Annotated in this window: 220 protein-coding genes, 3 tRNA genes and 1 riboswitch (1 of these 224 cut by a window edge); of the genes, 104 read left to right on the plus strand and 119 right to left on the minus strand. The window is 57.1% G+C overall.

Annotation, left to right across the window (positions count from 1 at the left end; genetic code table 11):
- The 5 genes from MWU39_RS00830 to MWU39_RS00850 all read right to left on the minus strand — a co-directional run.
- Positions 1–695, minus strand: the 5' end (the start) of a protein-coding gene (locus MWU39_RS00830; protein ID WP_247158084.1) for a hypothetical protein. Its footprint begins 763 nt before the window's first position; the window shows 695 of its 1,458 coding nt (coding positions 1–695); it begins with the start codon at positions 693–695; its stop codon lies off the left edge, out of view.
- Positions 692–1,696, minus strand: a complete 1,005-nt coding sequence (locus tag MWU39_RS00835) for a glycosyltransferase family 2 protein (protein ID WP_247158085.1) — start codon at positions 1,694–1,696, stop codon at positions 692–694. Before MWU39_RS00835 ends, MWU39_RS00830 begins: the two co-directional genes overlap by 4 nt.
- Positions 1,693–2,559 (minus strand): glycosyltransferase, encoded by an 867-nt coding sequence (locus MWU39_RS00840; protein WP_247158086.1) that lies wholly within the window; start codon positions 2,557–2,559, stop codon positions 1,693–1,695. Before MWU39_RS00840 ends, MWU39_RS00835 begins: the two co-directional genes overlap by 4 nt.
- A 117-nt stretch (positions 2,560–2,676) precedes the next feature.
- Positions 2,677–4,881 carry a polysaccharide biosynthesis tyrosine autokinase gene (locus MWU39_RS00845; protein ID WP_247158087.1) on the minus strand — a complete coding sequence of 735 codons (2,205 nt, stop codon included), beginning with the start codon at positions 4,879–4,881 and terminating at the stop codon, positions 2,677–2,679.
- 8 nt (positions 4,882–4,889) lie between these two features.
- Positions 4,890–5,609, minus strand: coding sequence for a polysaccharide biosynthesis/export family protein (locus MWU39_RS00850; protein ID WP_247158088.1), 720 nt, complete (start codon positions 5,607–5,609; stop codon positions 4,890–4,892).
- A gap of 202 nt (positions 5,610–5,811) precedes the next feature.
- Between MWU39_RS00850 and MWU39_RS00855 the strand changes: the two genes are divergently transcribed.
- Positions 5,812–6,357: a hypothetical protein gene (locus tag MWU39_RS00855; protein WP_247158089.1), complete on the plus strand. Its 546-nt coding sequence runs from the start codon at positions 5,812–5,814 to the stop codon at positions 6,355–6,357.
- Here the strand turns inward: MWU39_RS00855 and wecB are convergent.
- From wecB to MWU39_RS00875, 4 genes are all read right to left on the minus strand, one after another.
- Positions 6,354–7,490, minus strand: a complete 1,137-nt coding sequence (gene wecB, locus MWU39_RS00860; RefSeq protein ID WP_247158090.1) for a UDP-N-acetylglucosamine 2-epimerase (non-hydrolyzing) — start codon at positions 7,488–7,490, stop codon at positions 6,354–6,356. The two genes, MWU39_RS00855 and wecB, sit on opposite strands and share 4 nt — an antisense overlap.
- A complete protein-coding gene (gene wecC / locus MWU39_RS00865; protein ID WP_247158091.1) occupies positions 7,487–8,791 on the minus strand; it encodes a UDP-N-acetyl-D-mannosamine dehydrogenase in 1,305 nt (434 codons plus the stop codon). The genes wecB and wecC overlap by 4 nt, the downstream gene beginning before the upstream one ends.
- A gap of 144 nt (positions 8,792–8,935) precedes the next feature.
- Positions 8,936–9,409, minus strand: coding sequence for a glycosyltransferase (locus MWU39_RS00870; RefSeq protein ID WP_247158092.1), 474 nt, complete (start codon positions 9,407–9,409; stop codon positions 8,936–8,938).
- A gap of 5 nt (positions 9,410–9,414) precedes the next feature.
- Complete coding sequence (locus tag MWU39_RS00875) at positions 9,415–9,873, minus strand: glucuronosyltransferase (RefSeq protein ID WP_247158093.1); 459 nt, start codon at positions 9,871–9,873, stop codon at positions 9,415–9,417.
- Positions 9,874–10,024: 151 nt separating this feature from the next.
- Here MWU39_RS00875 and MWU39_RS00880 point away from each other — a divergent pair, with 151 nt between their 5' ends.
- From MWU39_RS00880 to MWU39_RS00900, 5 genes are read left to right on the plus strand one after another with little or no spacing between them, the layout of a single operon-like run.
- Positions 10,025–11,104, plus strand: a complete 1,080-nt coding sequence (locus MWU39_RS00880; protein ID WP_247158094.1) for a CaiB/BaiF CoA-transferase family protein — start codon at positions 10,025–10,027, stop codon at positions 11,102–11,104.
- A 3-nt stretch (positions 11,105–11,107) separates the two neighbouring features.
- Positions 11,108–11,557 carry a MaoC family dehydratase gene (locus MWU39_RS00885; RefSeq protein ID WP_247158095.1) on the plus strand — a complete coding sequence of 150 codons (450 nt, stop codon included), beginning with the start codon at positions 11,108–11,110 and terminating at the stop codon, positions 11,555–11,557.
- A 59-nt stretch (positions 11,558–11,616) separates the two neighbouring features.
- Positions 11,617–13,521, plus strand: a complete 1,905-nt coding sequence (locus tag MWU39_RS00890; RefSeq protein ID WP_247158096.1) for a DUF3604 domain-containing protein — start codon at positions 11,617–11,619, stop codon at positions 13,519–13,521.
- Positions 13,522–13,531: 10 nt separating this feature from the next.
- Entirely contained in the window at positions 13,532–14,341 is an 810-nt protein-coding gene (locus MWU39_RS00895; protein ID WP_247158097.1) for a peptidylprolyl isomerase, read from the plus strand.
- Positions 14,338–15,339 carry a HupE/UreJ family protein gene (locus MWU39_RS00900; RefSeq protein ID WP_247158098.1) on the plus strand — a complete coding sequence of 334 codons (1,002 nt, stop codon included), beginning with the start codon at positions 14,338–14,340 and terminating at the stop codon, positions 15,337–15,339. The genes MWU39_RS00895 and MWU39_RS00900 overlap by 4 nt, the downstream gene beginning before the upstream one ends.
- Here the strand turns inward: MWU39_RS00900 and MWU39_RS00905 are convergent.
- The 4 genes from MWU39_RS00905 to MWU39_RS00920 are packed head-to-tail and all read right to left on the minus strand — an operon-like array spanning position 15,336 to position 19,631.
- Entirely contained in the window at positions 15,336–16,742 is a 1,407-nt protein-coding gene (locus tag MWU39_RS00905; protein WP_247158099.1) for an efflux transporter outer membrane subunit, read from the minus strand. The genes MWU39_RS00900 and MWU39_RS00905 overlap by 4 nt on opposite strands.
- A gap of 5 nt (positions 16,743–16,747) precedes the next feature.
- Complete coding sequence (locus MWU39_RS00910; RefSeq protein WP_247158100.1) at positions 16,748–17,767, minus strand: efflux RND transporter periplasmic adaptor subunit; 1,020 nt, start codon at positions 17,765–17,767, stop codon at positions 16,748–16,750.
- 23 nt (positions 17,768–17,790) lie between these two features.
- Positions 17,791–18,498: an ABC transporter ATP-binding protein gene (locus MWU39_RS00915; RefSeq protein ID WP_247158101.1), complete on the minus strand. Its 708-nt coding sequence runs from the start codon at positions 18,496–18,498 to the stop codon at positions 17,791–17,793.
- Positions 18,495–19,631, minus strand: a complete 1,137-nt coding sequence (locus tag MWU39_RS00920; RefSeq protein ID WP_247158102.1) for an ABC transporter permease — start codon at positions 19,629–19,631, stop codon at positions 18,495–18,497. Before MWU39_RS00920 ends, MWU39_RS00915 begins: the two co-directional genes overlap by 4 nt.
- A gap of 94 nt (positions 19,632–19,725) precedes the next feature.
- Between MWU39_RS00920 and MWU39_RS00925 the strand changes: the two genes are divergently transcribed.
- Together MWU39_RS00925 and ftsH are read left to right on the plus strand one after the other, a co-directional pair.
- Positions 19,726–20,391, plus strand: coding sequence for a TetR/AcrR family transcriptional regulator (locus MWU39_RS00925; protein WP_247158103.1), 666 nt, complete (start codon positions 19,726–19,728; stop codon positions 20,389–20,391).
- A 112-nt stretch (positions 20,392–20,503) separates the two neighbouring features.
- On the plus strand, positions 20,504–22,468 hold the full coding sequence (gene ftsH, locus MWU39_RS00930; protein ID WP_247158104.1) for an ATP-dependent zinc metalloprotease FtsH: 1,965 nt from the start codon (positions 20,504–20,506) through the stop codon (positions 22,466–22,468).
- A gap of 94 nt (positions 22,469–22,562) precedes the next feature.
- On the opposite strand, the gene MWU39_RS00935 is transcribed toward ftsH, so the two are convergent.
- The 3 genes from MWU39_RS00935 to rpoZ all read right to left on the minus strand — a co-directional run bounded on the left by MWU39_RS00935 (position 22,563) and on the right by rpoZ (position 25,139).
- Positions 22,563–23,846 carry a DUF3667 domain-containing protein gene (locus tag MWU39_RS00935; protein ID WP_247158105.1) on the minus strand — a complete coding sequence of 428 codons (1,284 nt, stop codon included), beginning with the start codon at positions 23,844–23,846 and terminating at the stop codon, positions 22,563–22,565.
- 61 nt (positions 23,847–23,907) lie between these two features.
- Positions 23,908–24,645, minus strand: a complete 738-nt coding sequence (locus tag MWU39_RS00940) for a ParA family protein (RefSeq protein WP_247158106.1) — start codon at positions 24,643–24,645, stop codon at positions 23,908–23,910.
- Positions 24,646–24,794: 149 nt separating this feature from the next.
- Positions 24,795–25,139, minus strand: a complete 345-nt coding sequence (gene rpoZ, locus MWU39_RS00945; protein WP_247158107.1) for a DNA-directed RNA polymerase subunit omega — start codon at positions 25,137–25,139, stop codon at positions 24,795–24,797.
- A gap of 109 nt (positions 25,140–25,248) precedes the next feature.
- Between rpoZ and MWU39_RS00950 the strand changes: the two genes are divergently transcribed.
- Positions 25,249–26,433, plus strand: coding sequence for a phosphatidylserine/phosphatidylglycerophosphate/cardiolipin synthase family protein (locus MWU39_RS00950; RefSeq protein ID WP_247158108.1), 1,185 nt, complete (start codon positions 25,249–25,251; stop codon positions 26,431–26,433).
- Here MWU39_RS00950 and MWU39_RS00955 read toward each other — a convergent pair.
- Positions 26,430–27,938 carry a replicative DNA helicase gene (locus MWU39_RS00955; protein WP_247158109.1) on the minus strand — a complete coding sequence of 503 codons (1,509 nt, stop codon included), beginning with the start codon at positions 27,936–27,938 and terminating at the stop codon, positions 26,430–26,432. The two genes, MWU39_RS00950 and MWU39_RS00955, sit on opposite strands and share 4 nt — an antisense overlap.
- A 144-nt stretch (positions 27,939–28,082) precedes the next feature.
- On the opposite strand from MWU39_RS00955, the gene MWU39_RS00960 reads away from it, so the two are divergent.
- The 3 genes from MWU39_RS00960 to MWU39_RS00970 are packed head-to-tail and all read left to right on the plus strand — an operon-like array spanning position 28,083 to position 29,747.
- The gene (locus tag MWU39_RS00960; RefSeq protein ID WP_247158110.1) at positions 28,083–28,589 is read left to right on the plus strand and encodes a UPF0262 family protein; all 507 of its coding nucleotides are present in this window, start codon (positions 28,083–28,085) and stop codon (positions 28,587–28,589) included.
- Between the two features lie 13 nt (positions 28,590–28,602).
- Positions 28,603–29,334, plus strand: coding sequence for a glycoside hydrolase family 25 protein (locus MWU39_RS00965; RefSeq protein ID WP_247158111.1), 732 nt, complete (start codon positions 28,603–28,605; stop codon positions 29,332–29,334).
- Positions 29,331–29,747, plus strand: coding sequence for a cytidine deaminase (locus MWU39_RS00970; protein WP_247158112.1), 417 nt, complete (start codon positions 29,331–29,333; stop codon positions 29,745–29,747). Before MWU39_RS00965 ends, MWU39_RS00970 begins: the two co-directional genes overlap by 4 nt.
- A gap of 3 nt (positions 29,748–29,750) precedes the next feature.
- On the opposite strand, the gene MWU39_RS00975 is transcribed toward MWU39_RS00970, so the two are convergent.
- The 4 genes from MWU39_RS00975 to MWU39_RS00990 form a co-directional block, all read right to left on the minus strand.
- Positions 29,751–30,473, minus strand: a complete 723-nt coding sequence (locus MWU39_RS00975) for a DUF4197 domain-containing protein (protein WP_247158113.1) — start codon at positions 30,471–30,473, stop codon at positions 29,751–29,753.
- A gap of 93 nt (positions 30,474–30,566) precedes the next feature.
- Positions 30,567–31,928: a M48 family metalloprotease gene (locus MWU39_RS00980; protein WP_247158114.1), complete on the minus strand. Its 1,362-nt coding sequence runs from the start codon at positions 31,926–31,928 to the stop codon at positions 30,567–30,569.
- A 4-nt stretch (positions 31,929–31,932) separates the two neighbouring features.
- Positions 31,933–33,078 (minus strand): M14-type cytosolic carboxypeptidase, encoded by a 1,146-nt coding sequence (locus MWU39_RS00985; protein ID WP_247158115.1) that lies wholly within the window; start codon positions 33,076–33,078, stop codon positions 31,933–31,935.
- Positions 33,075–33,710 (minus strand): DUF4136 domain-containing protein, encoded by a 636-nt coding sequence (locus MWU39_RS00990; protein WP_247158116.1) that lies wholly within the window; start codon positions 33,708–33,710, stop codon positions 33,075–33,077. The genes MWU39_RS00985 and MWU39_RS00990 overlap by 4 nt, the downstream gene beginning before the upstream one ends.
- Positions 33,711–33,841: 131 nt before the next feature.
- Between MWU39_RS00990 and galE the strand changes: the two genes are divergently transcribed.
- The 3 genes from galE (at position 33,842) to MWU39_RS01005 (ending at position 35,793) form a co-directional block, all read left to right on the plus strand.
- Complete coding sequence (galE, locus tag MWU39_RS00995) at positions 33,842–34,867, plus strand: UDP-glucose 4-epimerase GalE (RefSeq protein WP_247158117.1); 1,026 nt, start codon at positions 33,842–33,844, stop codon at positions 34,865–34,867.
- A gap of 88 nt (positions 34,868–34,955) precedes the next feature.
- Positions 34,956–35,081, plus strand: a complete 126-nt coding sequence (ykgO, locus tag MWU39_RS01000) for a type B 50S ribosomal protein L36 (protein WP_007165381.1) — start codon at positions 34,956–34,958, stop codon at positions 35,079–35,081.
- 109 nt (positions 35,082–35,190) lie between these two features.
- Positions 35,191–35,793, plus strand: coding sequence for an HAD-IA family hydrolase (locus MWU39_RS01005; protein ID WP_247160273.1), 603 nt, complete (start codon positions 35,191–35,193; stop codon positions 35,791–35,793).
- 136 nt (positions 35,794–35,929) lie between these two features.
- On the opposite strand, the gene MWU39_RS01010 is transcribed toward MWU39_RS01005, so the two are convergent.
- A complete protein-coding gene (locus tag MWU39_RS01010) occupies positions 35,930–36,274 on the minus strand; it encodes a hypothetical protein (RefSeq protein ID WP_247158118.1) in 345 nt (114 codons plus the stop codon).
- Positions 36,275–36,488: 214 nt separating this feature from the next.
- Here MWU39_RS01010 and MWU39_RS01015 point away from each other — a divergent pair, with 214 nt between their 5' ends.
- Both MWU39_RS01015 and recQ read left to right on the plus strand, forming a co-directional pair.
- Entirely contained in the window at positions 36,489–37,043 is a 555-nt protein-coding gene (locus MWU39_RS01015) for a helix-turn-helix domain-containing protein (protein WP_247158119.1), read from the plus strand.
- Between the two features lie 60 nt (positions 37,044–37,103).
- On the plus strand, positions 37,104–38,882 hold the full coding sequence (recQ, locus tag MWU39_RS01020; protein WP_247158120.1) for a DNA helicase RecQ: 1,779 nt from the start codon (positions 37,104–37,106) through the stop codon (positions 38,880–38,882).
- On the opposite strand, the gene MWU39_RS01025 is transcribed toward recQ, so the two are convergent.
- The 3 genes from MWU39_RS01025 to MWU39_RS01035 all read right to left on the minus strand — a co-directional run bounded on the left by MWU39_RS01025 (position 38,883) and on the right by MWU39_RS01035 (position 42,050).
- Positions 38,883–39,713: a hypothetical protein gene (locus MWU39_RS01025; protein WP_247158121.1), complete on the minus strand. Its 831-nt coding sequence runs from the start codon at positions 39,711–39,713 to the stop codon at positions 38,883–38,885. It abuts the gene before it with no gap.
- Positions 39,714–39,806: 93 nt separating this feature from the next.
- Complete coding sequence (locus MWU39_RS01030; RefSeq protein WP_247158122.1) at positions 39,807–40,526, minus strand: cyclic nucleotide-binding domain-containing protein; 720 nt, start codon at positions 40,524–40,526, stop codon at positions 39,807–39,809.
- Positions 40,527–40,553: 27 nt separating this feature from the next.
- The gene (locus tag MWU39_RS01035) at positions 40,554–42,050 is read right to left on the minus strand and encodes a YifB family Mg chelatase-like AAA ATPase (RefSeq protein ID WP_247158123.1); all 1,497 of its coding nucleotides are present in this window, start codon (positions 42,048–42,050) and stop codon (positions 40,554–40,556) included.
- A gap of 230 nt (positions 42,051–42,280) precedes the next feature.
- Here MWU39_RS01035 and MWU39_RS01040 point away from each other — a divergent pair, with 230 nt between their 5' ends.
- From MWU39_RS01040 to yihA, 6 genes are all read left to right on the plus strand, one after another.
- Positions 42,281–43,270 carry an alpha/beta hydrolase gene (locus tag MWU39_RS01040; protein ID WP_247158124.1) on the plus strand — a complete coding sequence of 330 codons (990 nt, stop codon included), beginning with the start codon at positions 42,281–42,283 and terminating at the stop codon, positions 43,268–43,270.
- A gap of 144 nt (positions 43,271–43,414) precedes the next feature.
- Positions 43,415–43,549: a 50S ribosomal protein L34 gene (gene rpmH / locus MWU39_RS01045; protein WP_142787977.1), complete on the plus strand. Its 135-nt coding sequence runs from the start codon at positions 43,415–43,417 to the stop codon at positions 43,547–43,549.
- A gap of 153 nt (positions 43,550–43,702) precedes the next feature.
- Positions 43,703–44,101 (plus strand): ribonuclease P protein component, encoded by a 399-nt coding sequence (rnpA, locus tag MWU39_RS01050; RefSeq protein WP_247158125.1) that lies wholly within the window; start codon positions 43,703–43,705, stop codon positions 44,099–44,101.
- Entirely contained in the window at positions 44,098–44,307 is a 210-nt protein-coding gene (gene yidD, locus MWU39_RS01055; RefSeq protein ID WP_247158126.1) for a membrane protein insertion efficiency factor YidD, read from the plus strand. Before rnpA ends, yidD begins: the two co-directional genes overlap by 4 nt.
- A gap of 58 nt (positions 44,308–44,365) precedes the next feature.
- Entirely contained in the window at positions 44,366–46,147 is a 1,782-nt protein-coding gene (yidC, locus tag MWU39_RS01060) for a membrane protein insertase YidC (RefSeq protein ID WP_247158127.1), read from the plus strand.
- Between the two features lie 65 nt (positions 46,148–46,212).
- Positions 46,213–46,833 (plus strand): ribosome biogenesis GTP-binding protein YihA/YsxC, encoded by a 621-nt coding sequence (gene yihA / locus MWU39_RS01065; RefSeq protein ID WP_247160274.1) that lies wholly within the window; start codon positions 46,213–46,215, stop codon positions 46,831–46,833.
- Between the two features lie 198 nt (positions 46,834–47,031).
- Here yihA and MWU39_RS01070 read toward each other — a convergent pair whose 3' ends face one another.
- Positions 47,032–47,454 (minus strand): VOC family protein, encoded by a 423-nt coding sequence (locus tag MWU39_RS01070; protein ID WP_247158128.1) that lies wholly within the window; start codon positions 47,452–47,454, stop codon positions 47,032–47,034.
- Positions 47,455–47,571: 117 nt separating this feature from the next.
- On the opposite strand from MWU39_RS01070, the gene MWU39_RS01075 reads away from it, so the two are divergent.
- The 5 genes from MWU39_RS01075 to MWU39_RS01095 are packed head-to-tail and all read left to right on the plus strand — an operon-like array spanning position 47,572 to position 51,938.
- A complete protein-coding gene (locus tag MWU39_RS01075) occupies positions 47,572–48,237 on the plus strand; it encodes a glutathione S-transferase family protein (RefSeq protein WP_247158129.1) in 666 nt (221 codons plus the stop codon).
- Complete coding sequence (locus MWU39_RS01080) at positions 48,198–49,103, plus strand: S1/P1 nuclease (protein ID WP_247158130.1); 906 nt, start codon at positions 48,198–48,200, stop codon at positions 49,101–49,103. The genes MWU39_RS01075 and MWU39_RS01080 overlap by 40 nt, the downstream gene beginning before the upstream one ends.
- The gene (gene dapE, locus MWU39_RS01085) at positions 49,100–50,242 is read left to right on the plus strand and encodes a succinyl-diaminopimelate desuccinylase (RefSeq protein WP_247158131.1); all 1,143 of its coding nucleotides are present in this window, start codon (positions 49,100–49,102) and stop codon (positions 50,240–50,242) included. The genes MWU39_RS01080 and dapE overlap by 4 nt, the downstream gene beginning before the upstream one ends.
- A gap of 18 nt (positions 50,243–50,260) precedes the next feature.
- Complete coding sequence (locus tag MWU39_RS01090; protein WP_247160275.1) at positions 50,261–51,499, plus strand: dicarboxylate/amino acid:cation symporter; 1,239 nt, start codon at positions 50,261–50,263, stop codon at positions 51,497–51,499.
- Positions 51,492–51,938, plus strand: coding sequence for a nuclear transport factor 2 family protein (locus MWU39_RS01095; RefSeq protein WP_247158132.1), 447 nt, complete (start codon positions 51,492–51,494; stop codon positions 51,936–51,938). The genes MWU39_RS01090 and MWU39_RS01095 overlap by 8 nt, the downstream gene beginning before the upstream one ends.
- On the opposite strand, the gene nth is transcribed toward MWU39_RS01095, so the two are convergent.
- Genes nth through dapB form a run of 3 tightly spaced genes read right to left on the minus strand, consistent with a single transcriptional unit; the run spans position 51,939 to position 54,531 of the window.
- Positions 51,939–52,589, minus strand: a complete 651-nt coding sequence (gene nth / locus MWU39_RS01100; protein ID WP_247158133.1) for an endonuclease III — start codon at positions 52,587–52,589, stop codon at positions 51,939–51,941. It abuts the gene before it with no gap.
- The gene (locus MWU39_RS01105; RefSeq protein WP_247158134.1) at positions 52,586–53,758 is read right to left on the minus strand and encodes a M48 family metallopeptidase; all 1,173 of its coding nucleotides are present in this window, start codon (positions 53,756–53,758) and stop codon (positions 52,586–52,588) included. Before MWU39_RS01105 ends, nth begins: the two co-directional genes overlap by 4 nt.
- 41 nt (positions 53,759–53,799) lie before the next feature.
- Positions 53,800–54,531, minus strand: a complete 732-nt coding sequence (gene dapB, locus MWU39_RS01110) for a 4-hydroxy-tetrahydrodipicolinate reductase (protein ID WP_247158135.1) — start codon at positions 54,529–54,531, stop codon at positions 53,800–53,802.
- A 35-nt stretch (positions 54,532–54,566) separates the two neighbouring features.
- Between dapB and MWU39_RS01115 the strand changes: the two genes are divergently transcribed.
- Positions 54,567–55,277: an NAD-dependent deacylase gene (locus MWU39_RS01115; RefSeq protein WP_247160276.1), complete on the plus strand. Its 711-nt coding sequence runs from the start codon at positions 54,567–54,569 to the stop codon at positions 55,275–55,277.
- Positions 55,278–55,334: 57 nt separating this feature from the next.
- Here the strand turns inward: MWU39_RS01115 and MWU39_RS01120 are convergent, their stop codons facing one another.
- The 7 genes from MWU39_RS01120 to mutM all read right to left on the minus strand — a co-directional run bounded on the left by MWU39_RS01120 (position 55,335) and on the right by mutM (position 61,282).
- Entirely contained in the window at positions 55,335–55,853 is a 519-nt protein-coding gene (locus MWU39_RS01120; RefSeq protein WP_247158136.1) for a hypothetical protein, read from the minus strand.
- Between the two features lie 88 nt (positions 55,854–55,941).
- On the minus strand, positions 55,942–56,730 hold the full coding sequence (yaaA, locus tag MWU39_RS01125) for a peroxide stress protein YaaA (RefSeq protein ID WP_247158137.1): 789 nt from the start codon (positions 56,728–56,730) through the stop codon (positions 55,942–55,944).
- A gap of 152 nt (positions 56,731–56,882) precedes the next feature.
- Positions 56,883–57,290: a DUF202 domain-containing protein gene (locus tag MWU39_RS01130; protein WP_247158138.1), complete on the minus strand. Its 408-nt coding sequence runs from the start codon at positions 57,288–57,290 to the stop codon at positions 56,883–56,885.
- The gene (locus MWU39_RS01135) at positions 57,287–58,060 is read right to left on the minus strand and encodes a HesA/MoeB/ThiF family protein (protein WP_247158139.1); all 774 of its coding nucleotides are present in this window, start codon (positions 58,058–58,060) and stop codon (positions 57,287–57,289) included. Before MWU39_RS01135 ends, MWU39_RS01130 begins: the two co-directional genes overlap by 4 nt.
- A 96-nt stretch (positions 58,061–58,156) precedes the next feature.
- On the minus strand, positions 58,157–59,560 hold the full coding sequence (dnaA, locus tag MWU39_RS01140) for a chromosomal replication initiator protein DnaA (protein ID WP_247160277.1): 1,404 nt from the start codon (positions 59,558–59,560) through the stop codon (positions 58,157–58,159).
- A gap of 514 nt (positions 59,561–60,074) precedes the next feature.
- The gene (gene rpsT, locus MWU39_RS01145) at positions 60,075–60,335 is read right to left on the minus strand and encodes a 30S ribosomal protein S20 (RefSeq protein ID WP_247158140.1); all 261 of its coding nucleotides are present in this window, start codon (positions 60,333–60,335) and stop codon (positions 60,075–60,077) included.
- Positions 60,336–60,466: 131 nt separating this feature from the next.
- On the minus strand, positions 60,467–61,282 hold the full coding sequence (gene mutM, locus MWU39_RS01150; protein ID WP_247158141.1) for a bifunctional DNA-formamidopyrimidine glycosylase/DNA-(apurinic or apyrimidinic site) lyase: 816 nt from the start codon (positions 61,280–61,282) through the stop codon (positions 60,467–60,469).
- Between the two features lie 55 nt (positions 61,283–61,337).
- Between mutM and MWU39_RS01155 the strand changes: the two genes are divergently transcribed.
- Positions 61,338–62,105 carry a class I SAM-dependent methyltransferase gene (locus MWU39_RS01155; RefSeq protein ID WP_247158142.1) on the plus strand — a complete coding sequence of 256 codons (768 nt, stop codon included), beginning with the start codon at positions 61,338–61,340 and terminating at the stop codon, positions 62,103–62,105.
- A gap of 46 nt (positions 62,106–62,151) precedes the next feature.
- Positions 62,152–63,714, plus strand: a complete 1,563-nt coding sequence (gene ubiB / locus MWU39_RS01160; RefSeq protein ID WP_247158143.1) for a 2-polyprenylphenol 6-hydroxylase — start codon at positions 62,152–62,154, stop codon at positions 63,712–63,714.
- A gap of 1 nt (position 63,715) precedes the next feature.
- On the opposite strand, the gene MWU39_RS01165 is transcribed toward ubiB, so the two are convergent.
- The gene (locus tag MWU39_RS01165) at positions 63,716–64,096 is read right to left on the minus strand and encodes a DUF4345 family protein (protein WP_247158144.1); all 381 of its coding nucleotides are present in this window, start codon (positions 64,094–64,096) and stop codon (positions 63,716–63,718) included.
- Positions 64,097–64,336: 240 nt separating this feature from the next.
- Between MWU39_RS01165 and MWU39_RS01170 the strand changes: the two genes are divergently transcribed.
- Positions 64,337–65,998, plus strand: a complete 1,662-nt coding sequence (locus MWU39_RS01170; RefSeq protein ID WP_247158145.1) for a bifunctional phosphopantothenoylcysteine decarboxylase/phosphopantothenate synthase — start codon at positions 64,337–64,339, stop codon at positions 65,996–65,998.
- Complete coding sequence (gene dut, locus MWU39_RS01175; protein ID WP_247158146.1) at positions 65,995–66,486, plus strand: dUTP diphosphatase; 492 nt, start codon at positions 65,995–65,997, stop codon at positions 66,484–66,486. The genes MWU39_RS01170 and dut overlap by 4 nt, the downstream gene beginning before the upstream one ends.
- Before the next feature lie 89 nt (positions 66,487–66,575).
- Here dut and MWU39_RS01180 read toward each other — a convergent pair whose 3' ends face one another.
- The 4 genes from MWU39_RS01180 to secB form a co-directional block, all read right to left on the minus strand.
- Positions 66,576–67,244 (minus strand): DUF4136 domain-containing protein, encoded by a 669-nt coding sequence (locus MWU39_RS01180; RefSeq protein ID WP_247158147.1) that lies wholly within the window; start codon positions 67,242–67,244, stop codon positions 66,576–66,578.
- Positions 67,245–67,429: 185 nt separating this feature from the next.
- Entirely contained in the window at positions 67,430–68,449 is a 1,020-nt protein-coding gene (gene trpS, locus MWU39_RS01185) for a tryptophan--tRNA ligase (RefSeq protein WP_247158148.1), read from the minus strand.
- A gap of 1 nt (position 68,450) precedes the next feature.
- Positions 68,451–70,034, minus strand: coding sequence for a murein biosynthesis integral membrane protein MurJ (gene murJ / locus MWU39_RS01190; protein ID WP_247158149.1), 1,584 nt, complete (start codon positions 70,032–70,034; stop codon positions 68,451–68,453).
- A 25-nt stretch (positions 70,035–70,059) separates the two neighbouring features.
- Positions 70,060–70,584, minus strand: a complete 525-nt coding sequence (secB, locus tag MWU39_RS01195; RefSeq protein WP_247158150.1) for a protein-export chaperone SecB — start codon at positions 70,582–70,584, stop codon at positions 70,060–70,062.
- 315 nt (positions 70,585–70,899) lie between these two features.
- Here secB and MWU39_RS01200 point away from each other — a divergent pair, with 315 nt between their 5' ends.
- From MWU39_RS01200 to MWU39_RS01210, 3 genes are read left to right on the plus strand one after another with little or no spacing between them, the layout of a single operon-like run.
- On the plus strand, positions 70,900–71,559 hold the full coding sequence (locus tag MWU39_RS01200; RefSeq protein WP_247158151.1) for a Tim44/TimA family putative adaptor protein: 660 nt from the start codon (positions 70,900–70,902) through the stop codon (positions 71,557–71,559).
- A 41-nt stretch (positions 71,560–71,600) separates the two neighbouring features.
- Complete coding sequence (locus tag MWU39_RS01205; RefSeq protein WP_247158152.1) at positions 71,601–72,791, plus strand: MltA domain-containing protein; 1,191 nt, start codon at positions 71,601–71,603, stop codon at positions 72,789–72,791.
- The gene (locus tag MWU39_RS01210; RefSeq protein ID WP_247158153.1) at positions 72,788–73,366 is read left to right on the plus strand and encodes a Smr/MutS family protein; all 579 of its coding nucleotides are present in this window, start codon (positions 72,788–72,790) and stop codon (positions 73,364–73,366) included. The genes MWU39_RS01205 and MWU39_RS01210 overlap by 4 nt, the downstream gene beginning before the upstream one ends.
- Positions 73,367–73,402: 36 nt before the next feature.
- On the opposite strand, the gene MWU39_RS01215 is transcribed toward MWU39_RS01210, so the two are convergent.
- Complete coding sequence (locus MWU39_RS01215; RefSeq protein ID WP_247158154.1) at positions 73,403–73,963, minus strand: DUF2306 domain-containing protein; 561 nt, start codon at positions 73,961–73,963, stop codon at positions 73,403–73,405.
- Positions 73,964–74,129: 166 nt separating this feature from the next.
- Here MWU39_RS01215 and MWU39_RS01220 point away from each other — a divergent pair, with 166 nt between their 5' ends.
- The gene (locus tag MWU39_RS01220; RefSeq protein WP_247158155.1) at positions 74,130–74,936 is read left to right on the plus strand and encodes a LytTR family transcriptional regulator DNA-binding domain-containing protein; all 807 of its coding nucleotides are present in this window, start codon (positions 74,130–74,132) and stop codon (positions 74,934–74,936) included.
- Positions 74,937–75,027: 91 nt separating this feature from the next.
- On the opposite strand, the gene katG is transcribed toward MWU39_RS01220, so the two are convergent.
- The 6 genes from katG to aroC form a co-directional block, all read right to left on the minus strand.
- Positions 75,028–77,229 carry a catalase/peroxidase HPI gene (katG, locus tag MWU39_RS01225; RefSeq protein ID WP_247158156.1) on the minus strand — a complete coding sequence of 734 codons (2,202 nt, stop codon included), beginning with the start codon at positions 77,227–77,229 and terminating at the stop codon, positions 75,028–75,030.
- 117 nt (positions 77,230–77,346) lie between these two features.
- The gene (gene ahpF / locus MWU39_RS01230; protein WP_247158157.1) at positions 77,347–78,936 is read right to left on the minus strand and encodes an alkyl hydroperoxide reductase subunit F; all 1,590 of its coding nucleotides are present in this window, start codon (positions 78,934–78,936) and stop codon (positions 77,347–77,349) included.
- A gap of 196 nt (positions 78,937–79,132) precedes the next feature.
- Complete coding sequence (ahpC, locus tag MWU39_RS01235; RefSeq protein ID WP_247158158.1) at positions 79,133–79,699, minus strand: alkyl hydroperoxide reductase subunit C; 567 nt, start codon at positions 79,697–79,699, stop codon at positions 79,133–79,135.
- Between the two features lie 167 nt (positions 79,700–79,866).
- Complete coding sequence (locus MWU39_RS01240; RefSeq protein ID WP_247158159.1) at positions 79,867–80,931, minus strand: fatty acid desaturase; 1,065 nt, start codon at positions 80,929–80,931, stop codon at positions 79,867–79,869.
- 105 nt (positions 80,932–81,036) lie between these two features.
- Positions 81,037–81,660 carry a hypothetical protein gene (locus MWU39_RS01245; protein WP_247158160.1) on the minus strand — a complete coding sequence of 208 codons (624 nt, stop codon included), beginning with the start codon at positions 81,658–81,660 and terminating at the stop codon, positions 81,037–81,039.
- Between the two features lie 18 nt (positions 81,661–81,678).
- Positions 81,679–82,764: a chorismate synthase gene (aroC, locus tag MWU39_RS01250; RefSeq protein WP_247158161.1), complete on the minus strand. Its 1,086-nt coding sequence runs from the start codon at positions 82,762–82,764 to the stop codon at positions 81,679–81,681.
- Between the two features lie 109 nt (positions 82,765–82,873).
- Between aroC and ruvA the strand changes: the two genes are divergently transcribed.
- The 5 genes from ruvA to ruvB all read left to right on the plus strand — a co-directional run bounded on the left by ruvA (position 82,874) and on the right by ruvB (position 85,887).
- Positions 82,874–83,479: a Holliday junction branch migration protein RuvA gene (ruvA, locus tag MWU39_RS01255; protein ID WP_247158162.1), complete on the plus strand. Its 606-nt coding sequence runs from the start codon at positions 82,874–82,876 to the stop codon at positions 83,477–83,479.
- Positions 83,479–83,826: a hypothetical protein gene (locus tag MWU39_RS01260; protein WP_247158163.1), complete on the plus strand. Its 348-nt coding sequence runs from the start codon at positions 83,479–83,481 to the stop codon at positions 83,824–83,826. The genes ruvA and MWU39_RS01260 overlap by 1 nt, the downstream gene beginning before the upstream one ends.
- Complete coding sequence (locus MWU39_RS01265; RefSeq protein WP_247158164.1) at positions 83,823–84,374, plus strand: DsrE family protein; 552 nt, start codon at positions 83,823–83,825, stop codon at positions 84,372–84,374. The genes MWU39_RS01260 and MWU39_RS01265 overlap by 4 nt, the downstream gene beginning before the upstream one ends.
- A gap of 68 nt (positions 84,375–84,442) precedes the next feature.
- A complete protein-coding gene (locus tag MWU39_RS01270; RefSeq protein WP_247158165.1) occupies positions 84,443–84,850 on the plus strand; it encodes a hypothetical protein in 408 nt (135 codons plus the stop codon).
- A complete protein-coding gene (gene ruvB, locus MWU39_RS01275; RefSeq protein WP_247158166.1) occupies positions 84,847–85,887 on the plus strand; it encodes a Holliday junction branch migration DNA helicase RuvB in 1,041 nt (346 codons plus the stop codon). Before MWU39_RS01270 ends, ruvB begins: the two co-directional genes overlap by 4 nt.
- A 132-nt stretch (positions 85,888–86,019) precedes the next feature.
- On the opposite strand, the gene MWU39_RS01280 is transcribed toward ruvB, so the two are convergent.
- From MWU39_RS01280 to MWU39_RS01310, 7 genes are all read right to left on the minus strand, one after another.
- Positions 86,020–86,499 carry a hypothetical protein gene (locus tag MWU39_RS01280; RefSeq protein ID WP_247158167.1) on the minus strand — a complete coding sequence of 160 codons (480 nt, stop codon included), beginning with the start codon at positions 86,497–86,499 and terminating at the stop codon, positions 86,020–86,022.
- Between the two features lie 86 nt (positions 86,500–86,585).
- Positions 86,586–86,918, minus strand: a complete 333-nt coding sequence (locus tag MWU39_RS01285) for a hypothetical protein (RefSeq protein WP_247158168.1) — start codon at positions 86,916–86,918, stop codon at positions 86,586–86,588.
- A 45-nt stretch (positions 86,919–86,963) separates the two neighbouring features.
- Positions 86,964–87,992 (minus strand): hypothetical protein, encoded by a 1,029-nt coding sequence (locus MWU39_RS01290; protein WP_247158169.1) that lies wholly within the window; start codon positions 87,990–87,992, stop codon positions 86,964–86,966.
- Positions 87,993–88,139: 147 nt separating this feature from the next.
- The gene (locus tag MWU39_RS01295; protein WP_247158170.1) at positions 88,140–88,661 is read right to left on the minus strand and encodes a rhodanese-like domain-containing protein; all 522 of its coding nucleotides are present in this window, start codon (positions 88,659–88,661) and stop codon (positions 88,140–88,142) included.
- An 80-nt stretch (positions 88,662–88,741) separates the two neighbouring features.
- Positions 88,742–89,224 carry a rhodanese-like domain-containing protein gene (locus MWU39_RS01300; protein ID WP_247158171.1) on the minus strand — a complete coding sequence of 161 codons (483 nt, stop codon included), beginning with the start codon at positions 89,222–89,224 and terminating at the stop codon, positions 88,742–88,744.
- Positions 89,225–89,233: 9 nt separating this feature from the next.
- Positions 89,234–91,906: an aconitate hydratase AcnA gene (gene acnA / locus MWU39_RS01305; RefSeq protein ID WP_247158172.1), complete on the minus strand. Its 2,673-nt coding sequence runs from the start codon at positions 91,904–91,906 to the stop codon at positions 89,234–89,236.
- Between the two features lie 169 nt (positions 91,907–92,075).
- Complete coding sequence (locus tag MWU39_RS01310; protein ID WP_247158173.1) at positions 92,076–92,978, minus strand: DMT family transporter; 903 nt, start codon at positions 92,976–92,978, stop codon at positions 92,076–92,078.
- A 177-nt stretch (positions 92,979–93,155) separates the two neighbouring features.
- Here MWU39_RS01310 and MWU39_RS01315 point away from each other — a divergent pair, with 177 nt between their 5' ends.
- The gene (locus MWU39_RS01315; protein ID WP_247158174.1) at positions 93,156–94,520 is read left to right on the plus strand and encodes a L,D-transpeptidase family protein; all 1,365 of its coding nucleotides are present in this window, start codon (positions 93,156–93,158) and stop codon (positions 94,518–94,520) included.
- Here the strand turns inward: MWU39_RS01315 and MWU39_RS01320 are convergent.
- Genes MWU39_RS01320 through MWU39_RS01330 form a run of 3 tightly spaced genes read right to left on the minus strand, consistent with a single transcriptional unit; the run spans position 94,517 to position 97,205 of the window.
- On the minus strand, positions 94,517–95,014 hold the full coding sequence (locus MWU39_RS01320) for a hypothetical protein (RefSeq protein ID WP_247158175.1): 498 nt from the start codon (positions 95,012–95,014) through the stop codon (positions 94,517–94,519). The genes MWU39_RS01315 and MWU39_RS01320 overlap by 4 nt on opposite strands.
- A 3-nt stretch (positions 95,015–95,017) precedes the next feature.
- Positions 95,018–95,698, minus strand: coding sequence for a murein L,D-transpeptidase catalytic domain-containing protein (locus MWU39_RS01325; RefSeq protein WP_247158176.1), 681 nt, complete (start codon positions 95,696–95,698; stop codon positions 95,018–95,020).
- A 58-nt stretch (positions 95,699–95,756) separates the two neighbouring features.
- Entirely contained in the window at positions 95,757–97,205 is a 1,449-nt protein-coding gene (locus tag MWU39_RS01330; protein WP_247158177.1) for an NAD(P)-binding protein, read from the minus strand.
- A 160-nt stretch (positions 97,206–97,365) separates the two neighbouring features.
- Between MWU39_RS01330 and MWU39_RS01335 the strand changes: the two genes are divergently transcribed.
- The gene (locus MWU39_RS01335; RefSeq protein ID WP_247158178.1) at positions 97,366–97,806 is read left to right on the plus strand and encodes a hypothetical protein; all 441 of its coding nucleotides are present in this window, start codon (positions 97,366–97,368) and stop codon (positions 97,804–97,806) included.
- Here MWU39_RS01335 and MWU39_RS01340 read toward each other — a convergent pair.
- The 3 genes from MWU39_RS01340 to ispG are packed head-to-tail and all read right to left on the minus strand — an operon-like array spanning position 97,770 to position 100,345.
- Positions 97,770–98,672: a histone deacetylase gene (locus tag MWU39_RS01340; RefSeq protein WP_247158179.1), complete on the minus strand. Its 903-nt coding sequence runs from the start codon at positions 98,670–98,672 to the stop codon at positions 97,770–97,772. The two genes, MWU39_RS01335 and MWU39_RS01340, sit on opposite strands and share 37 nt — an antisense overlap.
- Positions 98,673–98,705: 33 nt before the next feature.
- On the minus strand, positions 98,706–99,206 hold the full coding sequence (locus MWU39_RS01345; RefSeq protein ID WP_247158180.1) for a thioredoxin family protein: 501 nt from the start codon (positions 99,204–99,206) through the stop codon (positions 98,706–98,708).
- A complete protein-coding gene (ispG, locus tag MWU39_RS01350; RefSeq protein WP_247158181.1) occupies positions 99,203–100,345 on the minus strand; it encodes a flavodoxin-dependent (E)-4-hydroxy-3-methylbut-2-enyl-diphosphate synthase in 1,143 nt (380 codons plus the stop codon). The genes MWU39_RS01345 and ispG overlap by 4 nt, the downstream gene beginning before the upstream one ends.
- A gap of 241 nt (positions 100,346–100,586) precedes the next feature.
- Here ispG and MWU39_RS01355 point away from each other — a divergent pair, with 241 nt between their 5' ends.
- Positions 100,587–101,267, plus strand: a complete 681-nt coding sequence (locus MWU39_RS01355) for a hypothetical protein (RefSeq protein ID WP_247158182.1) — start codon at positions 100,587–100,589, stop codon at positions 101,265–101,267.
- Here the strand turns inward: MWU39_RS01355 and MWU39_RS01360 are convergent.
- The 4 genes from MWU39_RS01360 to MWU39_RS01375 form a co-directional block, all read right to left on the minus strand.
- The gene (locus MWU39_RS01360; RefSeq protein WP_247158183.1) at positions 101,254–101,919 is read right to left on the minus strand and encodes a DUF1109 domain-containing protein; all 666 of its coding nucleotides are present in this window, start codon (positions 101,917–101,919) and stop codon (positions 101,254–101,256) included. The genes MWU39_RS01355 and MWU39_RS01360 overlap by 14 nt on opposite strands.
- A 1-nt stretch (position 101,920) precedes the next feature.
- Complete coding sequence (locus MWU39_RS01365; protein ID WP_247158184.1) at positions 101,921–102,451, minus strand: sigma-70 family RNA polymerase sigma factor; 531 nt, start codon at positions 102,449–102,451, stop codon at positions 101,921–101,923.
- Between the two features lies 1 nt (position 102,452).
- Positions 102,453–102,914: a DoxX family protein gene (locus MWU39_RS01370; protein ID WP_247158185.1), complete on the minus strand. Its 462-nt coding sequence runs from the start codon at positions 102,912–102,914 to the stop codon at positions 102,453–102,455.
- Positions 102,915–102,995: 81 nt separating this feature from the next.
- Entirely contained in the window at positions 102,996–103,277 is a 282-nt protein-coding gene (locus MWU39_RS01375) for a DUF2282 domain-containing protein (RefSeq protein ID WP_247158186.1), read from the minus strand.
- 290 nt (positions 103,278–103,567) lie between these two features.
- Between MWU39_RS01375 and MWU39_RS01380 the strand changes: the two genes are divergently transcribed.
- From MWU39_RS01380 to MWU39_RS01390, 3 genes are read left to right on the plus strand one after another with little or no spacing between them, the layout of a single operon-like run.
- Complete coding sequence (locus MWU39_RS01380) at positions 103,568–104,422, plus strand: DUF692 domain-containing protein (protein ID WP_247158187.1); 855 nt, start codon at positions 103,568–103,570, stop codon at positions 104,420–104,422.
- Positions 104,419–105,216: a DNA-binding domain-containing protein gene (locus MWU39_RS01385; protein ID WP_247158188.1), complete on the plus strand. Its 798-nt coding sequence runs from the start codon at positions 104,419–104,421 to the stop codon at positions 105,214–105,216. Before MWU39_RS01380 ends, MWU39_RS01385 begins: the two co-directional genes overlap by 4 nt.
- A gap of 45 nt (positions 105,217–105,261) precedes the next feature.
- Complete coding sequence (locus MWU39_RS01390; RefSeq protein WP_247158189.1) at positions 105,262–106,200, plus strand: alpha/beta hydrolase; 939 nt, start codon at positions 105,262–105,264, stop codon at positions 106,198–106,200.
- 5 nt (positions 106,201–106,205) lie between these two features.
- On the opposite strand, the gene MWU39_RS01395 is transcribed toward MWU39_RS01390, so the two are convergent.
- Positions 106,206–107,207 carry an SDR family NAD(P)-dependent oxidoreductase gene (locus MWU39_RS01395; RefSeq protein WP_348646359.1) on the minus strand — a complete coding sequence of 334 codons (1,002 nt, stop codon included), beginning with the start codon at positions 107,205–107,207 and terminating at the stop codon, positions 106,206–106,208.
- A gap of 28 nt (positions 107,208–107,235) precedes the next feature.
- On the opposite strand from MWU39_RS01395, the gene MWU39_RS01400 reads away from it, so the two are divergent.
- Positions 107,236–108,324, plus strand: coding sequence for an isoaspartyl peptidase/L-asparaginase (locus tag MWU39_RS01400; RefSeq protein WP_247158190.1), 1,089 nt, complete (start codon positions 107,236–107,238; stop codon positions 108,322–108,324).
- A gap of 3 nt (positions 108,325–108,327) precedes the next feature.
- On the opposite strand, the gene MWU39_RS01405 is transcribed toward MWU39_RS01400, so the two are convergent.
- From MWU39_RS01405 to MWU39_RS01455, 11 genes are read right to left on the minus strand one after another with little or no spacing between them, the layout of a single operon-like run.
- A complete protein-coding gene (locus MWU39_RS01405) occupies positions 108,328–109,215 on the minus strand; it encodes a fatty acid desaturase (protein ID WP_247158191.1) in 888 nt (295 codons plus the stop codon).
- Entirely contained in the window at positions 109,212–109,406 is a 195-nt protein-coding gene (locus tag MWU39_RS01410) for a hypothetical protein (protein ID WP_247158192.1), read from the minus strand. The genes MWU39_RS01405 and MWU39_RS01410 overlap by 4 nt, the downstream gene beginning before the upstream one ends.
- Before the next feature lie 36 nt (positions 109,407–109,442).
- Positions 109,443–110,354 carry a class A beta-lactamase gene (gene bla, locus MWU39_RS01415; protein ID WP_247158193.1) on the minus strand — a complete coding sequence of 304 codons (912 nt, stop codon included), beginning with the start codon at positions 110,352–110,354 and terminating at the stop codon, positions 109,443–109,445.
- Positions 110,351–110,818: a GNAT family N-acetyltransferase gene (locus MWU39_RS01420; RefSeq protein ID WP_247158194.1), complete on the minus strand. Its 468-nt coding sequence runs from the start codon at positions 110,816–110,818 to the stop codon at positions 110,351–110,353. The genes bla and MWU39_RS01420 overlap by 4 nt, the downstream gene beginning before the upstream one ends.
- Positions 110,815–111,735: an RDD family protein gene (locus tag MWU39_RS01425; RefSeq protein WP_247158195.1), complete on the minus strand. Its 921-nt coding sequence runs from the start codon at positions 111,733–111,735 to the stop codon at positions 110,815–110,817. The genes MWU39_RS01420 and MWU39_RS01425 overlap by 4 nt, the downstream gene beginning before the upstream one ends.
- Positions 111,732–112,823, minus strand: coding sequence for a stage II sporulation protein M (locus MWU39_RS01430; RefSeq protein WP_247158196.1), 1,092 nt, complete (start codon positions 112,821–112,823; stop codon positions 111,732–111,734). The genes MWU39_RS01425 and MWU39_RS01430 overlap by 4 nt, the downstream gene beginning before the upstream one ends.
- Complete coding sequence (locus MWU39_RS01435; RefSeq protein ID WP_247158197.1) at positions 112,820–114,160, minus strand: DUF58 domain-containing protein; 1,341 nt, start codon at positions 114,158–114,160, stop codon at positions 112,820–112,822. Before MWU39_RS01435 ends, MWU39_RS01430 begins: the two co-directional genes overlap by 4 nt.
- Positions 114,161–114,164: 4 nt before the next feature.
- Positions 114,165–115,127, minus strand: coding sequence for a MoxR family ATPase (locus MWU39_RS01440; RefSeq protein WP_247158198.1), 963 nt, complete (start codon positions 115,125–115,127; stop codon positions 114,165–114,167).
- Positions 115,124–116,401: a DUF4350 domain-containing protein gene (locus tag MWU39_RS01445; protein ID WP_247158199.1), complete on the minus strand. Its 1,278-nt coding sequence runs from the start codon at positions 116,399–116,401 to the stop codon at positions 115,124–115,126. Before MWU39_RS01445 ends, MWU39_RS01440 begins: the two co-directional genes overlap by 4 nt.
- A complete protein-coding gene (locus MWU39_RS01450) occupies positions 116,398–117,108 on the minus strand; it encodes a hypothetical protein (protein ID WP_247158200.1) in 711 nt (236 codons plus the stop codon). The genes MWU39_RS01445 and MWU39_RS01450 overlap by 4 nt, the downstream gene beginning before the upstream one ends.
- Before the next feature lie 59 nt (positions 117,109–117,167).
- On the minus strand, positions 117,168–118,061 hold the full coding sequence (locus MWU39_RS01455; RefSeq protein ID WP_247158201.1) for a prephenate dehydratase: 894 nt from the start codon (positions 118,059–118,061) through the stop codon (positions 117,168–117,170).
- A 155-nt stretch (positions 118,062–118,216) separates the two neighbouring features.
- Here MWU39_RS01455 and MWU39_RS01460 point away from each other — a divergent pair, with 155 nt between their 5' ends.
- Positions 118,217–118,888 carry a c-type cytochrome gene (locus MWU39_RS01460; RefSeq protein ID WP_247158202.1) on the plus strand — a complete coding sequence of 224 codons (672 nt, stop codon included), beginning with the start codon at positions 118,217–118,219 and terminating at the stop codon, positions 118,886–118,888.
- 18 nt (positions 118,889–118,906) lie between these two features.
- Here MWU39_RS01460 and MWU39_RS01465 read toward each other — a convergent pair whose 3' ends face one another.
- The 3 genes from MWU39_RS01465 to MWU39_RS01475 form a co-directional block, all read right to left on the minus strand.
- The gene (locus tag MWU39_RS01465; RefSeq protein WP_247158203.1) at positions 118,907–119,572 is read right to left on the minus strand and encodes an RlmE family RNA methyltransferase; all 666 of its coding nucleotides are present in this window, start codon (positions 119,570–119,572) and stop codon (positions 118,907–118,909) included.
- Entirely contained in the window at positions 119,572–120,804 is a 1,233-nt protein-coding gene (locus MWU39_RS01470; RefSeq protein WP_247158204.1) for a Ppx/GppA phosphatase family protein, read from the minus strand. The genes MWU39_RS01465 and MWU39_RS01470 overlap by 1 nt, the downstream gene beginning before the upstream one ends.
- Before the next feature lie 289 nt (positions 120,805–121,093).
- Positions 121,094–121,942, minus strand: coding sequence for a HEPN domain-containing protein (locus MWU39_RS01475; RefSeq protein ID WP_247158205.1), 849 nt, complete (start codon positions 121,940–121,942; stop codon positions 121,094–121,096).
- Between the two features lie 493 nt (positions 121,943–122,435).
- Between MWU39_RS01475 and MWU39_RS01480 the strand changes: the two genes are divergently transcribed.
- Positions 122,436–122,509, plus strand: a tRNA-Gln gene (locus tag MWU39_RS01480).
- 74 nt (positions 122,510–122,583) lie between these two features.
- On the plus strand, positions 122,584–123,453 hold the full coding sequence (locus MWU39_RS01485) for an LOG family protein (RefSeq protein WP_247158206.1): 870 nt from the start codon (positions 122,584–122,586) through the stop codon (positions 123,451–123,453).
- On the opposite strand, the gene thiD is transcribed toward MWU39_RS01485, so the two are convergent.
- The 3 genes from thiD to glmM are packed head-to-tail and all read right to left on the minus strand — an operon-like array spanning position 123,450 to position 125,868.
- The gene (gene thiD, locus MWU39_RS01490) at positions 123,450–124,295 is read right to left on the minus strand and encodes a bifunctional hydroxymethylpyrimidine kinase/phosphomethylpyrimidine kinase (RefSeq protein ID WP_247158207.1); all 846 of its coding nucleotides are present in this window, start codon (positions 124,293–124,295) and stop codon (positions 123,450–123,452) included. The two genes, MWU39_RS01485 and thiD, sit on opposite strands and share 4 nt — an antisense overlap.
- Positions 124,292–124,516, minus strand: coding sequence for a DUF1272 domain-containing protein (locus tag MWU39_RS01495; RefSeq protein ID WP_247158208.1), 225 nt, complete (start codon positions 124,514–124,516; stop codon positions 124,292–124,294). Before MWU39_RS01495 ends, thiD begins: the two co-directional genes overlap by 4 nt.
- Before the next feature lie 14 nt (positions 124,517–124,530).
- Positions 124,531–125,868 (minus strand): phosphoglucosamine mutase, encoded by a 1,338-nt coding sequence (glmM, locus tag MWU39_RS01500; protein ID WP_247158209.1) that lies wholly within the window; start codon positions 125,866–125,868, stop codon positions 124,531–124,533.
- A gap of 128 nt (positions 125,869–125,996) precedes the next feature.
- Here glmM and MWU39_RS01505 point away from each other — a divergent pair, with 128 nt between their 5' ends.
- A complete protein-coding gene (locus tag MWU39_RS01505; protein ID WP_247158210.1) occupies positions 125,997–127,286 on the plus strand; it encodes a cation:dicarboxylase symporter family transporter in 1,290 nt (429 codons plus the stop codon).
- On the opposite strand, the gene MWU39_RS01510 is transcribed toward MWU39_RS01505, so the two are convergent.
- Together MWU39_RS01510 and MWU39_RS01515 are read right to left on the minus strand one after the other, a co-directional pair.
- Complete coding sequence (locus tag MWU39_RS01510; RefSeq protein ID WP_247158211.1) at positions 127,283–127,906, minus strand: sigma-70 family RNA polymerase sigma factor; 624 nt, start codon at positions 127,904–127,906, stop codon at positions 127,283–127,285. The two genes, MWU39_RS01505 and MWU39_RS01510, sit on opposite strands and share 4 nt — an antisense overlap.
- Positions 127,906–128,094, minus strand: a complete 189-nt coding sequence (locus tag MWU39_RS01515) for a NepR family anti-sigma factor (protein ID WP_247158212.1) — start codon at positions 128,092–128,094, stop codon at positions 127,906–127,908. Before MWU39_RS01515 ends, MWU39_RS01510 begins: the two co-directional genes overlap by 1 nt.
- A gap of 136 nt (positions 128,095–128,230) precedes the next feature.
- Here MWU39_RS01515 and MWU39_RS01520 point away from each other — a divergent pair, with 136 nt between their 5' ends.
- Complete coding sequence (locus MWU39_RS01520) at positions 128,231–129,943, plus strand: CHASE domain-containing protein (RefSeq protein WP_281501047.1); 1,713 nt, start codon at positions 128,231–128,233, stop codon at positions 129,941–129,943.
- Between the two features lie 6 nt (positions 129,944–129,949).
- Here the strand turns inward: MWU39_RS01520 and MWU39_RS01525 are convergent, their stop codons facing one another.
- A complete protein-coding gene (locus MWU39_RS01525; protein WP_247158213.1) occupies positions 129,950–130,744 on the minus strand; it encodes a response regulator in 795 nt (264 codons plus the stop codon).
- A 341-nt stretch (positions 130,745–131,085) separates the two neighbouring features.
- Entirely contained in the window at positions 131,086–132,246 is a 1,161-nt protein-coding gene (locus MWU39_RS01530) for an N-acetyltransferase (RefSeq protein ID WP_247158214.1), read from the minus strand.
- 148 nt (positions 132,247–132,394) lie between these two features.
- On the opposite strand from MWU39_RS01530, the gene MWU39_RS01535 reads away from it, so the two are divergent.
- On the plus strand, positions 132,395–133,495 hold the full coding sequence (locus MWU39_RS01535) for a fatty acid desaturase (RefSeq protein WP_247158215.1): 1,101 nt from the start codon (positions 132,395–132,397) through the stop codon (positions 133,493–133,495).
- A gap of 17 nt (positions 133,496–133,512) precedes the next feature.
- Here MWU39_RS01535 and MWU39_RS01540 read toward each other — a convergent pair whose 3' ends face one another.
- The 7 genes from MWU39_RS01540 to phaC form a co-directional block, all read right to left on the minus strand.
- Positions 133,513–134,028, minus strand: coding sequence for a GNAT family N-acetyltransferase (locus MWU39_RS01540; protein ID WP_247158216.1), 516 nt, complete (start codon positions 134,026–134,028; stop codon positions 133,513–133,515).
- An 8-nt stretch (positions 134,029–134,036) separates the two neighbouring features.
- Positions 134,037–135,134: an LPS export ABC transporter permease LptG gene (gene lptG, locus MWU39_RS01545; RefSeq protein WP_247158217.1), complete on the minus strand. Its 1,098-nt coding sequence runs from the start codon at positions 135,132–135,134 to the stop codon at positions 134,037–134,039.
- Positions 135,135–135,154: 20 nt separating this feature from the next.
- Positions 135,155–136,396: an LPS export ABC transporter permease LptF gene (gene lptF, locus MWU39_RS01550; protein ID WP_247160279.1), complete on the minus strand. Its 1,242-nt coding sequence runs from the start codon at positions 136,394–136,396 to the stop codon at positions 135,155–135,157.
- A 105-nt stretch (positions 136,397–136,501) separates the two neighbouring features.
- Positions 136,502–137,008 (minus strand): DUF427 domain-containing protein, encoded by a 507-nt coding sequence (locus tag MWU39_RS01555; protein ID WP_247158218.1) that lies wholly within the window; start codon positions 137,006–137,008, stop codon positions 136,502–136,504.
- 8 nt (positions 137,009–137,016) lie between these two features.
- Positions 137,017–137,412, minus strand: a complete 396-nt coding sequence (gene clpS / locus MWU39_RS01560) for an ATP-dependent Clp protease adapter ClpS (RefSeq protein ID WP_247158219.1) — start codon at positions 137,410–137,412, stop codon at positions 137,017–137,019.
- 228 nt (positions 137,413–137,640) lie between these two features.
- Positions 137,641–138,468: a phasin family protein gene (locus MWU39_RS01565; RefSeq protein ID WP_247158220.1), complete on the minus strand. Its 828-nt coding sequence runs from the start codon at positions 138,466–138,468 to the stop codon at positions 137,641–137,643.
- A 118-nt stretch (positions 138,469–138,586) separates the two neighbouring features.
- Entirely contained in the window at positions 138,587–140,497 is a 1,911-nt protein-coding gene (gene phaC / locus MWU39_RS01570; RefSeq protein WP_247158221.1) for a class I poly(R)-hydroxyalkanoic acid synthase, read from the minus strand.
- Positions 140,498–140,662: 165 nt separating this feature from the next.
- Here phaC and MWU39_RS01575 point away from each other — a divergent pair, with 165 nt between their 5' ends.
- From MWU39_RS01575 to MWU39_RS01595, 5 genes are all read left to right on the plus strand, one after another.
- Entirely contained in the window at positions 140,663–141,862 is a 1,200-nt protein-coding gene (locus MWU39_RS01575) for an LL-diaminopimelate aminotransferase (RefSeq protein WP_247158222.1), read from the plus strand.
- 102 nt (positions 141,863–141,964) lie between these two features.
- Positions 141,965–142,567, plus strand: coding sequence for a hypothetical protein (locus MWU39_RS01580; RefSeq protein ID WP_247158223.1), 603 nt, complete (start codon positions 141,965–141,967; stop codon positions 142,565–142,567).
- A 197-nt stretch (positions 142,568–142,764) separates the two neighbouring features.
- Entirely contained in the window at positions 142,765–143,187 is a 423-nt protein-coding gene (locus MWU39_RS01585; protein ID WP_247158224.1) for a JAB domain-containing protein, read from the plus strand.
- Positions 143,184–143,576, plus strand: a complete 393-nt coding sequence (locus tag MWU39_RS01590; RefSeq protein WP_247158225.1) for a winged helix-turn-helix domain-containing protein — start codon at positions 143,184–143,186, stop codon at positions 143,574–143,576. The genes MWU39_RS01585 and MWU39_RS01590 overlap by 4 nt, the downstream gene beginning before the upstream one ends.
- Before the next feature lie 104 nt (positions 143,577–143,680).
- Positions 143,681–144,499, plus strand: a complete 819-nt coding sequence (locus tag MWU39_RS01595) for a crotonase/enoyl-CoA hydratase family protein (protein WP_247158226.1) — start codon at positions 143,681–143,683, stop codon at positions 144,497–144,499.
- Between the two features lies 1 nt (position 144,500).
- Here MWU39_RS01595 and MWU39_RS01600 read toward each other — a convergent pair whose 3' ends face one another.
- Complete coding sequence (locus tag MWU39_RS01600) at positions 144,501–145,280, minus strand: thioesterase family protein (RefSeq protein ID WP_247158227.1); 780 nt, start codon at positions 145,278–145,280, stop codon at positions 144,501–144,503.
- A gap of 175 nt (positions 145,281–145,455) precedes the next feature.
- Between MWU39_RS01600 and MWU39_RS01605 the strand changes: the two genes are divergently transcribed.
- From MWU39_RS01605 to MWU39_RS01630, 6 genes are all read left to right on the plus strand, one after another.
- A tRNA-Cys gene (locus MWU39_RS01605) sits at positions 145,456–145,529 on the plus strand.
- Positions 145,530–145,572: 43 nt separating this feature from the next.
- A tRNA-Thr gene (locus MWU39_RS01610) sits at positions 145,573–145,648 on the plus strand.
- Between the two features lie 542 nt (positions 145,649–146,190).
- Positions 146,191–146,535, plus strand: a complete 345-nt coding sequence (locus MWU39_RS01615; RefSeq protein WP_247158228.1) for a hypothetical protein — start codon at positions 146,191–146,193, stop codon at positions 146,533–146,535.
- Between the two features lie 503 nt (positions 146,536–147,038).
- A complete protein-coding gene (locus tag MWU39_RS01620) occupies positions 147,039–148,184 on the plus strand; it encodes an HlyD family efflux transporter periplasmic adaptor subunit (RefSeq protein ID WP_247158229.1) in 1,146 nt (381 codons plus the stop codon).
- On the plus strand, positions 148,181–150,355 hold the full coding sequence (locus tag MWU39_RS01625) for a peptidase domain-containing ABC transporter (RefSeq protein ID WP_247158230.1): 2,175 nt from the start codon (positions 148,181–148,183) through the stop codon (positions 150,353–150,355). Before MWU39_RS01620 ends, MWU39_RS01625 begins: the two co-directional genes overlap by 4 nt.
- Before the next feature lie 32 nt (positions 150,356–150,387).
- Positions 150,388–151,299 (plus strand): hypothetical protein, encoded by a 912-nt coding sequence (locus tag MWU39_RS01630; RefSeq protein ID WP_247158231.1) that lies wholly within the window; start codon positions 150,388–150,390, stop codon positions 151,297–151,299.
- A gap of 1,673 nt (positions 151,300–152,972) precedes the next feature.
- On the opposite strand, the gene MWU39_RS01635 is transcribed toward MWU39_RS01630, so the two are convergent.
- The 4 genes from MWU39_RS01635 to MWU39_RS01650 all read right to left on the minus strand — a co-directional run bounded on the left by MWU39_RS01635 (position 152,973) and on the right by MWU39_RS01650 (position 157,825).
- Positions 152,973–153,782 carry a hypothetical protein gene (locus MWU39_RS01635; protein ID WP_247158232.1) on the minus strand — a complete coding sequence of 270 codons (810 nt, stop codon included), beginning with the start codon at positions 153,780–153,782 and terminating at the stop codon, positions 152,973–152,975.
- Positions 153,782–154,096, minus strand: a complete 315-nt coding sequence (locus tag MWU39_RS01640; RefSeq protein WP_247158233.1) for a hypothetical protein — start codon at positions 154,094–154,096, stop codon at positions 153,782–153,784. The genes MWU39_RS01635 and MWU39_RS01640 overlap by 1 nt, the downstream gene beginning before the upstream one ends.
- A 27-nt stretch (positions 154,097–154,123) precedes the next feature.
- Positions 154,124–154,603, minus strand: a complete 480-nt coding sequence (locus tag MWU39_RS01645; RefSeq protein ID WP_247158234.1) for a helix-turn-helix transcriptional regulator — start codon at positions 154,601–154,603, stop codon at positions 154,124–154,126.
- 174 nt (positions 154,604–154,777) lie between these two features.
- Positions 154,778–157,825, minus strand: a complete 3,048-nt coding sequence (locus MWU39_RS01650) for a TonB-dependent receptor (RefSeq protein ID WP_247158235.1) — start codon at positions 157,823–157,825, stop codon at positions 154,778–154,780.
- A 374-nt stretch (positions 157,826–158,199) separates the two neighbouring features.
- On the opposite strand from MWU39_RS01650, the gene MWU39_RS01655 reads away from it, so the two are divergent.
- From MWU39_RS01655 to MWU39_RS01715, 13 genes are all read left to right on the plus strand, one after another.
- Positions 158,200–161,373: a TonB-dependent receptor gene (locus MWU39_RS01655; protein ID WP_247158236.1), complete on the plus strand. Its 3,174-nt coding sequence runs from the start codon at positions 158,200–158,202 to the stop codon at positions 161,371–161,373.
- A 129-nt stretch (positions 161,374–161,502) separates the two neighbouring features.
- On the plus strand, positions 161,503–162,243 hold the full coding sequence (locus tag MWU39_RS01660; RefSeq protein ID WP_247158237.1) for a FadR/GntR family transcriptional regulator: 741 nt from the start codon (positions 161,503–161,505) through the stop codon (positions 162,241–162,243).
- Between the two features lie 108 nt (positions 162,244–162,351).
- Positions 162,352–164,622: a polysaccharide lyase 6 family protein gene (locus MWU39_RS01665; RefSeq protein ID WP_247158238.1), complete on the plus strand. Its 2,271-nt coding sequence runs from the start codon at positions 162,352–162,354 to the stop codon at positions 164,620–164,622.
- A complete protein-coding gene (locus tag MWU39_RS01670; protein WP_247158239.1) occupies positions 164,619–166,805 on the plus strand; it encodes an alginate lyase family protein in 2,187 nt (728 codons plus the stop codon). The genes MWU39_RS01665 and MWU39_RS01670 overlap by 4 nt, the downstream gene beginning before the upstream one ends.
- A gap of 3 nt (positions 166,806–166,808) precedes the next feature.
- Positions 166,809–167,171 (plus strand): cupin domain-containing protein, encoded by a 363-nt coding sequence (locus MWU39_RS01675; protein WP_247158240.1) that lies wholly within the window; start codon positions 166,809–166,811, stop codon positions 167,169–167,171.
- A 2-nt stretch (positions 167,172–167,173) separates the two neighbouring features.
- On the plus strand, positions 167,174–168,445 hold the full coding sequence (locus tag MWU39_RS01680) for an MFS transporter (protein ID WP_247158241.1): 1,272 nt from the start codon (positions 167,174–167,176) through the stop codon (positions 168,443–168,445).
- Positions 168,446–168,476: 31 nt separating this feature from the next.
- The gene (locus MWU39_RS01685; protein ID WP_247158242.1) at positions 168,477–169,232 is read left to right on the plus strand and encodes a glucose 1-dehydrogenase; all 756 of its coding nucleotides are present in this window, start codon (positions 168,477–168,479) and stop codon (positions 169,230–169,232) included.
- A 109-nt stretch (positions 169,233–169,341) separates the two neighbouring features.
- Entirely contained in the window at positions 169,342–170,373 is a 1,032-nt protein-coding gene (locus tag MWU39_RS01690) for a sugar kinase (RefSeq protein WP_247158243.1), read from the plus strand.
- Between the two features lie 128 nt (positions 170,374–170,501).
- Positions 170,502–171,017: a hypothetical protein gene (locus tag MWU39_RS01695; RefSeq protein WP_247158244.1), complete on the plus strand. Its 516-nt coding sequence runs from the start codon at positions 170,502–170,504 to the stop codon at positions 171,015–171,017.
- Positions 171,018–171,081: 64 nt separating this feature from the next.
- A complete protein-coding gene (locus MWU39_RS01700) occupies positions 171,082–171,450 on the plus strand; it encodes a hypothetical protein (RefSeq protein WP_247158245.1) in 369 nt (122 codons plus the stop codon).
- Between the two features lie 4 nt (positions 171,451–171,454).
- Complete coding sequence (locus MWU39_RS01705; protein WP_247158246.1) at positions 171,455–172,171, plus strand: C39 family peptidase; 717 nt, start codon at positions 171,455–171,457, stop codon at positions 172,169–172,171.
- Positions 172,172–172,174: 3 nt separating this feature from the next.
- Entirely contained in the window at positions 172,175–172,690 is a 516-nt protein-coding gene (locus tag MWU39_RS01710; RefSeq protein WP_247158247.1) for a hypothetical protein, read from the plus strand.
- Positions 172,691–172,722: 32 nt separating this feature from the next.
- Complete coding sequence (locus tag MWU39_RS01715) at positions 172,723–174,051, plus strand: transporter (protein ID WP_247158248.1); 1,329 nt, start codon at positions 172,723–172,725, stop codon at positions 174,049–174,051.
- Between the two features lie 107 nt (positions 174,052–174,158).
- On the opposite strand, the gene MWU39_RS01720 is transcribed toward MWU39_RS01715, so the two are convergent.
- The 4 genes from MWU39_RS01720 to MWU39_RS01735 form a co-directional block, all read right to left on the minus strand.
- Positions 174,159–177,482: a TonB-dependent receptor gene (locus MWU39_RS01720; RefSeq protein ID WP_247158249.1), complete on the minus strand. Its 3,324-nt coding sequence runs from the start codon at positions 177,480–177,482 to the stop codon at positions 174,159–174,161.
- A gap of 177 nt (positions 177,483–177,659) precedes the next feature.
- Positions 177,660–178,937, minus strand: a complete 1,278-nt coding sequence (locus tag MWU39_RS01725) for an amidohydrolase family protein (protein WP_247158250.1) — start codon at positions 178,935–178,937, stop codon at positions 177,660–177,662.
- A 91-nt stretch (positions 178,938–179,028) separates the two neighbouring features.
- Positions 179,029–180,159, minus strand: a complete 1,131-nt coding sequence (locus MWU39_RS01730; protein ID WP_247158251.1) for a hypothetical protein — start codon at positions 180,157–180,159, stop codon at positions 179,029–179,031.
- A gap of 124 nt (positions 180,160–180,283) precedes the next feature.
- A complete protein-coding gene (locus MWU39_RS01735) occupies positions 180,284–181,828 on the minus strand; it encodes a tryptophan halogenase family protein (RefSeq protein WP_247158252.1) in 1,545 nt (514 codons plus the stop codon).
- 204 nt (positions 181,829–182,032) lie between these two features.
- Here MWU39_RS01735 and MWU39_RS01740 point away from each other — a divergent pair, with 204 nt between their 5' ends.
- The 8 genes from MWU39_RS01740 (at position 182,033) to MWU39_RS01775 (ending at position 195,385) form a co-directional block, all read left to right on the plus strand.
- The gene (locus MWU39_RS01740) at positions 182,033–185,341 is read left to right on the plus strand and encodes a TonB-dependent receptor (RefSeq protein ID WP_247158253.1); all 3,309 of its coding nucleotides are present in this window, start codon (positions 182,033–182,035) and stop codon (positions 185,339–185,341) included.
- A 125-nt stretch (positions 185,342–185,466) separates the two neighbouring features.
- Complete coding sequence (locus tag MWU39_RS01745; protein ID WP_247158254.1) at positions 185,467–186,423, plus strand: glycoside hydrolase family 16 protein; 957 nt, start codon at positions 185,467–185,469, stop codon at positions 186,421–186,423.
- A gap of 58 nt (positions 186,424–186,481) precedes the next feature.
- Complete coding sequence (locus MWU39_RS01750) at positions 186,482–187,537, plus strand: LacI family DNA-binding transcriptional regulator (protein WP_247158255.1); 1,056 nt, start codon at positions 186,482–186,484, stop codon at positions 187,535–187,537.
- The gene (locus MWU39_RS01755; RefSeq protein ID WP_247158256.1) at positions 187,534–188,736 is read left to right on the plus strand and encodes an MFS transporter; all 1,203 of its coding nucleotides are present in this window, start codon (positions 187,534–187,536) and stop codon (positions 188,734–188,736) included. The genes MWU39_RS01750 and MWU39_RS01755 overlap by 4 nt, the downstream gene beginning before the upstream one ends.
- Before the next feature lie 106 nt (positions 188,737–188,842).
- Entirely contained in the window at positions 188,843–191,239 is a 2,397-nt protein-coding gene (locus MWU39_RS01760) for a glycoside hydrolase family 3 protein (protein ID WP_247158257.1), read from the plus strand.
- A 112-nt stretch (positions 191,240–191,351) separates the two neighbouring features.
- Positions 191,352–192,935: a sodium/sugar symporter gene (locus MWU39_RS01765; RefSeq protein WP_247158258.1), complete on the plus strand. Its 1,584-nt coding sequence runs from the start codon at positions 191,352–191,354 to the stop codon at positions 192,933–192,935.
- Positions 192,936–193,222: 287 nt separating this feature from the next.
- Positions 193,223–194,950 (plus strand): solute:sodium symporter family transporter, encoded by a 1,728-nt coding sequence (locus tag MWU39_RS01770; RefSeq protein ID WP_247158259.1) that lies wholly within the window; start codon positions 193,223–193,225, stop codon positions 194,948–194,950.
- A gap of 69 nt (positions 194,951–195,019) precedes the next feature.
- A complete protein-coding gene (locus tag MWU39_RS01775; protein ID WP_247160280.1) occupies positions 195,020–195,385 on the plus strand; it encodes a tail fiber domain-containing protein in 366 nt (121 codons plus the stop codon).
- Here the strand turns inward: MWU39_RS01775 and MWU39_RS01780 are convergent.
- The 4 genes from MWU39_RS01780 to MWU39_RS01795 are packed head-to-tail and all read right to left on the minus strand — an operon-like array spanning position 195,382 to position 200,243.
- Positions 195,382–196,296 (minus strand): TauD/TfdA family dioxygenase, encoded by a 915-nt coding sequence (locus MWU39_RS01780; protein ID WP_247158260.1) that lies wholly within the window; start codon positions 196,294–196,296, stop codon positions 195,382–195,384. The two genes, MWU39_RS01775 and MWU39_RS01780, sit on opposite strands and share 4 nt — an antisense overlap.
- A 1-nt stretch (position 196,297) precedes the next feature.
- The gene (locus tag MWU39_RS01785; protein WP_247160281.1) at positions 196,298–197,254 is read right to left on the minus strand and encodes an aldo/keto reductase; all 957 of its coding nucleotides are present in this window, start codon (positions 197,252–197,254) and stop codon (positions 196,298–196,300) included.
- Positions 197,255–197,256: 2 nt separating this feature from the next.
- Entirely contained in the window at positions 197,257–198,336 is a 1,080-nt protein-coding gene (locus tag MWU39_RS01790) for a Gfo/Idh/MocA family oxidoreductase (RefSeq protein WP_247158261.1), read from the minus strand.
- Positions 198,333–200,243: a beta-galactosidase gene (locus MWU39_RS01795; protein WP_247158262.1), complete on the minus strand. Its 1,911-nt coding sequence runs from the start codon at positions 200,241–200,243 to the stop codon at positions 198,333–198,335. The genes MWU39_RS01790 and MWU39_RS01795 overlap by 4 nt, the downstream gene beginning before the upstream one ends.
- Before the next feature lie 95 nt (positions 200,244–200,338).
- Here MWU39_RS01795 and MWU39_RS01800 point away from each other — a divergent pair, with 95 nt between their 5' ends.
- The 9 genes from MWU39_RS01800 (at position 200,339) to MWU39_RS01840 (ending at position 211,645) form a co-directional block, all read left to right on the plus strand.
- The gene (locus tag MWU39_RS01800) at positions 200,339–201,340 is read left to right on the plus strand and encodes a metalloregulator ArsR/SmtB family transcription factor (protein WP_247158263.1); all 1,002 of its coding nucleotides are present in this window, start codon (positions 200,339–200,341) and stop codon (positions 201,338–201,340) included.
- Entirely contained in the window at positions 201,337–202,266 is a 930-nt protein-coding gene (gene metF, locus MWU39_RS01805; RefSeq protein WP_247158264.1) for a methylenetetrahydrofolate reductase [NAD(P)H], read from the plus strand. The genes MWU39_RS01800 and metF overlap by 4 nt, the downstream gene beginning before the upstream one ends.
- On the plus strand, positions 202,263–203,309 hold the full coding sequence (locus MWU39_RS01810; RefSeq protein WP_247158265.1) for a homocysteine S-methyltransferase family protein: 1,047 nt from the start codon (positions 202,263–202,265) through the stop codon (positions 203,307–203,309). The genes metF and MWU39_RS01810 overlap by 4 nt, the downstream gene beginning before the upstream one ends.
- Entirely contained in the window at positions 203,309–205,939 is a 2,631-nt protein-coding gene (gene metH, locus MWU39_RS01815) for a methionine synthase (RefSeq protein WP_247158266.1), read from the plus strand. Before MWU39_RS01810 ends, metH begins: the two co-directional genes overlap by 1 nt.
- Positions 205,940–206,079: 140 nt before the next feature.
- Positions 206,080–206,176: riboswitch (glycine riboswitch) on the plus strand.
- 187 nt (positions 206,177–206,363) lie between these two features.
- Entirely contained in the window at positions 206,364–207,479 is a 1,116-nt protein-coding gene (gene gcvT / locus MWU39_RS01820; RefSeq protein WP_247160282.1) for a glycine cleavage system aminomethyltransferase GcvT, read from the plus strand.
- Between the two features lie 5 nt (positions 207,480–207,484).
- A complete protein-coding gene (gcvH, locus tag MWU39_RS01825) occupies positions 207,485–207,856 on the plus strand; it encodes a glycine cleavage system protein GcvH (RefSeq protein ID WP_247158267.1) in 372 nt (123 codons plus the stop codon).
- A 90-nt stretch (positions 207,857–207,946) separates the two neighbouring features.
- Positions 207,947–209,323, plus strand: a complete 1,377-nt coding sequence (gene gcvPA, locus MWU39_RS01830; RefSeq protein ID WP_247158268.1) for an aminomethyl-transferring glycine dehydrogenase subunit GcvPA — start codon at positions 207,947–207,949, stop codon at positions 209,321–209,323.
- On the plus strand, positions 209,320–210,909 hold the full coding sequence (gcvPB, locus tag MWU39_RS01835; RefSeq protein ID WP_247158269.1) for an aminomethyl-transferring glycine dehydrogenase subunit GcvPB: 1,590 nt from the start codon (positions 209,320–209,322) through the stop codon (positions 210,907–210,909). Before gcvPA ends, gcvPB begins: the two co-directional genes overlap by 4 nt.
- A gap of 10 nt (positions 210,910–210,919) precedes the next feature.
- Positions 210,920–211,645: a hypothetical protein gene (locus MWU39_RS01840; RefSeq protein ID WP_247158270.1), complete on the plus strand. Its 726-nt coding sequence runs from the start codon at positions 210,920–210,922 to the stop codon at positions 211,643–211,645.
- On the opposite strand, the gene mmsB is transcribed toward MWU39_RS01840, so the two are convergent.
- From mmsB to MWU39_RS01860, 4 genes are read right to left on the minus strand one after another with little or no spacing between them, the layout of a single operon-like run.
- Positions 211,632–212,501 carry a 3-hydroxyisobutyrate dehydrogenase gene (mmsB, locus tag MWU39_RS01845; protein ID WP_247158271.1) on the minus strand — a complete coding sequence of 290 codons (870 nt, stop codon included), beginning with the start codon at positions 212,499–212,501 and terminating at the stop codon, positions 211,632–211,634. The genes MWU39_RS01840 and mmsB overlap by 14 nt on opposite strands.
- Positions 212,502–212,527: 26 nt before the next feature.
- Complete coding sequence (locus MWU39_RS01850) at positions 212,528–213,322, minus strand: enoyl-CoA hydratase-related protein (RefSeq protein ID WP_247158272.1); 795 nt, start codon at positions 213,320–213,322, stop codon at positions 212,528–212,530.
- Positions 213,319–214,377 (minus strand): enoyl-CoA hydratase/isomerase family protein, encoded by a 1,059-nt coding sequence (locus MWU39_RS01855; RefSeq protein WP_247158273.1) that lies wholly within the window; start codon positions 214,375–214,377, stop codon positions 213,319–213,321. Before MWU39_RS01855 ends, MWU39_RS01850 begins: the two co-directional genes overlap by 4 nt.
- A 27-nt stretch (positions 214,378–214,404) precedes the next feature.
- On the minus strand, positions 214,405–215,550 hold the full coding sequence (locus tag MWU39_RS01860; RefSeq protein WP_247158274.1) for an acyl-CoA dehydrogenase family protein: 1,146 nt from the start codon (positions 215,548–215,550) through the stop codon (positions 214,405–214,407).
- Positions 215,551–215,687: 137 nt separating this feature from the next.
- Here MWU39_RS01860 and MWU39_RS01865 point away from each other — a divergent pair, with 137 nt between their 5' ends.
- A complete protein-coding gene (locus tag MWU39_RS01865; RefSeq protein WP_247158275.1) occupies positions 215,688–216,095 on the plus strand; it encodes a hypothetical protein in 408 nt (135 codons plus the stop codon).
- On the opposite strand, the gene MWU39_RS01870 is transcribed toward MWU39_RS01865, so the two are convergent.
- The 5 genes from MWU39_RS01870 to MWU39_RS01890 are packed head-to-tail and all read right to left on the minus strand — an operon-like array spanning position 216,092 to position 219,759.
- Positions 216,092–216,484 (minus strand): RidA family protein, encoded by a 393-nt coding sequence (locus tag MWU39_RS01870; RefSeq protein WP_247158276.1) that lies wholly within the window; start codon positions 216,482–216,484, stop codon positions 216,092–216,094. The two genes, MWU39_RS01865 and MWU39_RS01870, sit on opposite strands and share 4 nt — an antisense overlap.
- Positions 216,481–216,798 carry an I78 family peptidase inhibitor gene (locus MWU39_RS01875; RefSeq protein ID WP_247158277.1) on the minus strand — a complete coding sequence of 106 codons (318 nt, stop codon included), beginning with the start codon at positions 216,796–216,798 and terminating at the stop codon, positions 216,481–216,483. Before MWU39_RS01875 ends, MWU39_RS01870 begins: the two co-directional genes overlap by 4 nt.
- On the minus strand, positions 216,795–217,295 hold the full coding sequence (locus tag MWU39_RS01880; RefSeq protein WP_247158278.1) for a hypothetical protein: 501 nt from the start codon (positions 217,293–217,295) through the stop codon (positions 216,795–216,797). Before MWU39_RS01880 ends, MWU39_RS01875 begins: the two co-directional genes overlap by 4 nt.
- A gap of 2 nt (positions 217,296–217,297) precedes the next feature.
- Positions 217,298–218,260: a polysaccharide deacetylase family protein gene (locus tag MWU39_RS01885; RefSeq protein WP_247158279.1), complete on the minus strand. Its 963-nt coding sequence runs from the start codon at positions 218,258–218,260 to the stop codon at positions 217,298–217,300.
- 5 nt (positions 218,261–218,265) lie between these two features.
- Positions 218,266–219,759: a CoA-acylating methylmalonate-semialdehyde dehydrogenase gene (locus MWU39_RS01890; protein ID WP_247158280.1), complete on the minus strand. Its 1,494-nt coding sequence runs from the start codon at positions 219,757–219,759 to the stop codon at positions 218,266–218,268.
- A gap of 300 nt (positions 219,760–220,059) precedes the next feature.
- On the opposite strand from MWU39_RS01890, the gene MWU39_RS01895 reads away from it, so the two are divergent.
- Positions 220,060–220,173: an enoyl-CoA hydratase gene (locus MWU39_RS01895; RefSeq protein WP_247158281.1), complete on the plus strand. Its 114-nt coding sequence runs from the start codon at positions 220,060–220,062 to the stop codon at positions 220,171–220,173.
- A 24-nt stretch (positions 220,174–220,197) separates the two neighbouring features.
- Positions 220,198–220,311, plus strand: a complete 114-nt coding sequence (locus tag MWU39_RS01900) for an enoyl-CoA hydratase (RefSeq protein ID WP_247158282.1) — start codon at positions 220,198–220,200, stop codon at positions 220,309–220,311.
- Positions 220,312–220,324: 13 nt separating this feature from the next.
- Here MWU39_RS01900 and MWU39_RS01905 read toward each other — a convergent pair whose 3' ends face one another.
- The gene (locus MWU39_RS01905) at positions 220,325–221,119 is read right to left on the minus strand and encodes an SDR family oxidoreductase (RefSeq protein WP_247158283.1); all 795 of its coding nucleotides are present in this window, start codon (positions 221,117–221,119) and stop codon (positions 220,325–220,327) included.
- Positions 221,120–221,232: 113 nt separating this feature from the next.
- Here MWU39_RS01905 and MWU39_RS01910 point away from each other — a divergent pair, with 113 nt between their 5' ends.
- The 4 genes from MWU39_RS01910 (at position 221,233) to MWU39_RS01925 (ending at position 223,613) form a co-directional block, all read left to right on the plus strand.
- A complete protein-coding gene (locus tag MWU39_RS01910) occupies positions 221,233–221,796 on the plus strand; it encodes a hypothetical protein (protein WP_247158284.1) in 564 nt (187 codons plus the stop codon).
- 140 nt (positions 221,797–221,936) lie between these two features.
- A complete protein-coding gene (locus MWU39_RS01915; protein WP_247158285.1) occupies positions 221,937–222,398 on the plus strand; it encodes a DNA starvation/stationary phase protection protein in 462 nt (153 codons plus the stop codon).
- 94 nt (positions 222,399–222,492) lie between these two features.
- A complete protein-coding gene (locus MWU39_RS01920; RefSeq protein ID WP_247158286.1) occupies positions 222,493–223,131 on the plus strand; it encodes a 6-phosphogluconolactonase in 639 nt (212 codons plus the stop codon).
- Complete coding sequence (locus MWU39_RS01925; RefSeq protein ID WP_247158287.1) at positions 223,131–223,613, plus strand: NUDIX domain-containing protein; 483 nt, start codon at positions 223,131–223,133, stop codon at positions 223,611–223,613. Before MWU39_RS01920 ends, MWU39_RS01925 begins: the two co-directional genes overlap by 1 nt.
- Here the strand turns inward: MWU39_RS01925 and dinB are convergent.
- The gene (dinB, locus tag MWU39_RS01930; RefSeq protein ID WP_247158288.1) at positions 223,610–224,728 is read right to left on the minus strand and encodes a DNA polymerase IV; all 1,119 of its coding nucleotides are present in this window, start codon (positions 224,726–224,728) and stop codon (positions 223,610–223,612) included. The two genes, MWU39_RS01925 and dinB, sit on opposite strands and share 4 nt — an antisense overlap.
- Positions 224,729–224,813: 85 nt before the next feature.
- Here dinB and MWU39_RS01935 point away from each other — a divergent pair, with 85 nt between their 5' ends.
- Positions 224,814–226,043 carry a multidrug effflux MFS transporter gene (locus MWU39_RS01935; protein ID WP_247158289.1) on the plus strand — a complete coding sequence of 410 codons (1,230 nt, stop codon included), beginning with the start codon at positions 224,814–224,816 and terminating at the stop codon, positions 226,041–226,043.
- On the opposite strand, the gene MWU39_RS01940 is transcribed toward MWU39_RS01935, so the two are convergent.
- The gene (locus tag MWU39_RS01940) at positions 226,040–227,590 is read right to left on the minus strand and encodes a carboxyl transferase domain-containing protein (protein ID WP_247158290.1); all 1,551 of its coding nucleotides are present in this window, start codon (positions 227,588–227,590) and stop codon (positions 226,040–226,042) included. The two genes, MWU39_RS01935 and MWU39_RS01940, sit on opposite strands and share 4 nt — an antisense overlap.
- Between the last annotated feature and the right edge of the window lie 70 nt (positions 227,591–227,660).

Consider the following 227,660-nt stretch of genomic DNA (forward strand, 5'->3'; position numbering starts at 1 on the left):
CCCGTCAGGCATATCGCTGCGCTTTTGTGCGTGTCGAGCGCCCTGACCGTAGCGCTAATGTCAGAAGCGATCGCATCGACGACAGGACCAATGTTTGTCACATAGGTCGGCAAATCCAATGAAATACGCTTCGGGACAAAATCCGAAGTGGTCATCCCGTGGTTGGGCAGCAGCCGAAAGATCCCGGAATGTGCTGTTAGACCGCCTGTGAACCAGCCATCTTCATCGACGCGATTGGCTGCGCGATCTTTGGCGTTGAGGCGCGCGGAGTAATCGTCGCCTACCAGAAGAAACGAATGCGAAGCGATCTGGCGCAACTTGGGATCGTACACCACACCGACCGTAGCGTCGGCATCGGGACGCAACTCAATTTCACTGTCATGATCAAAGATGCAAAGCCAACTTCCCGCGCAACGCATCGCGATCGCGCTCCACGCTGTTTCCACGGTTTCGCAGTCGTGGAGAATGAGCGCTTCATCGCAGACGGAGCTGGTCTCGAGGTCGACCACGACACCGATCAGCCAACCGATCCGTTTTCCTGCGCACGTGATGTCGATGACAGGTACATCGTCATCGACTGCCAGGGTCCAAGATGAACCCAGCGGGATCTCGCGCAGTTCTTTGGGAGCCAGGCCGGGCGCTGAGATAAGAAACTTGCCAGCGATTGATTCAAATGGAGTGGTTCGCGCTGTCATTGTTTGCCGTCTGGATTGCTCGAGCGCGCGGAGACTTTATCATTCTGTGCCTCAAGCTGCCGAAGTAAGCCTCGTTCTGGATCATAGCCATATCGCCATAGAGTAGGGCGCAGTGCGATATCTCGGTGGCCATTGGCAACATTTGCCAGATGCGGTGTCCAAGCACCAAGCAGACGTCCGATCAAAAGCCGTTGCAGGGCACCTGCCCAAATCAGAAAGAATGCTAGCCATTGCCGCAACGTGTTCCAATGGATGCGAGCAAACTGCATTGTCCCAGCCGCCCGATACAGCATACGAGTGTGTGATATCAGTTCACCATGCCCGATATCGTGGTAGGCCCGTGCCTCGGTAATTCGCCAAAACGAATGCCCTTCAGCCGCCAAGCGGTAAAACAAGTCGACTTCTTCGCAGTACAGGAAGTATCGCTCATCCATACCGCTGGCTTTATCCCATGCATTGCGAGCGAACATTGCAAAGCTGCCGCTGAGCACGGGAACTTTAGTGTCTTTGGCCGTCCCCTGTATCGCACCGTGATTCGCGCGAGAGCGACCGGTCAGCCTGCTTGTTAGCTCTCGTAGTGATGGAATGTGCACGCGGTTGCCCAAGTCGGGATTTCCATTGCGATCAAGCGTGACACCGCCCCAAGCCGAAGCCTCGGCGTGACTAGAGGTCGCCGATATGAGGGCATCAATTGCTGACGGTTTCAGAACCACATCCGGATTGAGCAGCAGAAGATACTCGCCAGTGGCCAAATCAGCGAGCCGGTTATTGGCGGCTGCAAAACCAATATTTCCCAAGCCTGGAAGGATTGTAACCTCCGGAAATGCCCCTGCCACCAATGTTTCTGTTGACCCGTCACCATTGTCGATGAACAGGGTCTCATAGCTAGACTGTGTGCAAGCTTTCGGGATCGCGCTGATGCATGGCAATATATGCTCTGCGGAGTTGTAGCCGACGATCAGGATGCTGATTTTGGGCGATGTGGTTTTTACTTGGGTCATGCTCGCCTGGAACTCTGATCCGTTGACCATGCCGTTTTCCTGCCCAGTAACCTTTGTGTACCAGCAACCGCGCGGGCACACAGCTTGATTGCAAAGAAGACAAAGATGTCGGTAATTGCACTGCCGCTCTTGATGGCTGTCCGCAGACCTCCGCTACTCTTTTGTAAGGTGCCATGGGGGCTTGGGTGCTGGACGAGCACCTCGGCATTGCCGAATTGCTTGCGTACCTCAACCCCGATCAGCTCGACTACCCCGGCAGGTGGCCGAACTACGGTAAAGACCGGATCGCCTGCCTTGTCTCGGTCGACATAGTGCTTTTGATCAGGTGCAAACCGTGTGTGAATCCAGATGTCGTCGCCGACGATGTCGGGAAACTCACCAACTTCCTCGCACGCTAAGCGTGAGAGGGCGTAGCAACCAGCGCCACCGTTTCCACTGCTCGCATAGGGTTGGCGAAGCCAAACTCGGTAATAGGCTTCAACCAACCAATCTGAGTGATCGAGGCGCATCCGAATTGCTGGAGAGGCAGCCATGCCTCCGGTTGTCTCTAGCTCATTCACCAACGCCATGATGGACGAATAGCTGCATTCGATGTCTGCATCGAGATAGATGCGTGGGTAATGGCTTGCGATTGCGTTTGCGGCATTGATTGCGCCTGTTTTCGATCCCCTTTCGAGATCAAGTATTATGGCCTCAGGGGCAGTCTCGCCGGCAATCCGAACTGTCGCATCACTACACCCGTTTGCAGCAACGATGATTTCCATTCCGTGGTCATGCGGGGCGGTTTCAAGGAGACAGTTAAGGCAGCGCGCAATCACTGCCTCTTCATTGAAGGCGGGAATAATGACCGTGCAGCTCGTCACTTTTTCCAATGCAATCGCCCTTCAATCACAGCTCCAGAATCGTTAGATCAATCAAGCTTCAAACTGCAGCTGCAATAGGGCTTTGCGCAGATTGGCTTGAGATCACGGTGCCGCAGCCTAATCGCCTTTTTCATACTCATAGTAGCCGTATTGGTAGCTGAAATCCTGTCCAGCCTCGAGCGCTCGGTATTTTGTCAGAATTGCCCCGACGGGATTGCCGCCGTTTGCCCGCAAGCGTTTGATTGCAGTGCGAGCCTGGCCGAAATGCACACGGTTGGCTTCCATAACGAATATTGTTGCATCGACCTTGCGTGCGAGCATTGGGGCATCTGCGAGACCTAGGATGGGAGACGAATCGAAAATGATCAGCGAATATTCGCTGCGATACTTTTCAATAAATTCGCTCAGCTGTCTCGATGCGAAGAGTTCAGTCGGGTTTGCAGGCACTTCCCCGACCGGCAGAATATCAAGGTTCTCATGAACGCCGCTAATGATCGCAGACTGCAAATCGACCTGACCGAGCAGCACTTCGACTAGCCCGGTTTTTGGGCGCTCATGACCGACCAATTGGGCCACTGTTGGATGCCGTAGATCGCCATCGACGAGCAACGTTTTGCGGCCCACACCAGCAAAAAGTTCCGAGAGAATAACAGCTGTGGTTGATTTGCCTTCAGATGCCTGGCTGCTTGTAAGCTGGATGACGTTGTGTTCGGGCGGAATCGCAAAATCGAGGGTTGAACGTATCGAAGCGTAGGCTTCCACAAGCGAACTGAACCGGTTCGTACCGATTTGAGTAAGATCAGCTTCCTCCACGAAGGGCGTGTGCCCAAGCAAAGGCAAACCTGTCTTTTCTTCAACGTCCTCGAATGAGCGTACCAGATCATCGAGCGTCTCCCGCAGAACAGCGAGACCGGCGGCGAGTGCTGTTCCCAAGACCAGCGCGAGAGCAAGGTTGCGAAACAAGCTCGGCGCATAGGGGGAGCTCGGAACAACGGCGGTGTCGAGCGGGTTTATCATTCCCGATTGAACGTTGGCTGCGGTACTGACCTCGTTGAACCGGGCAAGAAGAGCCTGCAGCTGGTCTCGCAGAGCCTGCGCTTCGCGTTCCAGCACGCTATACTGCACCTGAAGATCCTGCTCTGCGAGGGTGCTGCCCGTCGCCGAATTGAGCTCGCGTTGCAGCGCCTGTTCTTGGTTCCGCGCAACAATATAGGCATTGCGAACTGCGGCTTTGATCTCATCGCTACTCTGCTGAATGCGCGCATCGAGCGAGGCGATCTGAGCGCTCAAATCTCGTACGCGCGGAAACACATCGGTATAGCGTTGACGCAATTCGACGAGCTGGGCCTGCTTGATAGCCCGGTCGGTGATCAATTCTTGAAGCACTAGATTTTCTTGCACTTCGGGCAGCTGGGCCGCGGGCAGATTCTGGACGGAGCGCCAACGTTGCTCTGCTTCAATCCGCTTTGCGGTCGCAGCAGAAGCGCTTGCGTTGATGCTGGCCAGATTGCTCGATGTTACCGTAACGGTGCCTTCGCCATCTTCGCGCGGTGTCGCCTGAACAATGATACCATTCTTGCGGGCATATGTGTTGGCGTTGTCTTCGGCATCTTGCAGACGCGCACGCACGGTTGTGATCCGCTCGCGCAGCACCGACTGAGCGTATTCATTCCCATCAAGAGTTTCGCGTGTTTCGAAAGCAGCGAACGCTTTTGCATAAGCGTTCGCCATTTCGGCGGCGAGCACCGGATCGTCAGACCGGTAGACGATTTCGATAATCCAGTTATCCGATGGCAATTCTGCATCAACAGATCCGTACAGAATTGACGCCGCCATCCTTTGTTTGGCGTTGACCCATTCCTCATCAGAAAGTTCGGGTGGGCGCCCTTCATCGACATCCGCTCCAAGCAGGCCGTATCTTTCGCCCAGGTTCAGATCTTGAGCAACCGTCTCTGCGAGGCTGCGGCTTTTGATAATGCTGATCTGGGTGGAAAGCAGATCGTAAACCTGGTTTGACGCAATGCCCTGCTCGACGTTTTGCCCTTCGACGATAAACGAGCCATATGGCTCAATCCGCACGCTCGATCGCGCCTCATACATCGGGGTTGCAAGCAACGTGAGGATCAAACCCACTATCGCAGCCGCCACAAGAATTCCGGCGATTAACCAGCGTTGACGGAACAGTATGCCGCGGATCGCAGGTGCGCTTAGTAGCTTGCCATGCCGCTGATGCGGGACAATTTGTCCCTCGGGCAAATACCGGTCAAGCCATAGCGGGCGATCTTCGGGTTCTTGCGGGTTTGTGATGGCTCGATCGTTCATTGTTCTGATCAAAAATTCGCAGGACTGGCGAAAATGCCGAATGCAGGAAGCGCGCGTAGAAAGTCCTGCCAGAATACGGACAGACCGTCGGTGCCCACGACCACGCGGTCTCCAGGCTCAAGGACTGGATCCAGCATCGTACCTTGGCTGACTTGCTGGTAGTCGAACTTTGCTACGGTCACGCCGTCCGCGGTTTCCCGAAAGACAGCGACTTGCTGGGTATTGGCAGTCCGCGCAGGTCCGCGAGCCATCGCGATGGCAGATGACAAACGTGCTCCAGGTTGAAATGGATAAACGCCCGCTTGCCCGACGGCGCCCTCTACTGTGACAAGATGCGAGGCGTATTCCGCGATATTCACACTCACGATTGGCTGTCTCAGGCCCACGTCTCCCAGACGCTGGGTGACATCTTCTTCAAGCTGTTCAGCGGTCAGTCCTGCCGCCTTGATTGATCCGAGCAGGGGAAGCGAGACATTGCCTTCAACACCGATTTGCACGGATTCCATTGTGAGATCAGGCTCGCGGTAGACATTCACCGAAATCTTGTCTGACGGGCGCAGAAGGTAGACGACCGCGCGGGTGTTTGAAAAACTGTCCTGACCGAGCTCGCTTACTGGCTCGGATGCTGCAATGCCAATCACCGGTTCGGGCGTTGAAGCACAGGCGCTCAGCGCGGCGGTTGCGAGAGCGAGCAATGCTGCTTTTACTTTTGAACCCGCACTGCCCATTGCAGATGTTCCTCTTACCAAGGGGTTAGGGTCTAGTGCGTAGGTCTATAAGGCGCAATACAACTTATGGTAAACAATCGTGCCAGTATCGCTCAATTCAAACCGTTCGCCGCTAGAAAAACGATTGCGCTCTCGGCATTCAGCCTAAATTGCGCTAGCACTCAGCCTGCGCTCTGCCATTGATGGGTTTGGGGATCCTAACATGCCTGCTGGACCGACTTGGCTAGGCCTATTCGCTGCCGGAGTTTATGCAGTTGTTATCGCCGCGGTAATATTCGCGGCTATATCGGCGATCACGTTCAAACAACGCACCGCCGATATACTGGTTTGGCTCGGTATTGCACTGATGTTTGTGGCTCTCATCGGACTGAGAATATTCGATGTTGAGAACTTGGTTCGTGATGAGCTTCGCACGATAATCATCGGTGATGGCCTGTATGATGATCGGCGTGATTATCAACGCTGGATCGCTGCTATCGTTCTGCTGTTGAGCAGCCTTGTTGGCATTTTCGCCTTCGTAAAAAGAATGCGAGGCAATCATGGTCGCCGCGAACTAACCATAACAATCGGGATTGGAGCGTGCGCGGCGATGGTACTGCTTATCGTGTTGCGACTGATCTCGCTCCATTCAATTGATGCGCTACTTTATGGACCGGTTAAGCTGAACTGGATCGGTGATCTTGGCCTGAGCGTTCTAGTAGCAGCTTCGGCCCTTTATTACGTGAAGCTCGTTCGCTCGCGCAGTTAGTGCGCATTTCCGATAATCTGCGCGATCTGGCGGCTGGCTGTGCCATCGCCATAGGGGTTATGAGCCTTCGACATAGCCTCATATGCAGCGCGGTTATCGAGCAGGCTTGAAACTTCGCTTACGATGATTTCCTTATCCGCTCCGGTCAGTTTCGCTGTTCCCGCTGCCACACCTTCCGGTCGCTCGGTCGTGTCACGCATCACCAGCACCGGTTTACCAAGGCTGGGGGCCTCTTCCTGAATGCCGCCACTATCAGTCAGCACAATATCCGATGCTTCCATCATCGCGACAAAACCAAGGTAATCGAGTGGTTCAATGAGCGCGATATTGTTGATCCCTGACAAAGCAGGCTTCATCACTTCAACCACATTAGGGTTGGGATGCATGGGGTAGATAATCGCTATGTCTTCGCGCGTCGCCAGCGTTTTAAGTGCAGCTGCGATTTGATGCATGCCTTCGCCGAAATTCTCGCGTCGGTGCGCGGTGACAGCGACAATCCTCTTGCCTGCAAATCGCTCCCTTAACGGCGCTAGGGCCGGGGCAAGCGACGGATTCGCAGCGACCTTCTCACGCGCGATCAACAGTGCGTCGATCACCGTGTTGCCAGTGATGTGAATTGCACCTTCCGGTACATTCTCCGCCCGCAAGGAGGCGGCAGCGTTTTCAGTCGGGGCGAAGTGGAGGTCAGCCACTGCGCCGGTAACTTTGCGGTTCACTTCCTCTGGCCAAGGCGAATAGATATCGCCGCTGCGCAAGCCTGCTTCAACATGGCCGACGGGGATACGCCGGAAGTAGCAGGCGAGGGTGGCCATCATCGTTGTGAGCGTATCGCCGTGGACCAGAACCCGGTCCGGCTTTTCAGCATCCAGAGCTTCGCCAAACCGCGTAATAATCCGCGCTGACAGCGCGTCGAGGCTCTGTCCCGGCTGCATCAGGTCAAGGTCGATATCCGGCTTAATGCCGGCAATATCCATCACCTGATCAAGCATCTCGCGGTGTTGCGCTGTGACCGCGACGCAAACATTAAACTGCTCAGTTGCGCGAAGCGCCTGAACCACGGGAAACATCTTGATCGCTTCGGGACGGGTACCGAAAGTGACCATGATCTTGGGGCGCGATTGCGCGTCGCTCATCGCTTGAGCATTCCTCGCGTATCGAACGTGATCTTGCCCGCAAGATCGGACGGTGTGAGGTGTTTGAAGGCGGTGTGATCGACAAGCACGACAACGATTTCTGCTTCAGAAAGCGCTTCGTCAAGAGTCGTGAGTTTCGCACCGGAGTTGGTGAGCTCCTCGCTCAGCTTTTCGGCAAAGGGTTCAACGATCAGCATTCGCTCCCCGCAATCGGCGGAAAGAGCCTCAGCAATTTCGAGCGCAGGGCTTTCGCGGAAGTCGTCGATATCGGGTTTAAATGCGAGGCCAAGGACGGCAACTTTCGCGTCTGGCACTGCCTGCAAAAGCCCGCGAATGCGTTGTTCTGTATGCACTGCTTTGTGATCGTTAACCTCGCGGGCCGTGCGAACGAGGCGCGCGGATTTTGGGGCACCGGCGACAAGGAACCAAGGGTCCACTGCGATGCAATGTCCACCGACACCGGGGCCGGGTTGAAGGATGTTTACGCGCGGATGGCGGTTGGCCAGACGGATAACGTCCCAAACATCGACACCGATTTCGTCAGCGATCATCGAAAGCTCGTTTGCGAAGGCGATGTTGACGTCGCGGAAGCTGTTTTCGACCAGTTTGACGGTCTCTGCGATGCGCGAGTTTGTGCTCAGACAATCGCCTTTCACAAAGCTCGCATAGAGATTGACTGCGCGCTCCGCACAGTCTGGCGTCATGCCGCCGATTACACGGTCATTCGCAACCAGTTCGCGCACGATCTTGCCTGGCAAAACACGCTCAGGGCAATAGGCCAAAGCGATATCGCCGCCTTCGGCATCTCCGAATGAAGGAATTTTCAGATCGGGCCGTATTTCAGCAATAATATCAGCGACTTTTTCGGTGGTTCCAACCGGAGAAGTGCTTTCAACAATAACGCATGCGCCGGGCAATATTTGCGGCGCAATAGAGCGTGCAGCAGCCTCGACGTAGGCGATATCGGGCTTGTTCTCTTTACCCAGAGGCGTGGGTACCGCGATCATGTAATAGTGCGCGGTGGGGACGGATGTCGAAGCCGTTAGGCGGCCAGTGTCGGTTGCGGTACGCACCAGCTGATCAAGGTCGCGCTCTTCGATGTGCACGCCGCCTGCATTGACAGTTTCGACAACCTTTTCAGATACATCGACGCCGCAAACGTTCCAGCCATAGCTTGCTAGAACGGCCGCTGTTGGAAGCCCGATATAGCCAAGGCCGATCACCGCGATCTGGTGATCAGGGGCCGGCTGGCTGACCGCATCTAGGCCGAAAGCGGTAGAGGTATCAAAAGGCGCGTTCATGAACTTTTAGTTCCCGAAGTTACGGGGCAATTCCCGAAATTACGCGGGTTTCATGCGCTCAAAGCCCTTAAAATCACGTTATCCTTGATACGATTTTTACCGTTTTCAAAAGGGGCAGAAAGGGACAGAAAGCGGTTGAGCGGTCTACAAACGGCCTGTTTCTATGAATTCGGCGACTGCAGCATGCAATTCATCGGCACCTGAAGATCGGTCCATTGGCCAATCCTTCTGGGCCAATCCTTCAGCAATTCGATCTGCCAATTCTGTCTCATCCATGGCCACCAGAATTCCGGTGCGAGAGCTCAATTTGTCAGCGGTCGCCAATTGATGATCGTTGCGATGCTCACCCAGACTCGCGCGGCGCGGCATGAGCACAATTGGTCTTCCGAAACGCTGCGCGGTTAGCACTGTGCCGATCCCGGCGTGACTGACGATCAAGCTGGCGCTCTGGACGAGCTTTTCAAACTCATCCGGCGCAATCCGCGCATGCGCTTCCATATTGACCGGCTTGTATTCGCCAGCACCGGTCTGCGCGAGGACAGGCATGTCCAGCGTCGGGGCGAGGGCGTCCATCGCCTTGATCAGCCGGTCAAAGCCGAGCTGCGTTCCAACAGTCACCAAAATCACAACACAGCCCCGCGAAATGCTGGTTTTTCATCATCGGCCAGATGTTCCCACTGTGTCAGACATTCATGCGCGAAAGTGAGGGAAAGCTGCCCGCACATGGACAGTTGATCTGCGTTGGCCACACTATCGATCCAAAGCGTTTTCGCCCCGATCAATCGGCCTGCGAGGATGCAGAAGAAACCGGGTGCAGCGCCGGTTGAGATGATGACATCTGGCCTCAACCGCAGCACGATCCAAAGTGCTACAACCGCGCACCATGCCGATCGAAAAGGGCGGGTCTTGTTGCAATCGGGCAGGATCGCCGCGCCTGGCAATCCGTGCTGCGCGGCCACTTCACTGTCGGTGGTGGCATAATGGATATCGTAAGGTTCGAACGCGGGACGCAGCAGCATCAGTTGTTCCCAATGCCCGCCGCCTGAAGCCGCCGCCAAGACTCGTTTTGTGGCTTTGCCCACTACCCAACACCTGCTTGCTTGGCCGCGTAATTGCGCGTCCTAGGCAGTATTGCGGAGCAGGCCGCAGTGTCAATCACAGGTGGATTGATGAAGCGCTCTTGCTCTCACTTGCGTCTCGCGCCAGAAGTCGGGGCCAAGAGGAGAGCTTTACATGACCAACAATGCTGGCCCGCTAAGCGGCCTGAAAGTCGTCGAGTTTGCAGGGATCGGTCCGGGACCGCACGTGGCGATGTTGCTGGCGGATTTGGGCGCGGAAGTCGTTCGGATTGATCGGCCTGGCGGCGGGGTGATGAACCCCGTTGTCGAGCGCGCGCGCAACCGGGTGACAGCCGATCTCAAAAGCGAAGAGGGCAAGGCGTTTTGCCGCGACGCGGCGAGCAAAGCCGACGTATTGATCGAAGGTTTGCGCCCAGGTGTAATGGAGCGTCTCGGTCTCGGGCCGGATGAACTGCTCGCCGACAATCCGCGGCTTATATATGCGCGGATGACGGGCTGGGGGCAGGACGGTCCGCTCGCGCAGGCGGCTGGCCACGACATCAACTATATCGCGCTAACCGGCGCGCTTGATGCAATTGGCAAGGCTGGAGAGACCGCCGTGCCGCCACAGAACCTTGTCGGTGATTTTGGCGGCGGGTCGATGTATTGTGCGTTCGGGATCATGGCCGCATTGTATGAGCGCGAACGGTCCGGCAAAGGTCAGGTTGTCGATGCGGCTATCGTCGATGGCACAACCAGCCTGATGAGTTTCTTTTTCGGTCTGCCCAAATCCGCAGTGCGCACGACCGAGCGCGGCAAAGGCCTTCTGGGCGGCGCGTCGCATTTCTATCGCTGCTTCAAATGTGCGGACGGGAAAGAGGTCTCCCTCGGTGCGATTGAGCCGCAATTCTACGCTGAACTCATCGCGAAATCGGGCGCGCCCGCTGAATTGACAGAGGGCCAGATGAACCCGGCGAACTGGGATGAAAATGCCGACAAAATGGCGGCATTGTTTGCCACAAAAACCCGCGATGAATGGTGCGAATTGCTCGAAGGAACAGACGCATGTTTCGCCCCGGTCATGGGCTTGGATGAAGCGCGCGAACATCCGCACATGAAAGCCCGCGAGGCTTTCGTCGAACATGATGGCGCGTGGCACACCGCACCCGCTCCGCGTTTCAGCAGGACACCGGGCAAAGTCCGGTCAAGCGCAGACAATGGCGCAGATATTGTCGCAGGCTGGACGAAAGGCTGAACCATGGCAGGCAAATTCTTTGACGAATGGCAGGTCGGCGACAGCGTGGAGCATGAAATCCGCCGCACTGTGACCGAGACCGATAATCTCCTCTTCTCCACCATGACCCACAATCCGCAGCCGCTTCATCTGGATGTCGAGGCCGCCAAGGAAAGCGGCTTTGGCCGGATCCTTGTGAATTCGACGTTCACATTTTCGCTGCTCGTGGGCCTTTCAGTGGGTGACACGACATTGGGCACGCTCGTCGCCAATCTCGGCTTTGATAAAGTCGTCACGCCAAAGCCTGTGTTTATCGGAGACACGATGCGTGCGCGCAGCGAGGTGAAGGAGCTGCGGGAAAGCAAATCGCGGCCCGAAGCCGGTATCGTTACCTTCACGCATGAGCTGCTCAATCAGCGCGACGAGGTGGTTTGCCGCTGCGAAAGGTCCGCTCTGCTGCGCCGTTCTGCTTGACGAACGGTAAGTTTCGGGCGCAAAGTCTGACGGAGGGATTTGAGAGGGAGGAGCGCACAATGCGCAATTGGACGAGTTTCGCACTTGCAGGCATTTCAGCATTGGCCCTGTCGGCCTGTGATAGCCTGACGCCGGTCGATGAAGCGCAAAGCGGCGATGGCGAGGGCACGATTGAGCTCGCCGAATTCCCTGACCGTCCATATTGGGGTGATACCCACCTGCACACGGACAATTCCGTCGATGCGTTCGGTTTTGGCGTGCGCCTCGGCCCGGAAGAGGCTTTGCAATTCGCGCGCGGTGATACGGTTACTGCGACCACCGGAGCGGAGGCAAAGCTTGCCCGCCCACTCGATTTTCTTGTGATTGCCGACCACTCTGATGGTCTGGGCGCGACACGCCGCCTTTACGATGCGCCGCGTTTTCTGATTCAGGATGAAACGCTGCTGCGCTGGCATGACATGATGCATGAAAGTCCGGAGCAATCGCAGCTTGCCATTGCCGAGCTGATCACGGCAGCGGCCAACAACACTTTGCCAGAGGCGATGCGCGATCCCGAGGCCAATAAAGAGAACACGCGTGACATCTGGACCGCGCATCTCGACACTTTGGACCGTTATAACAAGCCGGGCGAATTCACGGCGCTGGCCGGCTTCGAATGGACCCTGATGCCTGACGGAAACAACCTGCACCGTGTGGTGATGTTCCGCGATGGCAGCGACCGGACCAGTCAGGTGGTTCCGTTTCCAGGGTTGAGCACCACTGCCGAACAGCTGTGGGACTATATGGCGGCCTATTCGGAATCGACCGGCGGCAAAGCTCTGGCCATTCCGCACAATTCAAACCTGTCCAATGGCCTGATGTTTGAAATGACGATGCCGGACGGCTCGCCGATGACAGCGGAATACGCTGCCAAGCGTGCGGCGGCGGAACCCGTTGTCGAAGTCACCCAGATCAAAGGCGACAGTGAGACGCATCCATTCCTTTCGCCCAATGACGAAATGGCCGGGTTTGGGGTGACCGGCTGGGAGCTGGGCAACCTTCCGCTCACCGCCAAGACCACGGACGATATGCTCGCAGGTTCCTATGTCCGAGAGGCGCTCAAACGCGGGCTGTCACTCGAAGAGCAAATGGGCGTGAACCCTTATGCATTCGGCATGATCGGATCGACCGATAGCCACACCTCGCTGGCAACCGGCGACGAAGACAATTTCTGGGGCAAACACACCGGCAACGAGTACAACAACGCCGAACGCGCTCCGGCGGCTCAAAACCTCGGCACCCGCGTGGGCCGCTTTGGCTGGAATTACCTTGCGGGCGGCTATGCCGCGGCTTGGGCGCGCGGGAACACGCGGGCGGAAATCTTCGATGCGTTCCAGCGCCGCGAAGTCTACGCCACCACTGGCCCGCGTATGAGCGTGCGGGTGTTTGGCGGCTTCGGATTTGAAGACGCCGATTGGGACGGCGATTGGGTGCGCAAGGGCTATACCGAAGGCGTGCCGATGGGCGGCGAACTCACCAGCGGCGACGAAGCCCCGCGCTTTATGATCAGCGCGCTCAAAGACCCTGATGGCGCCAATCTGGACCGGGTGCAGATCGTCAAAGGCTATCTGGATAGCGAGGGCGAGATGCAGGAACAGGTCTATGATGTCGTGTGGAGCGACATGGAAAACCGCGCTATTTCCGGCGGCAAAGTGCCAGCCGTTGGGGATACGGTGGACCGCGAGAATGCAACCTACACCAACGATATCGGTGCACCGGAATTGCGCAGTGTCTGGACCGATCCCGACTACCAAGCGGGTCAGCGCGCGTTCTACTATGTCCGCGTGCTCGAAATTCCGACGCCGCGCTGGTCGCTGTTCGATGCCGTGCGGTTCGGTTTCACATTGAGCGAAGATGCGATGGCAGATGCCGTCGCTCAGGAACGCGCCTATACGTCGCCGATATGGTTGAAACCAAGCGCCTGAGGGTAATCGAATGACACTGCCGCGCTGGACCCGTGAGCCCTTGGTCCATTTCCTGATTGCGGGCGCTTTTGTCTATGCGTTCTTTGCTTGGATCGGAGGGACCGCGGTTGATCCGTCTTCGCGGGTGATCGATGTTGACCGCGATACGCAGGCGCAGCTTGCGCTTCAGTATGAGCGGACAATGGGCCGCGCTCCGACCGATGCAGAGCTGGATGCGCAGATCGAGCAATTTGTACGGGACGAGGTGCTGTACCGCGAAGCTTTGCGGCTTGGGCTGGATCAGGGTGACGCGATTGTCCGTCGGCGGCTGGTGAGCAAGATGGATATGACGGCAGGCGCGGCGGCAGAGATAGCCGAGCCGGATGACGCGACTTTGCAGGCGTTTCTGGACGAGAACAAAGAGCGTTATCAGACCGCGCTCGATACGAGTTTTGATCAGCTCTATTTTGCCGATCAGGCATCGGCGCAGGCGGCGATAGATCAGGCCGCAACCGCATCCGATTGGCAGGGGCTGGGCGAAGCGATCAGCCTGCCGGCCTCGATGGAGAACGCATCGCAGCGCGATATTCGCGCCCAGTTCGGCGAGGAATTTGGCGCCAAGCTTGCGGCGCTGGACACCGGCGACGCATGGCAAGGCCCGCTTCGCTCCGGCTTTGGCTGGCACATTGTGCGCCTGCGCGAGCGCGCCTCTACGGACACCGGCTTTGATGGTCTGAGGCAGCAACTCTCAAACGACTGGCGCAGCGCGCAAGTCGCAACCCGCAAAGAGCGCGCATTCGAATTGCTGCGCGAGGCATACCGGATCGAGATTGACCGGTGATCCGCCTGCTGCGGGCAATGCTGATCGCGGTGCTCGCGGCTTTCGCTGCTCCGCTTTCCGCTGATGAATTGCGCCCCGCCGTCATCGAACTTACCGAGCGCGAGGCGGGCCAATGGTCGCTCGAATGGAAGATCCCGGTTTCCGCCAACACACGCGGCGCTTCGCCTTTGCTCGCGCAGCCCGTTGTCCCGGCAAGCTGCACGATGGAAGGCGATGCGGTGCAACGCGCTGCGCCTCTCGCGCTCCTTGGCAGCGCGAAACTGGCGTGCACCGGCGATCTTGCAGAAGAGAGCTTCGGGCTGAGCGAACTTATCGGAAATGCAGACGCCATCGCCCGTGTTTCACCGCTGTCGCGCCCTACTCAAACCTTCAGGCTCACGGCCGAGACACCCACCGCGACCATCGCTGCCAAGCCCGACAGATGGGCGGTGGCCCGTGATTATTTCATCATCGGCGCGGAGCACATCCTGTTCGGTTGGGACCATCTATTGTTTGTTATCGCTCTGGTGTTGCTGGTGCGCAGTGGCTGGTCTGTAGTGAAGGCGGCAACGGCGTTTACGGTGGCGCATTCGATCACTCTGGTGGCGACAACACTCGGCTATGCCGGCTTGCCCAGCCGCCCGGTCGAGGCCCTGATTGCGCTTTCGATCGTCTTTCTCGCCGTGGAAGTGATCCGCGCAATCCGTGAGCCGGACCATCACACCTGGACCCGCCGCATGCCGTGGCTTGTCGCCTTTGCATTCGGTCTTTTGCATGGCTTCGGCTTTGCAGGGGCGCTGGCCGATATCGGCTTGCCGCAAGGAGAAATCGCCAGCGCGCTCGTAGCGTTCAATGTCGGCGTCGAAGCGGGGCAGTTGCTAGTGATCGCCGCGCTGATTGCTGTGCTTGCGGTAATGAAGCGCATGTTGCCTAGCGCCGAAACACCGGCGATCCGCGTGGCGACCTACGCCATAGGGATCACAGGCAGTTTCTGGCTCTTCGAAAGGCTTCTCGGTTAACCTTCGGAGCTGTCCCCGCCCAAGGCTTGCCACAACAGTATGCGTGCCCGCTGCGCGCGGCCCAATGCCGCCGCCGCCCGTTCGCCGCTGGCATCGGCAGCGCGGCGAGCCTCGAGCACTTCGAGGAAGTTTGAAAGCCCGGCGCGGTAGCGCGTGTCGGCCAGCTTCGCTGCGCGCTCCAATTCGCTTTGTTCTTGCACGGCAAGTGCGGCTTCGGCGTCGCTTGCCGTGATCAGGCCGTAAGCAGCCTCAGCATCACCAAGCGCCTGAAACACGGCACCGCGATAGGCAGCAAAGGCGATTTTCTTATTCGCCGCTGCGCCGTCAATTTCGGCTTCGATCCGGCCGAAATCGAGCAATGGCGCGGCGACGTTCGCTGCCAGAGTCCCGACAATCGAGTCTTCATCGAAAAGGTTGCTCGGATTGAACGCCAGAAGCCCGATCACGCCGGACAGAGTGATGCGCGGGAAACGGGCACTTGCCGCCGCGGCCAGTTCTGCATCCGTGGCGGCCAATTCGCTCGCTGCCGCAAGAACATCAGGGCGGTTGGTGAGAAGGTCAGATGGCAATGAAGCAGGTGCTGCTGTCTGGCGGAGGCTTGAACCTTTTTCTGCGAGCGCGGCATTGACCTCAGCTGCGCTTTGTCCGGTCAAGGTAATCAACCGACCTACAATGCGTACACGTTCGCTGTTCAATGCTGCCAAGCGTGAACGTGACGCGCTGGCGGCGGCCTCTGCTCGCACCCGGTCAAAACCCGGAGCAATCCCGGCATCTTCGCGCTTTTTCGCCAGCCCGGCGAGCTGTGTCGCCGCTTCGACATCGCCTTGAATCGCTTCTCCGCGGGCTTCGAGAACGCGCCAATCTGTCACACTTCCGGCGATTTCCGCGAGCAGTGCAATACGCACCGCGCTTGCCGATGCGCTGGCACTATCGATGCGCGCAAGAGCGGCGCGTTCCTGAGCCTTTAGGCGCCCGAACAGATCCGGGTCCCAGCTGGTGACGAGGTTTGCGCCGTATGAGACTTGCTCGGTATCGATAAAGCCGCCAGCGGCTGCTCCGTCACCGAACTGGTTTGGGTTGATGCGAGTGCCTGTGACCGATCCTTCTGCGCTGACATTCGGAAGACGCTGCGCGCCAGCGCCGCGTGCACCAGCACGGGCGGCTTCGACGCGGGCGATGGCTTCGGCGAGGGTCGGGCCCTCTGCTAAAGCGGCGCTGGAGAGGGTCTGATACGCCGGATCCTGAGCGGGCAGCAGATCGGCTACCGAGGTGTTGGTCGCCGCATCGCCCTTATAGGCAAAATCCTGCGGCAATTCCGGCACCGGCGTTGCGATTTCAGGGGGTGGGCCTGCAACACACGCGCCCAGCGATACAACCAGAGAAAGGGTCAGAAGTCTGCGCATTGGGCTTACTCCTTCTCTTCCGTTTCGCTGCTTTGGACCGGCGCACGGGGACCGTTGTCGACCGCCGGTATGAAGGCATCGACTTGCTGTCCGACGCGGAAATCATCGCTTTCCGGCAAGGCGTAGATCACTTGCAAAACGCGCACATCGACACGCTCCGCTGCGCTGTTGGTCAGCTGCCGCTTAGGCACGACTTGCGGTTCTGCGCGGACAAACTTCGCCTTCACCTGACGTTCGGCGGCACCGCGCGGCGAGACGGTGGCGTCCGCGCCCATCTGCAGACGCACAGCTTCGTTCTCGTCAATATCGATGCGCACATGCAGCGGGTTGGTTTCGCCCATTTGGATGAATGGCAGCCCGCCACCGCCGCCTTGGGTTGCAACGAATTCGCCAGGCCGGATATTCACGGCGAGGATTTCCCCGCTGATAGGCGCGCGGACGGTGAGACGGCCGATTTCCGTATTCGCACTGGAGGCGGCGGCTTGAGCAGCAGAGAGACGGGCGCGGGCGACGCTGAGGCGGCTTTTTGCGGCCGCTGCTTCGCCTTCTGCCCGGATCACTTCGCTGCGGCTGACAGCGGCGGGATCATCCAGACTTTGGAACAGCGCAAGCTGCTGACTCGCCGTCGATTGAGCCGTTCTCGCTTCGTTGATCGCGGCGCGCGCTTCGGCAATCGCAGCGTTCGCTTCCTGCAAACGCGCACGCGCAGCCCGGCTATCGACGAGGAACAGGGGTTGTCCTTTTTCCACGCGGTCACCCGGCTGGACGCGCAGATCGGTCACAAGGCCTGATAGCGCGGAGCCAATATCGATGATCTCGCTGGCCGGCTCGACCAGGCCAGTACCCGCAACCCGCGCGCTATCGGCGAGTTCGCCAGTGGCTTTCGGCGGTTGCTGATCCGGTTCGCTGGTCGAACGATCGGGCAGATCGCTGAAGATATAGAACGCTGCGATCACAATACCGATCAGCGCAAGGATGGGCAGTATTTGCCGTGAGAAGCTCACATTTTGGGGAAGCAGGGCCATGTTATCCTCGGGTATCGGGTTTCTTAGTGGTCGTCCGGCATGTCAGTGCCGTCATGGGTGACGCGGCCATCCTCAAGCACGAGGATGCGGTCGGCGAGATCGAAAATTCGGTTGTCGTGGGTCACGATGATGCAAGCGCGGTCTGGCGCAACTGCGACTTCGCGGAGCAGGTCCATCACGCGGCGACCGGAACTGGCATCAAGCGCAGCGGTCGGTTCGTCACACACAACCAAACGCGGTTCATGCACCAGAGCGCGGGCAATCGCGACGCGCTGTTGTTGACCGCCGGAAAGCTGGTTCGGGAGTTTGTTCGCCTGATCACCGATATTGAGCTTTTCGAGCAGTTCGATAGCTTTTTCACGCGCTGGCTCGATTGACATGCCTTGGGCGATAAGCGGAACAGCGGCATTTGCTGCCGCATCAATCGACGGGATCAGATTGTACTGCTGAAAAATGAAGCCGATATTGTTTAGGCGAAACTTGACCAAATCTGTATCTGAAAGCCCGTAAATGTCGGTGCCGAATACCTGCACTTCGCCTTCGGTTGGCCATAGGATGCCGCACATGATCGAAATCAGCGTGGTTTTGCCAGAGCCGCTTTCGCCCACGACATAGGTCATCTCGCCCGCTTTGATATCGGTATCGATGCCGTGGAGCACGCGGATAATGGACTGGCCTGCCTGAAAGTCGCGGATGATCCCGCGTGCGCAGATCGCGCTTTCCGCGTTCACCGGAACACCGCCGCTGGTTCGGTATTCAGCACGCTGCGCAGAGCGATCCAGCCTGTGATGGCGAGGATGACGACAACAGCGGCGAGGCTGATCAGCGGGATTTGCCAGGGGATGTAGAAGCCTTTAAAAAACGGATTTCCGCTAAAGGCCCAGATAAAGGTGACGGTGCCGATTACGCCCAGCGCATAACCAACCGCGCCAACCAAGGCCGCCTGCGCGCTGACCATGCCGACGATCTTCGAATTGGTCACACCGATGGCTTTGAGCGCGCCGAACTGTTTGATGTTGTCACGTATGAATAGGCTGAATGTGAGGCCGACAATGGCGACGCCGACCACAAAGCCGAGCACCACCGTGATGCCAAAATTGGTCGGAATGCCAGTGTTCTGGACGATAAAATCAACGCCAGCCTGAGCAAATTCCTCGCGCGTTTCCGCTTTCAGGCCGGTCTGTTCTTCGATCCGGTCGGCAACCCCTGCTGCGGTTTCGCCTTCGGTCACACCGGCGAGCACAAAGGTCAGCCGGTTGCGCGTGCCTGGCACGTAATTCAGCGCCTGCGAATACTTGGTGTAGAGCACGACCTGACTGGTGAAGCTCGGGATCGAATCCGCCACGCCTCGGATCACAGCGCGTTGGTCATTAAGCTCAAGCCGTTGGCCAATCGGGTCTTCGCCGTTTTCGAAGAGGTTGAAAACGCCGCCATCGTCGATGACGACGGCGTCAGGCTGGGAGAGGACACCTTTCGTTTCGGTGACCATATTTTCCGGCATGCCGATCAAGGTGGCGTCGTCCACACCAATGATCGCGACCCCTTCAAGATCACCCGTGCCGGTGCGGACAGATGCCACAGCGCGCAGATGTGGCACTGCCCATTCCACACCGGGAACAGAGCGTACCTCATCAAGTGCGGTAGAGGGCATTGCATAATTGACGTCGGTGGTGCGGCTTACTGGATCCATCACCCACACTTCGGCTTCGGGCGCGTTGAAAACGCCGCTGGCGCCGCGCTCAATCAGGTTCACAAAGATGGTGAGCTGCTGCGTAATCAGCAGGGTCGAAAACGCTATGCCGAACAGAAGTCCGTAAAACTTCTGCGCATCTCCGGTGAGCATTCGGATGGCAATCCAGAGCATCAGGGCGGAACCTTTGTCGGAAGCGGGGGTTGCTTCGGTGTGGAAATCAGATCATTATTGAACGGTCGCGTTTAATTGAACGGAGTCGTTCATTTTGTCAACTGCCAGTCCCGATATGCGTTCCCAGACGCCTGCAAAAAAGTTGGGACGCCCTTCCGATGCCGCCAAACGTACGGCGATTATCGAGGCGGCTGCGCAGAGCTTTTTTGACGTCGGATTCGCGGCGAGTTCGATTGAGCAGATTGCCAGTGATGCCGGCGTTTCTAAGGTCACGATCTACAATAACTTTGGCGATAAGCGCGCCTTGTTCGCTGCTGCGGTCGAGCTCGAATGTGAAAAGATGCGGGGCTATTTCTCACTCGATGAAATGCCAAAGGGGTCGATTAGAGAACGCCTAAAAGTGATCGGGCAAGCGATGGACGCATTTTTGTCCCGGCCGGAAATGGTTCAATTCGAACGGCGCATTGCCGCCGAAACGGAGAATGAGCCCGCTCTTGGGCAGGCTTTTCTGGAGGCGGGGCCATGGCGCATGAAAGCCGCTTTTGGCGGACTTCTCTCGCATGCGACGCAAAGCGGTGAGCTTAATGTCCAGAGCCCCGACTTGGCCGCTGAACAATTCGTGTCGATGTGCAAAGGCATGGGTGACCTTGAACGCCGCTTTGGCGCCGAAGTGGCCAAGGCGGACAGAGAGCGCCGCATCGAAGGCGCAGTTGATGTGTTCCTCAAAGCCTATGGTGTGGATGCCAAACAGAGCTCTTGATCGATTTTCCGCACCACTCTGTTCGGAAAATAGCATGGCGCTCGGCAACGCACATTATCTTGTCATTCACTTGGCGAACCCTACATTGTGACATCGAGAAAGGATTCCCCTGATGAGTGACCCGAACGATCCGCAACAACAGCCGCCCGAGGGACAAAATCCCTGGGTGAAGCAATTGATGATCTGGGGCGGTATTTTCCTTGCCCTGCTTCTCGTTGTCTCGCTGTTTAACAATGCGGGCCAGACTGCCGGAACAACGGTCAATTATTCTGACTTCCGCAATCAGGTCGAACAAGGTCAGGTTCAAGACGTTGCCATGGGTGAGGAGATCATCACTGGCACACTCAAGAATGGCAGCACATTCCAAACGGTACCAGTTCCAAACGATCCGGAAATCACGAAGCTGCTTCAGGAAAACGATGTAAAGTTTACCGGGAAACCGCGTGAGCAGCCGAACATGCTGCTTTACATCCTTCTCAATTCGCTTCCGTTCCTGCTGATCCTCGGCATTGCGTTCTTCGCGCTGCGTCAGGTGCAAAAAGGCGGCGGAGGCGGCGCAATGGGCTTTGGCAAATCCAAAGCCAAGATGCTGACCGAACGTTCCGGCAAAGTGACCTTTGCCGATGTGGCCGGTATTGATGAAGCCCGCGAAGAGCTCGAAGAAGTTGTCGAATTTCTGAAAGACCCGCAGCGTTTCTCCAAACTTGGTGGTCAAATCCCGAAAGGCGCTTTGCTGGTCGGTTCACCGGGTACTGGTAAGACGCTGCTTGCGCGGGCTATCGCTGGCGAAGCGGGCGTGCCCTTTTTCACCATTTCGGGTTCGGATTTTGTTGAAATGTTCGTGGGCGTCGGCGCCAGCCGTGTTCGCGACATGTTTGAACAGGCCAAGAAGAATGCGCCATGCATCGTCTTTATCGACGAGATTGACGCAGTTGGCCGATCACGTGGCGGCGGGCTTGGCAACTCGAACGACGAACGCGAGCAGACACTCAACCAGCTGCTGGTTGAGATGGATGGTTTCGAAGCCAATGAAGGCATTATCATCGTTGCCGCAACCAACCGCCCCGACGTTCTTGACCCTGCGCTGCTGCGCCCGGGCCGTTTTGACCGTCAGGTTGTGGTGCCGATCCCCGACATTGATGGCCGTGAGAAAATCCTCGGTGTGCACATGAAGAAGGTGCCGCTGGCACCTGATGTGAACCCACGCACGATTGCGCGCGGTACGCCCGGTTTCTCTGGTGCAGACCTTGCCAACCTCGTGAACGAGGCAGCGCTTCTGGCTGCACGGCGGAACAAGCGCCTCGTTGCGATGCAGGAATTTGAGGATGCCAAGGACAAGGTCATGATGGGCGCGGAACGCCGCTCCATGGTGATGACCGATGACGAGAAGAAAATGACCGCCTATCACGAAGCCGGTCACGCTCTTGTCAGTGTAAACGAGCCCGCGTCTGATCCGATCCATAAAGCGACGATCATCCCGCGTGGCCGTGCGCTGGGCATGGTTATGCGCCTGCCGGAGCGCGACAATTACTCGTACCACCGCGACAAAATGCACGCCAACCTTGCGGTTGCGATGGGCGGACGCGTGGCTGAGGAAATCATCTTCGGCCATGACAAAGTCTCCTCCGGCGCCTCTGGCGATATCCAGTATGCGACCGATCTGGCCCGCAACATGGTGACCAAATGGGGCATGTCCGAAAAGCTCGGCCCGCTTCAGTATGAAGACCAACAGGAAGGCTATCTGGGCATGGGTCAAACCACGCGGACGATGGCGGGTGCAGAAACCAACAAGCTGATCGATGCCGAAATCCGCGATCTGGTGGAAGGTGGATTGAAGCGCGCGACAGACATCCTGACCGAGCAGGAGGACAAGCTCCACCTGCTGGCGCAAGCGATGCTGGAGTATGAAACGCTAACGGGTGACGAGATCACCAAGCTGCTGGAAGATGGCAAGATTGATCGTCCGGACGAACCGAAGGGACCGATCAAAGTTCAGCCAACCCATGGCAGCGCGATCCCCAAAGCGGGTAAGCGTTTCGGCGGATCCAAGGGTGGTGAAGCTCCGCAAGGGGCGTAATTCTTCCCTAAAGACCAAACTGAAAAGGGCGTCCGGATGGAATCCGGGCGCCCTTTTCTGTATCTGCCGCCGGCTTAATCGCATGCCAGCTGGCTCAAAAAGCACCGAGCAACAGCAATGCCTGCATAAACAATCCGATCACAATCGCGATGAAGAATGTCAGTGCTATCAACCGCCAGAATGAACTGAACCGGCGGATCTCATAAGTGCCGCGCAGCTGTTTGTAGAGGTGCAGCGGCGGAATTAGCATGCCCGCGATCACCAGAATTCCTGTTGGCACCCCAATGCTGCCTAGGATCGACACAGCGATGAACAGCAGTGACATAAAGCCCAACGAATACGTCACAAAGATTGCGTGATCATATGCCTTGAAACGTCTCTTCCATGCAAAGATCAGCCATACGAACGGAACCGACAATGGAATGAGTAGCCAGCTGAATTTATAGGCATTGTTCTGCATCTTGTAGAGCATCAGGCTGGGGTTTGTGCTCCATTTCTCGAGCAATTTGTCGATGAAGGGGATACCTGATTTTTCAAAGGTACCCTTGACGTTGCCTTCTTCGTCCAGAGTGAAACTCTGGACGGGGCCAGTTTGGATTGTCTGCAATCCATTGCTCCCGCGTTCAAGGATGGCGATTTCTGCGGCGAGTTCGTCATATTCTTCAGAGCCTTGCGGTAGCGTCGCGAGGCGCCCGCGCGCTTCTTCGATTTGAACACTGGTCGCGGCCTGAATTTCATCAAGGGTGTCACTGCCACCCGATTCCAGCCAATTGCTGATTATCGCTTCTCCGTTTTCGGCTTGACCGAGCTTATCCTCCACATCGCTGAGTGCTTGCTCGAGTTCGCTGCGTTCGACCGCGGTCAATTCGGGGTTGGCAAGCCGCTCGTTGATCGCTTCTGCCTCTGTGGTCAGACGCGCCTGCTCGTCCTTTGCAAGTTGCTCTAACTGGCCTTTCGCTTCGCCTTCAATATCGGTGGGGGTCGTGATGCCTAGCGCCTGAAACACCGCGAACATCGCAAAAACGCTGAAAAGGAACATCGCCATCGGGCTGACGAATTTGGCACGTTCCCCTTCAATGTAACGGCGGGTCAGCTTGCCCGGCTTGAAAACCAACAAGGGAATGGTGCGCCAGAATTTGCCGTCGAGATGAAGTACGCCGTGGATCAGATCGTGCCCGATAGCGGACAATGTGCGGTGGACGTGGGTTTTCTGGCCGCAGTTTTGGCAGAACGAACCTGCCGGCTGCGCGCCGCAGTTCAGACACGAACGGCTTCCGCTTTCGTCTGCTGCCGCCCCTTCACCATGATTGGGCTCCACCGCACGCCCGGTGAGAGCGCCTTCAATCGCTGCGCCAATGCCCTCGGTAATATCGCTCATGCGTCCCCCGTATCGATGCTCACGCTATAAGCGATGCCTGCGCGGCGAGGAAAGCTCTCTATTACTTCTTCTTGGAAGCCAGCTTGCGTTCGATCGCGGTCCACATTTGCGCAAAGGCGCGCGCGCCGGGCGATCGCGGTGCGAATGCCCCCACGGGCTGACGCATAACCGCGCATTGCTCCACCGCGCTGGCCAGCGGAACGGCCGGCCATTTCGGATTGGCGGCCCGCGCTTCTTTATGAAGGGTCCGTCTCATATCGAGCATGGAGAGAACTGGCAGGATCGGCGGGTGCCCTTTCCCGCTGCCGCGCACTTCTTCGACCACCTGATCGAACGCACGTGCCGAAAGCGGGGAGGGTGGAAGCGGAACGATTACAATGTCCGCCGCACGCATTACCTGCGCGCTGATTTCGTTGAGAACGGGGGGACAATCGAAGATGATCCGGTCGTATTCCTTGCCCAGCGCATCGGTCAGCTTGGACAGCCGTTTCTTCTTCCCGATGCGGTCAAATTGTCGGTCGAGCGTGCGGATACTCTCATCGGCAGGCAGCAGGTGAAGGTTGGGATAGGCGGTTTTCTGGATCAGCTTTGTCGGGCTGCGGTCAGCGGCAAACACCGATTGCGCCGTGCGTTTCTTCTTCGGGTCGACACCCAACAGAAACCCCGATCCGTTCGCAGCGTCCAGGTCCCACAGCAGCGTCTGACGCCGCGAAACACTCGCCGCGCACCATGCAAGGTTCACCGCAAAGGTCGTCTTTCCGACCCCGCCTTTTACACTGTAAACCGCAATCGACGCCATAGCTGTGTGTTGTCTCGCTCCGGAACTCTGGTTGTAAGACCGGTAAGTTACCGTTCTTACAATTCGAATACAGCACCGAAACGAAAAAGGCCGCCAAACTGGCGGCCCTTCTCAATACGGGACAAATTGCCCGATATTTTGTGAGCGGCTTAGCCCTCGTAGTCGGCGCCGATCGAAGTCGAGCGGGTCGGCGCGCTTGCGGTGATCCGCAGCGCTTCTGCCGACTGGCTCAGCGAACCGATTTCATCGGCATCGTCTTCATCGTCAGGCAGAATTTTCTGAAGGCTGGTAACCAGCGATTCTTTCAATTCTTTCGGCTTGATCGTCTGTTCGGCGATCTCGCGCAGAGCCACAACCGGGTTCTTGTCCCGATCCCGCTCAAGCGTCAGTTCAGCGCCGCCGGAAACTTCGCGCGCACGCTGTGCGGCGAGCAATACGAGGTCGAAACGGTTTGGAACCTTATCGACGCAATCTTCAACGGTAACGCGTGCCATCAGCGGGCCTCATAAAATTTGGTTGTCTGAAAGAGCGTCGCACCTAGTGTTCCACGGGCGCAGAGTCAAGAATTTGCAACCGAATGCATTGCAATGCATTGGAGGCAGTGTGGCACAGCACAATTCCCCCGATCCTTCCGAAACGCCGACCAGCGATTATCAGGATGCCGACAGCTTTCAGGTAAAGGCTCAGGGCCACGCCTTTACGTTCTATCCACGCGGGTCTGATCGGTTGGAAGCGCTCATCGATCATATCGAAAAGGCGCAGAAATCACTCTCCATTTTCTATTACATGTTTCAGCACGATCACGCGGGAACGCAGATCAGGGATGCGCTGGTTGATGCGGCACAGCGCGGGTTGGACGTCCATCTTATCATCGATGCTTTTGGTAGCGATGCACCGGATCACTTTTTCGATCCTCTAGTTGAGGCAGGCGGGCGGTTTGATGTCTTTTCGGCAAAATGGAATGTTCGCTATCTAATTCGGAACCACCAGAAGTTTGTGATCGCCGACAATGCCCGTGTGCTGTCCGGCGGCAACAATGTGTCCGACCATTATTTTGATCCGCCCGACAAAAACGGCTGGTGCGATCTGGGCGTGGCGATCGAAGGTCCGGTGGTCGATCAGTTCAGCGACTGGTTCGAACTGCTGCGAGACTGGACTCAGAGCAAAGGATCACAGCTTCGCCGGATGCGGCGAATGGTTAAGCAGTGGGATGCAGGTGATGGACCCGTCCGCTTGCTTGTGGGCGGGCCACTTATTCGCAAAAGCCATTGGGCGTGGCAGTTTAAAGAAGATCTGATCGACGCGCGAAGGCTCGACACAGTCAGCGCCTATTTCTCACCCCCGGCCAGCATGCGCAGACTCATGGCGCGTGTCGCACGGCGGGGTAGCGCTCGCATGGTGATGGCCGGAAAGTCCGACATTCACGCCACAATCGAGGTCGCTAGGCTTCTCTATCGCAAGCTTCTTAAAGCCGGTGCGAAGATCTTCGAATTTCAGCCGTGTAAGCTGCATATGAAGCTGCTTATCGTTGATGATGTCAGCTATTTCGGCAGCGCCAATCTCGACAAACGGTCTGTCCGGATCAATGTCGAATTGATGGTGCGCGTCGAAGACGGCGAATTGGCGGACAGGCTGCGCGAATTTGTGACACAGCTGGAAGGTGCAAGTATGCCTGTGACGCCGGAATGGTATGCTAAAGAAGCCAGCTGGTTCAACCGTTTACGATGGCAGATCGGGTACTGGATCGCGCTCGCCGATTACCGGGTGGCGCGGGGCCTCAACACTTAACCTTCGCCCCAATCCGAGTAATCTTTGATATTCGGCGAGGTAAACTTGGTATACTCGGCCTGGAAGTGCAGCGGGACGATCCCTGTTGAGCCATGACGCTGTTTGGCCACGTTGACTGCGGCCTTGTTGCGGACCTGTTCGTATTGTTCTTCCCAAGCGCGATATTTTTCGACCGCATCAGGCGGGCTTGTTTCGGTCGGGAAATCGGGGCGCGTGGCCTCAAGATAATAGTCGTCGCGGTACACGAACCAGACCATATCGGCGTCTTGCTCAATGGAACCCGATTCCCTGAGGTCGGACAGGATCGGGCGTTTGTCCTCGCGCTGCTCAACCGCACGGGAAAGCTGCGACAGGGCGATCACCGGCACTGACAGCTCTTTGGCGAGCGTCTTAAGCCCGCGGCTGATCTCCGAAATTTCATTGACGCGGTTGTCATTGGCACGGCCTGAACCCTGCAAAAGCTGTAGGTAATCAACTACGATCAATCCGATGTCATACCGCCGTTTGAGCCGCCGCGCGCGTGTGCGCAGACCGCCAATTGTGAGGGCAGGCGTGTCATCGATATAAAGCGGCAGTTCGGAAAGACGCTGGCTGGCAAAGCTGAGCTTCTGGAAATCTTCGCGGCTCAATTTACCGCTCCGAAGGGCTTCCGAACTGATCTCTGCTTGTTCGGCGAGAATACGTGTCGCCAGCTGGTCGGCGCTCATCTCCAGACTGAAGAACGCCGCCGGTGCACCGTAATTGAATTCGCCGCCGTCGCGTTCCCAGTCCAAATGCGCCTCGGCGCAGTTGAAGGCGATGTTGGTCGCAAGCGAAGTTTTTCCCATGCCCGGACGACCCGCGAGGATGATAAGATCGGATTCGTGCAGACCGGCGGTTTTGCTGTCCATGGTCGAAAGACCGGTGGTTTTTCCCGATAGGCCCCCGCCTGAATTCATCGCCGCTTCGGCCATCTTGATCGCGGTCAACGCAGCGTCACGGAAAGTCGAGGCTTCATTGCCTGTCGCGGCACCTTCAGCGACTTTGAAGAGATCGGCTTCGGCTTGAGAAATCCGGTCCATGGGATCGGTTTCTTCGGACGTATCGAGCGCCCCCTCTACCAATCCGCGTCCCACGCTCACAAGTTCGCGGAGCAGCGCCAGATCGTAAATCTGCTGTGCCAGCTCTCGCGGTGCGAGAAGACCAGCGCCATTGGCGGTCAGCTGCGCGAGATATTTCGTCCCGCCAAGCTCCTTCAGCGCCTCATCCGCTTCGAAATAGGGGCGCAGAGTGACGGGCGATGCAGTCGCGTTACGCTCGATCAGGGTCAGGACACGCTCAAAGATGCGCTCATGCAGCGGCTCAAAAAAGTGGTCGGGCCGGATCGGTGTCTGCAATTCCTCGATCACGCGGTTGTCGATCAGAACAGCCCCGAGAAACGCGGCCTCAGCTTCCAGGTTGGAAGGCAATTTGCGCGCGGTTTCCGCTTCTGAATCGACAAGCGAGAGAGGTGTGGGATCAGCCATGTGGCTCTGATCGATTTTCTAGCCCGCTTTGGCAAGGTCATTTGGGTGCAATATATTTTGCGTGAGGCTGGTTGTGCTGTGGATAGCGGGGATTGCGTGTCGAAGTGCTTGAAGTGTGCCCCTTCTATCTGCGAAGGCGTGCCTATGGCCGACCTGCCAACCGATTCCGCGACCACATTTCGCATTGCCCATATCGCCTTGGATGAAGAGACGATTCTGTGGCGCAATGCCGATGTCGAACAGGAACGACGCGTCGCGATTTATGATCTGATCGAAGAAAACACGTTCAAGCCGGTTCGCAGCAGTGAACGCGGTGCAAACGGGCCGTATCGTTTGAACCTTGGCGTGCAAGACGGCCGGCTGGTGATGCGGATCAGCGATGAAGGCGAAAAAGAGCTCGAAACGCTTCTCATCGGGCTTGCCCGCTTTCGCCGGCCAATCCGCGAATACTTCGCCATTTGCGACAGCTATTATCAAGCGATCCGTAAGGCGACACCGTCAGAGATTGAGACGATTGATATGGCCCGGCGCGGCATTCACAACAATGCAGCCGAGCTTTTGCAGGAACGGCTTGAAGGTAAGGTGGAAACCGATTTCGCCACTGCACGGCGGCTGTTTACGCTCATTTGCGTGCTCCACATCAAAGGCTGAGGGTTAGACTAGCATGGCACGTGCCAAAACTTCCGGCCGTTCGAGGCGCAAAAAGGGCGGTATGGGGCGCTGGATGTTCCGCCTCGTCGCGCTTCTTGCTTTGGTCGGCATCGTGTTTGTCGCTTGGTTTTGGTGGGACATGCGCGAATGGCGCCCTGATGAAGCGCTCTATCCCGAGCAAGGCGCAGTGATACCCAGCGAGATCAACGGCATCAATTTTAACACGCTGAAAGCCGTTGGCGGGCAATTTGCCTATCTCGAATTGCAGCCTGCTTCGCGCGCGCTCGATGATGATTTTGGCAGCCGTTTTGAACAAGCGCGGCGGTCGGGCATTGATATCGGGATCGTCCTTCAGTTCGATCCATGTCTCAGAGCTGGCCTTCAATCCAAACGCTTCACGCGGATGGTGCCGCGAAGCGAGGCATTGTTGCCGCCTGCAATTGAGTTGGACGCGAGCGGAAAAGATTGCGCGGAGCCGGTGAGTGACGCAGCAGTTGAAAGCGAATTGCTGACGCTGATCAATCAGATTGAAATGCATTCGGGCAAACCCGTTATTCTGAAATTGAACCGTGATTTTGAAGCGCAATACGGCACGGCGCAAACCATGGGGCGGGACTTGTGGTTGATGCGCGATCGCGCGCGTCCTGACTATGCCGGTCGGCCATGGCTGTTATGGAGTGCCAACAGCCAGCTTGTATCCGAAGCGTCGGATGAACCAATCGAATGGGTGGTGGTGCAAAGATGAGCGATGAAACTCTAATCAAGGCAGCGCGCGACGCAGCCAAACATTCATGGTCCCCATATTCCGACTATGCCGTCGGCGCGGCTCTGCGGTTTGAAGACGGCGCGGTGATCACCGGCACCAATATCGAAAATGCGAGCTACGGACTGGCGCTGTGCGCAGAAACTGTCGCGGTGGCCAAAGCGCTTGGCGAGGGGCGTCGCGGGGGTCTTGTTGCAGTCGCTGTGGTCGGCCCATCGGACAAGGGCGATGGCGCGCCGATCACGCCATGTGGCCGCTGCCGCCAAGTCCTCAATGAAATCGCGCAGCTGGGCGGAACAGACCCGCGTGTGCTGTGTGTCGGCGCCGACGAAGTACGCGAAGTGACGCTATCCCAACTGCTTCCACACGCCTTCGGTCCGGCGCATCTGGACTAGCGCCTATTTGCCGAGCAAGTCGCCCAATGCTCCGCCAAGATTGCCGACGGGGTTTTTGCGAAATGCGCGCTCTTCTTTGCCGACATAAGAGAAGATTCCGTCGAGCCCTTGATCGGTGACTGAGCGATTGATGCTCGCCCGGTTCAGCCCCGCATCGCGGATAAAGCTGTGCTTTTCAGCCAGTCCGTCAAAGCTCTTATAGACGCCAAGTTTGTCCAGCGCGCTGTCGACCAGTGGTTCAAAGCGCGAGTGCAAGCGGTCGTTTGAAGACCTGCGCAGATATTGGGTGCCGCCATCTGCCTCTTTGATGATACCGGGCGCGTCTTCGAATGAGAGATCGTTGATCGCATCGCGAAAAATTGGCTTGGCTTCACCTGCTGCGAGTCCGGCTGCATCATTGATGGTACGGGTGACATCTCCGAGAATGCCCAATCGGTTTCCAGCGTTCATCAGCCTGCCGAACAGGCCGCCGCTGCGCCCGCCAAGATTGCCGACAATCGGAAGGCCGATGCGAATGTCTTCATCGGCATAGAAAGCGCCCGGCTGCGCCAGTTTATCAAGCGCGCCATCGGTCGCTTTGCCAAGGATCGAACCCAGATCGAGCCCTTTGCCGAGCCCCAGATCAAGACCTTGCGCGGCCGCCTGAGCAGGAAGTAAGCCCGCAATCCCAAGCGCCCCTGCGCCCATAAGAAGACCGCGCCGGTTCCATTGTGTCTGCTGCTTCATCGGAGGCTCCCGTCATGTGTTGAGAGCACTTTATAGCATGATGCAGCACTGCCGGCTTGCTGAACCCGCTGTAAAATCATGTAGAGCGCAGGTTTATTCTGTTTTCTCTGACCAGCCTTCGATGGCTTCCAAATCGCCCATAAAGCGTCTGCGAACCGCACCGCTCCAACCGCTCGCCTTATAGACTGCTGGTTCATTCTGCACTTTCCACCTCATCGCCCGTTCGATCCGCGTTCTTGCGTCGGGGTGAGAGCGATAGAGCGTGTTATACCACCTGCGATGTTCCAAGGGGCCACCGCGAGCAAGCCGATAGGCAAGCTCGGCCGCGCCATCGGGGTCACGTGCCAGATCAAGCGCTACCTGATCCGCGCTGTTTTCCTGCCACCGGATCGCATTGTTGAAGAGCGGGAGCGCCACAAAATGGAAAGCGAAACCCGTTGCTGCAAACAGAGCCAAGAAGGTTGGAGCATGTCTCTGCCCTTGCGGGCCTGTCAGAAATGGCCTGCTGCTGAGGCGCAAGGCAATCCAAGCAGCGAGCGCAGTTAAGACCGATGCAAGAATGGCTCTGAATCCGATCAACCATTGCCAATGGTACTGTTTTAGATGCGCCAGTTCATGTCCCACGACTGCGCGGAATTCTTTGGCCGTGAAAGGTTTGAATGGCGGAGAATAAGCCTTCGGGTTCAGCTGCATGATATTCAGCATTGCCTCGTTCATGATCGCTTTGGTGCCGCCATCATGCCATTCTGCGCGGGCTTCATTTTGGCCTAATCCAAGGCGATTTTTATTGCCTGTCCGGATGCGGTCCATGGCAATATCTGCGCGGTCGGCAATTTGCTCGACATCATCCCGCAATTCCCCTTCAGCCAGAGGAAAGATCTCCGCCCATGGATCGATTGTCGGCACCAACACCCACGACAGATACAATGCCCCCGCAATGGCAAACAGCGTCCGGGGGCGTGTTCGAAAAAGCCAAAATGCGAGCGGAGCGATGATTGCTCCGACTAATCCAAGCATCAAAACCAGTTCAAACTGATCCCAAAAGAACGAAAAGTTCCGCTGCAAGAAAGTGGGCGGCGCAAAGCGAGGATCGTCGCTGACAATGGTGATTATGCTTCCGCTTGTCTTTCCGAGCCAAACCTCGATGTAGTATTTGAATGGCAATAGCGTTGCCACAAACAAAGCCATGGCCATCGCGCCGAACGCAGCGGATGAGAGGATCGACCAGCGCAGCCATCGGCTTAACTTGTCATAGCCCGCTCGCCAGAAACCCAACCGGTGCAAGGCGAGCGCAACGAGCAAGACGACCAGAGGCGTAAAAATCTGGTTGATCGCAATTTCGACACCGATATCGGAGGCGCTGCAATTCAGCTCGGCGCATTCGGCTGCGTGCCGGTCAAAATAGACCTGCGCTGCAGACTTTGCATCGAATAGCGGTGCGACCCGCGTGGTCATGAGCTTATTCTGTCTCCAGCCATTCCAGCAATGATGCCAGGCAATCGCGGGCCAGCAATTTGCAGCGTTCCGGCGACCAGCCCTGCTCGGGTTCCGGGAAGTCGGCCAAATCCTTGTACGGCATTTCCAGCGTCATCGCGCAGGCGCCATAACGCTCTGCGACCAGATTGGTGCTGATGCCGAGATTGGCTTTGCCAGCGGGTGCTTTGGGATAACCGAGCTTGGTTTGGAAATCCGGCGTGCGGCGATCAAGGATGCGCTGATAGCGGTAAAACTTTTCGCCGTGATCGTCGGTCCAGCTTGGGATGCCTTCGTACCCTGCGAGGAAACAGGCCGGGATCGCCTCATCGCCGTGGACGTCCATCGCGTAGTCAACGCCGGTTTCATCCATCTTGGCGCGGATCGCGAGCACTTCGGGCGATTTCTCAGCGCTAGGCTCCGACCATTCGCGGTTTAGGTTTGTACCAACTGCATTGGTTCGAATGTGGCCCCGGCTTGATCCATCGGGGTTGCAGTTTGGCACGATGTGCAGGCGGCAATGCTTGCGCAGGCCGCGTGCGACCGGATCGGTTGGATCAGTCAGGCACTCGAGCGCGCCTTCCATCCACCATTCGGCCTGCGTTTCGCCCGGATGCTGCCGCGCATAAAGCCATACCTGCTTATCGCCTTCACCCATCTCCAGCATATCAAGCGGCTGGCCATCAAGCGTCTGCGTGAGACGGGTCAGCTCAACGCCTTCGCAGGACGCGGCCTCAGCGACGAGATCGTGGTGACGCTCCATCGAATAGGGTGCGAAGTAGGCAAACCAAGCGGTGTTTGAAGCGGGTGTGTAACGGATCGTCAGCGTGCCGTCGTCTTCATTCTCGTCATAAGAGCTGGCGGCGCGGGCCCAGAATTCGCGGTCTTCCGATACGCAGGAATCGTAATTCGGCCAGCCGCCAGGAAATGCGCTGTCACTGAGCCCTGTGATCTTCAGTTCCAGCTCTTCACCGGCGGCGCCTGTGACACGGAAATGATACCACTGCGCGAACTCGGCCATGTGATCTTTCGGGATCGCAAGGCGCGCTGTGTTTCCATCGATTGAGAGCACTTCGATATTACCGCTGTCGAAAGCGGCATCAATGCCAATTGAATTACCGGTAGAAGTCATGGTGTCCTTTCAAGCTGGTCGACCGATAGCTGCACAGTCTCACCATTGCCACCGGGGAAATCGCTAAAAAGGGCGGCGGCCAGCGCGCGGGCATTTTCGGTCGCGACACTGTATTTGGAATCGACGCTTGTGATGATTTCGGCGCGGCCTTCCCACAAGGCTTCACCAGTTTCCTGCGAAGTGATGCGGACTTCCATTGTGGTCGCTTCGCGGTCCTTGCTTCCGCCGCCCAGCGCTAGACCCAAGCCGATGCCCAGTCCCGTGCCGAAAGTACCGGTCCGCCCGCCAATGCTGACGCCGGTGGCAGAATTGCCGCCTCCGCGACTGATAAAGCGGGTCGAAACGCTCGCAAATGCCTGTTGTCCGGGCTCGCCTTCAAGACTGGCAGTGTATCCAAGCTGCTCAAGCTCGGCGAGGATCGCCCTTGTGTAGATCGCATCAAGAACTTCGCTGTCGCTGCCTTCATCCGATCGAATGGCCACTGCGATCGATCCTTTGCCGAGTGCGCTGGTGTCTTCAGCAACAAATCGCGTCACTTCTACCGGACCAGTGTAGGTTCCTGCACACGCGCCGAGTGTAAGCGCGGCTGCCGAAATGAGTGCCAGTTTTGTCTTGTTAGCGATGATGGTCATGGCGTTATCCTCTCTGCCTTCTGGGCGGGAACCCATTTTGAAGGTCGAATTCAGATCCTATATCCCAAAAGCTGCATCGTCGGCCCAATGTCTTCATGTTCTTGCAGCCATTCTTTGGTAAGGGCGTCTTTATGTCTGAAGCAACAATTCAATCAGGTAAACCTTGCGTCCTCGTTACCGGAGGCGCGGGTTATATTGGCAGTCATGCGGTTCTTGCCTTAAAAGACGCCGGGTGGTCGGTCGCCGTGATCGACAATTTCACAACCGGTTTCCGGTTCGCGGTGCCAGATGATGTGCCGCTTTACGAAGGCGATATTGAGGATGGCGCGCTGGTCGCGAAAATCATCGCGGAACAAAGCATCGGCGCTATCATGCACTTCGCAGGTTCTATCGTGGTTCCTGAAAGCGTCTCCGACCCGCTGAAATATTATCACAACAACACGGTGAAGAGCCGCGCCTTGATCGAAGCGGCGGTGAAGGCGGAGGTTCCGCACTTCATCTTCTCTTCGACTGCGGCGACTTATGGCACGCCGGAAGTTTCTCCAGTGACCGAGGAAACACCGCGTGTTCCGATCAATCCGTATGGCTGGTCAAAACTGATGACCGAGCAGATGTTGGGTGACACCGCGGCGGCGCATCCGATGAATTACTGCGCGCTGCGATATTTCAATGTGGCGGGAGCTGATCCGCGCGCGCGCACCGGTCAATCGACGGCTGGGGCAACGCATTTGATCAAGGTCGCGGTTGAGGCGGCATTGGGCAAGCGTGAGCATGTCGGTGTGTTCGGGACAGATTTTGACACGCCGGATGGGACGGGTGTGCGCGACTATATTCATGTCAGCGATCTGGCGGCTGCACATGTGCTTGCTCTTGATGCCCTCATTGAGCAGCCTGATCGTTCTTTGACGATGAATTGCGGTTATGGCCGAGGCTTCTCTGTACTGGAAGTGCTGGATGCCGTAGACCGTGTGACGAACATGAAAATTGATCGCCGGTTCGAGGGGCGCCGTGCTGGCGATTCTGCATCCCTTGTGTCCGATCCGGCACGCATTCGCGCGACGCTGCCTTGGGAGCCAAAGCATGCCGATCTTGACGAGATTATCGGCCATGCTCTCGCGTGGGAGCGCAAACTGACCGAAATTCGCGGGAATGGTTGACGAATCAACTCTATCCGCTTAGGCGCGCCCCTTGATATTCCGGCATCGGAGATGATCTCCGGTGCCTTATTATTTGCAGGAACCCGAAATGAAGATCCGCAACAGCCTTAAGTCGCTGAAAAACCGTCACCGTGACTGCCGTGTTATCCGCCGTCGCGGTCGCACCTATGTCATCAACAAGACCAACCGTCGCTTCAAAGCCCGTCAGGGCTAAGTGATTGGAATGGCCGGTCGCCGCCACGGTGACCGAGTAAACGCAGCGGCCCGCCTCCACACCGGAGAGCGGGCCGCAGCCGTTTCTGGCGGAGTGAATTGTGAGCGATATGCAAAAAGCGGCGGTATTTGATGTTGGCCGGGTTCTCTACAATTGGAACCTGCGTCACCTCTTCGAAAAACTGATCGCAGACCCAGAGGAGCTCGATTGGTTCCTTTCGAATGTCATTACCGAAGGTTGGCATTTCCAACACGATCGCGGCGAAGCGCTCGATGTGATGGTTCCAGCGCGTATCGCTGAATTCCCACAATATGAGGCGCTGATCCTAGCTTACCGTTCGCGCTTTAACGAAACCATTCCCGGCCCTGTTAAGGGAACCCACGCTTTGGTCGAACGTCTCGCGGCGAAAGGCGCCCCGCTTTATTGTCTAACCAATTTCGGGGAAGAGTTCTGGGAGGGGTTCCGCCCAAGCAAGCCAATCTTTGATCGCTTCGTAGATATCGTGGTGTCCGGCACCGAGCAAGTCGCGAAACCCGATCCGCGCATCTATGAAATCACAGAGGAACGCACCGGGCGGACAGGCGCGCAGTTGTTTTTCACTGATGACAGCGCAGCAAATGTCGAAGCAGCACGCGCCCGTGGCTGGGACGCTCATCTGTTCACGGATGCAGCGGCGCTTGAGAAACAGCTGATAGCGTCCGGCCTGTTGTAGCCACACACAAAAAGCCCCTCGAAACCTAGCTGGGGAACGCGGCTTCGAGGGGTTTTGATATCCGTCCCGTGGTGGAGAGTATCGGGACGGCGGGGAACGCGGGGGATAGACCGCGCATCAGGGGAAGGTCAGCGGCCTAGTTGCCGTTGCACTTCGCCAGTTTCTTTTCGTCGAGCTCTTTGCCGCGCGCGGTGAAGCTGGTGATCTCACCAAATTCCCGGGCGAGGCCGCGGCAAACATTGACCGGACGCGATGTGCCTTTGTTGGCGACACATTTGGTGTCTTTGCAAGCCCAGGCTACGCCGCCAGCAACGGCACGGTTGTCTTCGACTGGAGCCGAGAATGTAGCCGAGTAGTACGGTCCGCTTTGCGCTGCGGCGAGGGGAGCCGAAGCGGTGGCGGCGGTGAATGTCAGACCAGTATAGGCCAGAGCAGCCACCAAGATTGAGAAGCGACCGGTGCGGGGGAGAGAGAATGTCATCATCGGTATCCTTGTGAGAGCAGTTCAAAATTCAATTGCGTTTCGGGGCATTAAGTTTCACATTGAAACCAGTTGCGAATCACTACCTATGCGAATGAGTTTTGAGTTGCAACTAAAAACCGAAATTAAATTTCGTTCGTGTTTAGGCCCCTTGAGCAGCCAAATTTGCGCTTGAGACAAAACGCGTTAAAAAGGTTGCACGGAAGGGACTGATATGGGCGATTTAAGAGAACCACTGCGCGAGTTGATTGATTGCGGTCTGCCGCAAGCGCTTGAAGTTATGGGCGAACGCTGGTCGTTTATGATTCTGCGCGCGAGCTTTAACGGGCTGAAGCATTTCGAGGAGTTCCTCACCGAGCTCGGCATTGCGCGCAATATTCTCTCCAATCGCCTCGCCAAATTGGTTGAGCATGGCATCCTCAAGCGGGAACCATGCGCGGATGATCGCCGGAAGATCGAATACCGTCTGACCGAAAAGGGTTTCGATCTTTTGCCTGCGATGGTGGCTCTGCGTCAGTGGGGTCAGAAATATGGCAGCGATTTTGTCAACGAAGATCCTGTGCTCGTAGATGAGCGCGATCGCCTGCCAGTCGGCCCTGTTTCAATGCTCGCGCATGATGGCCGTATTCTAAGCCACCAAGACCTTTGGCTGACAAAGCGCGAAGATTTGGGCAAGCGCGCGGACGGAACTGTGGCTACAGCGGGCGATGCACTTGGCACCGGCGATATTGTTGATATCGAAGCGGCTAAGAAACGGGCGGCTGGCTAAGCCAATCCCCGTGCAGGCACGCGGCCTGCGCATCACACTTCACCAAGGGTCACCCCAGCCATGACGGTCGCCGACCGCGCAGATTTGCATTCCATTCTGCGTACGACATTCGGTTATTCCGGCTTTCGCGGGCGCCAACAGGAAGTGATCGACCGCGTTATGGCAGGTGAGAACACCTGCGCCCTGATGCCGACCGGTGCCGGCAAATCGCTCTGCTATCAAATTCCGGCCCTCGCGCGCTCGGGCACAGCGATTGTCGTGTCCCCACTGATAGCCTTGATGCATGATCAGATCCGTGCAGCGAATGCGGTGGGTATTCGCGCCGCTTCGATGACATCGGCTGATAGCGACAATGCGGCGACCGCTGACGCGCTTCGCAATGGCGAGCTTGACCTGCTTTATGTCGCGCCGGAACGGGCCAATACTGGCGGCTTCCAATCGCTACTGACTGCTGCCGATATCTCGCTTTTCGCGATTGATGAGGCGCATTGTGTTTCTGAATGGGGCCATGATTTCCGCCCGGACTATCGTCAATTGCGTCCAATGTTGGATCGGTTTGAACATGTCCCGCGCCTTGCGCTTACGGCAACAGCGGACGAGACGACGCGCCGCGACATCCTGCTCCAACTCGGCATTCCCGATGACGGATTGATCGTCGCTGGATTTGACCGTCCCAATATCCGCTATGCCATCAGCCCTCAGCAAAACACTGGCAAGCAAATTGCCGAATTCGTAGCCCGCACGCCGGGCGCGGGCATTGTTTATGCCACCAGCCGCGCGGCGACGGAAAAGCTGGCCGAAACCATTGCCGCGACGGGTCGCCCCGCAGGTTATTACCACGCGGGCCTGCCCCCAGAGCAGCGCGCATCCGTGCAGGCTGAATTTGTTCGTTCGGATGATATGGTAATGGTCGCCACGATTGCGTTCGGCATGGGCATCGACAAACCGGACGTCCGCTTTGTCATCCATGCAGGCCTGCCCAAATCGATCGAAGCCTATTATCAGGAGACGGGCCGGGCAGGCCGCGATGGCGACCCTGCCGAGGCGCAGCTTTTCTGGAGCGCGAACGATTTTGCCAAGGCGCGCCAGCGGCTGGACGAGGTCGATCAGGATCGCTTGGCGAGCGAACGTGCTCGGCTCAATTCGCTTGCCGCACTGGTGGAGGCGCCCACATGCCGCCGTGCGATCTTACTAAGGCATTTTGGTGAAAGCCCGGCGCGCGAATGCGGATCGTGCGACAATTGCGAAAACCCGCCGCAAGTTATTGATGTGACAGAGACGGCGCGCAAATTGCTATCGGCGGTTTATCGCACCGGCCAAAGTTATGGGATCGGCCATATCGAAAAAGTCCTGCTTGGCCGCGATGATGATCGGGTGCGCCAACGTGCGCATGATCAGCTGTCCGTCTTCGGTATCCTCGGCGAGGCCGACGCACCGATGCTGCGCCCGGTGATGCGCAATCTGATGGCGCACGAAATGCTGGTTTCGACCGATCATGGCGGGCTGGCGCTGGGCGAAGGCGCGCGCGAAGTGCTGCGCGATGAACGGGCTATCCTGATCGCAGAGCCGCCCAAAAAGGCGCGGCGCGGTCGCAAATCAGGTGAAGCCAATCCGGTCGGCAACCCCTTGTTCGAGGCATTGCGCGCCAAGCGGAAAGACCTTGCCAGCGAGCGCGGCATTCCTGCTTACATCATCTTTCATGACAGCGTCTTGCGCGCGATGGCGCTTGAGCGGCCAACCACCCTGGATGCGCTGGGCAATATCCAAGGCGTGGGCGCGCGTAAGCTGGATACATATGGCGAGGATTTCTGCGCGGTCGTACGCGAATTTGAAGGCTGATTACTGGCGAACGGCGCGGGTGTAATCGATCCTGATCCGGACCCATGACCCAACCTGTGATCGGCCGCCGACACGCGCAGGTCTGACTCGGAATTGCCACGCTGCGGCGAGAACAGCGCGCCCGATCTGGGAACCCCGCGGGCTTTCACCGATCAGCTCGCAATCATCGACATAGAAATCCGGCACGGTCCGGCATGCGATCAAAGCGGTGCTAGGGTTGTCAGCGGTTGAAAGATAACCTGCCAGTTCCTGACGCGTCGGCTCACGATACCAGCGCGCCGCGTATAGCGGTTCTCCATTGGGGGCTGTGCCGACCCTTTGGCTATCGCTGCCACCGCGACTGGTTCCAGTATTCGGCGGACCATATGTGCGCGCAGGCGGCCCGGCGGGTGCGGTGTTTTGAGGAGGGTTGGGCGCAGATGTCGGTTCAGGAGTGATAGGTGGAACCGGTACGGGTTCGTTGGTCAGCGGGTTGGGAACCGGTAGCGGTGTTTCGGGCAAAGGCACCGGTTCCGGTTGCGGCTCCACAGGTGTGGGTTCCAGCGGACTCGGCCTTGCTTCGCTCGGCGCGTCTGGTTGCGCTTCCGGTTCGGTAGTATCCTCAGTGAAATCGGACGCCTCAAGAGTTGTCACTGTTTCGGCCATGTCGGTTTCTTCGCGCCAGTTCCAACCGATCATAAATAGCAGCAGGATCAGCAGCGCTTCGACCAAGATAGCAATCGTCAGGCTGGCAGCGCGTGTTCCAAGCTGTTCACGACGGAACCATGGGGGCCATAACGCCTTTTCATCGACGCCGTTCTCGTCAGGCAGAGGCGAAGCAGTGTCTGCCATGGATTGCGAGAATACTCTTTATCAGGAGGCGTGTTGGCTTGGTAAGCAGAGCGATACTTGCACGGCAATGAACAGCGCGGCAATTATCCGTTCTCACGGCGCGGATTGGGCGGTCTCTAACAGCGCCTCGGACTGTTTGTCTGCTGGCATGGCATCATCAGGTCGGTAACTCGCGCCAATCTTCCGCGCGAGGTCGCGCGTAAGCAGTGCATTCAATGCATTTCCGAGATTGGGATATTTATCACTGAGTTTGCGCAGCGCCTTGCTGTCCCATTCGACAAAGCGCACGCCTCGTGGAGCAATCGTAGTTGCGGTGGTCTTGCGCCTAAGCACGAAGGCGACCTCGCCTACGAAATTGCCTTCGGGCAGACGGAACCGCCGGTCGGCTTTCTCAACCGAGATTGTGCCTTCGAAAATATAGAACAGCGAATCTGACGGTTCCTGTTCGCGGGTCAGGATCACCCCGTCCGCTTCATCCGACGTGCGCCACGCCGCGAGTTTCGCAATGCGGCGGAATTGGCCCGGCGTCAGCGTCTCAAATGCATCGAACAGCGCCTTTTCATCCGGGTCGAGCCGAAATGTCGTCCGCTCCAGCACGATCTGCCCGAGCACAATGATGTTGATGACGATCATCAGCGCGCTGGTGATTATCGCATCCCAAAGTGGAGGATCGGCAGCCAGGTAATAGTAGGCGATATAGATGAAGGTGGAGACGATAATGAGCAGGCGCAGCTTTAACTCGTCACGGATCGCATAAGCGATCAGTAGCAGCGCGGCGCCAATGTGGATCAGCCAGGATGGATCAAATGGCATTGCTGCAAGCCCTTCGTGTGCGGCCAATTACCGCGTGCCGACCATCTGCCTGTAAGACAGAGCTTCTGCAATATGCGTCCGACCGACTTGCTCTGATTCGGCAAGGTCGGCGATGGTTCGCGCTACTCGAAGCATCCGAGTGTATCCGCGCGCAGAAAGGCGCAATTTCTCGGCTGCTTGCATCAAAAGCGTGCGGCCAGCATCATCGGGCGCAGCGAAGCTTTCGAGCGCTTCACCTTCCAATTCCGCATTGGAGCGCACCCCACGCAGACCGCACATCGACCGTGCAGCGGCAACTCGCTGTGCAACATCAACGCTTCCTTCGGCAGCAGGAGGCAGGCCGAGGTCCATCGCGCTCACAGCGGCGACCTCAACATGCAGATCAATTCGGTCGAGCAGTGGGCCGGAAAGCCGCGACTGATATTCTGTCATACAGCGCGGTCCGCGCGCGCAGGTGTGTCCCGGCTCTCCTGCATGGCCGCAGCGACACGGGTTCATCGCCGCAATCAGCTGAACTCGCGCCGGGAAGCTAACATGAGCATTCGCCCGTGCGACATCGACTTTGCCGGTCTCCAGCGGCTGCCGCAGGGAATCGAGCACGGAACGTTGGAATTCGGGCAGTTCGTCAAGAAACAACACGCCCAGATGTGCGAGGCTGACCTCCCCCGGTCTCACCTTCAACCCTCCACCGGTTAGCGCCGCCATGCTGGCGGAATGGTGCGGTGCGCGGAACGGGCGGGCGCGGCTGATCCTGCCCGCGTCCAGCATTCCCGCGACCGATTGCACCATGGATACCTCAAGCGCTTCGGATGGCGAAAGTTCAGGCAATATCCCGGGCAAGCACGATGCAAGCAGGCTTTTGCCTGACCCAGGAGGGCCAACCATCAGAAGGTTGTGCCCGCCCGCAGCTGCGATTTCGAGCGCGCGCTTGGCTGTTTCCTGACCTTTCACCTGTTTGAGATCAGTGACGGGCGGCGCTTCGGCCACATCGCCGCGCGCGGGCTCGTCCAGAACCTGTGTGCCTTTCAAATGACCGAGCAATGCCGAAAGATCGCGAGGCGCAAGCACCGGGACACCACTCGCCCATTTCGCCTCCGCGCCTTGCTCTGCCGGACAGATAAGCCCCGCTTCTGCCTCGCTGGCGTGCAATGCGGCAATCAGCACGCCGGGGCTGGCGACTATCCGGCCATCGAGCGACAATTCACCCACCGCGATCCAATCGCCCAATTGCTCGGCATCGGTGACACCCATCGCCGCAAGCAGTGCCAGCGCAATCGGTAGGTCGTAATGAGATCCGTCCTTCGGCAGATCGGCGGGCGACATATTGATAGTGATCCGTTTCGGGGGCAGCGCAAGCCCCATCGCGGATAGGGCGGCCTGAACCCGCTCCCGGCTCTCGCTCACAGCTTTGTCAGGTAGGCCGACGATCGAGAACCGAGGCAATCCCGATGCCACTTGGCATTGCACTTCGACGCGCCGAGCCTCTAGGCCCAGATAAGCAACCGTGCGCACCAATGCGACCATCTAAAACCCCCGGAGCGCTAGCGGAGCAAGCCGCCGAACAATCATCGCCAACTGCGCGGCAATCCCTAATTGCCCCTAGTCATTGGAATGAAGCGCACATTTACCTTGTTTGAGTGCCGATTGTGCAAGCTTAATAGCGACTTGTCGAGCGGCTAAGCCAGCCTGTTAAAGAAAATCGCAAGTATAAACCTTGGCACTTTTTCAAGCGCTGGCCTCCTAATCAACGCAGCGTGAAGAAGCTCGCTGCCTTGATCGCTCTATTTCAGGTCCTGCTGCTGCCTGCCGCCGCGCAAGCTCAGGACTATGTCGGCGCGCGCACGGTTTCTACGACGAGCTGGGTCGAAGAATGGGATCCGGTGAGTGAAAGCTGGGTGCGTGTTGCGGATGACGTGGACGCTGCAAATGAACCAGTCACGACTATCACAACGCACATCGTCAACGGCCAAGTTGTTTCGGAAACCACAAAGATTGGTGCAGCGCGCTATGCGGTTCCACTACGCGCGCAGCCGGAATCGAAGGCAATTGCGCAGTACGGTCCGTTCCGCGTGATTGATGGCAAACGCGCGGCGGTTGTCGGGACGACTGGTCCGCAATCACCTCTGCATTTTGACGCAATGATGCGTGATTTTCCCCAGCTTGCGGTCCTCGAACTCGTTGACGCTGGTGGTACCAGCCACGACATCGCCAATCTGGAAGTTGGCCGCCGCATTCGTGCAGCGGGCCTGACAACTCATGTTCCCAATGGCGGGTCGGCGCGTTCGGGCGGGGTTGAACTGTTCCTCGCTGGCGAAAAGCGTACAATGGCCGCAGGCGCACAATTTGCGGTGCATTCATGGCTCGACAATTACGGCCGCCAGCCCGCCGATTTCGCACCTGATGCGCCGGCGAATCGCCTGTATCTCAATTACTATGTTGAAATGGGTATGAGCGAAGACCGCGCCCGGAGCTTTTATGCGATGACCAATTCGGTGCCGCATTCCAGCGCGCTTTGGCTGAAAGCAGATGATATGCAGTCATGGATCAAGCCAGAGCATTCGCCGATCATGGCAGTTCAAGCGCAAGTGCGTATGGCGCTGACCGAGCCGCTGCCAACCCCTGAGATTTCAGTCACTCCTGTGACGCTATCCGTGATGATCGAAACTGCCCCTGTGATCGACTATAAGGATGTCACACGTCTTGCGGTGGCGGATACGGCAATTTCGGGAGCTGAAACATCGTGAGATTGCTTGACTCATGCGCGGGGACACCATAGGAGCGCGCGCCTGACCCGGCTGCCTTTGTGGGTGGCCGCTTTTTTATTGGTGAGCGATCAAAGTGCGCACTTCGCACAGGACAGCCCACCGGACCAATTTATCGAGGACGATATGAAGCGGACATTTCAGCCCAGCAATCTAGTGCGCGCCCGTCGGCACGGTTTCTTTGCACGCAAAGCTACTCCGGGTGGCCGCAAGGTGATCCGTGCACGTCGCAAGCGTGGCCGTAAGAGCCTTTCGGCTTAATCGCATTGGCGCCCTCAGGCGCCGGGCGCGGGCCATCCGGCCCACTTGGCTACGCCGCATAAGCGGCGGTGGGCAGTCGCCCTTTGCGGGCTCCCTTGTGGGAGCCCGTTTGCGTTTCTGCTTTCCTTTGAGAGCCGCTAAGCTGCAGTTTCTATGCTTCAAACCCTAACCAAGCGGTCCGATTTTCTCACAGCCAACAAAGGTCTGCGCAATGCGCGGGCGGGGTTCGTGCTGCAAACGCGGCCCAATGGCGGTCAGGGTATGCGGTACGGCATCACCGTGACGAAGAAGATCGGCAATGCCGTGATTCGCAACCGTATGAAACGGCGTTTTCGCGAGTTGTTGCGGGCGAAGTTGCCCGAACTTGGTCTGCCCGATCACGATCATGTGCTGATCGGACGCGCGGGCGGGGTTGAGCGCGACTTTCACACTATGGCCGCCGAATTGGACAAGGCGCTGGAGCGCGCCCGTGAAGGGAAATCCGATCCTGCCCGCGGTCGGCGTCCTCGCAGGGGAAACAAGGGCAGCGGCAGCGGCGGGGGCCAGAAATGAAACGCATTCTGATTCTGATCGCTCGCTTTTGGCAACTCGGCCCATCGCGCATTTTGCCGCCAAGCTGCCGCTATGCGCCAACATGCAGCGACTATGCGATTCAGGCGCTCACCAAATATGGTGCTCTCAAGGGTGGATGGCTGGCATTAAAGCGGCTAGGGCGCTGCCATCCATGGGGCGGTCATGGACATGATCCCGTTCCCTAGTAATATTTAGTGTAGTGTCTATCTAACACACCAACAGAAGAATTGACGGGATTTCACTTTGGACAACCAGCGTAATCTTTTGCTCGCTGTCGCTCTTTCCGCCGTGCTGATTATCGGCTGGGATTTTGCGATGCGGACATTCTATCCTGAGGCGGCATTCTCGTCTCCGGTCGAAGAAGTCGAGCCTACCGCTCAAGCAAGCGCAGGCGGCGCGCCGGGAACGACAACAGTTGCTGGCGACTTGCCTGATGGTGTCACGCCTGTTGCTGGTCCCGTCGATCTGTCCGCGGCGCTGGCTGATCCGAACCGCGTTGTAATCGAAACGCCGAAACTTGCTGGTTCGATCAATCTTGTCGGTGCGCAGATTGATGACATCGTTCTGAAGGATTACCGGCAGTCGGTCGATAAAGACAGCGGCCCCGTCCGCCTGTTTGCGCCAGCCCGCACCGAAGATCAGTATTTCGCGCAGTTCGGCTTTGTTGCCGGGGGCGAACGTATGCCGAGCACGGTCGTCTGGGAAGCAAGCGGTGACAAGCTTACACCGAACACACCGGTTACTCTGACGCATACCGATGAGGCTGGCCTGACATACACAATCGCCCTGTCGATTGACGAAGATTATATGATTTCAGCCGCGCAATCCGTAGCCAACGCTTCGGAGGCGGCTGCGATCGTGCAGCCATTCACGATAATCGACCGCACCAGCAAGAACGCCTCGCCAGACGAGTTTATCGTCCATTCCGGCCCGATCGGGGTATTTGATGACACGCTCCAGGACGGCAACAATTACGAAGAGCTGACCGAGATCGGCCGCGACATGCCTGCGGGCACTGCCGATTGGCTTGGCTTCACAGACCGTTACTGGCTTTCTGCGCTCGTCCCGGGTGAAGGGGAAACCGCAAGCGCAGGCTTCCGCGCGCTCGGCGGCGATCTGTTCCGCACTGGCATTACCTATCAGGCGCAAACCATCCCCGCCGGCGGCAGCTTGACCCAATCGACGCGCCTTTTTGCCGGTGCCAAAAATTCCATCGTCCTCGATAAATACGAAGACAGCGGCATCCGTTCTTTCGGTAATGCGATCTCCTGGGGTTGGTTCGGATTTATCGAAAAGCCGTTTCTGTGGCTCTTGCGCACGCTCAACGGTCTCGTCGGAAACTTTGGTGTCGCGATCATCCTGCTGACAGTCATCGTTCGCGGATTGATGTTCCCGATCGCGCAAAAAGGCTTTGCGAGTATGGCCGCGATGAAGGCCATCCAGCCGAAGATGAAAGCGGTTCAAGAACGCTATAAGGATGACAAGCAACAGCAGCAGCAAGAGATCATGAAGCTGTACAAGCAAGAGGGCGTCAATCCGCTTGCAGGCTGTTTGCCGATCCTGATCCAGATCCCGATCTTCTTCGCGCTGTATAAGGTGCTGATGCTGGCGATTGAGATGCGGCACGAACCGTTCCTCTATATCTCCGATCTGTCGGCGCCTGACCCAGCGACGATCCTGAACCTGTTTGGCTATCTGCCGTTCGAGGTTCCCGGCTTCCTGGGCATTGGTGTGCTTGCCGTGCTGCTTGGTGTGACGATGTGGATCACATTCAAGCTGAACCCCGCAGCGATGGATCCGATGCAGCAGCAAATCTTCAACCTGATGCCGTGGATCCTGATGTTCGTAATGGCTCCATTCGCTGCAGGTCTTCTGCTTTACTGGGTAACGTCGAACATTTTGACGGTCGCGCAGCAAAGCTATCTCTATTCCAAGCACCCCGCGCTGAAAGCGCAGGCGAAAAAGGATAAGGAAGAGATGGCCAAGAAGAAGGCTGCCGAGAAAGAGGCGAAAGGCAAAGCGTGAGCGCGCCCGAGCTAACAGAAGCGGAGATTGAGGAGCGCGCGCAATTGCGCCGCGAGAAGAAGGCCATGCGCCTATTCTCCGGCCGCGTGGATTTTCTACTCTCCGCTCCGCAGCTCAAATTCCTGCCCGATGCGACCGTGCCCGAAATCGCTTTTTGTGGCCGAAGCAATGTCGGCAAAAGCTCGCTGCTCAATGCGCTGGTCGGGCGAAAGAAGATCGCTCGCGCTTCCGTGACGCCGGGGCGGACTCAGGAACTCAACTTTTTCGAAGTTGGCGAACCAACACAGTTCCGGCTAGTCGATATGCCGGGATATGGCTTTGCGAAAGCGCCCGTTTCGGTTGTCGAGAAATGGAAGAAGCTGGTCAGGTCATATCTGCGCGGACGGACCGTGCTCGCGCGCAATCTTGTGCTGGTCGATAGCCGCCACGGCCTGAAACAGGTCGATCTCGACATGATGAAAATGCTCGATGAGGCGGCAGTCGGCTACCGGATCGTGCTGACGAAAACGGATAAGATCAAAGCCAGCCATCTGGACCGTGTGGCACAAGAGGTGGCCGATGAGGCCCGCAAGCACCCCGCCGCCTATCCCGAACTGCATTTGACCAGCAGCGAAAAAGGGATGGGTATCGATGCGCTTCGGGTGGCTTTGATACAGGACGCTCTAGGAGCAGAGTCGCTGGATTAAACGACGCATCTTGTAGGACACACATGACAGATTGTCCTACATGTCACCCGTGGTCTTTCGGGTTTACTATCTGATTTTGCGAGAATTTATGCCTGTAGGACACAGGTGACAACTTGCCAACATTCTGGTTGAAATCAGCACTAACGATGAGAAAGAACGCAGCTTTCCAGTAGCGATCTCAGCCGCAGTAGGAAAACCTCACTCTTTCGCGAAAAGCTGCCCCATATCGGCCAGAGCTTTAAACTCCAGCGCATTGCCCGATGGATCGCGCAGGAACATGGTCGCCTGTTCGCCGGGGCGATCACGGAACCGTATCGTCGGCTCAATTACAAAGTCTGTGCCCGCCGCTTTCAGCTTTTCCGCCAGCGCTTCCCAGTCCTCCATTGGTAGAACCAGACCGAAATGCGGAACCGGCACTCCGTGCCCATCGACATGGTTGCTGGCGGCATCACCTGCTTTGCCCGGCGCAAGGTGCGCGACAATCTGGTGCCCGTGAAAATCGAAGTCGATCCATTCGTCTGAGCTGCGCCCCTCTTTGCATCCCAGCAGATCGCCATAGAAGGCGCGCGCTTTTCCAAGATCATCGACAGGAAAAGCGAGATGGAAGGGCGAAAGCGTCATTTCTTGGGCCTTTTTGCGGTTTCTGGTCCCTAGTAACCCGTTCAGGCTCGACAGCGAAACACTGAATATCTAGGCAGGTCGCACTTTTGCAAGGCCGCTGGTGGAGCAGGCAGAATTATGAAGCTGATTATCGGCAATAAGAACTATTCGAGCTGGTCGCTGCGCGGTTGGCTTGCCCTTAAGCAATCCGGCTTGCACTTTGAAGAAATCATCGTGCCGCTACTGGGCGAGCAATGGGACAAGGCCAAGCAGGAAGGCGATATGCAGCCATCCAGCGGCAAGGTTCCGATCCTGTGGGATGAAGAGAACGTCATCTGGGATAGTCTCGCGATACTGGAATATTGCTCTGACAAAGTGGGCCGTGACCGGTTCTGGCCGAAAGAAGACGGTGCTCGGGGCATGGCGCGGGCGATGGTGGCAGAGATGCATTCTTCCTTCGCATCGCTGCGCACCGACATGCCGATGAATGTCCGCCGCCGGGTGCAATTGCAGAACGTGTCAGATGCCACCAAGGCCGACATTGTCCGCATCCTGCAATTGTGGGCAGAGGCGCGCTCTCGCCATGGCAGCGCGGGACCATTCCTGTTCGGTACATATGGCGCAGCGGATATATTCTTTGCGCCGATCGTTTCGCGCTTCATCACTTACGGTATTGGCGTGCCGGGATTCGCGCAGAGTTATATGGAAGCCATGTGGGAACATGCCTGGACACAGGAATGGATCACCGCGGCAGAGGAAGAACAATGGGTCATCGAACAATACGAAAGCGTTGCAGCGGAGTAATCATCGCTGGCCTGTTGGCGCTGGTGATGGTGATGCCCGCGCCGGCGCATGCTTGGGGTTTCTACGCACACCGGAAAACGGCGGACATTGCCGAGGTGAATGTTTCACCCGCGACGCGCGCAAAGATCGAAGCGCTGATGAAATCAGAGGCGCTGCTCGGCACACCCGAATGCGATCTCGCCACGATACAGGACGCCAGCGTCTGGCCCGATTGCGTGCGCCGCGCGCGCTGGCGCTGGGGCTACACCGCAGCATGGCATTACCGCACCACACCCATCTGCGAGGCGTATAATCCGCGCGCGAATTGCTCGGGCGGGAACTGTGTGACGGCTCAGGTGGAACGCAACCACCGGATCCTTGCCGATGAAAGCCTGCCCGATCACATCCGGCTCGAAGCGCTGGCTTTTATGGTCCACTTTGCGGGCGACGTGCATATGCCGCTGCATTCGGGCGACAAGAATGATCGCGGCGGGAATGACCGCGAGACTGATTATGGCATCGTGCCCAGCCTGAACCTGCATTGGATCTGGGACGGGCCGCTGGCCGAACGTGCGATCAGCGATCCCGCTGATCCGGTCGTGCGCCGTTATTCACCCGCAGAGCGCGGCGATCTGGGCGGCGGCCAAGCGGCGGATTGGGGCCGCGAAAGTTGGAAAATCAGCCGCGATTTCATCTATCCCACCGCATTCGATACCGAGGATGTGTGCGGCGGCGAGCTGCCGATGAAAACCGCGCTGAGCCAAGAGGACATTGCGCTCGGCGTGCCCATTGCAAAGCGCCGCGTACAGCAAGCGGGCGTGCGGATTGCCGATTTGCTTGAAAGCGCCTTTGCACCGGGGCCGCTCCCGCAAGAGGAACGCCGATGAGCAAGGCTCTCGATTATGCCAAGCGCCTGATTTCGGCGCGCAGCATTACGCCTGCGACCGGCGAAGTGTTTGACGAAATGGAAGCGATGCTGACCCCGCTGGGCTTTGCAGTGCACCGCTTCACACGCGGCGAGGGGGAAGTGGGCAGCGACGAGGAAAAAGTCGAAAACCTGTTCGCGATCCGGCGCGGTCCGGCAGGTTCCAACCACTTCGCCTTTGCGGGCCATTTGGACGTCGTCCCACCGGGTGATGGCTGGGAAAGCGATCCGTTCAAACCCGAAGAGCGCGGCGAGCTGCTCTATGGGCGCGGCGCGGTTGATATGAAGGGCTCCATCGCCAGCATGGTCGCGGCGGTCGAACATGTCCCGCAGGATGCCGGCACGATCAGCTTTATCATCACCGGCGATGAAGAAGGCCCCGCGCTTCACGGCACCCGCGCGCTGATCGAGTATATGACCGCAGAGGGCATCCAGCCCGATCTGTGCCTCGTGGGTGAACCAACCAGCGTTCACCAGCTTGGTGATATGATGAAGATCGGTCGGCGCGGCTCGGTCAATATCTGGCTGGAGGTTGAAGGCACACAGGGCCATGTTGCCTACCCGCACCTCGCCGACAATCCGATGCCCAAAATGGTCGCTATTCTGGCGGAGCTTGATGCGCTGATCCTCGATGAAGGCACCGACTGGTTCCAGCCAAGCAACCTCGAAATCACCGAATTCAATGTCGCGAACAAGGCGCATAATGTCATTCCGGCGAAAGCGACGGCGCGCATTTCTATCCGTTTCAATGATACGCATTCGGGAGCAAGCCTTTCCGAAACCGTTACAGCCATCGCCGAAAAGCATGGCGGCACGGCGAGGCCCGTGATCAGCGGAGAGCCGTTTCTGACCGCACCGGGCGCGTTTTCGGACATGCTGGCCAAGGCAATCGAAGACGAGACCGGTATCGCGCCAGAACCGTCGACCACTGGCGGCACGTCCGACGCCCGCTTCCTGCGCAGCGTATGCCCCGTGATCGAGTTTGGCCTTTGCAATGCGACGATGCATAAACGCGACGAGGCTGTGGCCATGCCCGACCTTGATGCGCTAGCCCGTATCTACACCAAAGCTGCGCTGGGGGCGCTGGCGCTCAAAGAATAATTCGGCCCGGGGATCGACATAATGAAAACATGGTTTGCAATTCCATTGTGGCAGCGCGTTATCGGCGCGCTGATCCTTGGCATTATCGTCGGGCGCTTGTGGGGGCCGGAAGCGGAAAGCATCAAGATTATCGGCGATGTGTTTGTCGCCTTTATCAAGATGTTGGTTGTGCCGCTGATCTTCTTCAGCCTTGTCGCGGGTGTTGCCGCGATTGGTGACATTCGCAAACTGGGCGCGGTCGGCGGGCGCGCCATGCTGCTGTTTATTGTCAGCGGTCAGATTGCGGTGTGGCTCGGCCTGTTCCTCGGTACGGTGCTCGCGCCGGGGCTTGGCGTTGATACGACTGCCCTCAATGTTGGCGACACGCCGCCGCCCAATGACACGACGTGGCGCGATATGATCATGGGCATGATCCCGCAAAGCCCGGTTCAGGTGATGGCGGATGTGAACGTCCTGCCGCTGATCATTTTCTCCCTGCTGATCGGCATCGGCATTCTGATGGCGAAAGAAGAGGGTGAGCCTGTGCTCAAAATCTTCGAAAGCGGCAGCGTGGTGATGCAGAAAGTCACCATGGTGGTGATGGAGCTGACCCCGTTTGGCGTCTTTGCCCTGATGGCATGGGTTGCGGGCACGCTGGGCTTTGATGCGCTTGCGGCCCTCGGCAAATTGGTGGCGCTGAACTATCTCGGATGCCTGCTGATTATCGCGCTGATCTATGGCGGGATGATCAAGTTTCTCGCCAAACTGCCGGTTATCGACTTCTTCCGCGGCATTATCGACGCAATCGCGGTGAGCTATTCCACGGCCAGTTCCAACGCGACGCTGCCAGTGACGCTCCGCTGTGCACGGCGGAACCTGGGCGTGTCGAATTCGGTTGCGAGTTTTGTGATCAGCCTCGGCGCGACGATCAATATGAACGGCACCGCGATGTATCTCGGCCTCGCGACCTTGTTCGGCGCGCAGATTTTCGGCGTCCCGCTGGACTGGACCGATTACTTCCTGATCTCGATCCTAGGCACTCTCGGAGCAGTGGGCGCAGCGGGCATTCCGGGCGCGGGCCTGATTATGATGGCTCTGGTATTCGGCGCGGTCGGCGTGCCGCTGGAAACGATCGCCTTTGTCGCAGGCGTGGACCGGATCATGGATATGATGCGCACCACGACCAACGTGTCGGGCGACGCGGCTGTGGCGACGACAGTGGCGAGCATGACGGGTGAGATCGACAAAGCTGAGATGATCAGTGCTGACGATGTTTAAGCGCATGCCAAAGAATTTGGGATTTGTTGCAGGAGCATTTTTGCTCGCCTCGCAGGCTGCGCTAGCAGAGCAGACTCCGCCTAGCGAGCTACAAGTCGCTGAAGACTATGTCGAAGCCTACAACCAGCGCAACCTCGATGCGATGCTCGCGCTTATGCATCAAGACGTTCAGTGGTTGAGCGTTGAGGGCTCTGAGGTTGCAGTATTCGCCAATGGAAAGACTGATCTTAAAGAGCAGATGCGTGACTATCTAGCGTCGCCCCTTGCGACCCGTAGCACGATTGATGGCAGCGTAACTGATGGGCGGTTCGTCGCGGTCCGAGAAATTGCCATGTGGACCACCAGTGATGGCGAGGAGCGCTCGCAATCGGCTTTGGCGGTCTATGAGATAGAAAACGGACTGGTGCGGCGCGTTTGGTATTATCCGGCGACTCGTTAACTACCGCCCCTTCGGCTTTTCCGTCACCTTCTTCCTGAAGCTGCACAAATCCACCAGATCACAGCGCCAGCATTCCGGCGTTCGCGCTTTGCAGGTGTAGCGGCCGTGCAGGATCAGCCAATGATGCGCGTGCAGGCGAAACGGCTGGGGCACGCGCTTTTCCAGCTTGGCCTCGACCGCTTCGGGCGTTTTGCCCTTGGCCAGACCGGTCCGGTTGCCGACCCGCAGGATGTGGGTGTCGACCGCGAACGTCTCCTGCTTGAACCAGCAATTGAGCACGACGTTCGCTGTCTTACGACCCACGCCGGGTAGCCGCACAAGGTCTTCGCGTGTGTCCGGCACTTCGCCGCCATATTCGTCGATGAGCAGCTGTGAGAGCGCGATGACGTTCTTCGCTTTGGAGTTAAAAAGGCCAATCGTCTTGATGTGCTCGATGAGACCTTCCAACCCCAGATCGAGCATCTGCTGCGGCGTCTCCACCTTTGCAAACAGCGCGCGGGTCGCCTTGTTCACGCCGACATCGGTCGCTTGTGCGGACAAAGCGACAGCCACGGTCAGCTGATAGGCATTGCCATATTCCAGCTCGGTCTCAGGCTCGGGATTGTCCTCCGCCAGACGGCGGAAGAATTCGAAGATCTGGTCTTTGGTCATTCTGCGGCGTTGGTCGTTTGGTTTTCTGCTTTCCAATCCATCGCCGCGCGCACCCGGTTTTTCACGGTCGGGTGAGTGTAAAACAGCGTTTCCTCCACCGGCCCGGCAAGAGGATAGCGGTACTCTGCGGTCTTCACGAGAGCGCCGGACAGCGCATCGGGCAGGTTCACAGTCTGCAGCGAATACATATCCGCCTCACGCTCGCCCACGCGGGTCAGCGTGTTGGTGATGGGTGTTGCAAGGGTGAAGAACAGCCCGATTGTGAAAACCAGAACGGGCAGTCCGCGCGGCTCCGAAATCTCTGCATCGCTGCCAAACAGGCGCGCAAACGCATTGTAAGTGCGCGCCGTTAGCCAGAACACCAGCACCGCCAGCGTGCTGAGCACCAGCACTGTGCGCCACACATGGCCGAGCACATAGTGGCCAATCTCATGCCCCGTCACGGCTTTCACTTCGTCCAGCGAAGCCTGATCCAGCGCAACGTCGGAAATGGCAATCCGCGCCGATCCGCCTACGCCCGAAACATTGGCGGTGAAATTGTTCGACTGGCGCGATCCATCAAACATAAAAACGCGGTCTTCCGGCACATCCGCTTCGGCGGCCAGTTCAAGCACCGCATCGCGCACTTCGCCTTCGGGGATAGGTTGGAAATCGTTGAACAAAGGCTCGATCACCATGGGCGAAAGCAGCAACATGAAGCTGATAGTGGCTGCGACAAGGCCGCCGCTCCACGCCCACCACCAGCGACCCGTCCGCTTGATCAGGACATAGAGGCCGACGAGGAATAGCCCACCGAGAACGGCCGCGAGAACCGTGCTGATGGCGCTTTGGCCGAGATAATCGCCCAGCGGCTGCGCGGTGCGATCATACTGCGTCTCCCGCCACCAATCGGTGTAGATGGAATAGGGCAGGGCGATGATCGTCGACACCAGCAGATAGACCACCGCGATCAGCCAGGTGCGCACGGTAAACCCGCGCTTTTCCAGCTTCGCTGTGAGCTTATCCAGAATGCCACTTTTCACGATGATCCATGTGACCAGCGCGCTGACGATAAGCCCTGTCAGCATAAGCCAGTGATTGCCGGTGGTGTAATCACGCGCAAGATCCAGCTCAGCCTGGCTCAGGCTGGCGAGATGCGCTTCGGTTGCTGCTTTTGGATCGAATGCCATCGTGTGTCCCCCTCGTGTCGCCTAGTTGGGCGAAAAATGTATCAGGCAAGCCCCAGCACATCATTCATGGAATACCGCCCTGCTTCTCTGCCAATCAGCCATTCCGCTCCACGAACAGCGCCGCGGGCGAAGATCATGCGGTTTTCGGCTGAGTGCGACAAAGTGATGCGTTCTTCGTTGCCAGCAAAGATCACGCTGTGATCGCCAGCGACCGTGCCGCCGCGCAGCGTGGCAAAGCCGATATCGCCCTCGGTCCGCGCGCCTGTTTGCCCGTGGCGACCGCTATCCATCGCATCGGAAAGGTTGACGCCGCGCGCTTCAGCAGCGGCCTCCCCCAGCAGTTTTGCGGTGCCTGATGGGGCATCCACTTTCATCCGGTGATGCATTTCCAGCACCTCGATATCCCAGTCCGGCCCAAGCTTTGCAGCGGCTTCCTTCACCAGATGCGCGAGCAATGTCACGCCGAGCGAGGTGTTGCCCGTTTGCAGAACGGGGATCGTTTCGGCGGCCTCCGCAAGAGCAACAAAATGTTCTTCTTCCAGACCGGTTGTGCCGATGATGATGGGAATTCCGGCTGCTTGGGCTGCTTTCAGATTGGTCTCAAGCGCTTCGGGAGAGGAAAAATCGACCACAACGTCGCACTGATCCAGCAGCGGGGTTGGGTCGCCGCCCAAATCGACGCCCACGCGAAATTCGTGACCCGCTTCCTCGATAGCGGCGGCAATGGCCTGCCCCATGCGGCCCTTGTGTCCGATAATGCCAAACTGCGCCATTGATCCCGAAGCCTCCACCGTGTTTCATGCTGATTATGACAGAGATCAATCGCATCGTCATCCTTACAGGCGCAGGCATTTCAGCAGAAAGCGGGATTGATACGTTTCGCTCAGCGGGCGGGCTGTGGGAGCAGCACAAGGTTGAGGATGTCGCCACGCCTGAAGGCTTCGCGCGCGATCCCGATCTGGTGTTGGGCTTTTACGATATGCGGCGTGAGGCGCTTTCCAAGGTTGACCCCAATCCGGCCCACCGCGCTCTGGCAAAACTGGAAGCGGAGTTTGCTGGCGAGCTGTTGCTGGTGACGCAGAATGTCGATGATTTGCACGAACGGGGCGGATCACGGCAGGTGCTGCATATGCATGGTGAACTCAAAAGCGCGCTCTGCACATCCTGTGAAATACGCAGCCCGTGGGACGCACCGATGGCTGACCGTCCGCCATGCCCGATATGTCAGGCACCAACCCTACGCCCCGATGTCGTGTGGTTTGGCGAGATGCCGTATCAGATGGACCGAATTTACGGCGCTCTGGGATCGGCCGACCTGTTCGTGAGCATCGGGACAAGCGGCGCGGTCTATCCGGCGGCGGGCTTTGTGCAAGAAGCGCGGCAATGTGGCGCGCGGACGCTGGAGCTGAACCTAGAGCCAAGCGAGGGCACGCATTTCTTCCACGAAGCGCGCCATGGCCCAGCGGGAGAATTGGTGCCGCAATGGGTGGATGAGATTTTGGGTTGTGCTATCAGCTGAGCCGCAAATCCCCACATTTACACACCAGAGGTGACTGCATCGAGGAGCAAAAGACGATCAGCATTCATTCGCAACATGCTTCCAATCGAAATTGGTTTTCATGTCCTTCCCGACAATCACTCCGTTGCCCGGATCACCCGACATTTCTACTCCGATTTTAACATCGTTGTCGCCAGTCGCAATTGAGATTGGCCCGGACAAGGCGCCGCATGTCATCTTCGCCTTCAATATCGAAACATTGCTAAGGCTGGTGAATTCTCGATCAGATAAGGAGCACCCCGCTTCCAAATACTTACTCAAGAACACTGTTTCGATTTGATCGAAGGACGTCACCCGGTCGGATGCACAAAGCTTGGCCTCGGAAGCTTGAACGACTGTCTGGTTAGCCAAATTCAGCAATTTGATATCGGCTTGCCATGTGCCTGATGTCAGATTTATCGAATGACCTGAAGTACCCTCAGCGTGAGTCGGTGTAAGGCCGTGTGAAGTCGCCAGAATTGAAATGAGACAAATGGCGAAGATGTGCTTTTTCATGACGAGCTCTCTGAAACCTAAATACACGTTAACGTTAGCCATGAAGCTATGAATGCTCAACCTGGGTCTCATGGCAAGCTTCGTCTGTATCTATCATCGTAGCTTCTAGAAGAAGTTTTAGAGGCCGCCTCTACTTCTTCTTCACCGGAGGCTGTTTGCGGGTGAAAATAAGCTCAGTCTCACTCGAAGCGCTTGCATCGAAACGATAGCCCTCCGCATCAAAACCCCGCAGGTCGTCTGCCTTTTCGATCCGGTTTTCGATGATCCAGCGGGCCATCAATCCGCGTGCGTATTTTACGTGATACATCAGCCGCCGCGCTTCGCCGTCTTTCACGTTGAGGAAGCTGGCCTCAATCACTTTGCCTGGCAGCACACTGGTGTCGACAGCCTTGAAATATTCATTCGAGGCAAGGTTCACGACAGTGTTGTCGCCGTGGTCGTTCAAATCCTCGGCCAGCTTTTCACCAATCCGGCTGCCCCAAAAATCATAAAGCGATTTGCCACGCGGATTGGCCATCTTGGTGCCCATTTCGAGCCGGTAGGGCTGGATCGCATCCATCGGTCTAAGCAAACCATACAAACCGGACAATATCCGCAAATGGTCCTGCGCATAGGCCAGCGCTGCATCGTCCATGCTCTTGGCCTCAAGCCCCCAATAGACATCGCCATCAAATGTAAGCCCGGCTGGTTTTGACGAATTGCTTCGGCCTTCCAGATCGAACGCTTTGAACCGCTCTGCATTGAGCTCGGCAAGGTTGTCCGAGATTTTCATCAGCTTGCCCAGCTGGCCTGCGCTTTGCTTTTTTGCGACTTTCGCGATTTCGCGCGTGTCGTCTTGCAGGCGCGGGCGGGTCACTTCAAGCGTGGTTGCCATCTCGTCAAAGTTGAGTTTTTTGGCGGGTGAGAGAAGGGTAATCATGGATGTGTCCTAGACAGTCGCTCAGGATTCAATGCTTGGCGTGAGCCTAGAGCATTCACGACGCCGCTTCCACGCCTTTGCCATGCTCACAGTTATCGAATTTTCTGTTTCTCGCACCTGGGATGGACAGGCTGATGAGGATTTGCCGCCATCTAAGCTTCGGGAAACCGCATCACCCAAATCGCGATAGCCAGCAGCGCGCTGGCGAAACCCATAAAGCCCGCAATCAGCTTCATATTGATGCGCTTGATCGGCTCAGCCTTATGCGCATCAAGCCGTTTCTGAACAGCGCAGCCTCTGTTCTGCGCCGCGTAGAAAATGAAGATGCCGATGATCATAAAAATCGTTGCGATGACTTTGGGGACCCAAGCCGGCTCCATCGAATTGAACAGCGCGTTGAAGCCCAGGCCGATACCAACCGATGCGAGGCCGGTGCGCATCCATCCGGCAAAGGTGCGCTCATTCGCCATAATGGTCCGGTCTTCGGCCCAATCAGTGCGATCCTCGGCCAGATCGGTGCGGTCTTCAGCAAGTTCGTTGGAATTTTTATCGTCGCTCATCGAGGCACTCCGCATCCTTTGCAGGCTTCATCCTTGGCAATGTTCAGCGTCCGCATGCCCGGTTTCATCCCGTCGAGAATGTGCAGCTTGCCGAATTGTGGCTCGCCAAACGCGCTGACTCCTTGGAGCAATATCCGCACCGCCTGCATCGCTGCAAAGCTGCCGACCCATCCCGCCATTGCGCCAAGCATCCCGTCATCGGCGCAGGTGTCGCAATCTTCCGCGTCAAACGCATCGCCAACAAAGCAGCGGTAGCAGGGTTGATCCGCGAGGTGCCCGGCAAAGGCTCCGACCTGCCCCTGAAAGCGGCCTACAGCAGCAGAAAGGAGCGGGGTGCGCTCTGCGACGCAGGCATCGGACACCGCGAGGCGAGTCGCGAAATTGTCCGTTCCATCGAGCACGAGATCGGCGCCTTCGATCAAACGTCCTGCATTGTCTGCGCTGATCCGCGAATCTGAAATTTCGACGTCTAAAGCTTCATCGAAATTGGCGAGCCAGCGGCGCGCGCTGGTCGCTTTGCCGTGGCCAACATCGCGGGTGGTGAAGATGGTTTGGCGCTGAAGGTTGCTGACATCGACGACATCATCATCGATTAGAGTGAGACGCCCGATGCCGGAGGCTGCAAGATATTGCAGCGCGGGTGATCCGATGCCGCCAAGGCCGATGATCGCAATGTGCTTGTCCGCCAAAGCAACCTGACCCGCGCCGCCGATTTCAGGAATGACGATATGGCGCGCGAAACGGTCTAGGCGGGCTGGGGACAAGCTCATGGAGAAGCTGTTGGCATGATGTGCACAACCTGTCGACAGGGCTGTGCATAGCCCTGTCGATCAGTCTGTTCGTAATATGAGGAAAATGTGTGCGAATTAACTTTCGAGCTGGCGCAAAAGGCTCCGCACATCGCCGTCCATATCGGCGTCACGCTCACGCAGATCTTCGATCAGGCGAACGGCGTGGATAACGGTGGAATGATCGCGTCCGCCGAATTTGCGGCCTATCTCTGGATAAGAGCGCGGTGTGAGCACTTTCGAAAGGTACATCGCAACCTGACGCGGACGGACAACGGCCCGCGCGCGGCGCTTCGATGACATCTCGCTGCGATCAATCCGGTAGAACTGGCAAACCGTACGCTGGATCTCGTCAATCGTGATCCGGCGGCGATTGGCTGACAGAATATCGGTCAATTGCTCTTCGGCGAGATTGAGCGAAACTTCCTGACCCGTAAGTTGAGCGTAGGCGATCAGCTTATTGAGGCCGCCGACCAGCTCGCGAACATTGCGTGTGATGGTGCGAGCGAGGAAATCAATGACATCCTCAGGCACCGAAAGCGGCGCGAAACGCGACAGTTTGGAATCGAGGATCTTCTTGCGAAGCTCGATATCGGCGGCCTGAATATCGGCCACCAGACCCATCGACAGACGGCTGAGCAGGCGCGGTTCAACACCGTCCAATGCCTGCGGTGCGCGATCGGCCGCGAATACAAGCCGCTTACCTTCCGCGAGCAGCGCATCAATGGTGTAAAGCAGTTCTTCCTGAGCGGACGCTTTGCCGATGATGAACTGAATGTCGTCAACCAACAGCAGGTCAAAGCTGCGCAGGCGCGCTTTAAACTCGATCATCTGGTTGGCTTTGAGAGCCTGCACGAACTCGACCATAAACCGCTCTGCCGAGCAGTAGAAAATCCTTGCGCGTGGGTGCGCTTGCAAGAAGGCGTGTCCGATGGCGTGCAGCAGGTGGGTTTTGCCCTGTCCTGTCGCGCCTTTCAGATAAAGCGGCGAAAATTGCGGCTGTTCGGTTGCGGCCATGCGCTGCGCTGCATTGCAAGCGAGCACGTTTGCCTCGCCTGTGATGAAGGCCTGGAATGTCAGCGACGGGTCGAGCCCCACCGAGCTAGTGAAACCGGCCTCGCCGATAGTGCCAGCAGCGACGGCAATCGCGCTCGCGCCATCATTGGCAGGGCGGCGGCCATCGTCCAACCGCAGTTCGGGCAACTGGCGTCGACCGGGATGAACCTGAATATTGACGTTGCGCACTTCACCGCGCGCGATCTTCCAAGCGAGCTGGAGCCGGTCATGAAAACGGTCCTTCACCCAGTTCGCTGAAAACTCGGTTGGAAGAAACAGATCAAGCGTGCCTGTTTCTTTATTGATGCCGCCAACTTGGATCGGCTTGATCCACTGGCTATGCAATTGATGGCCCAGATCTTTACGAAGACCCTGGCTGATATCGGACCAGTCCGCTGCGAGATTTACGGCTTCTGCATCTTCCATCAGGTCATCATCTGCTTTCCGACGCGTTGCCCGCGCCTTATCAGTATTGTTCACGTCTCAATTCCCCAAAACTATCCCATCCCCGGAGCCGCATCCGGAGCGCAATCTTGTCCATTCGACAGGCAAAACCTTCCCAATCCCGAAAACCATGGTTTTCGAGCGCCCCCTATCGATCAGCTTCTTAAAACCCGGACTGTCCCGCGCCGGGTGAGACACAACTAAAGAGCCTCGCGAGCGTTTGCGCAAGCGGGGAAATTTAAAAAAACTGAAATATATCGGGTTGACTCGGCTCTACCCCGCAGGCTGCCGTTCAAGTGATTGTTTTAACAGGCGATTCACCATTTAAGGCATGCGAATCGCGAGGAATCCTAAGCTTTTCAATTCACTGCGGTTCGGCAGCGCCGCCAGCGACCAGTCAAAAGAAAAGGGCCGCCCCGATACGGAGCAGCCCTTAGCCAATTCCAAATGTAAATTCGCGTAACTTCAAGCCGAATCGGCGGCTTGAAATCGCGAATCAGAGCGCAGCGACGCGCTTTGAAAGGCGCGACATTTTGCGCGCCACAGTGTTCTTGTGCATTACGCCGCGCGCAACACCGCGAGCCATTTCCGGCTGAGCAGCTTTGAGCGCTTCAGCAGCGGCTTTCTTGTCGCCTGCTTCGCAAGCCGATTCGACCTTTTTCACGAAACCGCGGATGCGGCTTACGCGGGCGGTGTTCACTTCGGTCCGGCGTTCGTTGCGACGGATACGCTTACGTGCTTGCGGCGTGTTTGCCATAATACTGTCTGTCTCGCGTTCTTTAGGGGCCGCACACGCGACCGAATCAATTCAGTGATATCGAAAGTGGGCGAATTACCGCCGGAAAGCGGCGCTCTTAGGGGCCTCTCTGCGAATCGTCAAGAAAAGTGTCACTTCTGACACTTCGTACAATACCACGTGCTTCGCCCACCCTGTGCAATTCGGCGGATCGCGCCGCCATCATCGCGGCGGCATGGCTCTCCTGTACGGCCATAGACATCGAAGCGTGTGGCGAAATAGCCTAGCTCGCCATCCGGCTGCGCGTAGTCCCTTAAAGAAGAGCCACCATCCTTGATCGAGGTCTCCAGCACATCCTTGATTGCGGGGACCAGTCGCGCAAGCTGCGGTTTCGTAACCTTGCCGCCAGCCTTTCGCGGATGGATACCCGCCCGCCATAGAGCCTCGCACACATATATATTACCGAGGCCGGCGATGATCCGTTGATCCAACAGGCACAGTTTGATGCTCTGCGTCTTGCCTTTCAGTGCGTCCTTTAAATGCTCCGGTGTCAGCTGGGGGCCCAATGGCTCTGGGCCGAGCGAAGCGAATTGCGGCCACGTGTCGAGCGCATCTTCGCCAATCAAGTCGACCGAGCCGAAGCGGCGGGGGTCGCACAGGGCGAACTGGTGGTCTGCTGTTTCGATGACCAAGTGATCGTGTTTGTCGGCCTCTTCAGGGTCGATGCGCCAGCGCCCGCTCATGCCGAGGTGAAAGATCATGGCAGAGCCACGATCCAGATGCAGCAGGCCATATTTCGCACGTCTCGAAAGATGCGTCACCGTCGCGCCCGTCATCACCTGAACCAGGTCAGGCGGGAAGGGGCGCCGCAGATTCGGGCGGTTGAGCTGGACGCGGGTGATCCGCTCTCCATCCAGGAAACGCGCCAGTCCGCGGACGGTAGTTTCGACTTCGGGTAACTCAGGCATGAAACACCCCCTAACACCCTTTGCGCGGCGCACAATTCCATCTAGGGCACATCACATGACTGAAAGCATCCAAGACACCGCCCAAGAGACTGTCAGTTTCGGCTACGAAAATGTGAGCCCTCAGGAAAAGACCCGCCGGGTTGGCGAAGTCTTTTCCAGCGTCGCGCGCAAATACGACATTATGAATGATGCAATGTCGATGGGTATGCATCGCGGCTGGAAAGATCGCTTTGTTAAGCGCGTAAAGCCGCAGCCGGGCGAGCAAATTCTCGATATGGCGGGCGGCACCGGCGACATTGCGTTTCGCATGGCGGATCGCGGCGCGGATATCACCGTGGCCGACATCAATCAGGATATGCTGGATGTGGGCGCAGAGCGCGCGATGGAACGTTCTGAAAGCGATGAAACCGGCAGCCTCGTTTTTACCTGTCAGAACGCTGAAAAGATCAGCTTCGCCTCCAACAGCTTCGATGCCTACACCATCGTTTTCGGTATTCGGAATGTGACGTTCAAAGATCAGGCTCTGACAGAGGCCTACCGTGTTTTGCGGCCGGGCGGACGTTTTTATTGCATGGAGTTTTCGACCACCGAATGGTCGGGCTTCAAAGAAATTTATGATGTCTATTCGGATAAGCTGCTGCCCCGCATGGGTCAGGCAATCGCAGGCGACGCCGATTCGTATCGGTATCTGGTCGAATCCATTCGCAAGTTTCCGAGCATGCCCGAATTTGAAAGCATGATCCGCGCGGCCGGTTTTACCAACACCAAGGTCGAGCCTATTCTGGGCGGCGCGGTGGCAATTCATTCGGGCTGGAAGGTTTGATTGGCAAAATCGCGGAACTTATCCGTGATCCAAACGCACTGACATCATGACCGCTCCTGTCGTCCATCTTTTCCGCCTTGCCCGTTGGGGCACCACTCTGGCGCGTCGCCGCGCTCTTGTGGGTATCGAAGACGATCCCAATGCGCCCACTCCTGTAAAGCGTTTGGTGAAACTCGCGCGCTGGGCGACATTTACCAGCAAGCGCGGCGAACCCGACTACGCCGGAGCGTTCCGCGCGATTGGCCCGGCGGCGATCAAGCTGGGGCAATCGCTTGCGACTCGCCCCGATCTTGTGGGTGAGGAAGCAGCGACGAACCTTTTGAGCCTGCAGGACAGTCTGCCGCCGGTTCCGTTTTCTGAGATCAAAGCCTCTATCGAAGCGGCGTTCGGCCAACCTATCGAAGCGCTCTTTTCTGAGATTGATCCGGAGCCCGTCGGCGCGGCATCCATTGCTCAGGTTCACAAGGCGGTGACAACCGAAGGCCGCAAAGTGGCGGTTAAAGTGTTGCGGCCGGGCATCCGCGAGAAGTTTGCCAAGGACATCCAGACCTATGAATGGGCGGCTGCCCATGTCGAGGCGATGGGCGGCGAAGCAACGCGCCTGCGCCCGCGTCTGACCATTGCGAACTTCAAACGTTGGACCAATTCAGAGCTCGATCTGCGGCGCGAAGCGGCCTCTGCTTCAGAACTCGCCGAGGAAATGTCGGGCGTTGGTGGGTACCGCATTCCCGATATCGATTGGGACCGTACCAATGGCCGCGTTCTCACGATCGAATGGATCGACGGCGTTAAAATTAGCCGCACAGACGAATTGATCGCGCGCGGTCATGATCTGAACGCGATTGCGGAAAAGCTCGTGATCAGCTTCCTGACCCAAGCGATCAGCGCTGGTTTTTTCCATGCCGATATGCATCAGGGCAATCTGTTCATCGAAGACGATGGAACAATCGTTGCGATTGATTTCGGGATCATGGGCCGGATTGATCGGCGTGCGCGGCAATGGCTCGCCGAAATTCTCTATGGCCTGACCACGGGCAATTACAAACGCGTCGCCGAGATCCACTTTGAGGCGCAATATGTGCCGAGCTACCACTCGGTTGGAGAATTCGCGACCGCTCTGCGTGCGGTGGGTGAGCCGATGCGCGGCAAGCCTGTGAAGGAACTGTCGGTCGGGCAAATGCTGGATGGCCTGTTCGCGATAACCCGCGATTTCGACATGCAGACACAGCCGCACTTGCTGCTGCTGCAGAAAACCATGGTGATGGTCGAAGGCATCGCCACCCAGCTCAACGAAGACATCAATATGTGGGACACATCCGCGCCTTATGTGCGCAGTTGGATCCGCGATGAATTGGGACCGGAAGCCGCCGTGGCCGAGCGGATCAAAGAAGACACGCAAACGCTCATGCGCCTGCCCGATCTGATCCGCCGGATCGAAGAACGCTTCCCGCCAAAAGGCGGCGCACCCGAAGCACCGCCTTTGCCAGAGATCAAGCTGCTGACGGACCGGAAGGAACGCAGCGGCGGATCGCGCCTTGGTTATCTTGTAGCCATTCTCGCTGGCGCAGGCGCGATGTGGGGCGCCTCCAGCATGGGCTGGCTCGGATAAGTCAGCGCGTTTCTGGCAACACCTTCGCGCCGATCAATCCGAAAATCCCAAGCAATGCTTCGACCACCATCGGCGGGATGAAGCCTTCAAAGCCGCCATCTATCGCGAGGCTGACCAACCGCGCCGCCAAAGTGACCAGCATCAGCGCAGAGCCGATTACCAGCGGATCGCTCCGCCGGGCCCATGCACCGAATATAAAGCACGCGCCGCTGACGCCGAAAAACGCGGTCATGTCTGCACGGATAGAGGTGGTGCCATGCGCGCCCTCGACATTGAGGCCGAACTCTGCGCCTGCTGTAACCGGATCGGTCAGAAAGCCAAAGCCCATATAAACGAGCAGCAGCCCGCCTAAAGCGAGCGCGATGCGCAATGCGATTGTCATGTTTGATATCCCCTCTCGTCTCTCGGCTCGTATCCATCATCGCGCAGCATCGCTCAAGAAAATTTAACCATTGGACCCCATGGAAGACTGGGAATTCGCGTAGAGTCTTGGCGCGGCGATGCCGCGCGGCTAGGCTAGTCTCCGCAAAGACGTTTTTGGCCCGCCTTGGGCATTGGAGAATTGGACGGAAATGACCGGCATGATCGGCCTTTCTCAGAAAACTTTGATTGAGTGCGCGCGATGAGCGGCGCTGCTCCCAAAGTCCTGCTTGTCGTTGGCGGCGGCATTGCCGCTTACAAATCGTGCGAGCTCGTGCGCCTGATCCGCAAAGGCGGGGGCGATGTCACCTGTGTCGTGACCAAGGGCGGACAGCAGTTTGTGACGCCAATGTCTCTCGCCGCGCTTAGCGAAAATCAGGTCTATACCAGCCTTTTCGATCTCAAGAACGAAGCCGAAATGGGTCATATCCAGCTGAGCCGTGAGGCTGATCTGGTTGTGGTGTGCCCGGCGACGGCTGATCTGATGGCGAAAATGAGCGCCGGGATCGCCGATGATCTTGCGACAACTTTGATCCTCGCGACGGATAAGCCAGTTATGGCGGTGCCGGCAATGAATGTGCGCATGTGGGAGCATGAGGCAACGCAGCGCAACGTGACCTTGTTGCAGCAGGCGGGCGTGCAAGTGCTGCACCCCGATGAAGGACCGATGGCCTGCGGCGAATTCGGCTATGGCCGCTTGCCCGAACCGGAGGCCATCTGGCGCGAGATCGCAGCGCATTTCGGCATCGAAGTCGAGGAGACCGCTCCGCCTGCGCCAGCGAACGATCAATATGTCGAAGCGCTCGAGCCCGAAGACGAGCCGGCCTCTACCGGACTCGGCGGACTGCTTTCCAAAATTATTCCGCGATCGACTGCAAAGCGCAGCCACGACGATATCGAAACCGAATTTGCCGAGCTGGAAGAGCAAGGCGAAGAGGAAATCGCGGACGAAGACCTTCCTCCGGTGGAAGAGGAAGAGATCGAATTCAATCCCGATATGGGCGGGCCTCTCTTGGCGAAGAAGGGCGGCGCAGGTTCTGCGCCTCCGATTGATCCCGAAGCCATCAATCACATGATCGATGATCGGAAGGACGCGCCGGAGCATATCGAGGGCGAAAAAGCCGCTGCGCCGGTTGGCAATTCCGGCATCGAAACTGTCGAGGAAGACGCACTTGGCGGAGAAGCATTTAACGTCGATGCCGGTTATCAGCCCCTCGATGGCCGCCATATACTGATCACTGCTGGCCCGACATGGGAAGCGATCGATCCGGTGCGCTACATCGCCAATCGTTCGAGCGGGAAACAGGGTTTCGCGATTGCTGCCGCCGCTGCTGCGCTGGGTGCGAAAGTCACTCTGGTCGCTGGTCCTGTATCGCTCAAGACACCGGCTGGTGTTGACCGGATCGATGTCGAAAGCGCCGAAGACATGAACAAGGCAGTCAAGACTGCACTTCCTGCCGATGTTGCCGTTATGGTTGCCGCCGTCGCAGATTGGCGCCCGAAAGAATACACTGGCGAGAAGATCAAGAAACGCGGGTCCGCGCCGCCAGCTCTCATGCTGACCGAGAACCCCGATATCCTCACCAATGTTGCTGCGGGTAGCAACCGGCCTGAACTGGTGGTGGGCTTTGCCGCAGAGACCGACAATGTGCTCGAACACGCCAAGAAGAAGCGTAAGCGCAAGGCGTGTGACTGGATCGTGGCCAACGATGTTTCAGGCGATGTTATGGGCGGCGATAACAACCGCGTGCACATCGTCAGCACCGATGGCATCGAAAGCCTTGATGAAATGCCAAAGGCCGCCGTGGCCATGGCGCTGGTCGAGCGGATTGCCGCATCCCTTAAAGCAGAGGCCGCTGAATGAGCCGCGAAACTGGTGCCGAAGGCACGCCGACAATCGCCCCTGTTCCCGTCGAGTTGAAACGCCTGCCGCACGGGGAAGGGTTGAACCTGCCCGCTTATGCGACGGACGGGGCGGCGGGTATGGATGTCGTTTCGGCTGAGGATGTCACGATTGAACCGGGCGCGCGCCATGCGGTGGCAACGGGCCTCTCAATGGCGATCCCGCACGGATACGAAATTCAGGTGCGTCCGCGTTCTGGTCTGGCGTTCAAATATGGCATTACGGTGCCGAATACGCCTGGCACCATCGACAGCGATTATCGCGGCGAGTTGAAGGTGCTGTTGATCAACCACGGCACGGAAGCCTTCGCCATTGCGCGCGGAGACCGCGTTGCGCAGCTTGTGCTGGCTCCTGTGGTTCAGGCATCATGGCAGGAAGTTGATGAGCTGGACGCAACCCAGCGCGGCGCAGGCGGCTTTGGCTCAACCGGTGGGCACGCAAAGCTTTAATTATTTGGAGAATCAAAAAGGGCGGCGCCAATCACTCGCGCCGCCCTTTACATCCCGTCCAAGGGAATATTGGGATAGAGACTAGTCTATCAGCGCACTTGGCGCACGGTCTTTCCGTCATCCTTGATCGTTATCCTGAGAGTTTCACCGGAATTGCCAGGGAAATCAGTGAACAAGGCATCGACAAGATTTGGGACAAGTGTCTGCAAACGGTTGGTGCGGGAGGCGGCCTGAGCCTGCCCTTCGAACAAACGCTCACCCGTCGCAGTCGAGTCGATCTTCAGATCGATGTCGCCGACATAAACGGTGTAGCTGCGCACTTCCGGTCCGGCGAGGAACGGATCATGGAAACCAAACGCAAATCCGCGGCGGAAACCAAAACCGCGGCCCCATGGACCAAAGAACGGATCGTTGAATGCGCCAAACCGATTCCCCGTGGTGCGAACACGCTCACGGCCATTGTCGACGCCGTAATCGAACCGCACCAGCATGTTTGCTTCGGCAGGCGAAGCGGCTTCGGTGTAGCCGAGTTTTTCCAGCTCTCTTTCAACCATATCGGCATAGAGCGAGAATTCGAGGCCGCCCGCGAGTTTCGGATCTTCGGCGACAACCGCGAATGTCTGCCCCTGCGGCGCAGGCAATGTGGTGGCGAAGCGCGATACATCGGCGTTGAAGCTTGGCGCGCAGGCAGAAAGGCCCGCCGCGAGCAGAACCGGCAGCGCAAATCGCTTTAGCGAGGTCTTGTGAGGTTGTTTCATGGCATACCCTATTTGTTTATATGCACCCAACGTTTCAGGGCGCAAAAGTGTCCACCAGTGAGCTGCGCACGCTCCCCCTCGAAATCGCCAAAAGGCGTGGACCTGACCTCGAACGCGCAAAGTGCCACTAGCCCGGTACACTGTAAAGCACAGTGCTGAACCGGGTTTGAATGGCGATGAATGGATTATCCGCGCACCAATCCCAGTGCTTTGTAGGTTGCGTCGAGCGTTGGCAGGCCGTTTTCGCGTGCTCGCGCTGCGCCGCGAGCGAGGATTGCATCGAGCGCTTCCTGATCGTCTTTCAGCTCCATAAAGCGTGCATTGATCGGCGCGAGCGTTTCGATCAGAGCCTCGCCAAGAGCCGGTTTAAACGCTCCGAAGCCTTGCCCACCGTGATCGGCTAGGACTTCCTCGATCGTCTTGTCCGTCAGGGCCGCCAAGATTCCGACGAGGTTTTTAGCTTCGGCCCGCTCCTCCAGACCCTTCTCTTCGCTCGGAAGCGGCTCGGCGTCAGTTTTCGCCTTTTTGATCTTTTTCATGATCGTATCGGCATCGTCGGTCAGGCTGATGCGGCTCATGTCCGACGGATCGGACTTGCTCATCTTCTTTGTGCCATCGCGCAAGGACATGATCCTCGCGGCGGCGGGCGGGATGTATGGGTCTGGTAGGGTGAACAAAGGCGCGTCTTCGGGGCAGAAATCGGTGTTGAATTTCTGCGCGATGTCGCGGGCGAGCTCCAGATGCTGTTTCTGGTCTTCGCCCACCGGAACATGCGTCGCCTGATACAGCAGCACGTCTGCCGCCTGCAGCACCGGATAAGTGAAGAGCGCAATGGATTGGCCCTCGCGGTTCTTGCCCGCTTTATCCTTCCACTGGGTCATGCGGTTGAGCCAGCCCATCCGCGCAGTGCCGCTCAGCAACCATTGCAATTCGGCGTGAGCGGGAACCTGCGCCTGATTGAACAGTACGGTTTTGGCCGGATCAACGCCGCAAGCGACCAAAGTAGCCACCATTTCGCGTGTGTTTTGCGTCAGCTCAGCCGGGCTATGCGGCATAGAGATGGCATGCAGATCGGCGAGGAAAATGAAGCATTCACCGCCACTCGCATGCGCTTCTTCCTGAAGCTTCACATAATTGACGATCGCGCCAAGGTAATTGCCAAGGTGCGGTTTGCCAGTGGGCTGGATGCCGGAAACGACACGCATATCAGGGAGCTTTCTTCTTTGTGAGTGGGGCGATGCGTTCACGGTCGATGGCTCCGACTGCGAATGCAACACCAAAATAGACGATGGCGGCTGCCGATACGAGCGCAAGTAGCGCGCCGAGCCGTTCAAACAGTCCGGCAGAGAACCAGCTGGTTAGTAGGTCGCGGGTGTAGAACAAGGCGAGGCCCATGGCGGCTGCCGCAACAATCTGCCGAGCGATCCTGAGAATCAGCGCGCCCGGAACGCGGTAGAAATTGCGCTGCGCGAGGACGACCAACAGAAAGGTGACATTGATCCAAGCGCCGATCACGCTGGCATAGGCGACACCGATCACACCGAACCGATCAAGCAGAGCGATGTTGAATGCGATGAATACACCCAGCGAAATGAACGCCGCAATGACCGGTGTTTTCGTATCAGCCCGGGCGTAGAAATTTGGCACCAGCACCTTTACCAGCACATAGGCGGGCAGGCCCATCACAAGCGCCGCCAGAACATTGCCCGTAATCGCGGCATCGGCCATCTCAAAGCGTCCGCCCTGAAAAATCATCGTGACAAAGGGCGTTGCGCAGATCGCGAGCGCAACGGCGGCAGGGATGGTCAGCAGCATCGAAAGTTCGATCGCATCAGATTGCACTCTATCCGCGCCCTGCTTGTTGTCGCTTCCCACGAATTTCGACAGAGACGGCAGGATAGCGGTCGCCAGCGCGATACCGATGATGCCAAGCGGCAGCTGATTCAGACGGTCGGCATAGTTCATGTAGCTGACCGACCCGTCTTCAAGCTGGTTGAGAAAATAGAGCTGAACCAGAGTGTTGATCTGATACGCGCCGCCGCCAATCGCAGCCGGAAGCGCGATGATCGACAGCCGCTTTACCTCCGGCGTGATCCGCGGCCAGAGCAGCCTTGGCCGAAACCCTTCGACCCGCGTCCAGAAATACAGCCAAGCAAGCTGCATCACGCCTGCACCCGTAACAGCCCATGCGACGCCATATGCGACCTGCTCCACGCTTGCGCCTGTGGTTTCGATAAACCACTCGCCGGTCAGCAACGCCGCGATCAGGACAAGATTGAGAATGATCGGAAAGCTCGCGCCCGGTGCGAAGCGTGAGACGCTATTAAGCATGCCGGTGAACAAGGTCACCAGACTGACAAGGATAATGTAGGGGAACATGATCCGCGCGAAATCGACCGCCAACGGATAGGTTTCGGCATCGACCGGCTTTTCTGAGAGCAGCCAGATCACGCCGGGCATCGCGATTTCGAATATCGCGACCAGCGCGATGAGCACTGGCAGGAAAACGCTCAGCACATCGGCGCTGAAACTCTTTGCCTCTTCAAGCCCCTTTTCAGGGTCGTCATGCCCGTGCAGCCGTTTTGAAAACATCGGCACAAAAGCCGCCGAAAATGCGCCTTCGGCAAACAGGCGGCGGAACACATTGGGGATGATAAAGGCCTGAAACCATGCGTCGGTGACCGCATTCGCGCCGAGGACGCGCGAGAATATCATCTCGCGCGCCATTCCGGCAATTCGGCTGAGCATGGTTAGCCCGCCGATTGTTCCGACGTTCTTGAGCAGGCTCATCGTTCAGGCCCGCGCCGGCATCCGCTTACGCGTTGCCTTCAGCTGGCGGGATTGTGCCCTCGGCACCTTCCTGCGCACGCTTTGCCTGCAATTGCTGCATGTACAGACCGTTGAAATCGATTGGATCGATCAGCAGCGGCGGGAAGCCGGCATCGCGAACCGCGTCCGAGATAACGCGGCGCGCAAACGGGAACAGAATGCGCGGAGCTTCGGCAAACAAGAAGGCGTGGGCCTGATCTTCGGGCACGTTGCGAATGCCGACCAGGCCGCAATAGGCTAATTCGAGGATGTAGGCAGGGCCAGCTTCTGCAGTGGCGGTGATGTTCACCTTGAGCGCGACTTCGTGGATTTCGTCGCTGATCGTCTCGGTACCGATGTTAAACTGAACATCAACCTGCGGTTGATCGGTCCATTGGAATACGCCCGGCGCGTTCGGGTTTTCAACCGAAAGGTCTTTCACGTATTGTGTGATGATCGCTGCCGAAGGCTGCGTGTCCGCGCCATTGGCTTTAGTGTCGAGATTTTGCAGGATGTCGCCTTCGTCGGCCATAATCTAAGATCTTTCGAAAGTTTGTAACTGAACTTGCATCGCTTGCACCAGACATAGGCCCATTGCGCAGCTATTGCATTGCGTAAATTGTTCCGGCGCGCGCCTAGCAGGCGCAAAGCGAGCTCGCAACCGGACGAAATGGTCAATTTGACCAACGAATTGCAACCAATTGGCTGTTGGCGAATTGTAATTGATACCTATTTAAGGCACGTATGAAAATCACAGGGCGCGAGCTAGCCGCAAGGCTGCATTCACGCATCGCGTTTTAGGCAAAGCGAACAGCCTTATGTTCGCAAAGGTAATCGGACCCTTATCGTGTTAACAGAAATCGTAATTCTCGCCATGATCGCCGCCTTTCTGGGGCTCAGGCTATATTCTGTGCTCGGCCAGCGTGCCGAGCATGAAGAAGAATCGATTACCCAGAAATACGATCCGGGCAGCAATAAGGCTGGTCAGCCTGCGCAGCCGCAGACCGCTGCGCCTGCTGCGCAACCGCGTGTTGTTGAACTCGAAGGGGTAGTACCAGCCGTTGAGCGCGGAATTCGCGAAATCAGCGATGCTGATCGGTCATTCGACCTTCCTGGCTTCGTTGAAGGTGCAAAAGGTGCCTATGAAATGGTGCTGGAGGCTTTCTGGACCGGCGATCGCGAAACCCTTCGCGAACTGTGCGACGACGATGTTTACGAAGGTTTCACAGGCGCGATTGATGCGCGCGAAGAGGCCGGACAAACGCTTGAAAACAAGCTGATCCGAATCGAGGAAAGCCGCATCCACTCTGCATCGCTGGATAATCGCATGGCGCGAATCTCAATGTTGTTTGTGGCCGATATTGCTTCCGTGACACGCGACAAGGATGGAAATGTCGTGGCTGGTTCGCTCGACGATGCGATTGAAAGCCGCGACATCTGGACATTCTCGCGCAATATCGGTTCGCGCGATCCAAACTGGGTGCTCGACGAAACCGACGAAGGTTGATTGGCACCGGGCTTCTGCTGGCTGGTTTTTAGGAAATAACGATGCGCATTGCTCCAGCACTGGCGGTCTTGCTTTTGCTGACAGGTTGCGGGCGTCTCATTCCTGAAGCCAGCACACCTTCGACAAACGTGCCGGCTGCACCGGTCGCGGCATCGGCTGTATTGCTTGGCGCAACGCCTCTTTCCGGGATTACCCTAGATAGTGCGAGCCGCACTGAGGCCACCGCCGATCTTGACGCGTTTCTGCTGTCTTGCCGCGTGGCAACCTCACGCGCTGACCGCTCCGGTCTGACCCGTCCCGATGATTGGACTGAGCCTTGCAGCGAAGCTGCCACTTGGCCGCGCAGCAAATCAGCCGAGTTTTTTACGAGCCAATTCACACCTGTCCGCGTCGGAGACGGCGCTGCATTCGCAACCGGATATTTTGAGCCTCAAATCCAAGGCGGCCTGGCCCGGCGATCCGCAACAGATGTGCCCGTTTACGGCCTGCCGACTGACCTTGAGCGTTGCTGGCGCGAAGGCACTCCGGATAGCGAGCGCACCGGCCGCGCACCGCTCAGTCGGCGGATGCCAGACGGGACTTGCACGGAATATTTCACCCGCGCCGAAATCGAGCAAGGCGCGCTGGATGGCCGCGCTCCCGTGATCGGATATGCAAGCGACCCGATCGAGTTCTTCTTCCTGCAAATTCAGGGGTCAGGCCGCCTCGTTACCGAAAATGGCGATGTGGTTCGCATCGGATATGCAGGCCAGAACGGTCATTCCTACACCGGCATTGGCGGCGTCATGCGCGAACGCGGATTGCTGGGTGAAGGGCCCGGCAAATATGCAGGGTCGATGCAAGGCATCATGCAATATCTGCGCGAAAACCCGCGCGATGGCGCAGACCTGATGCGGCTCAATGAAAGCTGGGTTTTCTTCCGCGAACTGGAGGGCGAAGGTCCGCTGGGTTCAATCGGAGTGCCTGTCAGGCCTCGCAATGCGGTGGCGGTTGATCCGCGATACGTGCCTTACGGCGCGCCTGTCATCCTCGATCTCGACCGTGACGTGGCCGACGGCATCTGGATCGCGCAGGATACGGGCGGCGCCATCAAGGGCCCCAACCGGTTCGATACGTTCTGGGGCGCGGGCGAGGAAGCGCGCGAAATCGCAGGCGGAATGAGCGGGCGGGGATCGGCTGTCATTCTCCTTCCCAAAGCCAGTGCCGAGCGGCTGCGCGCAAACGGACAATGAGCGTCCCGCGGGGCCTGAGCGCCGAAGAACAAACTGCATGGGCGAAGCTGGCTGAAAGCGTAACGCCGATGGCGGGGCGCAGACTGCCCCCCGTGCCGAAGCCGGCGATCCATTCTGATCCTGCTCCGGTTAAGCCAACACCCAAGCCGATCGCACCCAAACCACCGAGGCGTGCCCCTGTTGCGGCGCGCGCTCCTACGTCTTCACCGCCACCGCGCCGGCGGTTCTCATCGGAGCTGGACTCGCATTGGACCCGTAAGCTGAAGGCAGGGCAGATCGCGCCGGATTACACGCTCGATCTGCACGGTCACACGCTCGACAGCGCATATAGTCGGATCATCAGCGGTATTGATCAGGCGCGCGCGATGGATGCGCGGCTGGTTCTGGTAATCGCCGGGCGGGAGCGTCCGGTTGATCCGGCAGATCGTGGCAGCAAACGCGGGGCGATCCGTGCGAAGATGCTCGATTGGCTTGCGGCGAGCCATCACGCGGATAGCATCGCTGCGGTGCGCCGCGCGCATATCCGGCATGGCGGCGAGGGCGCACTTTATCTTGTGCTGAAACGGCGGCGCTGAACCCAGCACCGCCGTTCCTTGTTCGGGTATGACAGATTACCCGAACAACCAGACATTCATCAGACGGCCCGGCAGCGCAAAGCTGACAATGCCGGGGATCATCAGAGCGCCGAGATAGAGGCTCAGGATCTCTTTCTTGTGCCCCTTCATATCGCCGCGCCGTGCCGTCGCGATCAGCTTGTAAGATGCCCAAAGGGTCATCGGAATGAAGATGTGAATGAAGCTGAAGGTGCCGCCTGTGCGAATGAAAATCGCGGAAAGGGCGGTCGTCACCATCAGGGCGACCCAGACCTTGCCCAGCGTCTTGTGCATCGGCGTGCCTTTAGGGGCGAGCAGCAAGAACCCGCCCAGCGGGATCGCGGGCAGCACAGTCGTCACATGGATAAGTATGGCGAGGTGGCGGATATTTGGGTGTTCCGGCGCGAAGCCCAACACGCCGCGGCCAACCGCGTAGAATGCCGCGAGTGTCATTGTGGTCGCAGCCAACATCACAATCGCTCGGACCTGGGGGCTGATGTCGAACGCCGGGGCTTTCTTCGGTTTGGGCGTACTATTTTGCGAAAACGGGAATGTGAGTTTCTGTGTAAATACGGTCATCGGTCTGTCTCCAATCACGGTTTGTTTGTGTTCGTTGGAGCCAGAATGCCGCCTACCCGTTTGCCCGCAATCGCTGCTGCGCGAAGGGACGCGCATCTTCGCGAAACGGCGGATTTCACGCGGTTTGCCACTTTACGAAGCGCGAATGGGCAGTCAGGTAAGGTGTATGGACACCGCAAAGCCCGCTCCTGCCAAGCCACTCGCCCGCAAAATCGTCATCGATCTTTCAATCATGACGGTGATCGGCGTGGTGCTGGCATTCGTGGGGCCATTCGGCAGTTTCGCGGAGCCGCTCGCCTATCGGTTGGTCAGCTGGGTCAGCTTCGCGTGGATCGGTTATGCGATTTACAGCCCGATGAGCTGGGTGGTGGACCGGCTGTACGCCTGGCTTGAGCTGCCGCGTCCGTTGCTCTGGGTGTTCGGTGTGGTGCTGGCAACCATTCCGATGACGGCGATTGTCTGGTCGATGGGCTTTCTGCCGCGCCCCGTACCCTTGCCATCGCTGGAGCAGGCGCTGTCATCCTATTTCTATGTGTTTCTGGTCGGCGGCGGGATCACGGCTTTTTTCTACATGATCGAAGCGCGCGGTGAGCACGGTGAAGCGGCGGCTGTGCCGCCAATCGCCCCGGAGACTGCCTCACCAGTTCCTGATCCGATTCTGACAAACCCCTTGATCGAACAGCTTCCGGCGGAGCTCGGTAGCGACATCATCGCTCTGGAGATGGAAGATCACTATGTTCGCGTGCACACTGCGCTTGGTTCGGAGCTGGTCCTGATGCGGCTGCGCGATGCAACGGTCCATGTGGCCGAGATCGAAGGTCAGCAGGTCCACCGCAGCTGGTGGGTCGCACGCCATGCAGTAGAAGACGTGGTGCGCGATGGCCGCAACATCCGCCTGAAACTCCCGCGTGAGGTCGAAGCTCCGGTAAGCCGCGCGAATGTTGCAGCTCTACGAGAGGCTGGCTGGATTTGACGCAGGTACAAAAAGACCTCCGAAACTTTCGCTCCGGAGGTCTCTTGCGACCCTGATCGGGGGGGAGATCAGGGTGAAGTCAAATCACCGATCAGTGATATTTGGCGTAGCTGAGATCGAAGCGATCTGCGTCCATCACCTTGGTCCATGCCGCGACGAAATCATGCACGAACTTCTCTTCGCTGCCAGCTTCAGCATAGACTTCGGCCTGAGCGCGAAGCTGTGAATTGGATCCGAAGACCAAATCGGTGCGGGTCGCGCGGAAACGCTCTGCTCCGGTCGAACGGTCTGTTCCGACATATTCCTCATCACCGCTGCCATCGACGATTGTCCACTTCGTGCTCATGTCGAGCAGGTTGGTGAAGAAGTCCGGTGTCAGCTGGCCCTTGCGGGTCGTGAGGACGCCGTGGCTGGTGTTGCCGGTGTTCGCGCCCAGCGCGCGCATGCCGCCGACCAGAACAGTCAGTTCGGGGATCGAAAGACCCAGCAGATGCGCCTTGTCGATCAGCATGTCTTCGGTGCGGACATTGGCTTTCGTCTTGAGGTAGTTGCGGAAACCATCGGCAAACGGTTCCAGCGGCTCGAAGCTTTCGGCATCGAACTGATCCTCGGTTGCGTCACCGCGACCGGTGGTCACATCAACACTCACATCGAAGCCTGCATCTTTCGCCGCTTTCTCGACCGCAGCCGCACCGCCCAGAACGATAGCGTCAGCCATCGAGATCGAGCCGCGCAGCTCGTCCAGCTTTGCCAGCACTTTGCCCAGCTCTTCCGGATCATTAGCCGCCCAGTTCTTCATCGCGTCAAAGCGGATGTGCGCACCATTCGCGCCGCCGCGGTGATCCGAATTGCGATAGGTCGAGGCCGAAGCCCATGCTGCCTTCACCAGTTCGGATACGGTCAGGCCGCTACCGAGAACAGCGGATTTGAAGGCTGCGACATCGCCATCCGAAACCTGCGTTCCAGCAGGAACCGGATCCATCCAGATCAGCTCTTCCGATGGCACTTCAGGGCCGAGATAGCGGACTTTCGGCCCCATATCGCGGTGGCACAGTTTGAACCATGCACGAGCAAAAGCGTCATCCAGTTGCGCTGGATTGGCGAGGAAGCGCTCCGAAATCTTGCGATATTCAGGGTCCATCTTCAGCGCCATATCGGCGGTCGTCATCATGGTAGGAACCTTGACCGACGGATCGCGGGCGTCGGGTGCCATGTCTTCCGGATCGGGATTAATCGGCGTCCATTGCTGCGCACCAGCCGGGCTGTGCACCAGCTCAAATTCGTATTTGAACAGGATGCGGAAATAGTCGTGGCTCCATGAAGTCGGGTTGTTCGACCATGATCCTTCGATACCCGAAGTGGTGATGTGGCCCTTACCGATTTCTTCCTCGTCATTGAGCCAGCCGAAGCCCTGCAATTCGAGAGCTTCGCTTTCAGGAGCGCCGCCGAACGTGTCAGAAGGCTCAGCGCCGTGCGCTTTGCCGAAGGCGTGGCCGCCTGCTGTCAGAGCGACGGTTTCCTCGTCATTCATCGCCATGCGGGCAAAGGTTTCGCGCATATCGCGTGCGCTTTCCAGCGGATCGGGATTGCCGCCCGGACCTTCCGGATTGACGTAGATCAAGCCCATCTGGATCGCAGCCAATGGGTTTTCGAGAGCCATGCCTTCTTTCGGCTGAATGCGGGTGGCGACGCCTTCGTTCACCCACTGCTCTTCGGTGCCCCAATAGACGCTTTCCGGCTCAAACACGTCAGCACGTCCGCCGCCGAAGCCGAAGACAGGACCGCCCATGCTTTCGATGGCGACATTGCCGGTGAGCACGAACAGGTCGGCCCAGCTGATATTGCGACCATATTTCTGTTTGATCGGCCATAGCAGACGACGCGCTTTGTCGAGGTTGCCGTTATCCGGCCAGCTGTTCAGCGGAGCAAAACGCTGTTGCCCAGTGCCCGCACCGCCGCGACCATCGCCTGTGCGATAGGTGCCGGCTGCATGCCATGCCATGCGGATAAAGAACGGGCCGTAATGGCCATAATCGGCAGGCCACCAATCCTGATTGTCCGTCATGAGAGCGGTCAAGTCGGCTTTGAGTGCAGTATAATCGACCGAGTTGAATGCTTCGGCATAGTCGAAGTCTTCGCCGTAAGGATTGGCGCTTTTGCCTTCCTCGGTCAGAATGTCGAGCTGTGTTGCCTCGGGCCACCAATCCTTATTGGTCCGGCCCAAAAGGGTGCGCATGCCTCCGTCGCCGTTGAACGGGCATCCGCCACTCATTTCACCTGTCTTCGCATCCATGGAAACTCTCCTCTTACCAATGAGACTCGGTGTGCCCGAGTATGATGACAAGAGAATGATGGATGCGCTCTAATCAGTCCAATCGATTAAAATGCGCTGATTGATTGGTTTTACCGATCAAGCGGCTTGAGCAACTTCGTCTACCGGCTCGTTGCGGATGAGATAGTCGAACGCGCCAAGGCCAGCTGTCGCGCCCGTACCCATCGCAACGACGATTTGCTTGTCGGGGACAGTGGTTGCATCGCCTGCGGCGTAGATGCCGGGCAGGTTGGTTGCACCGTGCTCGTCGACGACAATTTCGCCATGCTTGGACAGTTCAAGGCCGGTATCTGCGAGCCATTCCGTGTTCGGGACAAGGCCGATTTGAACGAATACGCCCTCCAACTCAATCGTACGTTCGTCTCCGCTCTCACGATCTTTCAGGACGAGTCCGTTGGTGCGCGATCCGTCGCCAGTGATCTCCGTCGTTTGACCATTGGTCACGATTTCGACATTGGGCATGGAGCGCAGCTTGCGTTGCAGCACTTCGTCCGCGCGCAATTTGCTGTCGAATTCGATCAGAGTGACGTGGCCGACAATCTTGGCCAGATCAATCGCGGCCTCTACGCCGGAATTGCCGCCGCCGATCACCGCGATCCGCTTGCCCTTGAACAGCGGGCCGTCGCAATGCGGGCAATAGGCCACGCCTTTGTTTCGGTATTCCGCTTCGCCCGGTACGCCGAGATTGCGCCAGCGCGCACCCGTGGAAAGGACAAGCGAGCGTGATTTCAGAACCGCGCCATTGGCGAATGTGACTTCGTGCATACCGCCAGCTTCGCTTGCCGGTTTCAGCTGCGTTGCGCGGGCCAGATCCATCAGGTCAATTTCGTTCTGAAGCGTCTGCTTCTTGAGATTGTCCGATAGCTTCGGCCCTTCGGTATAGCTCGTGCCCGGCAAGTTTTCGATGCCGAGTGTGTCCTGCAACTGGCCGCCGAAGCGTTCTGCTGCGATACCCGTGCGGAAGCCTTTGCGAGCGGTGTAGACTGCAGACGCCGCACCGGCGGGGCCGCCGCCGATAACAAGCACTTCAAACGGCTCTTTGGCTGACAGTTTCTCGGCCGCTTTTTCGTCTGCGCCGCTGTCCAGCTTTGACAGGATTTCGGCGAGTTCCATCTTGCCGTTGTAGAAGCTTTCCCCGTTGAGGAATGTCGCAGGAACAGCGAGGACGCCGCGGTTCTCTACTTCATCTTGGAATGTGCCGCCTTCGATCAAGGTCGCGGTGATGCGCGGGTTTTCAAGCGCCATCAGGGTCAGCGCCTGAACAACGTCGGGGCAGTTGTGGCAGCTGAGTGAGAAGAACATCTCGAACTCGAAATCGCCTTCGAGGCCGCGAACCTGCTCGATCAGATCGGCATCGACTTTTGGTGGGTGTCCGCCAGCCCACAACAGCGCGAGCACGAGCGAAGTGAATTCGTGACCCATCGGCAGGCCTGCAAAACGCACCCACTTATCTGCATCGGAAGCGCGGCGGATGATGAAGCTCGGCTTGCGCTCGTGCGTGCCATCAAATTGCGCGCTCACCATTTCGTGAAGCTCGGCAATTTCGGTCAGCAGGGCGCGGGTCTGCGCAGATTTCTCGCTGTCATCCAACGACGCGACAAGCTCAATCGGCTCGCGCAAATTGGCGAGATATTGTGTGAGCTGGGTCTGCATATTGCTGTCGAGCATCGGAGTTCCTCTTGGAAATTCTGCTGTAAATTGGTGTCCGCCCTAGTGCCTCAAAATCGAGGCAAAGTGGGTCCGGATCTCACCTCGCGAGGGGGAGGGGGGATGGCGAGAGTGATCCGGACCCTTTTGCGATCCAAGCCGCAGGGGTGCGCTTGGATGGAGGCCCGCGCGGCCCTGAGCCGGTTAGCCGTAAGGCTTAGATTTTGCCGACTAGGTCAAGCGAAGGAGCCAGCGTGTCGCTGCCTTCTTCCCATGCTGCCGGGCAAACCTGACCTGGGTTGGCGCGGACATATTGTGCGGCTTTGATCTTGCGGGTCAGTTCGTTGGCGTTACGGCCTACGCCTTCGCAGGTGATTTCCATGATTTGGATCACGCCATCGGGATCGACGACGAAGGTCGCGCGATCGGCAAGGCCTACGCCTTCACGAAGAACGCCGAACTGGTTCGACAAGGTGTGCATCTGGTCGCCGAGGAACGGGAACTGAAGCTTGCCGATTTTCTCGGAGCTGTCGTGCCATGCTTTGTGGCTGAAATGTGTGTCGGTGCTGACCCCGTACACTTCGACGCCCATGTCCTGAAGCATCGAGTACTTTTCACCCATATCTTCAAGCTCGGTCGGGCACACAAATGTGAAATCCGCCGGGTAGAAGAAGAATACCGACCATTTGCCTTCGATGTCTTTTTCAGTGACGTCGAAGAAGTCTTTGCCAGCTTGGAATGCGGTTGCTGTGAACGGTTGAACTGTCGAACCGATGATACCCATGGATATATTTCCCTTTTGTGTGGGTTGAGAGGAAGAGGTTGCAGCCCACATAGTGCGTGCTGCGCTGCAAAAAAGACGATTTGTGCGATTGCGAAGATCGAAATTTTCAATCAGGAAAACGGGAGGAGATTGGATTGGTTCCTTCGCTGCATTCAATGCAGCAAATTCTATCCTGCCAGCTGTTTTGCTTGCCGGAAACTGATCAGCTTCCGGCTGTCTTCATCCCATAGTGCAAGCCACATCGTGCTCACCGCCTGCCTCGGGCTGACACGGTTGTATTCGGCCAGTTCTGGGTACGCTTTGAGCGCGGCGGGAAGGCGATAAAACGGAATCCGGCTCACCAGATGATGGATATGGTGGATCGCGATGTTGCCTGTGAACCAGTTCATCACAGCGGGCAGATGCAGGTACGAACTGCCTCCAATTGCGGAATCGTGATAATTCCAGTTTTCGCGCGTATCCCAATGCGCATCTTCAAACTGATGTTGGACATAGAATAACCACACGCCAACCGATGCCGCCGTGAGTAGGACAGGCAGGAACACCAGCGCCGTCACTGCGGCTCCGAAAGCCAGCCCAAGCGCAATCAGGATCGCGGCCGTGACCGCATTCGTCGCAAGCGCGCTGATCCAGTAAATCCAGCCCGCTTTCATCAGCCCGATCGGTAGCCGGTGGCGCAGCAGGAACAGGTAGGCTGGGCCCAGCCCCATAAGCACAATCGGGTGGCGATAAAGGCGATAGCCAAAGCGCCCAAGCCAGCTCTTTTCGCGATATTCGCGCACGGTCAGCGTATCCACATCGCCATATCCGCGCGCATCCAGATTGCCTGTGCTTGCGTGATGCAATTCGTGGCTGCGCCGCCAGCAATCATAGGGGGTCAGGGTGAGAACGCCGATTGACCGGCCCAGCCATTTGTTCACCGCCTTGCTTTTGAAAAACGATCCATGTCCGCAATCATGTTGAATGATGAACAACCGAAGGAGCAGCATGCCCGCAAGCGGAATGAGCGCCAGCGCGATGTAATACTCGGCCTGAACCGCAAACAGCATCGCCGCCATCAAAGCTGCAAATGGGACGAAGGTGGATGCGACTTCCCAAATGCTGCGCGAAACGCGCGGGGTCCGGAATGCAGCAAGCTCGCGAGCCAGTTTGCGGGGATTGATTGCATTGTCATCGCTGGTTTCAGCGGCGGCGGTTAGGGGAGCGTGAATAAATGCACCTGAGGGTTTCAATTAGGGGAAATCGTATTGCCGACCGTGCTACCAAGCGTAGCCGCGAGAGGCAATTGGCGTTGGTCGAAACGCGCGTGGAGCTCGCAAAGAGAGCGTACCGGGAATTTAGGCTTTTGTCGGATAGCGGATAGTGCTCCAAGCGATTTCACTGGGCAATTCACCGCGCCCAAGAAAGTGCGCGAGGATTTGCTTGGCAGCCTTCTCGTCGACCCTGCCTTCGGGCCAGCGCTTGAAAAAGCCCAATTTGCCTTTCAAAGTCACTTCCTTGCCAGCCCATTTACTTGTCGGCTTTACTGCAATTTTGTTGATGTACTCGTTTCTCGGTGTGACTTCGATATGCCAGCCGTCCTTGTACCATCTGATCAGCAGTTCATCCGCGCCATTGTTGACTGCGCGCAGGAACGGATGTCGACCGCCTTTTGTCGAATTTAACGCCTCCTCAATCGCCTCTGGGGTTGCAACCAACCAGGCATCCCAGTCTCCAGCACGAACAGATGGGCTCGGGAAAGCGGCGTTATGGATTTCGGTGTCCGCTTGATGCTTTCGGTGCAGACGCTCTTCGAGCCATTCCCCCGAAATGAACAGGCCCACCAGCAAGAGCAAGAAAGCCGGCAGCATGAACCAAAAACCATGTATCTCTGCGATCTCAAACAGCGTCGGAATGTAAATCACTACGAACGCCGCCGGGACGATAGAACTTACGATCCTTGCGAGCCTTGCACGCATCACTATGCGTTCTCCATTTGGCTACCCAACCTGCGCGCGGTGAAGCATCTTCTGATCCGCCAGCACCAGCGCCATCATCGCCTCGACCACGGGCGTTCCGCGAATGCCCACGCAGGGATCGTGACGACCTTTGGTGCGGACCTGCGTTGCCTCGCCTGCGGAGTTAATCGAGTCCACCGGCGTCAGAATTGAACTGGTCGGCTTGAAGGCCACGCGGCACACCACCGGCTGTCCGGTCGAGATACCGCCCGCCGTCCCACCTGCATGGTTGCTGGCATAGACCGGCTTGCCATCCGGGCCGGGCGACATCGCATCGGCGTTCTGCTCGCCCGTCAGGCGCGCGGCCTCGAAACCGTCGCCGATTTCGACGCCTTTGGTCGCGTTGATGCTCATCATGGCGGAGGCGAGTTCGCTGTCGAGCTTGCCATAGACCGGCGCGCCCCATCCGGCGGGCACTCCATGCGCCACGCATTCGACGACTGCGCCTAGCGAAGAGCCATCCTTGCGAGCATTGTCGACCAGCTCTTCCCAACGCTTCGCAGCGGCGGCGTCAGGGCAGAAGAACGGGTTTTGGCCAATCTGGTCATAATCGATATTAGCCGGGTCGATCCGGTCCCCGCCAAGTTCGCAAACAAAGGCGGTGATCGTGACTTCGGGAATGATCAGGCGCGCCACCGCGCCCGCGGCCACACGCGCAGCCGTTTCGCGGGCGCTCGAACGTCCGCCGCCGCGATAATCGCGGATGCCGTACTTCGCGTCATAGACATAGTCAGCGTGACCGGGGCGATAGCTTTGCGCGATTTCCGAATAGTCTTTCGACCGCTGATCGGTGTTCTCGATCATCAGATGGATCGGCGTGCCGGTTGTGACCTGCTGCCCATCCGCATTGTCGAACACGCCCGACATTATGCGCACCGCGTCCGGCTCTTTACGCTGGGTAGTGAACTTGCTCGTCCCCGGCTTGCGCGCATCCATAAATGGCTGGATGTCCTCTGCGCGCAGAGGCAATCCCGGCGGGCACCCATCCAGCACCGCGCCAAGTCCGGGGCCATGGCTTTCGCCCCAAGTGGTAAAGCGCAAAACGCGCCCGAACGTGTTCAAACTCATGCCTGCTCTCATGTCGCAACTGTGGGCCGGTGTCCATAATCTCTGGCGCTGCGGGTTCGTATGCGCCAGAAGAATGCTCAGAACAAATCGGGGCCAAGGGCGCGGACGAATGATTGCAAAGCTATCGGGGCGGCTGGACGAAACCGGCGAGGACTGGGCCATCGTCGATGTGCAGGGCGTGGGCTATCTGGTCCATTGTTCGACCAAGACGCTCGCCGCGCTGGGCGAAGTGGGCGAGGGGTGCACGATCCACACCGATTTGCAGGTTTCCGAAAACGATATGCGGCTGCTCGGCTTTGCCGAAAGCGCAGAGCGCGACTGGTTCCGATTGCTGACGACGGTTCAAGGCGTGGGCAGCAAAGTGGCGCTCGCAATCCTTTCTGCACTGTCGACCGGTGAAGTGCGCGATGCCTGCGCGGGCGGAGACGCGGCGACGGTGGCGCGGGCGAACGGTGTCGGGCCGAAGCTGGCAAGCCGGATCGTCAACGAGCTCAAAGACAAAGCAGGCGCTCTGCCCGGCGGAGGCATTGCCGGAGCGGCTGGCGTCGCAGTGCCGAAAGGCGCAGCGAGCGCCGATGCGGTCAGCGCGCTGGAGAATCTCGGGTTCAAACCGGCGGTAGCCGCGCAAGCTGTGGCTCGGGCGCAGGCAGAATTGGGCGAGGACGCGAAAGAAGGCGATCTGATCAGGTTCGCGCTTAAGAAAGCGGCTGGGTGATGCGTGCCAAGTGGCGGCTCTTTGTCTTGCTTTTTTACGGCTGTCTCTTGTTTTGGGAGTCGGTGACAATTGGCGCACCGCATGCCAGCATTGCAGATGTACCGTTTACGATCGTGCTAATGCTTGTTGCATTGGCGCCAGTCGTTTTCTTGTGTCTTGTACCTCGTCAAACCGATGCAATGGGGATAGTCGCAATACTCGTTATTGGGTTTGGCGTGTGGGGTTATGATGCAAATGACGGTGATCCTATCGGCTTGCTAATCCTAATTTTCTATCAATACTGCGCGACGGGTGTTGGAGCCTTGATGATCATACTCGGAGCTCATTTTCTAAAGGCAAAATCATGATCAGACTGGGATTCGCAACCGCGCTCACCGCAGCGCTAGTCGCAACACCGCTGGCCGCTCAAGACCTCTCGGCGTTCAAAACCGGTCCTGTCTTTGAAGACTTCGGCCCGCATGCGCCGGTGCCGGATCAGGACTTTGCGATCCCTGAAGAGACCGATCTCTATATCGCTTTTGACGCTGCGAAGGCCGCTGAAGACGGGCGTATCAATCGCACCATCGAAAGCGCGGCGCGGTTTATCAATATGCACAATACCGCCGGAGTGGAGCCTGCGCGCGTCCGCGTTGCGGTCGTGGTGCACGGCAAGGCGACGCTCGATCTGTTGAACGATGCGAAGTTTGCTGAGCGCGAATTGGGTGAGGCCAACGCGACCGCCGCCGTTATCCCGGAATTGCTAGATATGGGCGTGCGGATCGTGCTGTGCGGGCAAAGCGCTGCGGCCAATGGGGTCGCTAAAGAAGATCTGGTTCCCGGTGTCGAAATGGCGCTTTCCGCGATGACAGCCCACGCGGTCTTGCAACGACAGGGCTATACGGTGAACCCGTTTTGAAGCGCGTAAGGCAACTTCTGTACTTCGTTATTGGGCTCGCTCTGTACCCGTCATCAGCTTCAGCATGCATGTCGGATGGCCCCGAGGGCTTTGTCTCAGGGTTGATCTGGGAAGAGCGCCATAAAGCCGTGCCGGAGAATGCAATGGTGCTCAAAATCGAAGTGATTGGCCCACATGAAGATATGCCGTTCGGATTGATCGCGAATGTTGAGGAGGGGTCAGAAACGCTGCAGGGCGAGCAACTGAACATCGTGCCAAAGGCATGGAATTCATGCATCGGCCTCGGACGGCTCAACGGTTATATCGTTGTCGAAAACGAGCCGACGAGATTCGATGCCGCGCCAGACACTGACTTTTTCATGGCCTTAGCCTATCTGCCAGATCCTGCTGATCGGTCTCGCGGGTTTGAGCGAGAAAACAACTGGTTTATTCCGGGCAAACAAGCACCCGAATTACGGATACCTGCTACCGAATGACCGAAGACGAACCCATCCATTCGCCTGATCGCCAAGCGGGTGATCCTGACGCTGCATTGCGGCCCAAGAGCCTTGCCGAATTTATCGGTCAGGAAAGCGCGCGCGACAATTTGCGGGTCTTTATCGAAAGCGCCAAGTCGCGCGGTGAGGCGATGGATCACACGCTGTTCTTTGGTCCGCCGGGGCTGGGTAAGACCACACTCGCGCAGATCGTAGCGAATGAATTGGGCGTTGGGTTCCGCGCCACGTCCGGTCCGGTGATCGCCAAAGCCGGCGATCTTGCCGCACTGCTCACCAATCTTGAACCGCATGATGTGCTGTTCATTGACGAGATCCACCGGCTCAATCCAGTGGTCGAAGAAGTGCTCTATCCAGCGATGGAGGACCGCGCGCTCGACATTATTATTGGCGAAGGGCCGTCTGCGCGCAGCGTGCGGATTGATCTGCCGCCTTTCACTTTGATCGGTGCGACGACGCGGCAGGGGTTGCTAACCACACCGCTGCGAGACCGCTTTGGCATTCCGGTCCGGCTGCAATTCTACACGCATGACGAGCTGGACCGGGTGGTGAAGCGCGGGGCCAGTTTGCTGGGTCTGGAAATCGATGCCGATGGCGCGCGCGAGATTGCCCGCCGCAGCCGCGGAACGCCGCGTGTCGCTGGCCGCTTGCTGCGCCGTGTGCGCGATTTTGCCCATGTCGCGGGCGAGGGGACTGTTACGCGCGCGGGTGCAGATGATGCGCTGACCCGGCTGGAGATCGACCGGCTGGGTCTGGATGCGATGGACCGCCGCTATCTCACCATGATTGCAACCACTTACAAGGGGGGGCCCGTTGGCGTGGAGACGCTTTCGGCCGGTCTCGCGGAGCCGCGTGATACCGTTGAGGATGTGGTCGAGCCTTACCTGATCCAGCTTGGCCTCCTCGCGCGCACGGCGCGCGGGCGGGTGCTGAATGACGCCGGATGGGAGCATCTGGAGATGTCACCTCCCAAGCAGCAGCCCCCTGCGCAAACCGGGCTTTTTGGCGAGGGCAAGTGATTCTCTGCCCGTTTCGCGAGAATCGCGTTTCGGCAGTTTAAGGATAACGAAACGGCTAACTTGGCCTCACTATTCGGTATCAAAACGGGACAGCGGCGGTGAAATCCGCCTGAATCCAAGGCTTGCGAGCCGTTAACGCCTCTTATTCATGGTTAACCGCATTGCGAGAACGGCCAATCGTTCCGCATGACACACTTGGAATTGGTGGAGATGCGGGTGGGCCGTGTCAGACACCATCAGAAAGCAAGGTTCGAAACTATGTCGCTCAAACTGGCTGCTGCAAAGCTCTCCGCCGCCGTCGCGGGTGTCGCCCTGATCCAGGGTGGTGCCGTCCGCGTGGCCGAGCCGCTTAACACCGACGAGCCCCAGTACACGACCAATCTTGATGGTCAGCTGGTAGAGGATAGCCGCAAAGGCGTTCCGATCGCTGAGCCGCGTTACATCAAGGGTCCTCAATATGTTGAAGGACCACGATACATTAAAGAGCCGCGCTACATCAAAACGCGCACTCGCGAATTGCCGCGCCCTGAACAACGTCGTCGCCGCATTGTCGAGCGGACGATTGAATGTCAGCCGATTGGTGCAGGTCCGGGCGTTGGCTCTGGTACACATAGTGTCGCTGGCTCCGCACCGCTGCCCGCCGGTGCGACCCGCGCATATATTGACGTAAACGAATGCCCGCCAATCCAGCAGGTTGCCTACGCACCGGCACCGCTTCCCCCACTTCCACCGATTTCCGGTGGCGGCGGTGGCGGTGCTCCGATCGTAGTTGGCGGCGGTGGCGGCTTTGGCGGCGGCTTCGGCGGCGGTGGAGGCTTCTTCGGCGGCTTCTTCGGCGGCGGTGGTTCGTCTTCCGGTGACGTTTCTGTAGTCAGCACGACCACAACCGGCGGCTCGAGTTCGGGCGGTGAGGATGATCCCGGTGACGGCGGCAGCAGCGGCACGATCGACATTCCTTTGGATGGTGACGGCGGGATCAATATCGACATCAATATCGATAATTCGACCTCCACTACATCGTCGAGCGGCACGATCAGTTCGTCGACTTCTACAGGTGAAGTGTCCAGCTCGACCGGTCAGATTTCGAGCACGTCGACTTCGGGTGACGTATCGAGTTCAACTGGCCAAGTCTCATCGAGCACTGGCGGTATCTCGAGCACGACCTCGACCACTTCGGGCGACGTTTCCAGTTCGACAGGTGCCGTTTCTTCGAGCACTGGAACGGTCTCATCCAGCACCGGCGGCGTTTCGTCGAGCACGGGTGCAGTCTCTTCGAGCACCGGCGGTGTATCGAGCAGCTCGGGCGACGTATCGAGTTCTTCGGGCAACGTTTCGAGCAGCTCGGGTAACGTCTCAAGTTCTTCCGGCAATGTGTCGAGCTCTTCGTCGTCATCGTCGAGCTCGTCCTCAAGCAGCTCGTCTTCTTCGAGCAGCTCATCCTCGGGCGGCAACACTTCTGGTGGCAATACCTCAGGCGGTAACACGTCTGGCGGCACCAGCGGCCATCCTGGTACAACCACATCGGGCGGAAACACCTCTGGTGGTTCGTCGGGCAGTTCGTCCTCTAGTTCATCTTCATCCTCGAGCAGCAGCTCGTCGGGTGGTTCGAGCGGTGGCAACACATCGGGCGGCAATACGTCCGGTGGCTCTTCGAGCAGTTCTTCGTCGAGCTCATCCTCGTCGTCGAGCAGCTCTTCGTCAGGCGGTAACACCTCAGGCGGTGCAACCTCTACAGGCGGTTCGTCGAGCGGCTCTTCGTCCAGCTCCAGCTCGTCATCAGGTGGTTCATCCTCCGGTGGTGCGACATCAACTGGTGGATCGTCATCGAGCAGCAGCTCTTCGTCGTCGTCTTCCAGCTCAAGCTCGTCTTCGGGCGGCGCGACCAGCGGCGGCACCTCGGGTGATATGACGAGCAGCACCAGCTCTTCGTCTTCATCGAGCAGCTCTTCATCGTCCAGCTCGTCTTCGGGTTCGTCGGGCAGCAGCGGTTCTTCTGGCTCGTCGTCGTCGTCTTCATCTTCGAGCTCCAGCTCATCGAGCAGCTCGTCTTCTTCGGGCGGTACGAGTGGCACAACCAGCGGCACCGAAGTTCCGGCACCGCCCATGATGGCACTGTTCGGCCTGGCCGCAGCAGCGATCCTTGGTCGCCGTAAGTTCAAGGTGAAGAAGGACGCGTAAGCGCTAACTTCCGGCCTAACAAAAAGGGCGGCTTCGCAAAGTGCGGAGCCGCCCTTTTGCTTTGGCGCGCGCGATCAATCCGTTTCGGCAGCGACCCAATCGACAGATGCGGTCGTCATTGTGCCCTCAAGCTCCCAGATATTCGTGTAGCCGTAGCCATACAGATTGACGAAAGTGGGAATGTTAAGCGCCAGTGTTGCCAACTTGGTTCTGATTGGGGGCACATCGTCCACAAAGTTGTTGTTGCAATAAATCAGGATAGGGCGGCCAGCATTTTCGCCGATCACCTTGGCTAGGCTTGCGCTGGTGAAATCGGAAAACGGGAGGTTCACCGCACCTTCGAGATGGCCTGCTTTGAAAGCTTCGGCTGAGCGGGTGTCGAGCAGCAAAACGCCTTGCTCACGTGCCTTCTCGAAGAAGGCCGCGCGCTCGAGTAATCTGGATTCGCGATAGGGTTGAACCTTTTCGACCAGTTCAGCAAAGCCAGTATAGTCGATCTGTTCAGATGGATCGACAGCGGTCTGGTCTTGTGCAGAGACCGGCACCGCCAGCATGGCAGCGGCGATAATCGCAGACACATGGTGCTTCTTGAACATATCTCTCTCCCGTCGATTAGAGAGATATCATCAGGGATGCGCTATTTCGCTGCCATGAACATGGTCATCGGAACGGCGTGCTATTTGCTCGCGGTCGTTGCTTCGGTCCACGCAATGTATCCGCCAGCCAAGTGGCGCACGGGCTTACCTAAGTACTCTGACAGTTTGTGGCCCGCTATCCCCGAGCGGCGACCCGAGCGGCAATAGAGCACGATTTCACGGCCAGCTGCCCTCTCGAGTAGTTCAGGCCCCGGCTCGAAATCGGCGAGTGCAATATGGCCCGCGCCGTCGATCATTCCTTCGGCGACTTCTTCCGCCGTGCGAACATCAATGAGCCAAATATCTTCGGAAGCTCTCAATTCCTTAAGCTGTGCCACGGAAAGGTCGATGACCTGAGACTGTTCGGTGGCAGAGTCTTTTAGGGCTGCATCGCTTTGTTTGGGTGCCGCCAGTTCAAAACCCGGCGGAACACTCGGCGTATCGCCATCCTCGCCGCCGCCGGGCGCGCAGGCGCAGAGCCCGAGCGTCACAGCGGCAGTCAAAGGAAAGCGAAGGTCGATCATCCAGCGCCCTTAAGCAGCGAGCTTACGCAGAACGTAATGGAGAATGCCGCCATTGCGGTAATACTCCATCTCGTTTGCGGTATCGATGCGGCACAGAGCGTTGAAGCTGAAGGCTGTGCCATCGGCGCGGGTCGCTTCAATTTCGACATCCTGACCGGGCGTCAGATCAGCCAGTCCTTTGATCGAGAATGTGCAATCCGCATCGAGGTTCAGAGTTTCACGGGTATCGCCGTCTTTAAACTGCAGCGGCAGAACGCCCATGCCGACGAGGTTTGAACGGTGAATGCGCTCAAAGCTCTCAACGATCACTGCGCGCACGCCGAGCAGGATGGTGCCCTTCGCTGCCCAGTCACGGCTGGAGCCGGTGCCGTATTCTTTGCCGCCGACAACGATCAACGGTGTGCCATCGGCTTTGTGCTTCATGGCAGCGTCATAGATCGGCATTTGTTCGCCGTTGTAAGTGGTCTCGCCGCCTTCGACGCCCGGGACCATTTCGTTCTTGATGCGGATATTGGCGAAGGTGCCGCGCATCATCACGTCATGGTTTCCGCGGCGCGAGCCGTAGGAGTTGAAGTCCTTCTTCGCGACCTGATTGGAGTTCAGGTACGAACCGGCAGGGCTGTCTTCCTTGATCGCGCCAGCGGGCGAGATGTGGTCGGTCGTGACAGAATCGCCTAGGATCGCGAGCGGCTTTGCGCCTTCGATATCGGTGATCGGAGCAGGCTCCATGCCCATGCCTTCGAAGTATGGCGGGTTGGCGATGTAGGTGCTGCCCGCGCGCCATTGATATGTGTCAGATGGCTCGACTGTGATAGCCTGCCAATGCTCATCGCCATCATAGACGTTGGCATAACGGTCCACGAACATCGAGCGATCGATATTGGCAGCGCGGTTTTCCGCGACTTCGGCGTTGGTTGGCCACAGATCGGCGAGCATCACATCGTTGCCGTCTTGGTCCTGACCAAGCGGCGTGGTGGTGATGTCTTCGGTTACCGTGCCGAGCAGCGCGTAAGCGACGACGAGCGGCGGCGATGCGAGGAAGTTGGCACGCACGTCTTGCGATACGCGGCCTTCGAAATTGCGGTTGCCCGAGAGGACCGATGCCGCAACGATATCGTTGCCGTTGATCGCTTTGCTGATCGGCGGAGCGAGCGGACCCGAGTTACCGATACAGGTGGTGCAGCCATAGCCGACGAGGTCAAAACCAATTGCGTCGAGATCTGCCTGCAGGCCCGATTTCACGAGGTAGTCGGTGACGACCTGCGATCCCGGTGCGAGCGATGTCTTCACCCATGGTTTCGGCTTGAGGCCTTTTTCGACGGCTTTCTTCGCAACCAGACCGGCGGCGATCAGAACATCGGGGTTCGATGTGTTGGTGCAGCTTGTGATCGCAGCGATCACAACGTCACCGTCGCCGATGTCGTGGTCTTTGCCTTCGACAGCAGTGCGGACAGGAGCGTCTTTCTTGTAAAGCGTTTTAAGGTCGCCGTTGAACAGCTCGTCCACTTCAGGAAGGATCACACGATCCTGCGGACGTTTCGGTCCGGCAAGGCTTGGCACAACAGACGTCATGTCGAGCTCGAGTGTGTTCGAGAAAATCGGCTCATGTGCCGGGTCGAACCACATGCCTTGCTCTTTCGCATAGGCTTCAACCAGAGCGAGGTTTTCTTCGCTGCGACCGGTCAGGCGCATGTAGTCGATGGTCTTGTCATCGATGCCGAAGAAGCCGCAGGTCGCGCCGTATTCCGGCGCCATGTTGGCTATGGTAGCACGGTCGGCGAGTGTCAGGTTGGCAACGCCTTCGCCATAGAATTCAACAAAGCGGCCCACAACGCCGACCTCGCGAAGCATCTGGACGCAGGTGAGAACGAGGTCGGTTGCGGTTACGCCTTCGGCCATCGCGCCGGTCAGTTTGAAGCCGACGACTTCAGGGATCAGCATAGAGATCGGCTGGCCGAGCATCGCTGCTTCAGCTTCGATCCCGCCAACGCCCCAGCCAAGCACGCCCAGACCGTTGATCATGGTGGTGTGGCTGTCGGTGCCGACGCAGGTGTCAGGATAGGCGACCATCTGGCCGTTTTCGTCTTTGCTCGACCAGATGCCTTGGGCAATGTGCTCAAGGTTTACCTGGTGGCAGATGCCAGTGCCGGGAGGGACAGCTGAGAAGTTTTCAAAGCTCTTCGATCCCCATTTGAGGAAGTCGTAACGCTCTGCATTGCGCTCATATTCGAGCGCCATATTGGCTTCCATCGCTTTCGGATGACCGAATTCATCAACCATGACCGAGTGATCAATCACGAGGTTTACAGGTACCTGTGGGTTAATCTTGGCCGTGTCGCCGCCAAGCTCTTTGATCGCATCGCGCATGGCGGCGAGGTCAACCACGCAAGGAACGCCGGTGAAGTCCTGAAGCAGGACGCGGGCCGGGCGGTATTGGATTTCGTTGCCCGTGACAGGATTTTTCTGCCAATCGACAATCGCTTGAGCGTGCTCTTTGCCGACGGTGAAGCTTTCATCTTCAAAGCGCAGCATGTTTTCCAGCAGCACTTTCATCGAGTTTGGCAGGCGCGAAACATCGCCCAATTGCTCGGCCGCTTTGGCGAGCGAGTAATAAGCGTAGTCGGTGCCATTGACCGAAAGCGTTGAGCGGGTGGCTAGCGTGTCCTTGCCGGTTGCTGTCATCGGGAAATCCCATCCTTGTTTGCTGTCCCGCAGCGTGGAGGTCACTGCGGGTGGAGGTGTCTTGAATCGCGCTCGATTCAGACCGTTAAATCTGTGATCAGCACCTGCTAGTTTGAGTGCGCCTCGTCAAGGGTTTGCCCTCTGTTGCGAGTCGCTTTCGAGTACAGATTTAGGACGCCGTAGCGGCAATGCGCTCGCGCGGCTTGCGTGTGGCAATCCAGCAGCCTGTCACAATCAGAGCTGTACCTGCAATCGTCGGTACTGTCACAGGCTCGCGAAAGAATGCCCAACCAAACAGGCTGGCCCACAGAAAGCCTGTGTATTCGATAGGTACCAAAGCCTGAGCCTCGGCCCGCGCATAGGCCCAAGCGATGGCCATCGCGCCCACAACTGTCAGCGCTCCGGCCGCAGCAATCGCCCAAAGCGCGTCCATCTGCGGCGTGGTGCCGAGCAGCGGCGCAAACAAAAGCAGCACCAACCCGCCAACGCCGCTATGAAATGTTGCGACTTCAACTGGCCCCGCGACCTGGCTTTGTTTGCGGATCACCACAAAATTGTAGGCGTAAAGGAGGGCCGAAAATATGAGAGCACCGAGCCCCAACATTACATCATCGGTCATCTCGCCCCGCCCAAGCCGTCCTCCGACAATCACCAAGGTCCCGATAAAGCCCAAAATGCTGGCGAAAATTGCTTTGGGTTGGATTTCTTCGCCGAGCAGTACGCGGGCAAAATAGAGCGCGATTAGCGGCGCGATAAAGCTGATCGCAATGGCTTCGGCGAGCGGCAGCTTGGTCAGCGCATAGAAGAAGCTCAGCGCCATGATGGCGGAAATGATGCCGCGCTCAACGTGCAATTTCATCACATCGCGGCTCGGCCAGCCTTTGCGCTGTGCAAGAAAGAAGGGCGCGATGATCGCTGCACCGAACAACGAACGCAGGACAGTCGCCGTGTACGTGCCTGTCGCCAGAGCGGCTTCTTTCATAAATGCGTCCATCAACGACAGAAAGCCGACGCCCGCCGCCGCAGCGATAAACGGTAGCAATCGCGAAAGGGGACTGGGCGAGGACGACATAACTTCGCGCCTTTAGGCAGTCTTCGCCCTCGCGTCACGCTGCTGCGACGAAAAAGCCTTGTAAATTCATCAGTCAGAAAGCCATGCTGGTTGATACGAGCACAAAAGCAGGGGTATAGTTACCATACAATTCGGTGCAGTCGTGTTTGGCGGCAATTTGGGACAATAGAGGCATTCATGGTCAAATTTTTTGGCAAATTTGCGAGCGGAATCGCGGCAGTGGCATTGGTTTCGAGCGGCGCTTTCGCGCAGGATCAGGAGCCAACAGAGGCTCCAGCCGAAACCGAAACGAGTTTCGATGAAGCATTTCCCCAAATGGTTTCGGGCGAAGTGGTTCAGGGCGGGCTCGATGCTCCCGGCCCGCTGGTTCAACAGTGGGATCTGGATGCTGTTGCAGACCTGATCGGCTTTATAGAAGGGATCGCCGCCGAAGGGCTCGATCCGCGCGATTATGATCTGCAAGCGCTCAAAGTGTCGATGCGCGGCGGACCATCCGAAGAGTTGAGCGAGATTGCCTCAAAGAATTTCGTCTGGTTGGTCGAGGATTTGCGCGATGGTCGCACACCGATGGATGCGCGCAAGCAGTGGTTTGTGGTTGATCCGGACCGCGACACCAACCGCACCGGCGACTTGCTGACTGAAGCATTGGCGACCGGCGATGTCACCGGCACTCTAACGCAATTGAACCCTGCGCATCCCGATTATGCACGCCTTAAAGAAGAGCTTGCCAACACGCCGGAAACAGAGACGAAGAAACGCAAACTGATCCGTGCGAATATGGATCGCTGGCGCTGGCTGGGCCGCGATCTGGGTAAGAAATATCTGATCACCAATGTGCCGGAATATCAGCTCCGCCTAACAGTGGGTGACAAGATTATCTCCACCTACCGCACAGTTGTGGGCAAGCCGGGTCGCACCGCGACCCCGCAATTGGCTGAAATGGTGTCAGGCGTAGTCTTCAATCCCACATGGACTGTTCCGCAGAGCATTGTGAAAGGCGAGGGGTTGGGCCAGCGCGTGCTAAACAACCCCGCTTGGGCACGGTCCAAGGGGTATAAAGCAACCAAAGGCGCGAATGGCTGGATCACAGTGGTGCAACAGCCCGGGCCGACCAATTCGCTAGGCCGGATGAAGCTGGAAATGCCGAATCCGCATGCGATTTTCTTCCACGACACGCCGTCGCGGCATTTGTTCGCGAATGACAATCGCGCTCTCTCGCATGGTTGCATCCGCACAGAGCGTGCGCTGGAGCTGGCGATCACGATGGCCATTCTCGGCAAAGGTGCGAGCAAGGACGAAGCGGTCGAAATCGCAACGTCCGGCAAATACACCAAGGTGATGATCAAGGATAAGCTGCCCGCCTACATCACCTATTTCACAATGGCATCCGACATCAATGGCGAGATGCAGACCTTCAAAGACATCTATGGCCGCGACGCGCCGGTTCTGGCGAGCTTGGACAAACCACGCGAAGGCAATCGCAGCAATGTGATCGATGATGAAATCATCGTGATTGAGGACGATCCGCGCGTCGGGGGTTAGGACCAGCGGCTAAAATGGCGCGCACTGATGACAGCTTTCCGGTAGAGTAGGCCCGCTGGGATTGCATATGCCAGCGCGAAACCGATCAGCCCCCATTTGTCGCGCGGCTCCCAATGCTCAAAATCGCCAGCTAGCAAGGAAGCTGCCACGTAGCTGGTCGCGATTGCCGCCAGCACTGAAATTACGGCTGCGGCAGGCGTTTCAATACGCGGACCCAGCAACGCGGCAATCGGCATGCCAACCAATGCGATATAGAACGCACAAAAAAACGTGCCTACGATGGTCCCCAACCCCACAAAGACCAGGAAGCCAAATAGTAGGCCGAGTAATGAGTCTGCAGTGAAATCCAGACTTGAAGAAAGTTCACCAAAGAAAACTCCGGCGAATGCGCACGTCGAACCGATCGCAGCGGCCAGACCGCTGGCGGGTAGCACCGCACTGACTGCGGAGCCTGCATTCAATTCAAACCCGGCGTGATCCGGACGATAGCTCACGCTTCAAAACGTTCCTGGCGCATATCGCTGAACCGCATTCGGCTCTTCCGGCTGCAGCGTTTTAAGCGAGCCGTCCGACCAGCCGAGACTGTCGGCATAAAGCAAGCGCCCGCCTGACAGGTTCAGCAGCGCAATGCGGAATTGCTCTTCGCCTAGCGCAAAGCATCCGTTCGATCGTCCCAGTCTACCCCAGCGGCTTATGTGCGAAGGCTCTGCATATTTGGCGCGGTGCATCACGATGTAGCGGCGAAGGGCGGCATCGTTGGTGGAGTCGAGCCCGCCCAAACGCACCGATGTCCCATAGCGCCCGACATACCATTCCCACGTGATATAGGCGCCTTTGCTTGTCGCGTTGGAACCTTCGACGTTGGAATAATTGTTGAGCCAGCCATCATGCTCCGGATCGGAGCCGGTGCCGTGGCTGACATGAAAGCTCTGCACTTCCTCGCGGTCCAGATTGACGAAGTGAAAGCGCTTTTCGGCGGAGTGCACTCCAAAATCGGCAATGCCGACGATATCTTTTTTCCAGATCACGTCGCCCGCGCGGTCAAGCTCGCGTTTGGCCAGAGCAAACAGCTTGCGATTGCGCTCGCTCCCTGCGCGCGGCGCAGCCGCGATTGTTGCAGGAAGTGTTGCTGCGGCACCTGCGACGATGCCAGTCTTTAGAAGATCACGCCGGTTCATATCGCTGATACTACTAGCTCAATTCTATCGTTCCCGTGAATAGGCAATCGCACGTCTTTTACGTGGCCTCGTGGATTGCCTTCGCTGCCATGCCAAGCTTGATAACACCCGGCATATTGGCCTGAATTTTCGGACCGACTTTGCTGAGCTCCGCAAGCCGCGGATCATTGTTCGCGATCATCTCTGCAACAGCAGGGCCCGTGGGGTGAAGGCGGCTTCTGGCGTTAAAGGCATTGGTCTTTTCGTTGTTTGAAAGGATCGCCGTGCTCATCAGATTGGCCATCACCGCGTAGGGATACGTATCTGTCGTATCGGTCAACGGTGCGGGCGGGCATAGAGCGTTTCTTTCATCGTCGGTTTCAAAATTCGCCTCTAAAAACGCGCCGAGGGCCGCGCTGTATGGCACAAACGGCGCCTGCACCAATTGCAGCGTAATCGTGTCACCATCGAAGAATTTGCGCGTTTTGTCGCGCGCCTCGAATGGCACTGCGCTGGCTGTGCAGTCGATGAAGAGGGTATTGGCGGGGACTTCAACGGCTTCATCGCCAAAGTGCATCGCGCCGTCTTCGATCTTGCTTACGCGACCTTGGCGATAGACTGTTTTGATTGACCGAAGCAGATCGACCTCGGCTTCGGACATGACCGCGAAATGGAACATTTTCGGCGTCACGCTCTCATCGATCCGCAGCATCGTTCCGCGCTTACCCAGCTCGGCGAACATCTCATCGCCGGTTTCCGATGCAGCGGCTGCTTCTACCAGATCGCTTTGGAATTCGATCAGGCCTTCGATCCCGTGCTTGGCCGGTTGCAGCAATTTGCGGTTGAACATCCAACTATCGCGCGGGCGGACCCAGCCGATTTTGTCAGGGGACACACCGGCCTCTAACAGCCACACAGCGGTGTCCATTGCGGTCTTGCCGCCGCCAATTACGATGTAGTTCTCTGGCAGATTGCCGATGTCTTTCCAAAGTCCGGGGAGGTCGCCCGGAATCGCGAAACGAGCGCTTTCCGCAATCTCATATGCTGGAGTGTGAGTAGAAGGGACCGAGGTTTTGAAAAATGTTCCATCGACCAGCTTGCGTCGGACTTCGATGACTTGATTTTCGCCGGACAGGATACCTTTGACAGTATGCTGCGAGCCTTCTCTGCCGTGATACTCGGTCAGCGGATGATAGGAAACGCGCCCGCTCGGGATCATGCGTTCGCTCATTAGCTTGCTGTAATAGGACAGAATTTCAGCATGTTTGGCGAGCGGGTACATGCCAGCATTATGGCCGTGTTCATCAACGCGGTCTGGGCACATTTCTCTTGAATTCACGCCGTACGTCGCGCTGGGCTGGTGCAAGGCAACAAAGGGATAGGCATCATTCCAATGGCCGCCGGGCCGGGCGTGCTTATCGACGATTGTGATGTGACAATCGGGGTCTTCGTCGAGCAGAGTGTCCGCAAATGCGAGGCCGACTGCCCCAGCGCCGATGATCAAGTAATCGGTTTCAAAATCGGCCATAAAGAGAATATCCTTGCTCGCGTGGGTTCACCAAGAGTCCATGCCTGTCATGCAACGAAAAGTGAAGCAAAACAGAGGGGGCTGAACGATGCGATCAACGATACGAATGGCAAAAGGGCTTGGACTGCTAACGGCTTTGGCGTTGCCAATTTCGTCGGGTATGGCCGAAGATGACCACGCCGAAAAGGCTCTCCCCAAGCCGACAATTGTAAGCAGTCATACAGATGCCTCACGTCTTGAAACGGTGCAGGGGATCACCTTGCAATGGATTGATTGGGATACGCGCGGCGATGTCACGATCATCAATTCGGTCGATGGCGTTTGGCGTTTGCTTGGCGAACAGAAAAGCGGGCAGGATGTTGGCCTCGTTATCGACGGCGTGATCACCGAGATAGGCGCGGACTATTTCCTATTTGATGGCCAGATCACAATCGCAAACACGCCCGATCCAGGGCGCAGGTGCTCTCAAGACAAACTGTGGCGGTTTGAGGTGACCCAAAATCGCACTTACTATCGTCTGCGCGAATTTGAATGGTGCGATTATCTGACCGACTACATCGACATCTATTTCGCGCCGAGCCTTGCAGGTAAGGGCGAATAGAGCGCATTTTCCGCGGCCATAGACAGCATTGATCTGGCGTGGCGCGCCGCCACTTCGCTTTGATCATCCCCGTATCCGCCGCCAAGCGCGCTTGCGATTGGCAGTCTGCGTTTGCGGGCCTGATGCACAACAAAGCGGTCGCGTTTAATCAGCCCTTTGTCGCTTAAGGAAAGCCTGCCCAGCTTGTCATTGGCATGCGGGTCAACGCCCGCCTGATACAGAACGAGATCGGGATCGAACTGCGCAATTACCTCCGGCAAATGTCTGTCTAGCGCAGCCATATAACCGTCATCATCGACACCGTCGGGTAAACCCACATCAAGGCTGGAACGCGCCTTTCGCACCGGAAAGTTCTTTTCGGCATGGAGGGACAAGGTGAAGATGTCCTCGCGGCCCGCCGTCAGGCTCGCAGTGCCGTCACCCTGATGCACATCCAGATCGATGATCAGAATACGGCTGGCATCACCTTCGGCAATCAAGCGGTTGGACGCCACAGCGAGGTCGTTGAATACGCAATATCCCGCCCCTGTGCCGGCGAGTGCATGGTGGCTTCCCGCGGCGCTATTTGCGGCATATCCGTGTTGTATGGCCAATTGTGCGGCAAGCCAGGTTCCACCATTGGTGTGGCGAACGCGGTCGCGAATTTTCTCCGTTACCGGAAACCCGATCCGCCGTTCTTTGTCGCGAGGGACTTCTGCGCGGAAGACCTCGTCGACATAGTCAGGGTCATGGACTGCTTCGAGCCATTCGCGCGGCATCGGTTCTGGAGAATGCTCGGTCAGCGGCCCTCCATCAGCGCGCAACGCCTCCATCACCAAGTAGTACTTGTCGAATTTGAACGTTCCGCGCTCCGGGCGCGGCGCCACGTAATCGGCGTGATGAACGACGTGGAGCAGAGCTTAAGCGTCCTTGTGCGCCAACAAAGCCAGCTCGTCATAAATCGCATCTTCGCTGCGGCTCGCGCTATCGCGCCAAGTGGTCGCCGTGTCGGCGTTCACCAATTCGCCGTTAGCTGTCAGCACCAGCACATTTGGTGTGCCCGGAAGATCGTCCAGGCCAAAGCGTTTGGCAATTTCGAGGTTATGGCCATCTTTGGTTTGGGGCATCCCGATATTGACGAATACCAGTTCGTACTTTTCGGCTACCAAATGGCTGAACCGTTCGGTTTCGAGCCAACCGGCCAAAGCGCGGCTATCGTGGCACCAGTTTGCCCCCATCACCAACAGAACGCGATTGCCGTTTTGCTTTGCCTGCACCAGCGCAGCATCAACATCGGCCATGGCATCGCCGGAAACGAGATAGGATCGGGCTTCAGGGTGATAAGCCGCGTCACTTGCCGGCACGGTCGCGCAAGCAGACAAGGCGGCTGCAAACACAAGAACCGTTGCAGCCCTAATCATTCGGCGGCTTCCACAGCGTGCGGGTCAAAGGCGGTTTCCTCGCCAGCATCAATCTTGGCAGCTTTTTCCTCGACCAGTTTGACGATGTGATCGAGCATATCGTCATCCTCAATCGTGTGCGCTTTCATGCCGGAAAGATAGACCATATGCTTGCCACTGCCGCCGCCGGTTAGGCCGATATCGGTTTCCCGCGCTTCGCCCGGGCCGTTAACCACGCAGCCAAGCACGGAAAGGCTCATCGGTGTCTTGATATGCTCAAGCCGTTTTTCAAGTGTTTCAACCGTGCGGATGACGTCAAAACCCTGTCGCGAGCAGCTGGGGCAGGACACCACGCGAACACCGCGTGTGCGCAGACCGAGGGCTTTCAACATCTCATACCCGACTTTGACTTCTTCCTCTGGCTCGGCGGAGAGCGATACGCGGATCGTGTCGCCGATCCCTGCCCAAAGTAAGCTGCCCATTCCGATAGAGGATTTGACAGTGCCGCCGATCAATCCGCCGGCCTCTGTAATGCCGAGGTGCAGCGGGCAATCGACAGTTTCGGCGAGGCCATGATAGGCCGCCACCGCAAGAAACACGTCGCTGGCTTTCACCGCGACTTTAAACTCGTGAAAATCGTGATCCTGCAACAGCTTGATATGATCCAGCGCGCTTTCGATCAGGGCCTCCGGGCAAGGCTCGCCGTATTTTTCCAGCAGATCTTTTTCGAGGCTACCTGCGTTTACGCCAATGCGGATCGCGCAGCCATTCGCTTTCGCGGCGCGCACAACTTCGGCGACCTTTTTGGACGATCCGATATTGCCCGGATTGATGCGGAGGCACGCCGCGCCGCCATCGGCAGCCTCCAATGCGCGTTTGTAATGGAAGTGGATGTCAGCAACGACGGGGATGTTGGAAGCGCGTGTGATCAGCGGAAATGCCGCTGTTGCCTCTTCCGTGGGGCAAGACACACGAATGATGTCGCAGCCAACCTCTTCGCAACGGCGGATCTGATCGATCGTCGCTGCCGCGTCCTCGGTTGGGGTGTTGGTCATGGTTTGAACGGTGATCGGCGCATCGCCGCCCACCGGCACATCGCCAACCATAATCTGGCGACATTGCCGCCGTTCGATATCGCGCCAGGGCCGTACTGAAGACATGAGGGCCATATAGTCGCCTAAACATGAAGCGGCAATGACAAGGATAGTCGGCTGTTTAGCAAAACTGCGGTTACCTGTCGCATTGCGGCACGGTGCCCTGAAATGCGTGGTGAGTGGAGCCCAACACCGCAAGAACGCTCGCCTTTCACAAGCAATATGCGTGAATTAAGGGGAGTTTGAAATTCCGGTGTTTCAAAAATGGGCAGGGGTACTTGCGGAAATAACGCTTTCAGCTGCAGTCATGCGCGCCGCTCTTGTGCTCCTGCCATATGCCGGAGTGCTGATCGGTCTCGACGTGGCGGCGCATTATGGCTCGCTGACCGAAGCGGAATTGCCGGTGCAGTTTTATCTCGCGTCCGACAGGTCCTTCGGCGAATATCTGGAATATGCGCTCACAGCTGCGATCGCAGTGATGATGTTGCTGATTTGGCGACGAGAGCGGGCAGTGATTTGTTTGGCGCAAGCTGTACTTTTCGTGTGGCTCACGCTGGACAACTGGGTCGAGCTGCACGAGACATTTGGCCTGACAGCCGGACCGTTCTTTCCGCAAATTCCAGGAATTCCGGTTGAGCCTTCGCATCTTGCGGAGGCATCTTTGATGCTCGGAGTCGGAGCTTTCTGGCTGGTGTCTCTGGCGCTCGCCGTGCGGTCGATCAGAGGGCGGGCACTCGTGTTCAATCTGGCACTCGCCGGTTGCGTGTTCGGCGCAGCTTTATTCGGCGTTGCGGTCGATCTGCTCGTGGTGTGGGGCGAGCAAGGAAAGGTGTTTCATGCGATCCTGACCTTCACCGAAGATGCCGGAGAATTCGCAATGATCATCCTTGCCTTTCTGCTGACCGTCGGTTTCTTCGATCTCGAATACCGGCAAAAGCGTGTCGGCGACCGCGAAACGGCCGCCGACTGCGTTCTTACCAGCGGATAAGCGGCGGTACGACGAAGCGTCCGACCACAGCCGCAATCACGACCGGGGCAATATGCCACAGGCCGACATGCGACAGGCTGTCGACGGGGCAAGTGATACCGTAAGCAAGCGTTCCGAGCGAACCCGCTGCGATACCAGTCAACCAGCCGGATCGTTCGATTGAAACCGGTGCGCCGCGGCGCAGCCACAGGATTGATGCACCTGCAACAAGCAGAGCAGCGGTCAACGACGAGCTGGTGCAGAGCCATGCAGCCGGATCGTTCATGCCTTTATGCAAGTGTTCACCGCCAGCCGAAATGAGGCTGATGATCGCTGCAACGGGCACGATAGCGAGCATAGCCACGCTCCACGCAGGCGCGTTACCGCGAGTGCCGACACGGGGCTGAGCGCTGAAGACAACGCCAGCTGCGCTCGCCAAACCAACCACAAGCAATAGGCCGTGGGTGATCAGGAAATAGCCCGAGGCATCGCCCGATAGCAGGCCCCACCAGAAATCATGGATCGCGATAGAGCCCACTGTCGCAAGCACAGTCGCCGCCGCGATAAGCAGCATGCCTTCGACCGGCTTAACCGGGCGAACCGGGGTCAGGTCTTCGGCCATTGCCGCAATCAGATCGGCGCGCGACTGGGCTTTGTTGGGGGAGTTATTCATTTCAATCAGCTTTCTCGACCAAGGAGGCCATTTTCTTCAGACCCCGATGGATATTCACTTTGACCAGGCTTTCGCTTTGGCCGGTTTTTTCTGCGGCTTCGCGGACGGACAATCCGCCAATTTTGACCATCTCGATGACTTCGGCCTGCTTTTCGGGGAGCTGCCCAAACAAACGGTCTAGGCTAACGCGGGCCAGGACAACTTCTTCTTCGCTGTCTTCTACCGCGTCGTCTTCCATCAGTTCCTGACTGTCATGTTTGTAAACCTTGCGCAGATGATCGACCCAGCGATAGCGCGCAATGGCGGCAAGCCATGGCAGGAACGGACGCGAGGGATCCCATGTCCCGCGCTTGGTGTAGAATGATATAAGCACCTCCTGCACCAGATCGTCTGTCTGATGCGGGGGCACCCGGCGGCGGAAATACCGCTCCAACCAGACGCCCACCTCGGTGAGCAACACATTACCGGCGGCTTTGTCGCCGTCCTGTGTCGCTACCATAAGGCGGGCGAAGGTTGGTTCGTCAGCGACCATGTCAGCCGGCTTTCGAAGCCGTGATGCGGCCTAGGATCGCGTCGAGCGAGATCAACCCGCCGCCGCGGCTGACAAGGAACGCACCCAGAGCAAGAACCGTGATAGCCCAGCCAAAGAAGTGTGCCGCATCGGGGAATACGAACAGCTGGATGACCACCGCCATGCCCATCAGCGCGAGCGCCGAAAAGCGGGTGAAGAGACCCAGAACAAGCAGGATCGGGAACAGAAACTCGGAATATGTTGCCAACGGCACCGCAAGATCGGTTGGGATTGGCAGTCCGGAAAATTCGTTCTCGAAAATGAAGTATTGGGTCTCGTCAATCTGCAGCCATGTGCCATCGACGACTTTGGTTTTGTACGACCGCCAGAAAATTCCGGCCAGCGCGATGCGAGCAAAAAGCTGGGCGATGCTTTCGGCGATGGTGCCGGACAAAATGCCGGTCAGTCGCTGCCATAAGTTCATAAGTCCGCTCATCATATTCCTCCAATTGTCAGCGGCGGCGAGCCTGGTGTTTGCCTGACAGGCCCGCGCCGTGTGTTCGAGTTATCGTTTGATCGGCTTCAGCGAGCCGTTGCCTTTTGGCGTTTTGATTTTCACGCAGGTGCCTTTGTCGACATATGTCCATGCGTTACCTTGGTAGTCTTTTGTCGAGGTGCCAGCACAACTTGTGCCCGGGCCAGCGGCGCAATCGTTCTTGCCTGCTTTGGAAACGCCGTAGCATTTTTCTTTCGCGCCTTGCGCCGCGACAGGGGTAGTGGCGAGACCAGCAGCGATCCCTGCAGTGAGGGCGAGACCGGCGATGTTTGCAATTGACTTGGCGTTCATGGGGGTTCTCCAAAAATCTGTCTTTTCGCCCAGCATCATGCCGGACACACAATGCAGTTCGCGGTGGTTCGCATTGCGGTTACAATTTGGTGAAAAAATTTGTTGCCCCTCCCTTTTGTCCCTCAATAAGAGCGGCCTGTAACGGCGCGCCGCAAGCTGGCGAACACTCCCATATGCGCCAGCTTGCGGCAGGCTATCCTGTTATAGCTGACTGCACAATGCGGCGCGGGTCGCCCGCGCAGATCAATCGCGCATTCGATTTTCGAACCGTTCTGCTAAGAGAGTGAAATATGCCGTATCAATCCACCATCGCACCGTTTGCCGGTTTCGGTCTGGGCCTGCGCCGGACGCATTATGAGGATTTCCTCGAAACTGATGTTCCGGTCGATTTCGTTGAGGTGATTAGCGAAAACTACATGATCGATGGCGGACGCCAGCTGCGCATTCTGGATCAGGTGCGCGAAAAGCATCCGGTAATCCTGCACGGTGTTTCGATGTCGATCGGATCGGCAGGCGGTCTCGACAAAGATCATCTGGCAAAGCTCAAACGGCTAGGACAGCGTATCGACCCGCTATGGGTGTCCGATCACCTGTGCTGGACACGAACGAGCGCACATAACAGCCATGACTTGTTGCCGATGCCACTCACCGAAGAGGCTCTTGCAGCGGTCTGCGCCAATATCGATCATGCCCAAAACGAGCTGAGCCGGGCGATGCTCTTTGAAAACCCGTCAAGCTATCTCACTTTCCCCGAAGATGAGATGAGCGAGTGGCAGTTCCTGTCAGAGATGACCCGGCGAACAGGCTGTTATCTGCTGCTGGATGTGAACAATATCTATGTCAGCGCGCGCAATCACGGTTTCTCGGCTGACGAGTATCTCGCCGGACTACCACTGGACCGTGTGCGTCAAATCCATCTTGCGGGTCATGATCCTGCGACTGCGGAGCGTCCCATGATCATTGATACGCATGACCGCCCTGTCGTCGATGGAGTGTGGGACTTGTATGCCAAAGCGATTGCGATGCTGCCGGGGCCGGTCGCCACCATGATCGAGCGTGACGAGGACATTCCGCCTTTGCCCGAATTGCTTGCTGAACTTGATCGCGCACGGGGCATTGCCGAAGACGCACTGGTTCCGGCGTGACCGGAGGACAAACACTGGCGGATCGGCAGGCGGCATTCCTGCGCAGCGTCCTTGATGAATGCGCGCCGATGCCAGATGGCTGGGGCAATTCTCAATCGGTGGGCATGTCCGTCTATCGCGGGAATTACCGTTCGGCGCTTGTCGGCGCGCTGGAAAACACGTTTGAACGCACCGCGCGCTATGTTGGCGAAGGCCCCTTCAAACAGGTCGCAGCCCATCACGCGATCGCCCATCCGCCATCGGGTTGGACGATTGAGGAAGCGGGAGCTGGTTTCGACGCCACTTGCGCGCAATTGTTTGCCAAGAATCCAGAAGTGGCTGAACTGGCATGGCTCGAATGGGCCATGCTCCAGGTTTCAAATGCGCCGGATACGCAGCCTTTCGGCGCCGCAGAGTTTGGCGCGACCACAGCGGATTTTGGTGATGAGGACTGGATGGGTCTGAGGCTTGAATTCCAGCCATGTGTGGCAGCGCGCGAAGTACAGGCCAATTTGAGCGGCCTATGGAACGCGCTTGACGAGGGTGCAGATGGAGAAAGACCAGCCCCGCTTCTCGATCAATCCAAAGGCTGCATCGTCTCGCGTGAAGGCGAGCGACCGGTTTTTCAGATGGTCGCTTCCGAGGCGGCCTACGCGCTGTCTGCCATGCAAAATGGCGCGGCCTATGGCGAGATGATTATGCAGATCGCGGGAGACAGTGCCGATGCGGATGCTATTCAGCAGGCCGCCGTCGCAGCTGGCACAATGCTGGGCGATTGGCTCAATGAGGGAGTAATTCTCGGCGTCAGCGCTTGACTCCCTGACGGCTTGCGTCAGGTTTGCGTCAAAGGGAGAAACGCGTTGCTAACAGGCACATCGATTGAATTGCGGACCACAAAGGCAAGCATGTTGCTGCGCGGTGTCAAATGGCTGATGAGCAAGCGCACGCCCGTTTTCCCCCATACGGCCGACGCGTTTGAGGAATATATGGCGGCCCGCGCGATGCCCAAAGACGCGCCGATCCCCAATCAGTTCAAGCATCGCTACACTCTGGAGCATTGGTCCGCTGCGGATCAGGAAGTCGTCACGATCCATCCCAAATCCGGGCCGGGCCAATGGCACATGCTCTATTTCCACGGCGGCGGATTTGTTCTGCCGATGTTCAAAGAGCACTGGCCGCTTGCTGCGGCGATGGTCGACAAACTTGGCGCGAGCGTGACCTTGCCGCTCTATAATGTCGTTCCGGAAAGCTCCTACGCCTCGCAAGACGCTCTCGCAGATGCGGTCTATGCGAAGCTTGCTGCTGAACATGATCCTTCGCGCATTGTGCTGAATGGTGACAGCGCTGGCGGTCATATGGCGTTGAGCCTCGCACTGAGGCTGGCCAAAGCGGGCGGCCCGCAACCCGGCAAGCTCGCTCTCTTTGCGCCGTGGCTCGATCTCACCATGGCGGACCCCGCGATTGAAGCGGTCGAGCCGCACGACATCATGCTGAAAATCGGCACTCTGCGCAGCTGCGGAAAGATGTTCGCGGACGACCGCGACGTTGCCAGCCCCGAATGCAGCCCTCTTTACACCTCGCAAGATGACCTTGCGAAGTTACCACCGACCCGCATCTGGACCGGGCGGCATGATCTTTTTATCATCGATAGCCGCACCTTCACCGGCAAATTGATCGATGCCGGTGTCGATGCAAAGTTGTACGAATACGAGGCGGCCCCGCATGTATTTATGGCAGTCACTCCGACAAGCGAGTCCAAAGATACGGTGAAGCTTTTGGGCGAATTTTTGGTCGAGTAACCGAGTCAGGCGCTGAAGCTTTCGCCGACCATTTCTTCGCTCATTGACCACAACCGATCTGCGCTTGCTTGATCGAGCGCATAGCTGCGCACGCCGCTGTTTGGGGAGGTGTCATCGACCTCGGCGACGTGGCAGTCTTCGCAGTAAACCCCGCCTTTGCCTTCCAGTTCAGCGGCGGTCGCGGCCCAGCATTGCGTGGCTGCACCTTGCGGAATGGTCTTCCATGAAAAGTCAGGATCATTCTCGGTCACGCGTGCAACAAGAGCGGCCTCTTCTTCTTCGCTCATATGACGGCCAAGGTTGGTCTGAATGCCGCCCGGATGTACGGCGTATGCGTGAATACCTTTGTCGGCGAAGCGATTTTCCAAGCCCACTGTGAAGAGGATATTAGCCGTCTTCGACTGACCGTAGCTTGCCCATTCATTGTATTCACGGTTTTCAAAGTTCGGATCGTCGAGATTGACCGGTGTGATGTGGTGGCCGCGGCTGGACAGGTTGACGATGCGTTTGTCCTGCCCTTTTTCGATCAAAGGCATCAGTTGTTTGGTCAGGAGAAAATGCCCGACATGGTTGGTGCCGAACTGCATTTCGAAGCCATCGGCGGTCTTGCTGTGCGGACAAGCCATCACACCGGCATTGTTGAGCAGCACATCGATCTTTCCGAGCCGCTGGCTTGCTTCTTTACCGCATGACTGCACGCTTTCGAGTGAGCCGAGATCGCAAATGATTGTCTCGATTTGAGCGTCGGGGTTTTCGTTTTTGATAGATGACACAGCATCATCAAGTTTGCCCTGATCGCGGCCAGCCAGCACCACATGTGCGCCTTGCGCTGCCATTGCGCGACCGCTCTCCATGCCCAGTCCTGAATTGCCGCCAGTGATGAAAATTGTCTTTCCCGACAGGTCTTTACTCGCAAGAACCTCGCTTGCCGTGCTGTTTTCGCCGAAATTGCTCATCATATTCTCCCGGATTGTGCGCAAGCGGATATCAAGTGGATATAGCGTCATGCGCAGCTTTGGGTTAGTCCTTCAAGCTATGAAAAATCTGATCCTTGCCGCGATAGGCGTATTCGTCGCCCTTTCTACCCCAGCATATGCTCAGGAGGCAGAGCCTCGTTGGTCGATTGCTATCCATGGCGGGGCGGGGACGCTGGATCCCGATAAAATGACGCCTGAGCAAAAGGCCGCCTATGAAGCCGCGCTTCAGAACGCGCTAGACGCAGGCAAGACGGTGCTCGCAAACGGTGGCAGCGCGATGGAAGCCGTGCAGGCCGCAATCATTCCGCTTGAGGATGATCCCTTGTTCAATGCGGGGCGGGGCGCTGTCTTTACATGGGAAGGGCGCAACGAACTTGATGCCTCGATCATGGATGGGCGCGATCGCAGCGCGGGCGCTGTGACGGGTGTGACCACGATCAAGAACCCGATCCTGCTCGCGGATAAAGTCCGCACAGAGAGTCCTCATGTTTTCCTGATGGGTGAGGGAGCCGAGCAGTTTGCTGGCGAGCAGGGACTTGAAACCGCTCCGCCGGAATGGTTCGCGACCGAGCGCCGTAAAAAATCGCTGGAGCGGATGAAAGCGCGCCAGCTTTCCGCCTTGGATGTGGATCACAAATTCGGGACAGTGGGTGCAGTCGCGCTTGATCTCGAAGGCAATCTGGCGGCGGGCACTTCAACTGGCGGGATGACAGGCAAACGCTGGGGCCGGATCGGAGATGCTCCTGTAATTGGCGCAGGCACCTATGCCGATAACCGCAGCTGCGCAGTGTCAGCGACCGGCTGGGGTGAATACTTCATCCGCGTTGGCGTGGCGCAGGAGATTTGCACCCGGCTCCGCTATCGGTTCCGGATGGACATCGACGCTGTGCAATCCGTGGTGCCGAAAGACGCAGACGGAATGCCGACATATATTATTCACGCTTCCGAGTTTCCGCTCAGCGTGGAGTCGGCCCAGGAAGAGGCGGATGTGGTGATGGATGAGGTCAAGGAACTCGGTGGTGATGGCGGTGTCATCCTTGTAACTCCAGAGGGTCATGCTCTTTTCAGCTTCAATACGACGGGCATGTATCGCGGCCGTGCGACCAGTGATGGCGTGAACGAGGTGGCTATCTTCGCTGCGGAATAGAGCTTAGTTCCCGCCCAAGCGGCAACCCCGCGCCTCAAGGATCGGACGCATCTCGCGGTAGGCAGCGGGTGTGAGATGCAGCGGAATGTATGGATGCAGATGGTGCACGATATGAAACTGCATCCCCATCGATCCGATATTGCCGACAGCTGATTTCCAACTGCGTGTGTTGGTGTAGCGCGCCTGGTGCGTCGCAGGGTGATGCGGCGCCCATGATAGGAAGAACACAATATAGGTAATGGCAATCTGGTAAGGCAGCCACCAGAGCAGCAGCGCCTCCAGCGCAAATCCATTCCATGCCAGCGCGCCGAGGATCGCTATAAAGCCGACCCGGTAAAGCAGCGACAGGACTATCACACCCTCACGGCCATTTCGGGCCAAGCTAGCAAGGTAATCCTGATTGCGTTTTGCTTTGGGTTGGCGCCCTTGAATGGCGTTCCAAATGGCCTGCCAAGGTCCGCTTGCGCTCGAGGTGATGTCCACATCCAGTTCCGGATCATTGGTGTGGCGATGATGATCAAGGTGCGTCACGCGCAGCATCTGAAACGGCATTAACAGCATCCAGCTGGTCGCATGGCCGACCAGCTCATTGAGCCAGCGCAGCTTCGTGCCTGGACGTGCGATAATGTCATGCTGCGCCTCATGCGTCGGCAGATAGACAAGCGCCATGTTGATGGTTGCGATCGGAAAGGCAACCCAAAGCGGAAGGATGTCCAGCAGGACGAGTGGCCACAAGCTGAGCCAAGCGGCAAGATTGCCGAACGCCCAGAACACGGCGATCCAAGGCACCTTGCCTGAGTATTTCCGCGCAATTTTGAGCTCCAGCCGCCGGAGCTCTCCGTCCGAAAGCTGCGATAGATCAGCCGGCATCACAGGCGTTTGCGCATTCATATCCAGCGGCCTGTGACTTGCGCGAAGAGGCCCCAAGCACCGCCGATAATCAGGGCAAGAGTAAGAGTGGAGATGCCCAACGGCACGGTAATACCAAGAGCCTGCATGCCTTGATCGAATACCGGCACCAGAAATGCGAATGCGAAAGCAATCGGCAACAATCCAGCCACCAGTTTCAGCGCGCGTTCCATAACCCTCTCCTGTTCGAAGTGGGTATCATATTGCCACTATAATGAAAGGATGCGGTCTTGGCGGGCGAAGTCGGCGATGACTTCACCGACGCGTGCCAAAGCCTGTTCGGAGGCAGGATTTATCGCACTATGTGTTTCGCGAGCGCGGAAATAGGCCGCGAATGTTATTGGCGAACGTCCTTCGGGCTCAACGAAACCGATATCGACATAGAGGCTGTCCATGCCCGGCCAGAATGAAGTCCCGGTCTTGTCACCGGCCACCCAATCATCTGGTAAACCCGCCCGCACACGCCGAACGCCCGTTTGCGTATCGGTCATCCATTGGCGCAGCATTTCCCGCTCCAGCTCTGGCAACACATCACCATAGGCAATTTTCGCAACAGTCCGGGCCATTGCAAACGGCGTTGTCGTATCGCGCAGTTCGGTAGCGGGCACGTTGTTGAGCGCGGGCTCGATGCGGTTGAGGCGGCTCGTCTCGTCGCCGATAGATCGCCAGAATCCGGTCAGCTCTTCAGGGCCGCCGGCTTCCCTCAAGAGGATGTTAGCCGCTGCATTGTCCGAGAATTTCTGAGTAGCCTCCGCCAGTTCACCGAGTGTCGCTCCGTCCTTCAATCGCTCTGTTGTGAAGGCGGAATAGCCCATCAGATCGTCTGCGCTCCAAGTGACGCGGCGGTTGAGGCTGTCCAATCCAGTCGATGCGCGGAGCAGAATCATCGCCGCGAGAGACAGTTTGAAGGACGAACAATGGCCAAACCGGGCATTCCGGTTTAGATCAACGGAGTATCCCGTCGCCGTGTCATAGATTTCCGCGCCCAATGTGCCATCTGCGGCGGCTTCAACAATGCGGAGTTTGGCGGCCAACCTGCCCAGCTGACTTTGATCGGGAGGTAGGCATGCGGATGCTCCAAGCGCCATTGTTCCACCAAGAAAGGCGCGGCGCTTGATCATTCGAGGTGCTTCTCCATGCAGAGGCTGAATTCGTCCGAGATATAATCGCCGAAAGGCGCACATTCGGCAAATCCATGCGCTTCGTAAAGCCGCACGGCGGGAAGGAAAGGCGCTGGCCGTCCTGTTTCCAACCCAATCCAACTGTATCCGCGTGATGTCGCAATATCGATCAAATGGCGCAGCAGAAGCTTGCCCACGCCTTTGCCGCGATAGGCCGGAGCCGCGCGCATGGATTTCAGCTCGCCTTTCGTCTCGCTCAAATGCTTGATCGCACCAACGCCAGCCAAAATCTCACCATCGCGAACCGCGAAAAAGGAGACATCGGGTTCTCGCAGGCGTTCAGGCGGCATTGCGTGGACTTTGCAGGAAGGTGACCAGCTGTGCATCTCATCGAGGTGTAGCCGCAACAGTTCGAGCACATCCTCACCGGTCAGATCATCCGGCTGGATGGTGAATTGGCTCACGAGAATTTGTCCGCCTTGCGCTTGCCAAACCGCATGTCGCCTTCCAGCTTGGCGCGGAGTTGACCATAAAACGCCTCGAGGAACGCTCGCTCGTCTCCCGCTCCCGGATCCCATCCGATTTTACGGCAGATTGTCTCGTGCACTGCAGACAAAGCCTCGGGCTGGGCATCGCGCAGCATCCGTTCGAGTGTTTGCAATTCATGCTCGCCGTACACTGAAAGCTCTTCATCACCGAATTCGTACTTCGCGCCGGTGACCATGCTTGAACCCTTCGCAGCCGCCCCTTGGGTCGACAGTGCTTCGGCAAGTTTGGTCCGCGGTGCCTCGAGCACCCATGTTCCCGCGATCACATCCCCTGCGCGCAACGCGTCTTTGTTGAAGAATGGGAACAGCATGAAGATCAGGAACCAGATCATGCCTGCGATTCCGGCATTCCCCGCTGCCCCGCTGGGGGCGATCATCAGGAAGACAAGGGGCATGAACAGCTCGATATCGCGGAGCAGGTTGCGGGCAATAACGGCCTCAGGCGTCAAACGGCCGCCGTTTCGCGCAGCGACCCTGATGCCCACGACGCGCTTGCCATAAGTCGCGCCGCGCGGCCCCAACTCCATCGCCAGAAAATACCCATAGCGCGCCAGAAAACCGACGAGAATGAAGATGATGATCACGAATTCAGCTGCGCCTGAAATGTTCTCATCCAAGGCATTCATGGTGTCCTCGACCACTCCGCCAAGGATCAGCATCAAAACAATCTGGATCACCAAAAGGCCCAGAAATATGAAAACGAAATCGAGCACAAGCGCGCCCAGCCGTGATCCGCGCGCAGCGATTGTCACCGGCACGGCGAGACCTTCGGGCGTTATCAGCGTGCGTTCGCGCTTGTTAAGCCGATCAATTCTTCCGGTAGCGGCGCTCATCCGTCCTCCAGAGGCCGATTGGGCCGATAGAGGAAGAAGTAGGCGAGCCAGAAAGTTAGAAACGCGCCGCCGATGATGTAGCGGCTTTCCATGGTTTCCACGAGCTGCCGAGGGAATGCCTCAAGGAATGCCGCGACGACCATCATCAATACGACGCCGACCATCACAACGGCGCTGCGCCGCCCGCTTTCCGAAGCCGCTTCGAGAATAGAGCGCGTCCCGGGGAAAGCCATTGACCGGCCAATATGCAAGCCCGCCGCACCCGCCAGCAGGATACCGAAAATCTCGGTGGTTCCGTGCACGCTGAGCCAAGCACCAAATTCCCAGCCAAGCCCCGCATTGGCGAACAGCCAGACCATAGCGCCCAGCATAGCCATATTGTGAATGAGCAGCAGCAGCGAGGGAATGCCAAAGGCAAAGCCCAGCGCAAAGGCAAGGATGCACACGCCCGCATTGTTGCTAAATAGATAGGCCGCAAAAACCGAAAGCCCGCCGGTCGAATTTTCGACTTCAATGGTCTCGGCCAGAACCTCCCGGCTTGCGCCCGGAACGCGGGTGTCTGCGAGGTCGCCCGGCACCAGCCGATAATACCAGTCGTTGTTCTGCGCGACGAGCAACCAGCCGACGACCGCACCCGCTGTCATCACAAACAAGGCGATGCATACGTCCAGCCATATCTCGCGAACGGCGCGGCTCCACCCGCCGAGGAAAAACTCGCGCAACCAACCGAACAAGCCTTTGCGCGGGCCGTAGACCTGAAACCATGCCCTCTGGACGAGGCTTTCGAGGTATTTGAGTGTCGCCGCATCCAATGACGTTTCGCGCGCCACGGAAAGGCTGGATGCGGCGGTGCGGTAAAGCGTGGGCAGGGCCAGCAATTCCTCATCGTCGATCTTGCGCACGCCGCCTTTTTCCATCGCGACCACGATGTCTTCGAGCCTGCGCCAATCCGCCTCGCGCTCAAGGCGAAACCGGTCGGAGCGCAGGGCGGCGCTTTCAATGTCAGTCGGCGCGGCGATATCTCCGCGGCCGAACCACGATCCAATGCGATCTTTGACACCCTTTGTTGCGGGGACAGCCGTACTCATCCAATCGCCTCGCTGTTTTTGATGATGAAGTAGCGGTCGATCAGGCGATATCCGATCTGGTCCCAAGGCGCCTCAACCACATCCACACCCATCCGGCGTAGGCGCTGAAGCACGATAGAACGCTGCGTCGCAAGCGTATCGGCGGTTACGCTGCGGGCGAGGGTGGCGATGTCGCTCGGCTCTTCGCTCACAAATGTTTCAAGCTCGCTGTCGGCGATTGTCACGAACAGGACGAGGTGTTTGTCGACAAGCCGTCCGATGCTTTCGATCATCATTTCCGCCGCTGTCGGATCGGTGAAGTCCGAAAACAGCACGATCATGGATCGGCGCTGAAGTTTGGCGGTGAGGGTGGCCAAAGCGAGGGTGAAATTGGGCTCGGTGGATTCGTAATCCAGCGCTGCGGCGGCGCTTTGCAGACGGTGAAACGCGCGGCTGTCAGACGCGAACGGCGTCATTACCTGAGGACGCTGTGCAAAGCCGAACAGCGAAACTTTGTCGCCGCCTTTGAGAGCGACATAGCAGCACGTAAGCGCAGCAGAAACGGCTCTATCGATACGCGGCATCCCATCAACCGGCTCGCACATTGCCTGTCCGCAATCGAACGCGAACACGATCTGGTTGTTGCGCTCGCTTTCATTCTCGCGCGCATAAAGATGGTTGTGCCGTGCGCTGGCTTTCCAATCGATCCGGCGGCGATCCATCCCGGGTTCGTATTCGGAAAGCGCTTCAAACTGGGTGCCTTCGCCGCGAATACGCCGCGCGATCAGGCCATTTTGCGAATTGCGCAGGAAAGTCTGCAATTCGCGGCTGCGCACCGGCGACAGATCGGGCCAGATGCGGAGCTCTTTTTCAAGCACCTTGCTGGTTTGCCGAGCGCCCAGTCCCAGCGGCCCAGTCCACCTTAGCCAGGCGCGTGAAATCTCCGCAGTACCGCGCCGTTCGGGGAAGACATCAAACGCACCGCTGCGCGTGCCGCTTTCTTTATCGCGCAGCAATTTCACAGTCGCGCGCCCGGACTGCCCGAGCCGTGGATCAAATTCGACGGCGGCTTCGGGTTGAAGCGCGATCACACGAGCAAATCGGGCGAAGACTTCGATCGCTGTCGATTGGCCGACTTCCGTATCGCTTGGCGCTTGCACCACCCATTCGCGGCACGACCCGGCGAGCAACCCGTCGAGAATGATCAACCCGATCAAGACAATCGCCGCTGCTGGAGCCACGACCCACATCTGCGGCGCGATCGCCGCGATGATGAGCGCCACCGGAGCAAAGGCAGCGATAAGCCACGCGGCGCGCTCGGTCGGAACCAGAGGAAGGGTGATGCGGGGCAATGCCATTCGCTTAACGCGGCGCCTCGGTGCTTTCGACCAGTTCGGAAACAAGCGCTTCGATGTCGCGGCCCTCGATCTCTGCCGCCGGGCTTAGAGTGAGGCGGTGCCGCAAGACTGGAATGGCGAGCGCTTTCACGTCATCCGGGATGGCATAGGCGCGGCCCGCCAGCGCCGCGCGCGCGCGGGAGGCATTGGCGAGCATAACTGCGGCACGAGGACTTGCGCCGACGGCCAGTTCGGAATGTTCGCGCGTCGCACGGATAAGGCGCACGACATATTGGGTGATTTCCGGTGCGACCGTTACATTTTCCAACGCGCCGCTCGCGGCGACGAGCTTGTCGGAATCGGCAACCGCGGTCACGCCAAGATCGGCAGGACGCTGCGGGCCCTGACGCTTGCCGTAATCGGTGACGATCCGGGTCTCTTCGGCTTCGTCAGGATAGGGCACAAGCAGTTTGAATAGGAAGCGATCAAGCTGCGCCTCTGGCAGCGGATAGACGCCCTGGTTCTCGATCGGGTTCTGGGTCGCAACCACCATAAAGCGCGGGGGCAATTGGTGCGTTTCTCCATCCAGTGTCACCCGGCGTTCCTGCATCGCTTCGAGCAAGGCGGCCTGTGTCTTCGGCGGTGTCCGGTTGATTTCGTCCGCCAGCAGCAGCTCGCAGAAAATCGGCCCGCGCGTCAGCTTGAACTCGCTGGTTTGGAAGTTGAACAGGTTGGACCCAAGAATATCGCCCGGAAGCAGATCGGGCGTAAACTGGATGCGTCCAAAATCGAGGCCCAGCGCGGTCGCAAAGCTGTTTGCGAGGAACGTCTTTGCCGTTCCGGGAGGGCCTTCCAGCAGGACGTGGCCTTCGCTGACCATGGCGACCAGCAATTGTTCGACCATTTCATCCTGACCGACGACGGCTTTTCCAACTTCGGCGCGGATCGCGTCTGCCAGCGCGCGCAGTTCATCTAGGCTCATGCTCATTTCGCAAGTTTCCCTTCAAGCTCTCTCAGCGCCTGTGCGGCGCGCAAAATATCGGTGGGTGATTGGGCTTCGCGCAGCCTGTCTGCGCGAAGCGAAAACGGTTCTTCATCGGGCAGACGCGCAGCCAGCACGGCATCAATTGCTTCAGGGTCAGGCCGGGCCAACCCCAATCGCTGGCTGATCCGCCGGGCGGACAATTCGGCATAAGGAGCAGCCAACAGTCCGAGGCGTTTGGCCCGCACGATCAGGCCCGCCCCATTGCTGACCAGCCGTTTCTTGCCAAAAGCGATTTCCGGGCCGGTCACCGCTGCCGGGCCAAAACGCAGGAACGCGCGCCAACCGACGATCAACATGGCGAGGATCAGGCAAAGTGTCGCCGCTAGGAATGGCGGGCGGAATGCCAGCGTGAGCAAATTGTCAGCGCCGCCAAACCCTTGAAGCGTCATATCGAAAGTGATGGATTCGTATTCGCCGCCATATCCGGCCTCCCTGACCAGAGCGAGTGCGGCTTCTGCGCTTTCGGCGCTTCCCAATCCATAATTGTTGAGCAAATCCGGTTCGACCACGAAGATTGTCCAATGGGCGTCTTCGTAATACTCGCTGCCTTCTTCGCCGAGGATGCTGAGCGCCAGTGTGTGTCCAGCTCCATCGGTGATAAGCGGCTGATGCAGTTCATTTTCCTCTGCATAGGCGATCGTCTTGGTCGGCAATTCTCCCGCCGCTTCGACCCCGTCCCAATTGGGCACCTCGTCCTCGCCAAGCGTCTCGATCACGTGCTCTATTTTGAACAGGCCGGGCAATTCGCTGGTCCAATCCAGCTGGGTCGCGCTTCCCAATTGCACCCAGCCATCCTTGAACTTGTCAGCGGATTCGCTCGTTAAGTTGCTTGGTGGACGGGTCGCGTACCACTTCGGGAGAATTACGATTGTCGGGCCCAGATAATCGCGGTTCTCGATGATCCGGCCAATTTCTTCGGGGTCGGCGTAAAGAGAGGGAGTCAGCACCAAGAGGTCAGTCGTCTCAAGCCCGCCGGGCGTCCGTGAAAGGGTGATGTCGTACCCTTCTTTTTCCAGCAGCCTTACAAATCCCGCGTAACCGTTCAGCCCTGTGGCCGAAGCGTGAGCGGCTCCATCATTCTTTTGATCGCCGGTGTCACCAGCGCTCAGGAAGTAGAGCAGCGACACAAAAGCGAGAAAGCCGACCAGTACGATCCCTAGAACCGCGAACCGGCTGAACGGAGACGATGCGCGTGTAGAGGCGGCTGCCGTGCTCATACGGCGCCTCCGATTTTAACAAGCGCAAAATCGGTGTAGGCCGCGCGCGCGGCAGTCCAATCATTCTGATCGAGTTTTCGAAGGGCAAACAGGCTGCGTTCGACCCTCTCCGAGATCGTCCCGAATGCTCCGCGCGCGGCTTCGGACAGTGTCGGAAGAGCCGCCAGTTCGCGGGCCGTGCTCGATGGTTCAACCCAATCTGGCCGTGCCGCCGCGATTTGCCCTACGCTCCGTTGGAGCAGCAAATGGGTCGCTTCGTCATAGCGTCCCTCAGCTGCAAGCCGGTCAGCATCTTCGAGAAGCGACAGGCTCTCGCTGCGGGTAGGAGCCCATTCGGGTTCTCCCTCAGCCGCGCGATCTTTGCGCGCTTCGCGCCGTCTGCGGCCGACAGGGCCGATTGTGTTGATGAGCAGGTAGAGGACGAAGCCGACCACTAGAGCCAACAGAACCCATTGCAAAACAGGCCATATCCCGGCGAGCAATGCCCCGACCGGGGAAAGCAGTTCCCCAAGGAAACCGAAAAATGCGTTCAACGCTTGTTCGAAAGCACCCGGTTCCCGGGGCGGGATAGCTTCGATTTCTACCGGCGAAAACTGAATGTCGCTGTCATCGCGCACACTTTCCCAGCTTTCCAACGGCGCGCTGGTTTCCGCAACGGTGGAAGGTGCTTCGGTTTCGGCAGGAGAGGTCGTCGCCGGATAGGTCATTCGTCTGCGTTGGTGGCACGGCTCATCGCGCGGCGCAACAGCAGAAATCGGGCAATTCCCTATCCGCGGGGGCGTGCCTGTTCATAGGTGCCCAGAATTCGCAATTCCTTGGAATAAAACGCACATTCCTCAAGCGCCCGGTCGACGGCTGGATCGCCCGGAGCACCAATGATGTCGGCATAGAACATCGTGGCTGAAAAGCTCGCCCCGACCTGATAGCTTTCCAGCTTGGTCATGTTGACGCCGTTAGTCGCGAATCCGCCCATCGCTTTGTAGAGCGCGGCAGGAATATTCTTCACCTCAAAAACAAAGGTCGTGACGGCTTTGCTTTCTGGTGCGATCGTCAAGAATGTCGGCTTGTCTGCCAGAATGACAAACCGCGTCATATTGTCCGGACTGTCCTCAACATGGTTCTCGGCAATATCGAGGCCGTAAAGTTCGGCTGCGATAGCGGGCGCGATGGCCGCTTGTGTCGGGTCGCCTTTGTCCGCCACATATGCCGCAGCTCCTGCAGTGTCGGCATAGCTCAGCGGGACAATGCCCCGCTTTCGCAGGAAAGATCGCGATTGGCCGAGCGCTTGCGGGTGGCTGTATGCTGCTTCGTAGGGGCCTTTTCCAACCCCCATCAAGGCGTGATGTATCGGCATGAAATATTCGCCAACAATCGAGAGGCCGCTTTCCGGAAGCAGGAAATGGATGTCGGCGACGCGTCCATGCTGAGAATTCTCAATCGGAATGATTGCCTGACCTGCGCGGCCGTCCTTCACTGCATCCAGTGCGTCTTCGAAGCTAAAGCAAGGCAGCGGCATGGCATCGGGCCGCGCTTCGGTCGCGGCGCGGTGTGAATTGGCACCCGGTGAACCTTGAAACGCAATCGCTTGCGTAGGGTTGGCTTCTGCTGCGGCTCGAAGCCGGTCGACAATGGCCAAAGCTGGTCCGGGAAAACTTCGCATAGTGGCTGCCGTGCTAGTGCGGTGCAGCCATCGCGGCAAGCCCGGTTGCAAGGCTCCTTGCACGTAATGCAAGAATTGATGTTGCGATCGCTCTTGCAAGCGAGGGAGCCGGGCATTATTGGAGCGCCGGGATAACACAGGAAAAGTCTTCAGACATGACTCAAGAAACCGGCAATGGCGGCGGCGACATTTTCAACACAGCAGCAGGCTGGGTTCTCTTTGCTGGCGTCGTGGGCCTTGGCCTTTCGATCCTCAGCGGGAAGTTTTTCCACGCTGACAAACCTGAAATGCCGGAAAACCCTGGCTATGCGATTGCAGTCGCTGACTCGGGTGGTGATGGTCCCGCTGAAATGACTATGGCCGCTGCGCTCAATATGATGCCGCAGGACGAGCTGATCGCCAAAGGTGAAAAGGTCTTTGCCAAATGCATGTCGTGTCACACCGTTGATGCTGGCGGCAGGAATGGTGTCGGGCCGAATCTTAACGGCGTGATGGGTTCGGCATTCGGTGCGAAAGCAGGATTTGGTTATTCTTCGGCGTTGCTCGAAATGGGCGGCAGCTGGGGCTGGGAAGAAATGGACGCCTGGCTGAAATCGCCAAAGGGCTACATCAACGGCACATCCATGAGCTTCGCTGGTCTCGGCAAGATTGAAGACCGCGCAGCTGTTGCGCTTTACCTCAACGCTAACGGGTCGAGCCTTGCGGTTCCTGAATATGTCGAGGAAGCGGCCACCGCTGAAGCAGATGCCGAAGCCGAAGCGGACGTTGAAGGCGAAGCGGCTGCAGAACAAGACGCAGCGGAAGAAGTAGAAGCCGCGGCTGAGTAAGCTATCAATCGGGCGTGGTTAGTCGCGCCCCTTGAAGCCCTGAGCGATGACATACCACTCGGATGAGTCCTTGCGACTCGCTGGTGGTTTGGCGTGTTTGACCGTCTTAAAATGCTTCTTGAGCAGCGCCAGCAATTCGCTATCCGTGCCGCCGGCCAAAACCTTGGCGATAAAAGCACCACCCTTTTCCAAAGTCTCCGTCGCAAACCACGCACCTGCTTCAACAAGCGCCATCGTACGCAGATGGTCGGTCTGTTTGTGGCCGACTGTATTTGCGGCCATATCCGACATTACCAGATCCGGCGGTCCGTCGAGTGCTTCCTCCAGCGCGGCAGGCGCGGCGTCGTCCATAAAATCCATCTCAAAAATGGTGACGCCTTCGATCGGCTCCGTCGGCAGAAGATCAATACCGACGACGTTTGCCTTTGGTGCCTTTGCACGCACGACCTGCGACCAGCCGCCTGGTGCAATGCCTAGATCGACGACCCGCTTTGAGCCTCTGATTAAGCCGAAGCGCTCATCGAGTTCGATTAGCTTGTAGGCGGCGCGGCTGCGATAGCCGTCGGCCTTCGCTCGCTTCACATAAGGATCATTTAGCTGACGCTGAAGCCAGCGAGTGGATGACTCGCTGCGCTTTTTGGCTGTCTTTACCCGTTTTTCGGGATCTCGGCCGGAACGCGCCATTATATTGCCCTGTTTGAGTGGGTGTCTGAACGGGTTTCATGGAGAGCTTTCAAAGCGCGTTCGCTTTGCCGCTCTGCAGCCATCAGGCTGCGCAGGATGCCTTCGCGAATTCCGCGATCCGCAACGCCCAGCTTTTCAGCTGGCCATAGATCGAGGATCGAATCGAGAATGGCACAGCCGGCAACAACCAGATCAGCGCGGTCATTGCCGATGCAGGGCAGCTCGCTGCGTTCGTCCGGGGACATGCCGGACAAGCGCTCGCTGATGTCGCGCATCGCTTTTGATGGCACGATCAATCCATCTACGGCTTTGCGATCATAGTGCGGCAATTCGAGATGGAGGCTAGCCAATGTCGTAACGGTGCCGCTGGTGCCCAAAAGGCGAATATCGTCATGTGTCGAGGCATCGGCGATCCGCTCTGCAAAGGGCGCAAAGCTGCCTGATACGATCTCCCGCATTTTCGCGTAGCGCGCGACTCTGGCATCAAAAGTGTCTTCACCTCTGCCGACTGTATCGGTCAGAGAAACAACGCCCCATGGAACACTTTGCCAATCAATGATGCGCGGAATTTTGCCGCCGGGCTCCAACAGGACAAGCTCGGTCGAGCCGCCGCCGATATCAAAGATAACCGCCGGGCCCTTGCCGTCTTCCAGCAAGATGTGGCAGCCAAGCACCGCGAGACGGGCCTCTTCCTCGGCCGTTATGATGTCTAGCACGATCCCGGTTTCTTCTTTGACGCGCTCTATAAAAGCATTGCCATTGGCAGCGCGCCGGCAAGCTTCGGTTGCGACTGAGCGCGCGAGGCGGACTTTGCGGCGGCGCAGTTTCTCGGCACATACGGAAAGCGCGCCGAGCGCCCGATCCATTGCTTCATCAGAAAGTCTGCCCGTCTTGGCCAGATCCTCGCCAAGTTTCACCACCCTGCTGAACGCGTCGATCACGGTGAAATCGCGCCCTGAAGGACGGGCGATCAACAGGCGGCAGTTGTTGGTGCCTAGGTCTAGCGCGGCATAGGCTTCGCCAGGTCGAGGCCCGGCGTGACCGTTGGGTTTATTGCGCGCGGGATCGCTGTTTGGTGATGAGCGCTGCGAGCGAGATTTGCCTCTGCCTGCATCGCCTTTCTCTTTGTGTCGGGGGGGACGTTTGTAGCGGAAATCAGCTACTTTGCCGGACTTGCGGTCCCTTTTCTTGCCAACACTTCTTTTCGTGTCCGGCGGATTTGTGTCCGCCATAATACTGTATCTTTCATCTCACTCGCGCAGATTTTGCGCGGGCACCTGACACAAAAGCTAAACTAAGCACGCTCCAAGAGCAAGCGAACCGGGCCTTGACTGCGCTGCGGCGCGAAACTAGGAGGCCCGCTCTCTCGGCAAGAGCGACGATTCCGCCCGCCGAACATTGCCCCGTCGTCTAATGGTAAGTTTTTGCTAATTCCAATGAAATCAATAACTTAGAGAAATAGTTTTGTGCAACTCTGCATGAGTTTGGGCGCTTTGTTGCATTTTGACAGAAGGTTTTTTGTCATAGGATTTGCGCGCTAAGTGAGGCGCGATCTAACTCCGCGCGTTCTGGTACTCTTCCTAGCTCAACGCACTTGGCTAGGAGCTCGGCCAAAAGCCTCGTCGCGTCTTCGTATCCGCTCTCAAGTTTCTTTTTTGATGGTTTCGCGCCATGCACGACTCTCGACCGAAGAGAGTATGCTTTTTTGACCATATCAAACAGTTCTACCCTTTCTTCGAGACTTCCGTTCGAAAGCAAAGCGCAATAAAGCGCCAGCCTTCTGCTATGCTCGGCTTCCACTTGTAATAGCCCTTCAATACCCGCCCAAAGCAGCATGATCCGGTGCTCGAGATCAAAGAGATAGTGCGCGTTTCCAAAATAACGCATTGCAGATGAAAACTGCTCGTTATTAATGAGCTGTCTAAAGTTGGATTCGTGATTTTTGGCCCACTCGAGAGCTGAAGGGGTCAGCTCCTTGGAGCTAGAAAGCGGTCTGACGATCAGATTTCTGTTGGCGACCGAATAAACTGTGCCGCCTTTGCCTTCGGAACTATTGTATAGAATGAAACAAGGCGCATTAGCTGCAAGACTTAGCAGGTGAAAATCCCAAAGCCGGTTCCAAGCTTTCGTGGCTAGTGCCTTGCCGCCTGACGGATCTTTTACTTCGATTGAGAACGTTGCGACTTCGTGCATGGTCACAACGGCGGCCTGCTCTTGGATGGTCTCGCATTCATCCAGACTTAGCATTTGCAATTCCGGAATCTCCGAAGAAACCCAGACTCCGTCAACAAGCTCAAACGGCTGACGAACCGTGAGGCCGTGACCAGTAATCCGAACCCATTCGGCATCGTTCCAAGCGGTTACTTTCATGCCGAGAAATTTTCTTTTCCGTGATGGTACGGTTTGTGGGCGCTAAATTTTATTATGGTCACTAGTTCCGACCTTGCAAGTTCATTCGTTCGCCTTTGCACACATCTTACTGTGTGAGATAAAGATATCCAAAAATATTAGCATTCTTGTAAATCATACAATATGTTGAATACTTAGCAATTGAACAAATATAGATCGCGTTATAAAAATAAAAATTTCAATGAAATAATACTAGTGAATATTTAATATGCGACTTTATCTACTCTCAGATCTTGATTGAAAAAGAGTGATTATCTCAAAGTGGCCGGTCAATCGGGGGCGCCTGTCGTCAAACCAGTCGTTTGACGACCCACCATGCAAGAACCCCGGAACTCTGCGGTTTTTGGGGTTGCGCTATGCAACAACGCTGCTATTCCGCGCGTTTGTTGCATGATTTTTGTTGCATTTGCAACAAAGGGCTCTGCTAAATATCTGATATTATTCAGATATTTAATGCCCCGTCGTCTAATGGTAAGACTACGGACTCTGACTCCGTCAATTGAGGTTCGAATCCTCACGGGGCATCCATTCCATCGGTATTCCAACAGCGCGCGATCATTCGCTGTCTTGCCGATGCACCAGCGCGCGCCTAGAGCAAACATATGACAGATAAAGACCTAACAGATCACAAGTTTTACCACGCTGGCGAAGAATCGCGTTTCACCGAAGAAGCGCCTGATCGTACGCCGCAGACTGAGCATCCGGCTTATAAGCTCGCATTTCGAGACCATGATTTCCTCCTGCGCGACGAATTGCGCCCGGTCCGGTTCCAGCTTGAACTGCTGAAGCCGGAAATGCTGCTTGATGAAGCGCGCGTCGGTTCGACGATGGTAATGTACGGCTCTGCCCGGATCCCTGCGCCGGAAGAGGCACAGGCCAAGATTGATGCCGCTAAGAACGGCACCGAGTACGAGCAGAAAGTGGCGGAACGCCTCGCAGAAAAAGCCAAATACTACCAAGAGGCCTACAAGCTTGCGCGGCTGATTACTGAAAAGGCCATTATCGAGGATGGCAAGCGCCAGTTTGTAATCACAACCGGCGGCGGCCCTTCGATTATGGAAGCAGGCAACCGCGGCGCCAGCGATGCGGGCGGAGAGTCCATTGGTCTCAACATTGTTCTTCCGCATGAGCAGGCACCCAACACATATGTGACGCCATACCTCTCGCTGAACTTCCACTATTTCGCGCTGCGCAAGATGCACTTCCTGCTTCGCGCACGCGCCGTCGCCGTATTCCCCGGTGGTTTCGGCACATTTGACGAATTTTTCGAGCTTCTGACCTTAATCCAGACGGGCAAGATGAAGGCTGTTCCGATCCTGCTGTTCGGCAAGGATTTCTGGACCCGCGTTGTGGACTTTGAGGCAATTGCCGAGGAGGGCACAATTTCGAAGAAGGACCTCGAACTGTTCCGTTGGTGCGAAACCGCCGAGGATGCTTGGGATCACATCGCAGAATTCTACAACCTAGATTAGTCCTCTTCCGGGTCAGACAGAGCACGCACGGCCTGATGCCCTAGGGGACCATTGCCGAAGCCGTAACCCGGCGCGTTTTCGATTGCATGGCGGACAAAGTTCCGGCCCAAGCGGACCGCATTTACCAGTGGCTGTCCGTGGCCCAGCAGGGTGGCGATTGCCGATGACAATGTGCAGCCCGTGCCGTGCGTGTGCTGTGTATCGATCCGTGCGTGCTCGAATTGCACGGCGCGGGTGTCTGGCACATAAAGAATGTCGATCACGCGCGCATCGCCTGTGTGTCCGCCTTTGGCGAGGATCGCAGCCCCCGTGTCATCGCCTAATTCCTCGGCAGCGCCTGCCATTTGAGACGAGTCTGTCAGGCTTCGTTCAAGCAAATGGGCGAGCTCTGGCAGGTTGGGCGTGATCAAGGTGGCGCGCGGGAACAAGGCTGCGCGCATCGCCGCAATCGCATCCTGCGCGATCAGCGTCGCGCCGCTGGTCGCGACCATAACCGGATCGAGCACGACGGGCACTTTGCTATCAATCAGCTCGAGACCTTCAGCGACAGCGTTGATGATCTCGACATCGTGCAGCATGCCGATCTTGATCGCATCCACGCCGATATCATTGATACAGGAGGCGATCTGTTCGCGCACGATAGCGCCGCCCATCGGCGCGATTGCCTGAACCCCGACGCTGTTTTGTGCGGTGACGGTAGTGATCGCGGTCATGGCATAACCGCCAAGCATCATGATCGTCTTGATATCGGCCTGAATCCCTGCGCCGCCGGATGAATCCGAACCCGCAATGGCAAGAATGCGGGGAGGGCGATTGCCAGCCAAAACCTGCTCTTCGCTCACCCTTTGAACTTCCGTTCAGTCGAAGGTGGATATTTGTCATGCAGCTTTGCCGCGCGAACCGGGCGATCCATCAATTCACCGCCGCAATTGGGGCATTGGTCATCCATTTCTTCAGCGCATGGGGCGCAGAATGTGCATTCAAAGCTGCAGATAAACGCGCCGGGCGCCTCTGCTGGCAAATCATTGCCGCACCGTTCGCAATCAGGGCGCATTTCCAGCATTCAGCGTCTCCAGTTTACGTTGCGGCGCGCACGGCATCGCAGATGCGATCCACCACTGATTCCACTTGTTTCTTGTCATCACCTTCGGCCATCACGCGGATCACAGGCTCTGTGCCGGATGGGCGGATGACCAATCGGCCTTTGCCTTCGAGCTCTTGCTCCGCCTCAGCGATCACGGATTGAACGGTCGCGTTTTCCAAAGGAGCTCCGCCTTCGTAACGGACATTCTTGAGCAATTGGGGGACGGGATCAAACAAATGCAGGATCTCGCTCGCTGGCTTTTCCGACCTGACAAGGCTGGTCAGGACGCGCATCGCCGCGACGGTGCCATCGCCTGTCGTCGAGTGATCCAGCATGATCATATGGCCGGATTGCTCGCCGCCAATGTTGAAGCCGCCTTCCTTCATGCGTTCCAGCACATAGCGATCGCCGACTTTCGTGCGCTCTAGCGTGAGCCCTATCGAGGCGAGATACCGTTCAAGACCAAGGTTGGACATGACGGTGGAGACCACGCCTCCGCCTTTAAGCGATCCCTTTTCGTGCATGCGCGTCGCGATCAAGGCCATGATCTGGTCGCCATCGACCGCCCGGCCTTTTTCATCGACTACAATCAGCCGGTCCGCATCGCCATCCAGTGCGATGCCGATATGCGCTTGCTCTTCGACGACCCGGGCTTGCAACGCTTCGATAGCTGTGGAACCTACCCCGTCATTGATGTTCACACCGTTGGGGTTCACGCCCAACGCGATAACATCTGCGCCCAATTCCCAGATGGCGGACGGTGCGACCTGATACGCGGCGCCATGCGCGCAATCGACCACGACCTTCAGCCCGTCAAAACGCACCTCGCTCGCAACCGAATTCTTCACTGCGTGAATATAGCGGCCGCGGGCATCCTCGATCCGGCGGGCGCGTCCGATTTGCTCGGCTGGTACAAGCGGAATATCGGTTTCAATCAGCCGCTCGATTTCGGCTTCGGCCTCGTCTGACAGTTTGAAACCATCAGGCCCGAACAGTTTGATCCCGTTATCAGCGTATAGATTGTGGCTGGCAGAGATCATTACGCCAAGATCAGCCCGCATTTCCCGCGTTAAAAGCGCAATTGCGGGGGTAGGAAGGGGGCCAGTCATAATGACGTCGATCCCGACACTGGTGAACCCGGCGACGAGGGCGCTTTCCATCATGTACCCTGACAGCCGCGTATCTTTGCCGATAACAACGCGGTGGCGGTGGCCTCCGCGCACAAAGTGGCGGCCAGCGGCCTGTCCAACTTTCATTGCGGTCGCTGCCGTCATAACTCCGCTATTGGTGCGGCCTCTGATGCCATCTGTACCGAAGAACTTGCGTGCCATGCTCGAATGAGCCCCCTGATCGACCAGTGAAATTTGTCAGGCGCTTCTGGCGCGGTTATCGCCCGAATGGAAGAGTATCGTCGTAAAGAATTGCAGGCAAACGTCTGCCAGCACAGGGGTTCGGTTTTTTGAGCAATGATGTTTCGGCGGGCGCTTCGCCTGTTCCAGATAGCAATTTTGAGCTGGTGACCATCCGCTTGCCTGTCATTGCGACTTTCACGGCGTTGATTGTTGGCCTTGGACTGGGAGTAGTTTTTGCCGGGGATGTTCTTCCCCAATGGGTGCAGGATTCCATCGCGCTGGTCGGGACACTGTGGCTGCGGGCTTTGCAGATGACGATTATTCCGTTGGTCGCGAGCTTGCTTGTCTTGGGTATCGCCCAAATGATGAGCGCGGCGAGGGCGGGGAAAGCCGCCGTGAAATTTCTCGCCTTGGTCTTTACGGTTCTGATAGCGGGCGGCATCTTTACAGCACTGGTGATGCCGCTTGTGCTTCAATTTGTTCCGATCCCCGAAGCGGCCAGCGGGTTTCTTGCTGAAGTGCCGGAAGGCGAGCAGCAAGTTCCCGGAATTCTGGATTTCGCAGCCTCGCTCATTGCGCCGAACATGATCGCTGCAGCGGCAGATACGGCCATGCTTCCGCTCACGGTTTTCTTTGCGCTCTTCGCGGTGGCTATTTCGAAGCTTCCCAAGAGCCAGAACGCGACGCTACTTGGTTTCTTCCATGCGCTTGCCAATGCGATGCTGATGATTATCGGCTGGGTTCTGTGGCTGGCTCCGGCGGGCGTCCTCGCGCTCGCATTCGGCGTAGGGATGCGAAGCGGGGGCGGGGCATTTGCCGCATTGGCGCACTACATCCTGATCGTTTCTGCGATGGGCGGCTTCATTCTGGTGCTGGCGTACCTGATCGCTTGGGCATTGGGCGGCGTAAGCCCGTTGCGTTTTGCCAAGGCTTTGCTGCCCGCACAGGCGGTGGCGGTGTCAACACAAAGCTCGCTCGCAAGCCTTCCCGCCATGTTGGACAGCGCCACGCGGCTTAAGCTGCGGCCAGAAACCAGCGAATTTGTGCTGCCTCTCGCCGTTGCCATTTTCCGGGCGACCAGCGTGGCGATGAATTTGGCGGTCGCGCTCTATGTGGCGGCGCTTGCCGGTATCGACGTGCCCATTGCACTGCTGATCGTTGGCATATTGATTGCGGTTATCATCAGCATTGGCTCTGTCAGCTTACCCGGATCGATTAGCTTCGTTGTTTCGATTGGGCCCATCGCCTTGGCTATGGGTGTGCCGATCGAACCGCTTGCGCTGCTCGTAGCGGTCGAAATGCTCCCAGATATCATGCGGACACTCGCCAATGTCACGATGAATGTGGCGGTCACATCGGCGGTGGATCGCGGCGGTGAGGACACCGCCAGCGGCTAAGTCTTGGCGGCAGCGATGCCCAATCCTGCGGCGACATTGTCCAGCTCTTCAAGGATAGCGCGGTGCGCGCCTGCATCCTCTGTCGAACGCCGGGGGATGTCCCCGTCAGCCAACATGGAATTGAGAGTGGCGCGGGCACGGCCCACGCGGCTTTTAATCGTGCCAACCGCGCAGCCGCAAATCTCAGCAGCTTCTTCGTAAGAAAAGCCACCAGCCCCTACGAGCAGCAATGCCTCGCGACGTTCAGGAGGCAGGGTGAGCAATGCGCGGTGCATGTCCGACAGGTGGATAGGCTCTTCCTGACCAGCTGGCGCGGTGAGAATGCGTTCGGCAACGCCCTCGTCATATTCACCGCGAAACCGGTTGCGCCGCATATCTGTTAGATACGCATTGCGCAAAATAACAAATGTCCATGCGCGCATTGAGGTGCCCGGCTCGAACCGGTCCTGTGCAGCCCATGCTTTGAGCATGGCTTCCTGGACCAGATCATCGGCCATGTCAGGTCGACCACAAAGACCGCGAGCGAAGGCACGCAAATGCGGTACAACTTCGGTGAGTTCGCGTTTGAACGCCGCTTTTTCAGCCGGGGTGCGTTCTGGCAGTGGCTTCTTCTCAGCCACTAGTTGCTGTGTCCTTTGTCCGAGCCGCTGCCGCCACCTTCATCAAGCTTCTCGAGCAAGTCTTTGAAGCTGTCAGGGAGAGGCTCATCAACGACGGCATCGTAGAATTGCCGCAGACCATTGGCCCAATCCGGCGTATCTACACCTTGATTGCCATCTCGGCGGTTTTTGTCGTTATCCAAAGCCATTGGCTTAAAGAAATCCCTTCGTATCTTTTGATCGTGTCAAACATCTGCGCTCAAAATGCAGATGTGGACTGTAAGTGTTATGGGAACGATGCGTGATCTGTTTGGTTCCGACCACACAGAGTAGCAAAGATTGCAAATGAACACGAAGGCACCAGAAACAGAAAAGCGAGGTTCCCGACGCGACAGAGCGCGGGTGCAAGTGCGCAGCTGGATGCTCCGTTTTCCAAGAGCCATACCCTTAGCCGTATTTGCTGCCATTGTCGCTATCACTGCCCTCAGTGTGTTCTCCATCGAGCGCAGTGAGAAGGTCCGTCAAGCTGCGCAAATGCGAGAACAGGCGCAGTCTATCGCGTCCGAGCTTGAGCGGCGCGGTGACAGTTTTTCATCATACCTGCGCGCAGGAGCGGCGTTGTTTTCGAGCGTTGACGAGGTCACGCCTCAGTTGTTTCGTCAATTCGTCAACGAACTTGGGCTCAATCTCGATTACAAAGGCGCAGAGGGAATTGGCTGGATTACCGCGGTTCCCCGAACCGGCGAGGCTGAATTTCTTGCAAGGGTAAGGAGAACCCAGCCAGAATTTCCATCGGTCAGACCGGCCTCTGGTGCAGCTTTGCCGCGATTGGCGCCGGTCACCTACTTTTCGCCCGACACGCAGAGGAACCGGCGAGCGCTTGGCTTTAACATGTATTCCGATCCCGTGCGTGCAGCCGCAATGGATGAAGCGCGCCGGACTGTTCGCCCGACGGCATCGGGCCGCACTATCGTTGACCAAGAGACCACCGAAGATGCCGCTGGGTTTGTGATTGTCATGCCAGTTTACGCGGGCGAACCATCTATCAGGGACGCGCAAGAAAGCCTGGCAGGATATGTTTACAGCCCATTCGATGCGGCAAAGTTTCTGGAAGCAGCCATTGGCCGTTCGGGTTCAACCGAATTCGGTGTGAGACTTTACGATGGCAGCATTGATCCCGAACGCCAACTTTCCGCCAAACAGTTGGAAGGTCGAGTGGCGCACCGCGCCCAACAGAGTGTTTCAATCGCAAACCGGCAATTCGTCCTTGTCGTGGAAGCAGGCGAGCGAAGAGCTCTTGCGCCGCTTTCGATGATCACACTTCTGTTTGGTCTGGCACTGGCGGCTCTATTAATGTTGCTAGCGCGGTTGATCACCCAGCAGGCGCAAGAAGATCGGCAGCGATTGGCATTCTTTGAGGAACAGCATTCAATCCGCAATTCCTTGAGCCGCGAATTGAATCACCGTGTCAAAAACACGTTGGCTAACGTACTCTCGATTATGTCCCTGACACGGCGAAGGGCCACGGATCTCGATGACTTTGCCGACAGTCTGGAAGGGCGCATCCGATCGCTGTCCGCAACCCATGACTTGCTGACCAATTGCGAATGGGAAACGATCCCTTTGGGTTCGGTGATCAACGCGGAATTGCAACATTTCCGCTGCAATACCGAAAGCTCCTTTTCGGTTTCCGGACCCGAAGTTGAGCTTGCTCCCAATGATGCGTTGTCGCTTGGGCTCGCGATTCACGAACTTGCGACAAATGCAGCCAAATTTGGAGCGCTTAGTGCGCACGACGGCCAGGTCGAGATAATCTGGAAATCAATGACAGAGACGCTTGTCGAACTCGAATGGCGCGAGAGTGGTGGCCCGCGTGTCGAGCAACCGAGCAAGCGTGGCTTTGGTCTTGAACTGATCGAGAAAATCGTCGCGCACGAGCTGAAACAGCCAGTGCAACTTGATTTCCACGATCAAGGCGTGCGCTGTTTGTTGCATGTGCCTGTGCGCCGCCGCAGCGACTTTCAAATTCGCCAATCGGCTTCTGCAAGCGAAAGCTAGGCTTCTCTAGTCGAGAGGGCGGGTGGATCCAAAGAACAATGCCTGGCTGATCGCGGCCCGCACGGTTTGTTCTTGAAACGGTTTTGTTACGAGGTAGGTCGGTTCCGGCCTGTCCCCGGTCAACAAACGCTCCGGGTACGCCGTGATAAAGATAACCGGGACCTTTGCGATCGCCAAAATATCGTCAACCGCATCGAGGCCTGATGATCCGTCGGCGAGTTGAATGTCGGCAAGAACCAAGCCTGGCATCTTCTTCTCAACGACTTCCTGCGCCTGCGTTCTGGTCGCAGCGGTGCCGCAAATCTCGTGCCCGATGCCGCTGACCAAGTCTTCAAGCTGCATGGAGATAAGCGGTTCGTCTTCGATGATCAGTACCGATGTCGCCTGCTCGCGATCGATTTCGCTGATGGCCTCAGCAACCAGAGTTTCGATCTCTGACGCTTCCATTTGCATAATCTGCGCCGCCTGAGCCGTGGAGAAATCTTCGAGTGTGGTCAAAAGCAATGCCTGCCGACTAAGCGGGGTGATCGCACCAAGTTTAGCCTGGGCCCCGATTTCATGTTCCCCGCTCGCGATGTCGCCAGCGTCTGCATCCATATATGCGCTCGACCAGACCTTGTTGAACGCCGCGTATAGGGGGATCCGGCCTCCGCCCAAGGATGCCTTCAATTCCTCATCAGCGAGCGCAGCTTCTAGTGTTGCACGCACAAAGGCATCTCCAGTAGCCTGCGATCCTGTTAGCGCACGTGCGTAACGGCGCAGGAAAGGAAGGTTGGCTGCAACGTCTTGACCTAGAGGCATAATAACTCACTCTTTGCTGTGTTTTGTTTGCGGGATGGCACATCCAAACCAGCGCCATAGCCTGTCGTAGAGCCCTCGTCGCCCCCGACTTTGTGTGCAAAACTTACTACCAATATCATACGGGGCTGCGATCGCTTTTTAGTCTGGAAAAATGATTGATTAGGCAGTTGCCTATTCCACTCCCGATAAAAGATTCAAAAAAAGATTTGTTCCTCGGGAACCGCTTTCGGTGGTGCGCATTCTGCTAATATCACCGCCGATACCCCCCTCCCGTCCAAGCGGCGGTGATACGATCCCGAAGGCCATCACTCTCCCAAGTGATGGCCTTTTTTGTTTATGGTCTAACGATTTAGCGGTTTTTCGTAGATCGCATATTCGCGGTTGATCTTGCTTTTGATCGTATCTGCGATTGCGACCATGCCTTGATTGTCATCCAGCACCCAGCCCAACTCACCGCGAGTGGATTCAAACTGGCCATTTGCTTGAATGCGGATGTAGCTGATCATCATGAAAGCCAGCTGGCTTGCCATGCGAGAATTGTGCAGCTCCTTCAGCACGCCCATTAGTGGTACGCGCATGCCGGAACCGCGCGGTTTTTTGAGCCAACGAAGCATGTGGAACCAGCCAAACGGGAACAGTTTTCCATCAATCCGCGTGAGCGCGTCGTTAATATCAGGGAATGTGAGCATAAAGGCGACAGGTTTCCCGTCGACTTCGGCGATCATGTTTAGATCTTCATGGATAATCGTTTTGAGCTTCTTGCCAGCATAGGCGACTTCATCGGGGGTGAAGGGGACAAAACCCCAGTTATCTGACCAGGCATCGTTCAGGATCGAAAGGACGATCGCCGCTTCCTCGTCCCAACGCGCTTTGTTCACTGGACGGACATTGATCCGCTCATTGCGTTCCCCGGATTTCACGATCCGCTGGATCAGAGGCGAGAATTCGCCGCTGATGTCCAGATCATATGTGTAAAGCGTCTTTGCACGGGCAAATCCTGCCCCCTCGACCCAGCCCGCGTAATGTGCGGGATGATGGCCCATCATGATCATTGGCGGGTGATCTTGGCCGTTGACGAGCAGACCCGGTTCTTCCCAAATTGAGAGGGAGATCGGGCCAACAATGCGCGCCATTCCCTGATCGCGCAGCCAAGCTTCTGCCGTTTCGATTAGTGTTTTTGCTACCGCTTCGTCTTCCGCATCGAAATAGCCGAACATGCCCGTGCCTGGACCAAAGCCTTGATCTGCCGGCATTTCGAGCGCGAGATTATCGATATGGGCGGCGATCCTGCCGACCGGCTGAGAGTCGCGGTGCGCGATGAAGAACTGAACGCGAGCATGGCCAAAAAATGGATTCTTGTCCGGGTTGACCAATTCCAATTGTTCACTGCGCAATTGCGGCACGGAATTTGGCGTCTTTTCCGCAAACGCGCGGCCCACATCCACAAACCGTGCTCGCCCGCGCTTGTCGGTAATTGTCTCAATGCTTATCTGCGCGTCCATCCGGCGGTCTATCCCGTAATTCTGTTTTGCTATGCAGCGTGTTTGCCCTCGAACGGGTGCTACGTGCAAGTCAGTCGATTACTCTTGCCAACACATCCTGTTTGGCCATGCCGCACATAATGCGGTAAAGGCCGTCCTGAGAAAAACTATGAATATACAGCAGACCCCTTCCGCTGCTCCAAAAGCAGATGTGTCCCCGCAGCAACCGCGCCGCGCGGTGCGTGCCGATTTTCAGACCGAAGATGACAAGGACATGCTCCGCGCTGCTCGTGATCTGACCAAGGATCTGGGCGAGGCAAAGCCGGGCATTTATTGGCCCGACATGCTGCTTTCGGCAGGTGTTGGTTATGCTGGAATTGCGACAGCGATTTTGTCTTCAAACACGATCATTGCCGTGGTTGCCGGGGTTGTTGCATCCTTGGCCATGTACCGTGCGCTTATGTTCATTCATGAGCTGACCCATATCAAGAGCGACGCGCTGCCGGGTTTCCGGCTCGGCTGGAATCTGATGGTCGGCATTCCGATGCTGACGCCAAGCTTTATGTATGAAGGCGTGCATGTGATCCATCACAAGCGCACGCAATATGGCACGATTGAAGATCCGGAATACCTTCCGCTCGCGCTGATGAAGCCTTGGAGCCTTCCTGCTTTCGTTCTTGTGGCGCTGCTCGCACCTTTGGCGCTGATTATCCGCTTTGGCATTCTGGTGCCGCTTGGTTGGATCATCCCGCCGGTGCGAACATTTGTGTGGCAGCGATTTTCTTCGCTTTCGATCAACCCTGATTTCCGCCGCAAACCACCGACGGGTAAGCTGATTAACCGTGCGCGCTGGCAGGAAATTGGGGCGAGTGTTTGGGCCATCGCGGTACTGCTAAGCCCGCTTGTGTTTGATTGGCGGCCGATCCTGATCGCGCTGGCGATCTTCTCGGTCACGGCTGTTCTTAATCAGCTGCGCACATTGGTGGCGCATCTCTGGGAGAATGAGGGCGATCCAATGACGGTGACGGCTCAGTTCCTAGACAGCGTGAATGTACCGCCTCCTGGCCCTATTGCCGAGGTCTGGGCGCCGGTGGGGCTCCGTTATCACGCGTTGCATCATTTGATGCCATCAATGCCGTATCATGATCTGCCAGAGACGCATCGCCGGCTCAAAAAGGAGTTGGGTGAGAACTCGACTTATGACGGCGCAAACCATGCAGGCATGTTCCCGCTGGTCGGAAGGATCGCGCGCAGCACTATGATGCGCTGAGCGCGGTCACAACTCTCTCAATCGAGAAAATGGATCATAGCGCAGCGCCGCTCTGCGGGTAGGCCGTCATCTGCCTCATTGGCGAGTTCACCTGCAAGACGCGGATGCGCGTCCAAGGCGGTGACTTCTTCGAAGCCGAGCTTGCGATAAAACGGACCGTTCCAAGGCAGATCGCGGAACGTTGTAAGGGTTAGAGCCTTGAAGCCAGCATTGCGCGCGTCGATTTGGCAGGCGCGAATTAGGCCAGCGCCAATGCCGTTACCCTGATGCGCGGGCAAGACATCCATTTCCCAGATGTGCAGTTCGCGCCTGAAAGGCTGAGCAATGAGAAAGCCAACCATCTGCTCGCTGACAAAGCTTACCAAACAGTGCCCTTTGCGAATGAGCACACGGAGCTCATCTGGTTCCCAGTGGTCGTCAAAGTCGAGATTGGCGAGATCGGGGTCGTCCGCAAAAAGCGCGGCAGCAGCGATTTCGATTGCGGGCATGGCATCGGAATCATCGGGCCGCGCCAGTCGGAGCGACCAGTTCATGTCGCTGCTCATTCCTCGGTCCGGATCAAAACCGTCTCACCCACCAACATGAACAGGAAGAACGGCGCCCACGCGGCGAGAAATGGCGGGTAGCCGCCAAAACTGCCCATCGCGAGAGCCGCATTGTCGACGACGAAATAGGCAAACCCCAGCGCCATCCCGATAATGGCGCGCACAAATAACTGCCCCGAACGCGCCAGACCGAAGGCCGCGATTGAACCGAGCAGCGGCATAAGCATCGCTGAGAGCGGTCCGGAAATCCGGTGCCACCAACTCGCGCGCATTTCTGACGTTCGCCGACCAGCGGCATCAAATGCGTCGATTGTTTCTGATAACTCCCAAAACGACAGGCCATCGGGATCAACCGATTGCAGGTCGATTTGCTCTGGTGTCAAAGCTTCGCCAACGACAAGCGCGTCGATCTCTTGTGTTTCCGCACTACCAACGTCGAAACGAACCGGGCTTTCGAGCGTCCATCCGGGCGCGGCATAGCGAGCGCTGGTCGCTTTGATTTGTTCGCGAATAATGCCGCCCGGGCCGCGCTCGTACCATGTCACATTGGAAAGCTGAATCTCTTCACCTCTACCTGTGAGTATTGCGGCGGTAAGGATATTCGATCCATCGGTGAGATAGACGTTCGAGCGTATTCCGGTGTCTTCGGGAATTGGCCCGTATTCAGCCGCTTCCCACGCTTTCAAAGCCGAGTTTGCACGGGTCACAACACGCTCGTTAAAGGCAAAGCTTAGCACAGCAACAATGCCGGCTGTGAGCAGCAATGGCGCGAGCACTTGATGCGCGGAAAGGCCCGCGGCTTTCATCGCAACGACCTCACTATTTTGGTTGAGTGTTACCAATGTGATGAGCGTGGCAAGCAAGACCGAATAGGGCAGGAAGCGCGAGATAAGTTGCGGTATTCGCAGCCCCGCATATCTCAGGATTTCACCTTGGCCATTGCCCTCCGGCGTCAAAATTTTCCCTGTCGCAGAAAGCAGGTCAAGCGCCATCAATACCAGCACCAGCATGATCAGTACGGCAAAAATCCGCACGACAAACATCTTTGCCAGATAGATCGTCAGCGACCGTGAGGGGAAGAAATCGAGCTGCATTGTCTCTCGCCTATGGCTGTCTATTCAGCCGGAGACAATTGTGGATTGGCATCTTCGGGCAGCGCGGTCTTGGGCCTGCGCCGTTTGAACAGTTTGCCGATTTTCTTGCCGATCTTGGCAAACACGGTTTCGAGTGCACCAATCGCCTGTCCGCCGGGGACATGCGCAACGCGGTAATACATCCATAGGATGAGCGCAGCGAAAATGACGAATGGCCCCCAAAGGGCGAGGATCGGATCAATGCGTCCCAGCGTCGCCACGTCTTCGCCGTACTGGTTCACCTTGTGATATGAAACGACCATGATGATCGATACGAACACTCCAAGCGCGCTGGTTGATCGTTTGGGCGGGATCGCCAGTGCCACGGCCAGTAGCGGCATGAGGAACATCATCACGATCTCGACAAGCCGGAAATTGAACGTCGCTTGACTGGCATCGCGGTCTTCCTCCGCACTGCTATCATTCCAACCTATGCTGAGCAGTTCAGGCAGGATGTATTCGCGCGTCTCATTCCCGCGTGATCGAAATTCTTCAATCGCGGGCAGATCAATCGGCAGATCATGGCGGCTGAACGAGAGAACACGCGGGGTCTCGCTTCCAGTATCTTGGACAATCGTGCCTTCGGTCAGGCGCAGGATGATCGTATTGGGATCATCGGTCGTCGCCATGAATGTGCCTTCGCGCGCGCTGATCGACAGCACCTGATCTTTCTCATTGGCGACGCGGGCGAAAATGCCTTTCAGCTTTTGCCCGTCGTTTTCGCTTTCTTCGATCCGCAAGGCCATACGGTCAGCCAAGGTTGTGAATTCGCCAACCTTGATCGAAGCGCCAAGCGCACCAGAGCGCAGCTCGTACTCCATCTGCTTGTAATAATAATTGCTGAGCGGCTGGACGTAAAAAACCAGCGCCACGTTCACCGCCACCAGTACCAACGTGATCGCATAGGGCACCCGCAAGAGGCGCCAATATGATTGGCCAACCGCGCGCATTGTGTCGAGCTCGCTTGATGTCGCTAGTTTCCTAAATGCGAGGAGAACGCCGAGCAGGAGGCCCAAGGGTATCGCGAGGCTCGCATATTCCGGGATCAATGCGCCGAGCATCTTGAAGACGACGCCGATCGGGCCGCCCTCCACCGCGACGAAATCGAACAACCGCAGCATCTTGTCGAGTGTGAGCAGCGAAGCCGCGAGCGCAAACACGCCCAGCATCGGCACGATCACCAGCCGGAAAATATACCGGTCAATACTGGGAATAAACTTCAGCACGGGTATTGCGGCGGCCTTTGGCAATTAAGATTTCAAGTGTTGATCAGCGCCATAGCGGGAAAATTCGGCGCGGTCATGCCCTCGATTTGCGAACACGCATCGCTACCAGAAACGGCTACCCGGGCCGCCTTTGAATGGGCCGGCCTCATACTGGCTGATCCAGCCGCCATAGAATTGGCCCGGTTGCGGTGTGATCACTTCGCCGTCAACCATGCACGCATCAAGCGGGTCCGGGTAGAACGCGATATGATCCCGAATGCCTGCAAAGCTTGGAGTTGGCTCCGGGTAGGACCAAGCTACCGCCTCCAGGCGATTGCCGCCGATGATCAAGTCCCAATAATGCGCCTGTCCCTTCCACTCGCACATGCTGCGGCGCGAGTTGGGCGTGAGCAGCTCCATCGCGATGTCAGATTGCGGAATGTAATAGGTGGGTGGGTGGCTCGTTTCGAGCGTGCGCAAGGCATTCGTACTGTCGGCGACATCTATGCCATGGTGGCGCACCTGGATCCGGCGCGTGGTCGGTTCACAAACAGCAGGGCGGGGGTAATCCCAAACGCTTTCCTGCCCGTCTTTTGCCGGGTCTGGATCAGGATGCCCGAAGAGGCTCACCGGATCGGTTACGCCTTTTCAAGCGTGCATTGCAGCGGGTGCTGGTTCTGCTTCGCGAAATCCATCACCTGATTCACTTTTGTCTCGGCGACTTCGTACGTGAAAATGCCGCATACTCCGACGCCTTTCTGGTGAACGTGCAGCATGACGCGCGTTGCGGCTTCCAAATCCATAGAGAAAAACCGCTTGAGCACCATCACTACGAACTCCATCGGGGTGTAGTCATCATTGAGCAGCAGAACTTTGTACTGGCTGGGTTTTTTCGGCTTGGTCCGCGTTTTGGTGGCGACGCCGGTTTCGCCTTCTGTACCGCCATCCTTGTCGGCATCACCGTCATCCGCGCCAATCGGCACGAGCGTCAGCGGCAGCGTCAATTCTTCAAAGGCGTGGCGGGGTGTCGACATGAGGCTCCATTATGGGATTAGTATCGGTGATCGCAAGAGGTGAGACGCTCTCAATAGCGTGAATGGGATTAACGATACGTCGCCAAACCCGTTCCAAACCGCATTGTCAGGGGCCCAGACAGCAAAAGGCCGGACAGACGCAATGGTCTATCCGGCCTGGCGCCATGCGCCCACTTCATAAACCGGGATTGGGAGAGAGAGGAGAGGCCCGGTTCAGAAAGGAATTGCTTAGGCTGCTTTCGAGAATTTCTCGGTTGCAACGCTTACGCGGTTCGAAATTGGTGCGAATGCATCGTTGTAGAGCTTCACCCATGCTTCGGTGCGCTTCGAACCATAGCCGACGACTGCGTCGAAGTTACGACGTGCGAGCTCACCCTGCATCTGGAAAAGTTCGGTTGGTGATTTAACAGCAACCATTTTCTTCGCGTCTGCGGTTACAGTCTCAACAACGGTCTTGCCGGTTTCGACATTGTCCTTGGCCAGTTCCTGAGCGCCGGCGAAGAAGATTTTTCCGCTTTCGACGACGGCTTCGACGTTGGCTTTGTTGAACTCGCCGAACTCACCAGCGAACTCGCCGGCATTGTCGTAGGCAGCTTTTACGCGCTCTTGAGCGGTCGCAGCCATTTCTTTGGCAGTGGCGGTGAAATCAGTTTTTTCTGCAGTTGCCATGATGGTGTCCTTAAGTTTGGTGACCGGACTTGCGGTCGTTGTTTTCGGTGCCGCTTTCTTTGCAGCGATCTTTGTTTTGCGAACCGGCGCCTTCGTCGCGGCAGCTTTTTTCGCTACCGGCTTCTTGGCGGGTGTTTTCTTCGCGGCGGTTTTGGCTGCGACAGCTTTTTTGGCCGGAGCCTTCTTTGCTGGAGCCTTTTTCGCTGCTGTGCGCTTGGCCGGTGCCTTCACTGCCTTTTTGACAGCGGCTACTTTCGGCGCAGGCTTCGGAGCGTCGGCTTCAACGGCTTCGGCTACCTTAGCGGCGCTGGCGGTCTTTGCGGCTGCTTCTTCGTAAGCTTTTTCAGCAGCGACATCGATCTTAGATTGGGTTTTGGCGTCTGCCATAATTTCCTCACTTCATGTTGCACTGCACAAAATAGGCATTGCAACTGCGAAGTCAAGAGTTTTTTGTGCAGTGCACAATAAGCGGGTTTGCCGTTGAAATTGTTATGGAAAAGCTGCCTCAGCGTGTCTTTACATAGCGGCCCGGTGCATCTTCGATCACTTTATCACCGCGTCCGCCAGGCTTCCTTTTACCGGTCGCGGGCACTTTTGCGTCATTCTGCCGCTCCAGCCATCCGAGCCAATGCGGCCACCAACTGCCCGGATGCTCCTGCGCGCTTTCGACATAGGCTTTAAGTGAAGGCGCGTCGCTGTCGCCGACCCAATATTGGTATTTGCCAGCCGCTGGTGGATTGACCACGCCCGCAATATGCCCCGATCCGGCCAGCAGGAATTCAAGCGGTCCAGAGAAGTGATCCGTAATCCGCCACACGCTTTCGGCAGGGGCGATATGATCCTCGCGCCCGGCCTGAACGAAGCTGGGTGTTTTGACGCGCGTCAGATCAATCGGTGTCTCGTCGGCAGATAGTGCGTCGGGCACGACCAGTTTGTTGTCACGGTAAAGATCGCGCAGATAATCATTGTGCCACTTGGATGGCAGGTTGGTGACGTCGCCGTTCCAATGCAGCAGGTCGAAGGCCGGATAATCTTCACCAAGCAGGTAATTGTTGACGACATAGTTCCAGATCAGATCCTTGCCGCGCAGCGCATTGAATGTCGCCGCGAGATAACGTCCGTCCAGATAGCCTTTCTGCGAGAGCTTGCCGATCATATCGAGATGACCGTCTTCGATGAAGTGTTTCAGCTCGCCGCTTTTTTCAAAATCGACCTGCGCGGTGAAGAAGGTGGCGCTTTTCACTTTGTCCGCTTCATCGCGGCGCGCGAGCAAGGCGAGGGTCGCGGCCAGAGTGGTGCCCGCCACGCAATATCCGATGGCATGGACATGCGGCACTTTCAGCCGCTCACGCACTGTGTCGATGGCTTCGATCTGTGACCGGATATAATCGTCCCACACGACATCGGCCATGCTTTCATCAGCGGACTTCCAGCTGACAACGAACACAGTAAGCCCCTGATCGACCGCCCATTTGATAAAGCTCTTCTTCGGAGTCAGGTCGAGAATGTAGAACCGGTTGATCCATGGCGGGAAGATAACCAGCGGCACTTCGTACACGTCCTTCGTCGAAGGGCTATACTGAACCAGTTGGAACATCGGCGTCTCATAAACAACCTTGCCCGGCGATGCGGCGAGGTTTTCTCCGAGAGTGAAGGCATCGGGATCTGTATGGGTCAGCTGGCCGCGTTTCAGATCGGTGATCAGGTGGCGCATACCGCGCACCAGATTTTGCCCTTTGGTCTCGACAGTCCGTTTCATCACGACCGGATTGGTAAGCAGGAAATTATCCGGACTCATGGCTTCAGACAGGGCCGTGACCGCAAATTGAAGCTGCCTGCGCTTCTCTTTGTCGAGGCCTTGCATCGATTTGACCGACTGCTGAAAATACTGGGTCAGCATCAGGTAGTTTTGATGCAGCAACGCAAAGGCGGGATGATCGCGCCATGCAGGGTCAGAGAAACGGCGATCCTTTATCGGCAATTCCGCGTCTTGTTCCGCCGCTGCATCGCCGCCGGTCGCTTTCGCAACAAACCTTTCGGCTACACCTTTCCAGAGAGCCAAGGAATCCTGCGCGAGCTTGGTCTGCGCTTCGAACCCTCCTTGCGGGAGTTGCTTCGCCATGCTTTGCGAGATCACTAGCCACTGGGCTGGGTCCAGCAGGTTCTTACCTTTTGCCGCGCCTTCGGCAGCTTGCTTCGCCTGATGCGTGACAAATTCGAGCCACATCTTTTGCAACTCGGTGCTCGATTTTGCCCATTCGCCCAGATCACCGGTCGCGATTCCATCGGGAAGCAACCCCTTAAGGCCATCCGCCAGATCAGCACCATTGCCGGGCATCGCCTGCGCGAACATATCCTGCATCGTCTTCAGCACATCTGCGAGAAAGGATGAGTTGCTGCTGTCGTCGTTCGTCATGGCCTGAGCTGTCCTGATATCGCGAATCCCGATTGCCGGAACGCGCATTTGTGTATCGCGAGAACAACTTTAGCGAAAACGCCTTCCCACATCGACTGTTAATGGCTTAAACGGAAAATTACGTCCGCAGCCATTTTGATTGCGCGGATATGGGTAGGAAACGCAATGGACGAACAATTTTACCGCATGAAGCGGTTGCCACCCTATGTGATCGCTGAAGTGAATGCGATGCGGCATGCCGCGCGTCAGAGCGGGCAGGACATTATCGACCTTGGTATGGGCAACCCTGATCAGCCCCCGCCGCAGCATGTCATCGACAAGCTTTGCGAAGTGGCCGCGAAGCCTTCTGCTCATGGCTATTCGCAGTCGAAGGGTATTCCCGGCCTTCGCCGCGCGCAGGCGGACTATTATGAGCGCCGTTTCGGTGTCGATCTCGATCCTGAGAGCGAAGTTGTCGTTACAATGGGATCGAAGGAAGGGCTCGCAAGCCTCGCCAATGCGATCACCGCGCCCGGAGACGTGGTGCTGGCTCCAAACCCATCTTACCCGATCCATACATTCGGATTTATTATCGCCGGCGCGACCATCCGGTCTATCCCAACGACGCCGGACGAAGAGTATTGGCGGTCCCTAGAGAGTGCGATGAACTTTACAGTTCCTCGGCCCAGTGTTCTGGTTGTGAGTTATCCGTCAAACCCGACTTCTGAGACTGTTGATCTCGCGTTTTACGAGCGCCTTGTTGCTTGGGCCAAAGAAAACCAGGTCTGGGTTTTGTCCGATCTCGCCTATTCCGAGCTGTACTATGATGGCGAACCGACGCCTTCGATCATGCAGGTTGATGGCGCGAAAGACATTGCTGTTGAGTTCACAAGTATGAGCAAAACCTATTCCATGGCCGGTTGGCGAATGGGGTTTGCTGTTGGCAACAAACAGCTGATCGCGGCCTTGACGCGGGTAAAGTCCTACCTCGACTATGGCGCCTTCACGCCCATTCAGGCAGCGGCCTGCGCAGCGTTAAACGGACCGCAGGACATCATTGAAAGCAATCGCAATCTTTACCGCAAACGGCGCGATGTCATGGTCGAAGCGTTTGGCCGGGCAGGGTGGGATATACCTCCTCCAGCGGCCTCAATGTTTGCATGGGCTCCGCTGCCTCCCGCTTTGGCGGAAATGGGCAGCCTCGAATTCTCCAAGCAATTGCTGACCGAGGCCCAAGTCGCTGTCGCGCCGGGTGTGGGTTATGGTGAGAAGGGCGAGGGTTTTGTTCGGATCGCGATGGTCGAGAATGAACAGCGCCTTAGACAAGCAGCCCGCAATGTAAAAAGGTACTTATCTTCTCTCGGGGTAAATAGCGCGGGAACTTAGTTAAGTATTTCAAGGGTTAAGAATTCCCCATAAATTTGGGGGAGCAAAGCGGTATAAAATGCATTAACTAACGAAGTCGATAATTACATGAAGGAGGAAGGGATGCCGCCCGAAGCGGCGCGGCCACTGACCGAACGACAGCAGGCCGTGATTGAGCGAATAGACCGCCGCATGCCAATTAAGGTGATTGCGCAGGAACTTGGCGTGTCCGAAACCCGCATTAATCAACACATTCGCGCCCTTAAGGACATCTATAGTGCGGGAAGCTTGGGAGAGCTTGTCGAAATCTATCGCGCTTCGAAGACTCAAGAACAGAGCGCAATTCCGCCTGAAGTTGTGACAGGCGCCCCCTCTATAGGTGACGGCCACAAGGGCTTCACAGAATCTGTATATAGCAAAAATCAGGTGCCGCAGCCGACCCAGCCAAGCGATATAGGCAATCGGGTTGACCGGGGCGAGCTTGTGATGAGCGATGCTTTCCCGCTGATCGAACAGGCGCCGTGGCTGCGCCCAGACGAACCAAAGGTTGTCCCCGGGGTGCTCGACGGCGAACATGCCGTTTTGTTTCGCCTCGCTGCGATAGTCGGCATCGTTTTTGGAATGATGGCAGCTGTGGCGCTGTCAGTGACCGCAGCGGTTGCATTGAGCGAGGCAATGGACGGTTCGGAACGCGTCCCCGTGAGTGAGATTCAGCCTACCGTTTGAGCAATGGCAGGCAGGGACATTTCCTATGGCCGACCATGCTTATTGCGACACCCCGTATCACCCCGAATTTCGCTGGACGTTAGAGCGGTGTTTGTTTGAAACTGTCGTCGCGCCTGTGCAGAGTGCATTGATCAAAAGATCGCGGCATCCTGTTGGTTCACTCCTTAGACTTCTTATGAAAGTTTGAAGGGGCGATCATGATTTCTGTTCTGGATCGCGCGCCTCTTCGCGCCATCAATCCTCGCGAAGCACAAACTGTATCCATCGTCGAGCGCCTTCGACGTGTGGTGCTAGCCGAGCCCGCATATCGTGAACGGTTCCACGCGATCTTTCTGGATGCCGCGCATACATATGTTTCAGACGCTTCGATGGGCGCAGGCACGACAGCATTCCTCAAGCTGCGCATGCGGGACCTGTTCAGTAAAGCTCTATCGGTCGATGCGCGTGGCCTGATTATTGCGCACAACCATCCATCGGGAGACTGTCGTCCAAGCCAGCTGGATATCGTCGAAACGGCTCGACTTAAGGAGTTTGCCGATGCGCTGGATATTGAATTGATCGACCATCTGATTTTCACCAGAGACAATCTGTATTCGATGCGCGCCGGAGGGAAGTTATGAGCGCGAGCGCTGTCCATTCCATATTCCCTGACAATGCCACATTGATCCCCCGGTTTCGCGAGGCGGGGGATGTTACTCTTGACCTGTTTCACCGCGATGGGCGTGTGGAGGCGAAATGGATCGGCTTTCATCCTCGCGAATTTGAATTGCTTTGGAGGCTTGCCGAAGAACCAGGTTTGCGGATGACGAAGAAGCAATTGCTTGCTGATGTCTGGCGCCTAGATTTCGAACCGGAGAGCAACAGCGTCGCGGTTCATGTCGCGCGAGTCAGAGCGAAATTGTCGAGTTTCGGTCTCGACAATATCGTCGCCACTCATCCCGATGGCGGCTATTTTTTGGACACGCTACCAGAGCAAAGCGTCTTTTCCTTTGGTTCTGGTGTGACTTAAGCAGCGTTGACGATCACCTGGGTTAATTCTTGCGGCTGGACCAAGGCGGATTCCAGAGCTAGTTTCAATGCCGAACTTAAATGACTTCGAATGAGGATAGCCTGATGTCACACGCACCGACCCTGTCAAAGAATGACCGTGTTTCGATCGAATTGGGCGAAGATGGTGTTGCGCAGGTGCGCCTGACGCGCGGCGACAAAATGAATGCGCTCGACCCGGAGATGTTTGAGCGGATTATCGAAGCGGGCAGCGTGCTTCACAATATGAAGGGCCTGCGGGCTGTAGTGCTTTCAGGGGAGGGACCCGCCTTTTGCGCAGGTCTCGATACTTCCAGTTTTGCCCGTACGCCAAGCCCGGATGAGCCTGAGTTGACCGAACGAACCTATGGCAACTCCAACAAGTTTCAGCAGGTGGCCATGCAGTGGCGGAAATTGCCCGTGCCTGTTGTGGCAGCGATGCACGGAGTTTGCTTCGGCGGTGGTATGCAGATCGCCAGCGGCGCCGATATCCGCGTTGCCCATCCGGAAACCCGTATGGCAATCATGGAGCTCAAGTGGGGACTGGTGCCTGATATGGGCGGATATGCGCTGTGGCGCGGTCTTGTCCGGGATGATGTCCTGCGCGAGCTTATCTACACCAACCGAGAATTCAGCGGTGAAGAGGCGCAAGGCCTTGGTCTTGCGACTTATGTCGATGCTGACCCGCTCGCCCGTGCAACGACGATTGCCACTGAAATTGCTAGCCGCAATCCACACGCAATCCGTGCGGCAAAACGGTTGCAAGCGGGAATGATTGAGCGCGATACCGATGCTATTCTTCTCGAAGAAAGCATCGAACAGCACGGCATCATGCGGACAAAGAATCAGGTCGAGGCGGTCATGGCCGGAATGGCCAAACGCGCGCCCTCATTCGAAGACGTGTGACCTAACCAAACACCGCAACGCACTGGATGCCGTCTAGCACTTGGTGGCCTTCGCTATCCCACATCCGCAGGCGTTCCGATGAATAGCCTGCGTCGGCATGCTGGCTCGCATTTTCGGCGAGATACCAGCCACCTTCAGACCGAGTGTGCGGATCGAGCACGTTGAATGACCAATTGATTGAGCTGATCGGTCCCATGCGCTGCATGATACGCATGGCACCCGGCGGATTCACATCCCCCATCAGCACCAGTTTGCTGACCGGATCGAGCTCGTGATCCTCAGTCAGCCGCGCCCAGCGACGAATTGTAGCGCCGCGCTCCGTATCTTTTGCCTGACCATGCCGGACATCGAAATTTTTTTGGATGAAGGCGGGGCCTTGTCCCTTCATTGCTTGGGCAGCGTCTTGAGGGTGGCCGGACCATTCCTGCGGCGGGGTAGCTTGCCGCGAGGCATTGGCTTCGCGCTCAGCCGCGAACAGCCAGAATGCCGTCAGGGCAACCTTGCCTTCAGATAGGATTTCGCTCCGTACCTGAGTGACATTGCGCCCCTGTCTGACGATCTCGGCGTTCAGTTCAATATCCTTGCCAACCGGAGCGACAAAACCGACTTGAGCGGCCCGCAGCGGAGGGAGATCAGTGAAAGCGCGCTGCGCCATCGTAAAGGCCACAAGCGCCGATGCACCGCCATAGAGCGTGCGCCCTTGCATCCAATCGTCTGCCTGTATCAATTGGGCAGGGCCGGGCTTTCCAGTGATCGGTTCGAGTAAGCTTGCAATAGTCATGTGGGTAGTTGTGCCTGCTTCCAAGCGGTGGGTCCAGATTGACGTTGCGTCACATCTTAGTGAGCATCGGTTCCAGCTGTATTGTGTCATTCAAATGCGAATGGCGGATTGCCATTGTACGCACGAATCGCTAGTGCGCGCCTTCGCTTGTCGCTTTTGTTGCGTCAGGTGGCTCGGCCCGATGGCGGAGTGGTTACGCAGAGGACTGCAAATCCTTGCACGCCGGTTCGATTCCGGCTCGGGCCTCCACTCTTTTTGCGCGCAGGAATTTCCACCAACCCAGCGCGCCTGTGCCGCTTTAGCTCAGGTGGTAGAGCACATCATTCGTAATGATGGGGTCAGAGGTTCGAGTCCTCTAAGCGGCACCAGTGCTTTCGGCAATAAATCTCGGCCCATGCGGCGAAAGTAGCTTCCGGCTAATTGCTGCTTTGGGTCCGAAGTGGGGCGCTACGGGTAGTAAACCCAGCGCTGACCTAGTGATCGATCCTTCGCGACGTCGCTAGCGTACCGTCTTATGAAATGCCTGAATTTGGGCCGCAAGCGGACTGACCGTTCTGCGTCGCAAAGTGCAACAAGCCGCCATTGATTTACCAGTGGGAGCTAACAAAGGGGCAGTTCTCTCAGCTGCACTCTTGCTCTTTCAAGTAGTTCGCTCGCACCGCAATACGGGAGTGACGGGAGGCTGGCTGTCAGCCGACGTCCATTAGAAGCGCGAAGTGGCGCTCACCCTTGGCGAATTCGTGGTTGCCTCTCACGGGAGCTAAAAGAGGGGCGAAAGTTCTTCTCGGAAACCGCATGCCTTCGCAGAGGGGACGGTGTGCAATGGGCGGCTTAGCGTGAATTGAGCTCATTGAAAATACTCGACAATTGCTCATCTAAGCGACATTTTGATTGCTGGAGAGGTTGCAACATGGCGAAGAAAATGTCGGCTAAAAAGTTATACTCGGTGCGTCTTCCTGGCGGGCGCAGCAGCGAGCAATGGAGTGAATTTTATAGTGGGGTCGAGAACATGGGCGGCAAGTCACCTGACTTCGCCGGAATAACGAGTGTAGCGGTCATCGCAACTCATCAGTCCGCGAGCATGGTTGAAACGATTGTGGGTTCCGACATGCACGATCCGTCGGAATTGGAAATTGAAGAGATTACCTCTGATACACTTGAGGACGGAAGCCATACCATCTTTGCTAGTTTGATCCGAAATTACTATCTTCCTTACGGGGATTATCCATCCGTTAAAGAATGGTTCGAAGATTAGCTGATCAAAGTCTGAGCTTTTGGCAATCCAAGACTGGCGGGCATTGGGCCGAAAGCGGACCGTCAGCTTTGAGGTTTGAAGTCAGTTACTTTGATCAGTCAGCGTTCGACCCAATTGCGGACATAATCAGAAATAGATCGCGCGGATGCGGCCTCTGTGATTCGCGTTAAGAAGCTTTCGACGCGGGGGATGTAATGCAAATGATGCCTAGTAATTGGCGGTTACGTACAATTACGATTTGTCGAGCAAATCACCGATCCGCTGCTCGCGTGCTAGATTACATATATTTTCGTCCGAGAATGGCGGAAATCAGGGAAAGTCCCTACCTCTACAGAAAACCTTAAGTCCCCGAATCTTCTGATCTTTCTAGCCCTCCCCACGGGATCAATGAGACGGGATGCAGTTTGTCGCTCTTCAGGAAAGAGGTTGTCGAAGCGAGCCAGGATCGGCTCCACGGGGAAGTTGTATTTACACAGCCGCTGTCGACGAAGCTCTTTGCTGGCGTGCTATTCATAATCATCGCGATTGGCGTAGTTTGGGTAAATGTCGGCAGCTATGCCCGTGTCGAAACGGTTCCGGGCATCCTGGTTACCGACGTTCCCAGCGCGAAAGTCGTGGCCCGGCAATCCGGCGTGATTGCAGAGATGCAGGTCAGCGAGGGCCAGATAGTCAAGCAGGGCGAGCGCTTGCTCGTTATCAACTCTGACAGGCAGACAGAAGCGGGCGGCGATGTGGCAAGCCGCAGCATCGGGGCTTTGACAGCGCGTCAACAGCTGAGTGAGGCTCAAGTCGCCATGGCAAGCGGGCGTGCGGCTGCAGAACGAACCCGTCTTCAATCTGTGATCGCCTCGGCTGAAGATCAAGCGCGCAACCTGACTGGCCAGATCGCCCTTCAAGAAGAAGTCGTCGCCTCTAATCAGCAAATCTTTGACCAGATCCAACAAGTCGTCGAGCGCGGCTTTGTCAGCAAGGTGGAGTTCGAGCGGCGTCGGCAAACGTTGCTTTCCTCGCAACAGAATCTCGCCACGCTCGTCCAACGCAGGATGGCAAGCCTCGCCGAAGCAGATCAAGCTCGCAGTCAGCTCGCCAGCGTCAATATCGATGCGGCTCAGGGTATCTCCCGTATTCAGGATACACTCCAGAGCCTGTCAGCCGAACAAGCCCGGCTGGAAGGTGAACAAAGCTATGTCATCACCGCGCCAATCGATGGGCGGGTAACCGCACTCGCGGCAGGGGTCGGACGCACCGCCAATCCGAATCGCCCTCTTATGGTGATCGTGCCGCAAGACGCCGAGCTGACCGCTGAGATTTACGCCCCCACTCGCGCCATCGGCTTAGTGGAGCCCGGTAAAGAAGCGCGGCTCCTGTTCGATGCCTTTCCCTACCAACGCTTCGGCAGCTTTGGCGGAAGCGTGAAGTCCATCTCGCGCATCGCGGTTGATCCACGTGAGACTGACATACCTTTTCCGTTTGAAGAGCCGGTTTACCGCGTTCGGGTGACCCTCGATCAGCAGACGGTAGAGGCATACGGCGAACCCGCTCCACTGCAGGCGGGGATGACGCTGCAGGCCAATATCGTTCTCGAACGGCAGAGCTTTCTCGGTTGGATACTCCAGCCCCTCAACGCGGTGTTGAATCGGAATTCATGAACAATCCGCTTGATCTTGTCGAATTCAGCGGGCGTCAGAAGACACCGTATATTCCGCAAGGCGAAGCGAGCGAATGCGCGCTGGCTTGCATCGCGATGGTGGCGGGCTTTCACGGTTACAAGACCGACCTGATTGCGCTGCGCCAGCGATACGGGATGTCGCTCAAAGGCGCGAACCTTAAACAGGTCATGCAGGTGGCCGAGGATATCGGTTTCAATGCACGGCCTCTTCGCGGTGAGATCGAGGACATGCCGCATCTCGCAATGCCCGCGATCCTGCATTGGAACCTCAATCACTTCGTTGTTCTGACCGCAATAACCGGCGGCGTGCGCGGCAAGCGCTATCACATCCACGATCCCGCTCGCGGCACATTGGTCCTGAGCGAAGACGATGTTTCACGGCATTGGACCGGCGTTGCGCTCGACTTGATCCGGTCGGAAAGTTTCAAACCGAAGATCGAGAAGAAACAGCTCAACATCACCCAGCTCTGGTCTAAAATGACCGGTTTCTGGGGCACGATCCGCCAGATCGTCTTGCTGTCGCTCGTGATGCAGTTGGTAGTGCTCGCCACACCGTTCTTCCTGCAAATCTCTATCGACACGGTCTTTCCGGCGTTTGATACCGACCTTCTGTTCATGCTGGCTCTGGGTTTTGGCGGGTTGACCATTGTGAACCTGTTGGCAAGCTGGCTGCGATCGCTCATCCTTGTGACGCTCTCAAACTCGCTGTCCTATCAAGTGATCGTCAACCTGTTCCGGCATCTGGTGCGACTGCCGCTCGACTATTTCGAGAAACGCCATGTTGGCGACATCATCTCCCGCTTTGGTTCAACGCAGCCGATTAGCCAGCTGATCAGCCAAGGCATGATCGCTGCCTTTATCGACGGCCTGATGGCGATCCTCACGCTGGCGTTGATGTTCGTCTATTCGCCGCTGCTGGGGGGCGTCGCTTGCGCCGCACTCGCGCTCTATGTCGGCCTCCGAATAGCATTTCTGCAATCGATCAAACTGCGCAATCTCGATGTCATCACAACGATGGCAAAAGAGAACTCCAACTTTATCGAAAGCGTGCGCGGTATCTCCGCGATCAAGGCATTCGGTCAGGAAGGCAATCGCCAGCGTCTTTGGCAAAAGAGCAAGGCTGATGCGGTCAATGCGCAAGTGAAACTGGGCCGGCTGCAGGCTGCCTTTGATGCGCTCGGCCAGTTTGTCATCGGCGGCGAGCGGGTGATCTTTGTCTATATCGCGATCACGCTGGCATTCGATTCCATCCTGACCGTCGGCATGATCTTCGCGTTTCAGGCGTATAAGCAGCAGTTCTTGGACGCAGGCATGCGGCTGACCGAACAGATGATCAACTATCAGATCGTGAAGGTCCACCTCACCCGCATATCGGACATTGCGCTGTCTCCGCTCGAAGAGGGCGAGGCCGAGAAAAGCAACGAAGAACCGGACTTTACCAAACCGCTTGTGCTCGACCGGGTGTTCTATCGTTACGGCACGAACGAGCCGATGGTGTTGCAGGGCGTGAACCTGACAATCGAGCCGGGCGAATTTATCGCGATCACTGGCCCTTCAGGCGGCGGCAAGACGACCCTGATGAAAATCCTGATGGGCCTGTTTGAGCCGACCAACGGCGCTGTGCGGTTGGGCGAGCGCCCGATCAGTTCCTATCGCAAAATCAAATACCGCCGCGCCATCGGATCGGTGGCGCAGGGCGATATGCTCTACGCTGGATCACTGGCTGAAAACATCGCGTTCTTCGATCCTGAGATCGATATGGAGCGCGTGCGCGAAGTGTCTCGGATGGCGCAGATCGACGGCGAGATCGACGCGATGCCGATGGGATACGAGACGCTCGTAGGCGATATGGGATCGGTCCTATCCGGCGGGCAATTGCAGCGCGTGCTGCTGGCGCGTGCGCTCTATCCCGATCCAAAAGTGCTGATCCTCGATGAGGGCACTGCGAACCTCGATGCCGAGAATGAGGCTAAGATACTTGAAACGCTGAAGGGGCTGGAGATCACGCGCATAGCGGTCGCGCATCGGCCAGCGACGCTTGAGGCAGCGGAAAAGGTCTTCGAGGTCAAAGGCGGGCAGGCAAGACCCATAAATCAGAGTTCAATCAACCGAGTTGGAGGGGGAGCCAGTAAACTAATTTTAGAATTTTAGAATTTCAATCATTCAACAAAAAGGGTTTTTACATGAAGCATGAAAACAGAAGCAAATTCAGAGTCCTTAATGAGGTTGAACTCGAAGCTGTTGGCGGTGGGTATTACAATGAAGACCCGATCCCGGATCCAATACAGGACGGCTTTCAAAACAGGCAGTCTGTTGCCGAGATGCTTGGCATCATGACAACGGGTGACGACGGTGGAGATGGCGGCAATGTGATCATTGTAACTGGAACAAGAGGTGGCGACTCAGGTGACAGCAATGGCTCTGGCGGCGGCGCATCCACTAGTTGGAGCTTTACGATGGGTCCGGATTACGATCTTCTTGATCCTCTTTCAGATATCAACATGATGCTCGGTCAGTTGATGTTGGACCCTACTGATGTTTTCTCAGGCCTTTATGACTGGGGGAATGGAGTGATCACTGGGACGTTTATCGATTCCCAAACCGGCGCAATGTTTGACGTACCTTATAGCGGTTCTGGACCAAATGCTGGATGGGCTTACTCTAGTGAAGGATCTTCTTCCAGCTCAACGAGCCAATCGGGCGATGGCGATGGTTCCTTTTACGGAGGCATGACATTCACCCCCATTGTAGGCGGAGGGTTCGGCCTTAGCGAAGGGGGCAACACTGGGCTATTCACCGTTGGCTGGGGCGGCACTCTAGAATTCGGCTATAGCGCTTCAGACGAGGTTGCTGCGGCCAATGCAGACAATAGTGGTCTACAGGTCCATACTGCTCCACTTTCATTTCTTACCCCAGCTCATTGGGCGACTATGTTAGGTGGCATTGACTTCGACTTGGATCCTTTGACGATAGGGTTCCAATTGAACACTGGAATCCAGTTCTCAATTGACGAGAAACACTCAGATGAGAGCGAAGGAGGTGATAGCCCTGAATCACCTCCATCACAGTCAGGTGAGAACACCGAAGCATATTAATTGATGTTGACAAGACAGGTCCCTAGACTTTTCTGGGGACCTGTCTTCGACTTTTGGTGCAACTCAAAACTGGAGATTTAGGTGCGGCTAGCCCATTCAATTATCGTACTGTGCGGCGTTCTTGCTAGCGCGTGCGCGGCTGAACCCAATGTTCACAAAAAAAGCCCATTGATTGAGGGCGTAATCGACAGAACGTTCTACGAGAAGTTGGAGAAAGCCATACGCGACGGCCATCGAAGAATCCGATTGCAAAGCCCTGGCGGTAACGAACAAATTGCTCTTGATGCGAGCGTTTTGATCGCTGAAAATAAGATGCACATCGATGTAGTGGGCGTATGTGCTTCATCGTGCTCCCAGTTTTTGCTCCCATTCGCTGACAGAATTAGCCTAAATCCGGAATCGGTCATTGTAATGCACGCCAACAGTTTTGGCATGGTAGAGCAGGGGTATGTGTCTTCTCAGACGCCTAGTTGGGATCTCGTTTCCGAGAATCACAGAAAAACTATCGATACGTTTAGTCGCTTCGGCGTCGATACAGCTTTTCTCTCAATCGCGACGCATGCATCACAACCACTTTGTTACCTTAAGCCAAGCAGTGAAGGGAGGCGTGAAAGGGTTGTCATGCAGTTTACACAATGGGCCCCAACCGTGGACGACTTGTTGGTTTTTGGCTGGAAATTAGACCAAAGCAGTGATCTCTCACTTACCCAATCCCCGGCTTCGATAACCAACGCTTTTGTGCCGACAGCTCGGATTCGATTTACTTCGCCAGGCCCGCATTCCCATGGTCGCGAAATCAAGTCTTGTGATTTGAAGAACTGATGCTTCAATTCCTGGTTCTCTTCTTTTCTTGCCTCTCAATCGCGACGCTAATTTCTTTGAAAATTTGGTCGCGCTACAAAATTCGTCAAATCGATTTATTATTGATTTTCCTTAATATCTTGATCTTGCCGACAGCTCTAATAATGTTTGATTCCACACCTGATTTTAGTGATAGTGCGTCTTTGTATGTCGGCATTTTAATTGCTGCGATAGCTGCAATAACCACAGTTATTTATACAGCAAAATGGCGAGAAGGGGTTAGCTTCATTGCATTCCAATTCGCTTTTATATTCGTCTATTTTGTGCGGTTCATTCAAGGGGTAGATCTTTTTTGACTGCTTTGCCCAAAGTTCGATTTCAACGTCATCAAGCATTTAGTTAGCCTCGATCGAAGAGCTACGAACATTTCAGTCCTGCGAGATCGATTGATCAAACTTCGCGAAAGTACGATGTCCGCTTTCACCTCGCCATAGTGGACGTTTGAAGAAGTTGGGAACTGTCCAATGAGCAGCCGTTCAATGGGTTTGGTTGAGGTCCGATGGCAAAATTGAATCGGCCAAAAGCGCTTTCACAAGGAAATCGTGAAAACGATCCAGCTTTGCACTTTGGGTTCTCTGTGGGGCAAACAGAAGTTTGGGCTACTCAAGACATATAACGCTCTGGCAAATAGGGCTATTCCTAAACCATTCCATCAAATTCGTAATGATGGGGTCAGAGGTTCGAGTCCTCTAAGCGGCACCACCTAATCTATGTGACTCATTTTGATGGCTGCGGAACGCTTGCAGACCATGTGCCTCATCGCAGCTGAACTAGGTCGGTATGCCGAGCGGGAAATGGCGGATGCGAACAGCCTAGCGTGATGCAGAGGGAGCGCCCATTTGCGCACCGTATAGCGTTTTGAACGCCTTTGTGCGTTCCTCAACCAGCCTGTTTTCCCTTTGGTGGTACAGAACGCCTGCGGCGATCGTGACAACGCCCAGCAATGCTAGAATAGTTGGGAAAGGTGCACCGCTCCATGAATGAAGAGCGCTGTATGCAACAATTAGCGTCCCCCAGATCATCACTGGCAGGCCCAGCCATGACCGGCCGAAAGTTTTTAGAAAATCCCACAGCATCATGCGGTTGTCAGTTTCGCGATACAAACGCGCATAACCTGCAACAGACCAATCCATGTCCCAGCCTTGCCGGCTCACCCGCCAACGCCGATAAATCAGCGCGCCCATCACAATAAGAAGAGCCATAGTGGTTGGTGTGCTTTTCTGGATCGCATAGGCGAGCGGGATAATGTCCGGAATAATGTCCCGTGCGTAGTGAAAGATAACGCTGCACCCTTGCAAAGCGGTGCAAAAGAGAGGCCAGAAGCGCCTCGCATTGAGAGCCAATGCCAGAAAGCCTGTCAGCCCAATGAGGTCCGACAGGACCGAGATTTGGTCGACCGCTGCAAATTCTGGCTGAGCACTTTTACCTGCGTAGCCCAGCGCTTGAACCACGAACATGAAAACGAAGGTAAGCACGCCGAATCGCTCTGGCACGCCGCCTTCCCTGTAGTTGGGTTTTTGACGTGCGCTTTCGATCCAATCCCAAAGGGCTAGCCCGACCGAGACAATCAGCGCGCCATAAATTACCGCAATACTGGTTTGTTCAAGGTCGGGCAGAGTCACTAGCCATTCACCAGTTTGAGTTTAGTGGCCCTAGCAGCGGGACATTCCCAAGGGAGATCGGCTTTGATAGCATCTTTCTCAGCGCGCGCATGTGCCAGAGCCAGTTTCTCACGGGCCTCATTCAGCCGCGATTGCGTGCCCGAGATGAAGTTGAGGGTCCGCTGACCGTCCAGCTGTCCCATATTGCTCTCCGTGCGAATGGTGCGGGCAAACGACGCCAGCTCGTCCATTTCGTTTTGCAGCCGATCGAGATTGTCCATCGCTTCGTGAAAGCGAATGCTCATTTCACGGCCCATCTGATCCAAATTCGACATTGTCTTGTCCTACTGCGCCAGGCGCGTTCAAGGTTTAGACGTTTGAGACACATATGAGCTGTGGTCCTGTGCAAAGTCGAGACCGGTTCGAGCAGCTGTCAGCAGCATCACAAGGATGAAGACAACGCCTGCCAACCGCCACCATTTGCCGCCAAGCTGAGCGTCCAAAACGTCAAGACGCGAGACCGGAACATCGGGTATCGACATATCCGTTGCGTCTTGATTGTCGTTTTTGGATTTGGCGGTATCTTTTCCAAGTCGGGAAATTCCACGTTCGGCTTTTCCGCACTCGTCGAGCAGCCTTTCGTATTCGATGACAGTCGGGTTCTTCCTGGATGTACCAAGCTTTCGGGCGGCTTTTTCAATATGAACTTCAACGGTCCGCTCGCTTATGCCTAGGCGAGCGGCGATCACCTTGTTCTCCAGCCTTTCAAGCGCCAGATCGAGCACTTGAGCTTGGCGCTGCGTCAGCGACGAAAGTGGATTGGTGGCTTGATTCTCGTCCATTGAGGAAGTGCTTTAGCAGGTCTCGAAATGGGACCAAGACTCTCATAGTGAACGGGCCAATGGCTTCGGTTGCAGCTTTGCGCATCCTGGAACGAAACGAGGCGCCGCCGGGAGAGTGTGGCGGCGCCTCGCAAACCGACGATTGTCAGTCTTTGGCGTTATGTTTGCGCGAGCTTAGAAGCGCAGTGTCGCACCGAAAGTGATGCGGCGATCCGGAAGGCCTTGGAAGCAAAGCAGCGCGCCCGAATTCACACAGCGTTGTGTGATGTCGGATTTGGTCAGGTTCACACCTTCTGCGCCAATGTTCAGCCATTCGGTCACGTCATAGGTGACACTCGCGTTCAGCTGACCACGGGCTTCCGTCACTGTCGGGAAACCGAGGGTCGAGTTGAGCGATGCGCCGCCTGCTGTATCCAGCGTACGGAAAGCATCACGCCATGTGTAACGTGCGCGAGCCGACAGGCCGTACTTCTCGTAGTAAAGCGTCGCGTTGTACGCATTTTCGGAGAAGTCGAGCAGACCCTGAACCGCGGTTACTGGAACCGCGATGCTTGGGTTGATCGCTTGGAAGATGTCTTCGCCGCGACCGGAGTTGCTGTTGGTCGCCTGACCGCCACCAAATTCTTGGTAGGTGTAGTTGGCGATCACACCAAAGCCCGATGCAAAGCCCAGAACGTCTTCGAACTGCGAAAGATCGTACTGGAACGCAACTTCGATACCGGTCTGGGTCGTCGTTGCCGTGTCATTGATGATGGTTTGCAGCGGAACACAAAGGCCATTGCCGATCGTTGGCGACAGGACGTTGCGATCTGGAACCGGGTTAAAGATACCGCCACCTTCGCATGGGTCGGTGATGTCGCGGAAGCCGTTGGCATCTTCGACTGCATCTTCAACTTGGGTCACGAACAGGTTCGTACGATCCTTATGGAAGAAGCCGACACTGATCAGAGACGACGGTGCAAAATACCATGCCAGCGAAGCATCATAGGATTGCACGGTTTCCGGTGCCAAGTTCGGGTTGCCGAGTGACACTGGATTGTTCGGCCCGGTCGGGAATGTCACCGAAAGCGACAGATCGTTAAAGTCCGGACGGTTGATGTCCTCGGTGTAGCTTGCGCGGAACACGAGATCATCGGTGATATCCGCAATCAGGTTTACACGTGGAAGCCATTCATCATAGCTGCCGCGCGAGGTGATCGGAGAAACGACGCCATTGGCGACTGTGTTACCGAACGAGTCGATTTCCGAGCTGACCCAACGCAGACCGATATTGCCGCGGATTGGGCCGCTTTCGAAGTTCAACTGCCCGTAAACGGCGCTGGTTTTCTCTTCGATACGGAACGAGCCGGACAGGTTACCAGATGCGTTTGGATCCAGATCGCTGAGCAAACGGCTACCGCTCGCGATGCGAGCCTGACCGCCCGGCGTCGAATCCAATGCTGCCTGAAGTTGGGCGAACACCGCATCACGCTCAGAGAACGCACGGTTTGGATCGATCAATACGAAGTTGCGGAACGCAAGCTCGCGCCCATCGGCATCACCAAAGTTGCTTGGGCCAGCGACAAGCAGATCGGAGAACAGTGTACCGCTTGGGCTGTTTGCAATCGCGCCCGTTCCGAATGTGGAGCGGAGCTGGTCAAACTGTGTCGAGGAATCGTTGAAACGATAACCCAGATCGAACGAGGTGAAGAACGGAGTGAGGTCTTCCAGATCGAGCGTGGTGTCGATGCGGAAAGCGGTTTCTTCGTTCTGCGTGCGGTTGTTGCTGTTTGTAACCGCATCCAGCACAACGTTGGCACCGCTAAGATCGGTCAGATCAGCGACCGTTGGTGCAAATGGCGAGTCAAAGTTCACACCGAATGTCAGCGAACCGCCCGAGAGATCATAACGGAAGGGAACGCTGTTGTCGTTGCTCGATCCGTCAAGAGGGGTCAGCGGGTTCGGGTTGATAAAGTTGAGCGTGGTGCTCAAATTCGGGTTGCTCGAATCTGATGTCGAACGCGATGCTTCGAGACGGGCAGAGAAGCGGCCAGTTTCAAACTCGGTACCAAGGCGGTAGAGTTCGCTGGTCGTTACACGCGCGCCTGTGTCGCTTGAAAAGCGCAGGTTTGGATCATCATCGTCGCGTGTAAGGTTTGGCTCGATGACGCCAACGAGCGCTGCTTCGATTGAACCCAGTGCGACACCGTCCAGCGAACCGAAGTTCACAGTTTCAAACTGATCGGGCACGTTGTTGAAGCGCAGCGAGCTGACGCCCGAACCTTGAACGCGCGAACTGTCCTGCGTCCGCGTTTGATCGTTGTAGATCGTGTCGAAGAAGAACATCAGATTATCGTTCGGCGCGTATTCGATCGAACCGGCGAAGTTGATGGTCTCATACTCGAAGTTTTCGAGTTCTTGGTTGAGGAATTGAATGCCGAGATAGTTAAACGCCGGGCCAGGTGATCCGTCAGCAGCAACGCCCGCACCTGTCAGAACCACGGTGTCACGGTCGACACGTGGACGGAACGAGGTTGCTTCCTGTTCGGAATAGCTTGCGCTGAGAACGATGCCGAGCTCGCCGTCACCCACCTGCCAGACATCGCCGAAGCTGCCCGAGATGCGCGGAGTTACGCTATCGGAAAGTTCGCTGTATTCGCCTTGAACGCGCAGCGAGACGATCCGGTCGGTGATGTCGAGCGGGCGAATTGTGCGCAGGTTCACTGTACCACCGACAGAACCTTCGATCGTGTCAGCAGTAGGTGCCTTGATGACTTCGACCGAGCCGATAATGGCCGGGTTGATGTCTTCAAAGCTGATGCCGCCGCGGCCTGTACCTGCGGAAACGGTTTTGACGCCGTTGATCAGAACCTGGTTATCGTTGGTACCACGGATCTGGACGCCGGTGCCGACACCCGCAGTACGGGTAATCTGAACGCCGGTTACGTTTTCGAGCACTTCTGCAAGGTTTTGGTCTGGCAGTTTACCGATGTCTTCCGCTTGGATGACTTCGACGATGCTATCTGCGTTACGTTGTTCGTTGAGCGCGCTCGCAAGCGAGCTGCGAATGCCGCTGACAATGATCTCTGTACCTTCGTCGCCATTGGCAACTTCGGCCGTTGATTCGCCGTCTTGGGCAAGCGCTGCTCCTGGAGCAAATGCGATGGCCGAACCAGTCATCAAGCCCGCAAGAATGCGCGCCTTCTTTGCGGACAGGCTCGCGCCTCCGTTCCGATACTTCATTGATAATCCCCTCACAGTGGTCTTCGTTGTTATTTTTGCCGAAGCATAATTGTGAAGTCCAAAGTGTCAACCAGAGTGACAGGCGTTTATCCATTTGGGTGTATACCAATTTGTATTCCACACCTTTCTGTTTATAAACAGACACTTGCGAGTATTTTGCCCGGAGCGTCATTACCGAATGGTCAGTCCGTGGCGGGGCTGTGTGACAAATTTGCACGCCTGCTCGGCTATTTATACTGAAGTTTGTGTGCAGGCACGGGCGGATACCCCCGTACGGTCTACCATGGCTGCAAAATTGGTATGACACCTTGGTTGACAAACATGGGCTGGACTCTATCCATGGTGCCATAAACATACCTCAGGGAGGGGGCAAAATGACTGTTCGTGCTACTTCGCGCGGCGCTTCGGCGCGCATTTCCATATCAGCTACTCTATTGGCGGGGGCCGCATTTGTGGGTGCGCCAGCGCTTGCGCAGGATCAGGCTGCAGATGAAGAGCCGGTCGAAGTGGCGGAGCAAGATGGTGGCATTGTTGTTACCGGTATCCGCGGCACTATTCAGGGTTCGATCGAAGAAAAGCGCAATTCGACAGAAGTGTTCGACGCGCTTTCTGCCAATGAGATTGGCGATCTTCCCGCGCTCTCGATCGGTGAAGCTCTTGAGACGCTAACTGGTGCCGGTTCGCACCGTGAGCAAGGCGGCGCTACCGAGATTTCGATTCGCGGTTTGGGTCCGTTTTTGAGTTCGACTGTTATCAACGGCCGCATTGCCTCGAACGGTTCCGGAGATCGCTCAGTCAACTTCAGCCAATTCCCTTCCGAGCTGTTTGACAAGGTGGGCATCTATAAAACGCAGGCGGCCAGCTATGTCGAAGGCGGCGTCGCAGGCCAGATCGTTCTCGAAACGATCAAGCCTGTCGATTATGGCAAGCAGCGTATCCAGGGTGAGTTCAAGCTCAATATCAACCCGGACAATCTGGATATTGATCCAGACCAGCGTTTCCAAAAATTCGGTTACCGTGCAACCGGCAGCTATGTTGATCAATGGCAGCTCGGCGATGGCGAGTTTGGTATTGCGCTTGGGTATCAGCGCAACTCCACGACCAATCCAGAGCAAGAGGCAAACGTTTCCAATACGATCCGTGCCTGTGTGATTGATCCAAGTACGACCAGCGACGGCGTGTTCGATGACGGGAACTGCGACACCAGCAGTGGCACGATTGACGGTTTGCGTGATGGCACGGTTGATCTGCCATTTGTGATTGCGCGCAACAGCTATGCTTTGCGTTCGAACATCACCGAAGATACGCGTGACGCTGTCTTTGGGGCGATCCAGTACAAGCCAAGCCCACGCGTCGACATCAACGCCGATTTCCAATATTCGAAGCGCCTTTTCAAAGAGCAGCGTAGCGATCTGAACTTTGCTGAAGGTCGCCGGATTGATGGTCCGGGTGATCCGAACAAGATCCCTGGTGTCGAGCTGACCTTTACCGAAAGCGGCGCTTTGCGTTCATTCACTAACGAGCAGCGCGTTGAGGCTGTGAGTGAATATCTCGAGCGTGACGAAGAGTATTATGGTGGCGGCCTCTCGATTGATGCGCAGGTCAGTGACCGTTTGACCGTATCACTTGATGCTTCTTACTCGCGCACTCAGCGGGTTGAAGAGGCGGTTCAAATCCGCTTCCGCACCGAGGATGGTGAGAGCATTTTCGGAAATACCGATGCGGACGGCAACCCGTTCTTCCCAGAAGCGTTCGAAAGCGATCAGACGCCTAACGCTGGTCGCACCAACGGTACGGATGACCGGATTGAGACCGCAGTTCTTATCCAGCAGAATGGATCTGAAGGTCTGAACTTCATCACTCAGAACTTCGATGTGACTGATTACACTCTGTTCGCGAACGATCCTCGTTTGCGTGCCGATCTTGAGCAGGATCGTTTCAATGAAATCTGGGCTTTCCGCGGCGATCTCGAATATGAGATGGATGGCTTCTTCAGCTCGATCATGGGCGGTGCCCGTTATCAGGAACTGGTCTATCGCGACGTGCCGGGTGCCCGGGGTAGCGCGGATGACAATCTGAGCCGGTTCGAGGAAACATATAACGACACCGATGGTTCAGGCGCGCTTTTCGTGGCCAACCAAGAATGCCGTACAAGCTTCCCGGAAACCGGGTTCCTTGGCTCGATCTCGGGTGGCAACCCTCTGATCACCAATGTCGACCTTGACGGAAATGTTCTCAGCACATCGAACACTTTTGCGACCTTCGATGCACTTTGCATCGCGCAGGTGCTTGAACGCGAAGATCCGCGCGGTCTCCAGTTCGACGAAGACGGTGTTCCGATTTATCTAACCGGCGACTTCGACTCGATCGACAACACCGATGTCGAGGAAACGAGTTGGGCGGCCTACGCTCAGGCTAATTTCGATGGTGATCTCGGTAGTCTGCCGATCCGAGGTAACGTAGGTGTCCGGGTCGTTGGTACAGACATCACGACAAGGGGTTTCCGTGCTGATTTGTCCGTTCTGTTTACCGCAGCAGATCCAACCGATCCCAACTCGGCCGATGAATTCACGGTTGTTCAGGATACGGGGACACTTGTTACCAACGTAACGCGTGGTTCTTACACCGAGGTTCTGCCTAGCTTTAACCTTGTAGCCGAGTTCCAGCCTGATCTTCTTGGTCGTGTCGGACTGTATCGTTCGCTTTCGCGCCCAGATCCTTCGGATCTCGGTAATGGACGGACTTTCAACACCAACAACGATGAATTCACCACCGCGCAGCAGGCTCTGACTGGCGGCATCGATAGTGTGACGGCCACTGGTAACCCGGCTACCGACCCGCTATTGTCCTGGAATGTGGATGTTGGCCTCGAATGGTATCCGAACGCGGATACGATCCTTGCCTTCAATGCATATTACAAAAGCTTCAACGGTGGTTTTGAAACGGCGGCCATTACGGAAACCTTCAACATTGAAGGTAACGTGGTTGATCTGCCGGTTCTGACAATCAACACAACTGATGAAACCAGCACCATCTACGGCATCGAAGTCACAGCAGCGCACCGGTTTAGCTATCTGCCTGCTCCGCTTGATGGTCTCGGTTTTAAACTGAGCTACAACTATGCGGACTCAAACTTCGAATTCGAAGATGATACGCTGGGCGCGATCACGACAGTTGATGTGAACAACGTTCAGACAACCAGCAATGGTTTGATCCCGCCTTCGAACCTGTTTGGTTTTTCCGAGCACGTGTTCTCCGGTCAGGTCTACTATGAAATCGGCGATTTCGACTTCCAAGGAGTCTACAAATACCGGAGCGACTACTTCCAGCAGTTCGTCTCCACTCCGGGCCGCGTTCGGTATGTCGATGACGTAGGCGTCTTCGAAGCGCGTATGTCTTATGAGTTGAACAGCAACGTCCGGTTCTCGGTCGAAGGGATCAACCTCTTCAACGAGCCGCGCACCAACTTCCGCGGCGCACCGGACGATTTTGGCGCGATCCAAGTGTATGGCCCGCGTTACTTTGCTGGTGTTCGGGTCAAGTTCTGACCCTTTAGGCTGTCGCCGCCGTAGGGGTACAGGCGGCGACAGCTTTTCAACGGGACTGGCAATTCAAAGTGGTTTTGTGCAAGGCTTGTTGAGTTAAGGGGTAGGCTGTAACTAGCGCAGAGGTATGGAATGAGCGGTAAGCGACTTTTCCAGTCAGTGGCTGAGCAAATTGCTGAGTTGATTGATGAGGGGGCATTCCCTCCGGGCACGCGATTGCCGGGAGAGCGCGAACTTGCTGAAAAGCTTGGGGTTAGCCGCGTAACCATCCGCGAGGCAGAGATCGCTTTGCAGGCCGTTGGCCGGCTCGAGATTAAAACTGGCTCGGGTGTCTACGTCAGTGAAGAGCAGCCTCAGGAAAAAGCTGCGCTGCCATCTGTAAGCGCGTTTGAAGTGACTGAAGCGCGCTTGCTGGTCGAATCCGAGGCTGCTGCTCTTGCTGCACATAATATCAGCGATGCAGGGATTGCCCGGTTGAAGGCGCTGATCGAGCAGATGCGGACTGGTGATGAGGCTGAGGCCGATGCTGCCGATGAGCAGTTCCACCAAGTGATTGCAGAGGCATCCAACAATGCCGCCATGGTTCACACCGTGCAATCATTGTGGCGGATGCGCGAAGAGATTCCGGATGTGAAGGCTACGTATCAAGCTGTTTGTATCCATGACGCAGAATCGCGAACGGCCGAGCATGAGGCCGTGTTTTTCGCATTGCGCGATCGCGATCCAGCCGGAGCGCGAAGTGCGATGCGAGAGCACTTTCATCGGCTGATCGAGGCGATGCTCGATGCAACCGAACGCATGGCGCTCGAGGAAGTGCAAGAGCAGGTTTCAAAGAGCCGCGAGCGCTTCGCTGCAGCCGCAAAAATTGGCTAGGCAAATTGGCTAGGCAATAATTGCCGTTTTGATATGCCACATTGATTGACAATGCGTCTCCCACCCTTATAGTTTCGACTCATAAAAGTACGGATGAGGGGAATAGGGATGTTGGCGAGGCTTGGCCTTGTGCTGCTTGCTGTATGGCTTGGTGCATCACCGGCGATGGCTGAGCGCTACTTTGTCCGCGATCAATCTGAATATGCTGACGCCGCCAAGCAGATCGAGGCTGGAGACGTCATTGTTCTCGCCAACGGCGAATGGCGCGATTTCGACCTTGTTATCACGGGCGAAGGGCGTGCCGACGCGCTTATCACTGTAATATCGGAAGAAGCGGGCAAGGTGCTCCTGACAGGCGAGTCCAGCCTTCGCGTCGGGGGTGAGTATATCCTAGTGCGCGGTTTGGTGTTCAAGGATGGCTACAGCCCGCGCGGCGAAGTTGTCTCCTTCCGCCGGTCCAAGAAAGATATTGCCAGCAATAGCCGAGTGACTGAGATTGTGATCGACAATTTCAGTAAGCCGGATCGCTACGAGAGCGATTATTGGGTCGGAATTTACGGCAAGAACAATCGCTTCGATCACAACCATATGGTCGGAAAAACGAACAAAGGTGTGACGCTTGCTGTAAGGCTCGACAGCGAAGAAAGCCGTGAGAACGGCAATCGCATTGATCACAATTACTTCGGCCCGCGCCCGGTGCTTGGATCGAATGGCGGGGAGACTTTGCGGATCGGGACCAGCCGCTATTCCATGTATCGCTCGGAAACGATTGTTGAAAACAACATCTTTGATCGTACCGATGGTGAGGTTGAGATTATTTCGTCCAAGTCAGGTGGCAATGTCTTCCGTGGCAATGTTTTCCTGAAATCACGCGGCACTCTCACTCTTCGGCACGGCGATGATAATATCGTTGAGCGGAATGTCTTTATGGGCGGTGGTAAGGATTACACGGGCGGTATCCGCGTGATCAATCGCGGTCAGACGATTCGCGATAACTACATTGAGGGGATGCGCGGCACGGCATTTTCCAGCGCGCTCGCGATTATGAACGGTGTGCCGAATTCGCCCGTGAACCGCTATGTCGAGGTTGAGGGTGCGACGATCGAGAATAACACCATTATTGATAGCCGCCGCATCGGGTTTAACGTCGGCGCGGATGAGGAGCGTTCTGCTCCGCCCAGCAACAGCACATTCGCCAACAACCTGCTCGGCGGCATCGAAGGCGAAAGCTTCCTCGAAGTCTATGATGACGTTTCGGGCATCGCATTTTCGGGCAATCGCGTGGTCGCTGGCGGGGTTGCGGGGCAACTGAGCGGTTTTGATCAAGCGCCAGTCGCCATGGAGCGAGCCGAAAACGGCCTGCTCTATCCGATTGATCCGGCCTTGGCGGCGCTCGGCGCACCTCGCGATCTTGCGCCGGTCACACTCGATAAGGTCGGTGCGTCCTGGTATAAAAAGCCTGGTAGCGGCGAGGTATTTGGGTCGTCGGGCAAAGTCGTTAAAGTTCAGCCAGGCGAAGACACCTTGGTCGACGCTGCGATGGCTGCGAATGATGGTGACGTCCTGCTGCTTGGCAGCGGTGAATACATCTCCAATCGCACAATCCCGCTGAGCGCAGCGATCACGATCAAAGGCGCTGTCGAAGAGGGCGGTGAGCCACCTGTTCTTTTCTTCACCCGTCCCACGCTGATTGAACTTCGCGAAGGTGGTAATCTGCAGCTCGCGAACTTGGTTATCGATGGCGCGCTTGCCCCGGACTCGGTTGGCAACTCCGCGATCCGGACGACGACCTATCCTATCAAGTCGAATATGCAGATCGAGATGGACCGTGTGGCTGTGCGCGGACTGGTCGTAAACAAGTCCTTCAACGTTGTGTCGCTGGGCAAAAGCTCGCTCGCAGACCGCGTTTCAATTAAGAACAGCGCGTTTTCCGACATCACCGGCGCCGTTGTTTCGGCGGCTGCCGAGACGGAGGATTACGGCCAGTACAATGTCGAATATCTCGAAATAACGGATAGCAGCTTTGCGAAAATCGGAGGGCCGATTGCGAATGTCTATCGCGGAGGGCGCGATGAAAGCACGTTTGGCCCGCTAGTCACTTTCGCGGGCAATGCGGTCGCAGAAAGCGGCTATGCGGCGACGAACACACTTGGTGCGTCGCTCAATCTGCACGGCGTGCAGACGGCCAATATCGAGCGCAATGTGATCGCGGAATCCGCACCGATCCGTGTCGTCCACACGGTGGGCACGCCAAAGACCACGATTGAGAACAATCAATTCGCCAATACGCCTCCGCTTGTCCTCGAAGAGCTGAACTTCGATGGCGCGCATCGGGCCGTCCTCTCTGACAATGTTTTTGCAAGTGAGGCCGATCAATGAAGCGTTTGGTGCTCCTCGCAGCAGCAGCGGCACTGTGCACCTTCCCGCACAGTGTCGCCGCTGCTGCATCCAATCAGGCTCAAGCAGCACCGACGGAATTGCTGCCGCCGCTATACGCGGCCGAGTTGCTCCGTGCGAAGGCTTTCGTTGATGGGATGATGGAAGAGGGCCTCGTGGTCCCTCAACCCAAAGATCCGGGCGGAGGCTACACTCACGAGCAGCATAAGCGGAACTACAAAGCGATCTATCTGGGCGGTCAGATCTATCGGATTACAGGTGACGAGAAGTATCGCGATTATGTTCGCGATATGCTGCTCGAATATGCCGCAATGTATCCGACCCTTGGCGATCATCCGGCCAAGGCGAACCAGAATGTTGGTCGCCTGTTCTGGCAGGTTTTAAACGATGCCATGTGGCTCGTTCACGCGGTGCAGGGATATGGCGACATCCGCGATGGCCTGTCCCAGGCTGACCGGGATGCGATTGATAATAATGTCTTCCGGCCTGCAGTGAAATTCCTCTCTGTCGATTCCGGGCGGACCTTCAATCGCATACACAACCATGCGACTTGGGCGACAGCCGGCGTGGGCATGACTGGCTATCTGCTCGGCGATCAAGACATGGTCGACATCGCTTTGCTTGGCAGTGACAAGAGCGGCGAAACCGGCTTTCTGCGGCAGACCGAGCTGCTTTTTTCACCCGATGGTTATTATACCGAAGGCCCCTATTATCAACGCTTTGCATTGCTGCCGTTCCTGGTGTTTGCCGATGCTATCGAGCGGAATGAGCCAGAGCGTAAGATATTCGAGCACCGCGACGGTATCCTGCTGAAGGCGCTGCGCACCACTGTGCAGCTAAGCTATCGCGGGTACTTCTTCCCGTTCAATGACGCGATCCGCGACAAGAGCTTGAAAACGGCGGAGCTCTATGATGGCATCGCCATCGCTTATGCGCAGACGGGCGATCCCTCGCTATTGTCAGTAGCTGAATTTCAGGATCGCACTGTTCTGAGCAAGAACGGCATGATGGTTGCCAGCGATCTGGCTGCAGGCAAAGCGAAGCCGTTTCCTTTCAAATCGCTTCTTCTATCTGATGGCCCTGAGGGAATGCAGGGCGCTGTTGCTGTGCTGCGCGATGGTCCTACCAATGACGAAGGAGAGCCTTCGACAGCTTTGATCGCGAAGAACACGTCGCAGGGCATGGGCCATGGCCACTTCGATAAACTTGCCTGGCAGATGTACGATAATGGCAACGAGATCGTGCGCGATTATGGTGCGGCTCGTTTCCTGAACATCGTTGCAAAAGAAGGCGGCCGTTATCTCCCGGAAAACGAGACATGGGCGAAGTCATCCATCGCGCACAATACTCTCGTTGTTGATGAGAAGAGCCACTTTGATGGCGACGTAAAGCTTGCGAGCGCCAAGGCCCCGAGCCAGCTTTACTTCTCTGACGCCGAAGGCCTGCAGGTATCGAGCGGACGGATCACTGAAGCTTATCCCGGCGTCCTGATGCAGCGCACGCTGATCGTACCGGACATCCCCGGGCTCGAAGCACCCGTCGTGCTCGATCTGGTGCGCGGGCGCAGCCGTGATGCGCATCAATACGATTTGCCGCTGCACTATAGCGGGCACATCATGGAGTTCGATTTCCCCGTTGAGAGCAACGTAGCGGAGCGGCCTGTGCTGGGTGAGGCCAATGGCTATCAGCATATCTGGGTCGATGCCGAGGCCGAGCTTGACGATGGCAAAGGCGCGCTCACCTGGATTCTCGACGGCCGTTTCTACACCTATCGCTTCGTAGGAAACGGACCGCTCAATGTGGTGCTTGGCGAAACCGGCGCGAACGATCCGAGCTTTAACTTGCGGCGTGAGCCGCTGATCATGCTTCGCGCAGAGCGTGAGAACGGTCAGGCAAGCTTTGCCAGCCTTCTTGAAGCACACGGCAAATATGATGGCGCGGCAGAGCAAACCGTTGCGAGCCGCAGCCGTATTGCAGACCTCGACCATGCTTGGGTCGAAGGTTTTGATATTGTGCGTCTGACCCTGAAATCAGGGCAGCGCTTTGCGATTGCAGTGTCGCACCAATCCGATCCTGAGATGGCGCACAGCGTCACGCTCGATGGCGAGACAATCGCCTGGGCCGGATTTGCCGCTGTGGTTGCTCTCACCGGAGAGGGGAATTAAATCATGGCAACACTGATAAGTGCTTCCAGTCCGGCCTTTGTGGTCGCGGGCGAGACGCCCAGGGAAGATCTCGGGGGCGGCATCACCCGCCAAATCCTCGGCTACGGCCCAGAGATCATGATCGTGCGGGTGTGGTTTGATAAAGGCGCAGTCGGCGACGTGCATTCGCACCGCCATAGCCAATCGACCTATGTCGAAAGCGGCGAGTTTGAAGTCTTCATCGACGGTGAAAAGCGTGTGCTTGGCGCTGGTGACAGCTTCTACATCGCCCCGCATCTGGACCACGGCGCAGTGTGCCTCAAGGACGGGGTGCTGATCGATACATTCAGCCCGGCACGCGAAGACTTTTTGGGCGAGGGGAACTAATTATGCTGCGTTATGGGATCGTCATCCTCGTCGCTATTGCCACGGTCATCAACTACATTGACCGCGGTGCCTTGGGCTTTTTGTGGCCAGAGATTTCAAAAGATCTTGAGCTGACCGAGCTCGATTATGCGATCATTCTGAACGTCTTCACCTTCGCTTATGCGTTTGGTCAATCGCTGTTCGGCAAGATCTTCGACTGGATCGGAACGCGGCTTGGCTTTGTCCTGTCGATCGTCGTTTGGTCCGCAGCGACCATGCTGCACGCGGTCGCAACTGGCTTGACCAGTTTTGCAGTGTTCCGCGCGCTTTTGGGCGTGTCGGAGGCGGGCAACTGGCCCGGCGCGACAAAGGCGAATGCTGAATGGTTCCCGATCAATGAACGCGCGCTTGCGCAGGGTATCTTTAACTCGGGCGCCGCCATTGGCGGCATTGTTTCTGCGCCGATTATCGGATTGTTATTTGTATGGCTTGGCAGCTGGCAGGCGACCTTCATCGCGATCGGTGCGCTTGGCTTCTTGTGGCTTGTCCCATGGCTGATCGTCTACAAAAGCGGCCCCGATGCGCACCCTTGGATCAGCGAGAAAGAACGCGAGTACATCCTTACCGGTCAGCGTAACGTCGAGACGAATGAAGTTGCAGATTACGCGCCTTCGACCGGCGAGATCCTTAGCCGTAAGGAAAGCTGGGGCGTTATCATGGCCAGCTTCTTCCTTGATCCGATCTGGTGGCTCTTCGTGGGCTGGCTTCCGATCTATCTCTTTAAAACCTACGGCTTCGGCGTGGAAGAAATCGCAGTCTATGCGTGGATTCCATATGTCGGCGCGATGTTCGGTGCATGGTTCGGCGGCTTGCTCGCTGGCAACCGTATCAAGTCGGGCTGGACAGTGAACCGGACGCGAAAGACTGTGATCGGTCTTGGCGGTGTGATCATGCTCGGCTCGCTGCTCGCGACCACACAGGCAAGCACACCGCTGGTGGCGGTGCTTATGATGGCGGTGATCTTGTTTGGTTTCCAAACGGCTGTTGGCAACATCCAGACACTGCCCAGTGACTTCTACAGCGGTAAGTCTGTAGGCACTCTCGCTGGTTTTGCTGGCACGGCTGCGAAGCTCGCTGTGGTCATGCTGAACTTCCTGATCCCGGTCATCACCGTGAATAGCTATGCGCCTGCCTTTATTGTTGGCGCCGGCCTTGCGATCATGACCGTGCTTTCGGTGTTGATCCTGTGTCCAGAAATCAAACCGCTCAAACCAACTCAACCCAAAACGGCTTAAGGCCACGCATATTCCTAAAAGGGGAAACTAGATGAAATTTGCAGGCAAAGTGGCAGTGGTAACCGGCGGTAGCCGTGACATCGGCCGCGCTATCTGTGTGAAACTGGCCAGCGAAGGTGCCAATGTTGTTGTGAACTACAACAGCAACGAAGCGGATGCCGACGCAACGCTCGCAGCGATCGAAGCTGCGGGCGGAGGCAAGGGTATCAAGGTGAAAGCAGACGTTACCAAATCTGCTGACGTTGCAGCTCTTGTCGCGGCGACCCGCGAAGCATTCGGCGACAGCATCGACATCCTGGTCAACAATGCTGGCGGTCTCGTGGCTCGCAAGACGCTTTCCGAAATGGATGAAGAGTTCTTCAATTTCGTCATGCAGCTCAACGTCACGTCAACTTTCATGGCCACACAGGCTGTCGCTCCGCATATGGGCGAAGGCAGCGCAATCGTGAACCTCGCTTCGCTTGCTGGCCGTGATGGCGGCGGTGGCGGTGCATCTGCTTATGCCACATCGAAAGGCGCCGTGATGACCTTTACCCGCGCAATGGCGAAAGAGCTGGGGCCTAAGGGCATCCGCGTGAACGCGCTTTGCCCGGGCATGATTGCGACCGCTTTCCATGACAAGTTTACGCCAGACGCTGCGCGCGAAAATGTCGCCAACAGCACTCCGTTGAAGCGTCAGGGTCGCGCCGAAGAGACAGCCGATGCTGTCGCGTATCTGGCGTCTGACGAAGCATCGTTCATCAACGGTGCGAATGTCGATATCAATGGCGGCCTTGCTTACTCGTAAGACCACCAAACGATCCGCGCTGTTCACGCAGCGCCATAATCAATGCACTCATATTGGCGCGCGGGGCGGGCAATAGCCTCTCTGCGCGCTCTAAAAGGAGCACCTCCCCATGACCGATTTTCTTTCCTTTGGTGAAATCATGCTGCGGCTGAAAACGCCGGGGCATCAGCGTTTCTTCCAGTCTCACGAGTTCGAAGCGACCTTTGGCGGCGGCGAGGCAAATGTCGCTGTGGCGCTTTCAAACTATGGTCTGGATGCAGGCTTTGTCAGCGCGCTGCCCGATAACGACATCGGCGAGAACGCGATCATGGAGCTGCGCAAATTCGGCGTGGACACAGCCCATGTCAGCCGTTCTGGTGACCGTGTCGGGATTTACTTCCTTGAGACCGGATCAAACCAGCGTCCATCCAAAGTGGTCTATGACCGTGCAAACTCTTCGATCTGCAATGCCGCGATGGACGAGTTCGATTGGCCGACCATTTTCAAAGGCGCAAAATGGCTTCACATCACCGGTATCACGCCGGCGCTAAGCCAGTCGGCTGCTGACCTGTCGATGGCCTGTGTGAAGGCGGCGAAGGAGGCAGGCGTGACCGTTTCATGCGACTTCAACTTCCGCGGCAAGCTCTGGAAATACGGCAAGACCGCGCCCGAGGTGATGCGTGAGCTGGTGAAGTATGTCGATGTTGGCATCGCGAACGAGGAAGACTGCCAGAAGTCGCTCGATATCAGCGTCGATGTGGACGTCGAAAGCGGCGAACTCGACACAGCCAAATACGAAGCGCTGGGCCAGAAGGTCCTGGATATCTATCCAAACATGCACACGATCGCGATTACGCTGCGTGAGAGCCTGAGCGCGGACCGCAACAATTGGTCGGCCTGTCTGCGCACCCGCGATGATGGGTTCAAACTCTCCAAGAAGTACGAGCTGACCGATATCGTCGACCGTGTTGGTGGCGGTGACAGCTTTGCCTCTGCGTTGATCTACGGGCTCAACGCCTACGAAGACCGTCAGCAGAGCCTTGAATTTGCGGTGGCAGCCAGCGCGCTCAAGCACACTATCATGGGCGATTTTAACCGGGTCACCGTGCCAGAGGTCGAAAAGCTTATGTCAGGTGATGGCTCAGGACGCGTCCAGCGGTGATACGCCGTTATCCCAAGACGGAATTTAGGCGCTGTTAACCATCAAGTTTAGCCAATATTTACAAGGACCCACGTAGTTCTCCTGGTGATCGGGATCATAACACCCCCGTTTGAACCAGGAGAATTAGGGTGAAATTGCATAAAGTTGCCGCAGCTGCGGTTTTGGTATCAGGGATGACATCAACCGCTTACGCGCAAGACGCGAATGCTGGTGCTACTGCCGAAGGTCCTGTTATTCAGGATAGCTTCGATGATAACTCTGACCGCGTTTTCAACGACAGCTTCGACGACAATTCGGAAGTCTACAACGATAGCTTTGACGACAATTCAGAGCGCGTTTTCAATGACAGCTTCGATGATCTGTCTGATCACTATAATGGCACCGTTCAAACGCGCAAAAACAGCACGTTTGATGACAACGCGGTAGTCGCCGAAGCCACTCTTTCCAACGTCGTAACCGGCGTGGATGTCAGCTATGGCGACATTGAAGATTCGGCGAAGTACGAAAACCGCCTCGTCAATTCGGGCAACGCGTTCCAGAACTATTCGGGCATCAACGCGCTGAACCAGAACACTGGTGTTGCCGCGTCGCAAAACGCCAACATCTCGATCGCCGTTTCCGGCGACGGCTTCAATCCAGAGTGAGCCTTGTGACACTTCGCGCCGGAACGGTTCCGGTGCGAAGGTCTCTCTTTATTGGAGCGAACATATGAACAAGGTAAGCACCACTGCTGCTTTCGCCATTGCTGCTTTGCTTGCATCGCCAGCAGTCGCGAAAGAAAAGGCACCGGCTGAAAAGCCTGCTTTCGCTGCGGAGAAAGTGGTTGATGACAAAGCGCTGGCGAAAATTGCTGGCCGTGAAGACATTAACCAGCTGACACAGTCGGATTCGAACAATTCGGTGACCGGCAACAGTGTTGGCGACAACAGCCGCACCGGCACTGTTTCGATCAAGGATCAGGCCTTTCAAAACATGAATGGTCTGTCGATCCTGAACGCAAACACCGGCAACAACGTCGCCATCAACGCGACAATTCAGGTGAACGTGGCGATGCCCCAGGTTGCGGCAGGAAACTGATCAAGTGAACCGGGGCGTTCTCAAAGCGCTCGGGGCCATTTGCGCCGCGAGTTTGCTGCCAGCTTGTACGGCTTTGCCGGAAGAGCGGGGACGGCTTGTCATGCAGTCGCATGCAGGCAGCCTGGTATTACAGAATGCCCCTGTCAGCTTTGCTGAAAAGCGTTACGAAACAGTCGTCCGCCAACAGTTCGATTTCAGCTGTGGTTCCGCGGCGCTCGCAACGCTTCTGACGTACCATTACGACCAACCGCAGACTGAAAATGATGTGTTTGGCGGTATGTGGCGTGACGGTGATCAAGAGGCGATCCAACGCCTTGGCTTCTCGTTGCTCGACATGAAACGGTTTCTGGCTGCCCAAGGCGTCACGGCCAACGGCTACCGCGTTTCGCTCGATCAGGTTCGCGATTCTGGCACGCCAGGCATCGCTCTGATCGCGCCGAACGGATACCGTCATTTCGTGGTCGTGAAGGGCGTCGAAGACGGGTTTGTTCTGGTCGGAGACCCATCCTTGGGTCTTCGCCGAATGGACCGCGAAGAATTCGAGGAAACGTGGAACGGAGTATACTTCGTTCTTACCGAAGGCGCTGACATCACAGGTCATGCGCTGAACGACGATGCACAGTGGGCGAAGGTCAACGCTTTCGGACCTGCACACCGGGCGTTTGAACCACTTAGTCGTCAGGCTCTGTCGCTCACCGCGCCGGGCTTCGGGGAATTCTAGATTATGCTTTTGAAAAACATCTTTCCGATGGCACTCGCGATGCTGGCGTTCCCATCACTGGCCGCAGCCCAATCGCCATTTGGTGATGCTGCGCCTGTGCAGGATGCCGAACTGGCCGAGCAACGCGGCGGCTTTGTGCTGCCCGGCGGTATCGATATCGGCATTGCGATCACGCAAGAAACCAGCATCAATGGTCAATTGCTGTTTCGCACATCCTACCGGATTGATGATACCGGCCCCGTGATCAGCGTTGACCGCGTTGGTGACGGAATTTCGGTCACAACCACCGGCGATCCGACGCGGACGCAGCTCAGCGTTGAAGTTCCCGGAACAGCCGTTTCTCACCTGATCGGGCGGACCACGGGCAGCGTTATTGCAAACACGGCAAATGATCGCACCATCGATACGATCACCACGATTGATCTCGATCTGTCGAACATGACTGTGGGTTCCGTCGGCTCGCTGTTCCCAAGGCTTGGATCGATTGCTAGGCAAACGGCTGATTTCTCGTTCGATTGACGAACGTTTAAGCGGTCTGAAGGATTTGCCAAATGCGGTTGGGTTTTGTCGGCATAGCTTTGCTATGCGGAGTGGCGAATAGCGCTATTGCCAGCGCGCAAGAAGCGACAACACGCTCAGAAGCCACCAGCGATGCCGAAGACCTCGGGCAATTGCGCGCCGAAGTCGCCGACCAACGCCGCGCAATCGAGGCGCAAATCGCCTCGCTGCGGGAGCAGCAAGCACGGCTTGAAAAACTTGAGTCGCGTTTGGATGCGGCGCTGACCGGTGATCAACCTACTCAGAATGAACAGCCCGGTCCGGCAGCGGCCCCAGCTGCCACTCCAAACCCGGCAAGCCAGCGCGTTGCCGCGAACACGACGCAGGCGGCTCCCGATGAAGCGGTGGGAGTGGCACCCGAAGATGCCGAACGCCAGCCTGAAGTGACCGCTCTTGGTCGCCGTGGCAGCGCGATCACCAAGAAAGGCCAGCTGAGCGGTGAGATCGAGTGGAGTTATGCGCGAGCAGAACGCAACCGCGCATTATTCCGCGGTGTTGAGGTGGTTGAATCGGTCTTGATCGGTGTGTTCGACATCAATGAAAGCCGGCAGGACGTATTCACTCAGACGCTTGGGCTGCAATATGGTCTGACCGATGATTTCGAGGTTGGCATCGACGTGCCATTGATCGCGCGGTGGGATACTTCATTGCTGGCGCCAGTCGCCGGGTCGACCAATGATGATGAAGCTCGCACTATCGATAACAGCGCGAATGGTTTCGGGATCGGTGATGTTGAAATCCTCATGCGCAAGCAATTGCTCGCGCCGCGCGGCTTCGGACCGTATCTGATCGGTAACCTGCAGGTGAATATTCCCACCGGGCAGGGGCCGTTCTCGGTCGACAGAAACGAATTCGGTGAGGCGTTTGACGCGGCGACAGGCTCTGGATTTTGGGGCGTGACACCCGGCATTACGGCCATCCTCCCAAGCGACCCCGGCGTGCTTTTTGGCAGCCTCAGCTACACGAAGAATTTCGGACGTTCGGTGGACACGACCATCCCGCCTGTTCAGATCCTGAACGTCAATCCGGGCGATGCGATTTCATTCAGCGGCGGACTTGGCGTATCGCTTAACCCGCGCCTGTCGTTCAATTTTGGCTATGCGCACAGTTGGGGTTTCGGAACCGAAACAATAACGCGCGCTCTTGCCGAGGGCGCAGAGCCGGTGTCGCAAAAATCGCGGGATTTGCAGATCGGTCGCTTGTTGTTCGGCACAACTTACAAGATCAACAACACGACGAGCTTCAATTTCAATGTCGAATCCGGCGTGACCGATGACGCAACCGATCTGAGGATCCTGTTGCGCTTCCCATTCGTATTCTGAAACAGCACCGTTTGAACACGGCGGCGTTTCGTTAGGTCAGCACCAAAAGAAAAGGCGGAGCGACTTTGTGTCGCCCCGCCTCTTTTAATTGCTGCCTAAAGGATCGCTTACATGGTTGCGCGAAGCCCAAGGAAGAACAGCGTGCCGACCGGGCTAACCGGATAGGCCTGCTCGGTAACGAACGGGCTGTCGTTGAACACATTGTTCACGCCGCCATAGATATCGAACATCTCGTTCACATCGAAGTTGAAGCTGATGTCGTGGATGAACGTGTCATCGGTCAACGCATTGGTTGGTGAGTAGAGATCGTTGGCGGTGGTGCCCACATCTTCGATCTCAACCGCGCGCAGCGCCATGCTGTCGAGGTACGTCGTGCCCCAAGTTACGCTGAAGCCTTCCCAATCCCATGTGAACGAGGCGCGGCCAGCCCATTCTGGACGCTGAATTTCGCCCAATTCCGGATCGATCAGGGTCAGGTCGCTCGGGTCGAAGAAGCGGTTCAGCTTTTCAACATATGTGCCGCTACCAGCCAGAGTGAAACCGTGATCGCCGAGATCGAAAGCGTATTGGGCGCTGAATTCAACTCCCGATGTTTCGAGACGGGCAAAGTTCAAAGATGTCTGACGCAGGAACGTGAATCCGCCATTGGCCGGATTGCGATCGACCAAACCGCAGAAGCTGTTGTTGATGTCGGAGCTATCTACGCAGTTGTCTACGATATCCTGAGCCGAAACCGTGCTGATCGCGTCTTCGATTTCGATATTGTAGTAGTCGACGCTTGCGATGAAGCCGGGCAGGAAGCTCGGCGTGATCTGGGCGCCAACGGTCCAGGTTGTGGCCGTTTCAACATTCAGATCCTGGTTGCCGCTGATCGAGCCGGAGAAACGGGCTGTAAGCGGATCGACATAGGAATATGTGCCCGTGCCCAAAGTCGGATCAAAACTTGGGCTCAACGCTGCAAAAAGAGCGGTGCAGTTTGCTGTACGCAATGCCTCGTCAGGGGCAGCTTGCAGGTTGCCTACATCGCATGGATCAACCGGGCGGAAAAACGCGCCCTGTGCTGGGTTGAAGAGCTCGTTGATATTCGGTGCACGAACGGCGCGTGAATACGTACCGCGGAACAGGATATCCTCGGTCGGCGCATACAGGCCGCTGACATTCCAAGTGAAGTTGCCGCCCGCAGTGGAGTAATCGGCGTAACGCGCCGCTGCACTCACTTCGAGGGTTTCTGCAAATGGTACGTCCTGCAGGAATGGCAGGCGAACCTCACCGAACAATTCCACGACGGTAAATTCACCGCCAGCATTGTTGATCGTGCTGGCTGGATCGAACACCAGCGAGTTTTGAGCGTTCGGAAGATCGCGGATCAGATCGCCCGCATTACCATCAGGAGTAGTTACTGGAAGGACGCCGATTACGAGCGGATCAAAGGTCGACGTGCTCTGCTCTTCGCGGAATTCGAAACCTGCAGCGAAGCCGACAGGACCGCCGGGCAATTCAAAGAACGCGCCCGTATCACCAGAGAAGATCGCGCTGAACACCAGCTGTTCAAGCTGGAATTCATTGACCGTCGTCGTGGTGATGAAGTCGATCGCATCCTGGCTGATCGCACCGACGCCGCCAAGTACGTTGGCCGGACGGCAAGAGCCATCACCCGGATTAAAGGTGAAGAAGCCCGGATCGCCTGCCGGAATACCAAAAGGCGTTGTCGCAGGTGCGGTAGGATCGATATCAGACCGGCAAATCGGGTTGCCAGTTGTCGGGTCGCTGATCACGTCAATCGCAGCATAGAACCGGTCCATGATAACACGGTTGGCGTTTAGCGAAGTCTGGTTGAACTTGCCGTAATTGCCGCTGATCTCGTAGCTGAGATGATCTGTGATATCGCCTTTAAGTCCGGCGACAAAGCGCAGCGTCTCAAACTCGTTGCGGTCACGGTTCGGGCCAAGATCAGCAGGGTCACGCGTTAGATAGAGACCTTCATCGGTGCCGTTGCCAAAGAACAGCGGTGCAACGAAGTCTTGCAGATCGCCCGTGATAAACGGGTTTTCCGCACGGATCGTCAGCAAGTCATAGAAAGTGTTCGGCTGAGCCTGGAATTCCGCCGAACTGGAAACGTATTTACCTTCAAAGAAGAAGGTCGCTTCGGACGAAATTTCGTATGAAAGGTTGGCATTGACCGACCAGCGCTCAGTTTCTGGAATGAGCGAGTTCACGTCGAAGTTGTTCGGAATGCCGTCGCCGCCAAACTGGTTGAAGAGGCCAGTGATCTGGCCATCCTCATAAACGGAAAGGCTACCGTCAGCGTTGATTACAGCACAGCCGCCCGCGAGGCCAAATGCACCTGCGTTGAATGTGCTGTTAAAGCCAACCGAGGATTCAAGACAGTCAGGCGTACCGTTGCCGTTGATGTCTGGACCGTCGCTGGGGCCAATATCGCCCGGAGCGACAATACCGCCAGCCGCAGACAGCGAGAAGCGCGGATCGCCAGCGATGAAGCGGCGCGGCGCATTCAGCGAGCGGTCGACCAGAGCCTGTTCTGCCGCAGTCAGAGTAACTCCTGTTAGGTCAGTCGGGATCAAGCCCCCTAGCACCGCCCCGTTTGCGATGAAGTTCGGAGTATCAGTCGCGTTGAGTTCGCCAGTTTGAAGACGAAGAGCGGGGTTGGCCGCATCATCGAAAAGGCCATTATTAGCGGAGAAGCCGCGGTCGCCGAACTGCAGTTCTTCGCCGTAAGCATATTCGCCTGAAATGGTGATGTTGCCGCGACCATCGGCAAAGTTGGTGCCCCATGTAAGGTCACCATTGATGCGCCACGCGTCACCTTCGGACGAAATGCCCGATTGGACATTGGCTTGAATGCCTTCGAAATCGTCTTTGAGAACAAAGTTCACAACGCCGGTAACGGCGTCGGCACCGTAGATCGAAGATGCACCACCGGTCAGCGTTTCGACCCGCTCGATCAAAGCGGTTGGGATCGAGTTGATGTCAACAATCTGTGCACCAGCAACACCGGAGACGTGGCGGCGACCATTGACGAGGACGAGAGTTCGGCCCGCACCGAGACCGCGAAGGTTCAGGGTCGCTTGACCAACTGCCTGCGCGAACACGCCATCAATCGAACCTTCTGCTGAGGTTGATGTTGAAAGAGCGGGAATGTCACGAAGAACATCGACAACATCAGCCGTACCTGACTGCGCCAGTTGCTCGGAATCGAGAGAGAGAATGGGCGCCGGCGAACCGATATTGGGATCGCGCGCGATGCGTGAGCCGACAACAACGATCTGTTGTTCTTCGGCTTCGGGTTGTTCGTCTTGATCTGCGACCTCTTGAGCATGCGCTGCGAATGGCATCGCGCTTGCTGCTGCGAGAAGGAGAGCGTTGCGGGAGAGCCGGAGGCGGCTCTTGGTTTGAACAGTTTGCTTTGTCATAGGGTACATGCGCCTTTTTGTTGCGACGCAGCATAATCGCTCTGAGGCAAAGCCTAAGTCAAGGATGTTGGCTTAGAACATTGCTGTTCTGTGACGCTCCCCATCATATTGTTGCAAATTTGCACCCATTCGCGCTTGTTCTGGTGCGAGCGCAGGGCGCTGAGCAATCTGCGAAGATCACTCGCTCTTGTATATCTCGCCCGATCTCATCACGAATTTGACGTCTTCCAAAAGCGATATGTCGGCCAGCGGGTTGCCACTAACGGCAATGATATCTGCCGATGCTTTCGGCGCAATAGTGCCGACATTGCCGGTCTGACCAAGCGCATCTGCCGCGTTGGACGTGGCTGCGCGCAATGCCTCAGCGGATGTCATGCCGAACCGAACCATGCGCGACAATTGCCGCGCATTGTCGCCGTGTGGGTAGACACCCGCGTCGGTACCAAACACCATTTTTACGCCCGCTTCGTGCGCTTTGCGGAAAGTATCACGCTGGGTTTTGCCGACCATGCGCTCTTTTTCGAGGCTCTCTGGCAAGATGCCCGCCTTTTCACCTTCGCCAAGGATGAATTCGGTGACGTAGATATCCATGGACAGATATGCACCGTTTGCCTTCGCAAGCCGGATGCCTTCGTCGTCGATAAAGCTCGCGTGCTCGATAGTGTCCACGCCTGCTTTAAGCGCGTTGACGATCCCTTCTGATCCGTGCGCATGGCTTGCGACTTTTAGGCCGTGACTATGGGCCTCTTCGGTCAGAGCGGTCAGTTCCTCTACCGTGTATTGCGGCGCGCCAACCTTGGTGCCTTTCGATAGCACGCCGCCAGTTGAGCAGGTTTTGATCACATCGACACCGAATTTGCGGTTCTTGCGCACCGCCGCGCGCGCAGCCCAAGGGCCATCGGCGACATTCTCGCCAACCGCCTCATATTCAGGTGGCAACAGGTTATTGTCAGAGCAGTGCCCGCCGGTGATGCCGATGGGCGGGCCGGAAACAAACATGCGCGGGCCGGGAATATCACCCTCGTTGATGGCATCGCGCAAAGCGACATCGCCAAAACTGCCCGCGCCAACATTCCGTACGGTTGTAAAGCCAGCCATCAATGTGGTTTTGGCATTGACGACACCGGTAATGGTCGCGCGTTCGTCCGAAATGGCGAGGCGGCGATAGCCGTGCATGTCACTTTCACTGGTTAAGTGGACATGCATATCGATCAGGCCCGGCAGAATTGTTTTACCGGACAGGTCGACATATTCGGCGCCCTCGATTTGCGGAGCTTCGCCAGTTGCCACGCCCTCAATCACGCCGTCCACGATGGTGATGACCGGATCATCGACCAATGTGCCGCGTTTCACATCCACCATCGCGTCTGCAGTCAGGACAATGGTATCAGCCAGCGCGGCCGAGCTGCATGTGGCTAGCGCGGTCGCGGCGAGGACTAGATGTGCAAATTTCAATGGTGATCTCCGAGAGAGCTGTTGAGCCAGTGCGTTTCCGCAAGGCGTAACAGCTTTCCCGAAAACGGCAAAACGTCAATGAGCCGCGCTGCTACTCTTCGGTTTTGAAGATGTAGACCGGGCCCAGATCTACCTGTTGCTCGGTGCCGCCGAAATAGACCTGAAGCTCCGAACCACCCGGCGTGTAGTCGCGCGGCGCCTTCGTCTGGATCTTGATCATTTGCCACTTATCGCCGACTTTGAAACGGTTGGAAGCAAAACTTTCAAACGGCGGGGCAGTGCCTTGAATCCGTGACGCGGCAACGGCTTTGCCATCTTCTGCGCTGCTCACGACTGTCTTGGCCGCGATGGCAATTGTCAGATTGTCGCCAGCTTTGATCGCCTGCTCAATCGGAATGGTCGCGTAGAGATCGGTCAGATTGGTGCCGGGCTCTGCCACTTCGAAACGGGTGGCTTTCATCATCCAAATTTGCGGCTCGTCGCGATTGGAATAGCTCCCGGCCGATCCGCCGAATTTCCAGCGAGCCTGCCCGGGATTGTTGATCAAGGTGCCCGTCGCAGCGAGGCCATCGGGCATTTCAATCTCGGGCACGTTGGAACGGGCCGCCGCGACAGTAACTGGGCCCTTGGATGCGATTGTATCGGAACCGGAAACGATGATCGCTTGGCCGATTTCGAGGATTTGCCGCGTGCGACCGAACTGGATGGCGACGATGCCGTCTTTCTTGCGCAGCTTCTGTTCAGCCTCGGCCGAGACTTCATACCATTCCCAATCATTGCCGATGGTCACGGTTTCTTCGCCAAAGCCGGGATACGGTTCGGCGTTTTGTTGAAACCGGACGCGGGCGATGCCGCGGCCATCATCGGTATCGGCGCTGACCGTACGAGCGTAAAAACCGATCGTTACAGTCTCACCGCGATTGACGGGTTTGGTCAGCGGTATGTTGGTGCCAGCTGTGTAGATAAACTCGGCAGCGCGCTTGATCTCAAATCGGCGTGCTGCGCCCCCGCCGGGAATGCTCTCATCAACGACAGCACTGGCTTCCAAATCAGCGCCATAACTTTGCCAATCGATGCGCGAAGGGTTGTTGACGAGGTCGCCGGGCAGCTGAGCGTCCAGTTGTTTCAACTCGTCACTATCCTGAGCGGCAAGCGGCGCGCTCATCAGACTGGCTGTGCCAAGCAAAAGGGCCGCGCCCATAGCTTTCAATTGAAAAGTCATTGCGTTTTCCTCTCCCAAAAGGCGGACACCCGCCCTGCAAGCACCCGTAATCTATAGTGTTGATATGATAACGTTATCAATTATTCCGCCGCGGATAAAGTGCGGTTGCCGAACCTGTGTTTCATCACGCAGCTTTGGCAGGGCAATATTGGGCGAGATAGTCGCCGTGCCCGGGCATATGCTGGACCAGAAAACGGATCGATTGCTCGATCTCGTCGAGTTCTTTGCGGGTTTTGGCAAAGTCCATCGATTCCGCCATCGCATTGTGGCTAAGCATCGGGACGCCTTGGCCCAGCATTACTGCTGTCCAACTGCTCTCGGTGAACAGCTCGTCTTCTTCGCGGAAGATCTGGCCAGTGGATTTGAACAGCTCCACCTTTTGCGTGAGCGTGTCCGGCACTTCCATCGTTCTTACGTGGTTCCAGAACTCCGAGTCTGTGCGCGATGTCGCATTGTAATGGAGGATCAGGAAATCTCGGATGCGCTCATACTCGCGCACCGTCAGGCGGTTATATGTGTCGCGCTGCGCATCTGTAATCCCGTCGAGAGACAGCATCGACACGAGCTTGTCGATGCCAGTGTTTACAAGATGAATTGAGGTCGATTCCAACGGCTCCATAAAGCCCGCGGCAAGACCGATCGCGACCACATTCTTGTTCCAGAATTTCTTCCGGTGGCCGGTTACAAAGCGCAGATGGTTCGGTTCGGCTTGAGGTCTGCCCGCGATATTGCCGAGCAGGATGTCGAGCGCTTCCTGTTGCTCCATAAAGTCCGCCGAATAGACGTGGCCATTGCCATTGCGGTTTTGCAACGGAACCTGCCATTGCCAGCCTGCCGAATGGGCGGTTGCGCGGGTGAAGGGCGGGGGCGGCCCGCCATCGTCGCGCTTGCAGGGGATCGCTACCGCGCGGTTGCATGGCAGCCAATGGGTCCACTCTTCATATCCGGTTTCCAGCGCCTGTTCGATCAATAGCCCGCGGAAACCTGAGCAATCGACAAACAGATCAGCTGCGATTTCTGGTCCGTCCTCGACCTGAACCGAGGTGACGTCGCCGCTTTCTGGATCAAGCTTCACATCGCAAATCTTGCCTTCCTGACGGACAATTCCGCGAGCCTCTGCATAGCGGCGAAGGAATTGAGCATATTGCCCGGCGTCGAGGTGATAGGCGTAATTGACAGGCGGCATATCATCGCGTTCTTTTTGGTAATCTTCGGTGCGCGCGAATTTCCCAAAATAGGCCGCCATTGTTTCTACGTTGAAGACTTGAATGGGGCGCTTATCGCCGTCCTGCGCCAGCTTGTGCCAGACATGATGGAATGAAATCCCGCCCATCGGATAGCCATAGGCGCCGAACGGGTGGATGTAGCTCTCGCCAATATTGCCCCAGTTTTCAAACTGGATGCCGAGTTTGAATGAGCCTTGCACTTCAGAGAGCAGTTGGCGCTCGTCAATGCCCAGCATCTGGTTGAACTCGACGAAAGGAGGAATGGTTGCTTCGCCGACACCGACCGTTCCGATGGCCTCCGATTCGATCAGCGTGATCGACAGGTCACGTGTGCCATTGAGCCGCGAGAGCGCGGCGGCAGCCATCCATCCTGCGGTTCCGCCGCCAACGATCACTATCCTGTTAATTGCCATTCTATCCTCTGCCCTCGGCGTTTTCGCCATTGCCCCGCCAATACCACACATACGCAAGCCGATCGCAATCGTATGCCCTCTTTTGGCCGATGTGGGAAAAATCCCACACATCAATTGTGCAATATGGTCTCTAAATTGTAACTCTTGTGAACGCTAACATTTTTCGCTACCGATCGGAAAGTCCATAAAGGATATGAACCCATTTTTGGGTCTTGGGGAGGTTTAATAAATCACATGAAGACGGCTCGTATTGCGCCTTCACGGCGCTTTTCCGCTCTGAGTACCGCGTCCGGTCTGGCGATGTCCGCCATGATCGCGACTCCGGCGCTTGCACAAGATGCAGATCAGGATGAAGGCACCGAAGAAGCGGTCCCTGCTGATGAAGGCAACATCATCATCGTTGATGGTTTCCGCAAATCGCTTGAAAATGCGCAGAACATCAAACGCGATGCGGACACCTTTGTAGATGCGGTAACAGCTGAAGATATCGGCGCGCTGCCCGATCGCTCAGTTGCGGAAACGCTTCAGCGTATTCCTGGCGTAAATATTGGCCGCTTTGAAAAGACCTCCGATCCAGATCGTTTCTCGGTTGAGGGAACGGGTGTGATTGTTCGCGGTCTGCCCTTTGTTCGTTCCGAACTGAACGGCCGTGACATCTTCTCCGCCACTGGTGGCCGCGTGCTCAGTTTTAACGATGTCTCGCCAGAGCTTCTGGGCCGTGTCGAGGTCTTCAAAAACGTTACTGCTGATATGATCGACGGCGGTATTGCTGGCACGGTCAACCTTGTAACGCGTAAGCCGCTTGATAATCGCGGCACTCGCCTTTCCGGCAGCATCGAAGGCACCGTTGGTGATCTGGCTGAAGAATGGACCGGCGGTTTCTCCGTTCTCGGGTCCACCACCATGGACACAGATAACGGCTCGCTGGGTCTTCAGTTGGGCTACACCCAGTCCAAGCTGACCAGTCGGACCGACGCATCGCAGGTTTCCGATCCGTGTTACCGTGCGCCAACTCTGGATGGCGCATGTCTTCGCGCACAGACAGTTGTTGATGGCGGCTTCCAGGGCGGTGCGAACTTTGATGCCTCGAACTTCCCGCCAGCTGGCGCCGTGGTTGTACCGAAAGGTGCGGGCGTCCGCACGACCGATCTTGAGCGTGACCGTCAGGCGTGGTCCGCTGTGCTTCAATATGAAAGCCCGGCGCGCGATTTCCTTCTTACATTTGAATGGCTCCGTTCCGAGACGGAGTTCTTCACTGACGAGACTTCACTTCTCGCTCAGGTCAATGACGATGCGCTGTTCCCGGTCGAAGCGGCTGGCAGCACATGGCAGTTTGACGAAAACGGAATTTTTCAAAGCGGTGTATTGAGCCAGCGCATCGGTGATGCCTATGCCAACCCGTTCGGTCGTGGTGGTATCCCGCTTGAGGCTCTGCGTTTCCAGCGTCAGACGGAAGCAACCACGCAAGATTTCTCGCTCGATATCGATTGGGAAATTTCGGACAGGTTCCGGATCAATTTCGAAGCGCAAAGCATCGAGTCGGATCTTTCTCGCGATTCTGTGATCGGCGCGATGAACACGTGGGCGAACATCGATCTTGATCTCTCCGGTCGTACGCCGCAGGTCAATTTCGTCGCGCCTCCGGGTGCCGAAGCGGATTACTTCGCTAGCGGCGCAAACAGCTATTACTGGTTCCTGCTCGACAGTGTTGAGCGCAACGAGGGTGACCTCGAAAGCTATCGTTTTGATGCCGAATACGACATCAGCGACGAAGGTTTCTTCAAGAGCGCGCGCTTTGGTGCGCGTTGGGCTGAACGTGATCGCACCACCCGCGACACCAACTTCAGCACTTGGGGCAACCTTTCGGCGCCATGGGCTGGCCGCGCAGGCTGCGCCCCATGGGGCGCTGGTCCGGGCTGTTTCCAAGGTGCGGGACCATTCGTGCCGTCTTGGGCAGGTTTCACGCCAGGGCGTTATTACACCGGCCTTCCGGGTCAGGAAAACGCGATTTCGGGCGGTGTCTTTACCGATGAATTCCCGAGCGCATCGAATTTGCGGAACCCGTTCGGGGACGATTTCCAGCGCGGCAACGCGCCGGCACCGCTTCCGGGTGGTGTGTTCTTCTTTGGCGGTGACGATCTGTTGGGTGAATACCTGGCTGGCACCTCCAAGCAGCAAGCGGAAGCGATCAATACGCTGTCGCAAACACCAAACCCATTCTTTGGTGTCCGGGGCCGTCAATTCACCGACGCTGTAACCGGTGAAGTTACTGCGTGTGATCCATTCTGTCCGCCAGAAGTATCTCAGGTCACCGAAGCGACGAAGGCTGCCTATGGCCGCATCGATTTCGGCACTGATTTTGGCAATGGCTGGATTCTCGACGGAAACTTCGGCGTTCGTTACGTTGAAACCGAAGTCAAAAGCGATGGTCTGATCGGCTTCCCGAACCCGTTCTTCTTCGACACTGGAAACGGTAACGGCGATGGCGTGGTGCAAGTGTCCGAGATCAACCAGGCGTGTACGACGGCTCCACCGCCATTGCCTGGCTATTGTTCGCTTTCGGATGCCCGCAAAGCAGAGTTTGCTGCGCTTCATACGGGTGAGATCATCACTCTGGACCAGACGATCAATTTTGATCACTGGCTGCCGAGCTTCAACGCCCGTCTTGATACCGGCGGTGGCTTGTTGTTCCGCGCTGCGGTGTCAAAGGGCATCTCACGCCCCGACTTGCAGCTGTTCCGTGCGGGCGGCGGCATTGGGGACAATACCAATGCTCTTCGCGATGCAGGTCAGGCGGCGCTCGATAACGGGCCTCTGTTCGCCATCGACACTGGTTTCCGCGGTTTGCGGCCAACCGAATCGTGGAACTATGACCTGTCTGCGGAATGGTATTTCGACGATGTCGGCTCGCTTACGCTTTCGGGCTTTGTGAAAGACATCGATGGTATCGTAAACACAACGGTTCCAATCGTGACATACACTAGCCCAAGCGGTGTCAATCTCGAGGCGGAAACCCGCCGGCCGGACAACGTGCTCGATGGCTCCTTGAGAGGCTTCGAAATCGGATACCAGCAAACCTATGACTTCCTACCGGCTCCGCTGGATGGCCTCGGTTTTGCTGGGACATACACCTATATTGATGGTGGTGATTTCGTGAACGCGAACCTTGATGCGAACCAAGGGATATTCTCGGAATTGCAGCCATTGGCTGGTATTTCCGAGCATACGGTCAACGCTACGATCTTCTACGAGAAGGGACCGCTTTCCGCACGTGCAGCCTATAACTGGCGGTCGGAATTCCTCATCACCGCACGTGATGACATCTTCCCATATTCGCCGATCTGGCAGGAGGCCACGGGACAGCTCGATGCGTCGATCTTCTTCTCGGTGACCGACTATCTCAAGCTGGGTGTTCAAGGCGTCAACCTGCTCGACGAAGTGACCGAAACGTCGCAAGTTATCGACTTTGACGGTACGCGCGTCACGCGCTCGGCATTCCGCAATGACCGGCGCTTCACATTCCTCGCTCGCTTTGATTTTTAAGGGGTAGAAATCACACGAACGAGTTGAGGAGGGGGCTTTGCACGGGGGCAAGGTCCCCTCCTTGCCTTTCGGGCTCTGCAAGAGTTCGATTAGGGTAACTATCGGAGAAAAGGCTGATGTCTCGAATGCTGATTGAGATCGCTGCAATGGGGGCAGCTCTTACTCTTGGCGCTTGCGGCGGTGAGAGTGCGGGGCCGCCGCTTGCAACGGCGGGCTGGGAGCTTGTTTGGGAGGACGAGTTTGATGGCACATCGCTCGACTACACCAAATGGATACCGGAGGAATCTTGCTGGGGTGGCGGTAACAATGAACGGCAATGTTACACCGACCGAGCAGTAAATATCGCGGTCGAAGACGGATTCCTGCTGCTAAAGGCGCGTAAGGAAACCTTCACCGGACCAGATAGACCTCCGGAAATCGCCGCCAGTCCCAACCCGCAAGTCACGCAGGAATACACGTCTGGCAAAATTCGCACGCGCGGACTTCACAGCTGGAAATATGGCCGCTTTGAAGTGCGTGCAAAGGTCCCTGCTGGGCAGGGCATGTGGCCCGCAGTCTGGATGATGCCCGCCGATGACGAGTATGGAGGCTGGCCGCTTTCCGGCGAAATCGATATTCTGGAAACGGTGAATATCGGCGCTGCTTGCGATGAATGCGAAGGGAGTGTTGGCGAAAATCGGCATGTCAGCGCGCTGCATTTTGGCGATACATCGCCAAGGAACAAATACGTCTCACAAAAATCGCCGTTGCCAGACCTTTCTCTGCCGTCGGACGAATTTCATGTGTATGCGGTCGAATGGGGTGAGGGGCTAATCCGGTTCTTGATCAATGACCGCGTACACTTCACTGTTTCCCGGGAGGAATGGTCGACAACATCGCCATCGGCGGCGGGGAACGCTAACGCGCCATTTGATAAACCATTCTATATCATGGCCAATCTCGCCGTTGGCGGGAAATGGCCGGAGGAAAGCAACGAACTGGGGTTGGACGAAAAATCTCTGCCAAATCAGTTCGTGATTGATTGGATCAGAGTGTATCAATGCACAGAGGATCAGGACACAGGTCGCGCCTGCATGAATTGATGCGCGGAAGCGTATTTTTTGGAAATCCGGCTGGGGGGTCGGTGAGGACGGGAATGAAATGGCTAGACGCCGCAATTCAGTAACAATCCGCGAAGTGGCGGAAGACGCAGGCGTGTCTCTGCAAACGGTCAGCCGCGTCATCAATGACGAGCCGAACGTACGGCCGCAAATGCGCGACAGGGTCCAATCATCGATTGACCGGCTCGGCTATGTCCCCTCGCTTGCCGCGCAGCGCATGAGCGGTTCGCGCAGTTATCTGATCCTCGCCATAAACGACCGCGAACGCACGCTCGCTGATTGGCGTGAGCGGCAGGGCACCGACTGGGTTGACCAAATGTTGCTGGGCGGGACGCTGACGTGTTCAAAGCACGGATATCGCATGATCGTCGAGCTTGTGGACACACACGCCGATCATGTTGAGAGAGAACTTGGCGCGACTGTCTCTGCGCTTCAGCCGGACGGCGTGATCCTCACCCCGCCGCACTCCGAAAACACGCAAATTACGCGGCTCCTTGCGCAGCGGAACATCCCATTCGCGCGGATCGGATCGACCGATGATGGTCCCGGCATTCGTCTGACAATGGGCGATGAAGGCGCGGCCTATGCCGCGACAAAACGGTTGGTTGAGCTCGGCCACACAAAGATCGCGATGATTGCCGGGCCGGACCAATACAGCCTCAGCGGCTGGCGGATCGCCGGATGGAAACGGGCGATGGAGGATAGCGGCCTACCCAGCGATGGCCTCTGCGAAAAAGGCGATTTTGGCTATGAGTCCGGCACGCAGGCGGCGCGTAGCCTGCTGCACCGTCATGCTGATCTCACCGCCATCATCGGTAGCAGCGACCAGATGACGCTGGCCGCGCTAGAAGTCGCCCGCGACAAAGGCATGCATGTCCCGCGCGATATTTCGCTGGTGTCATTCGACAACACGCCGATTGTGCGGTTCTCTCAACCGCCATTGACCGCCGTGGATCAGCCGATTGCCGAAACCGTGTCCATCGCGGTGGAGCATCTGATCAATGTGCACAAAGCTCCGCCGGTAAGCGATGTGATCGATGTGGCGGCAGACTTGGTTGAGCGTTCTTCAACAGGACCGGCGCCCGCCGCGAAGTGAACTCGCTTGAAACCCCCGCTGATCGCCAGCCGGTCTGGTTTCTGGTGCTGTTTGCGCTCGCTGTTGGCGGGGGCGCGATTGCTTATGTTCCGCTGCTCACAGTTCTTCTGCCGCTTAAGATCACGAGCCTTATGGGCGGCGAAGATGTCGCGTCCTTAGCACGGGTCACGTTCTACGGAGCCATTGTCGCCAGCTTGGCCAATATTGCATTTGGCATAGTGAGCGATCGCAGCGGCTCGCGGCGCATATGGATCGTCCTCGGTCTGGTTAGTTCGTCGATCTTGCTTGTGATGATCGGCCGAGCGGCATCTTTGATTGAATTGATCGCTCTGATCATGGCGTGGCAGCTGTGTCTGAACATGATGCTTGGCCCGCTGCTCGCATGGGCAGGGGATTGTGTGCCCGATAGTCAAAAAGGGCTGCTTGGTGGATTGCTTGCGGTGGCACCGGCGCTTGGCGCGATGGCGGGGTCATTGGTCACTTTTGAGAGTTTTGTAGCCGAAGGATACCGGATGACGGCGGTCGCCGTGATGGTTGCGGCGTTCATACTGCCGCTCGTCGTGCTTGGCCGCGGTCATGAACGTCCCACATTGATGCGCCCGAACTTTGAAAAGCGCGGCACCAGTGATGAAGCCAAACGGTCGCGCTCAACGGTGGTAAGGATGTGGCTGTCGCGCTTTCTGGTGCAGATTTCCGAAGCGGGCCTGTTTGCGTTTCTGTTGTTCTGGTTGCGCTCGATTGTGCCCGATTTCCATGAAAACACCTCTGCCAATATCTTCAGTATTGTATTGATCCTGTCCATTCCGCTGTCTCTGATGATGGGGCGTTGGTCGGATGTTCATGGGCGGCCGATCGCGCCGCTCGTTGTCTGCTCGGCATTGGCCGGAGCCGGGCTATTGATAATGGCCTTTGCCGACGGATTGCCGATCGCCATTACGGGCTATCTGGTGTTCGGTATCGCAGCCTCGATTTTCCTGTCGCTTCACACGAGCCAGTATCTTCGATTCCTGCCAAGGGCACAGCACCGAGGGCGGGACTTGGGCGTTTTCAACCTGACCAACACGATACCTTCGATCGTGATGCCGTGGCTGACATTGTCGCTTGTGCCCGGCTTTGGCTTTTCGGCCTTGTTCGTGCTCTTCGGGGCGCTTGCCGTACTCGCCGCCTTATTGTTGGCAACCGTTTCCAGGCCCGCATGAAGGCTTGATTTTTGTCAAATCGCATGCGAACCATACACTTGTTGTGAACGTTCTCATTATTGCAATGATCGCGAACGTTGCGGGTCTTTGGGAGGGACTATTTAAAATGCGTATTTCCGCGCGGCTGATGGCAGCCAGTGCTCTTGCTACTTTGGTGTCTGCATGCGGAGCTGGCGCTCCGGTTCAAACTGCTACCAGCGCAGCCCCTGTTGGGTCGGTGCCTGCGGCGGGTGCCCAAGAACAGCAGATCATTGATCTGATTGCGCAGATGTCTCTGGAGCGCAAAGTTGCTCAGCTGATTCAGCCGGATATTGCTTCGATCACGCCCGCTGATGTTGAGAAATATCGCTTTGGCAGCGTTTTGAACGGCGGCAATTCTGGCCCCTACAACAATGATTTCGCGCCGGCCGAAGATTGGTTGAAGCTGGCGGATGAATTTTGGGAAGCCTCAACCAAGCCCTTGGCGAATGGTGAGCCTGCTATCCCTACGATCTGGGGCACCGATGCTGTCCACGGACACGCCAACGTCATTGGCGCTACGATCTTCCCGCATAACATCGCGCTTGGCGCGACGGGTGAGCCCGATCTGATCCGCCGGATCGGCGCAGCGACCGCGACTGAGATCGAAGTCACTGGCATCGATTGGACTTTCGCCCCGACAGTGGCGGTTGCCCGCGATGATCGCTGGGGTCGGACCTACGAAAGCTATTCCGAAGATCCCGCGCTCGTTGCCCAAATGGGCGTTGCCATGGTCGAAGGCTTGCAAGGCAAGCCCGGTGATGAGGACTTCCTCGGCAAGGGCCGCGTTATCGCGACCGCTAAGCATTTCTTTGGCGATGGCGGAACTGCGCAAGGTGTCGACCAAGGCGAAGTCAATGGCGATATTGAGGACCTCAAGCGTATCCACGTTGCGCCATATCCGCCCGCCATTGATGCAGGCCTCGGCTCTGTCATGGCGAGCTTTAACTCGATCAACGGCAAGAAGATGCATGGCAACAAAGCCCTGCTGACCGATTTGCTTCGCGATGAAATGGGCTTTGATGGTCTGGTCGTCGGTGACTGGAACGGCCACGGCCAGATCAAAGGCTGCACCAACACCGATTGCCCGCAGGCGATGCTGGCCGGTCTGGATGTCTACATGGTGCCGGAGGACTGGAAGGGTCTGTACGAGACAACCCTGTCACAGGTGAAAGACGGCACGATCCCCGAGGCGCGGATTGATCAGGCGGTTGCGCGTGTTTTGCGTATCAAACAGCGCGCCGGCATTCTGGATGGTGAAGTGAAACCTTCGATGCGCCCCAATGGCGGTGATTGGAGCAAGCTGGGTTCGGCAGAGCACCGCGCGATTGCGCGTGAAGCTGTCGCCAAATCCATGGTTCTGCTGAAGAATAACGGCGTCCTGCCGATCAAAGCCAACGCCAACATCATGGTTGCTGGAACCGCGGCAGACAGCATCGCGCAGCAGGCGGGTGGTTGGACGATCACGTGGCAGGGCGGCGGAGAGCTGACCAACAAGGACTTCCCCGGTGCGACCTCGATTTTGGCGGGCATCCAAGATGCGGCCAAGTCATCTGGCGGCAGCGTCGATTTCTCGCTCTACGGGGTACTTGCTGAAGGGCAGCAGCCTGATCTTGGCATCGTCGTTTTCGGAGAGGAGCCCTACGCGGAATTTGTGGGGGATCGCAAAGATCTCGCCTTCCGCGATGAAGAGGGCTTGAAGGTTCTCCGCACCTTGAAAGCGGCTGGTGTTCCGACCGTCGCTGTGTTCCTTTCAGGTCGCCCAATGTGGGTGAACCGCGAACTGAACGTGGCCGATGCGTTTGTTGCAGCATGGCTGCCCGGCAGCGAAGGCGCGGGTGTTGCCGATTTCCTCTATGGAAAAGCAGGAGCCAGCGGCGCGCTGTCATTCAGTTGGCCGGTAAGCTGTGAAGGCAATCCTCTGAATGGACCGGAAGGCGCGCTGTTCCCGGTTGGCTTTAGCCGGTCCATGGACAATACAACCCCGTTCGGCGCGCTGAGCGAAGACTGTTCTGCTCTTGACGGTGGCGGAGGCTCTGACTGGTTCACTGCCGGCCGTCTGGCGGAACGGGTAAAGGCCTTGTCGAAAGGCACCGAGCTTCCCGATCTCCGCGGCAAAGCGGGCGGTATCGTCGCCCGCGGGATCGATCGGAACACTCAGGAAGACGCGCGCCAGATCGATTTCGGTCCGGGCACCGCCCTCGATCTGAGCGGTCCGCAAGGCGGAAATGCTTATCGGATCACCTATCAGGTCCTGCAGCGTCCATCGGGCAAGGTTGAGCTCGCCAGCAATGGCGGCACATTTGATGTATCGCGTGAATTGCTCATCGCAGAAGGCAAGGGCTGGCGCGAAATGGTGATCACCGAGGCGTGTCTGGCGGGCATCAACAACGGTCTGACGATCAGATCAGAAGCGCCCTTTTCGATCCAGATTTCGGCCATCGCACAGGAAACAGCAGCCGACGGGGCCGAGTGTTCGTTTTGATTATGCAATCGAATGTCTATGGACCTGACGCAAGAATGCGCTAGTCCATCGTTGTCAACGGGATCCGGGCCAAGGCCGCACAAGAGCCAGCGCCCACGGGGGAGTATGTAAAGTGACACTCGAAACCATCGATATCATCATCATCGCGGGCTATGCGCTCGCGCTGCTCGGCATTGCGCTGTTCGTCAGTCGGGAGCCTGCTGGGCATGAGAAGAACACAGAGGATTACTTCCTCGCTGGCCGCGCACTGCCGTGGTGGGCGATCGGCGCTTCGCTGATCGCATCCAACATCTCGGCTGAGCAGATTATCGGTCAGTCGGGTGAAGGTTTCGCCATCGGGATCGCGATTGCGGCCTATGAATGGCAGGCGGCCATCGTCCTGCTCATCGTCGCGAAATACTTCCTGCCGATCTTCCTCAAACGCCGAATTTACACCATGCCGCAGTTCCTTGAACAGCGATACGGATCGGGCGTGAAGACGCTGATGAGTGTGTTCTGGGTCTTCCTCTACACGGCTGTGAACCTCACTGCGGTGCTATGGCTGGGCGGTCTCGCGGTCGATACGTTGACCGGTTGGGGCGTGATGACATCGATGATGGCGCTTGCCGGTTTTGCGGTGCTTTATTCGCTTTATGGCGGACTGAAAGCCGTGGCGCTTACCGACATTATTCAAGTCGTTATCCTGATTATCGGCGGCCTTGCGATCACATGGTTTGCGCTCGACGCATTGCCTGCTGATGGCGCGATCGGCGGCTTCGGTTATCTGATGCAGGAAATGCCGGGCCATTTCGAAATGATCCTCGACGAAGGCGACAACGGCTATGACAAGCTTCCAGGTATCTGGACGCTGCTTGGTGGCCTGTGGGTGCTGCACTTCAGCTATTGGGGCTTCAACCAATACATCATCCAGCGCGCCTTGGGCGCTGAGAACCTTGGCGAGGCGCAAAAGGGTCTCGCCTTTGCGGCGTTCCTGAAATTGCTGGTGCCATTCATTGTGGTCATTCCGGGTATCGCAGCGGTGATCCTCGCTCAGCAAGGCATGCTGGATCAGGCGGCGCTGACGGAAAAATCTGACCGCACTTATGGCCAGCTTATGGGCTTTGCGCCTGCTGGCCTTCGCGGTCTTGTATTCGCAGCATTGATTGCGGCGATTGTGTCCTCGCTGGCATCGATGATGAACTCGATCTCGACCATCTTCACAATGGATCTCTATCGCAGTGTTCGCGCTGACGAGGATGAGAAACACTATGTGATGGTCGGCCGGATCACAGCGTTTGTTGCAATGGGTATTGCGCTGGTTCTTGCCCGTCCATTCCTTGGCGGATTTGAGAGCGCGTTCCAGACGGTTCAGGAATATACCGGTTATATCGCGCCGGGTATCGTGATCGTCTTCCTGCTCGGCTTCTTTGACAAGAAAGCCAATGCAGCAGGCGCGTTTACGGCTCTGATCGGTTCGGTCGTACTGAACGTTGCGTTGAAGTTCGGCGCACCTGATCTCGAATTTATTATCCGTATCTGGGCCGTGTTCGTTGTCGCTCTGATCGCCGCGATCGCCGTTTCGCGGGTGACAGGCGCGCCGGATGAAGAACGCACAGTCAAGCTCGGTGATATCAGCTTCGCGACGACGATGCTGTTCAACACATTGTCGATGCTGACCGTCGCAATTCTTGTCGGCCTCTATATCGTCCTGTGGTGATAGGCTAAGGCCCCGTCCTGAAACGGACGGGGCCAAAGCACATTCACACACGACACGAACAGCGCGCGCCAGTTTTGCGGCGCCTGAAACAGCCATTTCCTACGGTCAATTCGGCGACTAGGGTGGCTTGAAATGATCGATGTTGGACACCTTTCCTGCCGAAAGTCACACAGTGGCAGGGTCAATTCCTCGCAAACTGTTGAGCTTGCTTGGAGAAATGTCTTCGGACGCTCAAACGCGAACTCTGTTTGGTGTCACCCGTCTCAATCGAGCGGGGGGCATCCCGCATGAGTAATGATAGTCTTATCTTCACGCTCATCAGCTGTGTGTTCTTTATGGGGCTTGTGGGCTGGGTCAGCTGGCTAAAAACGCGTGGTACGGTGGAGACAAAGGACGGTTACTTCCTTGCCGGACGCGGGCTTGGCGCGACCTTTATCGCCGGTTCCTTGTTGCTGACGAACCTGTCCGCTGAACAGCTTATCGGCCTCAACGGGTCGGCATACGGTTTCAATATGTCGAGCATGGGGTGGGAGGTAACGGCAGCGGTCGCGACAATCGCGATGGCGCTGATCTTCCTTCCCAAATATCTCGCGGGCGCATTCACCACGTTGCCGCAATTTCTCAATGACAGGTTTGATCCGGTGGTACGCCGAATGTCTGTTGTGCTGTTTATGCTGGGTTACGGATTGGTCACGATCCCGAGCGTGCTGTATTCCGGCAGTCTCGCGGTAATTGCCTTGTTCGATGTGCCCGCTTTGACGGGGCTGGGCGATTTTCAGGCGTTGGTCGCAATGGTGATCCTGATTGGGGTCACAGGATCGATTTATGCGATCTTTGGCGGTTTACGCGCTGTGGCGATCTCCGACACGCTCAATGGGATCGGCTTGCTCATTATCGGCGTTCTGGTCCCCGTGTTTGGGCTGATCGCGCTGGGCGGCGGCGACTTTTTTGCAGGGGTTGCGCAGATCTCGGCAGAGAACCCCGAAAAATTGAACGCGATTGGTGCATCGGATGACCCGACGCCGTTCGGCACAATCTTTACCGGTATGGTGTTCGCAAACCTGTTTTATTGGTGCACCAACCAATATGTGATCCAGCGCACGCTCGGCGCGCAAAGCCTCGCCGAAGGACAAAAGGGGGTGCTGTTTTCCGGCTTCTTCAAAATCCTTGTGCCGTTTTTGATGATGATACCGGGCGTGATTGCATTTCACCTCTATGGGTCGGGGTTGGGTTCGATCGATGAGGCCTATCCGCGACTGATCCGCGATGTGCTCCCGGTCTATCTCTCAGGCTTCTTTCTAGCGGTACTGCTGGGGGCGGTGTTCTCATCGTTCAATTCTCTGCTCAATAGCGCGGCGACTTTGTTCAGTCTGGATGTGTACGCTCCTGCGCGAGGGGAGAAGGCGACCGACGCGGAGCTTGTGCGGGTGGCGAAGATCGCCAGCCTGGTGATCGCGCTGTTCTCGTTCGCTGTTGCGCCGATGCTGGCCTTTGCGCCGGAAGGGCTGTGGCAGATCATCCGCATCTTCACCGGCTTCTATAATATTCCGACGGTCGTGATCGTGATTGTGGGATTGTTCACAGCCCGTGTCCCGGCCTTGGGCGCAAAGATTGTGATCGTCTTTCACGTGATTGCTTATGGTCTGATCCGGTTCGTTTTCGACGATGTGATCACGCTCCACTTCATCCATCTCTATGCGGTGCTGTTCTGGATTGAGGTTGGCATTATGCTCGTGTGCGGCTGGATACGCCCGCGTGAAACGGCGTGGAGCTTTGCTCGCAATGAACAGGTCGACATGACCCCATGGCGCTTTGCAAAGCCGCTTGCGGTCAGCCTGTTTAGCTGCGTGGTCGCGACATATCTCTTGTTTTCACCAGTGGGGCTCGCATCCAGTTCTGGCCTCAATACTCTGTTTTTCGGGCTGATCGGGGCGCTATTCGCGGCCAATGCAATATTGTGGGTTTTGACCATTTCACAGAACAAGGGTATTAATGATTCATCAATAAGCCATTGATTATTTTAGGTGCCTAACAATTAGGGATTGCCATGCGAGTGCGCCATTGGGCGAACGATGATTTTGGATATGCAAAGTAAACGCCCCTATCGCAGCCCTGAGCTGCGCCATTATGGCAGCGTCCGGAACCTTACCGGCGGCAGCATCGGCCCCGGCAATGATGGCTCGGGCGGGTTTACGGGCATGAACGGCATGATGGGCATGATGTCCGATCGCCGGCTGAAAGAGAACATCCGCAAAATTGGCGATCACCCTGCTGGGTTCGGGCTGTACCTGTTCGACTACAAGCCAGAATTTGCGGACCTCTGCGAAGGTCAGAATGTCTTCGGGCCGATGGCCGATGAGGTGCAGAAAGTGCGCCCTGACGCAGTGTCAGAGCATTCGTCCGGCTATTCGATGGTGGATTACGCGCGCTTGGGTATCACCCGACATTAAGCGATCAGCGATGCGAGCACCCGGCGCTTGCCTTCAAATGGACGCCGCCCATGCATCACTAGAAAGTTATCGATAAGAGCAACATCGCCCGCTTGCCAGGTGATGTCCGCGGTCAGATCATCCGCAATGGCAATCGCTGGCGCCATATCTTCAGACGTGATCGGATCACCGGCGCCAAAAGTGATCGCTCGGTTCGGATCGTTGCGGCTATCGGCCCAGCCGCGGAATGCTGCGATCAGCTGATTGAAAAATGTGCGTCTGCCATCGGAAAGCTCGCGAATGGCGGGCAAGGCGGGTGTGGTCGCGCGCAAGCTCTCATCCGCTTGCCACTCCCACGAATAGTCAAGATCGCTCAACCGCGCCTCTGCCTCAGCGCGGTCTTTCACGCTCAAAGTGCTGCGCCAGCTACGGCCCTGGCCCGATCCTGCATCGTCATTGCCGGGCATAACGTTGGTGTAACGCACGCCGTCCGCTTCGATGCGCGCGACGAAATCCGGCGCGATTGTGGTCAGGTGGTCCAACACCCAATCAGATCGGCAGACGGGCGTCGCTCCGCCTGTTTCGGGCGCGATCTCGCAATAGAAGAACAGCTTGCTGGGATAGAGCGGGGTCTGCGCCATTTCATGGTGCAGGAATATCTCGGTTGTGGGCGGCGCTTCATTCGCGGTGAACACGCGCGGCGTCACATTGGTGCGCACTGCGTTGGATAGCGAGTCTTCGTAGGTAAACCCCGGCTCGCCATATCCTTCAATGGCGGCGTCAAAGGCCTGCGGATCAGGCACATCGAACCCGCGAAAGAGCAACGCCCCGGCATTGGCAAGAGCCGCATCGACGGCGTCTTTGTTGGCGCTCAGAAAACCGGCGAGGTCGCCTGAACCCTCAACGATGGCGGGGAAGGTTTGATCTGTCATATCAATCGTAGATCGGATGGAAGGTGCCAAAGGCGGCTTCGGCGAATGTGCCCGGATCGTTGAAACGGCGGTTCTGATTAAGCGAGGAAATCGCTGCCATTTCGACCTGCGATAGCTCGAAATCATCAATGTCGAGGTTTTCGCGCATCCGCTCCGGCTTGCTGGTTTTGGGAATGATTGCGGTACCGCGTTGAACGCCCCAGCGTAGCAGCACTTGCGCAGGCGTTTTGCCATGCGCGCTGGCGGCAACCATGACGGGTGCCGTGCCAAGCAAGCTTTCGCCCTCAGCCGCCATATCAAGCTCGAAATAGCTTTGCGCGCCAAGCGGAGAAAAGGCGGTAACGTCCACCCCGTAATTCCCAGCAAGCCGGATAAGCCGCTCCTGTGTTAGATACGGGTGGCTTTCGATTTGGAGCATGGCTGGTTTGATCCGCGCGTAAGTCATCAGATCATGCAGCAGGCCGGAATTGTAATTGCATACGCCGATATTCTTCACGAGGCCTGTGTCGACCAACGCTTCCATCGCTGCCCAAGTCGCATGCAGCGGCACTTTGGCGAGCTTCATACTGGAGCCGGGCGTGTCGGGATCGTGCACCCATTCGGGAGGATAGCGGGTTTCAATCGGCACGTATTCAAGCGCGATGGGGAAGTGGATCAGATAGAGGTCGAGATAGTCCACCCCCAGATCGTCCATCGATTTGCGGCACGCTTCCTCAACATGTTCGGGCGCGTGGAATGTGTTCCACAGCTTCGATGTGATCCAGAGGTCATCGCGGGTAACGAGACCTTCGCCTATCGCACGCGCAATGCCTTCGCCGGTTTGCTTTTCATTGCCGTAATCGGCGGCGCTATCGAAATGGCGATAGCCTGCACGTATGGCCTCGACCACGGTATCGGCGGTCTCATCTTGTGGTATTTTCCAAAGGCCAAAGCCGCTGCGTGGCATTCCTGTGAGCACGTTCAATCCTCGTCCGTATAAGTGATATCAACCGGTAGGCCGGTTTCGATGCTTTGCTGTGCCGCTGCGCCTATAACGACAGACCTGTACCCGTCCTGCGCATCAATCAGAGGCTTGGTTCCATTGATCAGCGCATCGTGAAAGTCGCGCTGTTGAAAGAAGGTCGCGCCGTGGTGATCCCCTGCGGCAAGCGCATCAGATGGCGTTTCGATGTGGCTGACAAACGGTCCGGATTTGTCACGCGGAGACCACGTGACTTCACCAATTGGCAGCTTCACTTCCATCTTGCCGATACGGCCAACCGCGCTGATTTCTTCTTGCTGTTCAGACCCTTCGGCGAACATGCACAGATCCAGCACTGCCCGCGCGCCGCCTGCAAAATCGACTATCACAAATGCATTGTCGAGGATGTCAGGTGTCTCGCCATCATAGCTCTCATCAAGGTGGTTCACATTCTGAGCGCCGCTGGCAAATACGCGCACGGGTTCATCGCGCATTATGTGGCGCATCAAGTCGAAGAAGTGGCAGCATTTCTCGACCAGGGTGCCGCCGGAATTTCGGTTGAACCGGTTCCAATCGCCGACTTTGACGAGGAAGGGGAAGCGGTGTTCGCGGATGGCCAGCATCTTGATGTCACCTGCTTCGCCAGCGTGGATGCGCTTGATAAAGCGGGTGACGGGCGGCATGTAGCGGTATTCAAGGCCGACCCAGAACAGGTTTTCATATTCCTGCGCCGCTTTCGCCAGTGCTTCGGCGTCGGCAATGGTGGTGCACATCGGCTTTTCCAGCAGGATCGCCGCGCCTGTCTCCATCACCGGTTTCACTGCATCGAAATGCGTGAAGTTGGGTGATGCGATAATCACCGCATCAGGTTTGATTGCGGCGAGCATCGTGCTTGAGTCATCGAAGAGCTCAACTTTCTGGCCGAGCTGCTCTGCAAGCTCGCTCGCCGCAGCGCGCGAGCCGGCGTCCGGATCAGCAATCGCGACCAGATCGGCTCCGTCGACAATCGCGAGGTTTTGCATGTGCTCACGGCCCATCATGCCGCATCCGATAATGGCGTATTTGCGGCTCTGGGTCATCGTGACAGCGCCGTAATCGAAACCCCGGCGGGGTCAATCATCTCGCCCGTCAGATCGAACATCACTGGCTTATTGGAATAGTTGAACGCGAACAGGTGCCGGGCCGAGCGTCGCACCCGAATGCCCTTTGGAAGATGGGCAACAGAGACATCAGCTTCGGCCGCCATCGCTTCGATCATTCGAGTGAGCAGTGCGTTATCCGGCCAAGCGCCGCAATATCGAACGTGGTCGTGCTTAAAGACGACACCGCGCCCGTCGCTCAAGCTGACTTCTGGCGTTAAATCGCTCTCAATCTGCTCCATCCAGCGGGTCACTTCAAACCCGTCGCCTGCTTCAGCAACGCCGCCGCGCAGTGATTCCACACGGGAGACTGTCAACGGGATCAATTCGCGCAGGTTGCCCGGGGCAAGGCCATCGGGAATGCAGAAGCTTTCGGTTTTGCTGCCAGAACGCGGTCCAATTAGAACTGGGCAGTCGAGTGTTTTCAACTCCGCGACAAGCTCCTCAGAGACAATCGGCAGTGTCGGCGCGCAGACCATCTTGTAGCCCTCGAGCGAAGCGTCGGCGGATACAATATCCACGTCCAGCCCCCGCTTGCGCAGTGCGGAATACCATTCATAGATCAGTTCAAGATACCGGAAACTCGCGCCCTGCGGCTGGATGCCGCACACCCATGCGGCTTCGTATGAAAACAACAAAGCCACGGGAGCTTTGGCCGCGTCTTGTGGGCCAATCTCGCCAATGATCTTTGCAGCGTCGCGCGCTTCATGTGCAGCCTCGGCGTCTTTGCCATCGGGACGCAGGAGGCCCGCGTGCATCTGTTCCTGCGCAAAGGGAGCCTGCCGCCAGCGGAAATAGCTGGTGAACTCGGCTCCGTGCGCCATCGCCTCCAGCGACCACAGCTTCACCATACCGGGCAACGGGGCGGGGTTATACCGCGCCCAATTCACCGGCCCGGGTTGCTGTTCCATAACGCCCCAGCGGCCCGATCCCGTCACGCCGCGATACAGATCATGGTGGAAGGCCGCTATGTCCGGATGCCCCTGGCGCAGATAGTCGCGCTTGTCGTCTTCACCGAACCAGAACTGCTCCAGAAAGCCGAGCGGATAGCTATCCCAAGTGGCCACATCGAGATCACGAGCGGTATCGTAGTGATCGAACTCCGTGAAGAAGCCCATGAAGTTGTGGGTGATGTCGCGGCTCGGCGAATGCGCGCGCAGAATTTCGGCCTGCTCAAGGTTGAAGCTGGCGACTTCATCCGATGCGAAGCGGCGATAGTCCAGCCAATGCGCTGGATTCGCTTCAGTCACAGTGAGATGCGGTGGATCAACCTCGTCAAAGGAGCGGTATTCCATGCTCCAAAACACATTGCCCCACGCCTCGTTCAGCGCCTCTGTCGTTCCATATCGCACCTGAAGCCATTCGCGAAAGCGCGCGGCGGCTGCGTCCGAAAAGCTCAGGATCGTATCGTGGCAGCCATATTCGTTGTCTGTTTGCCACATGGTGACGGCTGGATGATCGCCATAACGCTGGGCCATTGCCGTCACGATCCGGCGGCATTCCTTGCGGTATCCGAGGTGCGAAAAGCAATAATGGCGTCGCGATCCAAAGCCGCGCGGGCGGCCCTGCTCATCAATGGCGACCATATCAGGCATTTGATCGACCAACCATTTGGGCGGAGTTGCGGTGGGTGTGCCGAGGATCACGGCAAGGCCCGCCGTGTGCAGTGTTTCGATCGCACGGTCGAGCCAATCCCAAACGAGCTGACCCGGTTCCGGTTCAATCCGGCTCCACGCGAACTCTCCGATACGCACGAGCGAAAGGCCCATTTCCGCCATCCGACGCGCATCATCGGCCCAATTGTCTTCGGGCCAATGTTCGGGATAATAACAGCAACCAAGTTTCATATCTTGCGCGGTTTCCGCGCGGTCGTGAAATATTGCAAGCGTGATCGTCAATTTGACGCATTTACAGATATAAAAATATCTTTATATCTCTCCGTATGTCTGTCGATACCATCTTCAAAGCTTTGGCCGATCCGACCCGGCTGCGCATTGCGCGGCTACTCGGGACGATGGAGCTTGCGGTGGGTGAACTGGCTCAGGCGCTTGGGCAAAGTCAGCCCCGCGTGTCGCGCCATGTCGGCATCCTCTGCGATGCGGGGTTAGCCGAGAGGCGTCGTGAAGGCAGCTGGGTGTTTCTGCGCTCGACTGCCGGAGCCGACAATGCCGATCCTGTCGTGGTTGCTCTGGAGCAATTGCTGGCCATCGCCGAACGCGAAAATGGCGAATTTGCGAAAGTGTGCGAAAGCGACCGGCGTAAACTTGCGGCGATCCGTGATGCGCGTGAGGAAAGCGCAGAGACCTATTTCGCGCTTCACGCAGGCGACTGGGACGATCTGCGCGCTCTGCATAGCCCCGATGCGCAAGTGGAGCAGCGGCTTTCTGACGCGCTCGGCGAAGACGCGCTCGGCGCGGTTCTGGATATCGGTACAGGCACAGGCCGCATGGCTGAATTTTTCGCCAGCAAGGCTGAGCGTATTGTCGCATTCGACAAAAACCTTGAGATGCTGCGCGTTGCCCGCGCCAAGCTTCAGCATTTGCCCGCTGCGCAGATTGAGCTGGTGCAAGGCGACTTTTCCGAATTGCCGTTTGCCGATGCGAGCTTCGACACCGTACTGCTCCATCAGGTGCTTCATTTTGCACAAGACCCCGCGCTTCCTCTGGCTGAGGCTGCGCGTGTCACGCGGGTTGGAGGCAAGATCGCTATCGTCGATTTCGCCAGCCATGACCGCGAAGAGCTGCGCACCCGCCATCAACATGCCCGTCTTGGCTTTTCGGATCGCCAAATGCGCGAATTGATCCGCAGCGCAGGTTTCAGCGCTAGCGAACCGATCGCGCTCGATGGCGGGGAACTTGTTGTAAAAATCTGGATTGGGAAAAGGCGCGATGTGCCTGCCCAACAAAGCCAAACCGCTTCCTCTCTTAAAGAGCACTCCCAATGACCCCCACTCTCGATCAATTGCACGAAGCGCGCACCGCTGTGGATACGCCGCTATTTTCCGGCCTGCCGGGGGATGTCGATGTCAGTTTCGAATTCTTCCCGCCGAAAACGGAGAAGATGGAAGAGCAATTGTGGGATGCTGTTCAGCAATTGAAGCCGCTCGCGCCAAGCTTTGTCTCGGTCACTTACGGCGCCGGTGGATCGACCCGTGAACGCACGCATGCCACGGTTGCGCGGATCATTTCCGAGGCGAATATGCCCGCTGCAGCACACCTGACCTGTGTCGGCGCGTCCAAAGCGGAAATTCGCGAGGTTGCCGAACAATATTGGGAAGCGGGTGTGCGCCATATCGTCGCTCTGCGCGGCGATGCGGGAGAGCCGGGCGCTCCGTTCACGCCCCATCCGGAGGGTTTTGCGACTGCAGCCGATCTGGTCGCAGGTCTCAAGGAAATTGCCGATTTCGATATCTCGGTCGCGGCCTATCCCGAAACGCACCCTGACGCGGATTGCCCGCAAGCTGATATCGACAATCTGAAGCGCAAGCTGGATGCAGGTGCGAGCCGAGCGATCAGCCAGTTCTTCTTCTCCGCTGACAAATTCTTCGCCTTCCGCGATCAACTCGCCGCTAGTGGGATCGAACAACCTGTGCTTCCCGGGATTCTGCCGGTCACCAATGTGGCACAGGCGCGCAAATTCGCTGGCGCGTGCGGGGCGGAAATTCCGGAATGGATGGACGGTTTGTTTGAGGGACTGGATGCCAAGCCTGCTGCGCGCAAACTTGTCGCAGCCACTGTCGCTGCTGAGCTCTGTCGCCGGCTATATGCAGGCGGCGTGCGTGACTTCCATTTCTACACGCTCAACCGGCCGGAGCTCGCCTATGCGATCTGCCACATGCTCGGGAAGCGCCCTGTTGGAGGCATCGCATGAGTGCCCGCGAACAGTTGCAAGCGGCCGCCGCCGAACGCGTGCTTATCTTTGACGGCGCCTTCGGCACGCAAATCCAAGAGCGCAAGCTGACTGAAGAGGATTATGCGGGCGATCTGGGTCTGAAAGCTGACCAGAAGGGCAACAACGATATCCTCGCTCTGACGCGCCCCGATGTCATTCGCGACATCACCCGCGCTTACCTGAATGCCGGTTCTGACATTGTCGCGACCAACACTTTCAGCGCTAACCGGATCAGTCAGGCGGATTACGCCGCCGAGGATCGGGTCGCAGCGATCAATATCGAGTCTGGCAAAATCGCGCGTGCTCTCGCGGATGAATTTGCGGCGAAGGACGGCAAGCCCCGCTTCGTCGCTGGGGCAATCGGACCGACCAATAAGACATTATCGCTCAGCCCGGATGTCGAAGACCCTGGCTTTCGCGAGATTGATTTTGACGAGCTGACCGCCGTCTACAAGGATCAGGCGGCGGCTTTGATCGAAGGTGGCTGTGATTTCATCCTGATCGAGACAGTGTTCGATACGCTCAATGCCAAAGCGGGCATTATGGCGGTGAAACAGCTTGAGGCAGAGCTTGGCCGCGATGTGCCAGTGATGATTTCGATGACGCTAACAGACCTGTCGGGACGTAATCTGTCCGGCCACACGGTCGAGGCGTTCTGGTACGCTGTACGTCATGCCAACCCTGTGACTATCGGACTGAATTGCAGTTTCGGTGCGGATCAATTGCGCCCGCATATCCAATCACTGTCTGGTATCGCCGATACGCTGCTGATGGCGTATCCCAATGCGGGCCTGCCCAATGAACTGGGCGAATATGACGAGATGCCGGAAACAACCGCTGCGCTGGTTAAGCTGTGGGCCGAAAACGGTCAGGCGAACATCTTGGGCGGATGCTGCGGCTCTTCGCCCGCACATATCAAGGCGATTGCCGATGCGGTTGAAGGACTGCTGCCCCGCGTTGTCCCAGGTCATGATCCGGCGATGCGACTGGCGGGCCTAGAGCCATTTGTGGTGGCGGCCTGATGAACCAGCAATCCTCTTCCGCACGTTTCATCAATATCGGTGAACGCACCAATGTCACCGGCTCTGCCCGGTTCAAAAAGCTAATCATGGCGGATGATTACACCACCGCTGTTGAGGTTGCGCGCCAGCAGGTCGAAAACGGCGCGCAGGTGATCGACGTTAACATGGACGAAGGTCTGCTCGACGCGGAGCACGCGATGACGACTTTCCTCAAACTGATCGCGGCAGAACCCGATATTGCCCGCGTTCCGGTGATGATCGACAGTTCCAAATGGGACGTGATCGAAGCGGGTCTGAAATGCGTCTCGGGCAAGCCGATCGTCAATTCGATCAGCATGAAAGAGGGCGAAGAACCGTTCTTGGAGCATGCGCGCAAATGTATGGCGTACGGCGCGGCAGTCGTCGTTATGGCGTTTGACGAGGTGGGGCAGGCCGACACCAAAGAGCGCAAAGTCGAGATTTGCAAACGCGCCTATGATCTGCTCGTCGGCGAAGGCTTCCCGCCTGAAGACATCATCTTTGATCCGAACATTTTCGCCGTTGCGACCGGTATCGAAGAGCACAATCGCTACGGCCTTGATTTCCTCGAAGCGGTGCAGGAAATCAAAGCGCAATGCCCGCACGCGAAGACGAGCGGTGGTCTTTCGAACCTGTCGTTCAGCTTCCGTGGTAATGAAACCGTTCGCCGCGCAATGCACTCCGTGTTTCTCTACCACGCCATTCCGGCCGGACTGGACATGGCGATTGTCAACGCTGGCCAGCTGGATGTGTATGACCAGATCGACCCTGCGCTGCGCGAAGCATGTGAAGATGTGATCCTCATGCGCCGCGATGATGCAACCGAGCGCCTCATCGATCTGGCAGAAAGCTATAAGGGTAAGTCTGTCGCCGATGAAAAGGCCGCCGAGGAATGGCGCGGCTGGGAAGTTCGCAAGCGGCTGGAACATGCTCTCGTCAAAGGTATCGACGCGCATATCGTCGATGATACCGAGGAAATGCGTAGCGCGACTGCCGATAATGGTGGGCGCCCGATCGAAGTGATCGAAGGCCCGCTCATGGACGGCATGAATGTCGTCGGCGACCTGTTCGGCAGTGGCAAGATGTTCCTGCCGCAGGTGGTGAAGTCCGCCCGCGTGATGAAGAAGGCGGTCGCCCATCTCATCCCGTTTATCGAAGCGGAAAAGGACCTGCTGCCGGAAGCCGAGCGTAAGGCCAAAGGCAAGGTGATCATGGCCACCGTCAAAGGCGATGTACACGACATCGGCAAGAATATCGTCGGCGTAGTTCTTCAGTGTAACGGCTACGACGTTATCGACCTTGGCGTGATGGTTCCGTGGCCCAAAATCCTCGAAGCAGCGAATGAGAACAATGCCGACATGATCGGCCTTTCCGGTCTGATTACTCCGTCGCTGGATGAAATGGTGACCGTTGCTGAAGAAATGCAGCGGTCCGAAATGACGATGCCGCTTTTGATCGGGGGGGCGACCACCAGTAAGGTTCATACTGCGCTGAAGATTGAACCGAATTACAAAGGCCCTGTGATCCACGTGCTCGATGCCAGCCGCGCGGTTGGTGTTGCATCAAAGCTGCTCTCCGACACCCAGCGCGATGATTTCGTCTTTGAAACCGCTGCCGAATACGAAAAAGTGCGTGCTGCAAGAGCAGGTAAGTCACCAAGCGTTTTGCTGTCTATCGAGGAAGCACGGGCAAACAATTACGACCCGTTCTACAGCGACAAACCTGCGCCGCCGTTGCAGCCGGGCGTGCACGTATTTGACGATTGGGACCTTTCCGATCTGCGCCAATATATCGATTGGACGCCATTCTTCCGCGCTTGGGAATTGCATGGAAACTATCCTGCGATCCTTACCGACGATGTGGTCGGCGAAACTGCCAGCCAGTTGTTCGATGATGCCAATGCGATGCTGGATCAGATCATCGGCGAGAAATGGCTGACGGCGCGCGGTGTCGCGGGCCTGTGGCCGTGCGCGCGAGACGGAGATGATGTCACCATTCACCGCGTCCGACGCGAAGAGCATGTGACGCTGCCTTTCCTGCGCCAGCAGGTGAAGAAGAGCCGCGACCGCGCCAATATGTGCCTCGCCGACTTTATCGATCCCGATGGCGACTGGATCGGCGGCTTTGCCGTGGGCATCCACGGCATTGAGCCGCATATTGCGCGCTTCCAAGAGGACAAGGACGACTATTCCGATATCCTTTTGAAGGCGCTGGCGGACCGTTTCGCCGAAGCCTTTGCGGAGCGTTTGCACTTGCACACCCGCACTGATCTTTGGGGCTATTCACCGGGCGAGCAATTGACCAATGAAGCGCTGATCAAAGAGCAATATCGGGGTATCCGCCCGGCACCCGGCTATCCGGCTTGTCCCGATCACTCGCTGAAGCCGATCCTGTTCGAATTGCTCGAAGCTGAGAAGAATGTCGGGCTTACCCTGACAGAGAGCTTTGCCATGTGGCCGACCGCCGCAGTCTCGGGCTTTTACTTCGGGCATCCGGAATCGGAATATTTCGGTGTTGCACGCGTCGGGCGCGATCAGTTGGAAGAATATGCCGAGCGACGCGGCGTTGATCTCGCAACTGCAGAGCGCTGGCTACGGCCGAACCTCGACTAGTCGCACCGTAAGCAGGAATCTGACGGCTTTGAGTACGAATATTTCACGCTTTCCCCGAACTTTTGCGAGTCGACCAATCCTGTGATTGACGCGGGCCTTCGCATCCGCAAAACGGGTCGCGCCTGCCGGAAGTGATTCCGGCGTCTTTCGCGGGAGAGACTGTTCCGAGCAATCGGGCGCGGCGCCGAAGGAGCAACCGCCCCGGAAACTCTCAGGCAAACGGACCGCGCGAGGCATAGGCACTCTGGAAAGCGTGATTGCAGCCAGCTGTAATCGCCACCGAAGGGGAAGGTCAGGCGGCGTATTCCGCCCGGCTGAAGCTCTCAGGTTTCCCGACAGAGGGGGCAGGAACAGCGCGCCGTTCGGCGCATTGGATTCTTGTTCGGGGAGCAGTGATTTGAGCGAAGATGTACCAGACGAAGAAATGCCAGTGGGCAAGCTGCCGCTTGATGCATGGCATCGCGAGCAAGGTGCGCGGATGGTCCCGTTCGCGGGCTATGAAATGCCGATCCAATATACCGGTGAGGGCGGCGGCATCGTTGCAGAGCACGAATGGACCCGCACAAATGCCGGGCTGTTTGATGTCAGCCATATGGGCCAGGTTCTGCTTTCTGGTGATGGCCTCGACGAAGCGGTCGAGGCGATCTTGCCGATCGACCTGTCCACGTTGAAGCTGGGTCGGCAGCGTTACTCACTGCTGCTCAATGAAGAAGGCGGCGTGCTTGATGATCTGATGGTCTCTCGCTGGCCGGACAACCTCTATCTAGTGGTTAATGGCGCGACCAAATCTGACGATATTGGCTATTTGCGGGAGCATTTGCCCGATGAGATCACGCTAAATTACTTAGACGATCACGCGTTGTTGGCTCTCCAGGGGCCAAAGGCTGTGGATGCGCTGGAACGTCATGCGACGGGCGAATACTCGCTGGCCGATCTTACTTTTATGCGCTTTGGCAAGTTTTCGATTGCAGGCCATAATGCAACGATTGCACGGGCGGGTTACACTGGTGAGGACGGGTTTGAAATCTCGATCCCTGCTGCCGCAGCAGAGGAAATTGCAAGTCTGCTAGTGAACGAGCCAGAAGTTCAGCCGATTGGTCTGGGTGCGCGTGACAGCCTGCGTCTCGAGGCAGGTTTGCCCTTGTATGGGCACGATCTCTCGCCTGAAATCAGCCCTATTGAGGCTGGCCTGATCTTTGGCATCAACAAACGTCGCCGCACCGAAGGCGGGTTTTTGGGTGCAGACCGTATTCTGCGTGAAATTGCTGAAGCACCGGATCGCGCCCGAGTAGGGTTGACGCTGGAAGGCCGGATGCCCGCGCGCGAAGGAGCAGAGGTCTATTCCGGCGATACCAAAGTGGGTGTGGTAACGAGCGGCGGGTTCTCACCGACGCTCGGCGTGCCGATTGCGATGGCTTACGTCGACAGATCCTATGCCGCCGATGGTACCGAGTTGACTTGCGAGGTGCGTAAGAAGCGCCTGCCTGCGACCGTTTCACCCATGCCTTTTGTACCGAACCGTTATTACCGAGGGAGCTGATTTCTATGCCGCGTTATTTCACTGATGAACACGAATGGATCGACGTTGAAGGCGAGACCGCCACCGTCGGTATTACCGATTACGCTCAGGAACAGTTGGGCGATATCGTATTTGTCGAATTGCCCGATGTAGGTGCGATGCTGGACAAAGGCGGCGATGCGGCGGTGGTTGAAAGTGTCAAAGCGGCAAGCGATGTCTACGCGCCGATTACGGGCGAAGTGACTGAAGGGAATTCTGCGCTCGAAGACGAACCTGCTCTCGTGAACACTTCACCTGAAGAAGAAGGCTGGTTCTTCCGCATGACCATCGGCGACAGCGATGAGCTCGAAGGTCTGATGGACGACAAGGCGTACAAAGCCTTCATCGATAATCTGTAACTTTCGATCATCCCGGCGACCTTGCCGACCGTAGCTGTTGAACTGCGGATTGCCCGTTAGGCGAAAAAGCGGGCTCAGGAGACAATTCCAATGCGTTACCTACCACTTACTGATACCGACCGCGGCGAAATGCTGGCGAAAATCGGTGCTAACAGCATCGATGATCTGTTCGTTGATGTGCCCGAAATCGCGCGGCTGGACGGACCGATCCATGATCTGCCGATGCATGCGAGTGAGATGGCTGTTGAACGTCATATGAAACGCCTCGCGGGCAAGAATTTGTCGGCGGGTGATGCTCCGTTCTTCCTTGGGGCGGGTGCTTATCGTCACCACGTTCCGGCCAGTGTCGATACGGTGATCCAGCGCGGTGAGTTCTTGACAGCTTACACACCGTACCAGCCGGAAATCGCGCAAGGCACGCTGCAAATGCTGTTCGAATTCCAGACGCAGGTGGCAAAGCTGTATGGCTGCGCGGTGGCGAACGCCTCGCTTTACGACGGCTCGACAGCGTGCTGGGAAGCCGTGGCGATGGCGACCCGCGTGACCAAGCGCAAACGCGCGGTTCTCTCCGGCGCGCTCCACCCGCATTACGCGCAAGTCGTGAAGACCATGGCGCAGTTCACTGGTGACGAGATCGCCGACAGCGCTCCTGCGATCCAGGCTGAGCCCGACATCGACGGTTTGATTGCGCGGATCGACGATGAAACCGCCTGTGTGGTTGTGCAATATCCCGATATTCTGGGCCGGGTCAGCGACCTTTCTAAAGTCGCGGAAGCTGCACATGCAAAGGGCGCTTTGCTGGTCGCAGTGAACACCGAACCGGTGGCGCTCGGTGCGATCAAATCGCCGGGAGAACTCGGTGCGGATATCGTTGTGGGCGAGGGCCAATCAATCGGCGTTGGTCTGCAATTTGGCGGTCCGTATCTCGGCCTGTTTGCCGTGCGCAATCCGAAACATGTCCGGCAGATGCCGGGCCGTCTCTGCGGTGAAACCACCGATGCAGAGGGCAAGCGCGGTTACGTGCTGACGCTTTCCACCCGCGAACAACATATTCGCCGCGAAAAGGCGACGTCCAATATCTGCACAAACTCCGGCCTCTGTGCGCTCGCGTTCAGCGTCCACATGACATTACTGGGTGAGCGGGGCATGCGCGAGCTCGCAGCCGAAAATCACCGCCTCGCTTGCTTTGCGGCTGACCGTCTCGACAAAGTGCCGGGCGTAAAGGTGCTCAACAACGCATTCTTCAACGAATTCATTCTGATGCTCGATGGCAAGCCAGCGCGCGAGATTGTGCGCGAAATGGCGGATCGCGGCGTGCTTGGCGGAGTGTCGCTCGGGCGGCTCTATCCCGGCGTAAAGGCGCTTGATCATGCATTGCTGGTCGCCGTGACAGAGATGACCACCGAAGAGGATATCGAGACGCTTGCCACCGAGTTGGAAGCGCTTGTGAAGGAGCCAGCCCAATGAACGCACCCAACAAATCCGGTTGGAAACCGCAGATGGCAGCGGCCGAAGACGGCCTGCATAACGGCCCTCAAACCACAACGGGCAACCGGGCCTTGATGCTCGAAGAGCCGCTGATCTTCGAGATCGGCACATCCGAAACTACCGGTGTCGACCTGCCAGCGGTGGATGCCAATGCGCCGACCCGCCTGGGCGGCTTGGAGCGTGACGATGCGATTGGTCTGGTCGGCCTGACCGAGCCGGAAACGGTGCGCCACTACACCCGTCTCAGCCGCCAGAATTACGGCATCGACCTTGGTTTCTTCCCACTCGGATCTTGCACGATGAAGCACAATCCGCGCCTCAACGAGAAGATGGCGCGGCTTCCCGGCTTTGCCGATGTTCACCCACTGCAGCCGGTTTCAACGGTAAGCGGCGCGCTCGAATTGATGAACGAGCTTGCGCATTGGTTGATCAAACTGACCGGAATGCACAGTGTCGCGATGAGCCCGAAAGCGGGCGCGCATGGCGAGTTGTGCGGAATTCTCTGTATCCGGGCTGCACTCGAAGCGCGCGGCGATGCCCGCAAGGTCGTTTTGGTTCCGGAAAGTGCGCACGGCACCAATCCGGCAACTGCGGCCTTTGCGGGCTATGCGGTAGACAACATCCCCGCCACATCGGAAGGCCGCGTTGATGTCGAGGCGTTGAAGGCGCGCCTAGGACCGGATGTTGCGGCGGTGATGATCACCAATCCCAACACATGCGGATTGTTCGAGAAGGACTTCCGCGAGATTGCGGATGCAGTCCATGAAGCGGGCGGTTTTGTCTATTGTGACGGTGCAAACTTCAACGCGATTGTCGGTAAGGTTCGCCCGGGTGATCTTGGCGTCGATGCGATGCACATCAACTTGCATAAGACCTTCTCCACCCCGCATGGCGGCGGCGGCCCGGGTTCCGGCCCGGTCGTACTTTCGGAAGCGCTCGCGCCTTACATGCCGCTGCCTTACACAGCGCGCACGAAGGACGGCGTGGTCCACCTGATTGAAGAAGAGCAGGCCGACGAGTTCGCCCGCGAACATTTCGGCGGTGAACTTGGACACTTTGGCCGGATGACAGCATTCCATGGCCAGATGGGTATGTTCACCCGCGCGCTGACATACATGCTCAGCCATGGCGCAGACGGTCTGAAACAGGTGGCCGAGGATGCGGTGCTGAACGCCAATTACATCCTACGCAGCCTCGAAGACTTGCTCCATGCGCCATTTGCGGATGCCGGCCCTTGCATGCACGAAGCTCTGTTTGGCGACAAAGACTTCGGCAATGATCTGTCGACACTCGATCTGGCCAAAGCGCTGATCGATGAGGGCTATCACCCGATGACGGTATATTTCCCGCTGGTGGTTCACGGCGCGATGCTGGTTGAGCCGACCGAAACCGAGAGCAAGGCTTCGATTGATCAGTTCATCACCGCTTTCCGTTCAGTGGCGCAGCGCGCATTGGATGGAGACGAAACTATGAAGCAGGCACCATACTACGCTCCGCGGCGCCGTCTCGATGAGACCGCCGCTGCACGTAAGCCAAAGCTGGCATGGGAAGCGCCGGAAGGGTGATCGTCACCCTGTGAAGATTGTCTTCAGCCGTAAGGGTTTTGATAGCAGCGCAGGCGGTGGGCCGTCGCCTATTGTTGATGGCCGCCCGCTCAGTCTGCCTATTCCAGCTGGCACGGCTTCGCGCACGACCTATGGCGGTCTCGGGCTTGGGGATCACGCGTCGCTTGCGAGCAAAGGAAAGCTGGGCGCGGATGATCTGTGCCATCACGATCCGATGTTCTGCGATGATGGAACATGCGTCTTTGGACAGCACAGCGCGGCGCAAACGCATCTCGAACGGCAGGGTGTCGGGCTAGGCGATGTGTTCGTGTTCTTTGGCCTCTTTGCCGAAGAGGAGACGCGCGAGCCGCACCATCGCATCTTTGGCTATTTGCGCGTGGAAGAGATGATCGCTCTTAAGGGCGGCGCCCCGGTTGATCTGGTCGACATTGCGCATCCTCATGCGCTGGAGATGCACAGTTCCAATGACGTGATCTGGCGTGGGGAAGGACGCACTGCGAATCGCGCGAGCGATGCTTTGCGGCTCACTGTCCCCAAAGGCCCGCCAAGCCTGTGGCAGCGGCCCGACTGGCTCAGACGCGGCGGCCTATCCTACCACGACCGCCCGGATCGCTGGATGCGTGGCAGCAGGCTCCGCAGTGTGGCGCGCGGACAGGAATTTGTGGCCGATATCGGCAGGCGCACGGCTCCGCGGGAATGGCTCGAACAGATTATCGCAGAGATCAATAGGTCTTGATGATGGCGGAAAAATCGAGGTCTTCGTTACCCGCCCCCAAAAAGTCCTCGTAAAGCGCTGCGGCGCGGGCACCCAGCGGCACTGCGGCATCTGCGGTTTCAGCCGCTTCCATCGCAAGCCGCAAATCCTTCACCATCAATGGTGTAGCAAAGCCGCCAGCGTAGTTATTGTCCGCCGGACTTTCGACACCGACACCCGGCAAAGGGGTGTAAGCGTTTAGCGACCAATTGTAGCCAGAACTTTGCGAGCTGATTTCATAGAATTTCTGCGGATCCAGACCCAGCTTCTCCGCCATTTTTATCGCCTCAGCAGTGCCGATCATCGTTATGGCGAGCAGCATGTTGTTGCAGATCTTGGCCGTTTGACCTGCGCCTGCATCGCCTGCGTGAATTACAGCCTTGCCCATCGCTTCGAGAATGGGTTTGGCGCGAGCAAATGCGCTGTCGCTACCGCCGACCATGAAAGTGAGCGTTCCGCCATTGGCCGCCGCGATCCCGCCCGAAACGGGCGCATCGACCATGTCATAGCTTGCCTCTGTCGCAGCGGTGATGACTTCGCGCGCGGTCGCAACATCGATGGTGGAGCAGTCAAGGAGCACTGAACCCTCAGGCGCGGTTTCGATCACGGAATCGGAATAGACCCCTTTCACAATCGCGCCATTGGGCAGCATCGAGACGACCGCTTCTACGCCTGAGACAGCGTCTTCAATTGAGCCAAAGACAGCGCAGCCTGCGCTTTTCGCCGCATTCAGCGCGTCCTGACTAAGGTCAAACGCGCGCACATCATGGCCTGCTTTCACAAGGTTCGCAGCCATTCCGCCGCCCATATTGCCCAGTCCGATAAATGCGATTTTCATGCTTTTCTCTCTCCCGATGGAAGGCCTTAGCGGCCCTTCCATTGCCCTTCGCGTTTCTCGATAAAGGCGGCCATGCCTTCCGCTTTGTCTTCACTCGCGGTGAGGATCTGGAAGATGCGGCGCTCCATAATGAGACCCTGATCCAGCGTCATTTCAAACGCGGCATTGACCATTTCCTTGTTCGCGATAGCCGCCATTGGCGGCATCGCGGCAATGGTGCCAGCGGTCTTGAGCGCATCGGCGAGCAAGTCGGCTTGCGGCACGACGCGAACGACCAGATTGGCGCGCTCCGCTTCGTCCGCGCTCATCATCCGGCCTGTCAGGCACATTTCCATCGACTTGGACTTGCCAATCGCGCGGGTCAGGCGCTGCGAACCGCCCATACCGGGGGCCACGCCCAGCTTGATTTCTGGCTGACCGAACTTCGCGTTGTCCGCCGCGATGATAAAGTCGGCCATCATCGCAAGCTCGCACCCGCCGCCCAGCGCAAAGCCATTGACCGCTGCGATCCACGGCTTGCGGGTTTTCTTCACGATTTCGGAAGTCCACGGCGAAAAGAAATCGTCGAGATAGAAATCAGCGGCGGCTTTCTCGCTCATCTCTTTGATGTCAGCGCCCGCAGCGAAGGCTTTCTCGCCCGATCCCGTCAACACGGCACAAAGCTGGCTGTCATCGGCCTGATAAGCGGCGAAGGCTTCGATCAATTCGGCCAGAACGACCGAATTCAGCGCATTGAGCGCCTTTGGCCGGTTAAGCGTCATCAAAGTGACGCCTTTGGTCCCCTGCGCATCGGTCTCGACGGTGATCGTTTCAAAGCTCATAGTGGTTTCCATTCTTCGTCTGCAGGCAGCGGGGCAAAGATACTGTCGATCAGAGCGTCGCTTACATCTTGCGGGGTTGCCGGATCCCATTTCGGATCATTGGTTTTGTCGGTGATCACGGCGCGCACGCCCTCTGAGAAATCGGGGCGGGTCAACACGCGCGATGCGATGCGGTATTCCATCACCATATTGTCGGCAAAAGTTGGCAGGTCGAGGCTGGTCGCCAACTGGCGGAGCGCCACCTTGCAAGTCTGCGGGCTTTTCGTGCCGAGCGTATCGCGCTCTTTTTCAGCCCATGTATCGCCTTCGGCAATGGCAGCTTCAAGGCTAGCCAGAATGTCCTCGTATGTATCGGATGCGAAATGCTTCGCGATTTTGAGGGCGTTCCTTTCAATTCGAGCCTCAGGCGGAGTGCCGACCGGTTCTGAAAGAATCCCCGCGATACGGCTGGGGCGTTCGATAATTCGCGCCTTCAAGTCTTCGAGCATGTCGCTGGGCACATAGTGCGTTGCCAGACCAGTCCAATGCGCCTCTGCACCATCGAGCCGCGCGCCAGTCAGCGCGAGGAATTGGCCAAGGCGACCGCCGAGCCGCGAAAGATACCAGCCGCCGCCAACATCGGGGAACAGGCCGATGCCAGTTTCCGGCATAGCAAACCGGGTATTTTCGGTTGCGACGCGGAATTTGGCGGGCTGGGAAATGCCTACGCCGCCGCCCATCGTGATCCCGTCCATAAAGGCGACCACAGGTTTGGTGTAGGTGAACAGCTGATGGTTGAGCTGATATTCGTCATGGAAGAATTTGCGGCCCGAAACGCCGCCATCGTTCAGCGCGGAATCCCGCAGAAAAGCGATGTCGCCGCCCGCGCAGAAACCACGCGAACCTTCAACATGATCGATAATGACGGCTTCGATCGCGTCATCATTCGCCCACTCGCTGAGCGCTGCGCTCATTGCATGGCACATCTCCAGCGTGAGAGCATGAAGCGCCTTTGGACGATTAAGCGAAATACGCCCAACCGGGCCGTCAATGCGTGTAATTACGTCTTGGGTCATGAAACCCCTTTCTAATGTCCGCGCCGATTACTGGCGCAGCAAATCCCGGCCCACGATCATGCGCATAACCTGGTTGGTGCCTTCGAGGATCGAATGCACGCGCAGATCGCGCCAGAACCGTTCGATCGGGTAATCTTTGAGATAGCCGTAGCCGCCGAACAGCTGGAGCGCATCATTGACGACCTTGCTGCCATTGTCAGTCGCAAGCCGTTTCGCCATCGCGGAAAAGCGCGATTTGTCTGGCGCATTGTCGGTGACTTTGGCGGCAGCAAGATAAAGCAGCGCGCGCGCGCTTTCTAGATCGGTCGCCATGTCCGCGAGCATAAACTGCGTGTTCTGAAAATCGGCGATCGGCGTGTCGAACTGCTTGCGATCCTTGGTGTAGGCAATCGCTTCGTCCAGACACCGTTGAGCCCCGCCAAGTGAGCAGGCGCCGATGTTAAGGCGTCCGCCGTCGAGCCCCATCATCGCAAAGCGGAAGCCTTCGCCTTCATCACCGACACGGTTGGTGACGGGAATGCGCGCGTCTTCAAAAATGACCTGCGCGGTAGGGGAAGCGTTCCAGCCCAATTTTTTCTCCGGCGCGCCGAAACTGACGCCGGGTGTGTCTTTGTCGATCACGAGGCAGGTGATGCCTTTTGTCTTGTGATCGCTCGTGCGGACCATGGTCACGTAAACATCGTTCACGCCGCCGCCGGAAATGAACTGTTTCGTGCCGTTCAAGACATAGTGATCGCCATTCAGAACCGCGTTAGTCTTGAGGCCCGCGGCGTCCGAACCGCTGCCCGGCTCGGTCAGGCAATAGCTCGCGATTTTCTCCATGCTGATCAGGTCGGGCAAATACCGTTCTTTCACATCCGCATTGCCGAATGTGTCGATCATCCAAGCGGCCATATTGTGGATGGAGATAAAGGCGCTGGTCGTCGGGCAGCCATAGGCCATCGCTTCCATAATCAGCGCAGCTTCAAGCCGGCCAAGCCCGATGCCGCCTGATTCCTCTGAGACGTAAATCGCGCCAAAGCCCAGCTCGGCGGTTTGCTTGATCACGTCTTTGGGGAAGATATGTTTCTCATCCCATTCTCCGGCGTGCGGAGTGATGTTGTCGGCGGTGAATCGCTGCGCCATTTCCTGGATCGCAAGCTGATCTTCGGTGAGCTGAAATTGTCCTGTCATATGCCCGCATCTACCCCGCTTCGCGGCGCGAGAAAAGGGCTGGCAGACTGCGGGATTTACTTGGCACGAAGCAGAAAGCCGCGAAAAAGTTTTCGCAAGGATGTAACCAATTTCGCTCGCTTAACGTAGCTAATGATATGAACATGCAAAAAGCGAAGCTCTTGATAGTCTATAACGCGGATGGAGGTGCGCTGAATATGCTCCTTCATGCGCTGCATAAACAGTTCGCTCCTGACACCTATCCATGTTCGCTTTGCGCCCTGACATATGGGCCGGTTTCGATGCGCGGCGAGTGGAAACAATTCCTAGACGACCTGCCGATGGACGTTGTTTTCCATCACCGCGATGATTTTGCAGCAGACTATCCGGGAGAGAGCCATGATCTGCCCGCAATCCTCATTGCCGAACCGGGCAGACGGCTGCGCACCATAGTTGGCGCACAAGAGTTCGATGCGATGGAGAGCCTGAGCGATCTGATTGTTGACGTTGAAAGCAAAGTCGAGATTGAGCGTGTTAATATGTCGTTTGTTCGGGTCTCGGTTTAGGCTTCACAAACAATTGCTTCGGCCTCGATTTCAATCTTCCATTCCGCGCGGCACAGCCAAGCAACGCCGGCCATAGTTGCGGCGGGCTTGGCCTCTCCGAAATAGCGCGCATGAACATCGCCAACCGCAGCCTGATCATCGAAATCGGTCAGCAGCATGCGGGTGCGGACGACATCTTTCGCGCTGCCGCCCAAGTCTTCGATAGCTTTCACAATCAATTCGCAGCAGCGCACAGCCTGTTCAGCTGCTCCGCCCGGCGTTGTTCTGCCATCGGGCTCAATCGGCCCTGTTCCGGCGACAACAATCCTGTTGCCATCTCTCACCGCGCGGCAGAAACCGAATTGGGCTTCAAACGGAGACCCTGAGCTTGTGCGAGAGCGCGTACTCATCCGCAGGTTATCGCTGTGATCGTCATCGTTTCATCATAGCGGACATTCACGCGGGTTTCGCTGTAATCCATCGTCCATGCCGAATTGGGCGGACCCCATCGCAGGCTTTTCGCACCGGTTTCCTCGCGGATTACCAGACCCAGCTCCTGCGTTACCTTTTCGCCGACATGATGCTGCGCAAAAGAGGCGTCGCATGTCATGCCGAGTGGGCGTTTGATGGGTTCAGCAGGGTCGACGCTCGTTTCCGGCGCCGAGTAGCTTCCGGTGCAGGCCGCCAGGCAAAGCGACATGGCGAAGGCGAGAGCTATCCTCATTCGCTTTCCCCGTCGGCCGGGCATTTTTTGCTGGGGTATTCATCGGCTTGCTTCGGCTGTTCGCCATCGGATGTGTGCAAGCGCAAATCGTCGCCTTCACCCATCAGCGAAAACCGCGTCGATTGCTCCCATGTCTCGCCTTCGCCTTCCACCGCGAGGGTGACGATCGTGTCCTCTCCATCGGCTGAAACCGCGTTCACCGTGCCAATGGACTCGTAAAACAGGATTTCGTCAGCGGAGACTTCCATCCGCAAATCGCTTTCGAGCGCGCATGTCCCGCCTTCGTAATCCCAGACGCCCTGAAAACGGACCGGGATGATCGCGGCATCGGTGGTGTTGGCTTCATCGGTTTCCGGGATCGGGCCTGCGCCGTCACCGATACCGCCATCCGGTTCGACCGGTATGGGTGTTTCAATCGGGGTAGGCTCGGCTGGATCAGGGGCGGCGCCGCAAGCGGACACCGCCGCTGCCAGCACTAAACAGACCGTGTTACGCATTGTCATTCCTTTGGCTCTTCCGCATCGACCAACACGCGCTCGCGAAACAGCTCGCCCGCAACGCGTGTATCATTTCGCTCGTACCAGCGTGGGGCGGGCATTCCGCGTTCCCAAGCTATCATCTCTATAATCGTGCCCTGTGAATACGGCACATCGGGCATCTCATTTGCGATGGGATCAGCATAGGCCTCGTCCGCGGTGATGATCTCCCAGCCAGCGACTTGCAGCGCAGCGATAAGATCGGGCAAAGCAAGGACAGTCAGATCGCTTTCGTGCAGCAACATCACATGCGCTGGCGAGCGTCCGAGGGTTTCTCTTGCGATCCGGTCATAAGCAGCAGCTGCACCGACATGGCTTTCAACGAATAGCGCCTTAAGCGCATCCATATTGACCGTCTTACCAGCACGCACCGCCCTGCCGAACTCGGCGTCGTAGAACCAGTCGGAGGCATCGACAGTTACATAGCCATTGCGCAACCCCATCTCATCTAGGGTACCGCGTATGGCATCGCGTTTCACCTTGTCTTTGCCGCCTTCATCCAGAAACGGAAATCGGAACCAAGGACGATTGCCTTTGCGCCCGTCAAGCCAGTCTGCCGCAGCGCGAATATTGTTGATGTAGATTTGCGTATCAGTGTCGCGCAGCTGCGGGTGCGAGAATGTGTGATTGGCAATCACATGACCCGCAGCGACATAGGCAGCAATGCGAGCCTTGCCGCCCGGCTTTTCCGCGAGCTTGCCCGGGTTGATGAAAAACGCCGCCTGTTTGACGCCGCCCCCATGCAAAGCTGCGATCAGGCGGATCGATCGCTCGTCATCGGAATAGAGTGCGCCTTCAAATCGCGGCGTATCGTCAAAGCTTAGCGCGATACGCTTGACCGGTGTTCCTTCAGCGGCTTCCTCCGCAGCCAATGCCCCCGGTAACAAGGCCGCAAAAAGCATCAGCATCGAGCGCAGAAAAGGCAAATCAATTACCCCATGGTTGGAATGATAAAGGCGTTCGATCCATCGCCGCCGCCATCGGGCCAGCGCTGGGTGACTTTCTTGTTCTTCGTCCAGAACGCGAGGCCTTCTGTACCGTATTGATCGATATCGCCAAAGCCTGACCGCTTCCACCCGCCAAAGCTGTGATAACTGACTGGTACAGGGATTGGCACGTTCACGCCGACCATGCCGACCTGAACGCGGCTTGCAAATTCGCGCGCGGCGTGGCCGTTGCGGGTGAAGATCGCGACACCGTTGCCGTATTGATGCTCGCTCGGCAGACGCACAGCATCTTCGAAGTCTTTGGCGCGTACGATCTGAAGCACGGGGCCAAAGATTTCTTCCTGATAGCTTTTCATCTGCTCGGTGACGCCATCGATTAGGGTCGGGCCGACAAAGAAGCCGTCCTCATGTCCTTGCAGCGTAAAGCCGCGACCATCGATTACGATCTCGCTGCCCTCTTCCTCGGCAGTGGTGATCCATTGTTCGACGCGGGCTTTGTGCTCAGGGGTGACAACCGGGCCATAATGGGCATCGGGATCGTTGGAGACGCCAACGCGCAATGCGTTGATCGCCGGGATCAGTTTTTCGCGCAGGCGGTTGGCGGTGTCTTCGCCAACCGGCACGACGACGGGCAGAGCCATGCAGCGCTCACCTGCGGAGCCGAACGCGGCGCCAGTCAGGTCATTCACAACCTGATCGAGATCGGCATCGGGCATGACAATGCCGTGGTTTTTCGCGCCGCCAAATGCCTGCACGCGCTTCGCATTGGCCGTGCCGCGCGAGTAGATATATTGCGCGATGTCGGACGATCCGACGAAGCTGATCGCTGGAATATCTGGGTGATCGATAATCGCGTCGACCATTTCTTTGTCACCGTGGACCACTTGCAGCAGACCTTCAGGAGCGCCCGCTTCAACGAACAGTTCGGCGAGGCGCACGGGCACGCTTGGATCGCGCTCGGACGGTTTCAGGATGAAGGCGTTGCCCGCTGCGCAGGCCATGCCGAACATCCACATCGGGATCATTGCGGGAAAGTTGAACGGGGTGATGCCCGCGCCGATGCCGAGCGGTTGACGCATCGAGAAAACATCAATGCCCGGCCCTGCGCCTTGTGTGAATTCGCCCTTCAAGACCTGCGGGATGCCGCAGGCATACTCGATCACTTCAAGCCCACGTTGGACGTCGCCTTTGGCATCGTCGACAACCTTGCCGTGCTCGGAGGAAAGCAGCTCGGCGAGGCTCTGCATGTTCGCTTCGATCAGCTCTTTGAACTTGAACATCACACGGGCGCGTTTCTGCGGGTTGGTCGCGGCCCATTCCGGCTGGACTTTTTTCGCCGTTTCTACAGCCTGATCGAGCAGGGATGCGCCAGCCAGCGGAACCTCGGCCTGAACTTCGCCAGTCGACGGGTTCCATATCTGGTGCTTGCGCGTGGGGGCAGGGCTGTCTCCGACGATGAAGTGATCAACCTGGCGCATGATTATTCCTCTCGAGTTTACGATTCTGACACTCTCCGTAGCGTTAGCGGCGCACGAAGCCAATCACTGGTGTCGCAAGGTAAGGTCTCACAGGCGACTTTGCTGTGAGCGAAAACGTACACCCCAAACATAGGTGAAATTTCCCAACTATCCGAATTGCGGTCCTAGCGGTGTGACGCGCTACCAGCGCAAACTCGCAGTTTTCTGCGGTTTCTTCAGTTTGGCACAGCTCCTGCAGAGTACGTTTCATCCAGCGGGATGGTCCCGCCAGACACGAAACAAGCATCAGGAGACTTCACCATGTTCACTACCGAAACCAACAACACCGTTCTCGCAGCCGTATTTTCGCTCAGCATTTCTGCGGTTCTTTTTGCCACTGCCGTCGTCCCAGCCAGCCCAAGCCTTTTCGCTTAAGCGCCTATTTCAGGAGAATTCGCCATGACCAACACAGACACCAATTCGACCGTCCTCGCAGCCATTTTCTCGCTCAGCATTTCGGCCATTCTCTTCGCCACGGCGATTGTCTCGGCCAGCCCAGGCGTTTTCGCCTGATCGCTCGACACAATTATTTGGGCGGCATTCTAATCGCGCCGTCCAGCCTGAATTGATGGCCGTTAATATACGAATTGCCAGCAATCTCACAAATGAGAGACGCAAACTCTTCGGGCTCGCCAAGGCGTTTTGGGAAGGGCACACTAGCGTTCAACTGATCCCACATCTGCGGATTTCTATCTTTCATTCCCAGCATCAAAGGCGTCGCAAAAATGCCGGGCATCACGGAGTTCACCCGAATGCCCAAATCCATCAGATCGCGCGCCATCGGCAGAACCATGCCGTTCACGCCCGATTTACAGCTTCCATAAATTGTCTGGCCGATTTGGCCGTCCTGCGCCGCGACGCTCGCGGTGAGCGTGATTGATCCTCGTTCCCCATCATCATTGACCGGATCGGAGTTTGCCATCCCCAAGGCGGAGATGCTGGCGATCCGATAACTCGCGACCAGAATGCCTTGCGCGCCGAACTCGTAATCCTCGGTTGAAAGCCGTTTGTAGCCGCCCGCTGTTTTATCAAACCCGATGGTCTTGCCGCGTTTCGAAGCCATCGCGCAGTGTACTGTCACACGCTCCTGACCATTGGCAGCGCGCGCTGCAGCAAAGCCCGCTTCGACGCTCTCTTCATCCATGATGTCGACATGATGGAACGTGCCGCCGATAGCTTTTGCGTGTTCTTCCCCAGCTTCATCATTGATGTCGAAAATCGCGACTTTCATGCCTTTTTTCGCAAGCGCCGCCGCGCTGGCCCGGCCAAGTCCCGATGCTCCGCCTGTTACGACGGCCGCCATGCCTGTTTCCAATTTCATAATCTCTCCTATGCGTCTCTCTCGCTTCCATCCTTAGCCTGAATTTTCGACGCCGCGATAGGGCAAGCATGCGGAGGCTGGCGCAGCGTGACTGGCATGCTAGGGCAGGTTCCATGGACGCTTTCATGTTCACATTGCTGCTGACATTTATCATCGCGCTTGGTGGGCGTGACCAGATGATCATCGCGCAATTCTCTGACGAGCTTGAGAAAACCACTGGTCTGCTGATTTTGGGCATGGCGTGCGCCGCGGCAAGTGCGGCGGCGATGGCTTATGCCGGATGGACAATAGCCGCGATGTTGCCCGATCGTGCGGCCAATATGCTGGTTGCCATCGCGCTGGCATTTGCCGGTTTAGAGCTGTTCTGGCCGATCAAGCTTAAGCGAATGAAGGAACCGACACGCAGCTATATCGCCATTGGCGCAGTCGTGCTCCTCCGGCAATTTGGCGATGCGGCGCGGTTTGTGATTTTCGCTTTTGCTGCGCAGGCCGTGTATCCGGTTGTCACGATCTTGGGCGGCGCATTGGGCGGCATGGCAGCGATCGCGCTGGGCTGGGCCGCTGGTAAAGCGCGGCTGGATCAATATCCGCTGTATTATGTCCGCATTTTTATAGGTGCGTGTTTGATTGTTGCGGCGCTTTTCATCGGATTGAACGCTCGTTTCGCGGAGCTGTGATCGGATTATTCGATTTTTGCGATCTGATTTTTCTCGAAACAAATCCATAGCTTAGTCGTTGGTTGGTTGAAGAAATACACGGCGACCGCTTCCCCTTTTGCAGGCGGTCATCCCGTTTAACACCAATCAGGAGGACAAGTATGCTTGATCCAAACAACAACTCGAAAACTGCTCTCATCGCTGAAATCAATGGTCTACTGGCCGATCACTTTGCGCTCTATGTGAAGACGAAGAACTTTCATTGGCATGTGAAGGGGCCGCGTTTCCGCGACCTACACTTGCTGTTTGACGAGCAGGCTATTGAAATTCGCGACCAAATCGATGTCATTGGTGAGCGCGCCCGCAAACTGGGCGGCGACACGATTACATCGGTAGGAATGATTGCCGAGCACACGCAGGTGAAGAACCAAGACAGCGCGACGCTGAGCGCGGAAGATATGGTTGCCGAACTTCGCGACGATAATGCGAAAATGGTTGAGCGTCTTAAGGCGATGAAGGAATTGGCCGAACAGGCAGGCGACAACGCCACCGACGGTCTGCTGGATGACTGGACCGACATGGCGGAAGAACGCGTGTGGTTCCTGACATCAACGCTCGGATAAGCCGAACAACACAAATACAGGGTGCGTAAAAGCGTCCACATCAAAAGGGCTGTTTCCGGTTAGCCGGAAGCAGCCCTTTTGCTATGGGAGTGGCATGGACCAGATAGATTTCATTCCCGACATGGATGCTGCAGAGATCGCAGACAGGCTCGCTGCGTATTTGGAGTGGGCATTGGATGCGAGCGACGCCGATCTTACCATTGCGGTACCGGGCGGTTCGACACCGTTTCCGATATTCGAAGAGCTTGTGACGCGCGATCTCGATTTTACGCGCCTGATTGTCTGGCCCACGGATGACAGGATTGTTCCTGAAGATCACGAGGCATCAAACACCGGCAAAATGCGCGCGATTTTTGAACCTGTCGGTGCGCAAGTGGTTGGCCTGCACGAAGATGCAGAAATGCCCGAATTTGCGTTGGTTTGGCTGGGTATGGGGGCGGACGGACACATCGCGTCGCTCTTTCCCAACACCGATCCGCAACCCGACGATGCCCGCGCAGTGCGCCGGATTACGCCCGATCCGCTGCCGCCAGAGGCACCGTTTGACCGGATCACGCTCACAATTCCCGCTTTGCTCAATTGCCCGTCCATCATCTTCGTAATCCGCGGTGATGAAAAGCGCGCCGTTTTTGATGCGGCCGCGGCTGGCGATAGCGACTTGCCGGTCGCCCGCCTTTTGGCGCAAGCCAAAACGTGGGAGCCGGAAGCGCCCCGTATCACCTGCTTCACATAATGACGAACATCATCCCCGCTCCGCTGCAACGCGCGCTCATGCCTTTCGCACACAAAGTGCGGCATCGCTGGCGTGTCTGGCGGGGCACGCCGATTGAGGGTGTGAGCGTGGTGGTCACCAATTTGAATGGCGATGTCCTGCTGCTGCGGCACTCATACGGGCCGAAAGTGTGGGCATTGCCGGGTGGAGGATTGAAGGCAGGAGAGGATCCTGCCGAGTGCGCACGGCGAGAGGTGATGGAAGAGCTTTCGATCAAAGTTACCAATGTTCAATCGCTCGGGTCGATTGAAGAGGAATTGTCAGGTTCCCCGCACACGGCGCACCTTTTCAGCGCGACCTGCAATGCGCGGCCTAAACCGGATGGACGCGAGGTGGACGAAGCACGGTTTTTCCCTTCGCATTCGCTTCCTGAACCGCTCGGTGAGGTGACCCGCAGGCGGCTTGGTGTCTGGAAGAAGCGGGGAACCGGCACACCCAGTTAAAGCAGGGAAAGCTGGGCGCTGTCTTTCTCCGGCTCTTTGGCATCACCGTGATCAAGGTTCGACAGTGTCAGTCCCATCAATCGGATCGGCATAGGTAAGGGAAGCGCCTCTTCGAGCAATTCCCGGCCCAGTTTGCCGACCTCTTCCTTGCTTTCGACCCAATGCGTGACTGATTTCGAGCGTGTCATCGTCTGAAAGTCGGTATACTTCATTTTGAGCGTGACCGTGCGCCCGCGCGCCTTGGCGTTCTCTATCCGCTCCCACACAATATCGATAATGTTTTCCAGCGTTTCGCGCAGCATCGCGCCGCTCGAAATATCTTCGCTGAACGTCCGCTCTCCGCCAACAGATTTGCGCACCCGGTGCGCGCTAACTGGCCTGAGGTCGATGCCCCGCGCAGCGCGGAAGAGGTAATCCGCGAAAGAGCCAAAATTCGCGCGCAGAAACTCGATATCTTTCGCCGCCAGATCGGCACCCGTTTCGATCCCGAGCCGCTTCATTTTCTCTTCGGCTTTTGGGCCGACCCCATGAAACCGCCGGATCGGCAGGCCCGCGACGAAGTCCGCGCCTTGGCCTGGCCGGATCACGCATACGCCATCCGGTTTGTTCTGATCGCTCGCCAGTTTTGCGAGAAATTTGTTGTAGGAAACCCCCGCGCTTGCTGTCAGCTGCGTCTTGGCGCGGATTTCCTGCCGGATCAGATCCGCGATCCGTGTGGCGCTGCCGATGCCGAGCCGGTCTTCCGTCACATCCAGATAGGCTTCGTCCAGACTAAGCGGTTCGACATGCGGCGTGTGGTGTTCAAACACCGCACGAATTTGCCGACTGGCTTCTTTGTAAGCGTCAAAGCGGTGCCGCACGAAAATAAGATCGGGGCAAAGCCGTTTCGCTGTGACCGATGGCATTGCGCTTTTGACGCCGAATTTGCGCGCCTCATAGCTCGCTGCGGCCACCACACCCCGCCCGCCGGACCCGCCAACCGCCACTGGCTTGCCGCGCAATTCAGGATTATCGCGCTGCTCCACGCTCGCGAAGAAGGCATCCATATCGACATGGATGATCTTGCGAAGGCCCATCGCGGCTTCATCATCTTTGTCGGGCGTGTGGTCTGGCATGTCGGCAACAATAACCGCATCATGCCGCCCGCGTCACGAAAATCACGCTTCCCTTATCGCGAACAAACGCCCAAGGCTGCGCGCCATGAACGCATCCGCCGCATCACCTATCATCCGCAAGTCCTTGGGCGAGCGTGAAATGATCGTGCTGATGGCGCTTTTGATGAGCCTTCAGGCGTTTGGCATTGACGCGATGCTGCCCGCGCTAGGCGAGATGGCAAGCGATTTTGGCGCTGGCGGCAATGATCGTCAGCAAGTGATCGGCGCGTACTTCCTGGGTTCGGGAATAGGCGCGCTTTTTCCGGGGATGTTTGCGGACCGTTTTGGCCGCCGTCCGGTGCTTGCGGTCTGTCTAGCCGCCTATATCGGCCTTTCGATTGCCTGCGCATTGGCGACCAGTTTCGACGCGCTGATCGCGATGCGTTTAGCGCAGGGTTTTAGCTGCGCAGGATTAAGTGTCGTTCCTGCGGCCATCGTTCGTGACCAAGTCGGCGGTGACCGTATGGCGCGGTTGATGAGCCTGATCATGATGATTTTCCTTATCGTGCCGATCATCGCGCCGGCGATCGGTCAGGTCATCCTGATCTTCGCAGGTTGGCAGGCGATTTTCTACGCCATGGCGATAGTCGGGACGCTGGTCGCTGCGTGGGTTTGGTTGCGTCTGCCAGAAACTTTGACCGAGGAAACTCGCCAGAAAATCAACCTTTCCACTGTGACGGCGAATATGGGCCAAGCGCTCTTTAACCGTCAGGCGATTGGCTATGTCATTGGCAGCGGACTGGTGTTCGGGTCGCTGTTCGGCTTCCTCAATTCGTCGCAACAACTGATCGGCGAAGCATTCGGAATGGGTGACTATTTCGCGGTGATATTTGGCGGAGCGGTATTGGGCATGGTTGCGGCCAATTTCCTCAACTCGCGCATCGTTGAACGGTTTGGCGCGCGCCGGGTTAGCCATACCGCGCTGTTCCTGTTTATCGGCGCCTCACTGCTGCAATTGTGGTCCGCCAATCAGCCGGATCAAACGATCTGGCAGTTCGTCCCATTGATGAGTTGCAACATGGCGATGCTGGGCTTTGTCGGGGCGAATTTCAGCTCAATCGCGATGCAGCCATTCTTCCATATTGCGGGCGCGGCCAGCTCCGTTCACGCGGCTCTGCGGATGACATTGGGCGCGGTGTTGGGCGTGACAATCGGCGCGGCCTATGACGGGACAACAGTTCCTCTCGCCATGTCGATGCTGATATGCTCGCTGCTTACGCTTTTGATCGTGCTGTTCAGCGAGCGCGGCAAGCTGTTTACGCGGCCCAACGGTTAGGTTTCGCTGCGTAGATTACGCCAAGCGAGTTCGGCAAATTCGCACAGCAATGGCCGTGTATCGCGCGGGTCGATGATGTCTTCTACATTGAACAATTCCGCGCTGCGGAAGGGCGACGTGACCTTGTTCAGCCGTTCCTTGATCGCTTCCAGCTCACCTGCGGGATCATCGCTGGCTGCGAGTTCGGATTTGTATGCGACTTCCAGCCCGCCCGCGATAGGCAGGCTGCCCCAATCGCCCGACGGCCAGCAGAAGCGGTATTGATAGAGGTCCGCATTACTCATCGCGCTGCCCGCTATCCCGTATGCGCGGCGCATCACGATACTGGCGAGCGGGACGGTGGCTTTGTAGATCGCGTTCATCGCCTGCACGCCGTATCGGATTGTGCCTGCCATCTCCGCCTCGCGCCCGATCATAAAGCCTGGATTGTCGACGAGATGGACGATGGGCAACCGGAACTGGTCGGCAAGCTTCACAAAGCGTTCGACCTTCTCGCTTGTTTTGGCTTCCCACGATCCGCCCAGATAGCTTGGATCGCTGGCGATAACTGCGACTGGATAGCCATCGAGACGGGCGAGCGCAGTGATCGCAGCGCGGCCCCAGTTCTTGCCGATTTCAAACACGGTGCCGTGATCGAGGATCATGTCCATCGCGCGGCGCATGGAATAGACTTGTTGTGGCTCGTGCGGGACAAGGCTGAGCAATGCCTCCTCGCGCCGGTCCACCGGATCGGTTGGCGCAGCGCGGCGGGCAAGCTGCCCGACATGTTCGGGCATAAAGCTAAGGAAATGGCGCGCCCTCGCGAAAGCTTCGGCTTCGCTCACGACCTCATCATCGACCACACCGTTGCGGGTGTGAATGTCGACCCCGCCAAGCTCTTCCTTGGCCTGCTGGTGATCGTCCGCACTTTTGTAGCTTGCACCGAGACCGTCAACGACAGCGGGGCCAGCGGCGAATAATTGCGAGAGCCCGCGCACCATGATCGAGTAGTGACTGGCAACGATCCTCGCCGCACCGAGCCCGGCCGTCGGGCCAAGCGCCAGCGCCACAACGGGCACGGTGTCGAGGTTCTTGACCGTATCGCCCCAGCCGGGAACTGCCGGAATATAAGTCGCGCCAATCTGTTCGAGCGTTTTGACCGAGCCGCCACCGCCGGTGCCGTCGATCATCTTGACTATGGGCAGTTTCAGCTCGTGCGCCATCTGCTCGGCCTGAACCATCTTGCGTTTGATCCCCGCATCCGCCGCGCCGCCGCGAATAGTGAAATCATCGGCTGTGGCAACGATGGGCCGACCATTGACGGTGGCTTTGCCGAACAGGAACGGGGCAGGGGTTACGCCCTGAAGATCACCGTTTTCGTCGTAATAGCCCTTGCCAGCGATCTTGCCGATTTCGCGGAACGAGCCTTCGTCGCAAAGCGCCGCGAGCCGCGCGCGGGCATCCATTTTTCCGCGCGAGTGTTGGCGCGCGACCTTGTCCGCGCCGCCCATCTGTTCGGCAAGGGCTTCGCGTTGGCGAAGTTCTTCGAGTTCTTTTGCCCAACTCATTTTTGTTTTCCGCACGCCATCCTGCGCGCGACTTCCTCGCTCATGCGATCAAAGATCGCGTCGCTGCGGG

This window comes from Erythrobacter sp. F6033 (assembly GCF_023016005.1).
GTDB lineage: Bacteria > Pseudomonadota > Alphaproteobacteria > Sphingomonadales > Sphingomonadaceae > Erythrobacter.

Excerpts from the sequence above, each read along its gene's own strand:
- MWU39_RS01440 (WP_247158198.1), bottom strand. The coding sequence starts at position 115,127 with ATGAGCATGAGCCTAGATGAACTGCGCGCGCTGGCAGACGCGATCCGC.
- bla (WP_247158193.1), bottom strand. The coding sequence starts at position 110,354 with ATGATCAAGCGCCGCGCCTTTCTTGGTGGAACAATGGCGCTTGGAGCA.
- ykgO (WP_007165381.1), top strand. The coding sequence starts at position 34,956 with ATGAAGATCCGCAACAGCCTTAAGTCGCTGAAAAACCGTCACCGTGAC.
- gcvPB (WP_247158269.1), top strand. The coding sequence starts at position 209,320 with ATGAACGCACCCAACAAATCCGGTTGGAAACCGCAGATGGCAGCGGCC.
- ruvA (WP_247158162.1), top strand. The coding sequence starts at position 82,874 with ATGATTGCAAAGCTATCGGGGCGGCTGGACGAAACCGGCGAGGACTGG.
- murJ (WP_247158149.1), bottom strand. The coding sequence starts at position 70,034 with ATGAGCCTGCTCAAGAACGTCGGAACAATCGGCGGGCTAACCATGCTC.
- MWU39_RS00895 (WP_247158097.1), top strand. The coding sequence starts at position 13,532 with ATGACACTGCCGCGCTGGACCCGTGAGCCCTTGGTCCATTTCCTGATT.
- MWU39_RS00885 (WP_247158095.1), top strand. The coding sequence starts at position 11,108 with ATGGCAGGCAAATTCTTTGACGAATGGCAGGTCGGCGACAGCGTGGAG.
- MWU39_RS01925 (WP_247158287.1), top strand. The coding sequence starts at position 223,131 with ATGACGAACATCATCCCCGCTCCGCTGCAACGCGCGCTCATGCCTTTC.
- MWU39_RS01770 (WP_247158259.1), top strand. The coding sequence starts at position 193,223 with ATGAGTAATGATAGTCTTATCTTCACGCTCATCAGCTGTGTGTTCTTT.
- MWU39_RS01585 (WP_247158224.1), top strand. The coding sequence starts at position 142,765 with ATGATTTCTGTTCTGGATCGCGCGCCTCTTCGCGCCATCAATCCTCGC.
- MWU39_RS01700 (WP_247158245.1), top strand. The coding sequence starts at position 171,082 with ATGAACAAGGTAAGCACCACTGCTGCTTTCGCCATTGCTGCTTTGCTT.
- MWU39_RS01715 (WP_247158248.1), top strand. The coding sequence starts at position 172,723 with ATGCGGTTGGGTTTTGTCGGCATAGCTTTGCTATGCGGAGTGGCGAAT.
- MWU39_RS01155 (WP_247158142.1), top strand. The coding sequence starts at position 61,338 with ATGACTGAAAGCATCCAAGACACCGCCCAAGAGACTGTCAGTTTCGGC.
- MWU39_RS01720 (WP_247158249.1), bottom strand. The coding sequence starts at position 177,482 with ATGACAAAGCAAACTGTTCAAACCAAGAGCCGCCTCCGGCTCTCCCGC.
- MWU39_RS01180 (WP_247158147.1), bottom strand. The coding sequence starts at position 67,244 with ATGAAACAACCTCACAAGACCTCGCTAAAGCGATTTGCGCTGCCGGTT.
- MWU39_RS00980 (WP_247158114.1), bottom strand. The coding sequence starts at position 31,928 with ATGACCACGCGGGTCGCACCGCTATTCGATGCAAAGTCTGCAGCGCAG.
- MWU39_RS01795 (WP_247158262.1), bottom strand. The coding sequence starts at position 200,243 with ATGAAACTTGGTTGCTGTTATTATCCCGAACATTGGCCCGAAGACAAT.
- MWU39_RS01365 (WP_247158184.1), bottom strand. The coding sequence starts at position 102,451 with ATGGTCGCTGACGAACCAACCTTCGCCCGCCTTATGGTAGCGACACAG.
- MWU39_RS00990 (WP_247158116.1), bottom strand. The coding sequence starts at position 33,710 with ATGACCATCATCGCTAACAAGACAAAACTGGCACTCATTTCGGCAGCC.
- MWU39_RS00960 (WP_247158110.1), top strand. The coding sequence starts at position 28,083 with ATGGCCGACCTGCCAACCGATTCCGCGACCACATTTCGCATTGCCCAT.
- MWU39_RS00910 (WP_247158100.1), bottom strand. The coding sequence starts at position 17,767 with ATGGCCCTGCTTCCCCAAAATGTGAGCTTCTCACGGCAAATACTGCCC.
- MWU39_RS00880 (WP_247158094.1), top strand. The coding sequence starts at position 10,025 with ATGACCAACAATGCTGGCCCGCTAAGCGGCCTGAAAGTCGTCGAGTTT.
- MWU39_RS01800 (WP_247158263.1), top strand. The coding sequence starts at position 200,339 with ATGTCTGTCGATACCATCTTCAAAGCTTTGGCCGATCCGACCCGGCTG.
- MWU39_RS01130 (WP_247158138.1), bottom strand. The coding sequence starts at position 57,290 with ATGAGCGACGATAAAAATTCCAACGAACTTGCTGAAGACCGCACCGAT.
- MWU39_RS01325 (WP_247158176.1), bottom strand. The coding sequence starts at position 95,698 with ATGAACCGGCGTGATCTTCTAAAGACTGGCATCGTCGCAGGTGCCGCA.
- MWU39_RS01220 (WP_247158155.1), top strand. The coding sequence starts at position 74,130 with ATGGACACCGCAAAGCCCGCTCCTGCCAAGCCACTCGCCCGCAAAATC.
- phaC (WP_247158221.1), bottom strand. The coding sequence starts at position 140,497 with ATGACGAACGACGACAGCAGCAACTCATCCTTTCTCGCAGATGTGCTG.
- MWU39_RS01005 (WP_247160273.1), top strand. The coding sequence starts at position 35,191 with ATGCAAAAAGCGGCGGTATTTGATGTTGGCCGGGTTCTCTACAATTGG.
- MWU39_RS01435 (WP_247158197.1), bottom strand. The coding sequence starts at position 114,160 with ATGGCATTGCCCCGCATCACCCTTCCTCTGGTTCCGACCGAGCGCGCC.
- lptG (WP_247158217.1), bottom strand. The coding sequence starts at position 135,134 with ATGCAGCTCGATTTCTTCCCCTCACGGTCGCTGACGATCTATCTGGCA.
- MWU39_RS01330 (WP_247158177.1), bottom strand. The coding sequence starts at position 97,205 with ATGGCCGATTTTGAAACCGATTACTTGATCATCGGCGCTGGGGCAGTC.
- MWU39_RS01295 (WP_247158170.1), bottom strand. The coding sequence starts at position 88,661 with ATGTTCAAGAAGCACCATGTGTCTGCGATTATCGCCGCTGCCATGCTG.
- MWU39_RS01030 (WP_247158122.1), bottom strand. The coding sequence starts at position 40,526 with ATGCCATTTGATCCATCCTGGCTGATCCACATTGGCGCCGCGCTGCTA.
- trpS (WP_247158148.1), bottom strand. The coding sequence starts at position 68,449 with ATGCGTGTCGTTTCCGGCATCCAGCCCACTGGCAAACCGCACCTTGGC.
- MWU39_RS01540 (WP_247158216.1), bottom strand. The coding sequence starts at position 134,028 with ATGAACTGGTCGCTCCGACTGGCGCGGCCCGATGATTCCGATGCCATG.
- MWU39_RS01520 (WP_281501047.1), top strand. The coding sequence starts at position 128,231 with ATGAACACGAAGGCACCAGAAACAGAAAAGCGAGGTTCCCGACGCGAC.
- MWU39_RS01665 (WP_247158238.1), top strand. The coding sequence starts at position 162,352 with ATGTTGGCGAGGCTTGGCCTTGTGCTGCTTGCTGTATGGCTTGGTGCA.
- dinB (WP_247158288.1), bottom strand. The coding sequence starts at position 224,728 with ATGCCAGACCACACGCCCGACAAAGATGATGAAGCCGCGATGGGCCTT.
- yihA (WP_247160274.1), top strand. The coding sequence starts at position 46,213 with ATGCGCCTATTCTCCGGCCGCGTGGATTTTCTACTCTCCGCTCCGCAG.
- MWU39_RS01905 (WP_247158283.1), bottom strand. The coding sequence starts at position 221,119 with ATGAAATTGGAAACAGGCATGGCGGCCGTCGTAACAGGCGGAGCATCG.
- MWU39_RS01880 (WP_247158278.1), bottom strand. The coding sequence starts at position 217,295 with ATGCGTAACACGGTCTGTTTAGTGCTGGCAGCGGCGGTGTCCGCTTGC.
- MWU39_RS01855 (WP_247158273.1), bottom strand. The coding sequence starts at position 214,377 with ATGACCCAAGACGTAATTACACGCATTGACGGCCCGGTTGGGCGTATT.
- MWU39_RS01280 (WP_247158167.1), bottom strand. The coding sequence starts at position 86,499 with ATGTGTACCAGAGCCAACGCCCGGACCTGCACCAATCGGCTGACATTC.
- recQ (WP_247158120.1), top strand. The coding sequence starts at position 37,104 with ATGACGGTCGCCGACCGCGCAGATTTGCATTCCATTCTGCGTACGACA.
- aroC (WP_247158161.1), bottom strand. The coding sequence starts at position 82,764 with ATGAGTTTGAACACGTTCGGGCGCGTTTTGCGCTTTACCACTTGGGGC.
- MWU39_RS01460 (WP_247158202.1), top strand. The coding sequence starts at position 118,217 with ATGACTCAAGAAACCGGCAATGGCGGCGGCGACATTTTCAACACAGCA.
- dut (WP_247158146.1), top strand. The coding sequence starts at position 65,995 with ATGAGCCGCGAAACTGGTGCCGAAGGCACGCCGACAATCGCCCCTGTT.
- MWU39_RS01370 (WP_247158185.1), bottom strand. The coding sequence starts at position 102,914 with ATGAACTTATGGCAGCGACTGACCGGCATTTTGTCCGGCACCATCGCC.
- MWU39_RS01650 (WP_247158235.1), bottom strand. The coding sequence starts at position 157,825 with ATGAAGTATCGGAACGGAGGCGCGAGCCTGTCCGCAAAGAAGGCGCGC.
- MWU39_RS01115 (WP_247160276.1), top strand. The coding sequence starts at position 54,567 with ATGACAGAGATCAATCGCATCGTCATCCTTACAGGCGCAGGCATTTCA.
- MWU39_RS00905 (WP_247158099.1), bottom strand. The coding sequence starts at position 16,742 with ATGCGCAGACTTCTGACCCTTTCTCTGGTTGTATCGCTGGGCGCGTGT.
- MWU39_RS00975 (WP_247158113.1), bottom strand. The coding sequence starts at position 30,473 with ATGAAGCAGCAGACACAATGGAACCGGCGCGGTCTTCTTATGGGCGCA.
- rpmH (WP_142787977.1), top strand. The coding sequence starts at position 43,415 with ATGAAGCGGACATTTCAGCCCAGCAATCTAGTGCGCGCCCGTCGGCAC.
- dnaA (WP_247160277.1), bottom strand. The coding sequence starts at position 59,560 with ATGGAAGATGCAGAAGCCGTAAATCTCGCAGCGGACTGGTCCGATATC.
- ispG (WP_247158181.1), bottom strand. The coding sequence starts at position 100,345 with ATGTCTTCAGTACGGCCCTGGCGCGATATCGAACGGCGGCAATGTCGC.
- MWU39_RS01025 (WP_247158121.1), bottom strand. The coding sequence starts at position 39,713 with ATGGCAGACACTGCTTCGCCTCTGCCTGACGAGAACGGCGTCGATGAA.
- MWU39_RS01915 (WP_247158285.1), top strand. The coding sequence starts at position 221,937 with ATGCTTGATCCAAACAACAACTCGAAAACTGCTCTCATCGCTGAAATC.
- MWU39_RS01935 (WP_247158289.1), top strand. The coding sequence starts at position 224,814 with ATGAACGCATCCGCCGCATCACCTATCATCCGCAAGTCCTTGGGCGAG.
- MWU39_RS01690 (WP_247158243.1), top strand. The coding sequence starts at position 169,342 with ATGACCGATTTTCTTTCCTTTGGTGAAATCATGCTGCGGCTGAAAACG.
- MWU39_RS01535 (WP_247158215.1), top strand. The coding sequence starts at position 132,395 with ATGAATATACAGCAGACCCCTTCCGCTGCTCCAAAAGCAGATGTGTCC.
- glmM (WP_247158209.1), bottom strand. The coding sequence starts at position 125,868 with ATGGCACGCAAGTTCTTCGGTACAGATGGCATCAGAGGCCGCACCAAT.
- MWU39_RS01475 (WP_247158205.1), bottom strand. The coding sequence starts at position 121,942 with ATGAAAGTAACCGCTTGGAACGATGCCGAATGGGTTCGGATTACTGGT.
- secB (WP_247158150.1), bottom strand. The coding sequence starts at position 70,584 with ATGGCCGACGAAGGCGACATCCTGCAAAATCTCGACACTAAAGCCAAT.
- ubiB (WP_247158143.1), top strand. The coding sequence starts at position 62,152 with ATGACCGCTCCTGTCGTCCATCTTTTCCGCCTTGCCCGTTGGGGCACC.
- MWU39_RS01595 (WP_247158226.1), top strand. The coding sequence starts at position 143,681 with ATGTCACACGCACCGACCCTGTCAAAGAATGACCGTGTTTCGATCGAA.
- ftsH (WP_247158104.1), top strand. The coding sequence starts at position 20,504 with ATGAGTGACCCGAACGATCCGCAACAACAGCCGCCCGAGGGACAAAAT.
- MWU39_RS01360 (WP_247158183.1), bottom strand. The coding sequence starts at position 101,919 with ATGAATAACTCCCCCAACAAAGCCCAGTCGCGCGCCGATCTGATTGCG.
- MWU39_RS01335 (WP_247158178.1), top strand. The coding sequence starts at position 97,366 with ATGGCCGAAGATGACCACGCCGAAAAGGCTCTCCCCAAGCCGACAATT.
- ahpF (WP_247158157.1), bottom strand. The coding sequence starts at position 78,936 with ATGCTCGACAGCAATATGCAGACCCAGCTCACACAATATCTCGCCAAT.
- gcvH (WP_247158267.1), top strand. The coding sequence starts at position 207,485 with ATGCCGCGTTATTTCACTGATGAACACGAATGGATCGACGTTGAAGGC.
- MWU39_RS01120 (WP_247158136.1), bottom strand. The coding sequence starts at position 55,853 with ATGGCTAACGTTAACGTGTATTTAGGTTTCAGAGAGCTCGTCATGAAA.
- MWU39_RS01575 (WP_247158222.1), top strand. The coding sequence starts at position 140,663 with ATGGACGAACAATTTTACCGCATGAAGCGGTTGCCACCCTATGTGATC.
- MWU39_RS00970 (WP_247158112.1), top strand. The coding sequence starts at position 29,331 with ATGAGCGATGAAACTCTAATCAAGGCAGCGCGCGACGCAGCCAAACAT.
- MWU39_RS01615 (WP_247158228.1), top strand. The coding sequence starts at position 146,191 with ATGGCGAAGAAAATGTCGGCTAAAAAGTTATACTCGGTGCGTCTTCCT.
- MWU39_RS00835 (WP_247158085.1), bottom strand. The coding sequence starts at position 1,696 with ATGACCCAAGTAAAAACCACATCGCCCAAAATCAGCATCCTGATCGTC.
- MWU39_RS01380 (WP_247158187.1), top strand. The coding sequence starts at position 103,568 with ATGCCGTATCAATCCACCATCGCACCGTTTGCCGGTTTCGGTCTGGGC.
- MWU39_RS01580 (WP_247158223.1), top strand. The coding sequence starts at position 141,965 with ATGCCGCCCGAAGCGGCGCGGCCACTGACCGAACGACAGCAGGCCGTG.
- clpS (WP_247158219.1), bottom strand. The coding sequence starts at position 137,412 with ATGTCGACACCCCGCCACGCCTTTGAAGAATTGACGCTGCCGCTGACG.
- MWU39_RS01470 (WP_247158204.1), bottom strand. The coding sequence starts at position 120,804 with ATGGCGGACACAAATCCGCCGGACACGAAAAGAAGTGTTGGCAAGAAA.
- MWU39_RS01660 (WP_247158237.1), top strand. The coding sequence starts at position 161,503 with ATGAGCGGTAAGCGACTTTTCCAGTCAGTGGCTGAGCAAATTGCTGAG.
- MWU39_RS01910 (WP_247158284.1), top strand. The coding sequence starts at position 221,233 with ATGGACGCTTTCATGTTCACATTGCTGCTGACATTTATCATCGCGCTT.
- metH (WP_247158266.1), top strand. The coding sequence starts at position 203,309 with ATGAACCAGCAATCCTCTTCCGCACGTTTCATCAATATCGGTGAACGC.
- MWU39_RS01170 (WP_247158145.1), top strand. The coding sequence starts at position 64,337 with ATGAGCGGCGCTGCTCCCAAAGTCCTGCTTGTCGTTGGCGGCGGCATT.
- MWU39_RS00985 (WP_247158115.1), bottom strand. The coding sequence starts at position 33,078 with ATGACTTCTACCGGTAATTCAATTGGCATTGATGCCGCTTTCGACAGC.
- MWU39_RS00955 (WP_247158109.1), bottom strand. The coding sequence starts at position 27,938 with ATGGCTGATCCCACACCTCTCTCGCTTGTCGATTCAGAAGCGGAAACC.
- MWU39_RS01445 (WP_247158199.1), bottom strand. The coding sequence starts at position 116,401 with ATGAGCACGGCAGCCGCCTCTACACGCGCATCGTCTCCGTTCAGCCGG.
- MWU39_RS01070 (WP_247158128.1), bottom strand. The coding sequence starts at position 47,454 with ATGACGCTTTCGCCCTTCCATCTCGCTTTTCCTGTCGATGATCTTGGA.
- MWU39_RS01015 (WP_247158119.1), top strand. The coding sequence starts at position 36,489 with ATGGGCGATTTAAGAGAACCACTGCGCGAGTTGATTGATTGCGGTCTG.
- MWU39_RS01105 (WP_247158134.1), bottom strand. The coding sequence starts at position 53,758 with ATGGCATTCGATCCAAAAGCAGCAACCGAAGCGCATCTCGCCAGCCTG.
- MWU39_RS01265 (WP_247158164.1), top strand. The coding sequence starts at position 83,823 with ATGATCAGACTGGGATTCGCAACCGCGCTCACCGCAGCGCTAGTCGCA.
- MWU39_RS01890 (WP_247158280.1), bottom strand. The coding sequence starts at position 219,759 with ATGCGCCAGGTTGATCACTTCATCGTCGGAGACAGCCCTGCCCCCACG.
- acnA (WP_247158172.1), bottom strand. The coding sequence starts at position 91,906 with ATGACAGCAACCGGCAAGGACACGCTAGCCACCCGCTCAACGCTTTCG.
- MWU39_RS01095 (WP_247158132.1), top strand. The coding sequence starts at position 51,492 with ATGTTTAAGCGCATGCCAAAGAATTTGGGATTTGTTGCAGGAGCATTT.
- MWU39_RS01430 (WP_247158196.1), bottom strand. The coding sequence starts at position 112,823 with ATGAGTACGGCTGTCCCCGCAACAAAGGGTGTCAAAGATCGCATTGGA.
- MWU39_RS01920 (WP_247158286.1), top strand. The coding sequence starts at position 222,493 with ATGGACCAGATAGATTTCATTCCCGACATGGATGCTGCAGAGATCGCA.
- metF (WP_247158264.1), top strand. The coding sequence starts at position 201,337 with ATGACCCCCACTCTCGATCAATTGCACGAAGCGCGCACCGCTGTGGAT.
- MWU39_RS01730 (WP_247158251.1), bottom strand. The coding sequence starts at position 180,159 with ATGACTTTTCAATTGAAAGCTATGGGCGCGGCCCTTTTGCTTGGCACA.
- MWU39_RS01395 (WP_348646359.1), bottom strand. The coding sequence starts at position 107,207 with ATGACGCTATATCCACTTGATATCCGCTTGCGCACAATCCGGGAGAAT.
- MWU39_RS01850 (WP_247158272.1), bottom strand. The coding sequence starts at position 213,322 with ATGAGCTTTGAAACGATCACCGTCGAGACCGATGCGCAGGGGACCAAA.
- MWU39_RS01895 (WP_247158281.1), top strand. The coding sequence starts at position 220,060 with ATGTTCACTACCGAAACCAACAACACCGTTCTCGCAGCCGTATTTTCG.
- MWU39_RS01300 (WP_247158171.1), bottom strand. The coding sequence starts at position 89,224 with ATGATCGACCTTCGCTTTCCTTTGACTGCCGCTGTGACGCTCGGGCTC.
- ruvB (WP_247158166.1), top strand. The coding sequence starts at position 84,847 with ATGACCGAAGACGAACCCATCCATTCGCCTGATCGCCAAGCGGGTGAT.
- MWU39_RS00890 (WP_247158096.1), top strand. The coding sequence starts at position 11,617 with ATGCGCAATTGGACGAGTTTCGCACTTGCAGGCATTTCAGCATTGGCC.
- MWU39_RS01290 (WP_247158169.1), bottom strand. The coding sequence starts at position 87,992 with ATGGGCGGTGCCGGAACTTCGGTGCCGCTGGTTGTGCCACTCGTACCG.
- MWU39_RS01450 (WP_247158200.1), bottom strand. The coding sequence starts at position 117,108 with ATGACCTATCCGGCGACGACCTCTCCTGCCGAAACCGAAGCACCTTCC.
- MWU39_RS01525 (WP_247158213.1), bottom strand. The coding sequence starts at position 130,744 with ATGCCTCTAGGTCAAGACGTTGCAGCCAACCTTCCTTTCCTGCGCCGT.
- MWU39_RS01165 (WP_247158144.1), bottom strand. The coding sequence starts at position 64,096 with ATGACAATCGCATTGCGCATCGCGCTCGCTTTAGGCGGGCTGCTGCTC.
- MWU39_RS01685 (WP_247158242.1), top strand. The coding sequence starts at position 168,477 with ATGAAATTTGCAGGCAAAGTGGCAGTGGTAACCGGCGGTAGCCGTGAC.
- MWU39_RS01640 (WP_247158233.1), bottom strand. The coding sequence starts at position 154,096 with ATGTCGAATTTGGATCAGATGGGCCGTGAAATGAGCATTCGCTTTCAC.
- MWU39_RS01375 (WP_247158186.1), bottom strand. The coding sequence starts at position 103,277 with ATGAACGCCAAGTCAATTGCAAACATCGCCGGTCTCGCCCTCACTGCA.
- MWU39_RS01710 (WP_247158247.1), top strand. The coding sequence starts at position 172,175 with ATGCTTTTGAAAAACATCTTTCCGATGGCACTCGCGATGCTGGCGTTC.
- MWU39_RS01355 (WP_247158182.1), top strand. The coding sequence starts at position 100,587 with ATGCGCGCCGCTCTTGTGCTCCTGCCATATGCCGGAGTGCTGATCGGT.
- MWU39_RS01600 (WP_247158227.1), bottom strand. The coding sequence starts at position 145,280 with ATGACTATTGCAAGCTTACTCGAACCGATCACTGGAAAGCCCGGCCCT.
- MWU39_RS01875 (WP_247158277.1), bottom strand. The coding sequence starts at position 216,798 with ATGAGGATAGCTCTCGCCTTCGCCATGTCGCTTTGCCTGGCGGCCTGC.
- MWU39_RS01345 (WP_247158180.1), bottom strand. The coding sequence starts at position 99,206 with ATGATTAGGGCTGCAACGGTTCTTGTGTTTGCAGCCGCCTTGTCTGCT.
- MWU39_RS01400 (WP_247158190.1), top strand. The coding sequence starts at position 107,236 with ATGAAAAATCTGATCCTTGCCGCGATAGGCGTATTCGTCGCCCTTTCT.
- MWU39_RS01680 (WP_247158241.1), top strand. The coding sequence starts at position 167,174 with ATGCTGCGTTATGGGATCGTCATCCTCGTCGCTATTGCCACGGTCATC.
- MWU39_RS01625 (WP_247158230.1), top strand. The coding sequence starts at position 148,181 with ATGAACAATCCGCTTGATCTTGTCGAATTCAGCGGGCGTCAGAAGACA.
- MWU39_RS01760 (WP_247158257.1), top strand. The coding sequence starts at position 188,843 with ATGCGTATTTCCGCGCGGCTGATGGCAGCCAGTGCTCTTGCTACTTTG.
- galE (WP_247158117.1), top strand. The coding sequence starts at position 33,842 with ATGTCTGAAGCAACAATTCAATCAGGTAAACCTTGCGTCCTCGTTACC.
- yaaA (WP_247158137.1), bottom strand. The coding sequence starts at position 56,730 with ATGATTACCCTTCTCTCACCCGCCAAAAAACTCAACTTTGACGAGATG.
- MWU39_RS00855 (WP_247158089.1), top strand. The coding sequence starts at position 5,812 with ATGCCTGCTGGACCGACTTGGCTAGGCCTATTCGCTGCCGGAGTTTAT.
- gcvPA (WP_247158268.1), top strand. The coding sequence starts at position 207,947 with ATGCGTTACCTACCACTTACTGATACCGACCGCGGCGAAATGCTGGCG.
- MWU39_RS01410 (WP_247158192.1), bottom strand. The coding sequence starts at position 109,406 with ATGGAACGCGCGCTGAAACTGGTGGCTGGATTGTTGCCGATTGCTTTC.
- MWU39_RS00920 (WP_247158102.1), bottom strand. The coding sequence starts at position 19,631 with ATGCTCTGGATTGCCATCCGAATGCTCACCGGAGATGCGCAGAAGTTT.
- MWU39_RS00850 (WP_247158088.1), bottom strand. The coding sequence starts at position 5,609 with ATGGGCAGTGCGGGTTCAAAAGTAAAAGCAGCATTGCTCGCTCTCGCA.
- MWU39_RS01270 (WP_247158165.1), top strand. The coding sequence starts at position 84,443 with ATGTCGGATGGCCCCGAGGGCTTTGTCTCAGGGTTGATCTGGGAAGAG.
- MWU39_RS01465 (WP_247158203.1), bottom strand. The coding sequence starts at position 119,572 with ATGGCGCGTTCCGGCCGAGATCCCGAAAAACGGGTAAAGACAGCCAAA.
- MWU39_RS01740 (WP_247158253.1), top strand. The coding sequence starts at position 182,033 with ATGAAGACGGCTCGTATTGCGCCTTCACGGCGCTTTTCCGCTCTGAGT.
- ahpC (WP_247158158.1), bottom strand. The coding sequence starts at position 79,699 with ATGGGTATCATCGGTTCGACAGTTCAACCGTTCACAGCAACCGCATTC.
- MWU39_RS01745 (WP_247158254.1), top strand. The coding sequence starts at position 185,467 with ATGCTGATTGAGATCGCTGCAATGGGGGCAGCTCTTACTCTTGGCGCT.
- MWU39_RS01075 (WP_247158129.1), top strand. The coding sequence starts at position 47,572 with ATGAAGCTGATTATCGGCAATAAGAACTATTCGAGCTGGTCGCTGCGC.
- MWU39_RS01565 (WP_247158220.1), bottom strand. The coding sequence starts at position 138,468 with ATGGCAGACGCCAAAACCCAATCTAAGATCGATGTCGCTGCTGAAAAA.
- MWU39_RS01530 (WP_247158214.1), bottom strand. The coding sequence starts at position 132,246 with ATGGACGCGCAGATAAGCATTGAGACAATTACCGACAAGCGCGGGCGA.
- mmsB (WP_247158271.1), bottom strand. The coding sequence starts at position 212,501 with ATGAAAATCGCATTTATCGGACTGGGCAATATGGGCGGCGGAATGGCT.
- rnpA (WP_247158125.1), top strand. The coding sequence starts at position 43,703 with ATGCTTCAAACCCTAACCAAGCGGTCCGATTTTCTCACAGCCAACAAA.
- MWU39_RS01810 (WP_247158265.1), top strand. The coding sequence starts at position 202,263 with ATGAGTGCCCGCGAACAGTTGCAAGCGGCCGCCGCCGAACGCGTGCTT.
- dapE (WP_247158131.1), top strand. The coding sequence starts at position 49,100 with ATGAGCAAGGCTCTCGATTATGCCAAGCGCCTGATTTCGGCGCGCAGC.
- MWU39_RS01205 (WP_247158152.1), top strand. The coding sequence starts at position 71,601 with ATGCGCATTGCTCCAGCACTGGCGGTCTTGCTTTTGCTGACAGGTTGC.
- MWU39_RS01790 (WP_247158261.1), bottom strand. The coding sequence starts at position 198,336 with ATGACCCAGAGCCGCAAATACGCCATTATCGGATGCGGCATGATGGGC.
- MWU39_RS01210 (WP_247158153.1), top strand. The coding sequence starts at position 72,788 with ATGAGCGTCCCGCGGGGCCTGAGCGCCGAAGAACAAACTGCATGGGCG.
- MWU39_RS01515 (WP_247158212.1), bottom strand. The coding sequence starts at position 128,094 with ATGGCTTTGGATAACGACAAAAACCGCCGAGATGGCAATCAAGGTGTA.
- MWU39_RS01780 (WP_247158260.1), bottom strand. The coding sequence starts at position 196,296 with ATGACAGATCAAACCTTCCCCGCCATCGTTGAGGGTTCAGGCGACCTC.
- mutM (WP_247158141.1), bottom strand. The coding sequence starts at position 61,282 with ATGCCTGAGTTACCCGAAGTCGAAACTACCGTCCGCGGACTGGCGCGT.
- MWU39_RS01900 (WP_247158282.1), top strand. The coding sequence starts at position 220,198 with ATGACCAACACAGACACCAATTCGACCGTCCTCGCAGCCATTTTCTCG.
- wecB (WP_247158090.1), bottom strand. The coding sequence starts at position 7,490 with ATGAGCGACGCGCAATCGCGCCCCAAGATCATGGTCACTTTCGGTACC.
- MWU39_RS01405 (WP_247158191.1), bottom strand. The coding sequence starts at position 109,215 with ATGAATGCGCAAACGCCTGTGATGCCGGCTGATCTATCGCAGCTTTCG.
- yidD (WP_247158126.1), top strand. The coding sequence starts at position 44,098 with ATGAAACGCATTCTGATTCTGATCGCTCGCTTTTGGCAACTCGGCCCA.
- MWU39_RS01630 (WP_247158231.1), top strand. The coding sequence starts at position 150,388 with ATGAAGCATGAAAACAGAAGCAAATTCAGAGTCCTTAATGAGGTTGAA.
- gcvT (WP_247160282.1), top strand. The coding sequence starts at position 206,364 with ATGCCAGTGGGCAAGCTGCCGCTTGATGCATGGCATCGCGAGCAAGGT.
- MWU39_RS01735 (WP_247158252.1), bottom strand. The coding sequence starts at position 181,828 with ATGGCGAAAACGCCGAGGGCAGAGGATAGAATGGCAATTAACAGGATA.
- dapB (WP_247158135.1), bottom strand. The coding sequence starts at position 54,531 with ATGGCGCAGTTTGGCATTATCGGACACAAGGGCCGCATGGGGCAGGCC.
- MWU39_RS00965 (WP_247158111.1), top strand. The coding sequence starts at position 28,603 with ATGGCACGTGCCAAAACTTCCGGCCGTTCGAGGCGCAAAAAGGGCGGT.
- MWU39_RS01750 (WP_247158255.1), top strand. The coding sequence starts at position 186,482 with ATGGCTAGACGCCGCAATTCAGTAACAATCCGCGAAGTGGCGGAAGAC.
- MWU39_RS01645 (WP_247158234.1), bottom strand. The coding sequence starts at position 154,603 with ATGGACGAGAATCAAGCCACCAATCCACTTTCGTCGCTGACGCAGCGC.
- MWU39_RS01495 (WP_247158208.1), bottom strand. The coding sequence starts at position 124,516 with ATGCTGGAAATGCGCCCTGATTGCGAACGGTGCGGCAATGATTTGCCA.
- wecC (WP_247158091.1), bottom strand. The coding sequence starts at position 8,791 with ATGAACGCGCCTTTTGATACCTCTACCGCTTTCGGCCTAGATGCGGTC.
- MWU39_RS00935 (WP_247158105.1), bottom strand. The coding sequence starts at position 23,846 with ATGAGCGATATTACCGAGGGCATTGGCGCAGCGATTGAAGGCGCTCTC.
- MWU39_RS01310 (WP_247158173.1), bottom strand. The coding sequence starts at position 92,978 with ATGTCGTCCTCGCCCAGTCCCCTTTCGCGATTGCTACCGTTTATCGCT.
- MWU39_RS01455 (WP_247158201.1), bottom strand. The coding sequence starts at position 118,061 with ATGCGAAGTTTTCCCGGACCAGCTTTGGCCATTGTCGACCGGCTTCGA.
- MWU39_RS01080 (WP_247158130.1), top strand. The coding sequence starts at position 48,198 with ATGGGTCATCGAACAATACGAAAGCGTTGCAGCGGAGTAATCATCGCT.
- MWU39_RS01590 (WP_247158225.1), top strand. The coding sequence starts at position 143,184 with ATGAGCGCGAGCGCTGTCCATTCCATATTCCCTGACAATGCCACATTG.
- MWU39_RS00845 (WP_247158087.1), bottom strand. The coding sequence starts at position 4,881 with ATGAACGATCGAGCCATCACAAACCCGCAAGAACCCGAAGATCGCCCG.
- MWU39_RS01485 (WP_247158206.1), top strand. The coding sequence starts at position 122,584 with ATGACAGATAAAGACCTAACAGATCACAAGTTTTACCACGCTGGCGAA.
- MWU39_RS01870 (WP_247158276.1), bottom strand. The coding sequence starts at position 216,484 with ATGAGTACGCGCTCTCGCACAAGCTCAGGGTCTCCGTTTGAAGCCCAA.
- MWU39_RS01860 (WP_247158274.1), bottom strand. The coding sequence starts at position 215,550 with ATGACAGGACAATTTCAGCTCACCGAAGATCAGCTTGCGATCCAGGAA.
- rpsT (WP_247158140.1), bottom strand. The coding sequence starts at position 60,335 with ATGGCAAACACGCCGCAAGCACGTAAGCGTATCCGTCGCAACGAACGC.
- MWU39_RS01315 (WP_247158174.1), top strand. The coding sequence starts at position 93,156 with ATGGTCAAATTTTTTGGCAAATTTGCGAGCGGAATCGCGGCAGTGGCA.
- MWU39_RS01670 (WP_247158239.1), top strand. The coding sequence starts at position 164,619 with ATGAAGCGTTTGGTGCTCCTCGCAGCAGCAGCGGCACTGTGCACCTTC.
- MWU39_RS01655 (WP_247158236.1), top strand. The coding sequence starts at position 158,200 with ATGACTGTTCGTGCTACTTCGCGCGGCGCTTCGGCGCGCATTTCCATA.
- MWU39_RS01940 (WP_247158290.1), bottom strand. The coding sequence starts at position 227,590 with ATGAGTTGGGCAAAAGAACTCGAAGAACTTCGCCAACGCGAAGCCCTT.
- MWU39_RS00940 (WP_247158106.1), bottom strand. The coding sequence starts at position 24,645 with ATGGCGTCGATTGCGGTTTACAGTGTAAAAGGCGGGGTCGGAAAGACG.
- MWU39_RS01425 (WP_247158195.1), bottom strand. The coding sequence starts at position 111,735 with ATGAGCGCCGCTACCGGAAGAATTGATCGGCTTAACAAGCGCGAACGC.
- MWU39_RS01260 (WP_247158163.1), top strand. The coding sequence starts at position 83,479 with ATGCGTGCCAAGTGGCGGCTCTTTGTCTTGCTTTTTTACGGCTGTCTC.
- MWU39_RS01010 (WP_247158118.1), bottom strand. The coding sequence starts at position 36,274 with ATGACATTCTCTCTCCCCCGCACCGGTCGCTTCTCAATCTTGGTGGCT.
- MWU39_RS01215 (WP_247158154.1), bottom strand. The coding sequence starts at position 73,963 with ATGACCGTATTTACACAGAAACTCACATTCCCGTTTTCGCAAAATAGT.
- MWU39_RS01675 (WP_247158240.1), top strand. The coding sequence starts at position 166,809 with ATGGCAACACTGATAAGTGCTTCCAGTCCGGCCTTTGTGGTCGCGGGC.
- katG (WP_247158156.1), bottom strand. The coding sequence starts at position 77,229 with ATGGATGCGAAGACAGGTGAAATGAGTGGCGGATGCCCGTTCAACGGC.
- MWU39_RS01035 (WP_247158123.1), bottom strand. The coding sequence starts at position 42,050 with ATGGTCGCATTGGTGCGCACGGTTGCTTATCTGGGCCTAGAGGCTCGG.
- nth (WP_247158133.1), bottom strand. The coding sequence starts at position 52,589 with ATGACCAAAGACCAGATCTTCGAATTCTTCCGCCGTCTGGCGGAGGAC.
- MWU39_RS01135 (WP_247158139.1), bottom strand. The coding sequence starts at position 58,060 with ATGAGCTTGTCCCCAGCCCGCCTAGACCGTTTCGCGCGCCATATCGTC.
- rpoZ (WP_247158107.1), bottom strand. The coding sequence starts at position 25,139 with ATGGCACGCGTTACCGTTGAAGATTGCGTCGATAAGGTTCCAAACCGT.
- MWU39_RS01865 (WP_247158275.1), top strand. The coding sequence starts at position 215,688 with ATGAACATGCAAAAAGCGAAGCTCTTGATAGTCTATAACGCGGATGGA.
- MWU39_RS01775 (WP_247160280.1), top strand. The coding sequence starts at position 195,020 with ATGCAAAGTAAACGCCCCTATCGCAGCCCTGAGCTGCGCCATTATGGC.